Consider the following 226655-nt stretch of genomic DNA (forward strand, 5'->3'; position numbering starts at 1 on the left):
ACTGCTCTTCGTGGTGCGCCCGGACGGCCGGCTCACCCCGGTCACGGACGCGCTCACCCCGGCCCCGGAGCCCGGTGACACCGTGGTCCTGCTGAGCCCGCCCGCAGGCGCCCTCACGGTCTGAAGTCCGGGCGTCGGCCGGCCCCGGGCGGGCAGCGGTCCGCCCGTCGCCCTTCCCGGGCCGGGGACCGCTCCACCGCTGACCGCCGGGCCCGGCGTCCCCGCCCGGCCGCCTGCTGGTGCCGGAAGCCTGCCGCCGGGTGATGATCGAAGGGAGCCGGGCGCCCGTCCCCGGTGCCGCACGGCGGTGAGGAGGGTCCCCGATGCCGCAGGCCATCAGCCCGGTACGGTACGGCAGCGCGTTCCCGACACCCGACGAGCGGGCGGCACGCGGCAAGGCGGCCCGGCGTGCGGTGCCCCGGTCGAGCCATGCCGTGTTCGAGCCACCGGCCGGCCGGCCGGACCCGCTGGACATCCTTCGGGCGCAGTCGGCGGCCAGGGTGCCGGAGCTCGTCCCGATCCGCTACGCGCGCATGACGGAGTCCCCGTTCCGCTTCTACCGCGGGGCGGCCGCGATCATGGCCGCCGATCTGGCCGCCACTCCCGCGTCCGGGATCAGGGCCCAACTGTGCGGGGACGCGCACCTGCTGAACTTCCGGCTGCTGGCCTCACCGGAGCGGCAGCTGCTCTTCGACATCAACGACTTCGACGAGACGCTGCCGGGGCCCTGGGAGTGGGATGTCAAACGGCTGGCGGCCAGCCTCGTCATCGCGGGCCGGGCGAACGGCTTCAGCGACCGGGAGCGCGCCGCCGTCGTGCTGGCCGCGGTCAGGTCGTACCGCGAGTGGATGATCCGGTTCGCCGGCATGCGCCATCTCGACGTCTGGTACGCGCGGACGGACGCCGACCGGCTGCGCAGCGTGGCCACGGAGCAGTTGAGGAAGCGCGGCCGCAAGCAGGTGGACCGCGCCATGGCCAAGGCCCGTGGACGGGACAGTCTGCAGGCGTTCGACAAGCTCACCGAGGTGGTCGACGGGCGGCGCCGGATCGCCGCGGACCCGCCCCTGCTCGTCCCGGTCGCCGATCTGCTGCCGGACATCGAGCGCCATGCGTTCGAGGAGCAGTTCCGCCGGCTGATCGACGGATACGGCCAGAGTCTGGCGTCCGACCGGCGCAGGCTGCTGTCCGGCTTCCGGCTCGTCGACGTGGCCCGCAAGGTGGTCGGTGTCGGCAGCGTCGGTACCAGGTGCTGGATCATCCTGCTGCTCGGGCGGGACAGCGGGGACCCGCTCTTCCTGCAGGCCAAGGAGGCCGACACCTCGGTGCTCGCCCCGTACGCGGGCGCGAGCCGGTACCGCAACCAGGGCAGCCGGGTGGTCGCGGGACAGCGGCTGATGCAGGCGGCGAGCGACATCTTCCTGGGCTGGGAGCGGGTGGACGGGATCGACGGGCGGCCCCGGGACTTCTACATCCGCCAGCTGCGCGACTGGAAGGGCATCGTCCAGCCCGAGTTGATGGTCCCGCGCGGGCTCGGTGTCTTCGGAGAGGTCTGCGGGGCGACTCTGGCCCGTGCCCACGCCCGGTCCGGGGACCGGATCGCGATCGCGGCGTACCTGGGCCGGGGCGAGGTGTTCGACCGGGCACTCCAGCAGTTCGCGGAGTCGTACGCCGACCGCAACGAGCGCGACCACCAGGCGCTGGTCGACGCGGTAGGGTCCGGCCGGCTGCCCTCGGCCGAACCGGCCGGTGCGGGAGCCTGACCCCGCGGGCCTCCCTCCGGCTCCCTGCGCGCCGCACCCGCACAGTGCGGACATATCAGCCAAGTCACCATATCGTGGTATCACCTTGGGGACGCCTTGAGGACAGGGCTTCACCCAGGGATTCCCGATGCCGAGGAGACAACGAGCATGACGGCCAAGCCAGCCGGAGCGCCCGCCGCCCAACCGCCGGAGCCCCTCGCCCTGATCCGCACCCGCGGCTACACGGTCGTGCTCCTCATGGTGGCGATCCTCGGGGTCCCGATCTCGGCGACGGCCTTCGGCTTCCTCGCCCTGGTCTCCGAACTCCAGTCGCTGACGTACCACGATCTGCCCGACGCCCTGGGATTCGCCGCCACGCCCTCGTGGTGGCCGGTACCGCTCCTGGTCGTGGCGGGGCTGCTGACGGGGCTCGCCGTCCGGTACCTCCCGGGAGGCGGCGGGCACAAGCCGGCCGAGGGCCTGGTGAGCACCGGCTCGCCCTCGGCCGCGCAGTTGCCCGGCATCGCTCTCGCGGCGCTCGCCAGCCTCGGGCTCGGTGCGGTGCTCGGACCGGAGGCGCCACTCATCGCGCTCGGCGGGGGCCTGGCCGTGTGGGCGGTGCGGCTGATCAAGCCGGACATCGATCCGGGAGCGGTCGCCGTGATCGGGGCCGCGGGCAGCTTCGCCGCTATCAGCGCGCTGCTGGGCTCGCCGCTGATCGGCGCGTTCCTGCTGATGGAAGCCTCGGGGCTGGCCGGACTGATGCTCGGGGTGGCGCTGGTTCCCGGACTGCTGGCGGCCGGGATCGGCGCGCTGATCTTCACGGGCCTCGGCTCATGGACGGGCCTGGGGACGTACTCGCTGAAGCTCCACCACGTGCCGCACGCCGAGGGCCCCACCGTCGCCGAGTTCGGCTGGGCCGTCGCCCTCGGGCTGGCAGCCGCACTCGTCGGCGCGGGAATCCGACGACTGGCGCTGTTCCTCCAGGAGAGGGTGGAGCGGCGGACGGTGGTGGCCACCGCGGTGATGGGCCTCGTCGTGGGGGTGCTCGCCCTGGTGTACGCCGAGGGCACCGGGAAGTCCGCGTCCCAGATCCTGTACTCCGGCCAGCACGACCTCGACCCCCTGATCTCCGGCAGCGCGCAGTACTCTGCGGCCACCCTGGTGGTACTCGTCGTCTGCAAGTCGCTGGCCTACTGCGCCTCCCTCAGCGCGTTCCGGGGCGGTCCGATCTTCCCGTCGATGTTCGTCGGCGGGGCCGGCGGCCTCGCGCTCGCCCACCTCCCCGGGCTGAACCCGACGTCCGGATTCGCCATGGGCATCGGGGCGATGTGCGTGGCCATCCTGAGACTCCCGATGACGGCCGTACTGCTGGCGACCCTGCTCCTGGGCGCGGAGGGACTCACCGTGATGCCGCTCGTGATCGTCTCGGTGGTCGTCTCCTACGTCGTCACCCTGCGGATCACTCCCCCGCCGGCCGGGCTCACGAACGAGCCGCCCCCCGCGTGAACGGCCCCAGCAGATCCGGCTGCCCCGTCAGACCCCTTCCTGCTTCTGCGGTCCCGCGCAGAGCGCCCAGATGATGAAGACGTCGATGGCGATGAGCACGATGGACCACAGCGGATAGTGCGGCAGCCACAGGAAGTTGGCGAGCGCGCCCAGTCCGGCCAGGACGATACCCACGACACGCGCCCACGCGGCCCCGGTGAACACGGCACAGCCGGCGAGCACGATGACGATGCCGAGAATGAGGTGGATCCAGCCCCAGCCGGTCAGGTTGAACTGGAACACGTAGTTGCGTGTGGCGACGAAGACGTCGTCCTTGGCGATGGCGGACACCCCTTGCAGGATCGCCATGGCCCCGCCGAAGATCATCAGCACTCCGGCGAAAGCGCTCCACCCCGTCCGGAACGGGTGGTGGGAGCTCGGGGCGGTGTCGCGCGCGGCTCGTGGCTCGTTGCTGGTACTGGCCATGTCGGCCTCCTCGGGTAGCGGAACCACCCGGCAGGGCCGCTGTACCCGACCGGGCAACCCCCCCGTCCAAGCGTGACACGACGACACCTCACCGGCAGCACGAACGGGGCGCCTCCGCGCGCCCGGTGACCCCACACCGCCCGGCATCCCGGAATTGAGATATTCTCTCCGATGTGAGAGAAGCGAGTGAAGGCGAAGCCGCGTCCGTCGAGGCCGGACTCGCGGCGCGGCTCGGTGAACTGCGCGTCGAGCGCGGCTGGTCGCTGGACGAGCTGGCCCGGCGCAGCGGCTTGAGCCGCTCGACGCTCTCCCGGCTCGAACGAGGTGAGCTGAGTCCGACGGCTGCCCAGCTCGGCCGGCTGTGCACCGTGCACGAGCGGACCATGTCCCGGCTGCTGCTGGAGGTGGAGGCCCAGCCGCCGCAGCTGGTGCCCGCCTCCCGCCAGACGGTCTGGCGGGACGAGGAGTCGGGGTTCGTGCGCAGGTCCGTCTCACCTCCGCATGCCGGTCTGCGCGCGGAGGTCATCGAGGGCGTCCTCGACGCGGGCGCCGTGATCGCGTACGAGAATCCGCCCGTCCCCGGCCTGGAGCAGCACATCTGGGTCCTGGAGGGGACGGTCGAGATCACCGTCGACGCCACCGTGCACACCGTCGAGCCGGGCGACTGCCTGCGGTTCCGGCTGCGCGGCCCTTCGCGCTTCCACTGTCCGGGCCCGGAACGGGTCCGCTACGCACTGATGATCGTCGCACCGTGAAAGGACCTGCCGCATGACCGAGATCGTCCCGGTGACCGGACCCGAACTGGTCACGTACGCCGATGAGCTGGCCGCCCTCCTGGTGGAGACGGTCGGCGAAGGAGCATCCGTCGGGTTCCTGGCGCCGCTCGACCGGCATGCCGCCGCGTGCTGGTGGCGGGAGCGCGCCGCCTCCGTGGACGCGGGGCACCACCAGGTCTGGATCGCCCGGGACGGGGAGCGGATCGCGGGGACCATCGGTCTGGTCCGGGCCCCGCTGCCCAATGCCCGTCACCGCGCGGAGGTCGCCAAGCTGATCGTCCGTCCGTCGGCGCGCGGCCGGGGGCTCGGCAGGGCGTTGCTGGAGGCCGTCGAGCGCTCGGCTGCCCGGGCCGGCGTCACGCTGCTGATCCTGGACACCGAGAGCGCGAGCCCGGCGGAGCGGCTGTACCGCTCCGCCGGGTGGACGGAGTGCGGCTCCGTTCCGGACTACGCCACTGACCCGTCCGGCGTCCTGAAGCCGACCACCTTCTACTACAAGGCGGTCGGCCGGGACGTTTCGGCGGCCGCTCAGTCGGCGAGCCCCTCGACGTCCTTGTAGGCGACGCCGTCCTTCATCACCAGCAGGATGTTCGCAGGGTCGCCGAGCGTCCGGATGTCGTCGAGCGGATTGCCGCGCGCGATCACGACGTCGGCGCGCTTGCCGGGCTCCAGGGTGCCGATCTCGGCAGCGAGTCCCAGGAGTTCGGCCGCCTCGGCCGTACCGGCGAGCAGTGCTCCCATCGGGGTCATGCCGCACCCCACAAGGTGCCCGAGCTCGCGCAGGTTGGTGCCGTGCTCGGCGATGCCGCAGTCGGTGCCCATGGCGATCCGCACCCCTCGCTCCACGGCGCGCGGGATGTGCCGGCGGGCCACGTGCTGCCAGTGCTTCTTCTTCGCGTACGCCCAGGGTGCCGCCTTCCCCGGGTCCGGGTCGGTGTGGGCGGTGGTGAGCGTCGGTACGAGGAAGGTGCCCCGCTCCAGCATCAGGTCGATGGCCTCGTCGTCGATCTCGTAGCCGTGCTCGACGCTGGCGACGCCGCCCCGCACGGCGTTGAGGATCCCGCCCCGGCCCTGGGCGTGGGCGGCGACCTTCTTGCCCCGGTGCCCGGCGGCGATCTCCGTGATCGTACGGATCTCGTCCTCCAGGAATCCGTCGTCGTCGGGCTGGTCCGTCGGGCTCCACACCCCTCCGGTCGCGGCGATCTTGACGCAGTCGGCGCCCTGGCGCAGCACGCCGCGGACGGCCTTGCGGCATTCCGCGGTGCCGTCGGCCAGCCGTCCCATGGGGTTGTTGAGGGGGCGGTCGTCGTTGCCGGGCCGGAAGTCGCCGTGCCCGCCGGTCGGGCTGAGCATGGCGACCGCGACCTGGAGCCGCGGGCCGACGAGCAGGCCGGATTCGACGGCCCGCCGGTGTCCGGCGTCCGCACCGCCGAGGTCCCGCGCGGTGGTGACGCCCGCTTCGAGGGTCTGCTTCATGCGGGGCGCGGCCAGGAAGGTGAGCAGGCTGTGCGGCATGGACGCGATCTCGGCGTGGCTCAGTGCCGTTCCCGGAGCGGCCATATGGACGTGGCAGTCGATGAAGCCCGGGAGTATCGCGTCTCCGCGCACGTCGACGCGCCGGGTCGCTGCCGTGGTGGCGGGACGGTCCGCGGTGCGGCCCGCCCAGCGGATGAGACCGTCCTCGATGAGGACCGCCCCGTCGACGACCGGTTCACTCCCGGTGCCGTCGATGAGGAGGCCGTTGTGCAGGAGTACGGATGTGGTGGGGGCGGCGGGCATGGCGCGGTTCCTTCCCTGGAGAGGGGGTGCGAGGGGGCGGGACGGTGGTTCAGTTGGCGGAGGCGGCGGGACGGGCCACGACCGCCGCGGCGACGGCGACGAGTACCGAGACCCCGGCGCAGCACCACCACACGGTGGTGTAGGCGTCGATCGTCGGGATCCCGGTGCCCTTGAAGGTCACGGCGGTGAGGATGGCCGCGAAGACCGCTCCCGCGACGGAACCGCCCACGGTCTTGGCGGTGTTGTAGATGCCCGTGGCGATGGCGGTGCGTTCGTGCGGGCTGGAGTCGACGATCAGGACGGGCATCGCGCTGAGGGCGAGACCGACGCCCGTGCCGACGACGATGTTGACGACGACGAACTGCCAGGGTTCGTCGTGGGCGGCGATCAGGACCAGATAGCCGGCCGCCATGAGGGAGCCGCTGAACCCGAGGGTGCCCCGTCCGCCGATGAGCTTGAAGAGGCGGGAGGCGAACAGGGAGGCGACGAACGCCATGACACCCGACGGCAGCATCAGCCAGGCGATGCCGAGGGCGTCGTAGCCGAATCCGTAGCCGAGCTTGTCGCCGGGTGAGGACACGAAGAGGACCAGGGCGGTCTGGGCGCCGAAGAGGGCGGTGCCGAGCAGGAAGCTCGCCGCGTAGACGGGGAGCAGGGTGCGCTGGACGGTGAGGCGGATGTCGACGATCGGCTCGGCGACGCGGAGTTCGACCAGGACCCAGGCGGCGAGGGTGATCGCGGCGACGGCGAACAGGGCGAGGGTGGCCGCGTCGGTCCAGCCCCACTTGGGTCCCTGGGAGATGCCGAGCAGCAGCGTGGCGAGCCCGGCGCTGAGGAGTCCGGCGCCGGCCCAGTCGACCCGCCCCTCGGCCCGGGTCCTGGATTCGGGCACCAGGAAGAAGACGACTCCGGCGCACAGGACGGTGGCGGCGGCGGGGATCCAGAGGACACCGTGCACGGAGGAGATGACCTCACGGAGCAGTCCGGAGATCACCATGCCGGCGCTGGCGCCGAAGGTCAGCGCGCCGACGAGCACGGCGATGGCGCTGCGGGCCCCCGCGGCGTCCAGCCGGTCGCGGACGAGCCCGATCTCCAGGGGCAGGAGCGCGGCGAGGGGCCCCTGGAGCACCCTGCCGACGAGCAGTACCTCGAAGGAGGGTGCCCAGGCGACGAGGACGGACCCGACGGCGAGACAGAGGACGGCGACGCGCAGCAGCCGCCGGTGGCCGTACATGTCCCCGAGGCGGCCGAACAGCGGCACGGAGACCGCGGCGGCGAGGAGTTGTGCCGCGTTGACCCAGTTGAGGTCGCCCGCGCCGACGTCCAGTACGGTGCCGAGCTCGGGCAGCAGGGTCGGCATCATCCCCTGGATGATGCCGCTGGTCAGCTCGACGAAGACCAGGAATCCGACGACCGCGGCGACGCGGGTGGCGCCGAGGCCGGGCGCGCCGGGGCCCGCGGAGGGCTGGATACGCGACATGGGTTCTCCACTTGGGCACGGCCGCGCGTGAGAGCGCGGCGGATGGTGGCGGGGCAGAGGGGGAATGCGGGCCGGCGTCGGGAGGGGTACGTCCCCGCCCGGCCGGGTCAGGCGGCGGGCCGGCGGCCGGCGTCGAGGAGTGAGCGGGCCACGGCCCGTACGACGGCCAGATCGGCCGGTCCAGGGGTGATGCCGATGGCGGCCAGCACCGCCCCGGTGTCGACGGGACCGACGGCGGGGGCGGGTGCGGGCGGCGCAGGGGGCTGGTCGGTCGGCCCGGCGCCGTCCGGGTCCTGGAGCGGGGCGGGCCGGTGCCGGGGGTCGGGCGCGGCCCGGCGCAGATGCCAGGTGGTGACGGACTGGTAGGCCTCGCCCGCGGCGATCAGGGTGTGCTCGCTGCGGGCGCGGCCGGCCAGCTGGAGGGAGAGCGGCAGTCCGGCCGGGTCGGCGCCCATGGGCAGCGCGAGGGCCGGGAAGCCGGTGGGGTTCCAGACGGCGGTGAGGTTGAGCTCCTCGCCGGGTGAGGCTTCCTGCGCATACGGTCGCGCGGGAGCGGGCCAGGTCGGGGTGGCGATGAGGTCGACGCCGTCGGGGCCGTCCATCCGCGCCAGCAGCTGGGCTGTGAGCCGTTCGCGGGTGTGCTGTGCGCGGAGGTAGAGGTGGGCCGGAAGGAGTCCGCCCGCGGCGGCCAGCCGGCGAAAGCTCCGGCCGTGCCTGTCCCATTGGGCGGCGAGCCGCTCGCCGTGCGCGGCGAAGGCCTCGGCGAGCATGGTGACGGCGTTGACCGCGAGCAGGCCACCGAACTCCGGGAGCTCGAACTCGCGTATCTCAGCGCCGAGTTCATCGAATACGCGCAGCGCCTCCTGGAAGGCGGCACGGCACGCCCCGGTGACACCCGGCGCATCGATCAGTCCGTACGGGACACCGATGCGCAGCCCGCGCACGCCGTCGGCCGTCGGGGCGGGCCGCGGCCGGCCGGTCAGGGCGTCGAGGAGTAGTCCGCAGTCACGCGCGGTGACGGCCATCGGTCCGAGGACGTCCTGCGAGGGACTGAGCGGGACGCAGCCGTCGACGGGCAGCAGTCCGAAGGTGGTCTTGAGGCCGGTGGTACCGCAGAGCGCGGCAGGCAGCCGGACGCTGCCGGAGGTGTCACTGCCGAGGGCGCCGAGAAAGAGCCCGGAGGCGATGCCCGCGCCGTTCCCGGTACTCGATCCGCCGGTCCAGCGCTCGGGATCCCAGGGATTGCGGGGCACGGGGAAGGCATGGGCGGGGTCGGGACGGCCCATGGCGTACTCGGCCATCGTGGTCTTGCCGAGGACGACGGCCCCGGCACCGCGCAGCCTGGCGACGGCCGGCGCGTCGAGCCCGCGCCACCAGTGCGGGTCATGGGTGGGGCTCTGCGCGGTGGCCGGACCCTCGACGGTGGCGAGGTTGTCCTTCACCGCGAGGGGCAGCCCGTGCAGCGCGCCGCGTTCACCGGCCGGGAGAGCATCCGCGGCGCGGGCGGCGGCCAGGGCCTGTTCCGGGAACCGGGTCACGTAGACGCCGAGCAGCGGATCGAGCACCTCGGCGTCGGCGAGCGCGGCGGCGACGAGTTCCGCACTGCCGACGGCGCCCGACCGCAGGGCCGACGCGGCGTCCGCGAGGGTGGCGAAAGGCTGCTGCACGCTGCACCTCCGGAGTGGGATATGGCTGGTTCTGATGAAGTACGGCGATGCTAATCTCCGATCAAGAAGCCTCCAGAAATTGCTTATCTCTGTCATGAAACTTGATCGAATGCAGCTTTTTCCCACTCCACCTCTCGGTAGGGGCCCGCGATGACCGAAAATCTTCCCTCCCTGAGCGAGCTGGACCTGGCCCTGGTCAACGCCCTGCAGATCAACCCGCGCGCTGCCTGGACCGACCTGGCGAAGGCCCTGGACGTCGATGCGGCGACCGTGGCCCGGCGCTGGGAACGACTGCGGGCGGCGGGCCATGCCTGGGTGACGGCGTATCCGTACGGCGGTTCCGGTGCCGGTGCGCTGATCGAGATCGACTGCGCGCCGGGGCAGGCGGGGGCGGTCGCGGAGCTCCTGTCGGCGGATCCGCACGCGGTGACCGTGGAGCACGCCGCGGGCGGCCGCGACCTGCTGATCACGGCGATGGCCACCGGCTTCGGCGCGCTCTCCGGCTACATCGTGGACCGGCTCGGCACCATTCCCGGCATCGTGGCGACCCGGGCGCATCTGGTCACCCGCAGTTACACCGAGGGCAGTGTGTGGCGGCTGACGAGCCTGAGCCGCTCCCAGCAGGAGGTACTGGCCGCGTCACGCCGGTCGGCACTCGGCGACGCGCAGCATCTGCCCGAGTACGCCGAACTCGTCACGGCGATGGGCGAGAACGGGCGCATGTCCCTCAGCGAGCTCGCCGACGCGCTCGGGATCTCGGTGAACACGGCGAGCCGCCGGCTCAACCGGCTGCTGGAATCGGGCCGGCTGGTGCTCCGCTGCGACCTGGCCCGCTCGCTGTCCGGCTCGCCGGTCGCGGTGACCTTCTTCGGCACCGTGGCGGCCGAGCATCTGGACTCCACGGCACGGGAGTTGGCCAGGCTTCCGGAAATCAGACAGTGCCTGGGGCTGGCCGGTCCGCAGAATATCGTCGCCACCGTCTGGGTCTCGTCCCTGGTGGACGCCCAGGCCCTGGAGGTGCGCCTCGCCGCCGCTCTGCCCCACCTGCGGATCGCCGACCGGGCAGTCGCCCTGCGCGCGGTGAAGCTGATGGGCCGGCTGCTGGATCCGGACGGCCGGGCGATCGGCTTCGTACCGATGAACCTGTGGGCGTAAGAATGGGTGCAGAAGACACCGACGAGGAGACACCCATGACGCTGCACGACATCCCGCTCCACACCCTCACCGGCGAGCCGACCACGCTGGGTGCCTACAGCGGCCAGGCGGTCCTGCTGGTGAACGTCGCCTCCAAGTGCGGCCTGACCCCGCAGTACGCCGGCCTCGAACGCCTCCAGAAGGAGTACGGGGACCGCGGCTTCACCGTGCTCGGCGTGCCGTGCAACCAGTTCGGCGGCCAGGAGCCGGGCAGCTCGGAGGAGATCCGGACGTTCTGCTCGACGACGTACGGCGTGAGCTTCCCGCTGCTGGCGAAGACCGACGTCAACGGCGCCGGCCGGCACCCGCTCTACGCGGAACTCACCCAGCTCGCGGACGCGGACGGCGAGGCCGGGGACATCCAGTGGAACTTCGAGAAGTTCCTCATCTCCCCCGCGGGCGAGCCGGTCGCGCGGATCCGCCCCCGCACGGAGCCGGAGGCCCCGGAGGTCGTCGCGGCCATCGAGGCGCAGCTCCCCGCCTGAGCGTCGGCGGGGACCGTACCCGCCGGAACCGCCGCGGCCCCCGTCCCTGTCGGTGCGACAGGGGCGGGGGCCGGTGCGCCGGAGGCCGCGGGGCGTCAGCGGATGGGCATCCCGGACAGCGTGCGGGCGATCACCAGGCGCTGGATCTCGCTCGTCCCCTCGAAGATCGTGTAGATCGCGGCGTCCCGGTGCATCCGCTCCACCGGGTACTCGCGGGTGAAGCCGTTGCCGCCGAGGATCTGGATCGCCTGCGCGGTGACCTTCTTGGCGGTCTCGCTCGCGTACAGCTTGGACATCGATCCCTCGGCCGACTCGAACGGCTTGCCGGCGGTCGCCATCCACGAGGCACGCCAGACCAGCAGGCGCGCCGCGTCGATCTGGGTGCGCATGTCTGCGAGCTGGAAGGCGATGCCCTGGTTGTCGATGATCGGGCGGCCGAACTGGGTCCGGGTCTTCGCGTAGTCGAGGGCGACCTCGTACGCGGCACGGGCGGTGCCGACGGCCATCGCGCCGACGGCCGGACGGGACGCCTCGAACGTGGCCATCGCGGCGTTCTTCACCCGCTCGCCGCCACCGGAGGCGGCGCGCTCGCGGGCCCGGGCGAGGCGCTGGTCGAGCTTCTCCTTGCCACCGAGCAGACAGTGGCCCGGGACGCGCACGTCCTCCAGGACGACCTCGGCGGTGTGCGAGGCACGGATGCCGTGCTTCTTGAACTTCTGCCCCTGGGAGAGGCCCGCGGTGTCCGGCGGCACGATGAAGGAGGCGTGCCCCTTGGAGCCGAGCTCCGCGTCGACGACCGCGACCACGACGTGGACGTTGGCGATGCCGCCGTTGGTCGCCCAGGTCTTGGTGCCGTTGAGCACCCACTCGTCCTTGGCCTGGTCGTACACCGCGCGGGTGCGCATCGAGGCGACGTCGGAACCGGCGTCGGGCTCGGAGGAACAGAAGGCGGCGACCTTCACGTCGTTCGCGTCCCCGTACATCTGGGGGATCCAGGTGCCGATCTGCTCCTCGGTGCCGTTGGCGAGGACGCCGACGGCCGCGAGACCCGTGCCGACGATCGACAGGGCGATGCCCGCGTCACCCCAGAACAGTTCCTCCATCGCCATCGGGATACCGAGGCCCGTCGGGTCGAAGAACTGCTGCGCGTAGAAGTCCAGGGAGTAGATTCCGACCTTGGCGGCCTCCTGGATGACGGGCCAGGGCGTTTCCTCACGCTCGTCCCACTCCGAAGCAGCCGGACGGATCACGTCCGCGGCGAAGCCGTGAAGCCAGTCACGGACCTGCTTCTGGTCGTCGTTGAGCTCGAGCGTGAACTCGGCCATGTTCCCCTCCACGTACTGCCGTCAAAACCTGGTTACTTGCGGTAACAACAGTCTGTTACCGACAAGTAGCCTGTGTCAACCGCCCGGACGGCGATCCACACACCGCTGGGCAGGGTGTTACGTTGCGCAGGCAGGACGGACATGCTGGCCAGGGGTGGGAGAAGCGACATGGAGACCACACGACAGGCCGAGCGACAGCGGACCGCGGCCGAACGCCGCCGCCGCGAGCTGCTCGAGGCCGCCGACCGCGTGGTGCTCAGGGACGGCCCCGGTGCCTCGATGAACGCCATCGCGGCAGAGGCCGGCATCACCAAGCCCATCCTCTACCGGCACTTCGGCGACAAGGGCGGCCTCTACCGCGCCCTGGCCAAGCGGCACACCGACGCACTGCTGAGCGCCCTGCGGGCCGCGCTCGACGCCCCCGCCGACCGCCGTCAGCGCATCGAGGCGACGCTCGACACGTATCTCGCGGCGATCGAGGCGCGTCCCCAGGTCTACCGCTTCCTGATGCACCCGTCCGACGACGCGGCGCCCTCGTCCGAGCAGGGCTTCGACGTGGGGCGGCACTCGGCCCCGCTGCTGCGCCGCCTCGGCGAGGAGCTGGCCACGGTCATCGCGGAACGGGTGGATCTCGGCCCGGACAGTGCGCAGACGGCGCGGATCTGGGGCCACGGCATCATCGGCATGACGCAAGCGGCCGGCGACTGGTGGCTGAGCGAACGCCCCTGCTCGCGTGAGCAGTTGGTGCGGAGTCTGGCCGATCTGCTCTGGGGCAGGCTGGCCGAGGTCGGCGACCGGCCCGGCGGTACCGGGTTCTGACCCGGCCGGTCAGCCGGTGCGCCCCCAGGGCGCCCGGCGGGCCGCACGCAGCGCGCGCGACCGGCGCAGCCCGGTGAGCCGGTCCGTGTACACGGCACCGTCGAGGTGGTCGCACTCGTGCTGGAGGCAACGGGCGAAGAAGCCCGTCCCGCTGATCCGCACCGGCTCGCCCCCGGCCGTCAGCCCCTCGACCACGGCGTGGTCGTAGCGAGGCGTGCCGGCCTCGATCCCCGGCAGGGAGAGGCAGCCCTCAGGCCCGCGCACCGTGACGCCGTCCGCCTCGACGAGCGTGGGGTTGACCACATGTCCGAGATGGCGGACGTCCTCGTCGTCCGGGCAGTCGAAGACGAACACCCGAAGCGGCACACCGACCTGGTTGGCGGCCAGGCCGACACCCTGCGCCGCGTACATCGTGGCGAACATGTCCTCGACCAACCGGGCGAGCGTGGGCCCGAAGTCCGTGACCGGCTCGCACGGAGCGTGGAGCACCGGGTCACCGAGCAGGCTCATGGTCCGGACGAGGCCGGAGCTGCCGGGGATGGGGCGGTTTCGCATGACGGTCATCGTACGGTCCGCACAACCCCCCGGTACCGGCCGCCGGTCGGGTGCGCCGGTCCGTCTCCGTGCCGGTGGAGGCGACACCGCTGCCGGCGCATCAGGGAAGCGGCCTGCGTGCCGTGGCCGTCGTCGACGTCCTCGCCCTCGCCGGGTGGCCGGGGCGACGTCGTACGACGGACCCACGGGGCCGCTCGCCCGCCGGAACGGCCGTGGCGGGGTCCGTCGCAGCGGTCGTCGGACCCCCCGCCGCCCGGTGAGCGCCCTGGTCGGCGCGGTGGCGGCCGGCAGGAACCGCCTCCCGCGTCGTGGATCCCGGGCGGCTTCAACGGGCGCGCCCGCCCCGGCAGCCGTGTCCGGTGGCCCGCTTCCGACATGGCGGAAACCGGACTGGACAATGCTGCGCCCGGAGCAGCGAGCTCACGCCGGCAGCGTCCGCGCCACGGGCGACCGGGCGGCCCCCGGGCAGCGGCGCGGCCTATGCGGCACCCCTTCAACGGGATGCGGGACATCGAGGCCGACCGGATCTCCGCGTGAAGTCACGTGACGCTGCCGCATCAGCCTGATGCAGACCCCTCCTGACCTGTATGTTTGCCAGATCAATGAAGTGGTGTTATTTCGCGCGTTTTCCGTTCCACGGGAACTCCACACCCCGGACGGTGCCGCCGTGCCTCCACCGCACCGGACATCGATAGGCTGGGCGCGGACCGATGCAAGGAGGATCTAGGACGATGGCAGGCAACACGGAGCCGTTGTCGCCGCGGGCCAAGCTGGCCGTGACGGCGGGCAAGGCCGCTGCGGCGGTGTCACGGGCGGCCGGGCGGGGCAGCGGATCGGTGATCGGCGGCCGGGTGGCGCTCAAGCTCGACCCCGACCTGCTCGGGCGGCTGGCGCAGCACCTGGACGTGATCCTCGTGTCGGCGACGAACGGCAAGACGACCACGACCCGGCTGATCGCCGAGGCACTGCGGGCCGCCGGCCCGGTCGTGTCGAACGCGCTCGGCGCCAACATGCCCGCGGGCATCACCTCGGCCCTGGCCGGCGGCTCGGATGCGCAGTACGGCGTGATCGAGGTCGACGAGAAGTACCTCGCGGGAGTCGCCCGCGACACGACGCCCAAGGTGATCGCACTCCTCAACCTCTCCCGCGACCAGCTGGACCGCGCCGCGGAGACCCGGATGCTCGCCGAGAAGTGGCGGGAGGGCCTGTCGGGCTCGAAGGCCGTGATCGTCGCCAACGCCGACGACCCGCTGATCGTCTGGGCAGCCTCCTCCTCCCCCAACGTGGTGTGGGTCGCGGCCGGCCAGGCGTGGAAGGACGACGCCTGGTCCTGCCCGTCCTGCGGTGGTGTGATGCAGCGCCCCGGCGACGACTGGTTCTGCGGCGAGTGCGGCTTCCGCCGCCCGCCGCCCAGCTGGGTCCTGCACGGTGACTACGTGCTCGACCCGCACGGTTCGGCGTGGCCGATCCACCTCCAGCTGCCCGGACGCGCCAACAAGGCCAACGCGACCAGCTCGGCCGCCGTGGCCGCCGTCTTCGGGGTGCCGCCGCAGGTCGCCCTGGAGCGGATGTACCAGGTGCAAGCCGTCGCGGGCCGCTACGACGTGGTCACCTTCCTCGGCCGTGAGCTGCGGCTCCTGCTGGCGAAGAACCCGGCGGGCTGGCTGGAGACGTTCTCCCTGATCGATCCGCCGCCCACTCCGGTGATCCTGTCCGTCAACGCCCGCGGCGCGGACGGCACGGACACCTCGTGGCTGTGGGACGTGGACTACACCCAGCTCGCGGGCCACCCGATCTTCGTGCTCGGCGACCGGAAGCTGGACCTCGCGGTCCGCCTCGAAGTCGCCGGTCTCGACTTCCGGGTCTGCGAGAACCTCGACGAGGCCGTCCAGCAGGCACCGCCCGGACGCATCGAGGTCATCGCCAACTACACCGCCTTCCAGGATCTGCGCCGTCGTGTCGGCAACTGACCCCGGCCCCGGGCCCCTCCGGAGAGGACGAAGCATGAGCAACAACAGCCTGCGGCTGGTGTGGGTCTACCCGGACCTGCTGAGCACCTACGGCGACCAGGGCAACGCCCTCGTGGTGGAGCGCCGGGCCCGTCAGCGCGGCCTCGACGTGTCACGCGTCGACGTGCGCAGCGACCAGCCGGTCCCCACGTCCGGGGACATCTATCTGATCGGCGGCGGCGAGGACCGGCCGCAGCGGCTCGCGGCGGAGAGGCTGCGCCGCGACGGCGGCCTCAGCCGGGCCGCGTCGAACGGCGCGATCATCTTCTCGGTCTGCGCCGGGTACCAGATCCTCGGCCACGAGTTCGTCAACGACCTCGGTGAGCGCGAGCAGGGTCTCGGACTGCTCGACGTGGTCTCCACCCGCGGTGAGGGGGCCCGTTGCGTCGGCGACGTGCTCGGGGACATCGACCCGCACCTCGGACTGCCGCCGCTGACCGGTTTCGAGAACCACCAGGGCATCACCCATCTCGGGCCGACGGCACGCCCGTTCGCCCGGGTCCGGTTCGGCCGGGGCAACGGCACGGGGGACGGCACCGAGGGCGCGTACAACGACACCGTCTTCGGTACGTACATGCACGGGCCCGTGATGGCCCGCAACCCGCTGATCGCGGACCTGCTGCTGAAGCTGGCCCTCGATGTGAACGCGCTGCCGCCCACCGACGACCGCTGGTACGAGGCGCTGCGCGCCGAGCGGATCGCCGCGGCGACACAGCCCGCCTGATGAGGCGTAATTCGCTCAGCTGAGCGGAGTCCAGCAGGCGGACGCCCGGTTCGGTCCCGCCACCCTGCGCCGGTAGGGTGGCGGGGATCCAACCGGACGACGTGGTCCGGTCGTCGGCCCACGTTGCAAAGGTTCCCCGGGCAATGCGAATTGGTGTGCTCACCTCCGGCGGCGACTGCCCCGGCCTCAATGCGGTCATCCGTTCCGTCGTCCACCGCGCTGTGGTCGACCACGGCGACGAGGTCATCGGCTTCCACGACGGGTGGCGGGGCCTCCTCGAGTGCGACTACCGCAAGCTCGACCTCGACGCGGTCGGCGGCATCCTCGCCCGCGGCGGCACGATCCTCGGTTCCTCCCGGGTCCAGCCCGCGCATCTGCGCGGCGGTGTGGAGACGGCCAGGGGCCATGTCGCGGACCTCGGCCTCGACGCGATCATCCCGATCGGCGGCGAGGGCACGCTGAAGGCGGCCAACCTGCTGTCCGAGGCGGGTCTGCCGATCGTCGGCGTACCGAAGACGATCGACAACGACATCGCCTCCACCGACGTGACCTTCGGTTTCGACACCGCGGTGGGTGTGGCCACCGAGGCCCTCGACCGGCTGAAGACCACCGCCGAGTCCCACCAGCGCGTCATGATCGTCGAGGTCATGGGCCGTCACACGGGCTGGATCGCCCTGCACTCGGGGATGGCGGCCGGCGCACACGCCATCGTCGTTCCGGAGCGTCCCTTCGACATCGACGAGCTGACCGAGCTGGTCGGCCGGCGCTTCTCGGCCGGCAAGAAGTTCGCGATCGTCGTGGTCGCCGAGGGCGCGAAGCCGCGTGCGGGCTCCATGGAGTTCGAGTCGGGCGTCAAGGACGTCTACGGTCACGAGCGCTTCGCCGGTGTGGCGACGCAGCTCTCCATCGAGCTGGAGCAGCGCCTGGGCAAGGAGGCGCGCCCGGTGATCCTCGGCCACGTACAGCGCGGCGGCACGCCGACCGCGTACGACCGCGTCCTGGCGACCCGCTTCGGCTGGCACGCGGTGGAGGCGGCGCATCGCGGGGAGTTCGGCATGATGACGGCCCTGCGCGGCACGGACATCACGATGGTGCCCCTGGCCGACGCCGTGGAGACCCTGAAGACGGTCCCGGCGGAGCGGTACTCCGAGGCGGAGTGCGTGCTCTGAGCCACACCCCTTCCAGAACCGCCCCCGGCCGCATCCGCGGCCGGGGGCGGTTCTACTCTGGTCGGGACAACCGGCACGAAACGGGGACGTCCCGGCGTCCCCATCGGGAGTGAACAGATGGATCACAGCGGGCACGGCATGAACATGGATCTGCCGCCGTTCACGCTGGGACGCGGGCTCCAGTTCTCCGCGGACCCGTATTTCCTGACGGGCTGCGTGCTCGCAGTGGTCCTGTACGGGTACGCCGTGCTGCGGCTGCGCGGGCGCGGGGACGCGTGGCCGGTCAGCAGGATCGCCTTCTTCGTCGTCGGGGTCCTGACCATCGCCCTGGTGATGTGCACCAAGCTGAACGACTACGGCATGGTCATGTTCAGCGTGCACATGGTGCAGCACATGGTGATCAGCATGCTGTCGCCGATCCTGCTGCTGCTGGGTGCGCCCGTGACCCTCGCACTGCGTGCCCTGCCGGTCGCGGCGCGTGGCAGGAAGGGGCCCCGCGAGCTGCTCCTGATGGTGCTGCACAGCCGCTACATGAAGATCATCACGCACCCCGTGTTCACCATCCCGCTCTTCATCGCCAGCCTGTACGCCCTGTACTTCACCCCGCTCTTCGACTTCCTGATGGGTTCGACCCTCGGGCACCTCGCGATGATGGTGCACTTCCTCGCGGTCGGCCTGGTCTTCTTCTGGCCGATCATGGGCATCGACCCGGGGCCGCACCGCCCGGGCTATCTGATGCGGATGCTGGAACTGTTCGCCGGGATGCCGTTCCACGCCTTCTTCGGTATCGCGCTGATGATGGCGAGCCAGCCCATGGTGAAGGTCTACGAGAACCCCCCGGCCTCGCTCGGCATCGACGCCCTGTCCGACCAGAACGCGGCGGGCGGCATCGCCTGGGCGTTCAGCGAGATCCCGTCGGTCCTGGTCCTGGTGGCCCTGGTGTTCCAGTGGTACCGCTCGGAACAGCGGACGGCGAAGCGCACGGACCGTGCCGCGGACCGGGACGGCGACCAGGAGCTGCAGGCGTACAACGCCTATCTCGCCTCGCTGCAGGCGCGCGGACAGTAGCGGTGGAGGGGCCTTCGGGGTGACGATGGCAGTCACGGCCGCGCGGCCGATGAGGAGGGTGCGCGCATGTCCGGATCCACGAAGGCAATGGGAGTGCTCACCGTAGGTGCCCTGGTGGCAGTCACCGCGTACACGGTGGCGCTGGGGAGCAACGGCTGGCTCTGGTTCGGCTGGGTGGTGCTGGGGCTGATCACGATGGGAATGGTCGCCACCCGCGAGACCTGAGCCGAACGGACCAGGGACGGCCGGCTCCGTACACCCGGACGGTGCCGGCCCGCGGTTCACCCCGAGCGCCTGCCCGGGGCCGGACGGCCGCGCGCCTACTGTTCGGGCCACGATGCCGCCGGCACGGCGGCCGGGTCCGAGGAGTTCGTGATGGGGTACCGCGCAGGAGCGGCCGCGGCCGCGACGGTGAGCCTGCTGGCCGCCGTACTCGGCGGATGTTCGGACGACGGCGGGAGCGGCGGCCCGGCTTCGGCCACGCCGTCCGCGACCGGCGCGGCGTCCGGGACCGTGGCGACCGCGTCGGGCCCTCTGGGCACCATCCTGGTGGACGGCGACGGGCGGACGCTCTACCTCTGGGAGGCGGACACCGCCTCCCGGTCGACCTGCGACGGCGACTGCGCGAAGTCCTGGCCGCCCGTGACCGTCACCGGGAAGCCGGTCGCCGGCAAGGGCGTGAAGGCGTCCCTGCTCGGCACCACGACGCGCGACGACGGCCGCGAGGAGATCACCTACAACGGTCATCCGCTGTACCGCTACGCGGGCGACACGAACGCCGGCGACACCAACGGACAGGGATCGAACGGATTCGGTGCGGCCTGGTACGTGCTCGACGCCGCCGGGAACAAGATCACGAAGGCCGCACCCTCCCCCTCTGCCTCGAACAACGGGGGGTACTGAGCCGTGCCCGCACTGCTTCCGATGAGGGCGCTCCCAGGGCGTGTTTTGAAAGTAGCGTCGTCCGCCCGGAGGGCGGGGCTCGCGGCGTCCGGTGCGGTGCATCGCAAGGCGGAGGGTCGCCCGCGTACTGGACGTACTCGGGCGATCCCGACAACGCGGCGAGGTGCCGTGCCGGGCGTCGCGAGCCGGACGGGACTTTCACAACACGCCCTAGCCGTGGCGGTCTCGGTGGCCTGCGCCACCGCCCTGGCCGGCTGTTCCGGCGGCGGTGGCGGCTCCTCGCCCTCCGCCTCCCCCACGCCTCCGACCGCCTCCCGGCCGGCAGGCGGCGCCCTGATCACGATCAAGGACTTCGCGTTCCATCCGGCCGCCCTGACCGTCGCCCCGGGCGCGAAGGTCACCGTGTTCAACAAGGACGCGGCAACGCACACCGTGACGGCCACCGGCGCCGGGGCCTTCGACACGGGACAGGTGAAGTCGGGGCAAAAGGTCACCTTCGCCGCTCCGGCCCGGCCGGGCTCGTATCCGTACATCTGCACCATCCATCCGACGATGCACGGCTCGCTCACGGTGCGCTGAGACGGCTCTCCGCGGCGCCCGGGAGACCGGTTTCGGCGGCTGGGCGACCGCTCGCATACGCCTTCGCGTACGCCGCGCGGTCGACTCGTCCGCACCTCCTCGGCGCGGCCGGTTCGTCACTCTGAGCCAGAATCGGTACGGGATTGAACCACTCGCGCAATGCGAGGGCGACCGGCACAGCCGCCTCCCCGGGCCCGCCGGCCGCCGCACCTCCACGCGACTGTCCAGCGGATTCGCCGGACGGCGCGCCAGCGACGTGCGGCAGCGGCGCCGACCCGCCGGGCACCGTCGCCCCGATGCGGGACCGTCCCCGACCTCACCCAACGTGCACGGCCGCGGAACCCTCCTCGGCGCCTTCCTCGGCCGTGGGCACGCGATCGCGAACACACCTCGCCCGCCCCGCACGCACCTCCACCCCCACGCCCGGCAGCGCATTCACGGGGCAGCGGGAACCGTCCGGCCGGCGAGCACCACAGGCGGCTCCCGGAACCGTCAACCGCACTGCCCCCGGCGTCCGTTCGACGTATGGCCGAGTTAACGCGCCCGTAAGCCAGTTGTGATTTAAGTCTTGACAGGTGCCCATCACCACGCCACCTTGGGAGCGCTCCCACAATCAAGACTTGCACACTCCACTCCCCTCCCCTCTCCCCCAATTCCGGGTGGCGAAAAGGGCGTTACGGGGCGCAGCCGCGCTCCCCGCAACGCTCCACGCTGCCCGGCCGAGGAAGGCGTTTGTCATGAGCTTGGTGAAGCGCTGTCGACACAGCCGCACCGGAGGGCTCCCGACCCTCCTGGTCGGAGTCCTGGCCCTCGCCACCACCCTGACGGGCGGACCGGCGACCGCGGCCACGCAGGGCACGTTGCATGAACTCGCCTCCGCCCAGGGCAAGTACTTCGGTTCCGCCACCGACAACCCCGAACTGCCCGATGGGGCGTACGCGGCCGTCCTGGGCTCCGAGTTCGGGCAGATCACCCCCGGCAACTCCATGAAGTGGGACACCACCGAGCCGGTACAGGGCCAGTTCAACTTCGCCAAGGGCGATGTGATCACCGACTTCGCGGAGCAGCACGGCCAGACCGTGCGGGGCCACACCCTCGTCTGGCACAGCCAGCTGCCCGGCTGGGTCGGCTCGCTGCCGTCGGCGCAGGTGGAGGCGGCCATGACGAACCACGTCACCGCCGAAGCCACGCACTACCGTGGCGCGGTCTCCGCGTGGGACGTGGTGAACGAACCGTTCAACGAGGACGGGACCTTCCGCACGAGTCCCTTCTACACCGCCATGGGCAGCGACTACATCGCCACCGCCCTGCGCGCCGCACACGCCGCGGACCCCGACGCCAAGCTGTACATCAACGATTACAACATCGAGGGTCTCGGCGCGAAGAGCGACGCCATGTACGCCCTGGTGAGCGAACTGCTCGACGAGGGTGTGCCGCTCGACGGCGTCGGCATGCAGGCGCATCTGGCCGTCCAGTACGGCTTCCCGTACCAGATGCAGGCGAACATGCAGCGGTTCGCCGATCTCGGACTCGACGTGGCGGTCACCGAACTCGACGTGCGGATGCAGCTGCCGGCCGACGCGGCCAAGACCGCGACCCAGTCCTCGTACTACCGGCAGACGACCGAGGCCTGCCTGGCGGTCGCGCGCTGCGTCGGCATCACCGTCTGGGACTACACGGACAAGTACTCCTGGGTTCCGAGCACGTTCCCGGGGCAGGGTGCTGCCAATCTGTACGACGAGAACCTGCTGCCCAAGCCCGCGTACTCCGCCGTACGCACCGCGCTCGGCGGCGACGACGGGGGCGGCGAGGGCGGCGACCCCGGCGCACTCAAGGTGCAGTACCGCAGCAGCGACTCCTCGGCGGGCGACAACCAGATCAAGCCCGGCCTCCAACTCGTGAACACCGGCACCGCGGCGGCCAGCCTCTCGGACGTGACGGTCCGTTACTGGTTCAGCTCCGACAACGGGGCCTCTACATACGGCACTTGGTGCGACTGGTCCCCGATCGGCTGCTCCACCGTAACCCACCGGGTCGTCGCCGCCACCACCCCGAAGGCCGGCGCCGACCACTACCTCGAAGTCGGCTTCACCGGCGGCAGTCTGGCCCCGGGTGCCACCACCGGCGAGATCCAGCTGCGCCTCAGCAAGACGGACTGGTCGAACTTCGACGAGTCGGACGACTACAGCCACGGATCCGGCACCGTGTACGCGGACGCCACGAGGATCGCCGTCTACGCCGGCGGCGAGCTGGTCTGGGGCATCGAGCCCTGACCGTCGGCCGCACCGGCACCGCCTTCCACTCCCCGCCGCACTTCCCCGCCGGGGCTCCCCGCCGCACTTCCCCGCTCACGTTCCCCGCCGCACTTCCCGCTCAACCCCCGTCCCCCTCTTCCCCCCTCCCTCCCCCCCGACGACACCCGCCAATGGAGGATTTGTGTCGATATCTCGTAGAACATTCAGCAGCGCCCTGGGCGGCAGCCTGCTCGCCGCGGGCCTGGTACAGGGCACCGCCATCGCCCAGCCCGCATCCCCGGCGGCCGGCACCGGCGCCCGTGCGGCCGCGGCCGACGACCCGTACACGCAGGCCTTCCTCACCCAGTACGGCAAGATCAAGGCCTCCGCCAACGGCTACTTCAGCCCGGACGGCCTGCCGTACCACTCGGTCGAGACCCTGATGGTCGAGGCACCCGACCACGGCCACCAGACCACGTCGGAGGCCGTCAGCTTCTGGATGTGGCTGGAGGCTGCGTACGGCCGGGTGACCGGCGACTGGGCGCCCTTCAACGCGGCCTGGGCGGTGGCCGAGAAGACCATCATCCCCCAGCACGCCGACCAGTCGACCGCCGACTCCTACAACCCGTCGTCCCCCGCGACCTACGCCCCCGAACACCCGCTGCCCAGCGCCTATCCCTCCGCGCTGGACGGCACGGTCAAGTCCGGCGCGGACCCGCTCGCCACGGAACTCGCCGCGTCCTACGGGACGATGGACGTCTACGGCATGCACTGGCTGATGGACCTGGACAACGTCTACGGCTACGGCAACAAGCCGGGCACCGGTGGCGAGGCCGGGCCGGGCGCCGGCGCCTCCTTCATCAACACCTACCAGCGCGGCGCGCAGGAATCGGTGTGGGAGACGGTCCCCCAGCCCACCACGGACCTGTTCAAGTACGGCGGTCCCAACGGATATCTCGATCTGTTCGTGGGCGACTCCAGTTACGCCAAGCAGTGGAAGTACACCAACGCGCCGGACGCCGACGCCCGCGCGGTGCAGGCTGCCTACTGGGCGTACCGCTGGGCCACGGCCCAGGGCAAGGGGAGCGAGGTCGCCGGCTCGCTCGCGAAGGCCGCCAAGATGGGCGACTACCTCCGCTACGCCATGTTCGACAAGTACTTCAAGAGGGTCGGCGACTGCACCGATCCGGCCTCCTGCCCGGCCGGTTCCGGCCGCGACTCCCAGCACTACCTGCTGTCCTGGTACTACGCCTGGGGCGGCGCCGCGGCGGGCAGCGGCGGCGGATGGGCCTGGCGCATCGGTGACAGCGCCTCGCACCAGGGCTACCAGAACCCGTTGGCGGCCTACGCGCTGTCCAACGTACCGGCGCTGACCCCCAAGTCGGCCACGGCCAAGGGCGACTGGACCAAGAGCCTGACCCGGCAGCTGGAGTTCCTGACCTGGCTGCAGTCGAGCGAGGGCGCGTTCGCGGGCGGCTGCACCAACAGTTGGGAGGGGAGTTACAGCAAGCCGCCCGCCGGCACACCGACCTTCTACGGCATGGCGTACGACTGGCAGCCGGTCTACCACGACCCGGCGAGCAACAACTGGTTCGGCTTCCAGGCGTGGGGCATGGAGCGCCTCGCGGCCTACTACCACGAGACGGGCAACGCGTCCGCGAAGGCCGTGCTGTCCAAGTGGGTCGCCTGGGCCTCGTCCGAGACGACGGTGGGCGCCGACGGCAGCTTCCGCTTCCCCTCCACGCTCAACTGGTCGGGCCAGCCCGACACCTGGAACGCGGCGTCCCCCGGGACCAACGCGGGCCTGCACGTCACGGTGGTGGACTACGCCAACGACGTCGGTGTGGGCGCTGCGTACGTCAAGACCCTCACCTACTACGCAGCCAAGTCGGGTGACCAGAACGCGGCGGCGCTCGCCAAGGCGCTGCTGGACGCGATGGCGCTGAACGCGACCGCCAAGGGCATCTCGGTGCCGGAGACCAGGAAGGACTACAACCGCTTCAACGACGAGGTGTACATCCCGGCCGGATGGTCGGGCACGATGCCGAACGGCGACACCGTCGAGCCGGGGTCGACCTTCATCGACATCCGGAGCTGGTACCGCGACGACCCGGACTGGCCGAAGGTGCAGGCCTACCTGGACGGCGGCGCGGCCCCCACCTTCACCTACCACCGGTTCTGGGCGCAGGCGGCGCTCGCCCTGGCCTTCGCGATCTACGCGGAGCTGCTGGTGGAGGGCGGCAGCGAGCCGGGCGGGGACACCGAGGCACCGACGGTACCGGCCGGTCTCACCGTGACCGCGACGACCAGCAGCAGTGTCTCGCTCTCCTGGTCGGCCGCCACCGACAACGTGGCCGTGACCGGCTACGACGTGTACCGCAACGGGGTACTGGCGGGCAACGCCACCACCCGGACGTTCACCGACCCGGGCCTCGCCGCGGCGACCGAGTACAGCTACGCGGTCGCGGCACGGGACGCGGGCGGCAACACCTCGGCAATGTCGGCCGCGGTCACCGCCACCACGAAGAGCGGAGGCTCGACCGGCACCGGCGCGGTGAAGGTCCAGTACAAGAACACCGACTCGTCCGCCACCGACAACCAGATCAGGCTCGGCCTGCAGGTAGTGAACACGGGCAGCGCCCCGATCGACCTGTCAACGGTGAAGGTGCGCTACTGGTTCACCTCCGACGGCGGCCCGAGCACCTTCGGCACGTACTGCGACTACGCCGCGCTCGGCTCGTCCAACATCACCCACTCGGTGGTCGCCGTGTCCAGCCCGAAGACGGGTGCCGACCGCTATCTGGAGGTCGGCTTCACCGGTGGTGCCGGCACGCTGGCCGCAGGCGCGTCGACGGGTGAGGTCCAGCTGCGGCTCAACAAGAGCGACTGGTCCAACTTCAACGAGGGCAACGACTACAGCCGGGCCACCAACACCGCGTACGCGGACGCCTCCAAGGTGGGCGCCTACGTCGCCGGCACCCTTGCCTGGGGGGTCGAGCCGTGACCGGCCCGAGGCTGCCGGCGCTGGCGGGGGCGGGGGCGGCGCTCGTGCTCGCCGCCGCGTCGATGCTCACCGGCGCCCCGGCCGCCTCGGCCGCACCGGTCACCGACTGCACCCCGTGGGGCACCACCGAGCTGCGGGGCGGGGAGTACCTCTACCAGCAGAACGAGTGGAACTCCGAGACCGAGCAGTGCGTCAGCGTCGATCCGGCCACGGGCGCCTGGAGCGTCACCAAGTCCTCGTTCTCCCTGCCGACGAACGGCGCGCCGGCGACGTACCCGTCCAGCTACAAGGGCTGTCACTGGGGAGCGTGCACGACAAACAGCGGGCTGCCGCTGCGCGTCGACGAGCTGGGCAGCGTACGCACCGACTGGTCGACCACCCAGGTCGGCTCCGGCGCGTACAACGTGTCGATGGACATCTGGTTCAACTCGGCGCCGGTCACCGACGACCAGCCGGACGGCACCGAGGTCATGATCTGGATGAACCACCGCGGGGGCGTCCAGCCGATCGGGTCCCGCACCGCGACCGTGCAGCTCGACGGCCGGAACTGGGACGTGTGGACCGGTCCCGGCGCCTCGGGCTGGAAGGTGATCTCGTACGTCCTCCAGGGCGGCGCCACCGAGCTCGCCGACTTCGATGTGAAGGACCTGATCGACGACGGCGTGGGCCGCGGGTCGATCGACCCGGCGCACTACCTCATCGACGCCGAGGCCGGGTTCGAGATCTGGCAGGGCGGTCAGGGCCTCGGGATGAACCGGTTCTCCTTCGAGGCGAGCACGGAGTCCGGTGGCGGCGCGGAGGACACCCGGGCACCGACGGTGCCGACGGGCGTGGCCGTGACCGGCACGACCGGCAGTTCGGTCTCGCTGACCTGGACCCCGGCGACGGACGACACCGGGGTCAGCGGGTACGACGTCTACCGCGACGGGGTGAAGGCGGGCTCCACCGCGTCCGCCTCGTTCACCGACACCGGTCTCGCCGCCTCGTCCTCGCACAGCTACACCGTGCGGGCCAGGGACGCGGCAGGGAACACCTCGGCGGCCTCCGCGGCGGTCAGCGCGACCACCGCGGCAGGCGGCGGAGGAAGCACCGGCGCGCTCAAGGTCCAGTACAAGAACAACGACGCGTCGCCCGGCGACAACCAGATCAGGCCCGGCCTCCAGCTGGTCAACACCGGCACCACGGCGGTGGACCTGAGCAAGGTCGCCCTGCGCTACTGGTTCAGCGGCGAGTCCGGCTCCGCCTCGTACGGCACCTCGTGCGACTACGCGGTGCTCGGCTGCGGCAAGGTCACCCACCGCGTGACGCCGTCCGGTTCCGCCGGGCCGGGCGCGGACCACTACCTGGAGGTCGGCTTCACCGGCGGCAGCCTGGCCCCCGGCGCCTCCACCGGAGAGCTCCAGCTGCGGCTCAACAAGGCCGACTGGTCCTCCTTCGACGAGACCGACGACTACAGCAGGGCCGCCAACACGGCCTTCGCCGACGCCTCGAAGGTCGGGGTGTACGTCAACGGCGCCCTGTCCGCGGGCACCGCCCCATGACCGGCCCCGAACGGCCGGCCGGCCGACGAACTCCCGATGGCGGGCTATCCATTCACCCCGCTCTGCCCGCCATCGGGGAACCACCACCGTCCTCACCGACGGACCACGGGTCACCGTCCCCGCCGACGGCGACCCGGAGCAACACCCCCACAAGCCGTCCGCGGAGAACTTCCGCGGGCGTACGAGAGGAGCACGGAGCCGCAATGAGTACCAGAGGCACGATCAAGCACGGGCTGCGCCGGAGGCTGGCAGCAGTCTCCGCCCTGGCCATGGGCGCGGCGCTGATGGTGGCGATACCCACCACCGCCTCGGCGGCCGCGCGGGTCGACAACCCCTATGTGGGCGCCACGGCGTACGTGAACCCGGACTGGTCCGCCAAGGCGGCGGCCGAACCGGGTGGCGCCGCCATCGCCGACACTCCGGCCTTCGTCTGGATGGACCGCATCGCGGCCATCGAGGGCTCGGCCTCCGCGATGAGCCTGCGCGAGCACCTGGACACCGCGCTGGACCAGGGCGCGAACCTGTTCCAGGTCGTCATCTACGACCTGCCGGGACGCGACTGCGCGGCGCTGGCCTCGAACGGTGAGCTCGGCCCGACGGAGCTGGACCGGTACAAGAACGAGTACATCGACCCGATCTCCGACATCCTCGCCGACCCGGCTTACGCCAGCCTGCGGATCGTCACCATCATCGAGCCCGACTCGCTGCCCAACATCGTCACCAACGCGGGCGGCACCGCCGGTTCCACCGACGCCTGCGCGACGATGAAGGCGAACGGCAACTACGAGAAGGGTGTCGGCTACGCCCTGCACACCCTCGGCGCCATCCCGAACGTCTACAACTACATCGACGCCGCCCACCACGGCTGGCTGGGCTGGGACAGCAACATGGGCCCGGCCGCCACGGAGTTCAAGAAGGCCGCCACGTCCGAGGGCGCCACGGTCAACGACGTGACCGGCTTCATCGTGAACACGGCCAACTACTCGGCTCTCAAGGAGCCGAACTTCAAGATCACCGACTCGGTGAACGGCACCACGGTGCGCCAGTCCAAGTGGGTCGACTGGAACTACTACAACGATGAGCTGTCGTTTGCCCAGGCGCTGCGTACGCTGCTGGTGGGCCAGGGCTTCAACTCCAACATCGGCATGCTGATCGACACGGCCCGCAACGGCTGGGGCGGCTCCGCACGGCCCACCGGTCCCGGCCCGCTGACCAGCGTGGACGACTACGTCAACGGCGGCCGGGTCGACCGGCGTATCCACGCCGGCAACTGGTGCAACCAGAGCGGCGCCGGCATCGGCGAGCGTCCCACCGCTGCCCCCGAGGCGGGAATCGACGCGTACGTCTGGGCCAAGCCCCCGGGGGAGTCGGACGGCAACAGCGCCCCCATCGACAACGACGAGGGCAAGGGCTTCGACCGGATGTGCGACCCCACGTACACCGGTAACGGCCGCAACGGCAACAGCATGACCGGCGCCCTGGCGAACTCCCCGCTCGCGGGCCACTGGTTCTCCGCGCAGTTCCAGGAGCTCGTGCGCAACGCCTACCCGCCGATCAACGGTGGCGGCAACCCGGGCGGCGGCAGCGACACCCAGGCGCCGACCGCGCCGACCGGTGTGACCGTGACGGCGAAGACCAGTGGCAGCGTCTCGCTGTCCTGGACGGCGTCCACCGACAACACCGCGGTGACCGGCTACGACGTGTTCCGCGGCGGCGTGAAGGTGGGCTCCTCCACCACGACCTCGTACACGGACTCGGGTCTGTCGGCGTCGACCGCGTACAGCTACACGGTCAAGGCGAAGGACGCGGCCGGAAACGTCTCGGCGGCCTCCTCGGCACTGTCCGCCACCACGTCCGCGGGCGGCGGCACCGGAACGGGCACGCTCAAGGTCCAGTACAAGAACACCGACTCCTCCGCGACCGACAACCAGATCCGGATGGGCCTGCAGCTGGTCAACACCGGCAGCACCGCCGTGGACCTGTCCACGGTGAAGCTGCGCTACTGGTTCACGCCCGAGGCGGGTGCCTCCACCTTCGGTACCTCGTGCGACTACGCGGTCATCGGCTGCGGGAACCTGACACACGGTGTGAAGACCGCCGGCTCGGCGGCCGGTGCCAGCCACTACCTGGAGGTCGGCTTCGGCAGCGGCACCCTGGCGGCCGGCGCGTCCACGGGTGAGATGCAGCTGCGGCTGAACAAGAGCGACTGGTCCAACTTCAACGAGGCGGACGACTACAGCCGTTCCACGTCGACGACCTTCGCCGACGCGGCCAAGATCGGTGTGTACATCACCGGCGCGCTCTCCTGGGGCACCGCCCCCTGATCCCGCGATCCGGCCCCCGTCCCCGTCCTGACACGGTGGCGGGGGCCGGGCCCCGGGTCTCCCAACGGACCCGCCCCCTGCCGGAGGACCGGCAGGGGGCGGTGTCATGTGCGCGCGGCCCTCGGAGCACCGCGGGAACGGTGACGCCCGCCGCCGCGGCGGCGCCGAGGGATCCGGATCCGCGCCCGCACGCACGACATCAAGTCGCCGCGGTCGCGGACGGTTACAAGAATCGCGGGGCGGCCCTAGGCTGTTCCCACACAGACATTCGCTGACCTGGGAGAACGCAGCCCCGGAGCCCATCCGTCAGAGCTTGGAGCCGCCCGTGTTCTATTACGTGCTCAAGTACGTCGTCCTGGGGCCGCTGCTGCGGCTGTTCTTCCGTCCCGTCATCAAGGGGATGGAGAACATTCCGGCGGAGGGCGCGGCCATCATCGCAGGCAACCACCTGTCCTTCTCCGACCACTTCCTGATGCCGGCGATCATCAAGCGGCGGGTCACCTTCCTCGCGAAGGCGGAGTACTTCACCGGGCCCGGTGTGAAGGGCCGTCTGACCGCCGCGTTCTTCCGCAGTGCCGGGCAGATCCCGGTGGACCGGTCGGGCAAGGAGGCGGGGCAGGCGGCGATCCGCGAGGGGATCGGGGTGCTGGGCAGGGGCGAGCTGCTCGGGATCTACCCGGAGGGCACCCGTTCGCACGACGGCCGGCTCTACAAGGGCAAGGTCGGTGTGGCGGTGATGGCCATCCGGGCGCAGGTTCCGGTGGTGCCGTGCGCGATGGTCGGCACGTTCGAGATCCAGCCGCCGGGGAAGGCCGTCCCGCGCATCAAACAGGTCACCATCCGCTTCGGTGAACCGCTGGACTTCTCGCGCTACGCCGGTCTGGAGAACGAGAAGGCGGCGATCCGGGCGGTCACCGACGAGATCATGTACGCGATTCTCGGTCTCTCCGGTCAGGAGTACGTCGACGAGTACGCGGCCAAGGTGAAGGCGGCCGAACAGCGGGAAGGTGCGGGGAAGTTCCCGAAACGTCGACGCTGACGGCGGATTCGCGGTCGGTGAACCCCGCTGTTCCGGGCACCCGGCGCCGCCTAGCCTGCGTGCATGAGCAAGGGACATGCATGGGTGCTGGGAGCAAAGGGTCAGATCGGACGGGCCGCGGTGCGCTCGCTCGTCGAGGACGGCTGGGACGTCACCGCCGCCTCGCGCAGCGGCGGCCGTGACACGGGTGGGCACGAGGACGTCCGCACGGTCGCACTGGACCGCGACGAGGACGGCGCGCTCGCGGCGGCGCTAAGCGACGGCTGTGACGTGCTGGTCGACATGGTGGCGTACGGAGAGCAGCACGCCCGGCAGCTGACGGCGCTCTCGGACCGCATCGGTTCCGCGGTGGTCATCTCCAGCGGTGCGGTGTACGAGGACGATCGCGGCCGCAACTTCGACACCCAGGGCGAGCCGGACGGGGCGCCGCGCTACCCGGTTCCGGTCCCGGAGTCGCAGGCCACGGTCGCGCCGGGCGGGGCCACCTACGCGACGCGGAAGGTGCGGCTGGAGCAGGACCTGCTGGCGGCGGGTGACACACTGCCGGTCACCCTGCTGCGGGCGGGGGCGGTCCACGGTCCGTACTGCCGCTCACCGCGGGAGCTCTACTTCGTGAAGCGGGCCCTGGACGGCCGCACGCGGCGGGTCCTGGCGTACGGGGGAACCTCGCGCTTCCATCCCGTCCATGCCGCCAATGTGGCGGAGCTGATCCGCCTCGCCGCTCTGAAGCCGGGCTCGCGGGTGCTCAACGCCGCCGATCCGCAGGCACCGACGGTCGCGGAGATCGGCGAGGCGGTGGACGCGGTCCTGGGCCGGAGCGCGCAGACCGTACTGATGCCGGGGGCCGCCACACCGGAGGGCGTGGGTGACACGCCCTGGAGCACTCCGCATCCCGTCGTGTACGACATGAGCGCGGCGGAGCGGGAGCTCGGGTACCGGGCGGTGACGGGCTACGCCGAGTCGCTGCCGGAGACGGTCGAGTGGATCGTCGGGCAGCTGGCGGGCCGCGACTGGACGGACGCCTATCCGGCGATGGTGCGCGCCTACGGCACCGGGCTCTTCGACTACGCGGCGGAGGACGCCTGGCTGGAGCGGTACGACCGGGGGGTGTGAGCCGGGCGCACCGACAGGAACGGGCCGCCGGCAGTCTGCCGGCGGCCCGTCCGTCACCCGGGTCCTACGGCTTCGGCGTGGCGTGCGGGGTGCACGTCACATCGCGCCGGTCGGTCGCCCCGGTGAGCAGGTAGCTGTCCACCCGCTCGTTGATGCAGGGGTTGACCAGGCCGGTGACGCCGTGCGATCCGGCGCCCGCCTCCGTGATGAGGCGCGAGCCCCTGAAGCGCTTGTGCAGCTCGACGGCGCCCTCGTACGGAGTGGCGGCGTCACGCGTGGACTGCACGATCAGCACCGGCGGCAGTCCCTTGCCGGTGCGGACGTCCAGCGGGGTCTGCTGCTTGGCCTGCCAGGTCGCACAGGGAAGGTTCATCCAGGCGTTGGCCCACGTCATGAACGGGTAGTCCTTGTGCAGCCGGGTGTTGTCGCGGTCCCACTTCTGCCAGCTGGTGGGCCACTTGGCGTCGGCGCACTCGACCGCCGTGTACACGGCGTTGCTGTTCTCGGACCGGATGTTGCCCGCGGTGTCCGACAGGTCGGGGGCGGCGGCGTCGAGCAGTGCCTGGGTGTCCCCGGCCCGGTAGGCGCTCCAGGTCCGGGCGGTGGGTGCCCAGGCGGAGTCGTAGTACGGGGCGCTCTGGAAGAAGCCGATGAGTTCGGCGGGGCCGAGGACGCCGCCGATCGGGCTCTTCTTGGCTGCTGCGCGCAGCTTCAGCCACTCCTGTTCCACCTTCTGCGGCGTGTCGCCGATGTGGAAGGTGGCGTCGTTGGCCGCGACCCAGGCCTTCCAGTCGTCCCAGCGCTTCTGGAAGGCGATGTCCTGGTTGAGGTTCGCCTGGTACCAGATGTTGTCCTTCGCCGGGTTGACGACGCTGTCGACGACCATGCGGCGGACGTGGGACGGGAACAGCGTGCCGTAGACCGCGCCCAGGTAGGTGCCGTAGGAGACGCCCAGGTAGTTGAGCTTCTTCTCACCGAGCGCGGCGCGGATGACGTCCAGGTCGCGTGCGGTGTTCGGCGTCGTCATGTGCGGCAGCATGTCGCCGCTGCGTTCGGCGCAGCCGTCCGCGTACTCGGCGGCGAGCTTGCGCTGGGCACGCTTGTCGGCCTCGGTGTCGGGCACCGGGTCGGCCTTGGGCGCCTTGACGAACTCCTGCGGGTCGATGCAGGAGATCGGCGCCGAATGGCCGACGCCTCGGGGGTCGAAGCCCACGAAGTCGTAAGCCTTGGCCGTGTTGAGCCAGAGCGGGCTCTTCGTCGCGATCCGCTTGGGGAACGCCATGCCCGAGCCGCCGGGACCGCCCGGGTTGTAGATCAGGGCGCCCTGGCGCTCACTGCTGGTTCCGGTGCTGACATGCCGGTCGACGGCTATCTTGATCTGTTTGCCGTCGGGCCTGGCGTAGTCGAGCGGGACGGTGACCCATCCGCACTGGATCGGCGCTGCGATGGCCCAGTCGGCCGGACAGTCCGCCCAGTCGATGCCGGCCCTGGCCGCGCGTGCCGCGGCGAGCTGGACGCCGCGCGCCTCGGAGCCGTTGTGGTGGCGGCCGTCGGCGGTGGCAGCCGGTGCGGCTATCGCGCCCGCTATGAGCGTGCCCGCGATCAGAGCGCCGGCCGAGCCGAGCGCTGCTGTGCGTCTCAAGTGGAACCTCCCCCATGGTGAAGCGCCTTCGGGTGCGGCGCTGTTCAGTCGGTACCTTCCGCGGATCCTGTCTCCTGTGAGCTGCCTGAGGACAGATCACACACCTACTTCTTTACCGAATCGATAACCGGACAGTGATGTCCTGCCAGCGGAGTTCAGCCCTCGGTGGAGGGCGCCAGTTCGTCCGCTGCCCGGTCCAGCACGGAGCGCAGCTCCCTCGCGTCGGCGGCGAGCGCGGTCACCAGAACGGCGGGGCCGGCGAGCCTGGTGAGTACGGCGGTGGATCCCAGCAGCCGGGATTCCGGTCCCTTGCCGTCGAAGGCCGGGTCCACGCAGAGCAGTTGGCCGAGGGCGCGATGGCCGCCGAGCGCGGCCGGGCCGTCCCAGCCGCCCGGTGCGCCAGGCCCGTACGCCAGCTGCTGATCGAGGAGGGGACGTCCGCAGCGGCGGACGGTGAGCCTGCTCAGGAGCGTGCCGGTGCTTTCTCCGTGCCGGCCGAGAATCTGTTCCTCGCGCAGCATCAGCCGTGCGGTGCGGGCGAGTTGCACGACGGTGGTCATCACGAGTTCGCTGCCGTGCGCCGAAACAAGCTGCTCGGGGGACCAGTTGAGCTCGGCCCCCTCCTCGGCGTCCAGCGTGATGTCGTAGTGGGCCGGTTCCGCTCCGGGGCCGGGAAGGGCGACCGTGGCCGCCGCCGAGTCGACGGTGAGCCGGGCGCCCTGCCCGGCCCGCACCTCGACGGCGAGCCGGTCACCGCCGAGCGGGGCGCTCATCGCGCCGACGACGGTGACCCGCGCGGCCCCGGTCCGGGCGGCTCTCGTCCGGCGCAGGGCGAGCGGCCCGTCGCTCTCCAGAACGGGGAGCGTGGTGATGCCGCGCCCGTCGCGTACGGCGGTGACGCGGGCGTTGCCCCGGACGCTCACGCCGTCCAGGAGGCGAGACGCCCCCGCACCCAGTCGGCGACCGGACGGACTCCTTCGCCCGAGGTGAGCGAGGTGAAGGCGACGGGCAGGTCACCGCGCTGCTGTGCGGCATCGCGGGCCATCCGGCCGAGGTCCGAGCCGACGTACGGCGCCAGGTCGGTCTTGTTGATCACCAGCAGGTCGGACGTGGTGACGCCGGGGCCGCCCTTACGGGGGATGTCGTCGCCGCCCGCGACGTCGATGATGAAGATCTGGGCGTCCACGAGCCCCTTGGAGAAGGTGGCCGTGAGGTTGTCACCGCCGGATTCCACGAGGATGAGGTCGAGCGGTCCCACCGTGTCCTCCAGATCCTCGACGGCTTCGAGGTTGGCGGATATGTCGTCGCGGATGGCGGTGTGCGGGCAGGCTCCGGTTTCGACGGCCTGGATCCGCTCGGGCGGCAGCACCGCGTTGCGCAGCAGGAAGGCCGCGTCCTCACGGGTGTAGATGTCATTGGTGACGACGGCCAGCGACAGCCGGTCGCGCAGCTCGCGGCAGAGCGCGGCCACGGTCGCGGTCTTCCCGGACCCGACCGGCCCGCCGAGGCCGATGCGCAGGGCCCGCCGGGTGCCGTCGGGGCGTGCGGCGTCGGCGCCGACAGCGGCCGGGCCCGGGTGTGAGTGGTCGAGGTGCATGGTGCGGCTCCTGTGCGGTTCGGGCGGCGCGCCGTGCGGCGCACCGGAGGTCATGAGGCGAAGAGCCGGACCGGGCGGACGGCGTGGGCCTCTGCGGAGATGTCGAGCAACGGAGCCGATGCTGCGGGCAGTTGATCGATGGGTCCGTGCGCGGCGGCGGCGGCCTGCTCGGCCACCCGGTCGAGCTCCGGGGCGAGGCGTGCCAGGACGGCGGTGGCGTCGAACGGGTTGAGGGAGAGCAGCCTCACGACGGCCGTGGCCGGCCCGCCGACCGTCTCGTACGCGACGCAGTGGGCGGCGTCCTCGGGCCCGAGCCCTGCCGCGCGCGCGGTCAGGCCGAGCACGACCGGCTGATGGCCGCCACGCGGCCGGGCCAGGGCGAACGCGTCGAGCTCCTCGTCCGGCCAGGTCGCGCGGGCGGCCCTCATCAGCTGGCGGCCGAGCTTGCGGGCGACGGCCCGCAGCGCGGGCGAGGGCGTACGGGCATCGGCGGCCTCGTCCAGGGCCAGGGGGTCGTGCCCGTGGGCGGCCGCCGCGGCGAGCGCCGCGGCGGTGAGCCCGGTCGTGTGCAGACGGCCCCGGCAGAAGGCGGCGAGGTCGTCGGCGTTGCGGATGCGTCCCGCCACGACGGCGGCTTCGGCACCGCCGGAGTGGGCATGGCCACCGGCGGGGAACCGGCCGTCGGCCAGGACGAGCAGGGCGGCACGGCTCATCCGTCCTCCGTTCTCAGAAGAGGAAATAGCGCTGGGCCATGGGGAGTTCGGCGGCGGGGGCCGGTTCCACCGGCTCCCCGTCGATCGTCACGGCGAAGCTGTCGGGGTCGACGTCGACCCGGGGCAGCGCGTCGTTCTCCCGCATGTCTGCCTTGGTGACGCCCCGGGTACTGGTGATCGGCACGAACCGCTTTCCCAGCCCGAGCCGTTCGGGCAGCCCGTCCTCGATCGCCGCGCCCGACACGAAGTTGAACGAGTTGGCGGCCGGGGCTCTGCCGACCGCACCGAACATCGGGCGCGGCAGGACGGGTTGCGGGGTGGGGATGGAGGCGTTGGCGTCGCCCATCTGCGCGTACGCGATCTGGCCGCCCTTGATGACCGTCTGCGGCTTGACACCGAAGAAGGCCGGTTCCCACAGGACCAGGTCGGCGAGTTTGCCGGTCTCCACGGAGCCGATCTCCCGGTCGAGCCCCTGGGCCACCGCCGGGTTGATGGTGTATTTGGCGACGTAGCGACGGACTCGGTGGTTGTCGGCCCGCCCGTCGCCCGGCAGCGAACCGCGCCGCTTCTTCATCACGTGGGCGGTCTGCCAGGTACGCAGGACGACCTCGCCTATGCGCCCCATGGCCTGCGAGTCGGAGGAGATGATCGAGATGGCGCCGAGGTCGTGCAGGATGTCCTCGGCCGCGATGGTCGAGGGCCGGATCCGTGACTCCGCGAACGCCAGATCCTCGGGCACGGCGGGGTTCAGGTGGTGGCACACCATCAGCATGTCGAGGTGTTCCTCGATGGTGTTGACGGTGTGCGGCCGCGTCGGGTTGGTCGAGCTGGGCAGGACGTACGGCTCCGAGACGACGCTGATGATGTCGGGGGCATGCCCGCCGCCCGCGCCCTCGGTGTGGTACGCGTGAAGGGTGCGCCCGGCGATGGCGGCCAGGGTGTCGGCGACGAACCCGGCCTCGTTGAGCGTGTCGGTGTGGATGGCGAGCTGGGCCCCGGTCTCCTCGCAGACCCGCAGGCAGGCGTCGATGACGGCGGGTGTCGCACCCCAGTCCTCATGGATCTTGAACCCCAGCGCACCCGCCCGGAGCTGGGAGTGCATGGCGTCGTGGGACATCGTGTTGCCCTTGCCGAGCAGCCCGATGTTGACGGGGTACGCCTCCAGCGCCTCGAACATCCGGGCCAGGTGCCAGGGACCCGGGGTGATGGTGGTGGCCTTCGTACCCTCGGCGGGTCCGGTGCCGCCGCCCACCAGGGTGGTGATGCCGCTGGAGAGCGCCTGGTCCACAAGGGTCGGCGAGATGAAGTGAACGTGTGCGTCGATGGCGCCCGCGGTCAGGAACTTCCCGTTCGCCGAGATGATTTCGGTCTCGGGACCGATCACCAGGTCGGGATGGACGCCGTCCATGGTGTCCGGGTTGCCGGCCTTTCCGATCCCGGTGATCCGGCCGTCGCGGATGCCGATGTCCGCCTTGACGATGCCCCAGTGGTCGATGACGACGGCACCGGTGATCACCGTGTCCGGAGCGCCTTCGGCGCGGGTGGTCCGCGCCTGCCCCATGGACTCGCGGATCACCTTTCCCCCGCCGAACACCGCTTCGTCGCCGGCTCGTCCGGGTCCGCCGCAGCGGTCCTCCTCGATCTCGACGAGCAGCTCGGTGTCGGCGAGACGGATCCGGTCGCCGGTGGTGGGGCCGAACAGGTCGGCGTACACGGCACGGTGGAGCTCAGTCATCGAGGGGCCCTCCGGTCTCGCCGCGCAGGCCCGGGACGATCCGCCGCCCTGCCAGCGGGACGAGTTCGATGTCGACGGGGATACCGGGCTCGAACCGGACGGCGGTTCCCGCGGCGATGTTCAGCCGCAGTCCGCGGGCGGCCGCGCGGTCGAACGCGAGGCCGGGGTTGGCTTCGGCGAAGTGGTAGTGCGAACCGACCTGGACCGGCCGGTCGGCCGCGTTGAGGACGGTGAGGCGGGTGACGGGCCGGCCCGCGTTGATCGGCACCGGCCCGTCCGCGTACAGAATCTCTCCCGGGATCATCGGCGGCGCCCCGTCAGACGATCGGGTCGTGGACGGTGACGAGCTTGGTGCCGTCGGGGAAGGTCGCCTCGACCTGCACGTCATGGATCATCTCGGCTATGCCGTCCATGACGTCGTCGCGGGTGAGCACCTTGCGTCCGGACGCCATGAGTTCGGAGACCGTGCGACCGTCGCGCGCCCCCTCCAGGAGGTGGGAGGTGATGAGGGCGACGGCCTCGGGGTGGTTGAGCCGGAGTCCGCGCGCGCGGCGCTTCCCGGCCACATCCGCGGCCACATGTATGAGCAGGCGTTCCTGCTCGTGCGGGGTCAGTTGCACGTGTACACCTCACAGTCGTCCGCCCAGTACCGGCCCTGGACGCAGCGAGACACTAGCCGCCCTCAACAGTCTGTTGAACATCGAACCGGTGCCGCACGGCGAGGTATTGCACGTTAGGGCCGAAGTTTTTCCGGCGCGTTAACTGGCCCTTTGCAGATCCATGGACATCAACCCGCGCAGACCGCCCTCGAGCACCTCGGGCCCCACGTCGCCGAACAGGGCGAGTTGGGTGATGAAGCCCTGGGCGGTGGCGATCAGCGTGCGGGCGATGTGCTCGTCCGGCACTTCGGCGGCGAGCATCCCGCTCATGCGGTACACGCCGACCAGCTCCGCCCATGACACCCGCAGACCCGCGTAGGCCTCGGCGAGCGTGGCGGCCAGCCGCTCACTGCGCAGCGCCTCGGACCACACCTGGACGATCAGCCCGGCATACGCCCGCGGGTCCAGACCACCCCTCCCCTCCGACGCGTCGCCGCACAGAGTGCGCACCACGCGTCCGATGAGCACATCAGGAGTGGGCGGCGGACTGACGCGGGCGGCGCGCTCGAACGCCTGCCGGACCCCGCCGACCGCCTCCCCGGCGATGGCCGCGATCAGATCCTCCTTACCGCTGAAGTAGCGGTAGACCGCACCGGCCGACAGCCCCACCTCCTTCAACACGTCCTGCATCGAGGTGGCATGAAAACCGTCGCGGGCGAAACACCGCGCCGCGCCGTCGAGGATCTGCCGGCGGCGGGCGTCGAGGTGTTCCTGGGATACACGGGCCATGGCCCAAACCTAAAACGAACGTTCCTTCTTGACAAGCGTGGCACGCAGCCGGAAAGTGGCCCCCGCAAGTAAAACGAACGATCCTTCTCTTAGAATCGAGGCTCTCGCCATGTCCGCTACCCCGAACCGCCGTTTGGTGGCGGTCGTTCTGCTGGTCCCCGTGGTGGTGGCGCTCGCCCTCTGGGCCTTCGCCTGGCCCGCCGCCCGTATGGCACCCCGGGACCTCCCCGTCGGCGTCGCAGGCTCCGCACCGGCCGCCGATCAGCTCCAGCGACAGCTCGAACAGCGCGGCGGCTCCTTCGAGGTCCACCGGTACGAATCCGAGGCCGCCGCCCGCACCGCGATCGAGGACCGGGCCGTATACGGCGCGGTCGTCGTGACCGCCGAGGGCCCCGAACTGCTGACCGCGTCCGCGGCCGGCCCCATGGTCGCCCAGCTGCTGCACGAGGCGGCGACCGCGTCCGCCCCGGCGGGCACCGCGGTCCCGGTCACGGATGTGGTGGCGGCACCGGCGGCGGATCCGCGCGGCAGCGTGCTCGGCGCGAGCATCCTGCCGCTGGCGATCGCCGGCATGGCCGCCGGGTCGGCGGTGACCCTGCTGCGGCTCCGGGGCGGACGCGCGGCCGCGGCGCTGGCCGGCGTGGCCACCCTGGTGGGAATCGCCGCCACCGCCCTCACCGACAACTGGCTCGGGGTCATCACCGGTGACTGGTGGAGCGAGGCGGGCGCGCTCGGCCTCACCGTCCTGGCCATCGGAGCGGCGGTGGCGGGGTTCGCGGCGCTGGTCGGACCGGCGGGCCTCAGCCTCGGAGCGCTGCTCATGGTGCTCGTGGGCAACCCGTTCTCGGGCGTCACCAGCGCGCCCGAACTGCTCCCGCAGCCGGTCGGAGCGATCGGCCAGTGGCTGCCGCCGGGCGCGGGCGGTTCACTGCTGCGCTCGGTCGCGTTCTTCGACGGACACGCGGCGGGCGGTCCGGTCCTGACCCTCGCCCTGTGGGCCGCGCTCGGCATGACGGCCGTGATCATCGGCGGCCGCCGCCGGGCCCCGGCAACAGCCCCGCACGAGACCGCACCCGCGCACCGGCCGGCCCTAGCGGGGTGACACCCGCAGCGAGGCCGTGCACCTCCGCCACGGAGGGCACGGCCTTCTTCACGTCCGGTCAGTTACCGGCCCCCGGCTGCCCTCGATGCTCCGCGGCAATCCCGAAGCGGTGCCGTTCGCCCGCAGCGGACGCCGCGGAGCCGATCGAGGAGACCGAGCTGATCACCTGCTCCCGCTCCGCCGCTTCCTCGTTCTCAAGTCGCTCCAGGTCAGCGGCCGATACGAGTGCCACGAGCGGCTTGCCGTGCCGCGTCACGACCACGCGCTCGCCGCCGTAGACGACTCGGTTGATCAGTTCGGCGAGGTCAGCTCGGGCTTGCGTCACTGGAATCTCATAGGCCATGCTCCCATCATAACCTTCTGTACGTCCTGTACATTTTTCACAGAAGCGTGCGCGGGCGCCTTCCCCGGCTCCGCGCCCCGGAGGAGAGGCCAGCCATGCACCGCATCGCCGCCCGTCACGTCCTGCCCGAGTTCACCGAGCGCACGTCCCAGGGGACCCGCACGCTCGACCCCTACTCCAAACTGCTGGCCGAACGGGTCGTCTTCCTCGGCACTCCCATCGACGACACCGCGGCCAACGACCTGGTAGCGCAGTTCATGTATCTGGAACACAACGCGCCCGACCGGCCCATCTCGCTCTACATCAACTCCCCCGGCGGCACGTTCGGCGCGACGACCGCCGTCTACGACACGATGACGTACCTCACCTGCGAGGTGGAGACCTTCTGCCTCGGCCAGGCGGGGGCCGGTGCGGCCGTACTGCTGGCAGCGGGCGCCCCGGGCCGGCGGCACGCGCTGCCGGGCGCCCGCGTGGTGGTACAGCAGCCCGAACTCGCCGAGCCGGTACAGGGTCAGCCGTCCGACCTGGAGATCGAGGCGCGGGAAGTGGCTCGCATGCGCGAGACCCTGACCGGCATGCTGGCCCGTCACACCGGCCGCTCCGCCGCGCAGATCACCGCCGACACCGAACGCGACCTCATCCTGGACGCCGAGGGAGCCAGGGACTACGGGCTGGTCGACCACATCATCCAGAACCGCTCGCTGCCTCCGCAGTCGGCGCGGTGAATCCCCGATGCAGCCACCGGAGTTCGTCCCGCTGCCCGCCCTGACCCGTGCGGAGGGCGAGTTCATCGACCGCTACCTGCAAGTCCTCGACCAGGTGGGCCGGATCAACCCGGCCCACGGCGGCGACACCTACGACGCGCTGCGGGCCGCGCAGGCGCTGGCCTCGTACGCGGTCGCTCTGCGGGAAGCGGTCACGTTGATGCACGAGCGGGGCGAATCGCGGATCCACGCAGTCACGTTGACCCGGGCACTGCGCGTGCTGGACGGCGAACGTCGGGCGGGGCGGGTCACCATCCCGCCCGCCCCACCGAGTTGATCAGCACCCCGACCCGACACGCCCGACGCGTCGGCCGAATTTTCTCGCTCGTTCGGCGTAGGCGTTACTTCGCACGAGGGACAACTCGATTTGCGCTTTCGAGGTGGACGCTGGGTGAAATCTCCCGTTCCGCCGCTGGTACGGCACCGGGAGGCGAGCGCCGGACGTTTCCCTTGAGGCCATCTGCCCACCCGAACGGGTCAGTCGTGATGAGCCTCACATATCGCCGTTTCACCTCGGAAATCCGGCACTCGGTGAGTCAAGATCCCTGGGACGACAAGCCCCCGCCACCGCGGCGGGGCGGTCCGGGCGGACGCCGAGTCCTGCCGCCGCCCGGATGCCTGGTCGACAGGAGTGGATCGGCAGGAGTGGAGGACCCGAGCACAACGGGCCGACCGGGCTTTCGGTCGACCCTCGGGGTGAAGCCGCATCCGCGGCCGGGCAACTTCGCCAGCCCGAACCCGACAGGTCATCCTTCACAGGCGGCTGACGAAGGGTTGCGCATGACTGCGCAGGTTCATGTCCCGTCTCTGCTTGCCCGGGCCACGACGGCCTCGGTCATGACTCTCGCCGCCGTCGGCGGCACGCTGTTCGTCCCCGGCGCCGTGACCGACGCCCAGGCCGCGACACACTCGACGAAGGCCCTCAACATCGCCGCGTCGAAGAAGGGGGCGCCCTACCGGTGGGGCGCCACCGGGCCCAGCCGCTTCGACTGTTCCGGGCTGACGCTCTACTCGTTCAAGAAGGCGGGCAAGAAGCTCCCGCGCACGGCCCAGCAGCAGTACAACAAGACCCGCCACATCTCGTCGTCCCAACGGCAGCGCGGCGATCTGGTCTTCTTCCATTCCGGCCGCAGCATCTACCACGTCGGCATCTACGCGGGCAGCGGCAGGATCTGGCACTCCCCCAAGACCGGGGCCGTGGTCCGCCTGGAGAAGATCTGGACGAAGAGCGTCTACTACGGCCGGGTCCGCTGAAGCCCCTCCCCGGCTCCCGCTCCCGCGTCAGTGCAGCAGCGGACCGGTCACCAGGACCAGCCCCAGTGCGGTGAGTGCCGCGCCGCTGCCGCCCTCGATCGCCCGGGCGGTACGCGGCCGGCGCAGCCACCGGCCCAGGCGGTCCACCAGGAGCGCCACGGCCGGGAACCAGATCAGCGCCAGCACCACGACGATCGCGGCCAGCAGCAGCGTTCTGGGCAGGGGCGCCGCCCCGGCCGGCACGAACTGCGGCAGCAGGCTGAGGAAGAGCACGGGCGCCTTGGGGTTCAGCGCGTTGGTGAGGAAGCCCTGGCGCAGTGCGCGCCCGGTTCCTTTCGCGGCCCTCGCGCCGCCCTGCTCGCCCTCCTCACCCTGCCCGTTCTCCGGGCCCGGCCCGGAGCGGCGGCGGGCCGCGTGGAGGGCGCTGATGCCCAGGTAGAGCACGTAAGCGCCGCCCAGAAGCTGGATCGTCCGGAACAGCACGGGCACCGCCACCAGTACGGCCGCCAGGCCGGCGACGGCGAGCGCGGTGTGGACGAGGAGGCCTCCGGCGACCCCGAGCGCCGTCGCCACCCCCGCGGCACGCGAGGCGAGGGCGTTGCGTACGACGACGGTGAAGTCCGCGCCGGGCAGCGCGACCATCGCTGCGGCGACCCCGACGAAGGCAGTCAGTTGTGCGTCCATGCCTCCACCCTGGACCCCTGAGCCCTTTAGCATGTACTTGCAATCTTGTGGGTCTGCCAAAAGGAATGCTTAATGTACGACCCGACGCGGCTCGCGGCGCTGGTGGCGGTCGCCGAGGCCGGCTCGATCACCCGGGCCGCAGCCCGGCTCGGTTACACCGCTCCCGCGCTGTCACAACAGCTCGCCAAGCTGGAGCGCGAGGCGGGGGCCGCTCTGCTGGTGCGCCACCACCGTGGCGCCCGCCTGACGGCGGCGGGCGAACTGCTCGCCGGGCGCGCCCGGCGGGTCCTCGACGAGATGGACCGGGCCCGCCACGAGCTGGCGCAACTCGCGGGACTGTCCGGCGGGCGCCTGCGGGTCGGCACGTTCACCACGGCGGGCATCCATCTGCTGCCGCCGGTGCTGAGTGCGTTCCGCCGTGCGCACCCGGACGTGGAACTGGTCGTCACCGAGTACGAGCCGCCGGACGGGGTGGCCGCGGTGGCGGCGGGCGAGGTGGATCTGGCTCTGACCCATGCCTACGAGCCTGCCGCCGCGACGGCGCTGCCCTCGGGCGTCCTGGCCGAGCCGCTCCTGATCGAGGAACTGGTACTGATCACCGCCGTCGGGCAGGTCCTGGCGGACGGCAGCGGGCGGCTCCCGGTGACGGAGCTGGCAGGCCGGCCCCTGATCAGCAGCGCGCCCACCCATCCGCCGCGCCGCGGAGTGGAGAGCGCCCTCGCCGAGGCGGGGGCGTCGCCGGCGGTGGTCTGCGAGTCGCCCGGCTATGCGCTGGTGTGTGCGCTGGTCAGCGCGGGCATCGGCATGGCTGTCGTACCCGAGATGGTCGCCGCGATGTCGCCCACACCGCTGTCCGTGCGGCGGCTGGAGCCGGCCGCATTCCGCCGGACGATCTCGGTGGTGCACCGCGGCGACCGTGCGAGCGCCGCGGCGGCGACACTGCGCGCGCTGCTGCGCAGCGGATTCGGGCGGGCCTCGGGACCTCAGTGACCGGCGTGGCGGTCAGTGCTGGACCGGTACGTCCCACGGCAGGGCGATCCAGACGGTCTTCCCGCCGTCCGGAGTGGGCGTGACGGTCAGCCGGCCGCCGTACTCCTTGGCCAGCGCGCGGATGATCACCATCCCGCGCCCGTTGTCCTGCTGCACGGCCGCCGGAAGCCTTTGGGGCCAGCGGGGGTGACTGTCCGTCACCCCGATACGGAGCTGTTCCTCCCGCTCCAGCCGGAGGTCCACGGTGAAGGTGGGTGACTGCCCGAAGGTGTGCTGGACGGCGTTGGTCGCGAGCTCCGAGACGATGAGCCGGACGGTCTCCCCCGTGTCCGCGCCGTCGGGCAGCCCCCATCCGGCCAGTACCCGGGCCACATACCTCCGAGCGGCGGAGACCGAAACCGGCTCGCTCGGCAGAGTGACGCTTGCTTCTTGATGGTCTGCCATGGCGAGCCGTCCCTTTCCCACCCGGAAGCGACCCCGCGATCGATGGTCCGGGTTGTGCTTCGCGCCAGATTGCCACTGATGCTGCCCTCTGTAACGGCGATCCACCAAGATATGCATATATCTGTCGCTCGAAGCGGTGAACTCTGCCCCGGATGCCCCGTAAGGGCGCCACACTGTCCGCTCGGCAGAGAGCGTTCGTCAGGAGTGGGAGGGAGGCACCGCATGCGGCACGGCCCTGCGGTACGACGCCGCAAGCTCGGGGAGGAACTGCGGAGTCTGCGCCATGCGACGGGGCTCACGAGCCGGGACGCGGCCCGTCTGCTCGGCTGGCACCAGTCGAAGGTCAGCCGGATCGAGACCGGCGTGAGCGGAGTGCAGCCCGGTGATGTGACCCGGCTGCTCGACACGTACGGCACGGACGACCCGAAGCTGCGCGAGGTCCTGGAGGCGCTGGCAGGGTCGGCGGGCGGGGGCGGCGCGGGGTGGTGGCACGCGTACCGCGGTCTGATCCCGCCGCAGTACCGCGACTTCATCAGCCTGGAGTCGCAGGCGCGCACCGCGCGCACGCTGGAGACCTCGGTGGTACCGGGCCTGTTGCAGACCGCCGACTACGCGCGCGCGGTGACCCGGGCCTCGCTCGACGGGCTGCCCACCGGACAGCTGGACTCGCTGGTGGAAGTGCGGTTGGCGCGGCAAGGGGTCCTGCGGAGCGATCCACCGCTGAGGCTGAGCGCGGTGCTGGACGAGGCGGTGCTACGGCGGGAGGTCGGCGGCCGCCGGGTGATGCGTGAACAGCTGCGCCACCTCAGCAGGGTGGCCCGACTCCCGCATGTACAGCTCCAGTTGCTTCCCTTCTCCGTCGGCGGCTACGTGGGCCTCACCGGGCCTTTCGTTATCTTCTCTTTTCCGAACACTTCTGATCTAGATGTGGTCGTTCTTGACCACTTGACGAGTAGCCTCTATCTGGAGCGGAAAGAAGACCTTGCGGCGTACAGCTCGGCCTTCCGCACTCTGCAGGCACACGCGCTGTCGCCGGAGCATTCGTTGGACCTGATCGCCGCAATCGACCGCGACGGTCAGTGACCCCGGACTGCCCGAGGGGGGCGTCATGTCGGATTGCCTCGCACAGCACGCGTTACGGTGGCGGCGCAGCAGCCGCAGCACGGGAATGAACAACTGCGTGGAGGCCGCGCTGTTCGGCGGCCGACGGCTGGCCGTGCGTGACTCCAAGGACGTGTCCAGGCCGCCGCTGCAGTTCTCCGCCGCGGCCTGGACCTCCTTCGTCACCGCTCTGAACAGCGGTCCGGTCAGCTGACCGGCGGGGCGGGCCGGTACTCCGGGCGGCTGCCCCTGCGGGGTCAGCCCCTCGGAGCCGTCCGCCGTACGATCGCCACCGCCTGCGCCACCTGCTCGTCCGTCAGATCGGCACGTGCGGTCAGCCGGAGCCGCGAGATGCCGTCCGGTACGGACGGCGGCCGGAAGCACCCCACCGCGATGCCGGCCGTGCGGCAGTCCGCCGCCCAGCGGACTGCCGACTCGGCCGAGGGAGCGCGCACGGAGACCACGGCCGCGTCGGGACGGACCGCGGTCAGACCGGCCGCGGTCAGCCGCTCGTACAGCGCGGTGGCGACCGCACGCGCCCGGCCCGCCCGTTCCGGCTCGCGGCGCAACAGCCGCAGGCTGCCCAGTGCGGCGCCGGCGGCGGCCGGGGCGAGCCCGGTGTCGAAGATGAACGTACGGGCGGTGTTGACCAGGTGGTCGATCACCCGCGCGGAACCGAGGACCGCGCCGCCCTGGCTGCCCAGGGACTTGGAGAGGGTGAGCGTGGCGACGACGCCGTCATCGCCCGCCAGACCGGCCGCGGCGAGCGCGCCGCGGCCGCCCTCGCCGAGCACACCCAGGCCGTGCGCGTCGTCGACGAGCAGCGCCGCGCCCTCCGCGCGGCAGGCGTCCGCCAGTTCGGCCAGGGGCGCGGCGTCGCCGTCGACCGAGAAGACCGAGTCCGTGACCGCCAGGGACCGGCCCCGGTGCGTGTGCAGGGTCTTGCGCACCGCTTCGGGGTCGGCGTGCGGCACCACGGCCGTCTCGGCGCGCGAGAGCCGGCAGCCGTCGACGATCGAGGCGTGGTTCCCCGCGTCCGACACGATCAGCGAGCCCCGGCCGGTCAGCGCGGTGAGCGCCGCGAGGTTGGCGGCATAGCCCGAGGAGAGCACCAGAGCGGCCTCGAAACCGCAGAAATCGGCCAGTTCGTGTTCGAGCTCGGCGTGCAGCGCGGTGGAACCCGTGACGAGCCTGGACCCGGTGGCACCGGCTCCCCAGCGGCGTGCCGCGTCGGCCGCCGCGGCGGTCACCTCCGGATGCCTGGTCAGGCCCAGGTAGTCGTTGCTCGCGAGGTCCAGCAGGTCCGGATCGGCGAGCCGCGGCCGGAGCGTGCGGACAAGTCCGGCGTCCGCGCGGCGGCGCGCCTCGTCGTCGATCCAGTCGAACGGAGCGAAGGACATGAGCGGGTCCCTTTTGTAGGCAGCTCACAGACCCTAACCGGGGGCGCAGCCGGGCATGGTGTGGCAATGCACACACCCTCAGCGGGCTCTCTTGTCCGGTTCCTCCTTGGCTCGGGACGGTGCTGTGCGTCAGGATCATCGCCATGGACCTCCTGAACACGCTGGTGGACAAGGGGCTGCGGCGCGAGCTGCCGACCCGTGAAGAAGCGCTCGCCGTACTGGCGACCCCGGACGACGAACTGCTCGATGTGGTGGCCGCGGCCGGAAAGGTGCGCCGTCAGTGGTTCGGGCGGCGGGTGAAGCTGAACTATCTGGTCAATCTCAAGTCCGGGCTCTGCCCCGAGGACTGCTCGTACTGCTCCCAGCGGCTGGGATCCAAGGCCGAGATCCTGAAGTACACCTGGCTGAAGCCGGACGAGGCGTCGAAGGCCGCGGCTGCGGGCGTGGCCGGTGGCGCCAAGCGCGTCTGCCTGGTCGCCAGCGGCCGGGGCCCGACCGACCGCGATGTCGACCGGGTGTCGCAGACCATCGAGGCGATCAAGGAGCAGAACGAGGGCGTCGAGGTGTGCGCCTGCCTCGGCCTGCTCTCCGACGGCCAGGCCGACCGGCTGCGGTCGGCGGGCGCCGACGCGTACAACCACAACCTCAACACGTCCGAGGGGACGTACGGGGACATCACCACCACCCACACCTACGCCGACCGGGTGGAGACGGTCCACCAGGCGCAGGCCGCCGGGCTCTCCGCCTGTTCGGGGCTGATCGCCGGCATGGGGGAGAGCGACGCCGACCTGGTCGACGTGGTCTTCGCCCTGCGCGAGCTCGACCCGGACTCGGTGCCCGTCAACTTCCTGATCCCGTTCGAGGGGACTCCGCTCGCCAAGGAGTGGAACCTGACGCCGCAGCGCTGTCTGCGCATCCTGGCCATGGTGCGGTTCGTCTGCCCGGATGTGGAGGTACGGCTGGCGGGCGGGCGTGAGGTGCATCTGCGTTCGATGCAGCCGCTGGCCCTGCACCTCGTCAACTCGATCTTCCTGGGCGACTATCTGACCAGTGAGGGCCAGGCGGGGCAGACGGACCTCGACATGATCGCGGACGCCGGCTTCGAGGTGGAGGGCGCCGGTACGACGACACTGCCCGGGCACCGTACCGACGCCGGCGGCGGCTGCGGTTCGCACACCGGCGGGTGTGCGCCCTGCGGCGACCCGGAGACGGAGACTGCTCCCGCCGAGGCCGCCGAACCCCGGGCGGCGCGCACGGATCTGGTGGCGGTCCGCCGTCGCGGCGCGGGTACGGATCTCGCACCCAATGCCTGAGCCGCTCTCCCCCGCCGGGCTGCGGGCCCTGGACCGGGCGCACGTCTGGCACCCGTACGGCCCCATGCCCGGCCGGCAGGAGCCGCTGGTCGTGGAATCCGCGTCCGGCGTACGACTTCGGCTCGCCGAACCCGCCCATGGGCAGAGCGAGTTGATCGACGGCATGTCGTCGTGGTGGTCGGCCGTGCACGGGTACAACCACCCCGTGCTGAACGAGGCGGCACGCGGGCAGCTGGACCGGATGAGCCATGTGATGTTCGGCGGGCTCACGCACGAGCCCGCCGTGCGGCTGGCCACGAAGCTGGTCGAGATCACCCCGGAGCCGCTGCGGCACGTCTTCCTCGCCGACTCGGGCTCGGTGTCCGTCGAGGTCGCCGTGAAGATGTGCCTCCAGTACTGGCGTTCGGCCGGACGGCCGGCCAAGCAGCGTCTGCTGACGTGGCGCGGCGGGTACCACGGGGACACCTGGCAGCCGATGTCGGTGTGCGACCCCGAGGGCGGCATGCACGAGCTGTGGTCGGGGGCGCTGCCCCGGCAGGTCTTCGCCGACGAGCCTCCGGCGGGCTTCGACGCGGAGCCGGACGCCGCCTACGCCACGCATCTGCGCGAGCTGATCGCGCACCACGCGGACGAGCTGGCCGCGGTCATCGTGGAACCCGTGGTGCAGGGGGCGGGCGGCATGCGCTTCCACGCACCCGCGTACCTGCGCGTCCTGCGCGAGGCCTGCGACGCGAACGGCGTGCTGCTGGTCTTCGACGAGATCGCGACGGGCTTCGGACGTACGGGCAAGTTGTTCGCGGCCGGGCACGCCGGGGTCTCGCCCGATGTGATGTGCGTGGGCAAGGCTCTGACCGGCGGCTATCTCACGATGGCCGCGACCTTGTGCACCACCGCTGTGGCCGAGGGAATCTCGCGCGGCGAGGTTCCGGTACTGGCCCACGGACCGACGTTCATGGGCAATCCGCTCGCCTCCGCGGTGGCCTGTGCCTCGATCGATCTGCTGCTCGGCCAGGACTGGGAGCAGGAGGTCAAGCGGATCGGGGCCGGTCTGCGGGACGGTCTGGCCCCGGCCGGGGAGCTGCCCTCGGTCCGCGACGTGCGCGTTCTGGGCGCCATCGGCGTGGTCCAGCTCGATCACGAGGTGGACATGGAGTCCGCGACGCGGGCGGCGGTACGTGAGGGCGTGTGGCTGCGGCCGTTCCGCGATCTCGTGTACACCATGCCGCCGTACATCACCGGTGACGATGACGTGGCGCGGATCTGCCGCGCCGTGTGCGCTGCGGCGCGGGAGGGATGAGATGAGCATTCTCGTGGTGACGGGAACGGGAACCGAGATCGGCAAGACGATCGTGACCGCGGCCGTCGCGGCGGCCGCCGCGGGCCGCCGGGTCGCGGTGCTCAAACCGGCCCAGACGGGCCTGGAACCGGGTGAGCCGGGTGATGCCGCCGAGGTCGCACGGCTGGCCGGACCTCACGTGACGGCAGTCGAACTGGCCCGCTTCCCGGAGCCGTTGGCGCCCGCGACCGCCGCGCGGCGGGCCGGGATGGCTCCGGTCCGCCCGTACGAGGTCGCCGAGGCCGCCGACAAACTGGCGACCGAGCACGATCTGGTCCTGGTCGAGGGCGCGGGCGGGCTGCTCGTACGGTTCGACGACGACGGCGCGACCCTGGCGGACGCCGCCCGGCTGCTGGCGGCGCCGGTCCTGGTGGTGGCGCCCGCCGGGCTCGGCACGCTCAACTCCACGGCGCTCACCTCGGAGGCGCTCCGCGCCCGCGGGCTGGACTGCCTCGGAGTGGTGGTCGGCAGCATGCCCGCCGAGCCGGATCTGGCGGAGCGCTGCAATCTGGTGGACCTCCCGGTGGCTGCGGGCGCACCGCTCCTGGGCGTGGTCCCGGCGGGCGCGGGAGCTCTCGACCCGGCGGACTTCCGTGCCCGGGCCGGGAGTTGGCTGGCGGAGCGGTTGGGCGGTGCCCGGCCGCCCGAATGAACGGCGGTCGGCGCAGGACGGAGGCGCGCCCGAGGGGCAGAATCGAGGTAGCCGAACCTTTCCGGCCGAGCGGGGGCGGGGCATGCGCCCCGGCCCGCGCCGACCGGTCCGTCGAGGAGGTCCGTCATGCGGTTGCGGAGCACGAAGGTTCCGAAGGACGCGGTGCACCACCCCGTCTTCGCCCGTTTCTACGCCCGGATGAGCGTGGCCGCGGAATCCGCGGCGGGCATGGCCGGAGTGCGGGCGGAGTTGCTGTCGGGGCTGTCGGGGCGGGTCATAGAGATCGGGGCGGGCAACGGCCTGAACTTCGCCCACTACCCCCCGGCGGTGTCCGAGGTGGTGGCGATCGAACCCGAGCGTTCGCTGCGGCAGTTGGCGGTGCGGTCCGCGCTGCGCGCGGGCATCCCGGTGGATGTGGTGCCGGGCACGGCGGAGGCGCTGCCGGTGAAGAGCGAGGCCTTCGACGGAGCCGTCGCCTCGCTCGTGCTGTGCACCGTACGCGATGTGCAGCAGTCACTCGCGGAGATCCAAAGGGTCCTGCGTCCGGGCGGTGAGCTGCGCTTCTTCGAGCACGTGCGGGCCGACGGCCGGGTCATGGCCGCCGCCCAGCACGCACTGGACCGGACCGTCTGGCCGCTGATGGCCGGTGGATGCCACACCTCGCGCGACGCGCTCGCGGCGATCGAAGCGGCCGGCTTCGAGGTGGAGACGTATCGGAAGGTGAACATGCCGGAGTGCGGCATCAGGCTTCCCACGTCCGCGTGTGTGCTGGGTGTGGCGCGACGTTCGGCCGTGGTGGACCGGGGGCGGAAGGGACTCCGCTGAGGCCTCGGAGGCGTACGTACGCCGCGCAGTTCCCGCCCCGGCCGAGACGACGGGGTACTGCCCTCGCCGAGACGACGGGGTACTGCCCTCGCCGTAAGGCACACGGCCGGTTGCCCCCGGAACGCGCGTGATGCCGCCCTCGCCCAGCACGACGCACGGCCGGTCGCTGCCCGCCGCACGACGGCACGGTCACGCCGCCCCGGTCACAGGCTCCACTGGCGCAGTTCGTCGGCGATGGCCCGGACGTCCGCCTTGCCCTCCTTGACCAGGAGCGCCAGATCGCGCACCTGTTCCGGCGAGGTGATGACCTTGAGGCCCGACGCGACGAGATAGGCGTAGGCGACGGCGGAGGCGAACATCGCGTTGGAGCGCTCCAGCGCGGGGACGTGCAGCAGTAGTTGCAGCAACGCGGCGGCCCTGGAGTGCGGGTCGCTGTAGACCGGACTGCCGAAGATCTCCGCCTCGTGCCGTGCGACCGCGGCGACCAGTGCGCCCCAGTCGGTGACCTGGGGGTCACCGGGTGTCTTGTGCTCGGCGACCATGAGCAGCCAGGAAAGATGGATCCGGAGGTTCAACGGGTGCCTTTGCGCTCCGGGCCGAACTCCTCGGCGAACACCGATTCGTACTGCTTCATGAAGTCGGCGGCGGCCTCGACGAAGGTGTGGCCGACCTCGCCCGCATCCTGTTTGACGAGTTCCTCTATGTAGCGGTTCACGCTCATCCCCCTCTGGAGCGCGCGCTGTCGCGCGGCCTCGGCGGTGGCCTCGTCCACTCGAACGTTCAGCTGCGTCTTGGGCACCCCCTCACGCTAGCGCGGGATTGCTAGCACCGGCAAGGGGAACGGCACCCGGCAAGGCCGCGGGCCGCCCTCCGCGAGCGGGCTCCGGGCCGTCGGCAGGTCCGGCGCAACCCCGCCACCTGGCATATCACCGCGGTCGGGCGCCCCGGGCGTACGGGCCCCGGCACCCGTACCGTCGAAGGATGAGCGACGGATACCGCACCCGGCCGCCCCCTCTTCCGAACAAGTGGTCATAATTCCTGGTCAGGCAGCCGAAGTCAGCGCAGTCGGCCACGTCCTGGCGGCGAATGCCTGCCAACCGACCAGATCTCGCGACGACTCATGGAGTGCACATTGAGTACGACGTTCCGTTCCCGTATCACCGCCCGGCTCGGGCGCACCTACCTGGCCAGGATCCAACGGCACGGAATCGGCTCCTCCACGATCAAACTGCTGCCGGAGGAACTGCTCATGCTCCTGCGCCGCGACGGTCTCGATCCCGTGCGCCGAGTGGCCACGACCCGCGCGAGCGCCCCGGTATCCAGGGTTTCACTGCCGTTCGGCATGGACGCCTGGGTGGTCACCGGATACGAGGAGTCCAAGGCCGTACTCGGATCCGCCGAGGGGTTCAGCACGGACTTCGCCCACCTCGCGGGCAATGCCGGGATCGCTGCCGAGCAGAGTCCCGGCGGGCTCGGGTTCAGCGATCCGCCGGTGCATACGCGGCTGCGCCGCATCCTGACCCCGGAGTTCACCATGCGCCGCCTGCGACGCCTGACTCCCCGGATCGAAGCGATCGTCGAGGAACGGCTGGACGCGATGGAGGCCGCCCGCGGCCCCGTCGACCTGGTGCACGAGTTCGCACTGCCCGTCCCTTCCCTCACCATCTGCGAACTGCTGGGTGTCCCGTACGAGGACCGCAACGACTTCCAGCAGCTCGCGATGGACCGCTTCGACCTGTTCGGCGGGACGACCGCGCCCTTCGGGGCCATGTCCGCGTCGCTGGACTACTTCAGGGAGGTCGTCAGGGCACAGCGCCGCAAGCCCGGGGACGGGCTGCTCGGCATGATCGTGAGGGAGCACGGGGACAGCGTCGACGACGAGGAGCTCGCGGGACTCGCCGACGGCGTGCTCACCGGCGGCTTCGAGACGACCGCCAGCACGATCGCGCTCGGCTCACTGGTCCTGCTGCGGGACGAGGGCATCCTCGACCGGCTGCGTACGGACGACGCGATGACCGCCCCGTTCGTCGAAGAGGTGCTGCGGTATCTCTCCGCGGTCCAGATGGCGTTCCCCCGGTTCGCCCGCGAGGACATCGAGATAGCCGGAGTGGTCATTCCGCGCGGCGACATGGTCCTCTGCTCCCTGAGCGGCGCCAACCGTGATCCGTCGTACGTCAAGGACGACGGCGGTTTCGACCCGCACCGCACCACCGCGGCCGGCCACCTGGCCTTCGGCCACGGCATCCACCGCTGCATCGGCGCCGAGCTGGCGCGCATGGAACTGCGCGTGGCGTACCCCGCACTGGCCAGGCGGTTCCCCGGCATGCGGCTCGCCGTCCCGCACCAGGAACTCGGTTTCCGCAAGCTGTCGATCGTCTACGGGATCGAGTCGCTCCCCGTGCACCTGCGCTGAGGCACCGGGACCAGGGCGCAAGACCGACTTCGGAATTCGTTCGCCCATCCGAATGACGCTCTGCTTGGCTCATCCCATGAGCGATCTCCACATCCGCTGCGCCGCCCTCGCCGATGTCGACGACGTATTGACGTTCTGGCGCGAGGCGGCAGAGGGAACAAGCATCAGTGACGACCGTGCCGGGGTGTCCCGGCTGATCGACAGGGACCCGGAGGCCCTGCTCCTCGCCGAACGGGACGGCCTGCTCGTGGGCACTGCCATCGCAGGCTTCGACGGATGGCGCTGCCACGTCTACCGACTGGCGGTGCATCCCGACTCGCGCCGGCAGGGCATCGCCACGGCGCTGCTCGAAGCGACGGACGCCCGTTTCGCCGCGCTCGGCGGCCGCCGGTCCGACGCCATGGTCCTGGAGGCCAACGAGCGCGCGCAGCACGCGTGGGCCGCGGCCGGTTACCACCGGGAGGACCACTGGCGGCGCTGGGTGAAGCCGCTCTGAACAGGGGCGGGGGCCGAGGCAGGGGCGGCCCGGATTCCGTGGGTCCGGTGCGGTCGTCCGGGAGCCCGGTCGACCGCCCGGCCTCACCTCTTTGCCGATCCTTTACTATGGGTGCTCCCCATTCGATCCATAGGAAAGGTGTGAGCGTCCGTCCCATGGGCGAGCCTCCCAGTAGTCGATATCGCCGACATCGCGCGATCCTCGTGTCCCTGCCCGATCATGGGACGGAGGTGAACCGATGACCGAAGTGCTTCTGCTGCTCGTGGCGGTACTGCTCTCCCTCGCGTGCGGCGCTTTCGTCGCGGCGGAGTTCTCGCTGACCACCGTCGAACGCGGCCAGCTCGAACGCGCTGTCGAACAGGGGGAACGCGGCGCCGCGAGCGCGATGAAGGCGGTACGCAGCCTCACCTTCCAGCTCTCCGGGGCCCAGCTGGGCATCACCGTCACGAACCTGGTGGTCGGCATGCTCTCCGAGTCGTCCATCGCGAAACTGATCCGCGGCCCGGTCGAGGCCATGGGACTGTCACCCAGCGTGTCGTCGTCCGTGGCCCTGGTCATCGGCACCGCGCTGTCCACCGTGTTCCTCATGGTGGTCGGCGAGCTCGTCCCGAAGAACTGGGCCATCTCCTCACCCCTCGCCGTGGCGAAGACGGTAGCCACCCCGCAGCGGGCCTTCACCGCCCTCTTCCGTCCCTTCATCAGCCACCTCAACAACTCGGCCAACCACATCGTGCGCCGCTTCGGCCTCGAACCGGCCGAGGAGCTGGCATCCGCCCGCAGCCCGCAGGAGCTGGTGGCATTGGCCCGCCACTCCGCCAAGGCGGGCGCCCTGGAGGCCGACACCGCGGAGCTCTTCGTCCGCACGCTCAATCTGGCGGAGCTGACCGCGGAGAACGTGATGACTCCCCGGGTACAGGTCACGGCTCTGGACGTGCAGGCGACAGCGGAGGACGTGGCCAACGCCACCCGGGCCACCGGACTGTCCCGGTTCCCCGTGTACCGGGGCAGCCTCGACACGGTCGTCGGCGTCGCCCACATCAAGGACGTACTGGCCGTCCCCGCCGAGCAGCGGCCTCGCAAGCGGGTCTCGGACATGCTCCGCGAACCCCTGCTCGTACCGGAGACCCTGACCGTGGACCGGCTGCTGGACCGGCTCTCCGGCAAACTCGCGATGGCGGTCGTCATCGACGAGTACGGCGGCACGGCGGGCGTCGTGACGCTGGAGGACATCGTCGAAGAGGTCGTCGGCGAGGTGCGGGACGAGCACGACCCGCACGAGACACCCGATCTCGCACCGGCCGGCGAGGACGCCGACGGACGCACACTGTGGTCGGCCGACGGCGCGGCCCGCACCGACCAGTTGGAGACGATCGGACTGAGAGTGCCGGACGGACCGTACGAGACCCTTGCCGGGCTGATCGCCACGGAGGTGGGCCGCATCCCCGCCGTCGGTGACACGATCGAGCTGGCCGGCTGGCGGATCGACGTGGTGGACGCCTCCGGGCGCCGCGCCGCCCGGGCGCTGCTGCACGCGCCGCTGCCCGGTTCCGACGAGCCGTCGGAGGACGAACGATGACCGCCGTACAGCTCTTCATCGGGCTGATGACCCTGGTCGTGAACGCGTTCTTCGTCGGTGCGGAGTTCGCGCTCATCTCCGTTCGGCGCAGCCAGATCGAGCCGCAGGCCGAGGAGGGGAACCGGCGGGCGCGCAGCGTCATCTGGGGCCTCGAGCACGTCTCGGCGCTCCTCGCCGCTGCGCAGTTGGGCATCACGCTGTGCACCCTGGTCCTCGGCATCGTCGCCGAACCCGCCATCGCGCATCTGCTGGAGCCCGTCTTCGACGCCGTGGGCGTGCCACACGGGCTGGTCCACCCCATCTCGTTCGTGATCGCGCTGTCGGTGGCGACCTATCTCCACATGCTGCTCGGCGAGATGGTGCCGAAGAACATCGCGCTGGCCGAGCCCGTGAAGACCGCGCTGCTGCTCGGGCCGCCGCTGGTGACGCTGGCCCGCGCGCTGCGTCCGGTGATCTTCGCCATCAACGCCTTCGCCAACGCGCTGCTGAAACTGTTGCGGGTGGAGACGAAGGACGAGGTGTCGGCCACGTTCTCGGACGACGAACTGGCCCGGCTCGTCAAGGACGCGGGCGATGCCGGACTGGTCGACGACCGCGCCGCCGAGCGACTGCACCATGCGCTGGAACTGGGGCGCAGGCCTGTGCGGGATGTGGTGCTGCCGGTGGACCGGGTGATGTACACGAGGGTCGGGACGACGCCCGAGGAACTGGAGCGGCTCTCGTCCGAGACGGGGTTCTCGCGATTCCCGGTGATGGACAGCGAGCAGCGGATCCTGGGCTACCTCCACGTGAAGGACGCCCTCGACGTCACGCCGCGCGACATGCCGTTCCCGGTGACCGCGATGCGTCCGATCGCCCGGGTCCGGGCGGCGACGCCGCTCGACGACGTACTGACCGCGCTCCGGCGCAGCCGTACCCACCTGGCGGCCGTCCTCGACGAGGACGAGCGGCTGGCCGGCATGGTGACGATGGAGGACGTGCTCCGCGAACTGGTAGGCCGGCCGCAGCCGCGCTGATCCCGGCACGAGCCCGGTCCCGCGCTCCGGGAGGGGTACGGGACCGGGGCGCGGGAGGGGTACGGGGCCGGGGCGCGGAGGGGTACAGGGCCGGGGCGGGGGGGTACAGGGCCGGGGCGCAGGAGGGGTACAGGGCCGGGCCATGTCGGGTTCGGGACCGGGACCGGGCTCCGGCGGGGCGCGTGGGTACGGGGGCAAGCCCGTGGGTGCGGGGCTGGGCCCGTGGGTGCGGGACGAGAACGGGACCGGGCTCCGGCGGGGCGCGGGCCCCGGGCTGTTCTGCTGCGGCCTGCCATAAGGGGCAGGCCCGGCGCCCCGCGATACGATCGCAGAGCCATGGAAATAAATGCCAAATACACCAGTCTCGTCGCGGTAGGCGATTCGTTCACCGAGGGCATGTCGGACCTTCTGCCCGATGGTTCGTACCGAGGCTGGGCGGACGTTCTCGCCACCCGGATGGCCACCCGCGCCCCCGGATTCCGGTATGCCAATCTCGCCGTACGCGGAAAGCTCATCGGCCAGATCGTGGACGAGCAGGTGGACGTGGCGGCGGCCATGCAGGCGGACGTGGTGACGCTGGTGGGCGGACTCAACGACACCCTGCGGCCCAAGTGCGACATGGGCATGGTCCGTGGTCGCCTGGAGGAGGCCGTGGAACGGCTCGCCCCCTCCTGCAAGAAGCTGGTCCTGATGCGCAGCCCCGGCCGCAACGGACCGGTGATGGAACGGTTCCGGCCACGGATGGAAGAACTGTTCTCCCTGATCGACGACCTTGCCGCCCGGCACGGCGCGGAGGTCGTCGACCTGTACGCGGCGCCGGTACTGGGCGACCCCAGGATGTGGGACGTGGACCGGCTGCACCTGACCGCCGAGGGCCATCGCAGGGTGGCGGAGGCCGTCTGGCAGGCACTGGGTCTGCCACCGGAGGACGACTGGCAGACCCTGCTTCCCACGGCCGCCCCGCCACGCTGGTCGAGCCGGCGCGTCGACGACGTGCGCTTCGCCCGCCAGCATCTGTTTCCCTGGATAGGGCGGCGTCTGGCCGGGCGCTCGTCGGGCGACGGTCGCACCGGAGCACAGTTCAGCGCCGAGCTCGGGCGAGCCTTCTGGGTCACGCCCGTGGACGACAAAGCCCCGGGCCCCGTCACCACGTGGCGCCGGATGGACGCCGACGCGTAGCCGGCCCGTCGAGGTGGGATGCGGCCGACCGGCCGACTGTGCACGGCCGACCGCAGCCGTCCGCTCACGCGCGCTCGCGCCCGGCCCGGGTCCGCATGGCGCCCGGGCCTGCTCCCCTCCGGGCTCGCTCCGCTCGGGCCCGCTCTGCCCGGTCCCGCACGGTGCTCGCGCTCTGCTCGCGCTCGTAGCAACGCACAAACCGGGGGCGGCGCCGACCTGCATAAACCGCCAGTAGAATCTGGACACGTGACTGCTGTGTCTGCGAAGCCTCGCATCCCCAATGTCCTGGCCGGCCGCTATGCCTCTACGGAGCTGGCTGTCCTCTGGTCCCCCGAGCAGAAGGTAAAGCTGGAACGTCAGCTGTGGCTGGCGGTGCTGCGCGCCCAGAAGGACCTCGGGATCGAGGTACCGGACGCGGCCCTCGCTGACTACGAACGCGTCATCGACCAGGTCGATCTGGCTTCGATCGCCGAGCGCGAGAAGGTGACCCGGCACGACGTCAAGGCCCGCATCGAGGAGTTCAACGCCCTCGCAGGTCACGAACAGGTCCACAAGGGGATGACCTCCCGCGACCTCACGGAGAACGTCGAGCAACTTCAGATCCGGCTCTCGCTGGAACTGATGCGCGACCGCACCGTGGCGGTCCTGGCCCGGCTCGGCAGGCTCGCCGGCGAGTACCGCGAACTGGTCATCGCGGGCCGGTCCCACAATGTCGCCGCGCAGGCCACGACCCTCGGCAAGCGCTTCGCCACCGCGGCGGACGAACTGCTGGTGGCCTACGGACGCCTTGAGGACCTCCTGGGGCGCTACCCGCTCCGCGGGATCAAGGGCCCGGTCGGCACGGCTCAGGACATGCTCGACCTGCTGGGCGGAGACGCCGGAAAGCTCGCCGAGCTGGAGCAGCGCATCGCAGGGCACCTCGGCTTCGGACAGGCCTTCACTTCGGTCGGCCAGGTCTACCCGCGCTCGCTCGACTACGACGTGGTGACCGCCCTGGTCCAGCTGGCCGCGGCCCCCTCCTCGGTCGCGAAGACCATCCGGCTGATGGCCGGCCACGAACTGGTGACCGAGGGCTTCAAGCCGGGCCAGGTCGGCTCGTCCGCCATGCCTCACAAGATGAACACCCGCTCCTGCGAGCGTGTCAACGGCCTCATGGTCATTCTTCGCGGCTACGCGTCGATGACCGGGGAGCTGGCGGGCGATCAGTGGAACGAGGGCGATGTGTCCTGCTCCGTGGTCCGCAGGGTGGCACTGCCGGACGCGTTCTTCGCGTTCGACGGTCTGGTGGAGACCTTCCTGACGGTGCTCGACGAATTCGGTGCGTTCCCCGCTGTCGTCGCTCGCGAGCTGGACCGGTACCTGCCCTTCCTCGCCACGACCAAGGTGTTGATGGGCGCGGTTCGCGCCGGTGTCGGCCGCGAGGTCGCCCACGAGGCCATCAAGGAGAACGCGGTCGCGTCCGCGCTCGCCATGCGTGAGCAGGGCACGGAGCGCAACGAACTGCTGGACAAGCTGGCGGCGGACAAGCGCATCCCGCTCGACCGCGCGCAGCTGGACGAGCTCATGGCCGACAAGCTCTCTTTCACAGGCGCTGCGGGCGACCAGGTCACCGCGCTCGTCGGCCGGATCGAGGAAATCACCAAGCAGCACCCGGAGGCCGCCGGTTACACCCCGGGCTCGATCCTCTGATGCACCGGAACACGGACCGGTGACACCCGAACAGCTTCTGGCCGCCCGAGACCGCATTGTTCCCGATGTGGTCACGGGCGGCCTGCGCGTGCTGTTCTGCGGAATCAATCCGAGCCTGATGACAGGCGCCACGGGCCATCACTTCGCCTTCCCCGGTAACCGATTCTGGCCGGTGCTCCATCAATCGGGGTTCACCCCGCGACGGCTGAAACCCTGCGAACAGTCCGAACTGCTCCTCTACGGGCTGGGCATCACCAATGTGGTCGCCAGAGCCACCGCCCGGGCCGACGAACTCTCTGCTGAGGAGTTCCGTGCCGGGGGCCGACTCCTCACGTCGAAGGTCGAGCAGTTGCAGCCTCAATGGCTGGCCGTCGTCGGGATCACCGCCTACCGGACGGCATTCGGCGAACGACAGGCCCGCATCGGGCCACAGGACCGGCGGATCGGCGGAGCCCGCGTCTGGGCGCTGCCCAACCCCAGCGGCCTGAACGCCCACTGGACCGTCAGCTCCATGGCCGATGAGTACGGACGTCTCCGGTCTGCCGTCGAGTCGGGCACCACGGTCCCCACCACCGAGGCCTGACGGCCGCCCGCCGCACCACCAACCAGACCTGACGGCCGGACCTGCCTTCTCAGACGCCCCGTCGCCCCACCACCGAAGCCTGACGACCGGACCTGCCCTCTCAAACCGCACCATCGTCCCGCGGCTCCACTGTCGAGGTCTGACGACAGAGCCCGCCCCCCTCAGACGCCCCGTCGCCCCTCGCCCCCTCGCCCAGCCAAGGCCCCTACGGGGGATCGATCTCGGTCACCACCACGCTGAGCTCGCACCCCAAGCCCTCCTCCTCCAGGTACAGCGCGAGGGCTATCCACCGAGCCTCTATGTGCCACAGGCGGAGGTACTCACAGCCCGCGACGGTTTCGGCCCACGGGTCAGGTATCTCCTCCCCGGCCATCATTCGCTCCTGGGCACTCCACGAGCTGATCAGCTGCGGCGCACCCCAGCGAGCGCCCAGCACGGTGATCAGGGCCTCGTGCTCCGCGAGACACTGTGCACGGTGCTCCAGCCGCCCGGCCTCGTCGTCGTCCCAGTGAGCGTCGTCGGCGTGCAAGGACGCCGTGTGGTAGCCGGGCCCGCTGACTCCCGAACCCGATCGGATGCGATCCGCGGGAAACTCTCGGGTGCGCATCCCGTCGATGAGGCGGAGGTGATGTGCGGTGGTCATGCCGTCAGTAAACCGTCCGGCACTGACAACGGAACCCTCGCCCTGCACTTTGAGACGTTTTCAGCCACCCTGCGACCCACCTTCGGCCACCGCACCAGGGCCCCCGGATTCGACCAGACTCCACCGCCCCCGACATACCCGACGCACCTGTGCGCAGTGAGCAGCCGTCCCAGCCCACGAGTTGCGGGAATGCAGCAGGTCGGCCGCATGACTCCCCTCACGAGCGAGAGACAGGAGCTGGGCCGCTGGGCTCCCCTCACGGATGAGAAACGGAGTCCGGGAGTCTGGGCTGTTGGACTCCCCAGCAACACATCCGTCCTGGGAGCACCTGAACCACGCCATTCTGCGCGCCGAGGCCGCACTCGTGACTCGTCCCGTGGAGCGCGGCGGAGCGCGACACGGTGGGCCCGAGCGGGTGGACGGGCTGCTTACTGATCATTTCAGAATGAGATCGGTTTGGTGGCTTGGCAGTTGGGTGTTGGATCGGCAGGATCTGGTGGGTGTCTGCTGATCTTGTGCCTGATGACCTGTGGGAACGCATAGCCCCGCTGCTGCCGGTTCGCCCGCCTCGACGGCACCGGTATCCCGGGCGGCTGCCGGCTGATGACCGTGCCGCTTTGCGGGGCATCGTCTACGTGCTGCGCAAGAGTGTGAGCTGGCGGGACGTTCCCGCAGAACTGGTGGGTTGCAGCGGGGTGACCGCCTGGCGGCGTCTACGGGACTGGACCGAGGCCGGAGTGTGGCCCCGCCTGCATGAGGTTCTCCTGGCGGAACTACGCAAAGAGGGCCTGCTGGAGATGGACGACGCATCGATCGACGGCTCGCACATCAGGGCCCTCAAAGGGGGGCTCACACCGGACCTTCGCCGGTCGACCGGGCCCGGCCCGGCAGCAAGCACCACCTGATCGTCGACCGGCACGGAACTCCGCTCGCCGTCTCTCTGACCAGCGGAAACCGTCACGATGTCACTCAGCTCATGCCTTTACTGGACGCCATACCCTGCATCCGTGGGCTGCGGGGCCGGCCACGCCACAGGCCCCGGCGACTGTTCGCCGACCGCGGGTACGACTACGACAAGTACCGGCGTCTCGTCCGCGCACGTGGGATCACGCCCAAGATTGCCCGCCGCGGCACCCCGCACGGCTCGGGGCTGGGCAAAACACGCTGGGTCGTCGAGCGGACCTTTGCTTGGCTCCACCAGTTCAAACGACTGCGCATCCGCTACGAGATACGAGCCGACCTCCACCTCGGACTACTCCAACTCGCCTGCAGCATCATCTGCTTGAGACGACTCCGAACCTCATTCTGAAACCATCAGTTAGGCTGGAAGTACTCAGACATCAGGCGATGCACCCATTCCGGCTGTTGAACGCTCGCCGCACGGAACTCCGCCATGGTCGATCTCAGGTCGATGACGGGGTTCCGGAGACCGCATCGAGGCCCACCACCGTCAGTTCGGCCTTGATCGGATTCGACGCCGCAGCTTGTCACCCCGATACGGTTCGGCCTGCCGGGGGCCTCGGGGGCGGCGAAGACACCACCGGGCGGGAGGTCGGAGCAACCGCGATAGGAGCGGAGCTCACGGCAGTCGCCGCTTTCAGGGAACTGGCCTTTCAGGGAACTGGTCGAAGGTGCAAGGGACTTCCACGTGTGAGAAGCCCTCCCATCCCTGGAGACACGCATCGCCGAAGCGCTCATCGATGGTGATCGACCTGCGCACGGCACCCCAGTTGTCCGCGTGCTGGACGTCCGTCCGGTCCCTCCGGAGCGTACCTACCGGTGTGACCTCGAAACTCGACTCAGAACACTTCCGTCACCTCTCAATTCAATCCTTTTGGTCGGCAGCTCCGCGGCCAGCAGCTCCTCGGTCAGCAGATCCCCGGTCGGCGTCCTGCCCGTTGAAGACACAAGCCCGGTCACCTGACCACGCATCGGAACAGCACCCCTCAGGCATCCCGGCGACGCAGTGACCACCATCCGGCCATCAGGGCCACCCCGGCCCACGCCGCTGTAATGGAGAGCCCGGTCCACGGCCCAAGGCTGCTCTCGGGATGCTGGTGCAGCACCAGCTGCCCGGCCCGGTCGGGCAGATAGTCGGCCACACCGCCCGCGATGTCGCCGACGACGAACGAGACGATCAGGATGAAGGGGATGAGCAGGCTGAGCACAGCGACCGCGCTGCGGAGAAGGACAGTCAGCCCGGCAGCGAAGAGAGCCATCAGAGCGAGATATATGCCGCTGCCGACAGCGGCCCTCAGAGCACCGGGTTCTCCCAGCCCGATGGCGTACTCCCCCATGAACAGCTGCCCGACCAGAAACGAACTGAAGCTCGTGACAAGCCCTACCGCAAGGGCTGCTCCTCCGATGAGTGACATCTTCGCCGTGTAGAAGAGGGTGCGGCGCGGAACCGCAGCCAACGACATACGCAGCGCGCCGTTGACGTACTCGGACGAGATCGCTGTCGCTCCGAAACTTATGGCCGCGATCTGACCGAAGTTCAGCGCGTAGAAGGCGCCGAACACGAGGTCCGCATCCGCGTTGTCAGCCTCGGCCTGTCCGACGGTGGCAAAGGCGAGCACCGTGACGGCCATGGTGGCGAGGAATACAGCCGTCAAGGATCCGGCGACGGAGCGCACCGATCTGATCTTGATCCATTCGGAGCGCAGGACTGCGGTGGTCGACATGGTCAGGCCTCCTGTTGTGTGGTGGATGCGGATGCGGCGGACTCGAACTCCGCTGCTCCGGCTGTGAGATGGAGGTAGGCCTGTTCCAGCGTGGCCTGCTCGTCCACGAGCTGAAGCACCGGAATGCCTTCCGTGGCGGCGAGTGCTCCGATCTCGTCCGCCCTCGCTCCTTCGACGCTCAAGCAGCCGGCCTCCCCCTCCTGCTCGGCCCGGTATCCCGTGCGGGTCACGGCCGCAGCGAGCCGGGGCGAGTCAGTCGTGTGCACGCGCACTCGTACGCGGGGGCGGCTCCGGGAGGCCAGGAACTCCTGCATCGGGAGGTCGACGAGCAGGCGGCCCCGCCCGAGGACTATCAAATGGTCGGCGAACGACGACGTCTCGTTCATCAGATGGCTGGAGACCCACACGGTGCGACCCTCCCGTGCCAGCCGCTTCATCAGCTCCCGGATCCAGATGATGCCTTCCGGATCGAGCCCGTTCGACGGCTCGTCGAGCATGACCACTTCGGGATCGCCGAGCAGCGCCGCCGCTATGCCCAGGCGCTGGCGCATGCCGAGGGAGAACGTCTTGATCCGACGGCCCCCCACGTGACCGAGGCCGGCCTCCTCCAGCACTTCCTCGACTCTTGACCCGCTCAGACCGTTGCTCGTCGCCAGCGCCAGGAGGTGGTTACGCGCCGTCCGGGAGCCATGGGCGGCCTGCGCGTCGAGCAATACCCCAACGTGGCGAAGTGGATCGTCCAGAGTCGCGTAGGCCCGCCCTCCGATCGTGGCGGCGCCGCGGGTGGGGCGGTCGAGGCCGAGGACCAACCGCATGGTGGTGGACTTACCCGCCCCGTTCGGCCCGAGGAAGCCGGTGACCCGGCCGGGCCGCACACTGAACGTGAGACGGTCCACAGCGCGGGTAGTGCCGTAGTCCTTGGTGAGCTCGTTGACTTCGATCGTGGTCATGTCCTCAGCCTGGCGCCGCGCCGGCCCGTGCTCCTCCCCCACCGGTGTGGATCGTCTCCCTCGCTCGGGGGAGCCGTCCCGCCGAGCACGCTGGCACGATGACGGCATGTACAGCTTCCTCCGCCCGTTGACCGCGCCGGTCACCTACACCCGGTGGCTGCATCTGCTCATGCCCGCAGCCGCGGTAAGTGTGTGGCTGTTCATCTCGATGGACACGCCCTGGGTGCCGGTCGTACTCGCGGCCTTGGTGGGACTGATTCCCGGGATGCGTCTCGCCGAGGGGATCCAGGCACAGCTGCTGCTCACGCCCGAGGAGCGGGGCGACCCCGAGGCAACCATCTCGGCGGCTCCCTCCAGGTCGTGGTCCGAGCGGTGGCGGACCGCGCTCTGGCTGGAGGTCCGGCTGGTGTGCGCCGGGCTGGCCGGCACGGCGACGGTGTGGCTGTCGGCCACCACAGTCGATCTCGTCAGGTCCGCGGTCGGATCGACGCCGAGCGACGAATGGTTCGCGGCCGGGCTGGGGACCCATTGGTGGGCGGCCGTGCTCGCCCCGGTGCCTCTGGTGATGCTGATCGCCGTGGTCGTGGGCTGCGGAGAGCTGATCACCGCTGCCGCCCGGTGGCTGCTCGGACCTACCCCGAAACAGCGGATGACCGCGTTGGAGGAGCGGACGGAGCAGTTGCTGGAGCGCAACCGGATCGCGCGCGAGCTGCACGATTCGATCGGGCACGCTCTGACGGTCGCGGTGGTTCAGGCGGGGGCGGCTCGGGCGGCGCGGGACCCGGCGTTCACCGAGCGGGCTCTGGCGGCGATCGAGGAGACGGGCCGTGACGCGCTCGACGACCTGGAGCGGGTGCTGAGAGTTCTGCGCGAATCGGGCACGCCGTCGGGGCAGCGTCCGTCGCTGAGCGAGGCGAACCGTCTGCTGGACTCCGCACGCGGTTCCGGGGCAAAGGTCGATGCGGATGTGTCCGGCCCTCTGGAGCAGGTACCGGCGCCGGTGTCCCGCGAGGGGTACCGCATCCTCCAGGAGGCCCTCACCAATGTCCTGCGTCATTCCGGATCGGTTGACGTCCGCGTCCGCATCACCGTCGCCGACGGCCGCCTTGACCTGGAGGTGACAAATCCGCTCGTGGGTTCGACCGCTGCCCCTGGGGGTGGAAGCGGGCTGAGGGGCATCAGGGAGAGAGCCGCACTGCTGGGCGGCAGCGCCAGGACGGGACCGTACAAGGGGGAATGGATGGTGCACGCGAGCCTTCCTCTGCACCGCATACGCTGACTGGCGCACCGCATACGCTGGCCGAATGCCGGTTACCGTTCTTCTGGTCGACGACGAACCCCTGGTCCGCGCGGGACTGCGCGCTGTGCTGGAGGCCCAGCCCGACATCGAGGTGGTGGGAGAGGCGGGTGACGGCGCCGCGGTGATCCCGTTGGTGCGTCAACTGCGTCCCGACGTGGTTGCCATGGACGTCCGCATGCCGCTGATGGACGGCATCGAGGCGACTCGGGTGGTGCTGCGCACGGTGCCCGATCCACCGAAGATCCTCGTGGTGACGACGTTCGAGAACGATGAGTACGTCTACGAGGCACTGCGTGCGGGCGCCGACGGCTTCCTCCTCAAGCGGGCCCGGCCGGCCGAGATCGTGCACGCGGTGCGTCTGGTGGCAGAGGGCGAGTCCCTGCTGTTCCCGGCGGCGGTCCGTCAGCTCGCCGCCGAGTACGGCACGAACAAGGCTCGGGAGGCCATGGAAAAGGCGTCGCTCACCGAGCGTGAAGCGGCCGTGCTGCGGCTGATGGCCCGGGGCCTGTCCAATGCCGAGATCGCCGCCCGACTCGTGGTGGGCGTCGAAACGGTCAAGACGCATGTCAGCGCCGTTCTCGCGAAGTTGGGGGCGCGGGACCGCACCCAGGCGGTCATCGCCGCCTACGAGTCCGGATTCGTCGCTCCGAGCTGATCGGGCGCCCCTGCCACCCAGGGGTTCGGCGGTCTCGCCGCCCAGGGGCGCGGCGGCGCTGCCACCCAAGTCCGGCGACTTGCCGCCCACGCTCGCCCCGTCTCTGAGCAGCGAGTACCATCCGCCTGACATGCGCACGAGCTGGGAGGACACACCGTGGGCCGGCTGACCGGTGGGGACCCGTCGTTGCTGCGTCGGATCAATTCCGCGGTGGTTCTGCACGCCCTGCGAGGGGCGGTGTCACCGACGCTCACCGACCTGACGCGGATCACGGGCCTGTCCCGGCCCACGGTCGAGGGCGTCATGGAGGGACTTTTCGAGGCCGGGCTGGTCGTCGAGTCGGCCCCCGACGGTGCCGAGGCGCGACGCCAGGGACGCCCCGCGCGCCGGTTCCGGTTCCGGGCCGAGGCGGGGCATCTGCTGGGCATCGAGATCGGCCCGCACCGGGTCTCGGCGTTGTTGTCCGGGCTGGACGGGCGGATCATCGGCGCCGGTTCTCGTGAGGTTTCGGAGACGGCCTGCGCGGACGACCGCCTCGACAGGGTGCGGACCGTCGTCGCCGACGTCCTTCGGCGCACGGGCGTGGCTCGCAGCAGCCTGCGCGCGGTCGGCGTGGGCAGCCCCGGCATCGTGGAGGCCGACGGCACCGTCCGGCTGGGCACCGCTCTCCCGGACTGGACCGGCCTTGCGCTCGGCGAGCGCCTGAGGCGCTCGTTCCGCTGTCCCGTCCTCGTGGAGAACGATGCGAACGCGGCGGCCGTCGCGGAGCACTGGAAGGGCGCGGCCACGGAGTCCGACGACATCGTGTTCGTCCTGGCGGGTCTGAGCCCGGGGGCGGGCTCCCTGATCGGCGGACGGCTGCACCGGGGTTTCGGCGGGGCGGCGGGCGAGATCGGTGCGCTTCACCTCCTTGGCCGTGACGTCACGCCGGAGCGACTGCTGTCGACGACGGACACCCCACTGGACCCGCTGGACGAGCACGCTGTCGCCGCGGTGTTCGCCAAGGCTCGGCACGGCGACGAGCAGGCGCAGGCCGCCGTCGAGCGATTCATCCAGCGCCTGGTCCATGACGTGGCGGCGCTGGTCCTGGCGCTCGATCCGGAGCTGGTCGTCATCGGCGGCTGGGCCGCCGGGCTGGACGGGGTGCTGGATCCTCTCCGCGGTGAGCTGGCGCGGTACTGCCTGCGGCCCCCTCGGGTGACGCTGTCCCTGCTCGGCGAGGCCGCCGTGGCCACGGGCGCGCTGCGGCTGGCGCTGGACCACGTCGAGGAGCAGCTCTTCGCCGTAGAGGGAACGGTGACGGCCCGCCGCTGAGTGCGACGGGCCGTACGGTGCGCGCCCTGGGCGGGCGGTGATCCTTCAGGATGCCTGGCGGGTCTGGTCGTGGTGGCTGATCTCCAGGTCGCCCGAGTCGCCGAAGGTCAGCCGGCAGGTGTCGGCCCGGTACGTGGCGACGGAGACGGCTGCCGTGCCGCCGGCCGCGAGGTAGCGGGTCGTCACGACGAGGACGGGGGCGCCGGGGAGCCGGTCGAGCTCCTTGGCGTCGTCCGCGCGGGCCGAGCCGAGCTCCACGGACCGGTCCTGTCCGTCGAGGCCGAGCCGGTGAAGTTCACGTACGACGCTGCGGGCCCTGGCCGGGCCGGACGGGGCTTCTATGGCCGAGAGATCGGGGACGGAGGCCGCCGGTACGTACAGCAGTTCCGCCGCGACCGCCTGTCCGTGGGTGAGGCGGATCCTGCGCACGATGTGGACGGGCTCGTCGCCTGCCACGTCGAGCATGCCGGACACGGCGGCGGGCGCGGCTGCCGTCCGGCAGTCGACCGGCTGCCACGCCTCGCCCGCACCGCCTCCGGTCCAGTCGTGCTGAGCCGTGGAGACGGCGACGCCCACACGCGGCGGGGCGACGGTGGTACCCACTCCGCGGCGGCGCTGCAGTCTGCCTTCGAGTTCGAGCTGCTCCAGAGCCTGCCGGAGCGTGGCCCGGGCGACGCCGAACCGGGCGGCGAGCTCGCGCTCGTTGGGGAGGATCTCCCCCACCGCAAAGTCCGAGTCGAGTGCCTCACTGAGCACGGTCTTGAGGTGCCAGTACTTCGGCTCCTGCACCGTTTCCAGCTGCGTGGTCCCCACCCTGTCCTCCGCAATCGCCCAGCGGCTTTTCCGCGACGTTATTTATTAAAGGTTCCTGTCTTAACGTTGAGACCATAGGACGGCGCACCCCCTTGGTCAAGACCAATCCTCGCGCCGAGGGGCCGCGAAGCGGCGATCTGCCGTGCAGCGTTCACAGGACGTTCGCGGAAGGACGGCCGCGCGCAGCGCAAAGCCCCACGTCCGAGCGGGTCCGTGGGGCTTCGGCAGTCGGTCGGGCAACTTCCCGGCCCGAACAGCCCGGAGCCGACTCCGGGAAGTGAACAATCGGCTCCGGTGATCTACTCTCAGGCGAATGCGGCCAGCTTGTCAGGGTTGCGGACGATATAGACGCATTGAATTACTCCACCCCGTATGTCCACCTGGACGGTGGAGTCGGGCCGACCGCCGGAGAGCACCAGCACCCCCGGACCGCCGTTCAGCTCCAGGAAGCGGGTCGTCAGGTCGGGGATCTGGCCGGCGACGGCGAAGAGGAACCTGCCGACCTTGTCCGCGCTCCGCAGGATCCGCAGGGGCCCCTTCGACTTTCCGCCGCTGTCGCCGACGAGTCGCACGTCCGGTGCGAGCAGCGCGAGCAGCGCGGCGATGTCACCGCCGGCGGCCGCGGCCAGGAAGCGTTCCGTGAGGTCGCGGCGCTGAGCGGGATCGACGTCGTAGCGCGGCTTGCGTTCCTCCACGTGCCGGCGGGCACGCCCTGCGAGCTGGCGTACGGCCGCCTCGGTCCTGTCGAGCGTCGCCGCGATCTCCGCGTAGGGAAACCCGAAGGCCTCGCGCAGGACGAAGACGGCGCGCTCCAGCGGGGACAACGACTCGAGCACGACGAGGACGGCGACGGACACGGAATCGGCGAGCACGGCGCGCTCCGCCGTATCGGGCACGGTCGGCCCGAAGTCGGTGACCAGAGGTTCCGGCAGCCACGGTCCGACGTACGCCTCGCGGCGCGTACCGAGCTGACGCAGCCGGTCGATGGCGAGGCGGGTGACGATCGCGACGAGGAAGGCGCGCGGTTCCCGTACGTCCTCCCGTGAAGCGGCCGACCAGCGGAGCCATGCCTCCTGGACCACATCCTCGGCGTCGGCGATCCGGGCGAGCATGCGATAGGCGACCCCGACGAGTACGGGACGGTGCTCTTCGAAGACGTCGGTCACGGTTTCGGTTGCCACCCGCCCATACCAGCCGACCCGAGGGACGGTGTCCAGTTACCCGACACCGCGCTCTTGAACTACAAGCTACCTGGCGGTAATTGTTGTTGACGCAATGTCTAAGCCGCTTGCAGGCACGGTTCCTACGTGTCGCCTCACCCGGGAGCACCCTCCATGGCCACCACGGTCTCGTTCACCGTCCAGTCACCCCGAGGACGACCGCGGAGCGTGTCCATCGCCTACGAACGTTCGGGTTCCGGAGAGCCGCTGCTGCTGCTCCACGGGATCGGCCACCATCGTCAGGCCTGGGACCCGGTGATCCCGGTCCTGGCCGTGGAACGCGAGGTCATCGCGCTGGACCTGCCGGGTTTCGGCGCCTCCCCCGGGCTGCCCGACGACCTCTCCTACGACCTGGCCACCATGGCACCGCTGCTCGGAGCCTTCTGCGAGGCGATCGGCGTGGACCGCCCCCACGTGGCGGGGAACTCGCTCGGCGGCCTGCTGGCGCTGGAGCTGGGGCGCGAGAAACGCGCCCGCTCGGTGACCGCGCTTTCGCCCGCCGGATTCTGGACGCAGCGCGAGCGCCGGTACGCGTTCGGAACGCTCCGCGCCATGCGGCTGGCAGCGGTGTCGATGCCGTTGCCCCTCATCGAGCGGCTGTCCCGGTCCGCAGCCGGCCGCACCGCTCTGACCAGCACCATCTACGCCCGGCCCGGCCGGCGTTCACCGGAGGCCGCCGTGTCCGAGACCCTGGCCCTGCGCCGGGCGAGCGGTTTCCACCGGACGCTGGACGCCGGGCGGGACGTCCTGTTCACCGACGACGTGCCGGGGCTGCCGGTGACCATAGCCTGGGGCGGGAACGACCGGCTGCTCCTTCGGCGCCAGGGCATCCGGGCCAAGCACACCGTCCCCGGCGCCCGGCTGGTCCGGCTGCCCGGCTGCGGCCACGTCCCGATGAACGACGACCCCGCTCTGGTGGCGCGGGTGATCCTCGACACCAGCCGCTGAGTCCACCGCCCGCTCACCGCCCCGTCGGCGCAGGACGCCCGAGCCGATCGCCACGCCGAGCCCGACCAGACAGCTGCCCGCGGCCTGGCCGGGACCGAATGACCCCGCACCCACCAGCGGAGCGGTGAGCGCGGCCGAGACAGGGATCAGCCCCGAGAAGAGAGTGGCACGCTCGGCCCCGATGCGCTGCATGCCCCGGTACCAGCAGACGAAGCCGACGACGGTCACCACAGCGGCCTGCCAGAGCAGCGCAGCCGCCTCGCCCGGCGTGGGAAGCCGCACGAATCCCGCACCGTCGACCGCCAAGCCGAGCAGCGCCGACTCCACGGCCGCGATCGCGCACACCGTGGCGGACAGCAGCCTCGGCCCGAGCCGGCGCAGCACCGGTACGGCGAGCACGGCGAAACCCACCTCACCCGCCAGCGCACCCACGGAGCACACGATGCCGGCCGTGTCCGTACGCCCCCAGCCCTGGACGGTGAAGGCCCCCGCGGCGACCAGCACCGCGGCGTAGAGCACGGCCCGGGCCGGCCGGCGCCCCTCCAGCAGGGGTGCGAACACAGCCACGAGGATCGGCGCGCACCCGACGAACACCCCCGGAACCGCCGGCTCCGCGGACCGTTCCGCGGCGAGCACGGCCAGGTTGAAGCCGACCATGCCCACTGCGGCGAGCAGAGCGAGCCGCCCCCACTGCCCGCGGGTGAGCCCCTTCAGCGCGACGACCGGCCGGGGCTCCGCGGACCGCGTCAGCAGGGGTACGAGCAACAGGCCCGCCAGGCCGTACCGCAGGGCCTGACCGCCCGCGTAGGGATACTCGCCGAGCACGCTGTTGGCGGTGAAGGAGGCACCCACGAGGATGCAGGCGAATGCGGCGAGGAGCGCGCCGCGCAAGTAGGTCACGTTCATGGCACCGACGCTAGGCAGCTGGGCGGCCCGGTTTAAGGTCCACTTTCATGACGTCTTCGGGGACCGGTTCAACGTCCGCCGGCGGTGGCAGTGCGCAGGAATCCGTTTCGGCTGCCTGGGAGTTGTTGCTCCCCGCCGCTTCGGCTCCCGCCCGCGGGCGGGGACGCGCCCTGCAGTCGGCCCTGCGTGAGGCGGTCCGCTCCGGGCGGCTGGTGCCGGGAACCCGGCTGCCGTCCAGTCGCGCGCTCGCCGCCGACCTGGGCGTCTCACGCGGCCTGGTCACGGAGGCCTACGAGCAGCTGACGGCGGAGAGTTACCTGCGCAGTGGGCGCGGGGCCGGGACATGGGTGAGCGGATCGGCACGTGCGGCGGCCGGCGGTGCCCGCGATCGCGCTCCGCGCGCCCGGGACACCGGTATCGACTTCCGGCCCGGTACTCCGGACCTCTCGCTCTTCCCCCGCAGCGCCTGGGCCGCCACGTACCGTTCGGTTCTCGCCCGGCTGCCGCACGGCGCCCTGGGATACCCGGATCCGCGCGGGCTTCCCGAACTGCGCGACGCCCTGGCCGCACTGCTGACGAGGCGCCGCGGCGTGGTCGCCGATCCGGAGCGACTGCTGGTCTGTTCGGGTGTCGCCCAGGCCACGACCCTGCTCGGATTCGTCCTGCGCGGCCGCGGACTGCGCACCGTCGGCGTCGAGGATCCCGGAAGCCCCGAGCACGCCTCGCTGTTCGCGTCGGCGGGCCTCGCCACGGCACGGCTGCCGCTCGATGACGAAGGGCTGGAGGCCGGCCCTCTCATCAGCTCCGGCGTACGCGCCGTAGTCACGACTCCGGCCCACCAGTTCCCCACCGGCATCGCGTACTCCGCCGCTCGCCGCAGCCGGCTGCTCGACTGGGCGAGGGAGTGCGACGGGCTGATCGTGGAGGACGACTACGACGGCGATTTCCGCTACGACCGCGCGCCCGTGGGCGCCCTGCAGGGACTCGACCCCGAGCACGTCGCGTACACCGGCTCGGTGAGCAAGTCGCTTGCACCCGGGCTCCGGCTCGGCTGGCTGCTGGCACCGGCGTCGATGACGGACGAGCTGACCGACCGCAAGCGGACGATGGACCTGGGCAACCCCGCCGTCGACCAGGCGGTGCTCGCGGACTTCATCACCCGGGGCGGCTACGACCGCCAGCTGCGCCGTTGCCAGCGGGCATACCGGGAACGCCGTGACGTACTGATGGCGGCGCTGGCCGAGCACTTCCCGGGCACCGAGGTCAGTGGAATCGCCGCAGGGCTTCACATCATCGCCCGGCTGCCCGAACAGTACGGTCCGGAGGCGGAGTTCATGGCCCGCGCCGAGGAGTACCGGATCGCTCTGCGCCCGCTGAGCGACTGCGGTACGCCGCGGACCGACGACGGATCCGTCGGCCTGGTGCTCGGTTACGCGCACCTGTCACCGGCGGACATCGCGCACGGCGTGCGGCGGCTGGCCGCGGCCTGTCGGGGAGCCCGCTGAGCGAACGGCACAACCGGCGGGGGACGGGTATTCACCTCGCGTTGGTGTGCACGACTCCGGCGGACGCGAGGGTGGGCCCCCTCGTTCACCAGTCCGTGCGTCCGATCCGCTGCCCCGGAGGCCCTTCGATGCCGTCCCGTCCGCGATTCCCGTCCCCCGACCGACGTACCGTGCTGCGCGGTTCTTTGGCCGCATCGGCCGCTCTCGCACTCCCCGTGGCGGGCGCGGCGGCCCCGGCCTTCGCACGGTCCGGCCGCCCGGACGCGGCCTGGGGTGTGCAGGTGGGTGATGTCACGTCCTCCTCCGCGCTGGTCTGGGTGCGCTCCGACCGGCCGGCCCGGATGGTCGTGGAGACGTCGGCGACGGAGTCGTTCCGGCGCGCCCGCACCTGGCACGGCCCCCTGCTGGGTCCCGGCACGGACTTCACCGGGACGACGCCGCTGTACGGGCTGCCGGCCGGCGAGCAGGTGCACTACCGGGTGACGCTCGCCGCTCCGGACGATCCCCGTCGCGCCGGCGAACCGGTGTACGGCACCTTCCGGACCGCGCCCGCACGTCGGCGGGACGGTGTGCGTTTCCTCTGGTCCGGCGACATCGCGGGCCAGGGGTGGGGCATCAACCCGGACATCGGGGGCTACCAGGTGTACGACGAGATGCGCCGACTCGACCCCGACTTCTTCCTCTGCAGTGGGGACAACATCTACGCGGACGGGGTGATCGAGCCGAGTGTGACGCTGCCCGACGGGCGCGTCTGGCACAACGTCACCACCGAGGAGAAGGCGAAGGTCGCGGAGACTCTCGCCGAGTACCGGGGGAACTTCCGGTACAACCTGCTGGACGACAACCTCCGCAGCTTTAACGCGCAGGTTCCCTCGGTGATTCAGTGGGACGACCACGAGGTGCGCAACAACTGGTATCCCGGCCAGATCCTCGACGACGTCCGGTACACCGAGAAGAACGTGGACGTCCTGGCCGAGCGTTCGATGCAGGCTTTCCGTGAGTACTTCCCGGTGTCGACGCTGCACGGCACGGGCGGGCGGAGGGTTCACCGGGTCGTGCCGCACGGGCCGCTTCTCGACCTGTTCGTGCTGGACATGCGGACCTTCCGCAACGCCAACTCACCGGGCAGGCAGGCCGACGACACCGACGGAATCCTCGGCGCCGAGCAGTTGTCCTGGCTCGAGCGGGAACTGTCGAAGTCCCGGGCGGTCTGGAAGGTGATCGCCGCGGACATGCCGCTCGGACTGGTCGTCGCCGACGGTGCCACGGACTTCGAGGCCGTGGCGCAGGGCGATCCCGGAGCTCCGCTCGGCCGCGAACTGCAGATCGCCGAACTGCTGCGGTTCATCAAGCACCGCCGGATCACCGGCACCGTGTGGCTGACGGCGGACGTGCACTACACCTCGGCCCAGCACTACGCGCCCGAGCGCGCGGCCTTCAAGGACTTCGCCCCCTTCTGGGAGTTCGTCACGGGGCCGCTGGCGGCCGGCCAGTTCCCGTCCAACGCGCTCGACGGCACGTTCGGCCCCGACCAGGTGTTCGTGCAGGCTCCCGACCGGGCGAACGTCTCGCCGATGGAGACGCCTTCGCTCTTCGGTGAGGTGGAGATCGACGGTGAAAGCGGCGAGTTGACCGTGCGCCTTCGCGCACAGGGCGGTTCCGTCCTGTTCAGCAAGGTGCTCCAGCCGGGGCGCGTGGGGCAGTGAGCCGGGCGGCTCGGCCCGAGGGCAGCGGGCCGGGGGAAGCTCGGGCCTCGGCGTTGAGTCCCTCCGTACCGCACCTCACTCGGAATCGATGGGCCAACCGGCCAAAAACAGACGATAGCTGACTAGATCCATACTTAACCCATCGGTCACAAGGTGTTCGCGATCAGGCAACACCACTCGGTCACAGTGGTGTCATGACTGATGTGACCTCCGCGAAGAGTGCCCGCCGCCCCCACCACTGGCGGCGGGACCTCATCGAACTCGCCGCCCTGTTCACCGCCGTCGCCGTCGCCGACGCGATCGCGAACCTGATCGGACACCAGCCGGACGGACCGTATCTGCTCATCGCCTCGGCCGTGGCGCTGACCGCCACCGCCGGGTTCCACACCTGGTGGGCACGGCGTCACAGCCACGCCCCACCCCCGGACGCCGACGCGACGGCCGGCACGGATGCCGCGGGCATGCGGACGGCCGGCGCGTCCGGCGCCCCGTCGCCGGACGCCGCAGCCCCCGAGTCGGTGCTGTGGCGGATGCGTACGACGGTCCGGGACGCCCCCGGCAGCCTGGCAGCGCTCTGCATCGTGCTGGCCGGCCACCGGATCGACATCCTGACCCTTCAGACCCATCCGCTGGCCGACGGCACGGTCGACGAGTTCCTGCTGCGCGCCCCCGCCACCCTGCCGGCCCCGCAGCTGACCCGCGCGATCTCCGAAGCCGGCGGCAGCTCCACCTGGATCGAGCGCGCCGACGCCCACGATCTGGTGGACGCGCCGACCCGGGTGCTCGGCCTCGCGACCCGCACCGCCCTGGACGCCGCGGAACTCCCCCTCGCACTGCGCCAACTGCTCGGCCGGTGCACCATCCACTCGCTGCCCGCCGTCTCGATCACCGGACGCGCCACCGGGGACAGCGCACCCGTGGAGGGCGTGCTGGAGGAGACGGTGATGCGGCTGCGCGATCCGTCGGGCGGTGTCATCACCGTCGAGCGCCCTTATCTCCCCTTCACGCCCACGGAGTTCGCCCGCGCGCGGGCCCTCGTCGAGCTCGATGCCCGGCTCGGCCCCCGCGTCCCCCGCAGCGAGCACGTACTCACCCTGCCCGAGGGCAACGCGATCACGGTGCGCCGGGCGGACCGCGACGACCTCGAAGCGGCCAGGGCCATGCACGACCGCTGCTCGGAACAGACCCTGCGACTGCGCTACCACGGACCGGTCCGGGACGCCGACCGCTATCTCGACCACCTGCTGAGCCCGCGCTTCGGGCGCACCCTCGCCGTACAGACGGCATCCGGCCGCACGGTGGCCCTCGGCCATCTCCTGTGGGACGGGGACGAGACGGAGGTCGCCCTGCTCGTCGAGGACGACTGGCAGCGCCGCGGCATCGGCTCCGAGCTGCTGGGCCGCCTGGTGGCGCTCGCCGTCGAGGCGGGCTGCGAGAGCGTCTACGCCGTCACCCAGGCGTCGAACACCGGCATGGTCGCCGCCATGCGCGCGCTCTCGCTGCCCCTCGACTACCAGATCGAGGAGGGAACGCTCGTGATCACCGCCCGGCTGGGCGCGACACCGGTCCTGCCCCTGCCGCCGTACGAGCAGGCGGAGCGCTGACCGCCTGACGCGCGGGCTGCTCGCCGCTCAGCGCCTGGCACAGGTCGGCCCACAGGTCCTCCACGTCCTCCAGCCCGACCGACATGCGCAGCAGCCGATCGCCGACCCCCGAGGACTGACGGTCTCCTTCATCCACAATGCGGTGGCTGATGGAGGCCGGGTGCTGGATCAGGGTGTCGACACTGCCGAGACTCACCGCGGGGGTGATCAGCCGGACCGCGGCGATCACCCCGTGCGGGTCCCCGTACACCTCGAAGGAGACCATCGCGCCACCCAGCTCCGGGTAGTGCACACGGGCGATCCGCGGGTCGGCGGACAGCCGGCGGGCAAGCTCGGCGGCGTTCGCCGACGCCGCCCGCACGCGCACCGGCAGCGTGGCCAGACCGCGCAACAGCAGGTATCCCGCCATCGGGTGAAGCACCCCGCCGGTCGCGAAGCGCACTTGGCGCAGCCGGGCGGCGAACTCCTCGTCGCAGGCGACGACTCCGCCCATCACGTCCCCGTGGCCCCCCAGGTACTTCGTCGCGCTGTGCAGCACGATCCGCGCCCCGTGTTCGACGGGCCGCTGGAGTACGGGAGTGGCGAAGGTGTTGTCGACCAGCAGCGGCACCGAGCCGCAGGAGTGCGCGACCGCCCGGATGTCCACTTCCGCGAGGGTCGGGTTGGCGGGCGTCTCGACGATCACCAGTCCCGTGTCGGGGCGGATCGCCTCGGCGATGCCCGCCGGGTCCGTCCAGGTCACCTCCGTGCCGAGGAGCCCGGCACCCAGAAGGTGGTCGCTGCAGCCGTAGAGCGGGCGGACCGCGACCACATGGCGCAGCCCCATGCTCGCGCGGGCCAGCAGGACAGCGGTGAGTGCGGCCATGCCGCTCGCGAACGCCACAGCGCTCGCGGTCCCTTCGAGGCGGGCCAGAGCCGTCTCGAAACGGGCGGTGGTCGGATTGTCGAGCCGTGCGTAGACCGGGGGACCGTCGAGCCGGGCGCCGGTGGCGGCGAAGGCGTCGATCCGTTCCGCCTCGCCCCTGGAGTCGTGACTGGGATAGGTGGTGGACAGGTCGATCGGCGGGGCGTGCAGGCCGAGGGCTGCGAGGTCTTCGCGTCCGGCATGCACGGCTTCGGTGGCCGGCGCCCGGTACCGGGGTGTCGTCGAGGGCGCCGTCGAGGAGTGGATGTCCATGCCCCCACTCTGAACAGTCACCGGGTCCGTCACGTGATACCCCGTGCTACGTTCGGCGAATGACCGATTCCGTCGCTCTCGACACGGTGGATCTGCACATTCTGCGGCTGCTCCAGAACGATGCCCGGACCACGTACCGCGAGCTCGCGGCCGAGGTCGGGATCGCGCCGTCGACCTGCCTCGACCGGGTCACCAGGCTGCGCCGCACGGGTGTCATCCTCGGTCATCAGCTGCGCCTGGACCCGGCCAGGATGGGGCGCGGTCTTGAGGCGTTCCTCTCCGTGCAGGTCCGGCCGCACCGCCGGGAGCTCATCGGCCCGTTCGTCGACCGGATCAGGACGCTGCCCGAGTCCCGTGCGCTGTTCCATCTGACCGGTCCGGACGACTATCTGGTCCATGTGGCGGTGACCGACACCGCCGATCTCCAGCGCCTGGTCCTGGACGAGTTCACCTCGCGGCGCGAAGTGGCCCGTGTGGAGACACGGTTGATATTCCAGCAGTGGGAATGCGGTCCGCTGCTGCCGCCGGCGGCACGGACGGCCGAGCACGGTCCGGGTCAGGCCCGTACTGCCGATCGATAGTGACGCGGAGGGCCTCCCCGTACGAGGATGTCCACATGTCAGACACTCCGAGCAGCGCGCTGCCCCGCCAGGTCGCCGACAACTACGTCGACGCATTTATCGAACTCGACCCGATCTCCGGCACCTATCTGGGTGTCGCGGAGAGCTCGCGCCGCCTTCCCGACTTCTCCCCCGCCGGCCAGGAAGCGCTGGCCGAGCTCGCGCGCACCACGCTCGCGCTGCTCGACCGGGCCGAGCAGCTCCCCGGCGCCGCCGATGACTCCGAGCGCCGCTGCGGCCGCCTTCTCCGCGAACGTCTGACGGCCGAACTCGCCGTCCACGAAGCCGATGAGGCGCTGCGGGCCGTTTCCAATCTGCATTCTCCGGCCCACTCGATCCGTGAGGTGTTCACGGTGACGCCCACCGAGACGGACGAGGACTGGGCTGCCGTCGTGGAGCGGCTCAAGGCGGTTCCGGCCGCCCTGTCCGGCTACCGCGAGTCCCTCGCGCTCGGCCTGGAGCGGAAGCTGTACGGCGGTCCGCGCGCCACCGCCACCTTCATCGGCCAGCTCGACGAGTGGACCGGCGACGGCACGACGGGGTTCTTCCAGGACTTCGCCGCCCCCGGACCGGATGCCCTGCGCACCGAACTGGTCGCTGCCGCGGCGCAGGCCACCCGGGCGCTGGAGGAGCTGCGGGACTGGATGCGCGAGGTCTACGCCCCCGCGGTCGAGGGCGCGCCGGACACGGTGGGCCGTGAGCGGTACGCCCGGTGGTCGCGCTACTTCAACGGCACCGATCTGGACCTCGACGAGGCGTACGCGTACGGCTGGTCGGAGTACCACCGGCTGCTGGCCGAGATGCGGTCCGAGGCCGAGAAAGTGCTGCCGGGCGCGGGTCCCTGGGAGGCGCTGGCCCATCTCGACGTGCACGGCAAGCACATCGAGGGGGTCGACGAGGTCCAGGCGTGGCTGCAGGGCCTGATGGACGAGGCGATCGAGGCCCTGGACGGGACGCACTTCGAACTCGCCGAGCGGGTACGCAGGGTGGAGTCCCGGATCGCTCCGCCCGGCGGCGCCGCGGCGCCGTACTACACGGGTCCTTCCGAGGACTTCTCGCGCCCCGGCCGCACCTGGCTGCCGACGATGGGCGAGACCCGGTTCCCGGTGTACGACCTGGTCTCCACCTGGTACCACGAGGGCGTGCCCGGCCATCACCTCCAGCTGGCCCAGTGGGCCCATGTCGCCGAGAGCCTGTCGCGCTACCAGGCCTCCATCGGCATCGTCAGCGCCAACGCCGAGGGCTGGGCGCTGTACGCGGAGCGCCTGATGGACGAGCTGGGCTTCCTGCCCGACGCCGAGCGCCGGCTGGGGTATCTGGACGCCCAGATGATGCGGGCCTGCCGGGTGATCGTGGACATCGGCATGCACGCGGAGCTGGAGATCCCGGCCGACTCGCCGTTCCATCCCGGTGAGCGGTGGACGCCCGAGCTGGCCCAGGAGTTCTTCGGCAACCACAGCGGCCGGCCTGCCGATTTCGTGGAGAGCGAGCTGACCCGCTACCTCTCGATGCCCGGCCAGGCCATCGGCTACAAGCTGGGCGAGCGTGCGTGGCTGCTCGGCCGGGAGAACGCCCGCGCGGCGCACGGTGACGCCTTCGACCTCAAGTCCTGGCACATGGCCGCCCTGTCCCAGGGACCGCTGGGTCTCGACGATCTGGTCGACGAGCTGTCGAAGCTCTGACCGGACGGGCCGGCCGGTCCCGGGCATGGTGTCCGGGACCGGCCGGCCGGTGTCAGCACCCGCAGTCGCCGGACGTGTCGGGCGCGGTGAGCGGATCGGCGGTGCGCCGCTCGCGCCCCTGCCAGGTCTCGAACTCGAAGCCCTCACGGGCCCAGTACTCGAATCCGCCGAGCATCTCCTTGACCTGGTAGCCGAGTTCGGCGAGGGCGAGCGCGGCACGGGTGGCGCCGTTGCAGCCGGGGCCCCAGCAGTAGGTGACCACGGGCACCGCGGGATCGAGGAGCTGCCGTGCCTGCTCGGCGATGAGCGCCGTCGGCAGGTGTACGGCCCCGGGGACGTGTCCCTGGTCCCAGGACGCGGTGGAGCGGGAGTCGAGGAGGACGAAGCCGGGGTCTCCGCCGGCCGCCAGTGCGGCGGCGACGTCCGAGACATCGGCGTGGAAGGCGAGCGAGGCGCCGAAGTACGCGGCGGCCGCGGCCGGAGCCGCCGGCGGAACGCGCAGTACGGGGTTCGGGGCAGTGGGGACGGCGGTTTCGGTGGCGGTGGGCTGCGAAGTCATGGTGGAAATCTACGACCGGTGACGGTGCGCCGGAAGATGAGATCCCCGGCACACCTCTTGTTCCGCCGGGGAAATCCCTGTTTCCTCTTCACATGACCGACTATTCCCCGGACGCCACCGACTGGCGCATTCTCGATGTGCTGCAGCGTGAGGGGCGCGCGACGTTCGCCGAGCTCGCGCGGGCCGTAGCGATGTCGTCGAGCGCTGTGACAGAGCGGGTGCGGCGTCTGGAGGAGGCCGGCATCATCAGCGGTTACGCGGCGGTGGTGGACCAGGAACGCCTCGGTCTGCCGATTCTCGCCTTCGTACGGCTGCGGTATCCGAACGGCAACTACAAGCCGTTCCACGACCTGCTCGACACGACGCCGGAGATCGTGGAGGCGCACCACGTCACCGGCGACGACTGCTTCGTACTGAAGGTGACCGCTCGCTCCATGCGGCATCTGGAGGCCGTCACCGGGAAGATCGGCGCCCTCGGTTCCGTCACCACCAGCGTCGTCTACTCCTCGCCGCTGCCGAGGCGGGCGGTCAGTCGCTGATCGCGTCCGCCGTCCGGTGCCGCACGGCCGATCCGTGCCGTTCCTTCACCACTTCGAGCTGGGCGGGGATACGGCGGCGCAGATCGCCGACATGGCTGACGATGCCGACGCTGCGGTCCCGTTCGCGCAGGGAGTCCAGCACGTCGAGCACCTCGTCCAGGGTCTGCTCGTCGAGACTGCCGAAACCCTCGTCGATGAAGAGGGTGTCCAGCCGTACGCCGCCCGCCTCGTCGGTGACCACGTCGGCGAGGCCCAGTGCCAGGGCCAGCGAGGCGAAGAACGTCTCGCCTCCGGAAAGCGTGGCCGTGTCGCGTTCGCGCCCCGTCCAGGCGTCGATGACGTGCAGGCCGAGTCCGGCCCGCCGGCCTCCCGTCCGGGCGTCGGAGTGGACCAGCTGGTAGCGGCCCGACGACATCCGCCTGAGCCGGGCCGTGGCGGCCGCCGCCACCTGTTCGAGGCGGGCCGCGAGCACGTACGACTCCAGGCGCATCTTGCGCTCGTTGTCCGCCGAGGTGCCCGCGGTGAGCCCGGCGAGCCGTGCGACCCGCTCGAACTCCTCGCGCACCGGCCCCAGGCCGTGCACCTCTTCGGCCGTGCGGCGGGAGAGCCGGCCGAGCTCGGCGCAGCGTTCCCGTGCCGCCGCGAGGGCTGCCGACGCGTCCCTCAGCAGCCGCTCGGCGGCGTCGTACGCCCGCTGCGCCGTGTCCGGACCGGCCGGGGCGCGGTTGGCGGCCGCACGGGCGTCGGTCTCGGCCAGCCGGTCGGCCACCGCGGCCGCCTCGGCCTGCCAGGCGTCGATTCGGTGCTGAAGCGCACGCTGTCCGGAGTCGGCGAGCAGGGTGTCCGCCGCGGCCCGCGGGGTGTCGAAGCCCGCTCGGAAAGCGGCGTCCGCGAGCCGGTCGTCGGCCTCCTTGAGCCGCGCTGCCGCCGCCTCCTCCTCGCGCACCGTGGTGGCCGCCTCGACGAGCAGAGCGACCCGGTTCTGCAGCAGTGCGGCGTGTTCGGTGACGCTGCCCGACTCGCCGCGTGCCTGCGCCAGTACCTCTTCCAGCGCGGCCTGTTCACCGTCGAGGCCCTCGCGCCGGGAGGTGCGGGCGGCTGCCCGGCGTTCGGCGTGCTGCCGGTCCTCGGCCCGCTGCGCGTGCTCGCGTTCGGCGGCTGCGAGCGCCTCGCGTGCGGCGTGCATCCCGGCGGCGGTCCGGTACGCCTGCGCGTGGTCACGGGTCAGGGTGTCCACGAGCGCGGCCAGCGCGTCGGCCGTCGGGTCTGCCGCCGCACGGTCGGTACCGGCCGCCTCCGCGCCCTCCACGGCCTCCGCCCGGGCTGCCGCATACCGTTCGCGTACGGCTCCGAGCGCGTGCTCCGCCTCGGTGCGCGCCTGCTCGGCACGCCGGTGGGCGGCCTCCGCGGCGTCCTCCGTCGCCTGGTCGACGTGCCCGTCCCCGGCGCGGGCCGGCCGCGGGTGGTCGGTGGAGCCGCAGACCGTGCAGGCCTCGCCCTCGACGAGTTCCCGCGCGAGTTCGGCCGCGATGTCGCGCAGCCGCCGCTCGCGCAGGTCGAGCCAGTGCTCACGGGTGCCCAGGGCGCGCTCACGGGCCCCGGCGAGCCGCTCCTCGGCCGAGGACGACTCGGCTGCCAGGGCGTCGCGGCGGCGGGCCGCGTCCCGTCGCCGCCGGGCCGGATCCAGCCGCCCCGCCAGCAGTTCGGCGCGGGTCGCGGCCTCCTGCGCCGCTTCGATACGGGCGTGCAGTCCGCCGCGGGTGGTCTCCCAGCCGGCCAGCCAGCCCTCGGCGTCGCGGATCAGTTCGTCATCGGCCCGCGCCTGCCGCTCCAGCGCGGTGCGTTCGCTGTCGATCTCCGCGCTGCGCCGCTCGGCACGGCGCGCGGCGTCGAGGCCGCCGAGCTCTTCACGCAGTCTGCGCTCCAGGGCGGCCAGTTGCTCGGCGCCCGCGTCGGCCAGACTGCCCGGCAGCCGGGACCGCGAGCGGTCGCGGGCCGCGCTCGCGCCCCGGTACGCCCGCTCCGCCTCGTCGCGCAGTTCCAGTGCCGGGGCGACGCGGTCCGCCTTGCGGGCTCGGGACAGCTGTTCCACGGCGTCGTCGTGTCCGGACCGGCCCGCTTCCGATGCCGCTGCGCGGCGCCGGGTCTCGGCGTACCGCTGCTGGAGTGCGGCCAGTTCCCGTTCGGCGTCCAGAGCGGACCTGGCGTCCGCGTGGCGGCTCTCGGCCGCCGACAGCACCTCGGCGGCGATGTCGAGCCGCTCCCGGGCGCCGCTGCGGGCCGTCGCGGCCCATGCCAGTACGGCGTCCGCGAGCCCCGGCTCGCCCGGCTGGACGGCCGGCATCGGGCATTCGCGCCCTGCCGGTCCTGCGGCCTGGGCGATCCGCTGGGCAAGGGCGAGAATCTGTTCGTCCCCGGCTCTGACCTGGTTCTCGGCGGCCCGGCGGAGATCGGCGAGGCGCTCCTCGACGGCCGCGAAGCGGCGGGTGTCGAAGAGCCGGCCGAGCAGCTTGCCGCGGGCTTCCGCGTCGGCCCGCAGGAAGCGGGCGAAGTCGCCCTGCGGCAGGAGCACCACCTGGCAGAACTGCTCCCGGCTCATCCCGATGAGCTGCGTGACCTCCTCACCGATCTCTTGGTGCGAGCGGCTCAGCGCCCGCCAGCCCTGCTCGGCGTCGTACGCGCGCAGCCAGCTCTGCGCCTTCTCCGTGGTGTGGCCGCCGCCCCGTTTCTTGGGCCGGGGCTGGGCGGGGCGCCGGGTGATCTCCAGGCGGTGCCCGCCGACGGTGAGTTCGAGCCGGACCTCGGTGGGCAGGTCGGCGGGGGCGTGGTCGCTGCGCAGCGAGGTGCCGGGGCTCTGCCGGGCGCCGGGCACGGCCCCGTACAGGGCGTAGCAGACGGCGTCGAGGACCGAGGTCTTGCCTGCGCCGGTCGGTCCGTGCAGCAGGAAGAGCCCGGCCGCGGAGAGCGCGTCGAAGTCGATCTCCTGGGTGGTTCCGAACGGGCCGAAGGCGGTGATGCCGAGCCGGTGGAGCCTCATCGGTTCACCTCGCGCACGGTGTCGTCGACCCGTACGTGGTCGAAGGCGCTGCGCAGCACCGTCCGCTCGTGTTCGTCGATGCCGTATCCGCCGCGGACGTGGGCCACGAAGTCCTCCGCGATGCTCTGGTCGTCGCGTCCCCGCAGCCGCTGGGCGTAGGAGGTGTGCGGGTCGTCGGGCGCCCGGTCCGGTTCGAGGACGAGGCTGAGCGTGTGCGGGAAGCGCTCGACGAGCCGGGCCATGGGCTCGGCCGGGCGGACCGGGTCGGTGAGGGTGGCCTCGACCCAGGAGTGTTCGTGCCGGTCGAGGGCCGGGTCGTCGAGGAGGGCGTCGAGCCGGCCCCGGAGGCGGGCGAGCGGGCGGGGCACCGGGCAGTCGATGCGCTGTGCCGCGATCGCGCCCGTGGCGTCGAGGTCGATCAGCCACATCGTCTTGCGGTGGTCGGCCTCCGAGAAGGAGTACGCGAGCGGGGAACCGGAGTACCGGACGCGTTCGGCGACGGTCTGGCAGCCGTGGAGGTGCCCCAGCGCCACGTAGTCGACGCCGTCGAAGACGCCGGCGGGGACGGCCGCCACTCCGCCGACCGTGATGTCGCGTTCGCTGTCGCTCGGCTCGCCGCCCGCGACGAAGGCGTGGGCGAGGACCACGGACCGGGTGGCGTCCGGCCGCTCGGCGAGATCGGCGCGGACCCGGTCCATGGCGGCTGTGAGCACGGCCTCGTGCCCGGCACGCTCCGCCTTGAACACGTCCTTGACGAGAGCGGGTTCGAGGTAGGGGAGGCCGTAGAACGCCACGTCGCCGTGCGTGTCCGGGATCACGACGGGGGTGGCGCAGTGGGCGGGGTCGGTCCGCAGATGGATACCGGCCCGTCCGATGAGGCCGGCGCCGACACCGAGCCGCCGGGCGGAGTCGTGGTTCCCGGAGATCATCACGGTGGGCACCCCGGCGGCGGCGAGCCGGTGCAGCGCGTCGTCGAAGAGCTCCACCGCGGAGAGCGGCGGCACCGCTCTGTCGTACACGTCACCCGCCACGAGCACGACGTCGACCTCGTGCTCACGCACGGTGGCCACCAGGTGGTCGAGGTAGGCGGCCTGTGCCGCGTGCAGCGAGACACGGTGGAACGACCGGCCCAGATGCCAGTCCGATGTGTGCAAAATCCTCAAGAGCCGGCTCCGACCTGCATGTTTCGCTTCCTCGTCCCCCGGGTCCTGTCCGGCCGTGCACCGTGCCGGTTCAGGTGCCCGCTCCCGGCGCCCACCACTCGTGCGCCCCCTGCCCCTGTTCCCTCACGCACCACAGTCTCCCATCACCGGATGCGCGGCCGGGGCAACAGCCGGGAACGCGGGTGCCGACAGTTCGCCGGGCCGGGCCGCTCAGGCGTCCCCGTACGCCTCGGCACCCAGTTCCAGTCCCGCCTCGCCCGCCGTGGCGTCGGCCAGCCAGCGCCGGAACTCCTCGACCTCGGCGTCCGGCAGCCCGATCTCGATGGTCACGGCCTCCGCGTACCGGACCTCGCGCACCGTGCGTCCGGTGGCCCGCAGTTCGTTCTCCAGCCTGCCTGCGCGCTGGTGTCCCACGGTGACGGTCGCGATCCGGAACCGCTGCCGGGTGAGCGTGCCGAGGACGTCGAGGGCCTCGCCGACCACGCCCCCGTAGGCCCGGATCAGTCCGCCGGCACCGAGTTTCACCCCGCCGTAGTAGCGGGTCACGACGGCGACGACGTACCGCATCTCGCGACGGGTGAGCATCTGCAGCATGGGGACACCGGCGGTGCCCCCCGGCTCGCCGTCGTCGCCGGCCTTCTGTACGGAGGCGTCGGCGCCGATCACGTACGCGAAGCAGTTGTGGCTGGCCGTCGGGTGTTCCCGGCGGACGCGTGCGACGAAGTCCTGGGCGTCCTGTTCGGTTGCTGCGGGGGCGAGCGCGCAGATGAAGCGCGATCGGTTGATCTCGGTCTCGTGCACGCCCGCGCGGGCGACTGTCCGGTACTGCTCCTGCATCCGGCCAGCCTATGCGCACCTGCGGGAATGGTCCGGAGCGGCCGTCCGTTGTGCGGACCATGTACGCAGACACGGAGACGATCCGCAGGGTTCTCGAGGACGGCGGCGACACCTGGGCGGTGGTGGGGCTGTCCAACAACCGCTCGCGCGCGGCCTACGGAGTGGCCGAGGTGCTCCAGCGCTTCGGCAAGCGGGTGGTGCCCGTCCATCCCAAGGCCGAGCGGGTGCACGGCGAGGAGGGCTACGCATCCCTGGCGGACATCCCCTTCCCGGTCGATGTGGTGGACGTCTTCGTCAACAGTGAGCTGGCCGGTGCGGTGGCGGACCAGGCGGTGGCGATCGGCGCCTCGTCGGTCTGGTTCCAGCTCGGTGTGATCGACGAGCAGGCGTACGAGCGCACCAGGGCGGCCGGGCTCGACATGGTCATGGACCGTTGCCCCGCCATCGAGATCCCCGCGCTGGGAGCGTCGTAGCCGACCGCTCACATGTGCGGGGTGTCACACGCCGCTCCGGGCCGGGACAATGGTCTGCTGTGAGTGCTGCCCGCACCCCTGGGGTGCCGACCGTTCCGCACAGCAGGGCCACTCTGGCCGGACAGCTGGCCTCGCTCGGTGTCGGGCGCGGCAGCGTGCTGATGGTGCACGCGTCACTGCGCGCGGTGGGAGCCGTGGACGGCGGCGCGGACGCCGTCGCGGCCGCCCTGCGGGACGTGGTGGGCCCCGAGGGCACGCTGGTGGTTCCGGCCTTCACTCCGGAGAACTCCGACACCTCCGCGCAGTACCACGCCCGGGTCCGCGGCCTCGGCGAGCGGGAGCGGGAAGCCGTGCGGGCGGCGATGCCCGCATTCGATCCGGCCACCACGGCGGCCCCCTCGATGGGCCGGCTCGCCGAAGCGGTACGCCGGACCCCCGGCTCGGTCCGCAGCGCGCACCCGCAGACCTCCTTCGCCGCACTCGGCCCCCGGGCCGGCCATGTGGTGGCGGACCATCACCCCGACTGCCACCTGGGCGAGGACTCACCACTGGCCCGCCTGCACGAACTGCGGGCCCGGGTTCTGCTGCTCGGTACCGGCTTCGGCTCCTGCACGGCGTTCCACCTCGCCGAGTACCGCGTCCCGTCGCCGCCCCGGCGCACCTACCGGTGTGTGGTGCGGGACGGGGGCCGCCGCCGCCGGTGGTGGGAGTACGAGGACGTGGCCCTGGACGACAGCGACTTCGCGGCCCTGGGCGCGGACTTCGAACGATCGGACCGAGGCAGGGCCGTCCGCACCGCTCAGGTGGGCTCCGCCACGGGCCGCCTGTTCCGGTTCCCGGCAGCGGTCGCGTTCGCCCTGGACTGGCTGCCGGCGCACCGCGGCGGTGCTCTCGCACGCGGAGGCGAACCGTGCCCACGTCCGCCTGACGCTCCACCGCCGTGACCCGGCGGTCAGTACACCCTCTCGTCTGGATCGGGCCGGATCCGAACGAAAGGTCCTAGCCGGCGATCCCGAGCCCTTCGACCACCACAGCACCCGGCAGCGCCGCCAGCGCCTTGCCCGGCAGGATCAGCTTGCCCCGGCGGGTGCCGCTGCCGACGAGGACCCAGTCCTCGTCCACCACGGCGGGGTCGACCAGCAGGGGCCAGGCACCGGGGAGTCCGACGGGTGTGATGCCGCCGTACTCCATTCCCGTCCCGCCGGTCGCGGTGTCCATCGGGGCGAACCTGACCTTGCGGGAACCGAGTTGCCGGCGAACGGCGCCGTTCACATCGATGCGGCAGCTGGAGAGGACGAGGCAGGCGGCCAGGGTGACCTCATCGCCGCGCTTGCCCACCAGGACGACACAGTTGGCCGAGCGGTCCAGCAGCTCGGCCCCGTGGTGCTCGACGAAGGCGGCCGTGTCGGCGATCTCCGGGTCCGTGTCGACGTGGATGACCTGCTCGGCGGGGATACCGCCCCACCCTTCGCGTACCGCCCGCGCCACCGGGGCGGTGAGGAGTCCGAGGCGTTCGACAGCGGGGCAGGCGTCCTCGAAGGAGCCGATGGGTGCGCGCATGCGCGCCACGCTAACAGCCCCTGTCCCCCGCCCGATCGGGTGTCTCATCCGGCGGGCGGGATGGATACGACCATGGTGACGGCGACGGGTTCGGAGCCTTCGTTGCGGTAGGCGTGCGCGTGGTGCGCCTCGAAGGTGGCGGAGGTGCCCGCGGGCACGGCGTACGCGGTGTCGTCGACGACCAGCGTGAGGGTGCCCGCGGTGACGTGGAGGAGTTCCACGGCTCCTTCGGGGTGCGGGTCGGAGGCACTGCCGTCGCCGGGCATCAGCTGCCAGGACCAGAGCTCCAGCGGGCCCCGGGCCTCCGCACCGACCAGCAGGGTGCTGGAGCTGCCCGCCTCCGTGGACCACATGCGGACGACCTGGTGGCCGGGGACGAGGCGGACCGGTGTGCCCTGTTCGTGGTCGAGCAGCGTGGTGATGCTGATTCCCAGGGCGTCGGCGAGCTTGACCGTGGTGCCGACGCTGGGGTTGGTGCGGGCCTGCTCGATCTGGATGATCATTCCGCGGCTGACCCCGGCCCGGGCGGCGAGGGCGTCCAGGGTGAAGCCCCGCTCGCCGCGCCAGCGCTTGAGGTTCCGCGCGAGGCACTGGGTCAGGTGGTCGAGATCAGTCACATTTCGTCCAATATTCTGGATGCCGTGGTGGAACGCGCTGCACTACGGCGTGGTGTACCCACCGTTCACCGCACTGTACTGCGAGGCCCGCCCGCGGCCCGCGCGTCCGCCCCGGCCGCCAGCCGCACGACAGCCACCGGCACTCGCCGCGGGCCGGCGCGACGGTGCGGCCTCAGCTCTCGTCGAGCTCCGCCACGGCCAGGAGCTGTTCCGGGGTCACTCCAGCCGGGATCGGCACCGGGGCCGGCGTCCGCAGGGGCGGCTGCCACCCCTTCTCGGCGTCCCAGCTCCGTACGACACGGGCCGGGGCCCCGGCGACCACCGCATGGTCGGGCACCTCGCCGCGCACCACCGCGCCGGCGGCCACCACCACGTTGCGGCCGAGCCTGGCGCCCGGCAGGATCACCGCTCCGGTGCCGATCCAGCAGCCGGGGCCGATGGCCACCGGCTCCATCCGCGGCCACTGCTTGCCGACCGGCTCCTGCGGATCGTCATAGCTGTGATTGGTCGAGGTGATGTAGACGTACGGTCCGCAGTACGTGTCCGAGCCGATGGTCACCGTGGTGTCCGCGACGACGTGGCTGCCGCGGCCCAGCACCACACCGTCGCCGAGCGTCAGGATCGGATCGGATCCGAGATCCAGATCGGGCATGAGCCCCGCCGTCAGGGTGACCTGCTCGCCGATGACGCAGTGGGCGCCCAGCTCGATCCACGGCTCCCCGAACACCGTTCCCTGCGGGAAGGCCAGTCGGGTGCCCTCCCCGATCCGGCCGAACCGCAGCCCGCCGGGGTGGGATGCCGTGACCGCGCCCGTCTTCTGCACCCAGCGCCAGCAGCGGTGGACGGCCCCGGACAGGGCGCGCCGCCGCCAGGCGGTCAGGGAGGAGAACGTGTTTCTGTTCTTCGGCACTCGCACACGGTAGTCGGCGGGCCTGCGGGCGGCCGCCGCCCCGGCCTGTGATCTTCACCCCACCGCACCGCGGAGCGGCGCACCCGTCGCATACCGTTTCCCGGGCGGCACCGGTTCGGCGAGCACGGGCCGGCCGCACCCACATCACCGGAGCAGGGAAGGACGCGCGATGGCGGAGCAGGCGTTGATCACGGCCATGGGCGGCAAGGAGCCGGTCATCCACGCGGATGCCTTCACCGCCCCGACGTCGGTCGCGATCGGTGAGATCACCATGGCCGCGGGTTCCAGCCTCTGGTACCACGCGGTACTCCGGGCGGACTGCGGCCCGATCGTCATCGGCGCCGCATCGAACATCCAGGACAACTGCAGCGTCCACGTCGACCCCGGATTCCCGGTCACGGTCGGCGAGCGCGTGTCGGTCGGACACAACGCCGTGCTGCACGGCTGCACCATCGAGGACGACGTCCTGGTCGGCATGGGTGCCACCGTGCTCAACGGTGCGCACATCGGTGCCGGTTCGCTGATCGCGGCCCAGGCCCTCGTCCCGCAGGGGATGCGCGTCCCCCCGGGATCGCTCGTCGCGGGAGTGCCCGCCAAGGTCAAGCGGCAGCTGACCGAGGAGGAGCTGGAGGGCATCAAGTTCAACGCGGTCGGTTACGTGGAGCTGGCCAAGGCCCACCGACAGGCGTACGAGGACTGAGCCGCAGGTCCCGGCCGGGGGCCGGCCCCCGTCAGTCGGCGACGGGTACGGCCCCCGGCTCCGGTGCGGACTCGGCGGTGGAGTGCGCGGCCGCCTTCTTGGCCCGGTTCTTGATGACCAGCATCGAGGCGAGCCCGATCAGGACCGCGATCGCGAGTCCCAGGTACGAGAACCGCTTGAGCCACTCCTCGGCGACGACGCCCACGGAGTAGATGACCGCCGTGGTGCCCCCCGCCCAGGCGATCCCGCCGAGCACGTTGGCGATCAGGAACTTCCAGTACGGCATGTGCAGGACACCCGCGAGCGGACCGGCGAAGATGCGCAGCAGCGCGACGAAGCGCCCGAAGAAGACCGCCCACATGCCCCATTTCTGGAACGACCGCTCCGCCATGGCGATCTGGCCCTCGCCGAAGTGCCGGGGGAACTTCCCGCCGAGCCAGGCGAGCAGCGGCCTGCCCCCCTTGCGGCCGATGGCGTAGCCGATCGAGTCACCGATCACCGCCCCGGCGGTGGCGCAGGCGCCCAGGACCCACGGGTTGATCCCGTCGTGTCCGGCGGCCAGCAGCGCCGCGCTGATCAGGACGATCTCGCCGGGCAGCGGAATGCCCAGGCTCTCCAGTCCGATCACGACGCCCACCAGGACGTACACGCTGATCGCGGGGACGGTCTCCAGCCACTCCTGGATGTGCAACGCCGGTTCCTCCGTAGTGATGTCCTCATCGCCCGCCGGACAACTCCTCGGCGCACGGCGGGAAGCCTACCCGTCGACCCGTCGGCCCGGACAGCGCGAAGGGCCGCCCCGCTCCCTCCCGGGTGCGGGGCGGCCCAGGGGCGGCGGCCGGAATCAGGAGTTCGGGCGCAGCGTCCAGATCACGGTCATCTCGCCGGTCACGCCGCCGTCGGCCCGCTCGATGCGGATGTCCACCGGGAACTCGGGGCGCTCGCCCGCGTCGAGCTCGGCGACGACGTCGGCCACCGGTCGGCCGAGTGCGGCGGTCGCGGTGACCTCACCCATCGCCAGCTTCTTGTAGTCGATCCGGGCGTTCACGGCGAGCGGCACGGCCCGCGTCAGCTGGTCACCGAACGCGGCCATGACGATGGCGCCGCTCGCCGACTCCGCCAGCGTGAACATCGCTCCGGCGTGCGGTCCGCCGAGGTGGTTGTGGAAGTCGGCCTGGTCCGGCATGCGGACCACCGCACGTTCGGCGGTGGACTCCAGGAATTCGAGGTTGAGGGTCCGGACCATCGGAACCGACGCGGCGACCATCTCGCCGGCGGTCATCTGTTCAGCGCTCATGAGCAAGATGTTACTCATGGGTAGAAGGCTTTGGCCATGGCTCCTCGGCCACGCGTCCGCGCCCCGGCCGGATCCTTCACCGTCCGCTCACGGGGGCGGCCGTAGCCGCCCGGGCGCCGCACCTCTATCGTTACTCGCCATGTGGCCAGGACAGCAGCCGCCCGGGGGCGAGCAAAACCCGCAGGACCAGAACCAGAACCCGTACCAGCAGCCGGGGTACCAGCAGCCGAACCCCTATCAACAGCCGGGGTACCAGCAGCCGGGTCCCGAGCAGCAGCCCGGGTACGGCTACCCGCAGCAGGGGCAGCCGGGTTACCAGCAGCCCAACCCGTACCAGCAGCCGACCGTCCCGCAGTACGCGGTGCCCGGTCCGCCCGGCGGGCCCCAGCCCGGCAACGACAAGAAGAAGACGACCGTCATCGCCATCGTGGCGGCGACCGCGGTCGTGGTGGCCGCGGCGGTCACCGGCGTCGTCGTGCTGAACAAGAAGGACGACGAGAACGGCAAGAACGTCGCCGACGACAAGAAGTCGTCCGCGCCCGCCAAGCCCTCCGACGCCGCGTCCTCGCCCGTGGCGAACCCGCGCGGCGAGGGCGGCGACGCCAAGCCGCTCATCGCGGGCTGGAAGGTCGTGACCAACCCCAAGTGGGGCACCCAGTTCGACGTGCCCGGCGACTGGGAGGTCGCGGCCCCCGGCGTGTTCTCGTACTTCGAGGACGAGTCGAAGGAGGACAAGCCGCCGCTCATCGGCTTCTCCGCGCCGGCGGACTACAAGAAGAAGTGGTGCGTCGACGACGAGGACAAGGACGGCACCAAGGAGAACTACAGCCTGGCAGGCACCGGCACCCGCGGTGCCGAGGGCGCCACGGACGCCGCTCTGAACGCCCGCAACGAGGCGGGCACCTGGGCGTGGGGCGCGTACGCGCAGCACATGCCGAAGAAGACCATCAAGATCAGCAAGGCCAAGCAGTACACCACCAAGTCGGGACTGACGGGCAGCCTGGTCACCGCGACCGCGCCGAACGTCACCAAGAAGACGAAGTGCGACAGCGACGGCAAGACCTTCGCCTTCACCTTCAAGAACAGCAGCGGTGCGTTCTCCTCCTGGGTGCTGTACGCCGCGGCGGGCGTCGAGGGCGAACTGCCCGACGCGACGATCCAGAAGATCCTGAGCACGGTGCGGCTGGTGAAGATCACCGAGTCCGAGTCCTGATCTCGGCCGGAATGCATTTGGCACAACGGGGTCACTGCCGCGATAGTCCCTGAGTGACTGACGCAGCCGACCCCGCACCCCGCTCGGACCGCCCCACCCCGGCGGGCCGCAACTACCGGCTGCTGACCGCCGCCGCGATCATCACGGGCCTGGGCACCCATGGCGCGCTGATCGCGGCGGCGTTCGCGGTTCTGCAGGCGGGCGGCGACGCCGGGGACGTCGGTCTGGTGGCCGCCGCCAGGACCGCGCCACTGGTGCTCTTCCTGCTGATCGGCGGGGCGATAGCCGACCGCCTGCCGCGCCACCGCGTCATGGTCGCGGCCAACGCCCTCAACTTCGTGTCCCAGGGTGTCTTCGCCTGGCTGGTCCTGGCCGGTGACCCCCAGCTGTGGCAGATGATGCTGCTGACCGCCCTGTGCGGCACCGGACAGGCCTTCTTCAACCCGGCGGCCGAGGGCATGCTGATGTCCAGCGTCACCGGCGAACAGGCGAGCCGCGCCTTCGCCCTGTTCAGGATGTCGATGCAGGGCGCGGCCATCGGCGGCGCGGCTCTCGGCGGCGCCATGATCGCGGCGATGGACCCGGGCTGGGTCCTGGCCGTCGACGCCGCCGCCTTCGCCGTGGCGGGGTCGCTGCGCGCCTTCCTCGACGTGAGTCACATCCCCGAGCGGGAACCTGGCGGCGGCCTCCTGGCCGATCTGCGGGACGGCTGGCAGGAGTTCATCGGCCGTGCCTGGCTCTGGGCCATCGTGGCCCAGTTCTCCGTGGTCGTCGCCGCGGTAGGGGCGGCCGAGGCGGTGTACGGGCCGCTCGTCGCCCGGGACGAACTCGGCGGCGCCCGCCCCTGGGGCTTCGCGCTCGCCGCGTTCGGCGTCGGCACCGTGGCGGGAGGGCTGCTGATGATGCGGTGGAAGCCGCGGCGCCTCCTGCTGGCCGGGACCCTCTGCGTCTTCCCGCTGGCCCTGCCCTCCGCGGGGCTCGCCGTGCCGCTTCCGGTGGCGGGCCTGTGCGCGGTGATGTTCGTCAGCGGGGCCGCCATCGAGGTGTTCGGCGTCTCCTGGATGACGGCCATGCACCAGGAGATCCCGGAGGAGAAGCTCTCTCGGGTCTCGGCGTACGACTGGTTCGGCTCGGTGGCCATGGTGCCCCTGGCCACCGCGCTCGCCGGCCCGGTGGAGTCGCTGGTCGGACGCAGTCAGGCGCTGTGGGGCTGTGCGGGATTGGTCGTCCTGGTCACCGCAGCGGTGCTGTTCGTGCCGGACGTGCGGAACCTGACCCGCAGGACCGGGTCCACCGAGGTGCTGTCCAAGATCCCGCCCGCGTCAGCCGATGCTGAAAGCGCCGTCGGGCGGCTCGGGTGAGGCGACCGCCTCGTCGTCGCCCACCGGCCGGGCGCCCTTGAGGAGCGAGGCCACCGCGTCGCCGTGCTCGACCCGGGCCGGAAACGCGTCCGCCGCGCAGCGACGGATCAGGGCGGCCGTGTCGAGCGGCGAGTGCGAGGCGACGAGGACCACGTTGCCGAAGCGCCTCCCGCGCAGCACGGCGGGCTCGGCGATCAGTGCCAGCTCCGGGAACACTGTCGCGAAGGTGGCCAGCTGCGAGCGCAGGAAGCCGAAGGGCGCCCCGTCCGCCAGGTTCGCCGCGTAGACGCCGTCCGCGCGCAGAGCCCGTCCGGCAGCCTGCGCGTAGGGCACGGACGTGAGGTGGGCGGGCACCCGCGAGCCGCCGAAGACGTCGGCGAGCAGCACGTCCACGGAGCCGGGAGCGGTGTCCTCCAGCTTCCTGCGGGCGTCCGCCGCGTGGACGGTGATCCCGCTGTCCACGGGCAGCGGCAGGTGCTCCGTGACGAGGTCCAGGAGACCCCGGTCCGCCTCCGCGACCTCCTGCCGTGAACCCGGCCGGGTCGCGGCGACGTAGCGGGGCAGCATGAGCGCGCCGCCGCCCAGGTGCAGGACGTCCAGCGGTGCTCCCGGTCCGGCGGCGCAGTCCACCACATGGGCCAGCCGTCGCGCGTACTCGAATTCGAGGTGCTCCGGCGCGTCCAGATCGACGTAGGACTGGGGTGCGCCGTCGACCGTGAGCAGCCAGGCCCGCTCCCGGTCCACGTCGGGGAGGAGCCTCGCGGTGCCGTGGTCCACGTCGCGGATGACGGGTATCGACTCGTTCACGCCCCCCATTGTGAGGCGTGGGGTCAGCTGTTCCTGACCGCGGCGACGGCTTCGGTGTGCGCCGCCGACTGGGCGAGCCCGGCACGGGCGGCCGCGGCCCGGCTGCTCGGGTCGAGCGGATTGCGGCCGAAGGCCTTCTTCGCTGCGGCGTCCGGGGTGATGACGACGGTCCGTGCACCCTGCGCGGCCAGTGCGTCGGCCTGGGAGCGGGGCGACGCGATGACCTTGTTGCCGGAGGCCGTCGGCGCGATCACGATGACACGCTCGTATTCCGCGGCCAGGTGGGCGTTGGCCGGGGAGTGCACCCCGCCGTCGATCCAGGACCGTCCGCCGAAGGAGGCGACGGGCCAGACGGCAGGGACGGCGCAGCTCGCGGTGACCGCGTCGGCCAGTGACACCGCGCTGTCCTTGTCGAACGTGTGCAGCTCACCGGTGAGGGCGTCGACCGCGGTGACGCGCAGCGGACGATCCGGCCAGTCCGGCGACGGCAGCCTGCTCGCGATGACCGCGCGCCGCTCCTCCGGGGAGAGGCCGACCCGCGCTTCACTGGCCATGCGGGCCAGCTTCCGCCCGTACGCCTGCGGGGTGCGCGAGGTCAGCACGGCCCGCGCGTAGCGCAGGAGGGTGACCGCGCCGAGTCTGCCGCCGCGCTCGCCGCCGGCTTCGGCCAGCTGGAGTTCGTAGAGCTGCGGCAGGCCGATCAGTCCGGAGGCGAGCTGTGCTCCGACGACCGCGCCGGCCGAGCTGCCGATGATCACGTCGGCGGTGGACAGGTCCAGTCCCGCTTTCGCGAGGCCGTGCAGGATTCCGGTCTCCCAGGCGCTGCCGGTGATACCGCCGGCACCGAGCACCAGTGCTGTTTCTGCCATGCCGTCAGTCTGGCAGACGGTGGCGGGTCCGCCTCCCCGGGATACGGGAGGCGGACCCTGAACTGCCGTCCGGCTCAGAGCAGTCCGGTGACGGTGCCCGCGCCGACGGTGCGGCCGCCCTCACGGATGGCGAAGCCGAGGCCGGACTCCAGTGGTACGTCCCGGCCCAGCTCGACGGTCATGGTGACCGTCTCGCCCGGCCGCGCGACCGCGGCCGCGCCGAGGTCCACGTCACCGGCGACGTCGGCGGTGCGGATGTAGAACTGCGGCCGGTAGCCGGTGGTGACCGGAGTCGTGCGGCCGCCCTCGCGCCCCGACAGGACGTACACCTGCGCGGTGAAGCGCCGGCTCGGGGTGACACTGCCCGGCGCCGCGACGACGTGCCCGCGGCGCACCCGGTCGCGCTCGACGCCGCGCAGGAGCAGCGCGACGTTGTCGCCGGCCTCTGCGGACTCCATCGGCTTGCCGAAGGTCTCCAGACCGGTGACGACGGTCTCGATGTCCGCGCCGAGCACCGCCACCCGGTCGCCGACGCGCACGGTGCCGCGCTCCACGGCACCCGTGACGACCGTGCCCCGGCCGGTGATGGTCAGGACGTTCTCCACCGACAGGAGGAACGGCGCGTCGGTGTAGCGCACCGGCATCGGTACGTACGTGTCGACGGCGTCGAGCAACGCCTCGACGGCCGCGGTCCAGCGCGGGTCGCCCTCCAGCGCCCGCAGTCCCGAAACCCGCACGACCGGTACGGTGTCGCCGCCGTAGCCGTGGGCGGACAGCAGCTCACGTACCTCCAGCTCGACCAGGTCGGTCAGCTCGGGGTCACCCGCGTCCGCCTTGTTGAGCGCGACCACGATGTGGTCGACACCCACCTGCCGGGCGAGCAGCACGTGCTCCGCGGTCTGCGGCATGATCCCGTCGAGCGCGGAGACGACGAGGATCGCCCCGTCGAGCTGGGCGGCGCCGGTCACCATGTTCTTGATGTAGTCGGCGTGTCCGGGCATGTCGACGTGCGCGTAGTGGCGGGTGCCGGTCTCGTACTCGACGTGCGCGATGTTGATGGTGATGCCGCGCTCGGCCTCCTCGGGGGCGCGGTCGATGCGGTCGAAGGGGACGAAGGTGCCGGTGCCGCGGTCGCTGAGGACCTTGGTGATGGCGGCGGTCAGGGTGGTCTTGCCGTGGTCGACGTGGCCCATGGTGCCGATGTTGAGGTGCGGCTTGGTGCGCACGTATGCCGTCTTGGGCATGGTTCATTCCTTGGGATGCGAAGCTGAGGAGGGGACCCCGGGGCCCGGCCGACCCTCCCCTTGCGGGGTCCGCCGGACAGTCGGAGGAGGGTCAGCTTCGGGCGCCGCCGAGGGGCGCTGCGGCAGCGGTGCACGCTGCCGCGACAACTGCTGCGAGGGGGCTCACGGCAGCCTTCGGCGTGTCCGCGACTGCGGACTGCGCTGCGGGGAAGGCGTACCGGAACATGGCTTGATCATGTCCGACGGCCGCCGGACCGTCGAGCGAATTTCTCCGGGCGGTACGGGGGTTGGACGGCCCGTGCCTCAGCTGAGGTGCTTGGTGGCCTCGCGTACGGACAGGGGTGACAACCGGTCCCGGTTGGCCCCGACGAACTCGCGAACGGCCTGCGGGTCGGTCTTGGAGTACTCGCGCAGGCACCAGCCGATGGCCTTGCGGATGAAGAAGTCGGGGTGCTCCGCACGCCGCAGGCAGTAGGCGAGGAGCCGGCGCGTGTCGGTGGCCTCCTTGAAGCGCAGCTGGTGCAGCAGCGCGGTGCGGACGATCCAGAGGTCGTCGTCCTCGATCCACTCGTCCATCGTCCCCCGGAGCCCCGGGTCGGCCGCCACCAGCGGTCCCGCGACATGGGCGGCCAGCACGTCGACCGTGTCCCACCAGGAGACGGTGGTGACCAGGTGACGCAGTACCGGCACGAAACCGGACGAGCAGCGTGCCGCATGGCGGCGCAGGTAGTCGGCGGCGAAGTAGTGGTACTCGCGCTCGGGCAGCGCCCAGCAGCGCAGCGCGATCGCCGCGCAGTCCCGCTCGTCGGGGCGTGCGGCGCCTTCGAGGACCGTACGGGACAGGGCCCGGCGCCGTGGGGTGGGAATGCCGAGGAACGGCGCGACGTGCTTCATGTACGCCGCGGCCGAGCGGGCACGCACGGGGTCGGCGGCCGTGGGATACAGCAGGGTCAGCCGCTCCAGCACCGTGTCGGCGAGCACGCTGCGGGGCAGGCCGGGCCCGGGTTCCGCGTCCTTCCCGGCCGGTTCGGCTCCATGGCTCATAACGGTCACATTACGGCGATCACACACGGGTGTCGGTTACTCTCCCCGAATGCTCGACCCCGTCCCCGTCACCCGGCCCGCAGACGGCCTCGCCCTGCGCTGCACGCGGGTGCTGCTCTCGCCCTGGTCCCGGCTCTCCCTGCTCGTAGCGGTGCTGCTGGCCGCCGCGACGACGATGCTGCTCCTGGAACCCCAGCGGCTGCTGACCTCCGGCTGGCCGGCGCAGCTGAGCGGCGGGGCCGCCGCGGTCGTGCTCTTCGGCCTCGCGTACGGCGTCTGCACGGTCGCCTTCGTGCCGAGACCGCTGCTCAATCTCGCCGCCGGTGCGCTGTTCGGCTCGCAGGCCGGGCTGGCGGCGGCCCTGGCGGGCACGGTGCTGGGCGCGGGCATCTCGTTCATGCTCGGGCGGGTCCTGGGCCAGGAGGCGCTGCGTACGCTGCTGCGCGGGCGCTGGATGCGGGCGGCGGACGGTCAGCTGAGCCGGCACGGCTTCCGCTCGATGCTGGCGCTGCGGCTGTTCCCCGGGGTGCCGTTCGCCGCCGCCAACTACTGCGCCGCCGTCTCGCGCATGGGGTATCCGCCGTTCCTCGTCGCGACCGGCCTCGGGTCGATCCCGAACACGGCCGCGTACGTCGTGGCGGGGAGTTCGGCCTCCTCGCCGACCTCGCCCGCGTTCCTCGCGGCGATGGGGTTCATCGTGCTGACGGGCGCCGGTGGGGCCGTGGTCGCCTGGCGTCGCCGCCACCGGCTGGGCGCGGAGTGAAGCGGCGGGCTGCGCGGGGGCAGTCGTCACCGTGTTCATCCGGGGGCGATACGCTGCCCGCGACCGACTGACGATCTCCGGGCCCGGTGCGGCCCTGTCATCACACGACCGCAATCCGCACGCCGCCGACGGCTCCACGCCGTCGGCCGATGCATGATCACTCCGGGATGGCCCAAGCCCCATGAGCTGGTTCGAATCGTTCGTCCTCGGCCTCGTTCAAGGACTGACCGAGTTCCTGCCGATCTCCTCCAGCGCGCATCTGCGGCTCACCGCGGCGTTCGCCGGCTGGCACGATCCTGGCGCGGCGTTCACCGCGATCACCCAGATCGGCACGGAGGCCGCGGTCCTCATCTACTTCCGCAAGGACATCGTCCGCATCGTCTCGGCGTGGTTCAGGTCGCTGACGGACCGTTCGATGCGCAGCGACCACGACGCGCAGATGGGCTGGCTGGTCATCGTCGGCTCGATTCCCATCGGTGTGCTCGGCGTGACGTTCAAGGACCAGATCGAGGGCCCGTTCCGCGATCTGCGCCTGATCGCCACCACGCTGATCGTGATGGGCATCGTGCTCGGCATCGCCGACCGGCTCGCCGCGCGCGACGAGGCGGGCGGCAAGCACCGGGCCGTCAAGGAGCGCAAGTCGCTCAAGGAGCTCGGCGTCAAGGACGGCCTGATCTTCGGCTTCTGCCAGGCCATGGCCCTGGTCCCGGGCGTCTCCCGGTCGGGAGCGACGATCAGCGGTGGTCTGCTGATGGGTTACACCCGTGAGGCGGCGGCACGTTACTCGTTCCTGCTCGCCGTTCCGGCGGTGCTCGCCTCCGGTGTCTTCGAGCTGAAGGACGCGGGCGAGGGCCATGTGTCCTGGGGCCCGACGATCTTCGCGACCTTCATCGCGTTCGGTGTGGGGTACGTGGTCATCGCCTGGTTCATGAAGTTCATCACGACGAAGAGCTTCATGCCGTTCGTGATCTACCGGATTCTGTTGGGTGTCGTGCTGTTTGCCCTGGTGGGGGCCGGTGCGTTGAGTCCGCACGCGGGCGAGTCGGCGGGCTGACGCCCCTCTGCCCGACGGATGCCTCCAGCTGGAATCCGGAGGCATCCGGATGAACCAAGCACGCGTTCGAGCCCTCTCCTCCTGATCCTCTTCCAGCCGTCTCCTTGTCGATCTCCCGCTCCGGCCCCCCACCGTCAGAACGGGCTGGAGGCCGTGGGGTCGTCAGCATCTGATCCGCGCACGAAGAACCGACGCGAGGGCGCCGCCTGGAGGGGTGTGACGCGGCCTCGCCTCGGCCACTCGGTCAACGGGTGCCGGCCCACGTCGGACGCAGCCGGCACTCGTTCGATCGAGTGGCGAGCCGTTCGGCCCGGCCCGCCGGATCCGCACCGGCGGCACCTGGTACGACTTCGATGCCGCTGCCAGGGCCACGCGTACCGAGCGCGCTCCCGCGATCCGGGAACTGATCGACTGGTACATTCGCGGACCTGGCGCCAAGCTGCCGGAGCGGCCCGCCAGCACAGTCGTCGAATCTGCCCGCACGGCCAGGACCGAGAAGGAACCCTCATGACCGCCGCCCTCGCCGATTTCCTCAGGGCCCGGTTCGCCGAGGAGCTGGAGAAGGCCCGCTACGCCGGCGGCGTCGTCGCCAAGGACCCCGACCGTTTCGGTGTCCGGCCCGAGGACGCTGCCGCCCATGCCCGGTTCACCATCGCCGCCGCCGAGGTCCACCTCGCCCTGCTGGAGGACACCGTCGTCCCGAACCTGGGGGCCGAAGGGGCGGCCGGCCTGACCGCCGAGTACCAGCTGCGGCTCCTCGCCGCCCCGTACATGGAGCACCGCGCATACCCGCACGACGAACCCGGGGACGTCACCTGAACGACGGCCTCGTGCCGTTCGTCCGCGCCCGCCTCGCCGCGGACTGCCCACGTTCACGTGTAAGCCGGCAAAAGCTGCCCGGTGAGCCGCACCCCGACCACCGCCCCAAGCAAGTCACCGCACTGATCGCCTGCACCAACCCGCTTGAAACCAGGAGCCGTTCGGCCCCTGCGGGCCCATCTCTTCACGGTGGACACGACGTGATCTGCGTGTTAGCTTCCCCCGATTGATCACCGGCCAAAGGAGTTTCACAGGCCGGGAAGTTCGGTGCGCAGAAATGGGGATGGGATGCACAAGTCGACTTCGTTCAAGGCACTGCTCGTCGGGGGAGCCGTGATCTCCGCCACCATGATTCCGCTCGCTGGTACGTCATATGCGGCGGCGAGCTGTTACAGCCTCTCCTGCGACAACTTGGGACCTGTCACGTATGCGTGTGACGACGACGGCATCGAGGCGCGGCGAGTCGAGAGCGCGGACCGGGTGGCGCGACTCATCTGGTCGGCGAAGTGCCAGGCCGCTTGGGTCAACGTGAAGGGCACGCAGGGGTCGACCTACAACTCGTTCGGCTACATCGAGAGGTACAACTCCAGCGGCACCGTTCTCCAGAAGTCGCTGTCGGTGAAAATCCCCCAAGGGACCACGACCGACTGGTCGAACATGCTCGGTAACTACAGCACGGGCAATCTGTTCCGAGTCTGCATCCGCTTCCAGGGGGACGAGTACCCGCTCAAGTGCTCTACGAAGTACTGACCTGCAGTTGAAGCGGGCGGGGCGCCAGGGAGCATGCGGTTGTCGGCAGCCCGGACGCCGACCCGGCGGTGATCACCGGCTATAAGGCGGCCCGGAACCGGACCCTGACCAGGCGGCAGGAACTGTCCGACAAGGCGTCGGCCGCGGTCCGGGTACCGGTCCAAGGACTGTCCCGCAATTACTGGTGGATCAGCCCGCGGCGTCAGAGGCGGCGCATCGCAGGGCGGAGGGACGCCTGCATACTGGATTGCATTCGGGCGCTCCGACAACGGAGGGGGTCCCCCGTGCCGTTGAGGCTACAAGGGAGAGGTGCCGTAGCCGTCGTCGCGCGCCCGCCAGGAATGGCAGGACAGCCCCGAGGCTGCGCCACTCGGGGGCCCGACGGTCGGACAGTCCCTCTGCCCGTCATGAGCCGATGCCCCTCGGGAGCTGCCGCAATGATCCCCACTCCGACCCCAGCCCCCACCCCGGCGCCGTCAGCGGGACAGGTCTGCGGCCACGACGCGAACCTCGACGCCGGATTCCTGGGCTGCTCCGGCACGCTGGTTCCGGGTCACACCAGATGCCTGGCGCACATCGCCGGCAGCGGCCGCGACGCCTACCTCGCGGACCTCACTCCCGGCGCCGACGTCGACCACCGGGACACTCCGTTCACCGAGCGCCTCCTCGCCGGCCTTCGCGACGCTCTCCACGACCCCGCAGCCCGGGGACCTCGATTCGGCAGCGCGGACTTCCGGGGGGCGCAGTTCGCCGACGTCGCCCAGTTCGGCGATGCGCACTTCTCCGCGCGGGCAGATTTCGCCGGGGCGAGATTCCGCTGCGGCGCCATTTTCCGGCAGGCAGATTTTTCGGCAGGAGCCGACTTCGACGAGGCGGAGATCATCGGCGGCGCAAATTTCGATGGCGCCCATATCGCCGCCGGCGCCCATTTCTACGGGGTTCTGTTATCCGGTGGCATCTCGTTCCACGAGACACAGTTCACCGGCAGCACCGGTTTCAGTGACGCCCGACTCGCCGATGGCGCCTCCTTCACCGGGGCGCAGTTCTCCGGTGAAACCATGTTCGAGAGGTCGGAATTCCCGGACCAGGCTTCGTTCCATGGAGCGAAATTCCTCTCCGACTGCTCGTTCGCCGAGGCACAGTTCTCCGGTGAAGCGATGTTCGACGAAGTCCGGTTCACCGGAGGAACGTCATTCTCCAGGGCCGGATTCGCAAGCGACGCCTGGTTCCACGAGACAGAATTCCTCGGGGATGCCGATTTCTCGAAGGCACACTTCTCCCACGGCTCCCGGTTCCACGAGGTCGAATTCGGCGGCACCGCGAATTTCCAGAACATGGCCGTATCCGGGGACGCCGGTTTCATCAATGCACACTTCACCAGTGCCGCCCGGTTCGACGCAGCGCGGTTCTCCGACGCCGCTTCATTCGACCACACACAGTTCGCCGGCACTTCCCATTTCACGGCCTCGCAATTCTGCGGCGTCACCCGTTTCAGTGGGACGCGATTCTCCGGGCCCACGTACTTCGACGACACACAGTTCACCGGCCACTCCTCGTTCGACGACGCGCAGTTCACCGGCGACGCCCACTTCGACGCGGCGCGGTTCGCCGGCGGCGCCTCGTTCACGAACAACCAGTTCTCCGGTGACGCGCTCTTCCCCGCTGCCCGATTCTCCGAACTGCCTCGCTTCGGCCCCGTGGTGTGCGCGGGCACGCTCGACCTGTCCGGAGCGGTTTTCGAGGTTCCCGTGACGCTGGAGACAGCTGCCCGGAAGCTGGACTGCGAGAGGACCCGCTGGGAGTCCACGGCGACCCTGCGCCTGCGGTACGCGAGCGTGGACCTCAGCCACGCGGTGCTGCACTTCCCCGTCTCGCTCACCGCCCATCCGGCCCCGTTCGTCACCGAATCCGGTACGGCGGTGGGGGAACGTCTCCTGACGGGCCCGGCCGGAGTGCGGATGGCTTCGGTGCGCGGGGTGGATGCAGCACACCTGGTTCTGACCGACACCGACCTGGCCGGCTGCCTGTTCGCCGGGGCCTTCCATCTGGACCAGCTCCGGCTGGAAGGCCGCTGCTCCTTCGCCTCCACCCCCACCGGCCTCCACCGCCGCTTCCTCCTGTGGCCACACCGGTGGAGCCGCCGGCGGACCCTGGCCGAGGAGCACCACTGGCGCGCGCAGACGGCCGGACAGCCCGCGACGCGGGGACCGCTCTCACCTCGGGGCTGGCGCCCCGGTCCGCACCATCCGGACGCGGCCCTCACTCCCGGCCCGGAGGACGTGGCCGCCCTCTACCGGCAGCTGCGCAAGGCGTTCGAGGACGGCAAGAACGAACCGGGCGCGGCCGACTTCTACTACGGCGAGATGGAGATGCGCCGGCACGACCACGCCGGCACTCCGGCCGGCGAACGATTCCTGCTGTGGGGGTACTGGCTGCTCTCCGGATACGGCTTGCGCGCCTCACGGGCGCTCGGCTGGCTGCTCGCCGCCGTGGCGGCGACCGTCGTGCTCATGATGGGTCTCGGCGTGCCCGACTCCTCACCCCACCAGGTCGCCACCGGCACGGTCCCCGCCGGTGGCGGGCGGGTGACGCTGACCGTCGACAGGGAAGATCCCCGACTGACGCTGCCGGCCGGTGACCGGTTCACCGGGGAACGCGCCGACAAGGCCGTGCAGGTGGTCCTGAACTCTGTCGTGTTCCGCACAAGTGGCCAGGACCTCACCACCTGGGGCACCTACACGGAGATGGTCAGCCGCTTCACCGAGCCCGTGCTGCTGGCCCTTGCCGTCCTCGCCATGCGCAGCCGCATCAAACGCTGACCCACCGCACTCCCGGCTCGCGCCCGGGGCTGCCGGGCCGAGCCGTACGCCGTCGCGTCCCGGCCGTCTCCCCGCCGTCTCCCGGCCCTCGCACCACTGCCGCCTCCGAACCGGATGCGGGCACGTGCGCATGGGGCCACGCTGGAGGTATGGCTACTCCCCCGATTGTGATCCACCGACCCACACCATCCGGAGCGCGGCTCGTCACCGTCCACCTGGCCGGCCGCGAGGAGAGGCTCGGGCTCGCCCACAGCGATCACGATGTCATCGTGTTCCTCGCCGACGCCGGAATGGCGGACCCGGCACGGGCCCTCGACACGCCGTCCCTCGTCGAGTGGCAGGGCGCAGCCGCCCACGACTTCGCGGCGGCCTGAACGGCGACCGCTCCGGCGGTCGGTTCGTTCGCGCCTTCACCGCGGCCTGAACGGCAATCGCTCCGGCAGTCGGTTCGTCCACGCCTTCACCGCTGTCCGGCCCCGGCCCCGGACGCCGCGCCGCCCCCGCCCCGCCGGAGCGGGTACGGGGGCGGCGCGGGCCTCGACGCGGGTGGTGTCACTCGGTCTCGACGAAGGGCGGAAGATCGGGTTCGACGAACAGCCCCTGGTAGCGCGGTGTCGGCAAGGCCTCGACACGGCCCGGGGCCTCGGACGCCGAGCCCGCCGCGCTCTCGTCCGAGCGCCGCTGAACCTGGCGGGGCGGGGTATCAGCCATCGGGTCTCCTGTTTGTTTTCGCAGTTGCTTCTGAGGGCCCCGAGGCGCCGTCCGGTCCTCGGACCGCGGCGGCGACGGGGTGTGGCACCGTCCCGGTCCCACACCCACCAGGGCACCGGTATCCGACGAGGCATGCTGAGAGTATCCGTTGTCCCAGCTCCGGCGGTCAGCACCGTCGCCGGTCCGCTCGTCATTCGCCTGCACAGCCGCGTCAGCGCGCCTCGCGGTCCTCCTGCCACCGGGTGTACGGGACCCGGGAGATCTCCCGTACGCCTCCGAACGTGCCCCATTCGTCCTTGCCGAGCCGGGTCAGCGGGCGCAGTTCGGTGATCTCCGGATGGCCGTCCGTCATCACGTCCTCGTCGACCGCGGCGTGCACCACGCGCCCGAACACGACGGTGGAGTCGCCGAGCAGGACCGTGCTGTGCAGCTCGCATTCCAGCGCGACGGGTGATCCCGCCACGCGCGGCGGCTTCACCCGCAGACTGGGCTCCTGCTCGACGCCCACGGCCTCGAACTCGCTGATGCCGCGCGGGAAGTCGGTGGCGGTGGCGTTGATCTGCTCGAAGAGGTGCTCCGGGGCGAAGTTCACCACGAAGGAGCCCGTCGCCTCGATGTTGAGCAGCGTGTCCTTGCGTCCCACCGAGGTGAACTGCACGACGGGCGGGCTGACGCAGGCGATCGTGAAGAAGGAGTGGGGAGCCAGATTGGCCGTCTCGCCGTCAGGGGTGACGGTGGAGACCCACGCGATGGGCCGGGGGACGACCACGGCGGTGAGCAGTCGGTAGAACGTGCCGGTGTCGGTGGCCCCGGGATCGATGTCGATGCGCATGACGCCGAGTATGGCGTCCGGCCCTGCCACCCTCCTACGCCTCCGCGCCCCCCGGGGCCTCCCGGCCTCCCGGCGCCCTACGCCTCCGCGTCCCCGGAGCCTCCCGGCCCCTCGGAGCCGAACTGCTCGGCCCGCAGGGCGAGGTCCTGGAGCACGTCGGCGGACGACACGTCCGTCTGCCCGGAGTCGTGCACCTGCGCCAGCATCGCGAACGCCAGGGTGAACGCACCGACGAGTTGCTCCACCGCGCCGCCCACCTCCCGGCCCACCAGGGCCACCACGTCCTCGATCGTGGCGTCCTCGGGAATCGCGATCCGCGGCATCGTCTCGTTGAGAAGCGCGGTCACCACGGTCGAATCGGTGCTGGGGTCGTCACGGTCCGGGTTCTCCTCCAAGAGGCGGCGCATCTCGCCCGCTTCGGTGAGGATGCCGATCACACGTTTCACGACTTCGCTCTGCTCCATCCCGCGAGCATAGGTGCAGGCGCACCGGCCGACGAGGACAACAGCACTGGCCGGTCCACCGTGCCGGTCCCGGGGAGGCGTCTCCCGGCCGCCCGGTCCTGCGGCGACAGCCGACGGGCCGTAGCGTACGGGACAGGGCCCGGCCGGCCGGGAAGCCGCCGTGCGCCCCGCGGGCGTACCGGGCCCGGGGCACGCACCACCGCACTACCGGAGGTACGCATGACCAGTACCGATCTCCCCGTGATCGCCGCGGTCGACGGGTCGACGCACAGCCGCGACGCGCTGGACTGGGCGGCCCGTGAGGCGGCCGGGCGGGGGCTCCCCCTGATGATCGTGCATGTCCGCCTCCTGACCCGGCGCACCGGCCAGGAGACGCAGGAGCGCGAGGCGCAGGAGCTCTTCGACCGCTCCGTGCGCCGGGTGGAGCGGATCGCGCCCGGGCTGCGTCCCACGACCCTCGCACCACTCGACTTCCCCTCGGCGGCCCTGGTCTCCCTGAGTCGTGATGCGTCTCTGGTGGTGGTCGGCTCACGCGGACTGGGCGGGTTCCGCTCCCTGATGCTGGGTTCCAACAGCCTGGCGACCGCCTCGATGGCCAAGTGCCCCGTGGTCGTCGTCCACAGCGGGCAGCCGGACGAGGAGCCGGACGACAGCGCCCAGGAGGTCTTCCGGGACGTCGTCGCGGGGGTGGCCGCCGACGAGAGCAGCGAGGCGGTCCTGGAGTTCGCGTTCGAGACCGCGGCGGCCCGCCCCGGGGCGCGGCTGCGGATCGTGCACGGCTGGACGATGTTCTCGTCGATGCTCGGCGGCGGCCCCGTCTTCGACCGGGACGCGGCGGCCGATTCCGCCGAGCGGTCCCTCGCCGAGCTGACAGCGGGCTGGCGCGAGAAGTATCCGCAGGTCGAGGTCATGAAGGAGCCCGTCAACGGCTCCGCGTCGCGCACCTTGGTGACCGCGTCCGCGACCGCGGCCCTGACGGTGATCGGCCGGCGCAAGGGCGGCGAGTCGCTCGGGCTCGGCCTCTCCCCGGTGGCGCAGACGACGCTCACGCATGCGCTCGGGCCGGTGGCCGTGGTGCCCTGCTGAGGGTGCCTGACGGTCCTGGCGGCCGCCGGCCGTCGTGCCCGGCCGAGCCGACCCGTAGTCCCCCGCCGGTGGCCGTGGTGCCCTGCTGAGGGCGCCTGACAGTCCCGGCCGCCGCTGCCGTCGCAACCGGCCGAGCCGACCCGGAGTCCCCCGCCACAGGCCCTTCCGCGGCCGGTTCCCGCCCTCCGCGGCCTGTCAGCGGGTGCACGGCCCTTGGCCCCTGACGCCGGTGGGCCCACACTGACCCGATGACGCAGCGCGTGGATCTCTCGACCGTGATGGACCGGCTCTCCATCGATGCAGTGATCACCGGCTACGCGGTGGCGGTGGACGACGGTGCGTGGGCGGACTACCGGGCCCTGTTCACCGCGGAGGGGCGCGCCGACTACCGCGCCGCCGGCGGCATCGAGGGTCCCGCCGCCGAAGTGGCGGAGTGGCTAGCAGAGACCATGCTGCTCTTCCCCGTACGGCAGCACCTGATCGTCAACCGCCGCCTGGACCTTCAGGACCTCGGCGGCTACCCGGGCGACCGTGCGCGGGTGCAGGCCGACTACATGAACCCGATGCGGCTCGTGAGCGGACCGGACGAGGGCCCGGGTGCCGCGGACCGTCCGACCGCACCCAACTTCGTCTCCGGCGGGCGGTACGCCTTCGAACTGCTCCGTACCGGCGACGGATGGCGGATTCAGGGCGTGACGGTCCACGAGAAGTGGCGGAGCCTGTCGGAAGCCCTCATCGCCCAGTGATCCGCCCCGACTCGCTTCCGCTGCCCCACACTGGGGGAACAAGCAGGGGAACGGATCGGATTCACGGATGATGCCTGCCACCCGGCAGGACGAGGAGGCGCGGCATGCCGAGCGGGGCCGTGTGGCGTGAGCGGGGCGACCGGATACTCGGCTCTGTCCCGGGGCGCGGAGCCGTCGCGCTCCTGGCCGGTGCACTGCCCGCTCTCGCGTTCCCCGCGCCGGGACTGTGGTGGCTGGCATACGTCGCCCTGGTCCCGTTGCTGCTGCTGATCCGGTCCGCCGGCACGGCGCGCAGGGCGGCGCTCGACGGCTGGCTCGGCGGGACGGGCTACATGCTGGCGGTGCACCACTGGCTGATGCCGAGCCTGCATGTCTTCATCGTGGTGCTGGCGGCCCTGCTCGGTCTGCTGTGGGCCCCGTGGGGGATGCTGGTCGGCCGGCTTCTGCGCGGACAGGTCTCCGGACGCGGGGTGGTGGCGGCCGTGGTCCTGGTTCCGTGCGGCTGGCTGATGATCGAGACGGTGCGCTCCTGGGAGGGGCTCGGCGGCCCCTGGGGACTCCTCGGCGCGAGCCAGTGGCAGGTCCCGCCGGCGCTCCGTCTGGCCTCGGTGGGCGGGGTCTGGCTGGTGAGCCTGCTCGTGGTCGCGGTGAACACGGCGTTCGTCCTGCTGCTCACGAGCCGTGCGGCCCGCGCGTCGGCCGTCGTCTCGCTCCTGGCGGCCGCCGTGGCCGTGGGGTCGGTGTGGGTGTGGGCGCCGCAGCCCGAGCAGACCGGGACGGTCCGGATCGCCGTCGTCCAGCCCGGCGTCGTCGAGGGGCCCGGCAGCGTGCAGCGCCGCTTCGCGCGCAGCGAGGAGCTGACGCGCTCACTGGCGGGACGGGACCTCGACCTGGTCGTGTGGGGTGAGAGCAGTGTGGGCGTCGATCCGGTGAGGCGGCCCGATGTCGCCGCCCGGATCGCCGCGCTGTCGCGCCTGGTGGGCGCGGACGTGCTGGTGAACGTGGATGCCAGACAGACCGATGCCTCGGGCCGGACCGGAATCTTCAAGAGCGCTGTGCTGGTGGGTCCGCGGGGGCTGACCGGGGACCGCTACGACAAGATGCGTCTGGTCCCCTTCGGCGAGTACATCCCGGCCCGCTCGGCGCTCGGGTGGGCCACCTCGATGGGCAGGGCGGCGGGCGAGGACCGGCTGCGCGGCGCGGGTCCGGTGACCATGACGCTGCCCGGCGCGCAGGGCCTGCGCATCGGTCCGCTCGTCTGCTTCGAGTCCGCGTTCCCCGACATGAGCAGGCGGCTGACCCGTGACGGCGCCCGGGTCCTGATCGCCCAGTCGTCCACGTCGTCCTTCCAGCACGGCTGGGCGCCCGGCCAGCACGCCTCGCTGGGTGCGCTTCGGGCGGCCGAGAACGGCCGCCCTATGGTGCACGCCACGCTCACGGGCGTCAGTGCGGTGTACGGCCCGCAGGGGCAGCGTGTCGGGGCTCCGCTCGGTACGGACACGAGCGGGACGGCGGTGTACGGCGTGCCGCTGGCCCGGGGCACGACGTTGTACGTGCGGCTGGGCGACTGGCCGCTGTACGGCGCGGCGGGTGTGCTGGTGGCCTTCTGCGCCTTCGAAGCCGTCCGGTCCGTGCGCAGGCGGGACCGGGCGCAGCCGGTGGGGGGCGCCCCGGTGGTCCCGGCCGGTGGTGCGGGGCCGGGACTCTCCGCCCGTACGGCCGCGGAGGCTCCCACGGAATCCGCGCCGCAGTGAAGCCCGGTGACGGTGACCGGGCCGTGGAAGCGCGGTGAGTCCGGGACTCAGGCGGCGCGGCCCGGTCCGTGGACGGTGACGATGTCGCCCATGGCGTCGACGGTGAGCGCCACCCGTTCGACCTTGTTGGTCACGCCGAGGACCAGCCACACGGCGCCCCAGAGGAAGCAGGTGAAGGCGGTCAGGACGGCGTGCAGGACATGGTTCAGCGGCCGGCCCCGGACCATGACGACCTGGGTCTCCGAGCGGGACTCCACGCGCCAGCCGCTCGCGATCCGCTGATTGACCGCCCAGTCGAGGATCAGGGCGCGCTGGATGGCGTCGGGAGGACGTCCGTCGGCCGAGTAGTAGCCGGGAGGGGGCTGGAGCGCACCCCATCCCGGTGGCTCGCGGTGGGGCTTCACCAGGTCACCTCCACGGCCGGCGGTCCATCCACCCAGCCTGCATCGGCGCCGGTCCGCACGCATCCGGAGCCGTCGACGGCACCGGCTGCACGTGCTACGCGCAGTCGAGGTCCCGCAGGACGCGCTCGCACAGTTCGTGCGTCTGCAGGGCGTCCCGGGCGCTCAGCAGCTTTCCTGCCCGCACCGCGTCCAGGAACGACAGGACGCTCTGCTCGATGCCTCGCTGCCGGGCCACCGGAACCCAGTCGCCGCGCCGTCGCACGCTCGGCTGGCCCTTGTGGTCGATGACCTCGGCGAGGTTGAGCACTTCGCGCTTGGAGTCCTGGCCCGAGACCTCCAGCCGTTCCTCGGTCGAGCCGCTGAGCCGGTTCATCGCGCCGATGGCGGTGAATCCGTCCCCGGACAGCTGGAGCACCACGTGGTGCATCAGGCCGTCACGGATCCTGGCCCGGACGACGGTGTGCTCGACGGGTCCGGGCACCAGGAAGCGCAGCGTGTCGACCACGTGGATGAAGTCGTCGAGGACCATGGCCCTCGGCTCCTCCGGCAGCCCGACCCGGTTCTTCTGCATGAGGATCAGCTCACGCGGGTGCTCGACGCACTGTGCGTAGCCGGGCGCCACCCGCCGGTTGAAGCCAACCGCCAGGGTGACACCGCGTGCCTCGGCGAGCTCCACCAGCCTTTCGGACTCGGCGAGTTCGTAGGCCAGCGGCTTGTCGACGTAGGTGGGGACGCCCGCTTCGAGCAGCCGTCCGGTGATCTCCGGGTGCACGGCGGTCGGGGCGTGCACGAACGCCGCGTCCAGGCCCTGGGCGAGCAGCGAGTCGAGGTCGGTGTGGCACTGCCCGTCCGGGATGCGGTGGGTGGCGGCGACCGAGGCCAACGTGGCGGGGGTGCGGGTCTGCAGATGCAGTTCGACTCCCGGCAGGGCGGTGAGTACCGGCAGGTACGCCTTCTGCGCGATGTCGCCGAGCCCGATGCAGCCGACCTTCACAGGGTCTCCTTCTCGCTGTTCAGCGCCGTACGTCGCGGTCCTTTGCCATGGGCGTCGACCGCGGCCGGGCCGGCGCGTCCTTCGTCCCGGCAGCATACGTGTGCTGCGGCGGCCGCCAGTCGGCGATGCCGTCGAACGTGCGCAGGACGAGCCCCGGCCCGAGCCGGGAGACGGTGGACATGACGAGGTCCCTTACGGCTACGGAGGGGCGGAGGCCGGCCGCATCGTCCCGGTGACCCGTGCGTGCCTTGCGGACGACGACGGTGGTCCGCGACAGGGACCGATGACGACCACCCCCGCCGGTCATGCGGTCCTCGACGGGCCCCCGCCGGGCATGCCGAGCGCACGTGCACGGCCCGGCGTGGCGGCCGGCAAACCGGCGACACGCGGCGCGCCACGCTGACGGGGTCACTCGTGCGAGCCAATCCGGGCTTCCCCGCTCCCCGGACAGCCGGTCCGCACCCCAGAGTTGATCAGGTGCATCGAACCAGAATCACCGTGAAAGTCCTGGTCGGCGTGGCGGTCGCAGCCCTGTCCGGCTGTGTGTCCGTACAGCCGCAGCCGAGCTCACCGGCACGCCCGGAGAGCAGCCGGCCGGCGCAAGAGCTCGACCCGCAGATCGGCCGGCCTCCGGTACGCGACACACTGGAAGCACTGCCCGGGCCGAAGCCCTCGCCCTCGGCCTCCCGCCGGGCAGCCCCGGCGCCCCCGGCAGTCCGGCGCGACGGGCCGCGACCCCCGCAGCAGCACCGCCCCGGCCAGGCCCGCACACAGCCAAGGCGGGCGGCTCCGCCCGTCCCCACCCCGGCCCTGCCGGCGCCGGTGGCCGGAGCGGACGTGTGTGCGCTCGGAAGGGGGTACGGGCACTGGCCCGCGGGCAGCCCGCAATCGCGGATCTGCGACGACACCTACGGCCGCTGACCCGGCCGGCCCGCACAGGGAAGCCGGTGGCCCACCGGGGCGGGCCACCGGCTTCCGCACTCCCCCGCACCGCGCATGCGACCGCCGGGCGGTCAGAGGTCCCGCAACCGCCGCTCCAGCCGGCCGATGGCGGCCCGGACGCCCCCTCCGTATCCGTCGTCCGCACCGTCCTGCGCGAGCGCGCCCGACGCCCGCCGGGCCCGGTCCAGATGGATCCGGGCGGCGGCGGGGCGCTGGAGCTTCACGTAGTCCGCCGCGAGGTTGAGGTGCAGCGACGGATAGAAGGCGCGCACCGCGAGCACGTCCCGGTGCTGGGCCGCCCGCCCGGCCGTCAGGGCCTCCGCGGCGCTGAGCGCGCGCAGGTCCCAGGCCAGCTCGTCACCGGGGTCGTCCTGCGTGTCGGCCATGTAGTGCGCGAGGGTGACCCGGTGCATCGCGTCATCGCCCTCACCGATCTCCGCCCAGAGCGCGCCGAAGCGGTTGCGGGCCTCCTCCCGGTCACCACCGTGGAGCAACATGATCGCCTGGCCGATTCTGGTCATGACGACGTCCGGCGACGCCTCCTGCTGCTCCGTCACTACGGTCTCCCTCGCACCTGTCCGCCCGCGCCCGGCCGATCACTTTCGGCCTGCTCCTGCTGATTTCCGGAAGATCCTGACAGCTCGTGTCGGTTCCGACCGGTTGCAGCCGGTTCGACGCTAGTCGCCGCAGCAGGCATTCGCACTCAGGCTCGGGCGCGCCCTCAGCCCAGGTCGGGGATGCGCCAGTCGATGGGCCGGTGTCCCTGCGCCGCGACCGCCTCGTTGATCTGGGTGAACGGACGCGAGCCGAAGAACTTCTTCGCGGAGAGCGGCGAGGGGTGCGCGCCCTTGACCACCACATGGCGCTCTTCGTCGATCAGCGGGAGCTTCTTCTGCGCGTAGTTGCCCCAGAGCACGAAGACCGCGGGGTCGGGGCGGGCGGCGACGGCCCGGATCACGGCGTCGGTGACCTTCTCCCAGCCCTTGCCCTTGTGGGAGTTGGCCTCGCCTGCGCGCACCGTCAGCACCGCGTTGAGGAGGAGCACCCCCTGCTCGGCCCACGGCATCAGATACCCGTTGTCCGGGACCGGCAGGCCGAGCTCCTCCTTCATCTCCTTGTAGATGTTGCGCAGGGAGGGCGGCGTCTTCACGCCCGGCCGCACGGAGAAGCACAGGCCGTGCCCCTGCCCCTCGCCGTGGTAGGGGTCCTGGCCGAGGACCAGGACCTTCACCTTGTCGTACGGAGTCGCTTCCAGAGCCGCGAACACCTGCTCCCGGGGCGGATAGACCGGCCCGTCGGCCCGCTCCTTCTCGACGAATTCGGTGAGCTCCCTGAAGTAGGGGCTCTCAAGCTCCTCGCCGAGGACGCCGCGCCAGGATTCAGGCAGCGGGTAGGTGTCGGTCACGTCAACAACCTCCGGTAAGCAATCGGTTCCAGACCTCAGAACCTACCGGGGACCACTGACAACGGACGCCGGGAGCCCCGCGGGGGCCGGGCGGCCCGGCCGCCGGGCCCCCGCGGTCCCACTACCAGCTGGCCTTGCGGTACAGCTCCCACATCTGCATGACCGTCTGCGGGTCCAGCGCACGCTCGCCGCCGCCGATGTCCTCGCCCGCGGCGACGTAGAGCTTGCCCTGCCACAGCGGCAGCAGCCGGACGTCGTCGACCAGGATCTTCTGGGCGCGCTCGAACTGCTTGCTGACGGCGCCGCGGTCGCTCTCCTTGCGGGACTGGGGCAGCAGATCCTTCGTGATCTCGTCCTTCAGGTACGGCATGCCGGTGACGCTGTCCTTGCCCACGAACGGGGCGATGAAGTTGTCGGGGTCCGGGAAGTCCGGGAACCAGCCTCGTCCGAAGACGGGGTACTCACCCTTGGTGAAGCCCTCCTGAAAGGTCTTCCAGGGCTTGCTCTTCAGGGTGATCCTGAACAGCCCGGAAGCCTCCAGCTGACGCTTGAGCTCGGCGAACTCGGGCGCCGTCGAGGACCCGTAGCGGTCGGTCGTGAACCAGAACGTCATCGCGACCGGCTTGGTGATGCCCGCGTCGGTGAGGATCTTCTTGGCCTTCTTCTCGTCCGGGTCGCCGAACGTGTCGAAGAAGCTGGTCGTGTGCGCCGCGATCCCCTTGGGGACCATCGAGTAGAGCGGCTCCGCGGTGCCCTGGTAGACCTTGGCCACCAGGGCGTCACGGTCCACGAGCTGCGCTATCGCACGGCGGACGGCCGGATTCCCGGCGGCCGGGTCCTCCGGGTTGAAGACCAGGAAGCGGATGTCGGCGCCGACGCCCTCGACGATCTGGAGATCGCTGTCCTCGTCCTTGTTGTCCTCCAGGGCGACGACCTCCTCGGCGGACAGACCGCGGTAGGTGGCGTCTATCTCGCCCTTCTTGAGCGCCGGGACCAGGTCGGCGGACTCCTTGAAGTACCGGATGGTCACCGCGTCGTTCTTGCGGTCGGCGAAGCCCTTGTAGTCGGGGTTCCTCACCAGTTCGGAGCGGTCGCCCGGCTTGTACGCGTTCAGCAGGTAGGGACCGGACCCGGTCACCTTGCCGTCGTCGCGGATCTTGTTCTTCGAGTACGCGCCGGGTGCGACCAGAGACATGGCGGGGGTGGCCAGCACGAAGGGGAAGGTGGCGTCCGGCTTGGTCAGATGGAAGATGACGACGTCGTCGCCCTTGGTCTCCACCCGGTCGAGCGAGCCGAGCATCCCGACGGGGCCGCCCTTGACCGCGATCGACCTGATCCGGTCGATGGAGTACTTCACCGCCTCGGCGTCGAGCGTGTCGCCGTTGGAGAACTTCAGCCCCTCGCGGAGTTCGCAGCGGTAGGCGGTGCTGGTCAGGTCGGTGAATCTGCAGTTGTCCGCGGCGTCGGGCTCGGGGCTCGTACTGCCGGTGGGGAAACTCACCAGGGTCTGGAACACGTTGCGCATCAGCTCCCAGGAGCCGTCCCACGCCGCGGCAGGGTCGAGCGTGGACGGTGAGCTGGTGGTCCCGACCGCCAGCTTCTGTTCCACGTCCGAACCGCCGCCGGGAAGCAGACCGCAGCCGGCCAGCAAAGACAGGGAAGCAAGGGCTGCAGCAGCCTGCAGACTGGCCCGGTAGAACACGCGCACGCTCCTCGATCAGCCATGGGTCGGCAGACCATACCGCAGTGCCCCGCCGGGTCAATCCGCTGGCCCGACGGGGCACTTGAGTCAATCAGGGCCAAACCGGCCCAGGCCGATCTCAGCCCACGCCGGCATTCAGGAAAATCCCGCCGTCGACCACGAGGGTCTGCCCGGTGATCCAGTCGGACTGGCTCGACGTGAGGAAGGCCGCGGCCCCGCCGATGTCCGCCGGGACGCCGAGCCGGCCGAGCGGGTAGGCGGCCGCCGCCTCCGCCTCACGGCCCTCGTACAGCGCCTGCGCGAACTTCGTCTTCACGACCGCGGGGGCGATCGAGTTGACCCGGACGACCGGCGCGAACTCGTGCGCGAGCTGCAGGGTCAGATTGACCATGGCCGCCTTGCTCATGCCGTACGCGCCGATGAACGGCGAGGCGGAGACACCCGCGACGGAGGCGATGTTCACGATCGCCCCGCCGTTCTCCTTCTGCCATGCCTTCCAGGTCTGCTGGGCGAAGCCCAGCGCCGAGATCACGTTCGTCTCGAAGACCTTGCGGGCCACGTTGAGGTCGAGCTCGGCGATCGGGCCGAAGACCGGGTTCGTACCGGCGTTGTTGACCAGGAAGTCGACCCGGCCGAACGCCTCCATGGTCCGCTCGACGGCCACCCCCTGGTGTGCCTCGTCGTGCGCCTTGCCGGCCACGCCGATGACCCGGTCGGAGCCGAGCGCCTCGACGGCCTCCTTCAGCGCGTCCTCGTTGCGCCCGGTGATGCACACCCGGTCGCCGCGGGCGACGAGCGCCTCCGCGATGCCGTAGCCGATGCCCCGGCTCGCACCGGTGATCAGCGCGACCTTGCCACTGTCCTGCACAGTCATGATGTCCGTAGCCCTTCGGGTCAGTTGAGCGGTCCGCCGGCGACGTACATGACCTGGCCGGACACGAAGCCGGCGTCGTCGCCCGAGAAGAAGGCGATGGCGTTGGCGATGTCCTCGGGGAAGCCGACGCGCTGCACCGGGATCTGGGTCGCGGCGGCGGCCTGGAACTCCTCGAAGCCCATGCCGACGCGCTCCGCGGTCTGCGCGGTCATCTCGGTGACGATGAAGCCGGGCGCGACGGCGTTGGCGGTGATGCCGAACTTGCCGAGCTCCTTGGCCAGGGTCTTGGTGAAGCCCTGCAGACCCGCCTTGACCGCGGCGTAGTTGGCCTGGCCGCGGTTGCCGAGGGCCGAGGAGGAGGACAGCGAGACGATCCGGCCGAACTTGGCGTCCACCATGTGCTTCTGGACGGCCTTGGCCATCAGGAACGCGCCCTTGAGGTGCACGTTCATCACGATGTCCCAGTCGGACTCGCTCATCTTGAAGAGCAGGTTGTCACGGAGCACGCCCGCGTTGTTGACGAGGATCGTCGGGGCGCCGAGCTCCGCGGCGACCCGCGCGACGGCGGCTTCCACCTGAGCGCTGTCCGACACGTCGCAGCCGACGGCGAGGGCCCTGCCCCCGGCAGCGGTGATCTTCTCGACGGTGTCCTTGCAGGCCGCCTCGTCGAGGTCGAGTACGGCGACGGCGCGGCCCTCGGCCGCCAGGCGTACCGCGGTGGCGGCACCGATGCCCCGTGCGGCTCCGGTCACGATGGCTACGCGCTGCTCGGTGGTGGACATGCTTGGCTCTCCTCGCCCTTGGGTCGCGGCTCAGCGGACGTCGGGCACATTCCCGCGAGAACGTCCCCGATAACTGAGCAACCGCTTAGTACCTTCAGCAGACGAGACGCTAGAAGCCCTGGCACCCGGTGTCAACGGCCCACGGACGCAGCGGCGCATGTCACACCGGACGGCGCCGCCCGCGCGGGGTGCGGGGGCGGCGCCGAAGGGGTGCTTATCAGCGCACCAGCAGGTCCAGCAGGCGTTCGACCTCGGCGGCGGGGTCGTCGGTGAGGCCGCTGTGGACCGGGCTCGGCTGGATGACGGTCGAGCGCGGCGCGATCAGCCAGCGGAACCGCCGCCCCGCATCGTCACCGGCCGCCTGGCCCGCGTCCGTACCGCCACGGCAGACGCCCTCGACGGCGTGCAGGGCGGCCCGCACCCCGGTCACGTCGGCGCGCGGGTCCAGGGCCCGGAGCTTGGCCTCGTCGAGCTCGGTACGGGCGGCGACGAACCCCTCGGCGCGGCAGTAGACCACCACGCCGGCGTTGAAGAACTCGCCGCGCTGGACCCGTGGCACCACGCGCAGGAGGGCGTACTCGAAGACATCGCGCTTGCTCACGGCCGGCCGCCCTTGTCGCTGTTCTCGTTGTCATGCCGCGGGGCGAGGCGCTCGACGAGCCAGCCCGGCGCCTGGGAGGGCTTGGACGCGGTCGGCGCGTCCAGGGTGATCCGCTCGTGAATGGTGGCGGCGCGCGGCAGCAGCGCCTCCACATAGGCGCGTCGCAACTCGTCCGTCGACCCGAAGCCCGGCTCGTCGACCAGCCACTCGTCGGGGACGTCGGCGGCGACTTCGGTCAGCAGTTCCTCGGTGACCAGCGGTGCGAGCTCGGCGGCGGCTGCCGCGATGTCGGGCCCGAACGGCGCCAGCGCGTGGTCGGAGGCGTTGTACGGCTTGGCGGCGGACGCCTGGGCGCCGGGCCAGTTGTGGTGCCAGATCATGGTGGCGCCGTGGTCGATGAGCCACAGGTCGCCGTGCCAGACCAGCATGTTCGGATTGCGCCAGGACCGGTCGACGTTGTTGATCAGCGCGTCGAACCAGACGACGCGTCCGGCCTCGCGCGGGTCCACCTGATAGGCCAGCGAGTCGAACCCGAGGGAGCCGGGAAGGAAGTCCATCCCGAGGTTCAGCCCGCCGCTGGCCTTGAGCAGCTCCTGCACCTCCTGGTCGGGCTCGGCGAGACCGATCACCGGGTCCAGCTGGATCTGCACGAGGTCGGGGACGCGCAGCCCGAGCCGCCGCCCGAGCTGTCCGCAGATCACCTCCGCGACCAGCGTCTTGCGGCCCTGTCCGGCGCCGGTGAACTTCATGACGTACGTACCGAGGTCGTCGGCCTCGACGATCCCGGGGAGCGAACCACCCTCACGCAAGGGCGTGACGTAGCGGGTCGCCACCACTTCTTTCAACACGTTCCCAGGCCACCCATCTCTTCAGCCTTACCATCCACGGACGACTTCTCCGGGGCGGAGAGGCGGGAGTCAGCCACCGACGGCACTGGGGAGAATCGGGGGAGCCTCGGCCGGCGAGCCGGTCTCCCGTCTCCCGTCTCCCCGCGCGGACCGTCGACAGCGCCGCGCCCCTCTCTGCCGGCTTCCGGCACGAAGTGAGCATAGTAACCGAGGGTGATCACCGACGCGGAATGCAGGGGCTGCCGGATCAGGGCCACGACGGGCTCCCGGCTTTCCCCGTGAGCCATGAGGACGTGTCACTCGCCGCGAGACAGGGCCGTCGGCCGCGGCGTCCCCCAAGGGGCCTCCCGCTCCAGCTGGGCCGCGAGCGCGAGCAGCGTGCCCTCGCCGCCGAGGGGCGCGGCGAACTGGACGCCCAGCGGCAGGCCTTCGCCGTCGTGGCCGAAGGGGACGGACATCGCCGGCATCCCGGTGACGTTGTAGACACTGGTGAACGCGGAGTACACGGACGCGTGCCGGTAGACCGACTCCGGAACCGTGGTGTCGAGGGTGCCGAGCAGCGGGGTGGGCCGGGCCAGGACCGGACTGAGCAGGACGTCGAACGCGTCGAACGCCGTGCCGACCTCCCAGCCGATCTCCTGCGCGCGGCGCAGCGCCCGGCTGACGTCGGCGGCGGGCAGGGCGCGGTAGGTGTCGTAGACGAGCCGGGTGAAGGGCTCGATGTCGTCGTCGGCCAGGGTCCTGGAGAGCTGGGCGAGCCGGGCCTCGATCTGGGCGACCAGGTCGGCCCCCATCAGGACGCCGGAGGTGCTGCCGACGTCGGCGGGGCGGTAGCGGGCGGTGGTCTCGGTGACGTCGTGGCCGAGCCGTTCGCACAGCAGGGCCGCGGCGCGGGTGGCCCGTTCGCAGTCCGGGTGGACGTCGGGGCCGTCCGGGAGCGCGGTGATCAGGCCGATCCGCAGTCGCCCGGGATCGCGGCGGGCCAGTTCGGCGAAGGGGGCGGCCGGGGCCGGGGCGGCGTAGGCGTCCCCGGGCAGGGGGCCGGCGACGACGTCGAGGAGCAGGGCGCTGTCCCGGACGGTCGTGGTCACGGCGTGGTGGCCCGAGACCAGGCCCGACAGGGTGGTGGGGCGGGGGGCGGGCGAGACGCGTCCGCGGCTCGGCTTGAGGCCGAACAGGCCGCAGGCGGCGGCCGGGATGCGGATGGAGCCGCCGCCGTCGCTGGCGTGGGCGACCGGGACCATTCCGGCCGCCACCGCGGCCGCCGAGCCGCCGCTGGAGCCACCCGGCGAGCGTTCGGTGTTCCACGGGTTGCGGGTGGGGCCGAAGAGAACCGGTTCGGTGGAGGCGTTGAGGCCCAGTTCGGGGGTGTTGGTGGTGCCGAGGACGACGGCTCCGGCGCGCCGGTAGCGGGCCACCAGTTCGCTGTCGCGGTGAGCGGTCGCGTCGGCGAAGAGCCGGCTTCCGCCCGTCGCCGGCAGGCCCTCCACCTCGGTGCCGAGGTCCTTGACCAGCACGGGGACACCGTGCAGCGGGCCGTCCGGCAGACCGGCCGCCACCTCGGCGAGCGCGGCCTCGAACCGGGTGCGGATCACCGCGTTGAGGCGGGGGTTGTGCTGCTCGATGCGGGCGATGGCCTGCTCGGTGACGGTACGGGCGTCGGTTTCGCCGTTCCTCACCGCCGCTGCCGTGGCGACGGCGTCCGGGCCCCTCACGCCACGTACCCGGCGGGCTTGCCCCAGGTCTCGCGGCGGGTGGTGCCCCGGTCGACGAGTACGCAGCGGGTACCGGTGAAGTTCGTCGGCATGCACTTGTTGCAGTGGATGCACAGGGACGGGGTGGTGGCGTCCTGGCTGATCCGGTTCACGAGGTCGGGCTCGCGCAGCAGCGACCTGGCCATGGCCACGTACTCGAATCCCTCACGCATGGCGAGGTCCATGGCCGGCCTGTCCGTGATCCCGCCGAGCAGGATCATCGGGAGCTTCACCGCGGCGCGGATCTGGCGGGCGTCCTCCAGCAGGTAGGCGTCCCGGTACGGATAGCTGTGCAGGAGGCGCTTGCCGACCAGCTTCACCCCGAGCTTGATCGGCTGCGGCATGATCGCGGCGAAGTCCTTGAGCGGGGCGTCGCCCTTGAAGAGGTACATCGGGTTGAGCAGCGAACTGCCCGCGGTCATCTCCAGGGCGTCGACGGTGCCGTCCTGTTCGAGCCACTGCGCGACAGGGATGGCCTCGTCGAGCCAGAAGCCGCCCGGGACGCCGTCGTCCATGTTCATCTTGGCGATGACGGCGATCCTGCCGCCGACCGCGTCGTGGACGGCCCGCATGATCTCCCGGGAGAACCTGGCCCGGTTCTCCAGGCTGCCTCCGTACGCGTCGGTACGGTGGTTGATCCTGGGGCTGAGGAAGGAACTGGCCAGGTAGTTGTGGCCCAGGTGGACCTCGACGGCGTCGAAGCCGGCCCGGACGGCGCGGCGGGCGGCCTCGGCATGCGCCTCGGTGATGCGCCGGAGGTCGTCGAGGGACGCCTCCTGGGCCCAGCTGATGGTGGTGGCGTGGAAGTGCCTGGACGGGGAGAGGGCCGGTGCGCCGTTGGCCTTCGGGTTGGCGACGGGGCCGCCGTGGCCGATCTGTGCGGAGATCGCGGCGCCTTCGGCGTGCACGGCGTCGGTGAGGACGCGCAGTCCCGGCATCGCCTCGTCGGTCCAGTGGATCTGGTGCCGGTCGGTCCGCCCCTCCTTCGAGACGGCGCAGTAGGCGACGGTGGTCATGCCCACGCCGCCCCGGGCGTAGCCGACGTGGAAGTCGACGAGGTCATGCGTCACCAGGGACCTGTGGCTGAGCCCTTCGTAGGTCGCGGCCTTGATGACGCGGTTGCGGAGCTTGAGGGGGCCGAGCTGGGCGGGGGCGAGGACATCGGGCGTCTCGGTGGTGGTCACGCGTGGTTCCTTTTCGGTTCGACGTGGTGGCAGGCGACCCGGTGGCCGGGCCGGATGTTCCTGAGCGGCGGCTCCGCCTCGGAGCAGAGGCCGGTGGCCAGCGGGCAGCGGGTACGGAAGCGGCAGCCCGACGGCGGGTCGAGGGGTGACGGAAGCTCGGCGGCCGGTCCGCCGGGCGCGGCCGGGTCCTGGACGGCGCCGGGGTCGCGCTGCACCTCGGGGAGCGAGGCGAGCAGCAGTCGTGTGTAGGGGTGGACGGCCTCGTGCTGCATGCCGTCGGAGGGCAGGACCTCGCAGACCTTGCCGAGGTACATCACCATCACGCGGTCGCTGATGTTCTTCACCACGGACACGTCGTGGGCGATGAAGACCATGCTCAGTCCGCGCCGCCGTGTCGCCGTCTCCAGGAGGTTGAGGATCTGGGCCTGCACGGACACGTCGAGGCTGGAGACGGGCTCGTCGCAGATCAGCACCTCGGGGTCCAGGAGCAGGGCGCGGGCGATGCAGACCCGCTGGCACTGGCCGCCGGAGAGTTCGTGCGGCCTGCGGTCGCGCACGGTCGCCGGGTCGAGGCCGACATCACGCAGGGCCGCGTCGATCCGGGTGTCCTTGTCGCGGGCGTCGTCGCCGCTCCCCCAGATCGACAGCCCCTCCCACACCAGGTCCTTGACCCTGCGGCGCGGGTTCAGCGCGGAGACCGGGTCCTGCATGATGATCTGCATCCGGGCGCGGGCCCGGCGCAGTTCCGCGGGGGCGAGACCGGTGAGGGTCACCTCGCCGAGTCGTACGGTCCCGGAGTCCGGCGGCGGCAGCTGGATCAGGGAGCGGCCGACGGTGGACTTGCCGCAGCCGGACTCGCCCAGGATGCCCAGGGTTTCGCCCGCCGCGACCTCCAGGCCGACACCGGAGACGGCGTGCACGGTGCGGCCGCCACCGGCCGGGAACTCCACGACGATGTTCTCCGCGCTCAGTGCGGGCCGCGGCGGATCCTGTGGGGTGGTGCGGGTGGTCGTCATACGGCGGCCTCCTCGACGGCGCCCAGGGGGTGGTGGCAGGCGACGAGGCCGCCCGCGTCTCGGTCACCGGCGTATCCGGTGAGCGGGGGCGGCTCGGTGGTGCAGTGGTCGGTGGCCATGGCGCAGCGCGGGGCGAACCGGCAGCCGGGGGGCGGATGGAGCAGATTGGGCGGGCGGCCCTCGATGGTGGGGAGCAGGGTGTGCGGGGGCAGGTCGAGGCGCGGGATCGAGGCGATCAGGGCGCTGCTGTACGGGTGCCGGGGGCGTTCGAAGACGGCCTGGGTGGGCGCGTACTCGACGAGGCGGCCGGCGTACATGACCGCGACCCGGTCCGTCCGGCCGGCGACGGTGGCGAGGTCGTGGCTGATCAGGATGGTCGCCATCCTGAGGTCGCGGGCGAGCGACTGGAGGAGGTCGAGGATCTGCTTCTGCACGGTGACGTCGAGCGCGGTGGTCGGTTCGTCGGCGATGAGCAGACGAGGGCCGCAGGCCAGGGCCATGGCGATGACGACGCGCTGGCGCATGCCGCCGGAGAGCTCGTGCGGGTACTGCCCGGCGCGCCGGGCGGGTTCGGGGATGCCGACCTGCCGGAGCAGTTCGACGGCTCGTTCCCGGCCCTCGGCGCGGCTCAGGCCGAGGTGCGCCCGGACGCTCTCCGACAGGTGCGTGCCCACCTTCTTCACCGGGTTCAGTGAGGTCATCGGGTCCTGGAAGACCATGGCGACCTGGGTGCCCCACAGGGCTCTGCGGCCTGCCGGGCTCAGGGCGTGGACGTCCGTGCCGCCGAGCAGGACGGTTCCGGAGACGGTGGTACCGGGGCCGTCGGTGATCAGGCCCATGAGGGTGCGGCCGAGTACCGACTTTCCCGAGCCCGACTCGCCGACGATGCCGAGGGTCTCGCCCTCGGACAGCGACAGGCCGACCCCGTCGACGGCCTGTACCGGGCCGCGTGGTGTGTGGAAGGCGGTGCGTACGCCGGTGGCGGACAGCAACGCGGTCGCGCCGGGTCCGGCCGGGGCCGGGGAGTCGCTCAGCGGTGTGGTGGTCACAGTTTCACGCTCCGGGAGTCCCAGCGCCCGCGAGCCTTCTCGCCGACGATGTTGAAGGCGAAGACGGTGAGGAAGAGGAAGGCACCGGGTACGAGCACGATGTGCGGGTGGTCCTCGAAGACCCGTCCCTCCCCCTCCGCGATCATGTTTCCCCAGGTGGGTTCGGGCGGCTGGATGCCGAGCCCGAGGAAGCTGAGCGAGGCCTCGGCGACGATGAGGACCGAGATCATCACCACCGCCAGGGACAGCAGCGGCAGCAGGACGTTGGGCAGCAGTTCGCGCAGCATGATCCGGGAGCGGGTGGCGCCCATGGCGCGGGCCGCGACGACGAACTCCCGGTTGGCGTAGGCCATCGTGGTGGCGCGGGCGAGCCGCACCATGCCGGGGATGGTGAGCAGGGCCAGCGAGAGGGCGACATTGCGCAGATGCGGCTCCAGCACGGTGGCGAGTGCGATGAGCAGGATCAGCGGGGGGACGGCGAGCAGCGAGTTGGTGGCGATGCCCACCGCCCGGTCGACGCTCTTTCGGAAGTAGCCGGCCACCATGCCGATCGCGCCGCCGAGGACGGTGCCGATGGTGACCGCGGACAGCGAGATGATCAGCGAGGACCGCGCCCCGTACAGGGACCGGGCGAGCAGGTCGAGACCGAAGCCGTTCGTGCCGAGGGGGTTGGCCCCGGTGAACGTCGGGGTGGCGAAGGCCGGTTCGAGGACCGTGCTCGCGACATCGCGGTCCTCTCCGAGGGGCAGCCACGGGGCGAACAGGATCGCGAGGCCGAGCACGATGAGCCAGCCCGCGCCGAACCAGAACACCAGGTCGAAGCCGGGGCCTGCCCAGATCCTGCCGAGCCTGGACGCCCCGGCGAACGTCATGCCGAGGCCCAGGAGGGCGAGGGCCGCCCTGACGGGCGTCACGAGCTGGGCCGTGGTCGCGCCGAACCCCAGCAGGACGAGGCCGACGACGGTGAGGGCCAGGGCGGTGAGCAGGGGCAGGGGGAAGGCGGCCCGCGTGCGCGGGGCGATGTCAGATATGGACACGTCGCGTCCTCGGGTCGAGGTAGCCGTAGGAGAGGTCGATGCCGGCGTTGATCACCACGTAGATGACGGCGATGGTGAGCACGGCGCCCTGGACCATCGGATAGTCGCCCTGCCCCGCGGCGTTGACGACGAGGGTCCCCATGCCGGGCAGCCCGAAGAGGTACTCGACGACGACGGTGCTGCCGATGAGCCGGCCGAGGCTGAGGCCGAGCAGGGTGACCAGGGAGAAGGAGGAGGGGCGCAGGGCGTCGGTGAACAGGATGCGCAGCGGGTTCATGCCCTTGGCACGGGCGGCGAGGATGTAGTCCTCCCGCAGGGTCACGATCAGGTCCCCGCGCAACACCCTGGTGAACATGGCTAGTTCGGCCAGCGCCACGGTCAGCGCCGGCAGGAAGGCGTGGTGGAGGTTGCCCGCCAGGTCGCCGCCGCCGAGCCGGATCCATTCGGAACGCGGGAACCAGCCGGCGGAGTTGACCAGGAGCATGATCAGCAGCAGCCCGGCGAGGAAGCTCGGCACGGAGAGCACCCCGAAGGTGCCCGCGCCGATGATCCGGTCGGCGGCGGAGTTCTCCCGGTACGCCGACCACATGGCGAGCGGCACGGCGATCAGCAGGGCGATGAGCAGCCCGAGTGCGGCGATCTCGAAGCTGACGGGCAGCGCGGACATGACGCGGTCGGTGACGTCGCTCTGCGGCGGTACGACGGACCGGCCGAGGTCCCCGGTGAGGACACCGCCCAGCCAGTCGAGGTAGCGGGTGACCAGCGACTGGTCGAGGCCGAGTTCCGTGCGGAGCTCGGCGTACTCGGCGGGCGACCGGCCGCCCCCCAGGATGTCGACGGCGGGGTCGCCGGGCAGCAGGACCACCAGGGAGAAGACCCCCATGCTCGCGATGAGGAGCACGCCCACCAGTTCCAGGACTTTGAGGGCCGGTCGGCGCAGCGCAGCGAAACTCATGGGTTCCTCCAGATCTGCCCGGTGGCGGTACACGGGTCTACGGGATGCGCACCACGGTGCGGTGAGGCTAGGGGCGGGCGGGCCGGGCGGCCCAGCGCGGTGTCCCGGTGAGCGGGAGCGGCCCGGCCGGCGCGGCGCCTGCGCGCAGGAGTGCCCCGCCGGCGGGCCGGGCCGCCGGCGGTCACTTGCTGATCCACGCCTCGCCGAAGAGAGTCATGTACTCGTCGGTGGGCACGACACCGTGCACCTTCTTGCCCCAGGCGGTGAAGGCCGCGCTCGCCCCCAGGTTCACCAGGGGGACGTCCTCGTTGAACAGGGTCTGGACCTGGTCGAGGACCGTCCGGGTCTCCGTGTCGCTGTCCGCCGCCTGGAGCCGGACCAGCAGGGCGTCCATCCTGGGGTTGGCGTACCCGCCGGGGTTTCCGTAACTCGTCGAGTTCAGGACGCTCTGGAGGCGGTGGTACGGGTCGCTCTCGGACACGCTCGCCGCACCGCGGCTGATGTCGAAGTCGTGCTCCACGTAGGTCTTCGACGTCCGGTCGGCGATCGAGGAGACCAGGTCGAGCTTCACGGTGAAGCCGACGCGTTCCAGCATCGCCTTGGTGACGACTCCCTTGGCCCTGGCGACGGGGTCGGTGCCGTCCATGTAGGTGACCGTGCCGTCGTAGCCGTCCTTCTTGGCCGCGTCGAGCAGCTTCTTCGCCTGGCCGAGGTCCACGCCGAGAGGCTTCACCGCGGAGTGCAGACGCGACTCCGGCGGGAAGATCTCCTTGCCGGGCAGGCCCTTGCCGTTGTAGGCGCGTGCGGTGTCGAGCTCCGGGTCGAGGGCCAGGGCCATCGCCTTGCGGACACGCAGATCGGCGCCGGGCCGGCCCTCGCGGGTGTTGATGACGACCATGTTGCCGAGGCCGGTGAGGGTCAGCTCCCCGGGGTGGCCCGCCTTCACGGCTTCGTCGACGACGTCGGGGCTGCGCATGTACGTCAGGTCGGCGCTGCCGTCCTCAAGAGCCTCCAGTTTGGTGCGGTCGGACTGCGGCCACGTGAAGCGGAGCGCGTCGAGGTGGGGCCTGCCCTTGAAGTAGTTCTTGTTGGCCTTGAGGATCATCTCCTCCTGGGGTGCGTACCTGTCCAGGACGAAGGGGCCGGCGCCGATGGGCTTGAACGTCTTCCCGGCGTACGCGGCGGGGGCCACGATCATGCCGGGCGCCTGGGCGAGCATCGCGGGGAACGTCGCCCAGGGGCTGCGGAGGGTGAAGACGACGGTGGAGCGGTCGGTCGCCTCGGTCTTGGCCAGGTTGGGTGCGAGCAGCGCGGTGTCGGCACCCTTGCTCTTCTGGTACCAGGCGATGGAGGCGGTCACGGCGTCTGCGTCGAGCGGGGTGCCGTCGGAGAACTTCACCCCGTCGCGGAGCTTCAGCGTCCAGGTCTTGAGGTCGTCGCTGCTGCGCAGTGACTCGGCGAGCTGGGGTTCGTACTTCTTGGCGGCGGTGTCGTACCGCATCAGTACGTCGTACACGGCGGCGAGTGCCGACCCTCCGGACGCTCCGGTGGCGTAGGTGACGGCGGGGCTGAGGCTGCGTGCCTCGGCGTAGTCGGCGATGCGCAGGGTTCCGCCGTCGACGGGGGCGCCGCCGTCCGGCCGGCTGCCGATGAGGCCAAAGGTGTACCGGCCGCGTTCGGTCTTCTGCGTCTTCGCGCCGTCGGACTTCCCGGCGTCGGACGCCACGCACGCGGAGGTGAGCATCGCCGCGACGGCCAGGGTGGCGGCGAGACGGACTCGCGGCCGTGGTGCTCGCTTCATTTCTTCCTCCATGAGCCCGGGCCGGTCGGACCGGTGCCGGAAGGTGGGAAAAACGGGTGCCTGAAGGCAGGTGGCGCCGGGGCACGGAGGCCCGGGGGCCGGAGCAGGTGGGGGGACGCTACGGCCGTCGAAATCCGGCCGACGTGACCCATCCCACTCACCGGGAGCCCTTGCGGCGCCCCGTCTGCCCGCTTGTCGCCGTCGTTGTCGCCCGGTCGCCGCCGTGGCACGGTGTCCCAGTGACCGGAATCAGCCATGAGGCGAGGGCCCGGTCCTGCTGACACTGACCTCGACCGCGATCCCAGTGGAGTTCGAGACGTACCAGGAGTCACCTGATGTCCAGCGATACGGATCACCGCTCGGCCGCTCCCGCCGGAGCGGCCGAGATCATCGGCCGGCTCACCGGCCCGGGCGGCCGTTTCGAGCTGTCCGAAGCCGATGTCCTGGGTGCCCGCGTACCGGTGTTCACCCACCGGCAGCGGGCCCTGCACGAGGTCCTGCACGATTCCGTCGCCCACGCCGACCGTGACTACATCGTCACGGCGGACCGGCGGATCACCTTCGCCCGGCACGCCGCCGAGGTCGCCTCGCTGGCCCGGGTGCTGCGGGAGGAGTACGGCATCGCCAGGGGCGACCGGGTGGCCATCGCCGCCGCCAACTCCCCCGAGTGGATCCAGGCGTTCTGGGCCACCGTGTCGATCGGTGCGGTGGCGGTCGGGTTCAACGCCTGGTGGTCGGCGCGGGAGATGGCGCACGGTATCGACAACGCGCAACCGGCGCTGGTGGTGGCCGACGCCCGCCAGCAGGCGAAGCTGGCCGGCTGCGTGGTGCCGGTGCTGTCCGTGGAGAACGACATCAGGCGCTTCGTCACGGCGCACCCCGACGCCCCGCTGCCGTCCGCCGAGGTCGCCGAGGACGATCCGGCGGTCATCCTCTACACCTCGGGCACCTCGGGCCGCCCGAAGGGGGCCGTGCACACGCATCGCAACCTGCTGGCCGTGGTCGAGTACCACCGGATGAACGACGCTCTGCTCCAGGAGTTCGGCGACCCGCTGCCGCCGCAGGACCGCGTCTATCTGCTGACGCTGCCCCTGTTCCACATCGCGAGCCTGCACAATCTGGCCGTGCCGCGGCTCGCCACGGGCAGCCGGGTCGCCCTGCACGAGGGCTCGTTCAAGGTGGATGCCGTCCTGGGCATGGTCGAGCGTGAGCGGGTCACGAACTGGGGCGCGGTGCCGACCATGGCCCATCGGATGCTCGAACACGGCGGGGCCGACCGGTACGACACGTCCTCGCTGACGTCGTTCTCGCTGGCGTCCGCGCCGTCGTCGACCGCGTTCAAGGAGCGGCTGCGGCAGGGCCTGCCGTTCGCGAAGGACTCGCTGGTCGACAGCTACGGGCTCACGGAGACCTGTACGGGGGTCGCCGCGGCGAGCGCGCAGGAGCTGGCGGCCGCTCCCGGGACTCTCGGCCGGCCGGTCACCGGCGTGCAGCTGGAGATCCGCGACCCCGCCGGCGAGGTGCTCGGCGAGGGTGAGGAAGGGGTGGTCTGGGTCCGCAGCCAGTTCAACATGCTGGGCTACTGGCGCGATCCGGAGGCGACCGCCGGCGCCATCGGCGCGGACCGCTGGCTGTGCACCGGGGACCTGGGCGAGGTGCGCGAGGGCCGGCTGTACCTCAGCAGCCGCCGTTCGGACCTGATCATCCGCGGCGGCGAGAACGTCTACCCGGCGGAGATCGAGACGGTACTCGTCGAGCACCCGGACGTCCGTGAGTGCCTGGTGATGGGTGTGCCGCACCCCGACCTGGGCCAGGAGGTCGCCGCTGTCGTGGTCCTCGCGGCGGGCTCGACCGTCACCGAGGAGGAGCTGCGGGAGCATGCGGCGGACGCCCTGGCCTATTTCAAGGTGCCCAAGCAGTGGCGGCTGACGCGCGACGAACTGCCGCGCAACGCCACCGGCAAGGTGATCCGCAACCAGGTGCGCGTCTGACGCCCTCGCCGGCAACCGACGGTGCCCCGGCCGTGTGACGCGGCCGGGGCACCGTGCGTGCGGGTCAGAACGCGGCGGGCCCGCGCAGGGTCGCCTCGGCGCCCCCGTCGACGTACACCACCTGCCCGGTGATGTGGCTGTTCTCCTCGGAGGCCAGGAACAGCACGGCCCGTGCGACGTCCTCGGGCTGCAGATAGCCGTTGAGCGGCATGGGGACCGCCGCGTCCATGACCTTCTTCATCTCCGGGTCGTCGAAGAGCCCGGCGCTCATCGGGGTCAGGACGATGCCGGGTGCGACGACGTTCACGGGAATCCCCGCGTCGGCCCACCCCTCGGCGACGGCGGTGCGCCGCGCCCACTGCGCGAGCGCCGCTTTGGACGAGGGGTAGAGCTGCCGTGCGCGGTCGTCGGCCACGGCCCGCTCGGCGTGCTCCAGGGCCGTGGCCTCGTCGCCCGCCAGACAGGCGGCGACGACCTGCGGGTCGTGGGGCTGGGTGCCCGAGATCGAGCCGATGGCCACGACCCGCGGCCGCTCGGCCGCGGCGAGCGCCGGTCGCAGCGCCGTCAGGAACCCGGTGGTGCCGAAGTAGTTGACGGTGACCATCGCGGTTCCCGGCACGGAAGTGCCGGCGCAGGTCACGACCGCGTCCACCACCCCGCCGGCCGCCTCGGTGGCCGAAGCCGCGGCGGCCGCCCGGCCGCCGGGCGTGGACAGGTCGGCGTCGATCTCACCGCCCCGGAGGTCCACACCGATCACGCGGTCCCCCCGGGCTCGGAGCAGAGTGGTGAGAGCGGCGCCGATCCCGGAACCGGATCCGGTGACGACGACATTGCGTGGCATGAGTACTCCTCGGGTGGGTCGGTGCTGCCGGCACGTGAGGGCCGGTCCCCTCGGCACACGCGGAACCGCCCTCCCGCGCACCGTAGGAGCTCCGGCAGGGAACGGGCGCCCGCCGTCCCGCTGACCGGACGCGGGGCATGGACTCAGGGGCGTCGCCCGGCGAGGACCGGGCCGAGGAGAAGGCGGCAGGCCAGCCTGATGCCGTCCTGCGCCGCCTCGGCCGAGGAACGCTCGTACAGAACGGTGGTGAGCAGGCCGTACCAGGCCTGCTCCAGGATGCGGACCACGCGCCGGTCCTGCTCGCCGGGATCGGCCACCCCCGCCGTGCGCAGGACCAGGTCCACGAGGATCTCGTCCGTGCGGCGGTCCGGGCTGCCCCCGCCGACGTGGGAGACGGTGTTGGACTGGAGCATCGCCAGGGCCAGCAGCGGCTGTTCGAAGAGCTGCCGGCTCGCACCGGTGAGCAGCCCGCTCACCGCTTCCACCGGGCCGGTGCCCGGCGGTGGCGGCGGAGTGCCGGCGTCGAGGCGGCTCACCTGGTCGTGGAGGACGGCGGCGAACAGGTGTGTCTTGGACGGGAAGTAGCGGTACAGGGTGGCGATCGCGACGTCCGACCGCCGGGCCACGTCGTGCATCTGCACGCCTTCGAGGCCGTGTACGGCTCCGAGGTGCGCCGCGGCCCGCAGGATGCGGGCGTAGCGTTGGCGCTGCTTGGCCGAGGTGGGATGCGCGGGGGTTCTCTCGCCGTTCGTTCGGGGCACGGTACTGAAGTCCTTCCGCCGGCCGCCGATGTTCTCGTGTGCCGCACGGGCCCGGTGGAGGCCGTTCCGTTGAGTGGGATCCCGCCGGAACCCGGTGGGCCCGGCGGTCTTCCCGCCCACCGGGACGGGGCCTGCGCGGGCCGGGGCGGGGGACTTGGATGGACGCTCCCGTTCCCTCCCGTTCCGCCCGAGAGAGGTTCCCCCATGCGGCTCGGCATCAACAGTCCCGTCGTCACGGCCGTCCCCGGCGTCCACTCCCCCTGGGAGCGCACCGCCGGCATCGAGGATCTGGGGGCGGTCGCCGAGGCCGCGGACCGGCTCGGCTTCGACCATCTGACCTGTTCGGAACATGTGGCGGTGCCCGCGGACATCGCCGGGCAGCGCGGCGGCACCTACTGGGACCCGCTGTCCACCTTCGGCTATCTGGCCGCCCGGACCCGTCGGATCCGGTTCGCCACCCAGGTCCTGGTGCTCGGCTACCACCATCCGCTGGAGATCGCGAAGCGCTACGGCACGCTGGACCGCGTCTCGGACGGGCGGCTCGTCCTGGGCCTCGGTGTGGGCAGTCTGGAGGAGGAGTTCCACCTGCTCGGCGCCACTTTCGAGGGCCGGGGCGCTCTCGCCGACGACGCCCTCGCGGCGCTGCGGGCGTCCCTTTCCCGGCGCGAACCGGCCTACCACGGAGAGCACTTCGCCTATGAGGGGCTCGTGGTCGAGCCGCACGCCGTGCAGGACAGGGTGCCGCTGTGGATCGGTGGCCGCACCCCGCGCTCTCTGCGCCGCGCGGTGGCGTACGGGGACGGCTGGGTGCCGTTCGGGCTGCCGCTCGACCGGCTGGCCGAGATGGTCGGGGCGGCCCCGCTGCCCGACGGCTTCGAGGTGGTGCTGAGCGCCGGCCGCCCGCTCGATCCGTCGGGCGATCCGGACGGTACGTCCGAGGCGTTGCGGAGGGTGTCCGAGGCCGGTGCCACGCTGGTCAGCACGTCCCTGACCGCCGGGTCGGCGCGTCACTACGCCGAGCAGTTGGAGGCCCTCGCCGCGATCGCGGGCCTCACGACGGGCGCGGAGGCACGGTCATGAGCGAGGACCGGCTCGCCGCGCTCGAGGCACGGCTCGGGGCGCTGGAGGACGAGCGCGACATCGCCCGCACGATGGCCTCGTACGGGCCGCTGGTGGACGGTGGCGACGCGGACGGCGTGGCGGCGCTGTGGGCGCCGGACGGGGTGTACGACATCGACGAGATCTTCCTCGCGGGCCGGGAGCGGATCCGGGAGATGGTCCGCTCCCCCGCACACCGGGGCTGGATCCGGCAGGGCTGCGCCCACGTCGTGGGCCCGCCGCACATCACGGTGGACGGGGACGAGGCGGTGGCGGTGTGCCACTCGCTGATGGTGGTGCACGAGTCGGGCACGTACGTGGTGCGACGGGCGACGGCCAATCACTGGCGGCTGCGCCGCACGCCGTCGGGATGGGAGGTCGTCCTGCGGACCAATCGCATCCTGGACGGCCGCGCGGAGTCCCCCGCGCTGCTGGTGGCCGGGGTACGGGGCGAGCCGGCCGGGTCCTGAACAGGACCGCACGCACGGGGTGGTGACACATCGTCACCACCCCGTGCCGAGGTGTGTCAGGAGGCGCCGTACACCGGCTGCGGGGGCTCGGACGCGGCCAGCAGGCCGGTCACCGCCGCTCCGGCCTCGGCCGGGGTCCAGCGGGCGCCCTTGTCGGCGGTGGGGCCGGGCCGCCAACCCTCCATCACGGTGATCCGGCCGCCCTCGGTCTCGAAGACCCGCCCGCTCACCCCGTCGGACGCGGTGGCGCCCAGCCAGACGACGAGCGGCGAGACGTTCTCCGGGGCCATCGCGTCGAAGGCGCCTTCCCCGGGGGCGGCCATCGTCTCGGCGAACGTCGCCTCGGTCATCCGGGTCCGGGCGGCCGGGGCGATCGCGTTGACCTGCACTCCGTAGCGGCCCATCTCGGCGGCGGCCACCAGGGTCAGCCCCACGATTCCGGCCTTGGCGGCCGCGTAGTTGCCCTGGCCAACGCTGCCCAGCAGCCCGGCGCCGGAACTGGTGTTGACGACGCGGGCGGCCGGCGTCCGGCCTGCCTTCGCCTCGGCGCGCCAGTGCGCCGCCGCGTGCTTGAGCGGCAGGAAGTGCCCCTTGAGGTGGACGCGCATCACCGCGTCCCAGTCGTCCTCGTCCAGGTTGACCAGCATCCGGTCACGGAGGAATCCGGCGTTGTTGACGAGCGTGTCGAGCCGGCCGAAGGAGTCGAGCGCGGCGGCGACGAGGGAGGCCGCGCCCTCGGAGGTGGCGATGTCGCCGTTGTGGGCGACCGCCTCACCCCCGGCCGCGCGGATCTCCTGCACGACCTGCTGGGCGGGGCCGGTGCCCGACCCGGAGCCGTCGAGCCCCACTCCCAGGTCGTTCACGACGACTTTCGCACCCTCGGCGGCGAGGGCCAGGGCATGGGCACGGCCGAGTCCACGGCCGGCGCCGGTGACGACGGCGACGCGTCCGGCACACAGGGCGGTCGGTGAGGTCATGACGAGTGTCCTTTCGATGGGCACCGGGCAGCGAGCGACGCCCGGTGCGCGGAGAGGGGTGCCGGTACCGCTGAGTGGCATGACACCCTCCCGCGGCGTCCGCATCGCTGCTACCTTTTGGGCCTAACAAACGTTTGGTGGAAAGGTAGCTGATCTGCTCATGGGTGTCTCCACCTCCGTCCCACGCGAGGGCGTCGCCCTCGTCACCGTGGACTACCCCCCGGTCAACGCCCTGCCCGTACAGGGCTGGTACGACCTGGCCGCGGCGGTGCGCGCCGCCGGGGCCGATCCCGCCATCCGCTGTGTGGTGCTCAGCTCCGAGGGGCGCGGCTTCAACGCGGGCGTGGACATCAAGGAAATCCAGCGCACGACCGGGCCCGAGGCGCTGATCGGCGCCAACCGGGGATGCTTCGAGGCGTTCGCAGCCGTCTACGAGTGCGAGGTCCCGGTGGTCGCCGCCGTGCACGGCTTCTGCCTGGGCGGCGGTATCGGCCTGGTGGGCAACGCGGACGTGATCGTGGCGGCGGACGACGCGTCCTTCGGACTGCCGGAGCTCGACCGCGGCGCACTCGGCGCGGCCACACATCTGGCCCGGCTGGTCCCGCAGCACCTGATGCGGACCCTGTACTACACCTCGCGCACCGTGTCGGCCGAGGAACTGCACCGGCACGGCTCGGTGTTCCGCGTCGTACCGCGCGAACAGCTCGCCGGGGCCGCCCTGGAGCTCGCCGGGGAGATCACCGCCAAGGACGGCAGTCTGATCCGGCTGGCCAAGGCGGCCATCAACGGCATCGACCCCGTCGACGTACGGCGCAGCTACCGCTTCGAGCAGGGCTTCACCTTCGAGGCCAACCTCAGTGGCGTCGCCGACCGTGTGCGCGACACCTTCGGCACGGACAAGGAGCAGCAGACGTGACCCAGGACAAGACGATGACGGCCGACGATGTCGTCGGCCGGCTGGAGAGCGGCATGACGGTGGGCATCGGCGGCTGGGGTTCGCGCCGCAAGCCGATGGCCCTGGTGAGGGCGCTGCTCCGCTCGGACGTGACCGATCTGACGGTGGTGTCCTACGGCGGCCCCGACGTGGGCCTGCTCGCGGCGGCGGGGAAGATCCGCAAGCTGGTGGCGGCCTTCGGGACGCTCGACTCGATACCGCTGGAGCCGCACTTCACGGCGGCCCGGCAGCGCGGCGCCTTCGAGATGGTCGAGATGGACGAGGCGATGATGATGTGGGGCCTGACGGCGGGGGCGCAGCGGCTGCCGTTCATGCCGGTCCGCGCCGGTCTGGGATCGGACCTGATGGAGGTCAACCCCAGCCTGCGCACCGTCACTTCACCGTACGAGGACGGCGAGAAGCTGGTCGCGGCTCCGGCACTGCGACTGGACGCGGCGCTGGTCCACCTCAACCGCTCCGACGGGCAGGGAAACGCCCAGTACCTGGGCCCCGACCCGTACTTCGACGACCTGTTCTGCGAGGCCGCAGACCAGGGATTCGTCTCCTGCGAGCGGATCGTGGAGACGGCGGACCTCCTGAAGGAGCACGGGCCGCAGACGCTGCTGATCAAGCGGATGTTCGTGGACGGGGTCGTCGAGACGCCGAACGGCGCGCACTTCACCTCCTGCGTGCCCGACCACGACCGCGACGAGGCCTTCCAGCGTGCCTACGTCAAGGCCGCCCGCGACCCCGAGGCCTGGCCCGCCTTCGTCGAAAGGTTCCTGTCCGGCGACGAGGCCGCCTACCAGGCCGCCGTCACCGCGTTCCACCAGGAGGAAGCATGAGCGGCACCGAGACCACCGGCATCCAGTCGCCGAGCCGCGCCGAGTACTGCGTGGTGGCCTGCGCGGAGGCATGGCGGGGCGCGGGCGAGATCCTCGCCAGCCCCATGGGCACCGTCCCGGCGATCGGGGCCCGCCTGGCACGGCTGACCTTCTCCCCCGAACTGCTGCTGACCGACGGGGAGGCCCTGCTGATCGCCGACACGCCCGCGGTGGGGGCGAGGCCGGGGAGCGTCGAGGGCTGGCTGCCGTTCCGTCAGCACCTGACCCTGACCGCCACGGGCCGCCGGCACGTGATGATGGGCGCCAGCCAGATCGACCGCCACGGCAACCAGAACATCTCCTGCATCGGCGACTGGGCCAGGCCCACGCGCCAGCTCCTCGGGGTGCGCGGCGCCCCCGTCAACACCCTGAACAACCCCACGAGTTACTGGGTTCCCAAGCACTCGGCGCGAGTGTTCGTGGCGCACGTCGACATGGTCAGCGGCGTCGGGTACGACCGGGCGGCCGCGGCCGGTCCCTCCGCGACGCGCTATCACCGCATCCCCGAAGTCGTCAGCAACCTGGGCGTGTTCGACTTCGAGACCCCCGACCGGACGATGCGGCTGCGCTCGCTGCACCCCGGCGTGAGCCTCGAACAGGTCACCGAGGCGACCGGGTTCGCCCTCACCGTCCCCGACGAGGTGCCGTTCACCCGGGAACCCACCGAGGCGGAACTCCGGCTGATCCGTGAGGTCATCGACCCCAGGGGGCTGCGCGAGCGCGAGGTCCCGGCGTGACCGGGCCCGTGCCGTTTCCGACCGCGCTCACCGAACTGACCGGGGTGCGGTACCCGATCGTGCAGACGGGGATGGGCTGGGTGGCCGGCCCCCGGCTGGTGTCGGCCTCGGCGAATGCGGGCGCGCTCGGCATCCTGGCCTCGGCGACGATGACCGTCGACCAGCTCCGCGCGGCGGTCCGCGAGGTCAAGTCCCGTACGGACGCGCCGTTCGGCGTCAATCTGCGGGCGGACGCGGGCGACGCGGGCGAGCGCGTCCGGATCATCATCGACGAGGGCGTCCGGGTCGCTTCCTTCGCGCTCGCCCCCTCCCGGGACCTGATCGCCCGGCTCAAGGACGCCGGCGTGATCGTCATCCCCTCCATCGGCGCCCGCCGGCACGCGGAGAAGGTCGCCGCGTGGGGAGCCGACGCGGTGATGGTGCAGGGCGGTGAGGGCGGCGGTCACACAGGCGAGGTGGCCACCACCGTGCTGCTCCCCCAGGTGGTGGACGCCGTCGGCATTCCGGTGATCGCGGCAGGCGGCTTCCACGACGGCCGCGGTCTGGTCGCCGCACTCGCCTACGGCGCGGCCGGCATCGGCATGGGCACCCGTTTCCTGCTCACCTCCGACAGCACCGTCCCCGAGGCGGTGAAGGCGAAGTACCTGGCCGCCACCGTGAAGGACGTCACCGTCACCACACAGGTGGACGGCCTCCCGCACCGCATGCTGCGTACGGCCATGGTCGACTCGCTGGAGCGCTCGGGCCGCGCCGCCTCGCTGCTACGGGCCCTGCGGCACGCTTCGGCCTTCCGGAAGGAGTCCGGTGCGAGCTGGCCCCAGCTGGTCCGCGACGGGCTGGCGATGAAACACGGCAAGGAACTGAGCTGGAGCCAGGTGCTGCTGGCCGCCAACACGCCGATGCTGCTGAAGGCCTCGCTGGTCGAAGGCCGCACGGACATCGGGGTGATGGCCTCGGGGCAGGTGGCGGGCCTGATCGAGGATCTGCCGTCCTGTTCCGAGCTGGTCGAACGGATCATGGACGAGGCCCGGGCGACGCTGAAGGCACTGCCGGGGGCGGGCTGAGACCGCGAGGACCTGGGCTCCTTCGTTCGGATCGGGCCGGGGCCCGCGTCCCCAGCCTCAAGGGTCAGAACACCTAAGGGCTGTCCGCGTGCGCCGCCGCGAAGCGCAGGAGAAGATCGCTGGTCGCCTCCGGCGCTTCGAGCAGGGGTATGTGCCCGACGCCGGGCAGCAGTTCCACCCGGCCGTTGGGCACCGCCTCGTACCGGTGTGCCGAGGACGGCTCCCAGCGGGGGTCCGCGGCACCGAAGACCACCAGCACCGGAGCCTCGACGGCCGCGAGGCGTTCGGGCACGCTCCGCTCGTCGATGTAGGCGATGTGGCGACGGGACACCGCCCGGAAGGCGCGGTACGTGGTCCCCCTGACCCCGGCGACAAGTTCGTCCGGGATGTCCGCCGGCCGGGCGGTCGTCGCTCTGACCCCGCTGCGGATCGCCGCGTCCGAACGGAGCGCCCAGAGCAGCGGACCGAAGGGCGGGCCCAGCAGGAGCCGGAGGATGGCCGGCTGCGGAAGGAGCGCGTCGAGGCCCGGCCCGGTGCTCACCAGCGCGAGCGACCCCACCAGGTCCGGGCGCCCTTCCGCGAGTGCGGTGGCGACGTAGCCGCCGCTGGAGTGCCCGGCCACGGCGACCCGGCGAAGGCCGAGATCGTCGAGCAGCGCCGCCACCCGGCCCGCCTGCACGGGCACGTCGTACGACGCCGCCGGCGGCGACTGGCCGCAGCCGGGAAGATCGATCCGGATGACATGGTGGTGGGCCGAGAGTGCCGGGAGCATCGGGCTCCAGGTGCCGCCCGAGGCCCCCGATCCGTGGATGAGCAGCATCGGCGGGCCCTGTCTCGGACCGTCGTGGACCACATGCATGCCGTGCGCGAGCTGAACGTCGATTTCACTCATGCCGGGATGATGCCGGGGCTGCCTCCCGGCGGTCTTGTACGAATGTCGTCGTGGGGGTGACGGCGGCCGCCCCGGCGACGGCCGCGCCCTCAGGCCCAGCGGCCGAACGGCGGTCGGGCGGGGGCGGGGCCGAGTGTGGTGGTGCCCGGTTCGGCACGGTGTCCGAGGCCGGTCCGGTAGGCGTTCAGCGCCTCCTCCGTCCGGCCCTCGCCGCGCAGCAGGTCCCCGAGCAGCCGGCAGATGTCGGCGAGGTCCCCGGCGGCTCCGGTCTGTTCGAGCAGGGAGAGCGCGGTGGCGTAGTGCAGTTCGGCCGCCTCGGCGTCACCGGCCTCCTCGGCGATCAGTCCGAGCAGCCGGTGGGCGCCGCCTGCGTGCAGCGCGCCCCGGCCGTGTTTGAGTCCGGCCAGCAGGCTTTCCAGCAGTTCCGCGGCCTCCGCCGATTTCCCGCTCCTGCGCAGGACATCGGCGAGCTCGACCTCCACCTGCGAGACGTACAGGGCCGCCCGCTTGGACACCAGCATCGCGTGCGCGGTGCGCAGTTCCGTCTCGGCCTGCGCCAGGTCGTCGTGCTGGGCGCAGACATATCCCCGCATCCAGTGGCAGTGGGCGAGTTCGGTGCGGATCTGCAGCTGCTGGTAGAGCTCGGTGGCCCGCGTCAGCGAAGCCTGTGCGGCGTCGATCCTGCCCTCGGCCAGCAGGGTGCGCGCCACCGTTCGGTGCATGGTGGCGACCAGGGCGGGGTCGGACACCTGCGGTACCAGGGCGAGGGCGAGTTCGGCCGCCTGTGCGGCACGGGCATGCGCGCCCATGTCCATGTACGGGGCGATCGAGGCCGTGTAGAGCTGGAGCAGCGCGCCGGGATCGTGCAGTCCGGACGTGTTCAGTCCGTCGATCGCGCTCTCCAGCAGGTAGCACGCGTAGCGGAGCTCACCGGCCAGGTAGTGGGCGACCGCCCTGCCCCGGACCGCCCGCGCCCTGGCGGGGAGCGGTTCGTCGGCCAGTGCGTCCTCGGCCGTCTCGAACCGGGCCAGGGCCTCGGTCAGTTCACCCGTCTCCAAGGCGCATTCCCCGAGGCCCACGAGCGCCGCCGCCCGTTCCTGGGCGAGCCCGTACTCCTCGGCGCGGCCGAGCAGCTGCTCGTAGGCGGCCCGTGCGTCGGCGGCGTCCTCGACGGCCAGTGTCCGCTGGGCGTCGGCCAGCCCCATGCGCAGAGCTGCCGCGATGTGGGTGGGCCTGCCCGTGGCGAGTTCCTCGGGGGCGACGCCGAGCCGCTCGGCGAGGTGCCGGAGGGCCGCTTCGGAGGGCCTTACCTTGCCGGCTTCCAGCGTGGAGACGTACGCGGCGGTGTACTCGGGCTCGGCGATCTGGCGCTGGGTCAGTCCGCTCTCCTTGCGCAGCCGTTTCACCCGAAGACCGATCGCGGCCGGTGCGTCCGGCGCCTCTTCCTGTGCCGGGTCGAACCGCCCCGGCGCCTCGCCGCCGTCCGCCGTCGCCCTGCTGGTGTGCGCCATGTCCGTCCTTCTTTCTGTGCCCGTGCCCGGATTCTCCCGTGGGCGAAGAGCCCAGTTATCCAAAAGCAACATCAATCCCGCCCCCGGACCCGTTGTGCGCCTCCCGGCCGAAGCCTAAGTTAAACGGCAACTCAAACCGACTGAACCAACGACTTAATTCAACCCGGGTGTTGGAGGACGTCGGCCACCGACGCACCGGACACCGGAGTGAGGATCGGCATGCGCACGAACAGATCGGCCGCCATATCCGTGGGCGTCGCCTTCACGGCGATCATCGGTGCGGCCCTCGCCACCCCAGCGGCCGCCGTGGACCCGGAGCCCGCCCGGAAGCCGCTGGTCTCCGTCGAGTACTTCCCCGACCCCGGCGGCGAGGGCCGGCGGACCGAGGTCCCGGTCAACACGGAGACGGTGAGCGGCCGTCCGGCTGCCCGGAGCCTGGCCCCCGCCGCCGGGACGACCGACGGAGAGGTCGGGCAGCTGTCGGTGACCGGTCCCTCGGCCGACCGGCTCGACGTGGTGATCGTGGGTGACGGCTACACCGCCGACCAGCAGGACGCCTTCCACACCGCTGCGGCCACGAAGTGGGCGGCCATCACGGACATCGAGCCCTACTCCAGCTACCAGGGCCTGATGAACGTGTGGACCGTCGACGCGGTGTCCGTCGAATCCGGCATCACGGGTGACCCCACCGCCGACGTCGCCAAGGACACCGCGCTCGGCAGCTACTTCTGGTGCTCGCAGACCGAGCGGCTCATCTGCGCCGACATCGACAAGGTCGCCTCCTACGCCGCGAAGGCCCCCGAGGCCGACCTGGTCATCGTCGTCTCCAACTCCACCAAGTACGGCGGCGCCGGCTACTCCGGCCTGGAGGCGGAGGGTTACCCGTTCGACGGCGTCTCCACGCTCTCCTCCGACAACGCGCAGTCGAGCATGATCGCCGCCCACGAGATCGCCCATTCGGTGGGCCTCCTGGCGGACGAGTACACCTACGACAGCTACGGCACCTGGACGGGCGGCGAGCTCCCCGACATCAACTCCAGCGTCTTCACCGCGGAGCAGATGGCCGCCAACCGGACCAAGTGGTACCGCTGGCTGGGCGAGACCGACCCCACGGGCGGCACCGTCGGCACGTACGAGGGAAGCAGTTACTACCCCTTCGGGATCTACCGCCCGACCGCCAACTCCCTGATGCGAGCCCTGAACATCAGCGACTTCAACCTTCCCGGACGCGAGGCGATGATCGCCGGCTTCTACCGTGAGGCCAACGCGCTGAGCAGCGAGGTCGGTACGGACTCCGCGATCCTGCGGACCAGCCGCATCAAGGTCTCCCGGGCGGAGCTCACCGGCCTCGCCGCGCCGGAGCTGCGCTGGTACGTGGACGGCTTCCCGGTGAAGCGGGCACAGGGGCTGTCCTCCGTCGCCCCCGCCGCACTGGGCGTTCCCGCGGACGGCAGGACGCACACCGTCACGGTCACGTCCGTGGACCGGACCGCCTCGGTCCGCGACCCCGAGGTCCGTGCCGAGGCCACCGAGAAGCTGACCTGGACGGTCAAGGCGTCCGGGCGCAAGGGCCACAAGCGGCACTGACGAACGGCCGGACAGCGGCACCGGACACGACGACCGCGCCGGGCCGGACTCATCGAGTCCCGGCCCGGCGCGGTGCCCGCGCCGCACGCTCAGGGCCGGCCGGCCTGCCCGCGCGCGGGCAGGAGCCGCATGACGCGGCCCAGCATCGCGAGCCTCTCGTCGACCGTGGCATCGCCGGGAACCTGGATCTTCGCCCCGGCGTAGGAGAGCGCGTTCTCCGCCGCGCGGAGGCAACGGCGCACCTCGTCCGCGTCCATGAGGGACGTGGGCTCGTCCTGGGTGAGCGGCAGATGCGCGTCCGCCCACGGCCCTCCGTACCCGTTCGTGGCCGGGCCCGCGCCGGAGAACATGACGCCCGCCAGCAGCCCTTCGGAGACGAGGCGGGTGACGTGGTCGAGCGGCCGGCTGGGGTCCTGTGCCTCGATCGCCGAACGGCCCCAGTTGACGGTGATCCCGATCCCGCCTTCGCGCGCGAGGGGGATCTCGTCCTCCAGGGACAGGAACCGCTTCTCCCCCGGGACGGCCGGCGCGTACGCGTCGCAGTGTTCCAGGACGAGCCGGGTGGACCAGGCGCCCGCGGCGGGTTCACCCGCCGCGATCTCGTCGAGGGAACGGGCGAACATCTCCGCGACCGCGGTCGTCGAGGGCGCGGTGTGGATGTGGAGGACGGAGACCGACTGCTCGCCGGTGAGCTGGTTCAACTCCTCGGCGGCGGCGCGCGCCTCGTGGAGGAACCCGAGCGCCGCCCGTCGGCCTTCGGGGTCGGCGGAAGCGAGCCCGAAGGTGCCCGAAGCGCCCACCCGCGCCATCGTGCCGGGTATCAGGGTGAGCACACAGCGGGTGAAGCGGCCCCGCAGTTGTGCGGCGAACCAGGGGGCGTCCTCGCCCAGTCCGTCGCGGTACGGGATCTCCAGCCCGTCGGCGATGCCCCGGCCGGCCAGTCCCTCGTAGAAGCGTTCCCGGTCGGTGCGCGACGGGGGCAGGGCCGCGTAGGCGCCCACGAGGCGGGCAGGCAGGGCTGTGTTCATGATGTCGGGTCTCCCGTTCCGTGCGGTTGGGCCCGGTGGGGCAGGCGGGACACCCGCCCCTCGGCTCACGGTCCAGGGAGATCCTATCTAAGATCAGACGTCTGATGTCTAGGCTCCGGGTTCCGGCCCGTCCCCCGGTGCCCCGCGCCGTGACGGGACGCCGGGGGGGGGACGTCTGCCGACCCGGCGCCTCAGAGGCGTTCGATGATGGTCACGTTCGCCTGGCCGCCGCCCTCGCACATGGTCTGTAGGCCGTACCGGCCGCCGGTGCGCTCCAGTTCGTGCAGCAGGGTCGTCATCAGTTTGGCGCCGGTGGCACCGAGCGGATGGCCGAGCGCGATGGCGCCGCCGTTGACGTTGACCCTGTCCGGGTCGGCGCCGGTCTCCTTCAGCCAGGCGAGGACGACCGGGGCGAACGCCTCGTTGATCTCGACCAGATCCATGTCTCCGATGGACATGCCAGCCTTCTTCAACGCGTACGCCGTCGCCGGAATGGGCGCGGACAGCATCCGGATCGGGTCCTCTCCGCGGACCGACAGGTGGTGAATGCGGGCCCGGGGCGTGAGGCCGTGTTCGGCGACGGCCCGCTCGGAGGCGATGAGCAGCGCCGAGGCGCCGTCGGACACCTGCGAGGAGACCCCGGCCGTGAGCCGGCCGCCCTCGACGACGGGCTTGAGGCCGGCCATCTTCTCCAGCGAGGTGTCGCGGCGCGGCCCCTCGTCCACGGTCACCTCTCCGTACGCGACGGTCTCCCGGGCGAAGCGGCCCTCGTCGATGGCGCGCAGGGCCCGCTGGTGCGAGCGGAGCGCGAAGTGCTCCATGTCCTCGCGGGAGATGCCCCACTTCTCCGCGATGAGTTCGGCGCCGTGGAACTGGTTGACCGGTGCGTCGCCGTAGCGGGCGCGCCAGCCCTCGGAGCCGGCGTACGGGCCGTCGGTCAGTCCCAGGGGTTCGGCGGCCTGGCGGCTGGCGTAGGCGATGGGGATCATCGACATGTTCTGGGTGCCGCCCGCGACGACCAGGTCCTGGGTGCCGGACATCACGCCCTGGGCGGCGAAATGGACGGCCTGCTGGGAGGAGCCGCACTGCCGGTCGACGGTGGTGCCGGGCACCTCCTCGGGGAGGCCCGCGGCGAGCCAGGCGGTGCGGGCGATGTCCCCGGCCTGCGGGCCGACCGTGTCCAGGCAGCCGAAGACGACGTCCTCCACCGCGGCCGGGTCGATGCCGCTGCGTTCGACCAGCGCCTTGATGACGTGGGCCCCGAGGTCGGCGGGGTGGACGGCGGAGAGTCCGCCCTTGCGCCGGCCGACCGGGGTGCGTACCGCTTCGACGATGTAGGCCTCGGCCATGACTGCTCCTTCGTGGGTGGGATGAGCGGGGGTGTCAGGTGTTCGTGGTGATGCCCGCGAGGACCATGGACAGGTACTGCCGGGCGATCTCCTCCGGGCTGTGGGTGCCGCCGGGGCGGTACCAGGAGGCGGCCACCCACACGGTGTCGCGGACGAACCGGTAGACCAGCCGGACGTCCAGATCGCCGCGGAAGGCCCGTTCGGCGACGCCGCGTTCCAGCGTGCGCAGCCAGGCGTTCTCGAACTTCGGCTGGGAGTCGGCGAGATAGGCGAAGCGCGGCTGGGCGGAGAGGTGTCTGGACTCCCGCTGGTAGATGGCGACCGCCGGTCCGTGCCGGTCTATCTGCCGGAAGGACTGGGTGACGAGTGCCCCGATGGCCTCACGAGGGGCGAGCCCGGCGGCCATGACGGTGTCGTAGCCCGTCCACAACTCGTCCAGAAAGGCCGAGAGGATCTCGTCGAGCATCGATTCCTTGGAATCGAAGTGGTAGTAGAGGCTGCCCGCGAGCATCCCGGCGGCGTCCGCGATGCGACGGACGGTGGTGGCGTTGTAGCCCTGGGCCGCGAACACCTCGGCGGCGGTCGCCAGCAGTTCGGCGCGGCGCTCGGCGTTCGCGTGTCCGGTGATCGGGCTCACGCCCTCTGGCTGCTGACGGCGACGGTCTCCCCCGTCATGTACGAGGAGTAGTCGCTGGCCAGGAAGACGATGACGTTGGCGATCTCCCAGGGTTCGGCGTACCGGCCGAAGGCCTCGCGCTCGGTGAGTTCGGCCAGGAGTTCAGGGGTCGTGACCTTCACCAGGTGCGGATGCATGGCCAGGCTCGGGGCGACGGCGTTGACGCGTACGCCGAAGTCGGCCGCCTCCAGTGCGGCGCACCGGGTGAGGGCCATGACACCGGCCTTCGCGGCGGCGTAGTGGGCCTGGCCGCGCTGGGCGCGCCAGCCGATGACGGAGGCGTTGTTGACGACGATGCCGCCGGTGTCGCGGCGCTTGAAGTGGCGCAGGGCGGTGCGGGTGCACCGGAAGGTGCCGTTGAGGGTCACGTCGAGGACCTTCGACCACTGGTCGTCGGTCATGTCGACGAGGTCGGCGGTGCCGCCGAGACCGGCGTTGTTGACGACGATGTCGAGGCCGTCGTGGCGTTCGGCGGCGAGCGCGAAGAGGGCGTCGACCTGCCGCTGGTCGGTGACGTCGCAGGGCAGCGCGGCGACGTTGTCCGCACCGTACTCCTCGGCGAGGGCGGCCGCGCTCTCCTTGAGGCGGCGTGCGTGGGCGTCGCCGATGACGATCCGGGCACCCTCCTCCAGAAACCTGCGGGCGGTCGCTCCGCCGATTCCGGCGCCGGCCGCCGCGGTGATCACGGCGGTGCGTCCGGCCAGGAGGGAGTGGCCCGGTACATAGGGCGGCTGCGGGGTCACGGGCGGATCTCCTTGGGCAGGCCGAGGACACGCTCGGCGATGATGTTGCGCTGGATCTCGTTGGATCCGGCGTAGATGGTGTCGGAGCGCGAGAAGAGGAACAGCCGCTGCCAGTCGTCGAGTTCGTAGGGCGCCTCGGGAGCGGTCATGCCGCCTGCGCCCAGGACGCTCATGGCGAGTTCGCCGAGTTCCCGGTGCCAGGTGGCCCAGAAGATCTTCCCGATGGACGCCTCGGGACCGGGTGCGCCCGCCGCCACGCCGTCGAGCATGCGCAGGGCGTTGCACCGGATGGTCTCCAGTCCCGTCCAGGCGCGGGCCAGCCGGTCGCGGATCAGTGGGTCGTCGGCGGCGCCGCTGCGCCGGGCCAGGTCGATGAGGGCTTCGAGTTCGCGCCGGAAGCCGACCTGCTGGCCGAGGGTGGAGACACCGCGTTCGAAGCCGAGCGTGGCCATGGCGACCCGCCAGCCGTCGCCGGGTTCACCGACGAGGTGCGCGGCGCGGGTGCGGGCGCCGTCGAAGAAGACCTCGTTGAATTCGGAGGTGCCGGTCAGCTGCTGGATCGGCCGTATCTCCACGCCCGGCTGATCGAGCGGAACCAGGAGATAGGAGAGGCCCGCGTGGCGGGTGGAGCCCGCCTCGGTGCGGGCGACGACGAAGCACCACTGGGCGTCGTGGGCGAGTGACGTCCAGATCTTCTGCCCCGTGACCACCCAGTCCTCGCCGTCCCGCTCGGCCCTGGTCCGTACGTTCGCCAGGTCGGACCCGGCGTCCGGTTCGCTGTAGCCCTGGCACCAGAGCTCCTCGACGGCGACGATCGGCGGCAGGAAGCGGGCCCGCTGCTCGGGGGTGCCGAAGGCCACCAAGGTCGGGCCGAGCAGTTGCTCCCCGATGTGGTTGACCCGCGCGGGGGCGTCGGCCAGGGCGTACTCCTCGTGGAAGGCGACCTGTTGCTCGATGGTCGCGCCCCGGCCTCCGTGCTCCTCGGGCCATCCCACACACGTCCAGCCCTCGGCCGCCATGTGCCGCTCCCAGGCGAGCCGTTCGGCGAAGGCCTCGTGCTCACGGCCGGGTCCGCCTCGGCCGCGAAGGCCCGCGAAGGCACCGGTGAGGTTGGCGGCCAGCCAGCCGCGGATCTCGGTGCGGAACTCCTCGACGCTGCTCATGGGGGTACGTTAATCTACCAAACACTTGTTAGGGAAGGAGGGGCCGATGTCCGCTGCCCACGACGAACCGGTGCGCTACGAGAAGCGGGGCCCGGTCGCGACGGTCACCATGAACCGGCCCGATTACCGCAACGCGCAGAACTCCGCGATGACGTACGCCCTGGACCGGGCGTTCTACCGCGCGGCCGACGACAGCGAGGTGAGGACGGTCGTCCTGGCCGGGGCGGGCGAGCACTTCTCCGCCGGCCACGACATCGGAACCCCGCAGCGGGACGCGCATCTGCCGTTCGAACGCCGGGCGGGACTGTGGTGGGACCACTCGGACAAGGAGGGCGCGGAGAGCCGGTTCGCCCGTGAGTCCGAGGTGTATCTGGGGATGTGCCGCCGCTGGCGGGAGCTGCCCAAGCCCGTCATCGCCTCCGTGCAGGGGGCATGCGTGGCGGGCGGTCTGATGCTCGCCTGGGTGTGCGACCTGATCGTGGCCTCGGACGACGCGTTCTTCGCCGATCCCGTGGTCCGGATGGGCATCCCCGGCGTCGAGTACTTCGCCCATCCGTGGGTGATGCCGCCACGGATCGCCAAGGAGTTCCTCTTCACCGGTGACCGGATGAGCGCGCAGCGCGCCTACGAGGTCGGCATGGTCAACCGGGTCGTCTCCCGCGATGAACTGAGCGCGCGTACGCAGGAGTTGGCGCTTCGCATCGCGGAGATGCCGCGCATGGGCCTGGCGCTGACCAAGCGCGCGGTCAACCAGGCCGAGGATCTCCAGGGCATGCACACGGGGATGGACTCGGTGTTCGGCCTGCACCATCTCGCGCACGCGCACAACGCCGAGACCGCGCCGGACGCCCTCGGCGGCATGGACATCCGGGCGATGAAGAGGGCGGGCGCCTGATGGACCTCGATTTCGACGCGGCCGACGAGGCGTTCCGTACCGAGGCACGCGAGTGGCTGGCCACCCACGTTCCGGCCGCTCCCCTGCCGTCCCTGGAGACCGCCGAGGGCTTCGCCGCGCACCGGGAGTGGGAGGCGGCCCTGGCGGCCGACCGCTGGTCGGCCGTCTCCTGGCCCGAGGAGTTCGGCGGACGCGGGAGTTCCCTGCTGCACTGGATGATCTTCGAGGAGGAGTACTACGCCGCCGGCGCTCCCGGCCGGGTCAGCCAGAACGGCATCAGCCTGCTGGCGCCGACCCTCTTCGAGAACGGCACCGCCGGGCAGCGGGGCAGGATCCTGCCCGCCATGGCGCGCGGTGAGGTCATCTGGGCGCAGGCCTGGTCCGAGCCGGAATCCGGTTCGGACCTGGCCTCGCTGAGGTCGACGGCCGTACGGACCGAGGGCGGCTGGCTCCTCAACGGCCAGAAGACGTGGTCCTCCAGGGCCGCCTTCGCCGACCGGGCCTTCGGCCTGTTCCGCAGCGACCCGGACGCGGACCGGCCGCACCGGGGGCTCACCTATCTGATGTTCCCGCTGGACGCCGAGGGCGTGACCGTACGGCCCATCGGGCGGCTCGACGGGAAGCCCGCCTTCGCCGAACTCTTCCTGGACGGGGTGTTCGTACCCGACGAGGACGTCATCGGTGAGCCCGGCCAGGGCTGGCGGGTCGCGATGAGCACCACGGGCAACGAGCGTGGGCTCACCCTGCGCAGCCCGGGCCGCTTCACGGCCGCCGCGGACCGCCTCACCGCTCTGTGGCGGGAGTACGGCGACCCGGCGGACACGGCGCTGCGCGACCGGGTCGCCGACGCGGTGATCGGGGCCCGCGCCTACCGGATGTTCTCCTACGCGGGCGCCTCCCAGGTCCTGCACGGCGACGGCGCGCCCGCCGGGCCCACCTCCAGCCTCAACAAGATCTTCTGGTCCGAGCTGGACATCGCGCTGCACGAGACGGCACTCGACCTGCTCGGCCCCTACGGCGAACTCGCCGACCACGCCACCCAGGCGCCGGACCAGGGCAGTTGGTCCGAGGGCTACACCTTCTCGCTGGCGGGCCCCGTCTACGCGGGCACCAACGAGATCCAGCGCGACATCATCGCCGAGCGGCTGCTCGGCCTGCCGAAGGGACGCCGCTGATGCGTTTCCTCCTGGACGCCGAGCAGCGGGACTTCGCCCGCTCCCTCGACGGCCTGCTCACCTCCTGCGACACCCCGGCCGCGGTACGGTCCTGGGCCGCCGGGGACCACGGCCCGGGGCGCGCCGTCTGGGCCCGGCTGGCCGAGGCCGGGGTGTTCGCACTCGCGGTACCGGAGAAGCACGAGGGCCTCGGCCCGCTTCCACTCGAACTGGCGCTGTCCTTCGAGGTCCTGGGGCGGCACGCCGTTCCCGGGCCGCTGGTCGAGACGGTTGCCGCGGCGGCCCTGCTGGACCGGCTCGGTGACGACCGCGTCGCCGCCGACAGGCTGCCCGGCGTCGCCTCCGGGAAGTCGGTCGTGTCCCTCTGCCTGACCTCCCTCGGCCCGTACGCCCTGGACGCCGACGCGGCCGACACGGTGTTCGTGGTCGACGGCGACACCTTGCGCCTCGCCGCCGGGCCGGGGACCGTGCAGCCCTCGGCCGACCCCGCGCGGCGGCTGTCACCGCCGACGGCGGGAACGGTCCTCGCCCAGGGCCCCGCGGTGGCCGCCGCCGCCGGATACGCCGCCGATGTGGCCGCCCTCGTCACCGCGGCCCAGGCACTCGGAGTCGGCCGGACCCTGCTGGCCCGCACGGTCGAATACGTCACCCGGCGCACCCAGTTCGGGGTGGCCATCGGCTCCTTCCAGGCGGTCAAGCACCGGCTGGCCGACACCCTGCTGGCCCTGGAGTTCGCCGAGCCGCTGGTCCACGGCGCCGCGCTCGCGCTCGCCGCCGGCGACGACACGGCGGGGCGTGACATCGCCGCGGCCAAGGTCACAGCGGGCGAGGCCGCCTACGCGGCGGCGCGCACGGCCATCCAACTGCACGGCGCCGTGGGCTACACCGACGAACTCGACCTGTCCCTGTGGATCCGCAAGGCGCGGCCGCTGCGCGACGCCTGGGGCACCCCGGCCGCGTGCCGGGCCCGCGTCATGGCCACCTGACCGCACGCCGAAAGGAGCAGCCCGATGAGACTGACGCAGGAGCAGGAGGAGCTGCGGTCGGCCGTGCGCTCGCTGCTGACAAGCCATCACACCGAGTCTGCCTGGGCGCCTTTGAGCGAACAGATCGGCGCGGCCGGTCTCGCCGTGCCCGAGGGGTACGGCGGGGCGGGCGGCGGCGCCCGTGACGTGCATGTCCTGATGGAGGAGCTGGGCCGGAGCCTGAGCCCGCTGCCCTGTCTGGGATCGGCCGTCATCACGGCGGGGGCGCTGCTGGCCTCCGGCGACAAGGAGGCGTGCGGGCGGCTGCTGCCGGGTCTCGCCGAGGGCGCCGCCGTGGGCACCCTGGCATGGGCCGAGCAGGGCTCCTGGGAACAGGCCGCGATACGCGCCGAAGCGGTGGCGGGCCCCGGTGGCGGCCATCTGGTCACCGGTACCAAGGAGTTCGTACTGGACTGGCCCGGCGTGGACGTCCTGCTCGTCGCTGCCCGGACGGCCCGCGGGGTGTCGCTCTTCGAGGTGGCGCCCGACAGCGCCGGGGTGCGCCGGGAACCCCTCGTGACCATGGACGGGACCCGGGCCCAGGCCCGGTGGGTGCTGGACGGCGCCGGGGGACGGCTGCTGGGCGTGGACGGCGACGGCGGGCGGTGCCTGGAGCACGTGCGGGATCTGGCGTGTGCGGCGCTCGCCGCGGAGCAGGTGGGCGCAGCCGAGCGCTGTCTGGAGCTCACCGTCGAATACGCCAGGAACCGGGTCCAGTTCGGACGGCCCATCGGCTCCTTCCAGGCGGTCAAGCACCGGCTGGCGGATGCCTACGTCCTGGTGGAGTCGGCACGGTCGGCGGCGCTCGGAGCCGCCTTCGCCGCCGACGAGGACCCGGGCGCGCTGCCGCGGGCCGCCGCCGTCGCGAAGTCCGTCTGTTCCGAGGCGTTCTCGGCGGTGGCCGGCGAGATGATCCAGCTGCACGGCGGGATCGGGATCACCTGGGAGCACGACGCGCACCGCTACTTCAAGCGGGCGCACGGAACGGGCGAACTGTTCGGACCGCCCGCCCACCACCGGGCGCGGCTTGCCGCGGAGCTCGGCATGGCCGCCCGATGAGCGGATCCCAGCAGACGGAGAAGGGCGTGCACCGCATGGACATCGAGGACGCGTTGGACTTCACGGGGCGCGTGGTACTGGTCACCGGCGGCACCAAGGGCATCGGTGCCGCCATCGCCGGGGCGTTTCTCGGCGCCGGGGCGGACGTGGTGGTCTGCGGGCGCACCGCCCCGGACACGCTGCCGACGGCAGGGGGCCGGGAGGCGGTCTTCGTCCCCGCCGACGTGCGCGATCCGGCGGCGGCGTCCTCCTTGGTGGACGCCGCGGTGGAACGCTTCGGCCGCCTCGACGTGCTCGTCAACAACGCGGGCGGCTCCCCCGACGCCGACGCGGCCACCGTCTCGCCCCGCTTCGTGGAGAAGATCGTCGCGCTCAACCTGCTCGCGCCCTTCTACGTGGCGCAGGCGGCCCACCGCGTCATGAGCGCCCAGGACGGCGGCGGCTCGGTCATCAACATCGGCAGCGTCTCGGGCCAGGACCCGCAGCCCGGCACCGCCGCCTACACGGCCGCCAAGGCCGGGCTGCTGGCCCTCACCAGGGCGCTGGCCCTGGAGTGGGCGCCAGCGGTCCGGGTCAACCACATCACCACCGGGCTGATCCGCACCGAGAGCGCGGCGTCGGTCTACGGCGCGGACGGCGGGGCGGCGGTGGCGGGCGTCATCCCGATGGGACGGATGGCCGTGCCCGCGGACGTCGCCCACGCCTGTCTGTTCCTTGCGGGCGGCCTGTCCGGGTACATCAACGGCGCGGACCTCGCGGTGCACGGCGGCGGGGAGTTCCCCGCCCGCTACCTGGCGGCGAGGGCGGCCGGCGAGCAGAACTGAGGACGCGAAACGGTCCCGGCCCCGCACGGGGTCCGGGACCGTTTCGCGTACCGAGCGAGCCGGCCGGTCGCGCGTGATCAGACCAGGTTGTCCTCGACCGTCAGGCCGAACGCTCCGCGCCCGTACATCGCGAGGGCGCGTTCCACGTCGTTGGCGACGTGGACGCTGCCCGCGTGGGCGTCGCGCCAGGCGCGTTCGACGGGGTTGCCGCGCCGCAGCGCGTTGCCGCCGGCGGTCTTGAAGAGCAGGTCGATGGCGGCCACGGCCCGTTCGGTGCCCCGGACCTGGTCGCGCCGGGTACGCAGCCTCAGTTCCATGGGGATCTCCTGTCCCGCGGAAGCGAGTCCGAGCAGCTCGCCCATGTTCCGGTCCATCTGGAGCACGGTCGCGTCGATGTCGGACGCGGCGCGCGCGATGGCGACCTGGGCGAACGGGTCCTCGGCGAAGTTCCCGCCGCCCAGGCTGAGCCGGACCCGCTCCTTCATCCGTGCCACGTACGAGGCGTATCCGCCGGAGACGGCTCCGAGCACCGGCGCGGTGACGGCGCTGGTGAAGATCGCACCGAACGGCAGCCGGTACAGGGGTCCCGGGTTGACCTGCTGCCCCGGCACCTTCAACTGCGCCTGTTCGTAGTTGCGGAGCACCCGGTGGGCCGGCACGAAGGCGCTCTCGACGACGACGTCGTTGCTGGCGGTGCCACGGAGCCCGACCACGTCCCACATGTCTTCGATACGGTAGTCGGCCCGGGGCACCAGCACGGTGAGGAAGTCCACCGGCCGCCCCTGCGCCCCGACCACGAGGGCGCCGAGCAGCGCCCAGGAGGCGTGTTCGCAGCCCGAGGAGAAGCTCCATCGGCCGGCCAGCTCGTAGCCCCCGTCGACGGGGGTGAGCCGGCCCACGGGGGCGTACGACGAGGAGATGCGGGTGTCCGGGTCCTCGCCCCACACGTCCTGCTGCGCCTGCTCGGGGAACAGGCCGAGCTGCCACGGATGGACGCCCAGGACGGATGCCACCCAGCCCGTGGAGCAGCACACCGCGGAGATCTCCCGCACCACCCGGTAGAAGTCGACAGGATCGCTCTCCAGACCGCCGAACCGGGTCGGCTGGAGCATTCGGAACACCCCGGCCCCGGACAGCTCGCGGATCGTGGCAGCGGGGATGCGCCGTGCCTCGTCCGTCGTGACGGCCCGCTTCTCGACGGCCGGCAGCAGGGCGCGCACCGATTCCAGAACCTCGTTGCCCACAGTCCGTCCTCCATACCCTTGTCGCCCGGTGAGGCGTGTCGGTCAGACCGCCCGCAGGACGGTCTTGTCCACCTTTCCGGTGGCATTGCGGGGAAGGGCCCCGAGGATGACGACCTCGCGGGGGACCTTGAAGTTGGCGAGCCGCTCGCGGCAGTGGCCGACGAGGTCGTCCGGCTCCGTCCCGGTGCCGGGCCGGACCGTCACGTACGCGCGGCCGACCTCACCGAGCCGCGCGTCCGGAACACCGACCACGGCGGCCTCGGCGACGGCGTCGTGGCCGGTGAGCACCTGCTCGACCTCGGCCGGATAGACGTTGAACCCGCCGACCGTGAACATCTCCTTGGACCGTCCGGTGATCACCAGATTGCCGCGGGCGTCGAGGTGGCCGATGTCGCCGGTGTCCAGCCACCCTTCGGTGTCGACGGCCGCCGCGGTGGCCCCGGGATCGTCGAGGTAGCCCTGCATGACGTGGTATCCGCGTACCAGGATCCGGCCGTCCCTTCCGGCCGGCAGCGGGCACCGGTCGCCGTCGGCCACGAGCACTTCGGTGCCGTCGATCGGACGGCCGGCGGTCAGGGCCACGGTCTCGGCGTCGTCGTCCGCCGAGCACACGGTGACCGTGCCGCAGGTCTCGGTGAGTCCGTACGCGGTGAGCACCTCGGGGAAGAGCTCGGCGCGCATCCGCCGCACGAGGGCGACGGGGACGACGGCCGCACCGGTCACCGCCAGCCGCAGCGAGGACAGGTCGAACCGGTCCCGGCCGGGCGCGTCCAGCAGTTCCGTGTAGATCGTGGGCGGGCCGGGCAGTACGGTGATCCGCTCGGCCTCGACGGTCCGCAGCACCCGGTCCACGTCGAACACCGGCTGCAGCACCATCGTGGCACCGCGCAGCAGGCACGCGAGTACGCCGGCCTTGTAGCCGAAGCAGTGGAACATCGGGTTGATGACGAGGTAGCGGTCGTCGCCGGTGACGCCGGTCCGGCCGCTCCAGGCCCAGTAGGTGGCGAGGTTCTGCCGGTGCGTGGTCAGCGCGCCCTTGGGACGCCCCGTCGTGCCCGAGGTGAAGAGCAGGTCGCAGGGATCGTCGGGGCGCACGGCGGCCGTACGGTCCGTGGCCTCGGCATCCGCCACCCGTGCGCCGTGCCGCAGGAACTCCTCCCAGGGCAGGGTGCCGGGCGGGGCGGCGGCATCGAGGGCCACCACCTGTTCCAGCGCGCCCGGCCGGGGCTCCGCGGCCCCCTCGTCCCCGGTGGTCAGCATGGACAGGTAGTCCTTGCCGAGGAATCCGTTCTCGACGAACAGCATCCGCGCACCGCTGCGTTGCAGGAGCAGGCGCGCCTCGGCGCCCCTGTAGCGGGTGTTGACGGGAACCAGGACCGCGCCGGCCGATGTGACGGCGAGTGCGGCGACGACCCAGCGGTGGCTGTTCGGTGCCCAGACCGCGATCCTGTCCCCGCGCCGGATGCCGTGCGCGAGGAGCGACTTCACGGCCGCCCGTACCAGTGCGTGCAGCTGACCCCAGGTCAGCGTCACGTCACCGTCCACGACCGCTTCCCGGCCGGGGTGCCGGCCCGCGGCGAGATCGAGTGCGCCGGGAAGGGTCAGGGGGTGCTCGGTTTCGCTCATGTGCTCTCCGGAAGGGGACGGGGACGGCCGACGCGGACGGAATCTGATATACCGTCAGGATGATGGGGGCAGCATCTTCCTGGATGCCTCGTGGGCTGCGAGAGCGAGCTCGGCGCGGGGGAAACCGCTGCGCTTCTCCGCGGCCGCCGCATTGCCGCCGGCGACCAGAACGGGTCCGTCGGCGAGGTGTTCCAGCCCCTCCCGGGCGACGTCGTCCGGTTCCGCGACCCGCAGACCGGGCAGGTCCATGCGCAGCCCCGCGCGCTCCATGGCCGGCGTCCTGGTCACTCCGAGGACGAGTTCCAGGACGTGCACACCGTGCGGCCGCAGTTCCAGCCACAGCCCCTCGGCGAACACCCGGCTGAAGGCCTTGGCCGCCGAGTAGATGCTGATCTGCGCCTGGCCGAGGTATCCGGAGAGCGAGCCGACCAGCATGATGCCGCCCCGGCCGCGCTCCTTCATCAGGGCGCCGAAGTGATGAGTGAGGGCCAGTTGCGCGGTGATGTTGAGGTCGAGGACACCCTGGACACGGGTCAGGTCGCCGGTGACGAACTCGTGGCCGTAGCTGTTGGCTCCCGCGTTGAAGATCAGCAGACCGACCTCGAGTCCGTCGGTGACCGCACGGACCGCGGCCGGTGCGCCGGGGTCGAGCAGGTCCAGTGCGAGTGTGCGGACCTCGACGCCCTTGGCGCGCACCTTCTCCGCGGTCTCGTTCAGGGGGCCCGGCCTGCGGGCGATGAGCACCAGGTTGATCCCGGCGTCGGCGAGCAGGCCGGCGAACGAGGCGCCGACTCCCTCGGATCCGCCGGCGACGACCGCCCAGGGCCCGTACACGTTCTTGTCGGTCATCGAGTGCCTCTCTTGGTCCTGGCCGCCGCGGTGCCGCGACCGTAAAGCGCTCCTGCGGGGGCGCGCGCCGGGCATCCCACTGGCCGGGATGCCCGGGTCCGGGCCGCTCGGTCAGACGGCGTCGGCGGGCAGGCCGGCCATGTGCCGCACGGCCAGGGAGGCGAACACCATGGCGGTGCCGATGGGGATGCCGGGGCCGGGGTAGACGCCGCCGGTGAAGGAGGCGCTGGTGTTCCCGGCGGCGTACAGGCCGGTCAGCGGGCGCCCGTCGGTGCCCAGGACGCGGGCGTCCGCGTCCGTACGCAGACCGCCCTTGGTGCCGAGGTCGGCGAGGACCACCCGGGCCGCGAAGTACGGCGGCCGGTCGAGCGGGACCAGGCACGGATTGGGCCCGGGAGCGTTCTTCCTGTCGGCGAAGAACAGGTCGTACGGGTCCTCGCCGCGGTGGTGGTCCTCGTCGGTCCCGGCGGCCGCGAAGCCGTTGAACCGGCCGACGGTGTCCGTCAGGGGGCCGGCCGGCACGCCGATGAGGGCGGCGAGCTCCGGCAGCGATTCGGCACTCACCCAGGTGCCGGCCGCCAGGTGATCCGCCGGGTCGACGGGAGGCACCGTGATGGCCGGCAGGGCGCCGCCCTCGCGGGAGTCGAAGATCAGGTGGACGGGCGCGTCCGAACCCCCGCCCGCGGCGATGGCACGGCCCATGCGGTCGTACGGCAGCGACTCGTTGGCGAACCGCCGCCCCGAGCCGTCCACCATCAGACCGCCCCGCAGACCGAGGGTGAACGCGGCCGAACCGTCGGGGAGTTCGGTCCCCGGGCACCACCAGGCCTCGTCCATGAGGCCGGTGGCGGCGCCCGCCGCGAGGGCGGCGCCGAGCAGCTCGCCGGTGTTGGTGCCGTGGGGAGCCATGCTCCGGGCGGCCCCGCCGGGCACCCCGTGCTCGGTGCGCAGGGCCTCGTCGCGCTCGAAACCGCCGGCGGCCAGCAGCACGCCGCGGCGGGCCCGTATCCGGACCGTGCCGTGCGGTGTCCGGGCCTCGACGCCGGCGATCCGGCCGCCCTCGGTGACGAGGGCGGTGACGTGGTGCTCGGTGCGGACGAGTGCGTTGCCGGTGCGGGTGGCCGCGAGCAGGAGGCGGCCGATCAGGGCGCGGCCCGCGGTCAGCGGTGCGCCGGCGGGGTGCCCCTGGCCCGCACGGTCGCGGTCGATTGCCGGACGTACCAGGGGCAGGAGCGCGCCGAGCAGCTCCGGGTCCAGGTCCAGGGGGACGAAGGAGCGGCCGGCGTCCATCCGGCCGGGTGCGGCCACGTAGTCGGGGAAGGCACGCCACTCGAACGCGATCACCGGATCGCGTTCGAGCCGGCTCACGAGTGCGGGGGCGTGCCGAAGGAAGGCGGTCCTGCGGGGGGCTTCGGCGTCGCCGGTGAGGGTGCGCAGATAGAGGTCGGCCGCCTCCGTGGAGTCGCCGAGCCCGGCGCGCTCCTGCACCTGGGTGCCGGGCAGCCAGCAGGCGGCCCCGGAGTAGGCGGAGGTGCCGCCGAGCAGCGCCGTCCGTTCCAGTACGACGGTGTCGAGGCCGTCGCCCGCGGCCACCAGGGCCCCGGTCATCGCTCCCGCCCCGGATCCGACGACGATCACGTCGTGGGTGGCGTCCCAGCCCTGCCGGCCGTCCCGCATGGATGACCCCTCCTGCCGCTCGGTGGTGTGCGGCCCCAGCAGACCCGTTCGGCGCCGGGGCCGGTGGGGCCGGTCCCGCTGAGCGGTACGGCGGGGCGCGTGCGCGGGACGCGTGGAGGGGCCCGGCGTATTGTCTGTGCAGCTGTAGACACCACCGAGCTCCGGGAGAGAGCGCGTGCCCAGAATCGCCGAGGCCAGGGCCGGGGCCGAGCCCAGTTCGCCCCGGCAGCGCGCACGCCGTCAGAGCATCCTGAAGGTGGCGGCGGACATCGCCGCCACGACGGGTCTCGAACGGGTGCAGATGCAGGAGGTCGCCAAGTCCGCAGGCGTCGCGATCGCGACCCTGTACCGGTACTTCCCGTCGAAGACCCATCTGTTCACCGCGTTGATGGCCGACCAGATCGAGGGGTTCGCGGCGCGGGTGCCCGAGCGCCCGGCAGACACCTCGCCCGAGGACGCCGTCTTCGAGACCCTGGGCAGCGCGACGCGCAATCTGCTGCGCAGGCCGGCCCTCGCCACGGCGATGATCCAGTCGGCGAACGCGGCCCGTGCCTCGACGGTCCCCGACCTGGCGCGGATCGACTCGGGCTTCGTCGACCTGCTGGTGCGGGCCTGGGGCGTGGAGGAGCCCACGGACCACCACATCACCCGTCTGCGGCTGCTGATCCTGCTCTGGTACGGAGTGCTGCAGTCGCGGCTCAACGAGCGGCTGACCCCGCAGGAGGCGGATGCCGATCTGCGGATGGCCTGCCACCTCCTGCTCGCCCCGGAGACCGACGCCGGCTGAACCCGGCCCCGGCGGGGCCGAGTGGGTCGCCCGGGCACGTCCGTCGGTGCAGCGGGGCCGGCGCGCCCCCGGCCGGGCGGTTTCTGCCGCATCCCCGTCGCCCCAGCCGGGTGTACTCGTCCCGCCGGCTCAGCGGCTCTGCTGCGTCCCCGTCGTGTCGAGTCCGGCGACGCTGTAGGCGGCGTAGGTCCGGTGCGGGTCACGGCCGCGGAAGTACGTGGTCAGCTGCTCGTCGAGTTCGGCCGGGGTGAAGGTGCCGTCCGCGGCGGTGAACTTCCGTTCCACGGTGGGCGGGGCGAGCAGCGCGACCATGTCGCCGTAGACGACGAAGACCTGCCCGTTGATCTCGTCGGCGGCCGGGGAGGCCAGGTGCCCGACGAGGGTGGCGACGCGCTCGGGGGCCATGATGTCGAGGCCTCCCGGTGCGGTCGCGCCCTCTCCGAAGGACTCGGCCGTCATGGCGGTGCGGGCGCGGGGACAGATGGCGTTGGCGCGTACGCCGTAGCGGGCCAGGCCCTGCGAGGTGGACAGGGTCAGCGCGGTGATCCCGGCCTTGGCGGCGGAGTAGTTCGGCTGGCCGGGGGACCCGAACAGGAAGGCCTCGGACGAGGTGTTGATCACGCGGCCGTAGACCGGGGCGCCGGACGCCTTGCTCGCCGCGCGCCAGTGGACGGCCGCGGCGCGGGAGACCGCGGCGTGTCCCTTGAGGTGGATCCGCAGGACGTCGTCCCAGTCGGACTCGGTGAGGTTGAAGAGCATCTTGTCGCGGAGGACTCCCGCGTTGTTGACGACGATGTCCAGACTGCCGAAGCTCTCCACGGCCGCCCGCACCAGCCGGTCGCCCATGGCCCAGTCGCCGACGTCACCGGTCACCGCCACGGCCCCCGCGCCGAGGGCCCTGATCTCGGCGGCCACGTCGTCGGCCGCCGGGCCGATGTCGTTCACCACCACGTTGGCGCCGAGCGCCGCGAGTGCCAGTGCCTCGGCGCGGCCGAGTCCCGCTCCCGCGCCGGTGACGACGGCGGTGCGCCCCTCCAGGGTCGTCGCCGAGGGGGTGTGCGTCGCGCTCATGCTGCCTCATTCCGTGTTGCGTCGATCCGCTGGATACGCGGGCGCACCCCGGCGGGCTGCCGCCGGGGTGCGCCACACGGACGAAACTAGTATTGATTTCAGTTCTCGGCCGGGCGGTGTCCCGTTGAGTGGACGAAGCCGACGGAGACGGACCCGAGCCCCTCGAAGTCGGCCCGGTAGGACTCCCCCGGCCGCACGTCGACGGCCTTGGTGCACGACCCCGGCAGGATCACGTGACCGGCCTCCAGGCGCACCCCGAAGGACGCGACCTTGCGGGCCAGCCAGGCGACGGCCTCGGTGGGGTCGCCGAGCACCGCACTGGTGTTTCCCCGGGCGATCTGCTCGCCGTCCCGGTAGAGGACGGCCCCGATGTCGGCGGGGTTCAGGCGGTCCGGCCGCACCCGGGCCGAGCCGAGCACCACCCCTGCGGACGACGCGTTGTCGGCGATGGTGTCGGCGAGCCCGATCCGCCAGTCCCTGATCCGGCTGTCGATGAGTTCGAGGCTCGGGACGATGTACTCGGTGGCCGCGAGGACGTCCTCGGTGGTGCACCCCTCCCCCGGCAGACTCCGGCCGAGCACGTAGCCGATCTCGACCTCGATCCGCGGGTAGCAGTAGCGGTCCGCCTCGACGGGCGTCCCCTCGGCCAGCACCATGTCGGAGAGCAGATGGCCGTAGTCCGGCTCGTCGACGCCCATCATCTCCTGCATGACCTTCGAGGACAGGCCGACCTTGTGCCCGTGGACGGTGCGGCCTTCGGCCCGTTGCCGGCGGATGTTGATCAGCTGGATCTCGTAGGCGTCGGCCGCGCCGATGTCCGGCCACACGGTGGTGAGCGGCTCCATGGGGCTGCGGCCCTGCTGGGCGGCCCACAGTGCGTCGGCGGCCGCGGCGCGCTGGGCGGGTTCAAGCATCGTGGTTCTCCGTCCGGTCCGGTGGGGTGGTGCGGAATCGGGCCAGGCCGCCGGTGAGCACCGCACGGCCGTCCTCGGCCGTCGCCTCGAAGCGCACGGCCCGGTCACCGGGTCCGGCCGCGCCCGGGGTATCGGTCCAGCCGGCCAGGCCGAGCCGGTCGCCCGGGAAGGCCGGTGCGGCGAATCTGCCTTCCAGCTCCACCAGGTCGGCCGGGTGCACACCGAGGGCATCGGCCAGGGGCAACAGGCTCGCGGCGAGCGTGCACAGTCCGTGCAGGAACGGCCGGTCCATTCCGGCCGCCTTCGCCGCCTCGGGGTCGATGTGCATGGCGTGCCGGTCGCCGAGCAGGCGGTACAGGGCCGCCTGCCGTGCGTGCGTGGAGACGGTGAGGGCGTGTTGGGCCGGGTGGTCCGGGCGGCGCGGGGCGGACGGGCCGCGTTCGCCGCCGAAGCCTCCGCAGCCCGGCGCGAAGAGGGACCAGGTGGCCGTGAAGCGATCGCAGGACACCTCGACGTCGAACACGGCGGCTGCGCCCTTGTCCCGCACGGCGGCGACCCGCGCCCTGGTGGTCAGCTGACCGGACGCCTCCAACGGAGCGTGCACGAGCAGGTGCTGACTGCCGTGCACGGCCGTGGCGACATCGAAGGCACCCAGCGCACCGAGCGCGTCGGGCGCCCACTGGGCGAGGGTCAGCGCGAAGGTGGGCAGCACCCGCAGCCGCTCCTCGTACACGAGGTCGAGCCGGTCGGCGGGGGCGCCGACCGCGAGCGCGTACAGGATCGCGTCCCGATCGGTCCAGGAGACGCGACGCGTGCCGAGTTCGCGGCCCTCCCACGGGGACCGGGTCATCGGTCGGCTCCCAGGATCAGACCGCTGGTGGGCACCCCGGTGCCGGCGGTGACCATGACGTGGTCGGCCTTGTCCGGCTGGTTGACCGAGGTGCCGCGGACCAGCCTGACCCCCTCGGCGATGCCGTTCATCCCGTGCAGATACGCCTCGCCGAGCTGCCCGCCGTGCGTGTTGAAGGGCAGCCGGCCACCGAGCTCCAAGTGGCCGTCGGCAATGAAGTCCTTCGCCTCGCCGGGCTTGCAGAAGCCCAGTTCCTCCAGTTGCGGCAGGACCAGAGGGGTGAAGTGGTCGTAGAGCACGGCCGCGTCGATATCGTCCGGACCGAGGCCGCTCTGCGCGTACAACTGCCTTCCCACAAGGCCCATTTCGGGGATTCCGGTGATCGCCGGCCGGTAGTAGCTGGTCATCATGTGCTGGTCGGCCCCGAGCCCCTGGGCCGCGGAGCGGATCACCGCGGGCGGGTGCGGAAGGTCGCGGGCGCGCTCTGCGGAGACGATCACCAGGGCCTGGCCGCCGTCGGTCTCCTGGCAGCAGTCCAGCAGCCGCAGCGGTTCGGCGATCCAGCGGGAGTCACGGTGGTCCTGGAGGGTGATGGGGCGGCCGTGGAACCAGGCGGCCGGGTTGTTCGCGGCGTGCTTGCGGCCGACGACGGCGACCCGGCCGAAGTCGTCGGTGGTGGCGCCGTACTCGTGCAGATAGCGGCGGGCGAACATCGCCACCCACTGGGCCGGGGTGCTCAGGCCGAAGGGGGTCATCCAGGCGTACGCCGCCCGGTCCGCGGTGGTGTCCATGGGCCGGGCGGCCTGCCCGAGCCCGTAGCGCTCACCGGATCGCTCGTTGAACGCGCGGTAGCAGACGACCACGTCGGCGATCCCGGTGGCCACGGCCATGGCCGCCTGCTGCACGGTGGCGCAGCCGGCTCCGCCGCCGTACCCGATGCGGGAGAAGAACGTCAGGTCGCCCATTCCGGTGTTGCGGGCCACGTGGTTCTCGGCGTTGGTCTCCGCGGTGAAGGTGACAAGCCCGTCCACGTCGGACGGTTTCAGGCCCGCGTCCGCGACAGCGGCGAGCACCGCCTCACAGGCGAGCCGGAGTTCGCTGCGCCCGGAGTTCTTGGAGAACTCGGTGGCGCCGATTCCGGCCACTGCCGCGGTACCCGACAGCGGTACGGCGCTCATCGGTCCTCCCCCGGCAACTGGACCGAGACGCTCCCGGTCACGTGGGCGCCGAGGCTGTTCGCGCCCGTGACCGCGATCTCGACACGATGGCCGGCGTCCGACTTCGCGGTCACCGTGCCGGTGAGCACCATCGTGTCGCCGGGGTGGTTGGGTGCGCCGAGCCTGATCCGGATGGCCTTGACGGCGCAGGCGGGGCCGGCCCAGCCGGTGACGTACCGGTCGACGAGCCCGTTGCTGGTCAGGATGTTCATGAAGATGTCCTGGGAGCCGCGCTCCCGCGCCAGGTCCGGATCGTGGTGCACGTCCTGGAAGTCCCGGCTCGCGAGGGCGGTGGCGACGATCAGAGTGCGGGTGACCGGGATCGACAGCGCGGGAAGCACGTCGCCGACGGCCACCGACGCGTAGCTGCGGGAGGACGGGACGGCGCCGGGGGCCGGGGTCATGAGGTCACCGCCGCTTGGGCGAGAAGGGCTCCGAGACGTTCGAGGGCGGCGCCCGCGCCCCCCAGGGTCGTGGAGATCTGCTTGCCCCACAGGAAGTGCCGGTGCACCGGATAGTCGGTGTCGACGCCGATGCCGCCGTGTACGTGCTGGACGCGGTGCACGGTGTTCAGGCCCCCTTCGGCCGCCCACCACTTGGCGACCAGCGCCGCCCGGTCGGCGGCGGCCGCGTCGAAGGGTTCCGCCACGGCGTCGACGGCCTGCCAGAGGGTGGCCCGCATCGCCTCGATGTCGATGTAACAGTCGGCGAGCTGGTGCTGAACGGCCTGGAAGGTGGCGAGCGGACGGCCGAACTGCTCCCGTTCGCGCAGATGCCCCGCCGCGTGGCCCAGCGCCCCTTCGGCCACGCCGGTCTGGACTGCGGCCAGGGCGACGGCGGCGATCCGCACGAGGTGTGCGGCGGCCCCGTCACCCGGCGTGCCGACGAGCTCCGCCGGGGCGTCGTCCAGCGTGATATGGGCGCTCATGTCGTACGTGGTGGTCTCGGCGTACTCCCAGCTCACGCCCAGGGCGTCCGAGGCGACGAGGAAGAGACCCGGACCGGCCCCCGCCGCAGCGGTCACCAGGACGTGGCGCGCACCCGCCGGCGCGGGCACCACGGCCTTGACCCCGCTGAGGCGCCACCCCGGCCCGTCGGCGACGGCGACCGTGCGCGGGGTCAGGGGCTCGGCGGGTCCGAACTCCTCCAGAGCGACGGTCAGCCGGTTCGTACCGTCCCCGAGTCCGGGCAGCAGAAGCGACCGCTGGTCCGCTTCGCCGTACGCCGCGACGGTGAGCGCGCCGGTCAGCGCGGGCCACAGCGGCAACGGGGCCACGCACCGGCCCTGTTCCTCCAGGAGGACGCAGAGCCCGGCCGTGCCGAGGCCGGCTCCGCCGTCCCGTTCGGGCAGGACCGCCGAGAGCAGCCCGGCGGTGACGAGGTCCGCCCACAGCGGTTCGTCGACGCGGCTCGGCGAGGTCTCCACCTCGCGCAGCCGCGCGGGCGTGACGCGGTCGGCGAAGATCTCGCGGGCCAGGTCACGGACCGCTTCGAGCTCTTCTCCCAGGGAGAAATCCATCAGGGCGCCTCCGTCGGGGCGGGCCGGAAGACCGGCAGGGTCAGATCGGGGTCGGCGTCGAGCCAGTCGAGGACCACCGGCATGCCGACGGTGACCTCGTCGGCGGCGATGCCGGTCAGGTTGGTGATCAGTCGGGTGCCTTCGGCGAGTTCGACGACGGCGACGAGGTACGGCGAGTCGAACGCGGGGTGCCGCGGATGGTGGTTCACGACGAAGCTGTAGACGTGCCCGTGCCCGGTGGCCTCGACGGTGTCCCACTCCAGGGAGCCGCACCCGGGGCAGCACGGGCCGGGCGGGTGACGCAGCGCGGCGCAGCCGGTGCAGCGCTGGATGAGCAGCCGGTGCCGGCGCGCGCCTTCGAAGAAGAAGGCGTTGTCACGGTTGACCGCGGGCCGCGGACGCAGCGCGGGGGCGGGTGCCCCGTCGGGTGCGGGCCGGAACCTCAGCGTCCGCCACCGCTGGGTGGCGACCGTCGCGCCGTCCCGGTCGGTGTAGGTCTTGAGGGTGGTGACGAACCGTCCCGGTCCGAGGCCGGTCCTCTTCTCCGCCGAGACCGACTCGACGGTCTCGCGGACGGCGATGTGGTCCCCCGGTGCCAGCTCCCGCAGGAACGTGAACTCGGAGTCGGTGGCGACCACGGAGGTGTATCCGCCTTCGGCGAGGAGGGCGACCAGGTCGCCGAAGCCGTCCGGGCCACCGGGACGCGGGGCGACGGTGGCCGCGTATCCGCGCATCGTCCACGCCTGGACCATCGACGCGGGCGCCACCACCCCCGCGCGGCCGGTGGCACGGGCCGCCTCGGCGTCGGTGTAGACCGGGTTGGTGTCGCCCATCGCCTCGGCCCAGTGCCGGATCATCGGCTGGTTCACCGGGTCCTGCGCCGGTGCGGTGGACCGCAGTTCGCGCCCGGTGAAGGCCCGCAGCCGCTCCTCGTACCCCGGCTGCGGCTGCTCGCCGTACCCGCTCACGCGCCACGCCCCTTGCGGGGGAGCCCGAGGCCCTGGGTGGCGACCATGTCGCGCAGGATCTCGTTGACGCCGCCGCCGAAGGTGTTCACGATGCCCTGCCGGGAGAGCTGTTCGACCTGCCCGGCGAGGGCCGCGCCCGGCGACTCGGGCCGGATGCGGCCGGCGGCGCCGAGGATCTGGGTGAGCCCGCGCTGGACGGCGATGTGGGTCTCGGTTCCGTAGGTCTTGGCGGCGCCCGCGTCGGCGCCGGTCAGGGTGTTCCGGGCGACGGCGGACGTCATCTTCCAGTTCATCAGCCGCATCGCCTCCAGACGGGCGTACGTACGCGCGAACTCCTGCCGTACCCACGGGATGTCGGCCGTGCCGTTCTCCCGGGCCCAGTCGTGGACGCGTTCCCACAGCTGGATCATCCGGCCGCCCAGTGCGGCGAGCCCGATGCGTTCGTGGTTGAGCTGGGCGGTGATCAGGCGCCAGCCGCCGTCCACCTCCCCGACCACGTCGGCGGCGGGGACGCGCACCCCGCTGTAGTACGTCGCGGTGACGACCATGCCGCCGACGGTGTGGATGGGGCTCCAGGAGAAGCCGTCGCCGGCGGTGGGCACGATCAGGATGGAGATGCCCTTGTGCTTGGGTGCTTCCGGATCGGTGCGGGCGGCGAGCCACACGTAGTCGGCGGTGTTGGCACCGCTGGTGAAGATCTTGCTGCCGTCGACGACGTACGTGTCGCCGTCCCGGACCGCGCGGGTGGTCAGCGCGGCGAGGTCGGTGCCCGCCGCGGGCTCCGTGTAGCCGATCGCGAAGACGATGTCGCCGGAGAGGATGCCGGGCAGGAACCGCTTGCGGTGCTCCTCGGAGCCGTACGCCATCAGGGTCGGGCCGACGGTGTTGACCGTGACGAACGGGAAGGGCAGACCGGCCCGCTGGACCTCGTCGAAGAACACGTACTGGTCCTCGACCGAACGGCCCTGGCCGCCGTACTCGGTGGGCCAGCCGATGCCGAGCCAGCCGTCGGAGCCGAGCCGTTTGACGACCTCCCGGAAGCGGCCGCCGCCCACACCCTCCTCGCCGACGCGACGGCGTTCGTCCTCGGGCATCAGGCCCGCGAAGTAGGCCCGCAGTTCCCGCCGCAGCTCCTGGTGCGCGGCGCTCTCGCGCAGTTGCATGTGTGGTTCTCCTTGGTTGCCGCCGCGGGCGGCCGTCGTCATGCGGTTGCTGATGGACCCTCAGGGCAGGAAACGTGAACGCCCGTTGGCCAGGAACTCCGCGCGCAGCGCACCCTTCTCCTCGTCGGTCATCGGCGCGTACACGGGCAGGCCCCGGCCGGTCCAGCGGTACACCGGGTCGTCGGTGCGCCAGCCGTCGAGCTGCATCTCCTTCTTGCGCAGCTTGTTGGAGGCGGTGGTCGGCAGCGCGTGGGAGACGCGGACGAAGCGGGGGGCTCCCTTGGTGCCCAGGTCCTCCTGGCGTTCCAGGAAGCGGGGCAGGTCCAGGTCCTCGAAGCGGGCGTCCTCCGCGATCTCGACGGCGGCCATGACCTGGTCGCCGGAGCGCGGGTCGGGTACGCCGAAGACACCGGCGGCGATGACACCGGGGTGCCTGCGCAGGATGCGCTCGGTGAGCAGGGCCGAGATGTTCTCGCCGTCGACACGGATCCAGTCGCCGGAGCGGCCCGCGAAGTAGAAGTAGCCTGCCTCGTCCACGTATCCGAGGTCGCCGGTCCAGTACCAGCCGTGGCGGACGCGTTCGGCGTTCGCGGCCTCGTTGTTGTAGTAGCCCTCGAACCGGGCGGCGCCCTCGGTGTCGACGATCTCCCCGATGGCCTCCTCCGGGTTGCGCACCCGGCCGTAGGAGTCGAGGACGGCGGGCGGGCAGGTGGTCCGGTCCGTGGGGTGCACGATGCGGACGCCGTCCCGGGCGGGCATGCCGAGCGCGCCCGTCGGCGCGTCGGGGACCCGCTTGAGCATGCCGGCGCCCTCGCTGGAGCCGTAGCCCTCGACGAGACGGCAGCCGAAGCGGTCCAGGAAACGGGCCGCGTCCTCCGGGGAGGCCTCGGTCCCGAAGGCGTGGGTGAGCTGGTTGCGGGCGTCCTGCGGGGTCTCGGGGCGGGCCAGGATGTAGCCGATCGCCTTGCCGACGTAGGTGAAGTACGTGGCGCCGAAGTAGGTCACGTCGGGGAGGAACCCGGAGGCGGAGAACTTGCGGGTGAGAGCGATCGTGGCACCCGCGGACAGGGCGGGGGCCCACAGCGCCATGAGCGCGTTGCCGTGGAAGAGCGGCATCGGGCAGTAGCAGATGTCCTCGCGGGTGATGTCGTACTTGGCGCTGTTGGAGGCGCCGAGCGCGGCGAGCCGGCCCTGGGAACAGAGCGCCGCCTTGGACGTGCCGGTCGTGCCGGAGGTCAGGAGCAGCAGCATCCGCGTGGTGGCGGTGATGTCGGGGGCCGGGGCCGGCAGGCGGTCGTGCGCGGCCAGGCGTTCCCCGTACTCCGGTGCGTCGACGACGAGGAAGCGGTCCCGGCCGACGCCGATGTCCAGACCGTCGAGCAGGGCGGCGCCCGCCCGGTCGGTGATGATCACCTGGCAGTCGGTGTGCCGCACCTCCCGCTCCAGTTCGGCGCCGCGGCGGGTGGGGTTGATGCCGACGACGGCCGCGCCGGCGAGGGCCGCGGCGCCCAGCCAGAAGACGTACTCGGGTTCGTTGTCGAGGAGTACGCCGATGTGGAAGGGTCCGTCGGTCCGCAGTTTCCCGGCCCAGGCGGCGCGGGCCGCGCTCTCCTCGACGACCTCTCCCCAGGTCCAGGTCCGTTCACGGGTCAGCAGGCCCGGGTGGTCGTCCCCGGCCCTGGCGAGCAGCAGGTCGGCAATCGTCTCGTGTGGCAACGTCGGTCCCTCTCACCCGGTGGCCGGGTCTGCCGGTGTCGGTACGGGGCGGGCCGCGCGGCGCGTTCCCGTGGTGGTGGCGGTGCTTCCCGCAGTGGCCTCGGCGCGTGTCACGGTGAAGGGACCGTGGCGCCCGGCGTGGCGACGCTAGCCGCGCGCGGGACGGCCCGGTCCGGGCCGTCCCGCTGACCGGGAGGGGCGTCGCCCGGCCGGTCAGCCGAAGTTGGCCTGGCCGCCGTCGAGGGGCACCGTGGCACCCGTCAGGTAGCGGGCGTCCGGGCCGCACAGCATCGCCACGGCCCGCCCGATGTCCTGCTCGCAGTCGCCGACGTACCCGAGCGGGATGGACGCGCAGAACGCGGCGGCCTCCTCCGGGTGCGCGGCCTGCCAGCCGGCGTAGGCGGGCGAGACGGCATGCGGGGCGATCGCGTTGACCCGGATGCCGTCGCGGCCCCATTCGTTGGCGGCGGTCCTGGTCAGGGAGCGCAGGGCGGATTTGGCCGCCGCGTAGGCCCCGTACGTGCTCAGGTCCCAGCGGACCATCGCGGACGTGACGAGGTTGATGACGCAGCCGCCGTCGCGCTTCAGGTGCGGATGCGCGGCCTTCATGAACGCGAACGCCGCGAAAGGGGCACTGTCGAAACCCCGTCGGAACTCCTCGTCGCTCAGCGAGAGGAGCGGCCCGTAGCAGCCGGTGTAGGCGTTGTTCACCAGGATGCCGAGGGAGCCGAAGCGCTCCGCGATCGCCTCCACCACGGAGGGGATGCGGTCCGTGTCGAGCACGTCGAGGACGAACGGTTCGGCCGTCACCCCCCGTTCGCGCAGCAGTTCACACGTCGTCTCCAGCTTCACCGCGGTCCGCCCGACCACGGCCACCGAGGCCCCTTCGGAGGCGAGGGCGAGCGCGATACCCCGACCGACCCCCTGTCCCGCGCCGGTGATGACCGCGACCTTGCCGTAGAGGTTTCCCATCTCCGCACTCTCCTTCAACTGGGCCTGGGCAGCTGCTTGTTGATGAACAGACCTTCCGCGGAGACGCAGGCTCGGCCACCGGCCCTGATCTCGCCCACCGTGTGGATCCGCGAACCGTCCACCGAGACCTGGCGTGCTACGACCGTCAGCGGCTCGAACAGCGGGGTGGGCCGCAGATAGCGCAGGGTCAGTTCCGCGGTCATGCCGGACGGGCCGCCCCAGTGGTTGGCCACCCCCAGCGTGTGGTCGAGGAGCAACGCCGAGATCCCGCCGTGCACATGGCCGGGCGGGCCCTGGTAGGGAAGGTCCAGCGTGACGACGCCCTCGACGGAGCCGTCCTCCTTGCCGTGCAGGTGCAGCGGTGGTGCGAGGGCGTTCTCGGGGCCGGTGACGGGGTCGTGCCGGGTGACGCCCTCGCCGCGCCACATCTCGGCGAGGCGGTCCTTCGTGGAGGGCGCCTTCGCGGTGAGCCCGTCGGCGACGGTGTCGAGGCGGGCCGCGATCTCGTCCATGTCGGCGCCGCTGCCACCGCCCGCGCGCAGCAGGGCGGTGACGACCCTGCGGGCCGCGGCGACCGCCGCGTCGACGCCGTCCCGGTGCGGTTCGGCGGCCAGGCGGGGACCGGTGACCGTCGCGGTGTTCTCGTCCCGGGGGCCGCTCATGCCGTCACCGTCGCCGTCGCGTGGGTGAGCACGGGCGCGCCGTCGCGCTCGGGGCAGTCCGCGTGGAGCAGGAGCCGCTCCGTACCGTCGGCGGCCGGTCCTTCGCGCCAGACCGAGGTGGCGAGGGACTCGCCGGGGACGAGGGGTCCGGCGAAGCGCACGGTGAGACCGGTGAGACGGGTGACGTCGCCGTCGAGGAGGCCGTCGACGAGGGCCTTGCAGACGATGCCGTACGAGGCGAGTCCATGCAGGATCGGCCGGTCGAAGCCGGCCGACCGTGCGAAGGCGGGGTCGGCGTGGAGCGGGTTGAGGTCGCCGTTGAGCCGGTACCACAGGGCCTGTTGGGGCGTGGTGGCCGATGTGAGGACGGTGTCGGCGGGACGGTCCGGCGCCGCCCACTCCTCCGCCGGGCCCGGCTCTCCGCCGAAGCCGCCCTCGCCGCGCACCCAGATGCGGGTGGTGGACGTCCACAGCGGCTCGCCGTCGTGACCCGTGGCGGCGGACTCCAGCACGATCAGTGCGGCCTTCCCCTTGTCCCACAGCTCGGCGACGCGTGAGCGGAGGGTGGCGGTGCCCGAGGGCGGCAGGGGCCGGTGGACCTGGAGCCCCTGGCCGGCGTGGAGCACGGCCCGCAGGTCGATGTCGATGCCGGGCAGGTGGAAGCCGGGCGGGCCCGCCTCTCCGGAGGAGATGCCCGAGCCGGCCACCATGGCGAAGGCCGGCAGCACGCCGAGGCCCTTCTCGTAGGTCAGGTGCAGCTCCGGACCGGTGGCCGCACCGGCTCCCGCGCCGAGGCTCAGGTGGTAGAGGAGCACGTCGCGGGTGGTCCAGTGGATCTCACGGACCGAGGGATCGGCGGTCAGCGCCTTGTCGGGGTCGATGGGCATGATCAGCCTTTCGTGGGCTCGGGATCGCGGGGCAGGCCGAGCATGCGCTCGCCGATGATGTTCAGCTGGACCTCCGTCGTCCCGCCCGCGATGGACAGGCAGCGGGCGTTGAGGAACTGCCAGGTGGCGTCGAGGCGTTCGCCCTCGCCGGTGAGTGCGGCGGAGCCCTGCCAGTCCACGCAGGTCTCCCAGACCCTCTGCTGGTGTTCGACGCCGAGCAGCTTGGCGACGGACGCCTCGGGGCCGGGCTGCTGCCCCGACACGGTGCGCAGGGTGGTGCGCAGGGCGAGGACGGCGCCGGTCTGGGCATCGCAGAGGTGAGCGCCGAGCGTGGTGAGCTGTTCGTCGTCGAGGCCGTCCGATGCGGCGGCGATCTCCAGCAGGGCCTCGGCACCGGAGCCGACCGAGTCGTGGGAGAGGGCGACGCGTTCGTTGGCGAGCGTGGTCCGGGCGAGCTTCCAGCCGGCGCCCGGCGCGCCGACGAGCAGTTCGTCGGGGATGAACACCCCGTCGAGGAAGACCTCGTTGAACTCGGCGTCGCCGGTGATCTGCCGCAGCGGCCGGATGTCGATGCCGGGACTCGTCATGTCGAGGAGGAAGTAGGAGATGCCCTTGTGCTTGGGCACGTCGGCGTCGGTACGGGCGAGCAGGACACCCCAGTCGGCGAGGTGGGCCATGGACGACCACACCTTCTGCCCGGTGATCCGCCAGCCGCCGTCCACCTTGTCGGCGCGGGTGGTGAGCCCGGCGAGGTCGGATCCCGCTCCCGGTTCGCTGAACAGCTGGCACCACACGATGTCGCCGCGCAGGCTCGGCGCGAGAAAGCGGTCCTGCTGGGCCGGATCGCCGTGCGCGATGATCGTGGGCACCACCCAGCCACCGATGATCATGTCGACGGGAGTGAGCTCCGCCGCCCGGAGCTCCTCGGCGATGACGAGCTGGTCCACCGGTCCCGCGCCCTTGCCCCAGGGGGCGGGCAGATGGGGTGCGGTGTACCCGTGGTCGGCGAGGTGGGTGAGACGGTCCCTGCCGTCCAGGGCCGCGGCGGCCCGCAGTTCGCCGCGGATCTCCTTGCGTACGGCCTCGGCCCCGGCCGGCAGCTCCACGCTCAGGGTGCGGCGGGTGCCGTCCAGGGTGAGACGGGCGACGCGGCGACGCCAGGCGGCAGCCGGACCCAGCGCGATCCGGAGGGTCTGGGCGCGGCGCAGCGCGAGGTGGGCGTCGTGCTCCCAGGTGAAGCCGATGCCGCCGAGTACCTGGATGCAGTCCTTGGCGACGGAGAACGCGGCGTCGACGCCGACCGCTCCGGCGACCGCCGCGGCCAGGGAGGCTTCCGTCCGGTCCGCGGCGTCGTGCGCGCGGGCGGCGTCCCATGCGCAGGCGCGGGCTTGTTCGGCCTGGGCCAGCATCCGGGCGCAGCGGTGCTTGACGCCCTGGAACTGGCCGATGCGGCGGCCGAACTGCTCCCGCACCCCGGCGTACCGGGCGGCGGTGGTCACGCAGCGGTCGGCGAGACCCGCGGCTTCGGCGGCGAACAGCGTCGCGGCGAGGTCCCGGGGCGTCCGCGGGTCGAGGTCCAGCAGATCGACGGCCGGTACCGGCACCGCGCGTACGGTCACCCGGGACGAGCGGCGGGTGAGGTCGTGGCTGCGGACGTCGGTGGTTTCCACGGCGGCGCGGGGCAGCACCAGCCAGGTGGTCCGGCCCTCGTCGGAGGCGGGGAGCACGAACACGTCGGCGAGGTGTCCGCCGATCACGAGCTCCGAGGTACCGGTGACGGAGACCGTGCCGTCGGCGGCGCGGGTCAGGGCGAGCGTGCCCGGCATGAGCCCCACCGCGCCGAGGGTGGTGCCTGTGGCGAGCGCGGCGAGGTACGTGCGGTGTCCCGAGGCGTGCAGGACGGCCGAGGCGAGTGCCGTCGGCAGGAAGGGGCCGGGGGCTGCCGCCCGGCCCAGTTCCTCGATGGCGACGGCGAGTTCGACGAGTCCGTACCCGGCCCCGCCGTCCTCCTCCGGCAGGTGGAGTCCGAGCAGTCCCTGTCCGGCGAGGCCGCTCCAGTGGGCGGGGAGAACCTCCTTGTCGGCGTCGGCCGCCGCGTGGAGGACGTCCTCGGTGATGTGCCGTGTCGCGAAGGCGCGTACGGCGTCGCGCAGGTCGAGGTGCTCCTGGGTGAGTCCGATGGTCATGGCGCGCCCCTCAGATGCGTTCGATGACGGTGGCGGTCGCGTGCGCTCCACCGGCGCACATGGTGATCAGCGCGGTGGACTTCCCGGTCCGCTCCAGTTCGTACAGGGCCTGGGTGATGAGCCGGGCCCCGGTGGAGCCGACGGCGTGACCGAGCGCGATGGCACCGCCGTTGACGTTGACCTTGTCCATGTCCGCCTTGTGGACCTGGGCCCAGGACAGGACGACGGAGGCGAAGGCCTCGTTGATCTCGACGAGGTCGATGTCGGCGAGGCTCATCCCGGCGGTGCGCAGGACCCGTTCGGTCGCGGCGACGGGTCCGTCGAGGTGGTAGTACGGGTCGGAGCCGACCATGGCGGAGGCGACGATCCGGGCGCGGGGGCGCAGCCCCTCGCGGGCGGCGCGCTCCCGGCTCATCATCAGGACGGCGGCGGCCCCGTCGCTGATCTGGGAGGAGTTCCCGGCGGTGTGGATGCCGTCGGGGAGTACGGGCCGCAGGGCGGCCAGCGCCTCGGGGGTGGTGTCGCGCAGCCCCTGGTCCCGGCTGACGAGTGCGGTCTCGCCGGTGGGGCCCCCGGGGCCGGTGACGGGGGCCTGGATGTCGATGATCTGTCCGTCGAACCGGCCCTCGGCCCAGGCCCGGGCGGCCTTCTGCTGGGAGGCGAGGCCGAGCGCGTCCGCGTCGGCCCGGGTGATGCCCCGGTTGCGGGCGATGCGCTCGGCGGCGGTGAACTGGTCGGGCATGTCCAGCGTCCAGCCCTCCGGCGCCGGGGAGCCGTTGTCGGGGGTGAGCGCGGCGCCGAGGAAGACGCGGCTCATGGACTCGACGCCGCAGCCGATGCCGGTCTCGATGGCGCCGGAGGCGATGAGGCCCGCGACCAGGTGGACGGCCTGCTGGGACGACCCGCAGGCGCAGTCGATCGAGGTGCAGGCGGTGGTGTACGGCAGCCCGGCGTGCAGCCAGGCGTTGCGGGTGACGTTGTTGGACTGCTCGCCGGCCTGGGTGACGCAGCCGCCGATGACCTGCTCCACCCCGCCGGGGGCGACGCCGGCCCGCTCCAGCAGACCCTTCTGGGCGAGCCCGAGGAGTTCCGCCGGGTGGAGCCCGGACAGGACACCCCGGCGCCGGCCGACCGGTGTCCGCGCGGCTTCGACGATGACGGCCTCGGTCATGGCTCTCCATGGGGGTGTGAGGGGCCCGTTGGGCCGGGACACTGATGACCCGAAAACTAGAATTCATTCTCGAAACAAGCAAGAGCCAGTCCCGCTCAGTGGCCCGGAGATTCCCTCGGCAGGCCTCCGCGTCAGATGTGGGATCCGCCGTCGGCCCGCAGTTCCGCCCCGGTGAGGTAGGCCGCGTCCCGCGAGGCGGCGAAGGCGATCACTCCGGCGATCTGCTCGGGCCGCGCGGCGCCGAACGGTGCGCGGATCCGCGCGTAGTACGAGGTGTCGAGGTCCGGCGGCAGCACGTGCGGCCCGGCCAGCGGCGTGGCGACGGTACCGGGCGACACGGGCACGACCCGGATCCCGCGGTGCGCGACCTCGGCCGCCAGGGACAGCGAGAAGCCGAGGACGGCGCCCTTGGAGGCGGCGTACGCGCTCATGTACGGATTCCCGTGCGCCGCCGCCGACGACGCCACGTTCACGATGACACCGGAGCCGTCCGGCAGATGGCGCAGCGCCTCCCGGCAGAACAGGGCCGTACCCACCGTGTTGACCGCGAAGAGCCGCTCCATGTCGGACACCGTCAGCCGGTCGATCGGTGTCGTCCGGTGGATCCCCGCGACGTTGACCAGGACGTCGATGCCGCCGAGGCCTTCGGCCGCGGCCCGTACGCTCCCGACCACCGCGTCCTCGTCGGCGACGTCGGCGACCCGGGTGACGATCCGGCCCGGCCCGTCCGCCGCGGCGGCGGTGTCCGCCAGGCCCGCACGCGACAGGTCGACGGCGAACACGACCGCGCCCTCGGACACCAGGCGCAGCGCGGTCGCCCGTCCGATCCCCGATCCTGCCCCGGTGAGCAGGACCTTCACGCCGCCGAATCGGTTCATCACGGGCTCCCTGGCTGTCTCGAGCGGTGAACAGGTCGGCGGACCGTACGGGCGGCGTGCCGTACCCGAGGCCCCGGTCCCACAGACCGGGACCGGCCCCCCGGACCGCCCCGGAACACCGGTTCCGGTCAGTGGGACTCCCCCGGCCGGGTCCCGGCGAGCGGGCCTACCGTCCGGGAACCTGGAAACCATGCGTCCTTAAGGGGATGAGAGAACGTGAGCGCAGTCGAGTCAGCACCCGACGACGTCAGGGCCATCGAAGCCGCAGCGGCACCCACGCGTTTCGCGCGCGGCTGGCACTGCCTGGGCCTCTCGCAGAAGTACAGGGACGGAAAGCCTCACTCGGTCCGGGCGTTCGGCCAGAAGCTCGTGGTGTTCCAGGCCGGCGACGGCACACTCAGCGTCCTGGACGCGTACTGCCGCCACATGGGCGGCGACCTCTCGCAGGGCACCGTCAAGGGCGACGAGGTCGCCTGCCCGTTCCACGACTGGCGCTGGGGCGGTGACGGCCGCTGCAAGCAGATCCCGTACTCCAAGCGGGTTCCTCTGCGGGCCCGCACGGCGTCCTGGCCCACCCTGGACCAGGACGGCATGCTCTTCGTCTGGAACGACCCCGAGGGCAATCCCCCGCCCGCCGACGTGGTCATCCCCCGGATCGAGGGCGCGACGAGCGACGAGTGGACCGACTGGCTCTGGTACGAGACCACCATCGACGCCAACTGCCGCGAAGTCGTGGACAACGTGGTGGACATGGCCCACTTCTTCTACGTCCACTACTCCTTCCCGACGTTCTTCAAGAACGTCTTCGAGGGGCACACCGCCACCCAGCACATGCGCGCGACCGGCCGCCCCGACGCCCGCCCCCAGGAGCAGGGCGACAAGCCGAAGACCACCGGCAGCAACTCGCTGGCCGCGTACCACGGCCCGTCCTTCATGATCGACGACCTGACGTACCACTACGAGACCGGCGACCAGCAGTCGGTGCTGATCAACTGTCACTACCCGGTCGACTCAAATCGTTTCGTGCTCCAGTACGGCATCATCGTCAGGCGTTCGCCGTCGATGACGGGCAGCGCGGCGGACGAACTCGCGGCGGGCATGGCGCAGTTCATCAAGCTCGGCTTCGAGCAGGACATCCAGATCTGGCAGAACAAGGCCCGGATCGACAATCCGCTGCTCTGCGAGGAGGACGGGCCCGTCTACCAACTTCGGCGCTGGTACGAGCAGTTCTACGTCGACGTGGCCGATGTCAAGCCGGAGATGACCGACCGGTTCGAGTTCGAGCTGGACACCACGCGGCCCGTCGAGGCGTGGCAGAAGGAGGTCGAGGCGAACCTCGCCCGCAAGGCCGCCGCTGCCGCCGCCGAGGGCCGGCCGGTCTGATGCGGGTCGACAACCGCCTCGCCGACGGCGCGCCGATGCAGCCCCTGGCCTGCGACCGGTGCGCGGCACAGGTGCTCGTACGCAAGAGCAGCTGGCAGCAGACGAGTGTGCAGTGGAACAGCGGCGCGTCGGCCCTCTGCGCGGAGCGCGAGGGGGCCGGACCGGCCTTCGAGGGCTGCGGGTCGCTGCGTGACACGATCCGCGAGGCCGCGTCGCGGGGCACGATCGAACTCGCCGACGGCAGCGGCGCCGCACCGGACGGTGCCGGCCGGCGGCTCATGTGACCACCGCCGGCCGGCACCGCCTTCCCCGTACCGGGGCGCGGCCCCGGTACGGGCTCAGCGGGCCACAGCGGTCTCCCGGTCGATGCGGGACAGCTTCTCGGGGTTGCGTACGGCGTAGAGCCCGGCGATGAGGCCGCCCTCCATGCGCACCGCCAGGACGGTGTCGACCGCACCGCCCGTCCGCACGATCAACGCCGGGTGGCCGTTGACCTGAGCCGGCTCCATGGTTGCCGTGCCGATCCTGAGGAGGACGCCGGCCACCGGGTGTGCGCCCACGACGGGCTCCAGGGCGGCCCGGACGACACCGCCGCCGTCGGTCAGCAGCACGACGTCCGGGGCGATCATGTCCAGGAGACGCTGCAGATCCCCCGTGGCGACCGCTTGCCGGAAGGCCGCGAGCACACCGTCGGCCTGGGCGGGCGAGACGATCTCGCGCGGCCGGCGCGCCGCGACGTGCGCCCGTGAGCGGTGGGCGATCTGACGGACCGCGGCAGCGGACTTGCCGACGGCCTGCGCGATCTCGTCGTAGCCGAGAGCGAAGACCTCGCGCAGGACGAACACCGCCCGTTCGGTCGGCGCGAGGGTCTCCAGCACCAGCAGCATCGCCATGGACACGCTGTCCGCCAGCTCGATGTCCTCGGCGACGTCGGGCGCGGTGAGCAGGGGTTCGGGCAGCCAGGGGCCGACGTAGGACTCCTTGCGCCGGCTCAGCGTACGCAGCCGGGTCAGCGCCTGGCGTGTGGTGATGCGGACCAGGAAGGCGCGCGGTTCCCGCACCGTTGCCTGGTCGACGTCCGCCCAGCGCAGCCAGGTCTCCTGGAGGACGTCCTCGGCGTCGGCGGCCGAGCCCAGCATCTCGTAGGCGACGGTGAAGAGCAGGTTGCGGTGGGCGACGAACGCCTCGGTGGCCGCGTCCGTACGCTCCGCCCGTAGGCCGGTCCCGCTCGCGCCGGGCGCTCGCTCGGTGTGCTCCTCCATCGTCGGCTCCTGTCTGTGTCTCCGAGTCCGTGTCACGCACAAGTCGCCGCTCCCCGCGCTCCTGTGACAGGAGATCCCGGTGGCCTACGTCACATCGCCGACCTGTCACAGGGCCGGTGCGGCCGACGACTCATGGGCATCAGGACGCCGCACGGACGATCCGCGTGGCACACGATCCCACGAGCGAGGACATCGACATGGAACCCCGTATGAACCTGTTCGACAACGAGACCGGCGCCAGGATCGGCAAGCGGATCTTCGCCGTCAGCCAGGTGATCCAGGCATCGGCACTGCCGGGACCGACCCAGGAACTGGTGCAGTTGCGCGCCAGCCAGATCAACGGCTGCGGCTTCTGCGTCGACATCCACGGCAAGGACGCGGCGGCCGCCGGCGAGAGTGCGGCCCGGCTCAACCTGGTCGCCACCTGGCGGCACTCCACGGTGTTCAGCGAGGCCGAGCGGGCCGCGCTGGCGCTCACCGAGGAGGGGACCCGCATCATCGACGGCTACGAGGGGGTCTCGGACGAGACCTGGGCCCGGGTCCGCAAGCACTACGACGACGATCAGGCGATCGCACTGGTCTCGCTGATCGCCATGATCAACGCGACCAACCGGCTCGGCGTGATCCTCAACAACCAGGGCGGTGCCTACACACCGGGCGCGCTGGCCACGGTCGCCGGCTGATCGCCGGCGCCTGCCCCGTACGACCCTTCGGCCGGCACGGGGCAGGCCCGGGCAGCCGCGCGGGACCCCGCCTCCGCGCTCAGGCGCCGCCGGCGGCGGCCGCACCGGCCCGCCGCCCGAAGAACGTCCCGTCGCCGAGCGAGGTGCCGCTGACGTATCCCTCGCCGTGGATCCCGGAGGCGGCCCGCCCCGCGGCGTACAGCCCGGGGACCGGATCGCCCGACACGTCGAGCACCGCCCCGTCCACGGTGGTGTGCAGCCCGCCGAGCGTGAACCCCGCGGCGCCCGTCCCGGCACCCGCGCCGGGCCGCCCGCCCCGATGGAAGCCCGCCCTCGGGTCGACCGCCGCGAACGGACCCTCCAACGGCCTGAGCCAGCACGGGTCCTTGTGGAAGTACGGGTCCCGGCCCTCGGCCGCATGCGTGTTGTACGTGGCGACCGTGGACTCCAGGGCGCCCTGGGGCATGCCGAGTTCGGCCTCCAGCTCCGTCAGGGTCTCCGTGACGAACCGGGGCACCACACCCCAGCGCTCCGCCTCCGGAATCGACTCGTACCCCTCCTCGTCGATGATCACCCAGTAGGGGGCGGGCTGCGTCAGCACGGCGGCCACGCTGAACAGGCCGGGGTACACGTCCTCGTTGATGAAGCGCTGCCCGTGGGCGTTGACCAGCATGCCCCGGGTGACCATCGCCGGCAGCGCGGTCAGCGCCAGTTCGACCACACCCATCCGCCGGGTGGCGGCGCCGAGCGCGGCGGCCATCCGGATGCCACTGCCGTCGTCAAGACCGTCGCTGACCTTGTCGTGGCCGATGAGGTGCGGGGCGTGGTCGGCGAGCATCTCCTCGTTGTCGGCGAACCCGCCGGTGGTCAGCACGACCCCCTTGCGGGCCCGGAAGGCGAGGTCCCGGCCGTGCCGGCGTGCGGTGACCCCTACGACCCGGCCGCTGTCGTCCACGATCAGTGCCGTGGCCAGGGTGTCGGCCTCCACGGCCGCCCCCGCGTCCTCGGCGGCGGCCACCAGCTTCTCCATCACCAGCCAGCCGCCGAAGGCGTCGGTCGCGCAGCGGTGGCCGCGCGGCGCCGGCCGGGCGATCTCGTTGTACGGCCAGGCGTTCTCGCCCAGCCACATCAGCCCGTCCTTGGTGGTCGGCATCCAGGTCGGCGCGTCCCACAGGGTCGGCTCGAAGGTCAGCCCGCGGTCCACGAACCACTGGAAGTGCGCGGCGCTGCCCTCGCAGTACAGGCGCAGCTTCTCCTGGTCGGCGTGCGGGCCGAGCGCGGCGTCTAGATAGGCGAACATGTCGTCCGCGCTGTCCTCGAAACCGCACGCGTGCTGCACCGGGGTGCCGCCGCCGAGATACAGCTCGCCGCCGGACAGCGCGGAGGACCCGCCGGGGCCCCCGGCCCGTTCCAGTACGAGGACCTCGGCGCCCGCCGCCGCGGCCTCGTACGCCGCGGAGGCCCCGGCGCATCCGAAGCCGACGACCAGCACATCGGTCTCCGCGTCGTAGCGGTCCACGGTCCCGGCGGGCACCGGTGTCACCGGCCGGGACGCTCTCATGTGGAGGTCCCGGGCGGGGTGAACGCCGCCAGGGGTTCGGAGCCCGACCAGTCGTGGCCCCAGTAGCTGTCGGCGGTGATCTCCTCGGCGGTGTAGTGCGCCTCGTCGACGCGCATCCCGTCGTATCCGTACTCGAGGTCCCAGCCGCCGGGCGCGCGCACGTAGAACGACACCATCTTGTCGTTGGTGTGCCGGCCCAGCGTCGAGGAGAGCGAGAAGCCCTGTCTGCCCACGTTGTCGAGGGCGCGGCCGACCGCGTCCAGGCTGTCGACCTCGACCATCAGGTGCACGAGGCCGGGCGCCTCGCCGTGCGGGGCGGGGCAGACGGCGAGGCTGTGGTGGCGTTCGTTGACCCCCATGAAACGCACCCGGCGCGGCGAGCCGCCGCCGAGCCGCATCGACCCGCGGGGCAGGAAGCCGAGCACTTCGGTGTAGAAGGCGATCGTCTCGTCGGGGCTGGTGGTGGGCAGGACGATGTGTCCCATCCCCTGGCCGCCGGTCACGAACCGCTGGCCGAGCGCGGTCACCACGGGACTGTGGTCCAGGACCGGGGCGAAGAACACCTCGACGGGTACGCCCGCCGGGTCTTCGAATGTGATGCCCTGCTCGACACCCCGGTCGTCCGCCTCCTCGCGGCTGAGCGGTTTCACTCCCGTACCGGACGCCTCCACGGCGCGGCCGACGGCGGCGAGCGCGAACTGGTCCCGCACCTCCCAGCCGATCGACAGCACCCGGTCGGTGTCGCCGGGCAGGACGACGAGCCGGGAGCGGCGCTCGTCCATGCGCAGGTACAGGCCGTCGGGGTCCGGCCCGGAGCCCTCGGCGAAGCCGAGGGCGTCCACGGCGAGTTCGCGCCAGCGCCCGATGTCACTGGACTGGACCCGGAGATAGCCGAGTCCGCGGATCTGTGTCTGCGTCATAGGGGTGTCCTCTCTGAAACCGGTCTGCGGTCGGTCGAAGGAGTCAGATCATCGAGCGCATCGGGCCCTGCGGCGGCTCGATGCCGATCTCGGTGAGGGCGGAGGCGTGGAAGACGGATCCCGGCACATGGATGGCGTGCGTGAGGCCCACGTGCGCGTCGCGCCAGAAGCGCTGGATCGGGTTGTCCAGCCGCATCGCGTTGCCCCCGGAGCGGGCGACGATCTCGTCGACGGCGCGGACGGCCCGCCAGGCGGCGGCCGCCTGGGTGCGCCGGCCGACGGCGCGGCGCTCGAAGCTGATCTCCTGCCCGGCCGCGACCGCGTCGTGGAGCCGGCAGATGTTGTCCAGCAGCGCCGAGCGGGCCGCCGCGATCTCGGCCGCCGCCTCGCTGATGGCGTACAGGACGTACGGGTCGTCCTTCACGGCCTGGCCGGTGATCTGAACCCGGCCGCGCTGGTAGTCGAGGTGGTGCGCGAGAGCGCCCTCGCAGATCCCGATCACGGCGGCGGTGATGCCGAGCGGGAAAGCGGCGGAGAACGGCAGCCGGTAGGCGGGGTTGGCCAGCCCGGACTCGGCGGCCAGGGACCCGTCCACGACCTTGCTGTACTCGATCACGCGGTAGCCGGGTACGAAGGCGTCCTTGACGATGACGTCCTTGCTGCCGGTGCCGCGCAGCCCGACGACGTCCCAGGAGTCCTCGACGATCTCGTAGTCGGCGCGGGGCAGGATGACGTGCACGGAGTGCGGGGGGTTGATGCGGTTGCCGTCGGCATCGGCGAGGAAGCCGCCGAGGAAGATCCAGCGGCAGTGGTCGGTGCCGGAGGAGAACTGCCAGCGGCCGTTGAAGACGTAGCCCCCCTCGACGGGCCGCAGCAGGCCCATCGGTGCGTACGGGGAGGCGATCCAGGTATCGGGGTCCTCGCCCCAGATCTCCTCCTGGACCCGGGGGTCGGCCATCGCCATCTCCCACGGGTGGACACCGACGACACCGGTGACCCAGCCGGCCGCCCCGTCCAGGGCGGCGATCCTCATGACGGTCTCGGCGAACTCGCGCGGATGCAGTTCGAGGCCGCCGTACGTCTTCGGCTGGAGCATGCGCATCGCCCCGACGTCCCGGAGGATCTTCGCCGCCTGGTCGTCGAGCCGGCCGAGCGCCTCGTTGGCGGGTCCGAGCGCGCGGATCTCGTCGGCGCGGGTCTCGACTGCTTCGAGTACGGGATTGGACATGGCTGTTCTCACTTCCCCGAGGAGTGCTGGGCGGTCCCGGAGCGGTTCTTCGCCGCGAGGGCGACCGCGATCTCGATGAGCTGGTCCTCCTGGCCCCCGACGAGCTTGCGGCGGCCCGCCTCCATGAGGATCTCGGCGCCGGAGACCCGGTAGGCCGCGGCCTGGCGGGCGGCGTGCTTCAGGAAGCTGGAGTAGACCCCCGCGTACCCCATCGTCAGCGACAGCCGGTCGAGCAGGCACTCACCGTCCATGACGGGCCGGACCACGTCCTCGGCCGCGTCGATGATCTTCAGTACGTCGATGCCGGTACGGATCCCGAGCTTCTCCGCGACGGCGGCGAATCCCTCGACGGGGGTGTTGCCCGCGCCCGCGCCGAAGCGGCGGGTGGACCCGTCGATCTGTGTGGCCCCGGCCCGGACGGCGAGGACCGAGTTGGCGACACCGAGGCCGAGGTTCTCGTGGCCGTGGAAGCCGACCTGCGCGTCGTCGCCGAGCTCCGCGACCAGGGCGGCGATCCGGTCACTGGTCTGTTCCATGATGAGGGCGCCGGCGGAGTCGACGACGTACACGCACTGGCAGCCCGCGTCGGCCATGATGCGGGCCTGCCGGGCCAGCACCTCCGGCGGCCGGCTGTGCGACATCATGAGGAACCCGACGGTCTCCAGGCCGAGTTCGCGGGCGAGGCCGAAGTGCTGGACGGAGATGTCCGCCTCGGTGCAGTGGGTGGCGATCCGGCAGACCGAGGCGCCGTTGTCCGCGGCCTCGCGGATGTCGTCCTGGAGGCCGAGACCCGGCAGCATCAGGAAGGCGATCTTCGCCCGGCGGGCGGTCTTCACCGCGGCCTTGATGAGCTCCTGCTCCGGGGTGTGGCTGAAGCCGTAGTTGAAGGAGGACCCGCCGAGGCCGTCGCCGTGCGTGACCTCGATGACGGGCACGCCCGCGTCGTCGAGTGCGCCGACGATGGAGGTGACGTGGTCGACGGTGAACTGGTGCTGCTTGGCGTGGGATCCGTCCCTGAGGGACGAGTCGGTGACCCGGATGTCCAGGTCGGAGCTGTAGGGCATGGCTCGTGTTCTCCTCGGTGAGCGGCGGTCGGGCTCAGGGGATGTTTCGGAAGTGGCGCCGTCCGCCCGGAGGGCGGGCAGGCGGGACTTTCGCATCGCCCCCTAAGGGCTGTCCCGCAATTCCTGGTGGATCAGCGCGCGGCGTCAGATGCGGTGCATCGCAAGGCGGAGGGGCGCCCGCATACTGGATGTATTCGGGCGTTCCGACAACGGAGGGGGTCCCCCCGTGCCGTTGAGGCTACGGGGGAGAGGTGCCGTAGCTGTCGTCGTGCGCCCGCCAGGAATTGCGGGACAGCCCTTAGGCGCGACGGGCGGTGATCCGCCGGGCGAAGCCCTCGCCGACCCTGGTGGCGGCGGCGGTCATGATGTCGAGGTTTCCGGAGTACGGCGGCAGGAAGTCGCCCGCGCCCTCCACCTCGATGAAGACCGCGACACGGGCGAGCCCGCCGCTGACCGCGGTCTCCCCGTCGAACTGCGGCTCGGCCCGCAGCCGGTAGCCGGGTACGTACCCGGCCACCTCGGCGACCGTCTCGTGGATCGACGCGGTGACGGCGTCCCGGTCCACGTCGGCGGGGACGGCGCAGAAGACGGTGTCCTGCATCAGCATCGGGGGTTCGGCCGGGTTGAGGATGATGATGGCCTTGCCCTTGGCGGCGCCGCCGATGGTCTCGATGCCCCGGCCGGTGGTGAGGGTGAACTCGTCGATGTTGGCGCGGGTTCCGGGCCCGGCGGACGGTGAGGCGACGCTCGCGACGATCTCCGCGTAGGCGACCTCGGTGACCCGGGAGACGGCGTGCACGATCGGGATGGTGGCCTGGCCGCCGCAGGTGATGAGGGAGACGTTCGGCGCGTCGAGGTGGTCGCCGAGGTTGACGGCCGGCACGACCGCGGGGCCGATCGCGGCGGGGGTCAGGTCGATGGCCTGGATGCCGAGCCGGGCGTACTTGGGGGCGTTGGCCCGGTGGACGTACGCCGACGTGGCCTCGAAGACGAGGTCCGGCCGCTCCTGTCCGGCCAGCAGCGCGTCGACGCCGTCGGCGCTCGCGTGCAGGCCGTGATCGGCGGCGCGCTTGAGGCCGGGGCTCTGCTCGTCGATGCCGATCATCCAGCGCGGCTCGATGTCGGGCGAGCGCAGGAGTTTGTACATCAGGTCGGTGCCGATATTGCCGGATCCGACGATCGCGGCGGTCGCCTTGGTCACGGTTCGAACCTCATCCGGGTCGAGTGGGAACGGAGAACAGGTGCGGGAGGGAGGGGCTCGGCCCTCGAAGACGGCCTTCAGCCGGATATCGGCTCAGCCGTCGAAGGCGGCCGTCAGCCGGATATCGGCTCAGCCGTCGAAGGCGGCCGTCAGCCGGTGGTCGGCTCAGCCGTCGTAGGTGGCCTTCAGCCGGTCGCTGAGCGGGCGCGCCTGGCAGGCGAGGATGAGACCGTCGGCGAGGTCGGCGGCGTCCAGGACCTCGTTGCGTTCCATGGCCACCTCCCCCTCGGTCAGGACACAGGCGCAGGCGCTGCAACTGCCCTCCCGGCAGGAGTACGGCGCGTCCAGTCCGGCGGCGAGCAGCACGTCGAGCAGGGGCGTGTTCCGGGGCCAGTCGACGGTGTGGCTCACCCCGTCCAGCTCCACCTCGGCCGTGCTCGCGGGCCCGGCGGTGTCCGGCTCCGGTACGGGGTCGCGTTCCGCGAACGGGTCGCCGGTCAGTGAGGTGAAGCGCTCCACGGTGATCCGGTCGGGCGGCAGGCCCAGGTCGGTGAGCGCTCCGGCCGCCAGGTCCATGAAGGGGCCCGGCCCGCACACGAAGGCCGGGCGTCCGGCGTACGGGCGGGCCAGCGCGCGCAGACCGGACGCGGTGGGCCGGCCCTGGACGGACTCCAGCCAGTGCAGGACGGTCAGCCGGTCCCTGTACTCCCGCGCCAGCGCGGCCAGTTCGTCGCGGAAGATGACGGACTGCTCGTCGCGGTTGGCGTAGAGGAGGGTGACCGCGCCGGTCCCCGCGTGCAGGGCGGAGACGAGGATCGACATGACCGGCGTGATGCCGCTGCCTGCGGCGCACAACAGGAAGTCGCCGTCGAGCGAGTCCGGGGTGAAGGTGCCTGCGGGCCGCAGCACCTCCAGGGTGTCGCCCTCGGTGACGTGGTCGCAGATCCAGTGGGAGGCGTACCCCCCGGCCGTACGCTTCACGGTCACCTTCAGGTGCTCGTCGCGGGCCGGGGAACTGCACAGCGAGTAGCAGCGGGCCGCTCCGCCGGGGCGCTCGGAGGGCACCCGGACGGTGAGGAACTGGCCGGGCCGGTAGGTGAACCGGGCGCGGTCCCCGTCCGCCGGCTCCAGGACGAGCGAGTGGGCGTCGGCCGTCTCCCGGATCACCTCGACGACGCGAACGGTCAGCGGCCCCGGGCTCATGGTGCGCCTCCGGCGGCCCCGGCCCCCGTGCGGGCGGCGGCTGCCGCGTGCCGGGCCGCGAGGTAGCCGAACACGATGGCGGGGCCGATGGTGGCGCCGGGTCCGGCGTACTCGTTGCCCATGACGGCCGCGGAGGTGTTGCCGGTGGCGTACAGCCCGGCGACGGCCGAGCCGTCCTCGCGCAGCACCCGGCTGTTCTCGTCGCAGACGAGGCCGCCCTTGGTGCCGAGGTCGCCGACCTCGATGCGGATCGCGTAGTAGGGGGCCTTGACGAGCTCGTCGAGGTTGGGGTTCTTCATCGTCGGGTCGCCGTAGTAGCGGTCGTAGGCACTGTCCCCGCGGCCGAAGTCGGTGTCCTTGCCGGTACGGGCGAAACCGTTGAACCGTTCGACGGTCTCGGTGAGCGTGTCCGCCGGGACGCCGATGCTCCGGGCGAGAGCGGGGATGGTGTCCGCGCGGTGCACGGTGCCGTTCTCGTAGAACGCCTTGGGGAAGGGCATTCCGGGGAGGATCTGCGCGAACGGATAGCGGGCGCGCGCCTTGGCGTCCATGACGAACCAGGCGGTGGTGTGCCCGCCTTCGAGCTGGTCGTGGACGAAGTTGACGTAGGGGGACGACTCGTTGGTGAAGCGCCTCCCGTCGGCGGAGACGATCACCGACGGCGGGATGCACCGCTCGGAGACCAGCGGGATCGTCACTCCGGCGGGGTGGTGCACGGACGGCATCCACCAGGCGTCGTCCATGAAGTCGAGCGCTGCGCCGAGGGCCTGGCCCGCGAGGATGCCGTCGCCGACGTTCTCGACGGCTCCGGCGCTGTGGTTGTCGCGGCCTCCCTCGGGCAGGTACTTCTCGCGCATCTCCCGGTTGTGGTCGAACCCGCCGGTGGCGAGGAGCACGCCGTGCCGGGCTCCGACCCGGACGGACCTGCCGTCGCGGGTGACGACGACGCCGGTGACCGTGCCCCGTGCGTCGGTGACGAGCTCGGTCATCGGGCTGCGCAGCCACACAGGTACGCCGGCCTCCTTGAGCGCCATCCGCATCCGCGCCACGAGGGCCCGGCCTCCGGTCGCCATATGGCGCCGGCGGACCATGTTCGACGAGACGCGCCAGGCGGCGATCACGGAGGCCCAGCGCCCTCGCCAGGTCCGCTTGACCATGGCGAGGTCGCGGTAGTCCTTGGCGGTGATCCAGAGTCCGAGGGGGCCCTTGAGGCTGTTGGGCCGCTGGTGCTTCTCGTCCTCGCCGAGGTTGCGGGTGTCGAAGGGCAGTGCCTCGACGGAGCGGCCGCGCGGGCGGCCCCCCTCGTACTCGGGGTGGTAGTCGGCGTAGCCCTTGACCCAGAAGAACCGCATCCAGCGGCTCTTCTCCAGCAGTTCCATCGCGGCGGGCCCCTGGTCGACGAAGGCGTCGAGGCGGGCGGCGGGGACCCGGTCCTCGGTGAGCAGGTCGAGGTATCGGCGTACGGAGGCGCGGCTGTCGTCGTGGCCCCTGGCCTTCAGCGTGGGGTTGTTGGGGATCCAGATGCCGCCCCCGGAGATGCCGGTCGTCCCGCCGTACATCGCCCCCTTCTCGACGACGACTGTGCTCAGTCCGCTGTCGGCCGCGGTCAGGGCGGCGGCCATGCCGCCGCCACCGCTGCCGACGACGACGAAGTCGAACTCCTCGTCCCAGGCTTCCCGGGCCGCGGCGCTCACGCCGCGTCCTTACGGGTGAGGAAGGCGAGAACCGCACTCTCCCAGGCGGCCTTCTGCTCGATCATCACCCAGTGCCCGCAGTCCGGGAACACATGCAGTTCCGCGTCGGGGATGGTGCGCATCGGCACGATCGACATGTCGACAGGACTCACCCGGTCGTCGCGGCCCCAGGTGAGCAGGGTCTTCGCGCGGAGCCGGTGGAGCAGGGCCCAGTAGGGTGCCTCGTCGGACGCGGCGGCCGCGGCGGACCGTGCCGCGAACGCCTTGCTGCCGTACATCAGACGGGCACTGGCGAGTGTGTCCGGGTCGGTTGCCTGGGCCCAGCGCTCCTCGATGAGCTCCTCGGTCACCAGGGACCGGTCGTACACCATCGAGTTCAGCCAGCGGACCAGGCCCTCGCGGGAGGGTGCGTCGGTGAACTCGGAGAGCAGTCCGATCCCTTCGCCGGGGCCCGGGCTGAACAGGTTCCGGCCGATGCCGCCGATCGTCACGAGGCGGCGCACCCGGCCGGGGTGGGCGAGGGCGAACTGCGTGCCGACGATGCCGCCCATCGAGTTGCCGATGATGTCGACCTGCTGGAGCCCGAGCCCGTCCAGGAACCGGGTGACGGACGAGGCGGCCGTCGCCATGGGGTGGCCGGCGGCCGGGTCGCTGACCCCGAAGCCGGGGAACTCCAGGACCAGGCAGCGGAAGTGCTCGGCGAACGCCCCCAGGTTGTGCCGGTAGTTGCGCCAGCCGGTGACCCCGGGGCCGGATCCGTGCAACAACAGCAGGGGCGGGCCGTCCCCGGCCTCGTGGTAGCGCAACACGCCTTCATCGGTGGCGAGTTCGCGCAGTGTGGAGTCATGGCTCAGCGCCGTCATCATCCCTGCCTCGGTTGACCTCGGTGTCCGGTGGACCTGGGACCCGGTGGGCCGGCCGGGGTGGTGGTGTCCTCCCGGGCTGGCCATGGGTGCCGTGTGATCGGTTCCTGGACGGTAGCCACGGCCCGCCGGGCGATGCGGCGGGCGTCTCGGTCAGCGGGATGCGTGCGGCCGCCGGGGTGCGGGCGGCCTGCGGCGGCCCACGGCCCGCGGGCGTTCCACTCATCGGGAACAGCCCCCCGGCGCTTCGGCCGCTGTCCTACTTTCGGCCCCCTGCCCGGTCCCGGGCAGACCACCGCACCGCCCCCGTCGAGGTGAACCCGATGACCGCAGAGCCCCTGTCCGCCACCGAGGCACGCGAGGAGACCGAGCCGACTCCTGCGCGGATGCGGCGCACCATGGGCACGTTCGCGTCCGGCGTCACGGTGGTGACGGGGATCGGCCGGGACGGTGTCCCCGCCGGCTTCGCGTGCCAGTCCTTCGCGTCGGTGTCACTGGAGCCGGCCCTGGTCCTGTTCTGCGCCGACCACCGGGGGCGGGCCTGGCCGAGGATCAGGGAGTCGGGGCGGTTCGCCGTGAACATCCTGGCCGAGGAACAGACGGATCTGTGCGCCCGGTTCGGTTCGAGCAGGGGTCACAAGTACGAGGGGCTGGACTGGGAGGTCTCCCGTTGGGGTACGCCGTCGCTGCCCGGCGTCCTGACCCGGGTGCATGCCGCTGTCCACGACGTGCACGCCTCGGGCGACCACGATGTCGTGGTGGGCCGGGTCCTCGCCCTGGAGACCGTGGCCGACCGGCAGCCGATGCTCTTCTTCCGCGGCGGCTTCGGCCTCGGAAGCCCGGCGGGATCCCCCGGCCCGTGGGGCTGGGGCGACCACTGGGGGTGAGTGCCGTGACCACCGCCGCCGGCCGGACGCTCCCTCTCCGAGCGGGCGGAGGCCGCGGTGGGGACGGGCGTCGGCATCGGACGCGAAGCGGCCTCCGAGGGACCGCTGCGCAACGCCGGGCCCGGCTCGTCGTCCTACCGGCTCCGCCAGGTGCAGGGGGCGACTACGGAGGTGTCGGTGTCGGGCCGGCGGCGGCGCAGCAGGGCCGCCGTGGACCGGCACCAGGCAGCGAGGTGGGGAAGTACCCGATACGTCTCGGCGGTATGTGCTCCGGATCCCAGCAGGACCACCATCTGGGTGCGGGAGTCGCCCGCCGGGCAGCTAACCGCCGGGGCCACGCGTCCAGGCCCGCAGCGACACGGGCCGAAGCGACCGGCCGTATACGTACTCCTCATCCGCGGTCTACTGCCAGTCGCCGTACTGCCCCGCGGCGAGCAGGCGGTCCATGGCCTGCGGGGACCACGTCTCCTCCGGCACGGCGGCCGCCCGGCGCGCCGCCCTGACCGGCGTCTCCGGCTCGGGGAACAGCTCGTGCGACACCTGCCGGGCCGCGTCCACGACCAGCGGAGCCACCTTCTCCAGCGGCGACCAGGCGTCCCCCACCAGGGAGATCGCGGCGACCGGCCCCTCGGGCCCGCGCACGGCGGCGGCGACGCAGGCGATGTCCGGGAAGCACTCGCCGCGCTCGAAGGCGAGACCGTGGCGGCGCCGGATGCGGTTGAGTTCCTGGTGCAGGGTGCCGAGGTCGGCGATGGTCCGCTGGGTCAGGCGGCCGATGGATTCGGCGGCCCTGGCTTCGACGTCCTCCGGTTCGAGCCAGGCCAGCATGGCCTTGCCGAGCGCCGTCGAGTGGGCGGGCGCCCTGCCGCCGACTCGGGAGGGGACAGCCGCGGCGAAGCGGCCGCCGACCTTGTCGAGGTAGTGCACCTCCGCCCCGTCCAGCACGGCCAGATGGACGACCAGGCCGGTCTGGATCTGCAGGTGGTGCAGCCTGGCGGCGGCGGCCTCGCGGATCCTGCTGTGCGCGCCGTCCCCGCCGCCGAGGCCGAGAGCGCGGCGCCCGAGTCCGTAGCCGAGGCCGGTGTGTTCGAGCCAGCGCAGCCGTACGAGCTGGTCGAGGATCCGGTGAGCCGTCGACCTGGGCAGCTGTGTGGACCGGGCCACTTCCTCCAGCGAGAGCCGGGCCGTCCGGCCCTCGAAGACGTCCATGATCAGCGTCATCCGCTCGACCATCGACGGTGGCAGTTCGCGACGGACCGGCGCAGGCGCGTGGGGAGCATCTTGGACAGCCGTCATGGGTGCCTCCAGTCACAGACTGAAATGAATTCTTGTTTTCCGGAATGTAACAGCGCTCCCCGAGCTCAGTGAAGAGATGCGCAGCGTCTCTTTCGGCCGCGCTCGCCACCGGCGGCCGGCGCATCACCCCCGACCCTCGCCGTGAAGAATTTTGCCCGGGGTGCAAAATTGCATAGCATGCACCTTCATGAGTGCCGACGACACCTCCCTCGGGCTGCGCGAACGCAAGAAGCGTGCGACGCGCGACGCCCTTGCCGACATGGCTCTGCGCATGGCCGCGGACCGGGGGATCGAGAACGTGACCGTGGAAGCGGTCACCGACGCGGTCGGCGTCTCCGTACGTACCTTCTTCAACTACTTCCCGTGCCTTGAGGACGCCATCACCCGCCCGGGCGTCGAGAGCGCGGAACGGACCCGCCGGGCCGTGCTGAACGCCCCGGAACACCTCACGGCGCTCGAAGCGCTCAGCGAGGCGCTCGCCCAGGAACTCGCCCAGATCGAGGAGGACCACGAACGCTGGGAGCTCCAGATGACGGTGCTCAGGACGAGCCCTTCGCTGCTTCCCGGATTCCTGGCCGCCCAGGGCGCCGACGAACGCGCCCTGGTCGCCGTCCTGGCCGAGCGTCTGGGACAGGACCCCGAGACCGGTCTCCAGCCACGGCTGCTTGCTCACGTGGCGATCGCCGCCGTGCGCGCCACCGTCGAGGTCTGGGTGGCCTCCGGCCGCACCCGTACGTTCCAGAGCCTCTACCGCGAGGCGTTCGCCTCGCTGGCCACCGGCCTGAAGACCTGAAGACGTGGAGACCTGCATGACCGGGGCTTCACCCGTCATGCAGACCTGCTCGCCACGGCCCCGCTCTCCTCGGAACCAGTCACCACAGAACCAGCGACCCCAGGTCCAGTCACCACAGAACCAGTGACCACGGACCCCGTCACCGCCGAACCATTCACCGCCGAACCAGTCACCGCCGAACCAGTCACCAGAGAATGAGGAACGTCAGCCGATGACCGCTGCCGTCACACCCGAAACCGGTACCGCCGGTGCACCCGAGGGGGCCGCGTCCGGTATGACGCGCCGCCAGATACTCCAGGCCATGTCGGGCCTGATGGCCGGGATGTTCGTGGCCATCCTGGCCTCCACCGTGGTCTCCAACGCCCTGCCCAGGATCATCGCCGACCTGAACGGCAGCCAGTCCTCGTACACCTGGGTCGTCACGGCCGAACTCCTCGCCATGACGGCGACCGTGCCGATCTGGGGCAAGCTGTCCGACCTCTACGACAAGAAGCTGCTCATCCAGCTCTCGCTGTCGATGTTCGTCGTGGGCTCGCTCGTCGCCGGCTTCTCGCACAGCGTCGGGCTGCTCATCGTGAGCCGCGTCGTGCAGGGCATCGGCGCGGGCGGTCTCACCGCACTCGCCCAGGTCGTGATGGCGGCGATCATCCCGCCGCGTGAACTCGGCCGCTACTCCGGCATCTTCGGCGCCGTGTTCGCCGTCGGTACCGTCGCGGGCCCGCTCATCGGCGGCGTACTCGTCGACACCTCCTGGCTCGGCTGGCGCTGGTGCTTCTTCATCGGTGTGCCGTTCGCGCTGCTCGCCATCGTGCTGCTCCAGCTGACCCTGAAACTTCCCACGGTCCGCCGGGAAGTGAAGATCGACTACCTCGGCGCCGTCCTCATCATGAGCGGCGTCAGCTCCCTGCTGCTCTGGGTGACCCTGGCGGGCAACCAGTTCGACTGGGCGTCGTGGCAGACCGCCGCTCTGGTCGCCGCGGGCGTGGTCCTGCTGGGCACCGCGGTGCTGGTCGAGTCCAGGGTCAAGGAACCGATCATCCCGCTGGACATCTTCCGCAACCGCACCGTGGCCCTGACGACGGTCGCCAGCATGCTGGTCGGCGTGGCCATGTTCGGCGGCACGGTGTTCCTCTCGCAGTACTTCCAGATCTCCCTCGGCAAGACGCCGACCGTCGCGGGCCTGATGAGCCTGCCGATGATCCTCGGTCTGATGGTCTCCACGACCGTCGCGGGGCAGATCATCTCCTCCCGGGGCAAGTGGAAGGGCTTCCTGATCGCGGGCGGCGTCATCATGACCGCGGGCATGGGTCTGCTGTCCACGATCGGCGCCGACTCCTCGTTCGTCGTGCTCAGCCTGTACATGGTCGTGCTCGGCGTCGGCGTCGGCATGCTGATGCAGAACCTGGTGCTGGCCGCCCAGAACGACGTTCCCGCGTCGGAGCTGGGCGCGGCGACCTCGGTGCTCTCGTTCTTCCGCAGCCTCGGCGGGGCGATCGGCACGAGCGCCCTGGGCGCCGTCCTCGGCCACCGGGTGGCCTCCGAGATGGAGAAGGGCTTCGGCGGGGCGGCCGACAACGGCGGCGCCGGGCACGGCGTTCCCAACCTCAGCACCCTTCCCGAACCGGCCCGTCAGGTGGTCGAGAACGCGTACGGCGTCGCGACCGCGGACGTCTTCCTGATCGGCGCCCCCTTCGCGTTCCTCGCCCTGATCGCGGTGCTGTTCATCAAGGAGAAGCCGCTCAGGACGCAGAGCGGAATGGAGCGTCTCGCTGAGGAGAACGCCGCCGCGGAGAAGGCGGCCGCCGCCCCGACGCACTGATCCCCGCCTCACCGGCATCCAGTCACCGGAGCCCCGGGTCACACGCGCCTGTCGCGTGTGACCCGGGGCTCCGTCGTGACAGGGCCGGTGTCGCCGGCGTCCGCGGGGCTGCCGTCCCGCCGGAGCGGAGCCCTGCATCGTAAAGGGGCGAACCGGAATGGATCGAACGTATTTCGACCTGTCATGGTGTCGGCGTGACTCCCCCCTTCGACGCATCCGCCGACGCGCGCGCGACCGCCGCGGAACGCTTCCCCCTCCAGTTCGCCCGCACCCGGCGCTTCTCGCTCGGCGTGCCCCGGCAGTTCACCGTCTCCCCCGACGGCGAACGGGTGCTGTTCGTCCGGAGCACCTCGGGCACCGACCCGGTGAGCAGGCTCTGGCTGCACGAGAACGGAGCGGAGCGGCTGCTGGCCGATCCGCTCGGGCCCGCGTACGCCGACGACGCACCGGGCGAGGTTCCCCCCGAGGAACTGGCCCGACGGGAGAGGGCCCGCGTGACCTCCTCGGGGTTGGTGTCCTACGCCACCGACGCCTCCGCACGACTGGTCGCCTTCGCACTCCAGGGCGTCCTCTGGGTGCTCCGCACCGACGGCGGCGCACCGCGACGGGTTGCCACGGCCGGACCGGCCGTCGATCCCCGCCCCTCTCCCGACGGCTCCCTGATCGCGTACGTGTCCGGAGGCGCGCTGCGGACCGTAAGGGCGGACGGGACCGGCGACCGGCCGCTGGCCGAACCGGACGGCGAGCACGTGACGTACGGCTTGTCCGACTACGTCTCGCAGGAGTCGATCGGGCGCTCGCGGGGTTACTGGTGGTCGCCTCGCAGCGATGCGCTCCTGGTCGCCCGGGTCGACACGGCGGCGGTCCGGCGCCGGTACATCGCCGATCCCTCGGACCCGGAACGGCCGCCCCGCGTGGTGGCGTACCCGGCCGCCGGCACCCCGAACGCGACGGTGTCGATGCATCTGGTGCCGGTGCACGGGGAGCGGATCGATGTCCGCCTGCCCGGGGAGGCCGGGGACGGGCACCCCGAGGACGTATGGACGGACCGGGCGTTCGAGTACGTCGTGGCGGCGGGCTGGGACGATCACGGGCCGCTCGTCTCCGTACAGACACGGGACCAGCGGTCGGTCCACGTCCTGGAGGTGGACGAGGCGTCGGGCGCGACGCGTACCGCGCACCGGACCCACGACCCCGCCTGGGTCGCCCTGCGTCCGGGCACACCGCTGCGCCTCGCCTCCGGAGGGCTCGTCGTCCCCGCGCGGCCGGACGGCGACACCCAGGGGCTGGACATCGGCGGCGCCACGACGCCGCCGGGCCTGGAGGTCCGCGAGGTGATCGGCACGGCGGACGGGCGGGTGTTCTTCACCGCGGGCGAGGAGCCGACCGAGATCCATGTCTGGTCGTACGCTCCCGGTGATGCCGGTGGGGGTTTCGTACGGGTCAGCGGCGCACCCGGCGTGCACACGGCCGCTGTCGGCGGTACGACGGTGGTCCTGGACAGCAGGACGCCGGACGGCCACACGGTGACGGTGCTCCACGCCGGTGTGCCCGCGGGCGGCATCGAGGTGCTCGCCGAGGAACCGCTCGTCACCCCGCGGCCTTCGGCCCTGAGCCTGGGCAAGCGGGAACTGCGCAGCAGGCTCTATCTGCCGTCGTGGCACCGGCCGGGCGACGGGCCGCTGCCGGTGCTGCTCAGCCCCTACGCGGGCCACGGCATGCAGGTCGTCCTGGAGGTACGGGCCTGGTGGGTCGCGGTCGCCCAGTGGTTCGCCGAGCAGGGCTTCGCGGTGCTGGTCACCGACGGACGGGGCACCCCGGGGCGTGGTGAGGCATGGGAGAAGTCGGTGCACGGCGACCGCCTGACGGCCGTCCTGGAGGACCAGATCGACGCACTGCGCGCGGCGGCCGCCCGGTACCCGGACCTCGACCTGACCCGAGTGGCCATGCGCGGCTGGTCGTTCAGCGGTTATCTGGCGGCGGCGGCCGTCCTGCGGCACCCGGAGGTCTTCCATGCGGCGGTGGCGGGGGCGACGCCAGCCGACCGGCGGCTCTACGACACCCATTGGGAGGAACGCTTCCTGGGACACCCGGACGTGCAGCCCGAGACGTACGCCCGCAATTCGCTCCTGGACGAGGCGGCGGCACTGACCCGGCCGCTCATGCTCGTACACGGTCTTGCCGATGACAATGTGGCCGTGGCGCACACACTGCGGCTCTCCGCAGCACTGCTCGCCGCGGGCAGGCCGCACACGGTTCTGCCGCTGTCGGGCGCCGGTCACCTGGTCGGCCAGGAGCAGACCGCGAGCAATCTGTTGCTGCTGGAGCGGGATTTCCTGCGGAAGTCCCTGGAGCGTTGAACACAGATCACCGGCTGCGCGTACCTCTGGACGAAGCGTCGGAGCCGGGAACACCGCGGAAGGAAACACCAGCATGAGCGCATCGCAGGACCACGAGGTCCACATGGGACGCCGGACCGTCGTCACAGCGGCCGGCGCCGTCTCCGTGGCCGCCGTACTGACCGCGTGCGGCAGCTCGAAGGAGGCGGCCGGTTCCGGCGCCGTCAAGCAGGCCGATGACGGCGGGGACGGCGGCGGGGGCCCGGTCCTCGCGAAGACCGCCGACATCCCGGAGGGCGGCGGCAAGATCTTCGCGGAACAGGGGGTCGTGGTCACGCAGCCCGCGGCCGGTGAGTTCAAGGCGTTCTCGTCCAAGTGCACCCACATGGGGTGCGCGGTGTCGAGCGTGTCCGACGGCACCATCAACTGCCCGTGCCACGGCAGCAAGTTCGACGTGGCGACGGGTGCCGTCAAGACGGGTCCGGCCACCACACCGCTGCCCGCCACCGCGATCACCGTCGAGGGCGACTCGATCAGCCTGGCGTCATAGCCGGCCTGCCCGCCGACCCGGCCCGCCCTTCACTCCCTCACCCTGGTCCGCCCGCTCAGCCAGCAGCCGAGCAGGGCATCGGTGGTGGTCACGGTGGCGACCAGGGCCAGGGTGTTGCGGATCATCGCGGGGGTGTAGTCGGCAGGCACCCCCGCGATGGCGTCGGACGGCACCACCGCGGTGTACCCGAGGTTCACCGCGTCGAAGACCGCGTTGGGAATCGCCACGTTCGCCGAGACGCCGGTGACGACCAGGGTGCGACAGCCCAGGTTACGGAGCAGGGCGTCCACATCCGTACCGGCTATCGGCGACAGCCCGTGCAGCCTGCGGACGACGAGGTCCTCGTCCGCCACCTCGATGGGCTCGGCGATCCGGACCGCCGTGGTGCCGGAATGCTGCTGTACGGGAAGCCGTCCCGCAGCACGGAAGAGACGGGCGTTGCTGTTGGCGCCCCGGCCGTCCGGGCGCCGTTCGGCCACCGCGTGCAGCACCTGGACGCCCGACTCGTGGGCGGCGGCGACCAGTCGTGCGACGTTGTGCAGGGTTCCGGAGGACCTGGCTTCCTTGGCCAGTTCGGGCAGCGCGCTGTCGGGCCCGACGACACCCTGCTGGCATTCCACCGTCAGCAGGACGGTAGTCGCCGGATCGGTCTGCTCGGCTAGCTGTTCCCTGGACGGCACGGCTGCCCCTCTCGGTGACGGATCGGCCGCGCGAGGCTAACCTCCATTGCGCGATGAAGGAAGAGGCCTCATGATTTCCTGACGAATAGTCAGCTACGAGGAGGGGGCTTCCATGGCCGTCAGTCAGCGGCGGGGTCGCCGGATCATGATGACCGACGAGGAGCGGGACGCCTACCTCGCAGGACAGCGCACCTGCCGGGTCGCCACCGTCGGAGCGGACGGCCGCCCGCACGTCGGTGCGCTCTGGTTCTGCTGGGACGGAACGTCGCTGTGGCTCTACTCCATCACCCGGAGCCTGCGCTGGTCACAGCTGAGCCATGACCCGCGGATCTCGGTGGTGGTCGACGACGGGGTGGAGTACGGAGAACTACGCGGCATCGAGCTCTCGGGCGAGGCCGTCTTCGTCGGCGAGGCACCGCGCACGGGCGAGCTCTGCCCGGAACTCAGCGTCCCCGAGAGGCTGTTCGCGGCGAAGTACTTCGACATGGACACGATGCCGCACGACGGCCGGCACGCCTGGATGCGGCTCACGCCCGAGGCCGTCACCTCCTGGGACTTCGGCAAGATGACCGGCCCGGCCGGGGCGTGAGCGGCCTGAACCTGAGCGGCCGGGCCGTGAGCCGCCCGAACGTACGGTCCGGGACGTGCGTACAAACCCGATCGGGCGTGCGGTCCGGAACGGGCCGGGACACGAACGGGGGCCGGGACACGAACGGCTAGGACGGGACGTAAGCGCCGGAACGGGACGTGAGCGAAAGGGACGCGAGCACCGGGCCGCGGCGTGAGTGCCGGAACGGGTCCGGCCGGGACCGGCCGGAACGGGACGTGAGGGTCGGAACGGCGAGGGCCGGGCCGCGAGGGGGTCGGGCCTCGCGGGGGCCGGGCCTCGCGGGGCAGACCTCGCGGGGCAGACCTCGCGGGCCGGGCCTCGAACGGCTAGCACGCCCCGGCCGCTACGCCTCCCCCATCGGATCGTCCAGCTCCCGCCCCACCTCCCGGAGCGCCGCGACGGCCGCCCTGATCGACGGACGCCGGTCCGCGTCCGCCCGCCACACCGCGTGGACGTGCCGCCGCATCTTCTGCCGGACCGGCACCAGCCGCACCCCGTCGGGCACAGGCCCGCGGCCCAGCCGGGGTGCCACGCAGACACCCATCCCCGCAGCGATCAGAGCAAGTTGGGTGTGGTGCTCGCCGGCCAGATGGGCGATGCGCGGCTCGATCCCCTTGGAGCGGAGGGTGAACATCAGCCAGTCGTAGCAGAATTCACCCTCGGGCCAGGACACCCAGTCGTCATCCGCGAAGTCCTCCAGATCGACCTTGTCCCGATCCGCGAGCGGATGACCGGCCGGCATCGCGATGTCCGGCGCGTCGTCGAGCAGTTGCGCGCGGGCGAGGCCGCCGGGGACCGGCAGCCGCTTGTTGCTCCAGTCCAGCACCACGGCGAGGTCGATGTCGCCTCTGAGTACCGCCCGGAGCCCGTCCTCGGGCTCCAGTTCCCGCGTATGCACGCGGAGTTCGGGATGGTCGGAGCGCAGGGCGCGGAGCGTCGCCGGAAAGAGTCCGCGCGCCGCGGTGGGAAACGCGCTCAGCCGGATCTCGCCCACCACCTCGCCCCGTTGGGCCTCGATGTCGGACTGGGCGAGCTCGACCTGCGAGAGGATTCGGGCCGCGTGGTCGGCGAGCAGCTGCCCCGCGTCGGTAAGCCGGATCCCTCGCCCGTTCTTGGCCAGTAGCTGCTGACCCACTTCCCGCTCCAGCTTCGCCATCTGCTGGGAGACGGCGGACGTGGTGACGTGCAGCCCCTCGGCGGCACCGCTGACCGAACCGAGCCGGGCCAGGGCATCCAGCGTGCGGAGACGCTCCAGGTTCAACATGTAAGCAATGCTACGCAGACATCCACAGAAAGTCTCACTTGTGCTACGAGAACACAGTCGTCATCGTTGCCCTCATGAGCGCACCACCCGCGCCGGGAAGCCCGGCCGCCGAGACCACCCTCGTACGGCGGACCGAGCAGACGTCCACGGCCACCGCGACCCCGGGAACCGGGCAGACCACCCCGGCCTCCCCTCTCGCCACCCAGGCCGGAAGGGCAACTCAGGCCACCCGTGCGACCCTGACCGCTCGCGCCGTTCCGGCCACCCCGGCCACCCCGGCCGCCACGGCCACCACGGCCGATCCGGCCGATCCAGCCGCCACAGCCGGTCCCGCCGATCCGACCGATCCCATCTCTCCCGTCACTGCCGTTACTCCCGCCGATCCCGCCGGGGACTCCGGCCGCCCGGCACTGGACTGGCGGCTGCGCTTCGGGGCGCTCTCGCTCATCTGGGGCTTCAGCTTCCTCCTCATCAAGGTCGGGACCGACGGCTACGCACCGTTCCAGGTCACCCTCGGCCGACTGCTGTCGGGGACCGCGGTCCTGGCCATCGCCATGGTGGTCAAGCGGGAGCGGCTGCCGCGAACCGCCCGCACCTGGGGCCATCTGGCCGTCGCCGCGTTCTTCCTCAACGCCCTGCCGTTCTCCCTGTTCGCCTACGCGGAACTGACCATCCCGTCGACCCTGGCCGGCATCTGCAACGCGACCTCACCCCTGTGGGGCATGGCACTCTCCCTCGTCGCACTCTCCGAGGACCGCCCGACCCGCCGCCGCGTCGCCGGTCTCGGGCTCGGGTTCCTCGGCGTACTCACGGTGCTCGGCGCCTGGCAGGGCTTCTCCGGCCTGGACTTCAGCGGTACGGCGATGGCGCTCCTGGCCTCCCTCAGCTATCCGATCGGCTGGATCTACGTCCGCCGCACTCTCGCGGGCAGCGGTTCCTCGGCGCTCTCCCTCACCGGCAGCCAGCTCTTCCTCGGCACGGCGCAGCTCGCGCTGGTGACCCCGCTGTTCACCTCGGCACCCGAGAGATTCCCACTGTGGCCCACTCTGGCCGTCGTCGCCCTGGGCGCCCTGGGTACGGGTCTCGCCGTGCTGCTGCAGTACGGCCTGGTCACCGAGGTCGGTCCGACGACCGCCCAGATGGTCACCTACTTCATCCCCGTCATCGCCACCGCAGCCGGAGTGGCGCTGCTCGGTGAGCAGTTGAGCTGGAACACCCCCGTCGGCGCCCTCGTCGTCCTGGCGGGGGCGGCACTGACCCAGAGCAGACCCCGCGCCACCCGAGCCACCGCCCCGCCGGAACAGCCGCCCGGACCCTACCGCCGCGAGCGGCCGTAGCCGGGTGGCCGTGAGCGGTCGCAGCCGCGCCGCCGGGAGCGGTCGCACCTCAGCCGTAGCTCAACGGGTTCGCGGGCCCCGCCGCCGCTGCCACCGCATCCGCGAGGGGCCCGATGTCGGCGTCCGCGAGCGGTGACACCGTGAGCCGGATCCCCTGTGGAGCGGATATCCGGAAGCGGGCTCCGGGGGCCACCGCCCAGCCCGCGTGCAGCAGGCGTGCCACGGCCCCCGTCTCGTCGCTCACCGGGACCCACACGTTCATCCCGCTGCGTCCGTGCGCCTCGACCCCCCGCTCCTCCAAGGCCCGCACCAGTGCGTCCCGGCGGCGGGCGTACGACCTGGCCACCGCGTGGGGGTCGACCGCGCCGGTCGTCCACAGATGAACCACCGCCCGTTGCAGCAGCCGGCTGACCCAGCCCGGCCCCAGCCGCTGCCGGCCCGAGACCCGGTCGGCGGTGACCGCATCCCCGGTCAGCACGGCGACCCGCAGGTCCGGCCCGTACGCCTTGGCGACGGACCGCACGAACGCCCACCGGTCCGTGGCGCCGGCCAGGGGGTACAGCGGCAGGTCGACGATGGCGTGCCCGTGGTCGTCCTCGATGAGCAGCACGCCCCGGTGCCCGGCGAGGACCGCCCGCAGTTCAGCCGCACGCCCGGCCCCGATCGCGGCTCCGGTCGGATTCTGAGCCCGGTCGGTGATGACGGCCGCGCGCGCACCCGCCCGGAGCGCGGCGTCGAGCGCGTCCGGCAGGGGCCCGTCGTCGTCGACGGGAACCGGGACCGGGCGCATGCCCAGTGCCGGGACCAGATCCAGCAGACCGCCCCAGCCCGGATCCTCGACCGCGACCGCGTCACCCGGTCTGAGATGGGCGACCAGCACTCTTTCGATAGCGTCCAGCGACCCCGAGGTGGCGATCACCGGCCCGGCCGGAACACCGTCCGCGTCGAACCCGGCGCGCGCCAGCGCGGCGAACTCCGGGTCGACGGGCGCCTGCGCGTACATCCCCGGCGCGCGTGCGTACGCCTCGGCGACCACGGCGAAGGCGTCCCCCAACGCGGGCAGCAGCGCGGGGTCGGGGTTACCCTCCCCCAGGTCCCGCACACCCGGCGGGGCCTCCACCCGCACCGACCCGCGGGCGGTGCTCGCCGGCCGCGGCCTGACCCTGCTGCCTCGGCGCCCGGCCGTCTCGATCACGCCCCGCTCTCGCAGCGTGCGGTAGGCGGCCGCCACCGTATTGGGATTCACCTCCAGCCGACTCGCCAACTCCCGCATGGGAGGCAGCACTTGTCCGGGCGCCAGCTCACCCGAACCGACCGCCCGCTCCACACTGGCGGCAATCTCCGATGCACGCCGCCCACTGATCCGATACTCTCCTAGCACAAAGAACAGTATGCACTAGTGCAATGGAGTTCACAATGCCGGAGACCGATCCCCAGCAGCCCACGGCCCCGGGCCCCGCGACCACGACCGGCCCCGGAACCACAGCCACAGCCACAGCCACAGCCACAGCCACGATCGCCACCACCTACGAAGCGACCGGCCGCACGGTCCCGACCCGCTCCCGCGAACGGGCCTCGTACGACCGGGAACAGGTCCACTCGATACTCGACGAGGCGTACATCTGCCACCTCGGCTTCGTACGCGACGGCGCGCCCGTCGTCCTTCCCACGCTCTTCGGCCGGGTCGGCGAGCGGCTCTACGTACACGGCTCCACCGGCTCCCGCCCGCTGCGGGCGGCGGGCGGAAGCGACGAGGGACTGCCCGTGTGTCTGACGGTGACACATGTCGACGGGCTGGTGCTCGCGCGTTCCGCCTTCCACCACTCGCTCAACTACCGCTCCGTGGTCGTGCACGGCGTGGCGCAGGCGGTGACCGACCCCGAGGAACGGCGCGTCGCCCTCGATGCCATCGTCGAGCAGGTCGTGCCCGGGCGGTCGATGGACTCACGGCCCGCCGACGAGAAGGAGCTGGCGGCAACCGCCGTGATCCGGCTGGACCTGCGAGAGGTCTCCGCCAAGATCCGCACCGGTGGTCCCAACGACGACGAACGCGACCTGACACTGCCCCACTGGGCGGGCGTCGTCCCTCTCGCGCCCGGCTACACCACGCCGGTTCCGGCGGACAACCTCAATCCCGCGATCAGCGTCCCGGACTACCTGAAGGCGCTCTGAACCGACCCGGGCCGGCGGGGCCGCGCGAAAGCCGCCGACCCGGGCCGGCGGAGCCGCGCGAAGGCCACCGACCCGGAACGGCAAGGCCGCGCAACGGCCACCCGACCCGGGCCGGCGAGGCCGCGCGAAGACCAACACCGAACCGGTAAGGCCGCCGTCCCGGGACGGCGGGGCCGCGCAAACGGCCATCACCCCGCCGCCCCGCCGGTCACACCGGGACGGCCGCCTCCCGGCGGGCGTTCGCGGCGCCGCGTGTCTCGGCAACGGCCAGCCCCACCACCGCCGTGAGCAGCAGCAGCGTTCCGGCGACGGTGGCAGGCGTGAGCTGCTCCCGGAGCACGACGACGGCGATGGCCGCCGCGCTGACCGGTTCGAGCAGCATGATCACGGACACGGTGGCTGCACGCACCACCGCGGCGCCCGCGAAGTAGAGCGCGTAGGCGAGCGCGGTCGGAATCGCCGCGACGTACACGAGCAGCGTCACCACCTGCGCAGGGTGGTCCGTCTGCGGGACGAGTCCCTCGCCCGCCGCCATCGGCAGCAGGATCACCGCGGCGACGGCGAACGCCCAGGCGCTGGTGCCGAGCGGATCCGCACCGCGGCCGTCACGGCCGAGCCACCGGGTGAGCAGGGTGATCGCCGCGTAGCCGGCCGCGGACAGCAGTGCCAGCGCGATCCCGGCCGGCCGCACCGTACCCGCATCGTCTCCGAGCACCAGTACGGCGAGACCGGTCAGCGCTCCGGCGACCGCGGCGAGTCCGCCGAGTCCGAGCCGCTCCCCCATCGTCAGCCGGGCGCCGACGGCGATGAGGACGGGCCCCGCACCGAGGGTGACCACGGTGCCGACCGCGAGCCCGGTGGCCTGGACGGCAGCGAAGTAGGCGGTCTGGAACACGGCGAGACCGATTCCGGTACCGAGAACGCGCAGCAGCCGCCGACGCCCGGACTCGGCGACGGTGGCCGCACGGCCGGGCCGCAGCAGGAGCGCGGCAAGCAGGAGTACGAGGCCGCCCGCGCAGCGCCAGAACGACAGCGCGAGGGGGCCGAGGTCGCTGGCCTCGAAGACCAGCGAGGCGGCGGCACCGGCCGTGCCCCAGGCCACTCCGGCGATGATCAGATAGCACAGGCTCCGCCCGACGGGCAGGCCGGAAGCAGGGTTCGACACGTGACTTCTCCAGAGGAAGACAGGAAAGTGGTCGCTCGGCTCGGCACGCGGGCAGCGACGAACCGCTCGGGGACTGCCCGAGCCCGGTCTTCGTCAGGTGTGGCTGCCCGCGCTAGACGGCAGGCGGCGGAAGTACGGTCAAACGCATGATCGTCACCTTAGAAGGCGGTGCGGCCGGCAGGCAACTCCCCCTCGGCAGCCGTCCGCTCCCCGCCCGGCCCCGAGGCGACCGGGCCTGAGGGCGCCTTGGGCGTCGACGACTGCGCGATGAAGGCGCCGGTCAGCACGAGCGCACCGCCGATGAGCTGCGGGGCGGCCAGATGTTCCCCGAGCAGCACCCACGCCAGCACGGTGGCGATGACGGCTTCCAGGCAGGCGACGACGCCCGCCACCGCGGGCGACAGCAGCCGCACCGAGATGACGCCGGTCACGTACGCGATCACGGTGGCCAGGAGCACGATCCAGACGAGGAGCAGCCAGGCGGGCACGTCCGTGCCGTTCATGGCCGTGTCGCCGCGGAGGACGGACCAGTCCATGCCCCAGGGCCGCGCCACGACGGTGAGCACGGCGGCCCCGATCAGGAGACCGTAGGCGATGACACCGACCGGATGCGGGGGCTCGGCGCCCTCGGCCGAGTCGGCGCTGCCCTGATCGGAGAGGACGAAGTAGCCGACCTGGCAACAGGCAGCGCCGAGGGCGAGCAGCAGCCCGACGGCGTCGAAGCTCAGCCCGGACCACACCTCGACGACACAGGCCAGTCCCCCCACCGCGAGGACGACACCCACCGCGGCCGCCCTCGTCACGGGCCGGCGCTGGACGAATCGCACCCAGCCGAGGACGAGCGCCGGCGCCAGGTATTCGACGAGCAGCGCAACGCCCACCGGGATACGGGAGATGGCAGCGAAATAGCAGGCCTGGACGCCGGCCACCGCGAGCAGCCCGAATCCCAGCAGCAGCACGGGGCGCTTGCGGACCAGGTCCCGGTGGCGCCAGGCCACGGGCAGCATGACGAGCGCGGCACCCGCCACCCGGAGCCACACCACGTGGAGCGGGTCGAGCCCCGCCTCGATGAGCGGCTTGGCCGCCACTCCGGAACCGCCGAATGCGAAGGCCGAAGCGAGGGCGAGTCCCAGGCCGGCGCTTCTCCCCTGAGACGCGTGCATCGGCACATCATGGCAGCTGGCGTCAGGAGCGTCACCCTGGTGACGCCTGACGCGGGTAACACTCCGATGTCATTCGTGCCCCTGACGCACACGACTGGGCGCCGTCCTGCGCCGCCGGCCCCGGGACAGGGCGGCGCCGGGGCTCACCCCTGCGCGGGATCGAGCGACGCCGGACGTCGCACCGCACGCCCCCCGGGGGCCGTGCGCCCCCTACGCGCCGGACACCCCGGCGACGCGGGCGACAGCCAGGGCGTCCATGTAGTCGCGTACCCGTGTGATCAGACCGTCGTGGACGTCGATGATCAGCAGTCCGGGGACGGCGGCGCGGTCACCCGCCGCCGTCTGGACCACGACCACGTGCCCGGCTATGACCGTGCGCGGATCGTCGGACACGTGGACGACCACATCCTTGATCTCCTTCACCCGCAACGGACTGGCGCCCCAGGCCGCCCGATACCCCGCACGCACCGCCTCGCGCCCCGCGAAGCGGGCGGGGAAGCCCGGAGCGGAGAACGGGAACTCGTGCTCGGCGTCCACGGCGTACAGATCGGCCAAGTCGTCGGCCGACTTGTCCAGCATGGCCCGGTGGTAGCGGTCCAGCACCATGCGCGGCGTACGGGAAGCACCTGCCTGCGAATTCGTCATGCAGCCCACCTCATTCACTCAACGATCGTTGAGTGAATGAGCGTACGAGTCTGTCCGGTCTCGGTCAACAGCTGTAGAGTCAACGCGTGACCAGTCACCCCACCTCCCGCGCGGACCGCCGACGGGCCACCGAGGCACGCATCCTCGACAGCGCCCGCGAGCTGTTCGCGGCCAAGGGGTTCGACCGCACCACCATCCGCGCGGTGGCCGCCGCGGCAGGTGTCGATCCGGCCCTGGTGATGCAGTACTTCGGTTCCAAGCGCGGACTGTTCTCCCAGTCGGTGCAGGCGCCACCACCGGCACCCCGGACGTCGGAGGAGGGCGTGGCCGGGGGCCGCGAGGAACTCCTCGACCACCTGCTGGCCACCCTGGGCGTCAAGCTCGGTGGACTGCCGGACGGCACACTGGCGATGCTGCGGTCGATGCTCACCGATCCGACCGCGGCCGATCACGCCCGCGAGGCGCTCGACCGGCAGATCACCGGCATCGGCGACGCACTGTCAGCCGACGGGACCGACGAAAACCGCAGAGACGGCAAGCACAGCAACGACAGCGGGAACAGCAACGGCAGCAGGAACAGCAAGGACAGCGGGGAAGCGGAACTGCGCGCCGCGCTGATCGTCACCACGATGGTGGGCGTCACCATCGGCCACCAGCTGCTCGGGCTCAACGCCCTCACGGACGCTCCCGCCGACCGTGTGACCGCCCTGCTCCGCCCGGCCCTCGACGCGCTCGCGCAGCCGCCGGGCTGATCCCGGCGCTCACTCCCGGGAGGACTCCTCCACGATCCGGTCCTCGAGCAGTGCCGCGTCGACGCCCGCCCGCTCCAGTACCTCGACGGCCCGGCACTCCCGGTCCGCGGTCAACGCCACGAGCAGGTCGCGGCCACCGGCCCGTTCACGTCCGAGCAACCGCGCACGACGGTACGCACCGGCCATCGCGGACGCCGCGGAGGGCGACCAGCCCTCGGCACCCCTGTCCGTCACCACCGGGAGGGCTCCCGAGTCCTCGACCGCCCCCTGCCAGCGGAGCCCGTATCCGATGCTGCGCTGGACGAGGTAGCCGAGCACTCTGGCCAGCTGCGGACCACCGTCGAAAGCGGCGCGGACCTCGGGGTCCGACTCGATGAGGGAGTGCAGCAGATGAGCCGTGTCGATCTGCCGGTCGCCGTCCCGCAGGGCGCGCCTGCGCGCGCCCGTGACCACGGCGGCCAGCTCCGCAGTGAGTCTGGCGTCGAACTCAGCACGATGGTTCGGTGCGGGCTGTTGAGGGATCCGCGGCGTCCGGTTCTGCACCCTTCCACCCCATCAGCCGAATTGATCCCGAGCGTCCCCGGAGAGTCTCATTGCCGCATCCCACCCGAGTTGGGCACAGAGGAGCGAGACCTCCTCCTTACGGATGAGATCGCGCCATACAGAGAACGAATTCCCCCTGACGGCGCGCGCCGCCTTGCCTCACGCTCCCGCAGCAACCGGAAGCGTCCCCGTACACGTCTCACAGGCCGGAGCACTGTGACGGCGGCGGGAAGGGGGCCGGAGGTGAGCTGGCTCGTCTCGCTGCCGGCGCTCGACGGGCGCGAGTACGTCTACCGGGTCCACGCGCCGTCCGACGCCCTGCTCGCGGACCTCTTCTGGGCCGCGTTCCACTGCCACGACGACGGACCGCACCCCCGCGCCTGCGACCGTTTCGACGCGGCCCTGATCTGGCGGACCGGACCGGCCCCACAGATCTGACGCTTCATCAGTATTGAATGTTCCCGCCGCTGCGGCTACGTTCCGCGACACCGGAACCCGTCGAGAAGGGGTGGTCGCATGGCCGAAGTCAGTGCAGAGGCGCGCATCGAAGCACCGGCCGGGAAGGTCTGGACCCAGCTGACCGACTTCAGCACGTACGGGGAGTGGAACGCCACCCACACCAGCTTCCCCAAGGGGGGTCCCGCCACGCTCGAACTGGCGGGCACCTACGAGGAGAACCTGAAGCTCATGGGGTTCCCCGCCGAAGTGACCTGGACGGTGGCGGAGCTGGAGGACGGCCGCCTACTGACGACCACGGGCAAGGGTCCGATGGGGGTCAATCTGAAGATGAGCTACGTACTGACGCCGGACGGGGACGCCACCACGGTCCGCATCGACGGCGAGTTCACCGGCGCGGCGGTGTCCCTGATGGCCGGCAAACTGAAGGACTCCGCCACCGCGGCGCTCATCGAGTCCCTGCGCAAACTGGACGGGCTGGTCGTCGCCTGACCACTCCCGGGCGGCCACCACGTACCGACGACACCGAAGGGCCCCGCGACAACGCCGCGGGGCCCTTCGGCACACCTTCTCCCTGCTGTCCCACCGCCGGTTCAGCCCTCGTCGGCGAGGATGAGGTAGAGCTTCTTCCGGGCCTCGTTGATCACCGACAGCGCCTTCTCGCGCTGGTCGGGCGAGCCGGTCTTCCAGACCTGGCCGAACGCCTCCATCATGCCGAAACCGGCCTGCCGGACCTCGTTGAGGCTCTCCCAGTCGACGCCGCGCCCGGCTTCCTCCCAGGGCGCGTCGGCCCCCGACTCCGCCTCGGTACGGCCGGCGTCGGTCAGGGTGAACAACTTCTTGCCACCCTCGCTCGCACTGACGATCAGGCCCTCGTCCTCCAGCAGCTGAAGGGTCGGGTACACCGAGCCCGGACTGGGCCGCCAGGCCCCGCCACTGCGCTCGCCGATCTCCTGAATCATCTCGTAACCGTGCATCGGCCGGTCCTTCAGCAGCGCGAGGATCGACGCACGCACGTCACCGCGCCGCGCCCTTCCCCGGCCGCCGCCGCGGCCGCGCCCTCCACCGAAGGGACCACCACCGCCGAACGGCGGGCCGAACTGCCCGAAGGCCGCCCGACGCCCCTCGAAGTCCCCCCGCTCGTGCTGGCCGGGCCCGCAGGGGCCGTGCCCATGACCGTGTCCATGTCCGTGCTCGTGTCCATGTGAACGCATGACCGTACTCCTTCTCGTATAGATCTTTGACACATCGCATACTGTCGCGATGCGTCAACGATATATCGGAACCGGTCGCCTGGCAAACCCCTTGCTCCGGATTTTCGAGCCACCCAAACGGAATTGGCCTTGGCCTGCGGCTTTGCCGCGCCCCTAGCGTCGGATCATGAGGATTCGCATCGTCGACGCGTTCACCGACCGCCCCTTCTCCGGCAATCCGGCGGGCGTCCTGCTCCTGGGCCCGGAGGGCTTTCCCGAGGACAGCCTGCTCCAGCAGATCGCCGCGGAGCTGAACCACTCCGAGACCGCGTTCGCCCACCCACTGCCTCCGGGCGGAGCCGCCGACTGGGCGCTGCGCTGGTTCACCCCGACCACCGAGGTCGACATGTGCGGCCACGCCACCCTTGCCACGGCCCATGTCCTGCACACCACGTCGGCCGCGAGCGGCACGGTGCGCTTCGCCGCCCGGTGCGGGATCCTCACCTCGATCACGGCGCCGGACGGTTCGATCGCACTCGATTTCCCCACCGCGCCACTGACGCCCGAAGCGCCGCCCCGGGGGCTGGCCGCCGCCCTGGGCGCGGAGCCCGTGTCCGTGCACGACACCGGTCCGCACGTGGGTGACCTGCTCGTGGAGCTGGCCGACGAGGCGACCGTGCGGGCACTCGCCCCGGACTTCGCGGCGCTGGCCGCCCTCTCCCGCCGCGGTGTGATCGCGACGGCCGCCGCCGACGCCCCCGACGGCGGCTACGACTTCGTCTCCCGAGGCTTCTTTCCCGCCGTGGGCATCGACGAGGACCCGGTGACAGGCAGCTCCCACACCGCGCTCGCGCCGTTCTGGTCGGACCGGCTCGGCCGCGACGAGCTGACAGGCCTGCAGGTGTCCGCCCGGTCCGGGCTGGTCCGTACGTCGCTGCGCGCCGACCGCACGCTGCTGACCGGCCGCGCGGTGACGGTCGTGGACGGCGAACTGCTCGTCACCCTGTGACGACGCGGGGAGGGGGTGTGCGGCTCGTCCCGCACACCCCCTCCCCGGACACGCACCCCCTTGCTCACGGCGTCGGCAGCCAGCCCACCTTCCCGGCGAGCAGCGCGTAGCCGACGAACGCGCCGATGTCGAGCAGGGCGTGCGCGGCGACCAGCGGCCCCACCCGCTGCCAGCGGCGGTACAGCAGCACGAAGACGACGCCCATCACCATGTTGCCGATGAATCCTCCGACGCCCTGGTACAGGTGGTAGGAGCCGCGCAGAACCGAACTGGCCACCAGCGCGGCCATCGGGGTCCAGCCCAACTGCCCCAGCCGGCGCAGCAGATATCCCACGACGATCACTTCCTCCACCACGGAGTTCTGGATCGCCGACAGGATCAGCACCGGGAACTTCCACCACACGTCGGGCAGCGACTCGGGAACGACCGTGAGGTTGAAACCGGCGGCCCGGGCGACCAGGTAGAAGGCCAGACCCGCGCTTCCGATACCCGCCGCCACCAACGCCCCGCGCCCGAGGTCGGACCCCGGCCGGGTCCGGTCGAAGCCGATGGCCCGCAGCCCGGCCCCCTCCCTGATCAGCAGATGCGCCACCAGAGCGACGGGCACCAGTGCCGTCGTGATCCCGAAGAGCTGCCAGGCGAGATCCAGCCATGGACGTCCCGGCGCGTAGGAGCTGTTGAGCGTGGCCGCCTGATCCTTCAAACCCCCTGGTTTCGTCAGGGATCCGACAAAACTGATCAGGGCAGACACCCCGCTGGCTCCCAGCGAGAGGGCCAGCACCAACACGGTCTCGGACCGCAAGATCCTTCGTGAGACGGCCTCTTGAGGAAAAGAATCAGCCACTCGCCCCACCTCCACCTGTACACCTGCCCTCAGTTGTGCATTCACGTCCCATGCCGCTCCCCGTCCCGCTAGGGTCTCGAATGCAGGTACGAAGATCATGCGCGACAGGCCGGGGGACGAGCACCATTGCCGATGGTGTGGTCCCCCTTTTCCTTGTTCATCCTCAAGGAGGGGCACCACCGACATGGGACGTCACAGCTTGCCCGACGACTACGCCACGGACGGAAGCGGGGACCGTCCACCGCGTCGCCGTCGCACCGTGGCCATCGCCACCATGCTCGTTCTCGCCGTGGCCGCGGGAACGGCGGTCGCGGCACAGGGCGGCTTGCTTTCGTTCTCGAAGTCCTGCGAGGACACCGCTGTGCACCTGTCCATGATGACCTCACCGGACATCGCCCCCGCCGTGCGTGCCGTCGCCGACAAGGCGCGCAAGGACGATCTGAGATCCGACGGCCGCTGCGTGGACGTGGATGTGGTGGCCCGTGACTCGTACAAGGTGGCGGACGCGCTCGCGCGCGGCACCCGCGCGCCGGACTACCAGATGTGGCTCCCCGACTCCGATCTCTGGCTGAACCGGGCGAAGGGCACGGGAGACGCCGTCCCGATCACTCCGGGCGACTCCATCGCCTCCTCACCGGTGACGCTCGCCATGGTGCCCTCCGCCGCCAAGAGTCTCGGCTGGCCGGAGAAGAAGTACTCCTGGGCGGAACTGACCGCCGCGGCCATGGAGTCCGACAAGGTGCGTCTGGGCTCGGCCGACCCGGCACGCAGTGCCACGGGGCTGCTCGCGCTGACGAGCATCGGAATCTCGTCCGACAAGCTGGGCGGGGACAGCGACACCAGAGCCGCGGCCACCGCCAAGCTGCTCGCCCAGCGGATGTCGGACGGCGACACCCAGGTCGTCGAGACACTGCCCCAGGACGGTTCCGGTGCGGAGGAGGGCAATCCGGCACGCAACCAGGCGGTGCTTCTCTCCGAACAGGCGGCGTTCGCCCACAACGCCGAGTCGACGGACGGCGGCAAGCTCGACCTCTTCTATCCCAAGGACGGCGCTCCGCTCCTCAACTACCCGTTCACCCTGGTCAACGAGGAGGAGCAGTCGACGGACGAGAGCCGGGCAGCGCTGCGGTTCATGACCCTGCTGTCCGAGGACGCCGCGCAGCGCACCTTGAACGCGCACGGCTTCCGCACCGTCGACGGCACGGCGGACGAGGGGCTCGTCGCCTCGGCCGGCGGTAAGTCGCCCCAGCCGTACGCCACGTCTCCCGGGGTGGCTCCCTCGGACGAGACACTGCAGGAGACGCTCGGCATGTGGACGATCACCGTGCAGAGCGCGCGGCTCACCACCGTCGTCGACGCCTCGGGGTCGATGGCCACCATCGTGCCCGGCCGCAACCAGTCCCGGATGGACGTCACCAAGGCGTCCCTGATCCAGGCGCTCAACCAGTTCACCCCGAACGACGAGATCGGCCTCTGGGAGTTCGCCACCACGCTCGACGGCGAGAAGGACTACCGCAGTCTGGTCCCGACCGCGCGGCTCGGCGACCCGGCCAAGGGCGGCGGCACGCACCGCGAGAAGCTCGCCGCGGCGTTCGCCGCGCTGAAGCCCGTGCCCGACGGCGCGACGGGTCTGTACGACACCGCGCTGGCCGCCTTCAAGGAGGCGCAGCGCACCTACGTGAAGGGCAAGTTCAACGCTGTCGTGATCCTCACCGACGGCTCGAACCAGGATGAGAAGTCCATCTCCCGCTCCGCCCTGATCGCCGAACTGAAGAAGATCACCGACCCGGAGCGCCCCGTTCCGCTGCTCGCCATCGCGGTAGGCCCCGACGCCGACCGCGACGAGGTGAACGAGATAGCGAAGGTGACCGGCGGTGGCGGCTATCAGGTCAACGACCCGGCGGAGATCCAGGCGGTGATCCTCCAGGCCGTCATGACCGCAGGACAGAGCGGCGGCGCAGCCGGGGAGTAAGGGCTGTCGCGTGATCCCTGGTGGGCGCACGGCCGGAGCGGGGTACTCCCGCGGCCACCGTGGGAGTACCCCGCGCGGGAGCAGGGCGCGTCCGGGACGGAGCTTTCCGGTGCACGGTACGTCCATGCGGCAGGTCACCGGCGTCGCGTGCCCGGAGCGGCTGCGGGACGGCCGGCCGCCCCTGGCGCTCATCGGGCGGGGCGGTCCACCGGCCAGGTGTGTACGGGCTCACCGTCCTGCATCAGTTCGGCGTACCGCCGGGTCATGCCGGCGAGCGCCTCGGCCCGCCCCTGCCCGGCCTCCCGTGCCCGGTGGTAGGTGTCCGCCTGCCAGGACGCCCCGTTCACCCGCCGCCTGCAGCGCTCCTCGATGATTCCCAGGTAGAGGTCCCGGTCCGCGGGCTCGACGTTCCAGGCTTCGAGTCCCGCGGCGGCCAGGGGCAGCAGCTCGTCCCGCACGAGCTTGACGGCCGGCACCCGGGTCAGCCCGCCGGAGCGTCCGGGCCGGGGCCAGAGCAGTTCCGCGTCGATGCCCCGGCGGCAGGCGGTCTCGAAGTTCTCGGCCGCGGCGGTGAAGGGCATCCTCGTCCACACCGGACGGGATTCCTCCGCGAGAGCCCGCACAAGTCCGTAGTAGAGCGCGGTGTTGGCGATCACATCGGCGACGGTCGGGCCCGCGGGCAGCACCCGGTTCTCCACCCGCAGGTGCGGGACGCCGTCCGCGAGCCCGTACACCGGACGGTTCCACCGGTAGACCGTGCCGTTGTGCAGGACGAGCTCCTGGAGCCGCGGCACCCCGCCGCCGTCGAGGACCCGCAGCGGGTCCTCCTCGTCGCAGATGGGCAGCAGAGGGGGAAAGTAGCGGACGTTCTCCTCGAAGAGCTCGTACACCGAATCGACCCACCGCTCGCCGAACCACGTCCGCGGCCGCACCCCCTGGTTCTGGAGTTCGGGCGGCCTGGTGTCCGTGGCCTGCTGGAAGAGGGGCGGCCGCGACTCGCGCCACAGCTCCCGGCCGAACAGGAAGGGGGAATTGGCGCCCATGGCCACCTGAACCGCCGCGACGGCCTGGGCCGCGTTCCACACGTCCGCGAAGCGTTCCGGAGTCACCTGCAGATGCAGCTGCACCGAGGTGCAGGCCGCCTCCGGCGTGATCGAACCGGAGGTGCACACCAGTCTCTCCACGCCTTCGATATCCAGGGAGAAATCTTCGCCGCGCGCCGCCACCATTTGATCGTTCAGCAGCGCGTAGCGGTCCACGTCCGAGAGGTTGGACCGGACCATGTCCTCACGCCCAAGAGTGGGAAGTATTCCGATCATCATGATCCCGGCGTCGACCTCGGCGGCCTTGCGGTCGGCATATCCGAGACCGGTCCTCAGCTCTTCGGCCAGCTGGTCCAGAACGCGGCCTGAAAGATTGTGGGGAACTATGTTCACTTCAAGATTGAACATCCCCAGTTCCGTCTGGAAATCTCCGCTCGCGATGCGATCCAGAACCTGCCCATTCAACATCTTCGGCATACCGTCGGCACCGGCCAGGTTCAGCTCGATCTCCATGCCCATGAGGTTGCGGGGCCGGTCGAACCTCCGCTCCTCCAGGAGCCTCCCCAGCCCCTCCAGGCACTGCTGCAGCTTCCTCCGGTACTTCTGCCGGTCGGACAGGTCGAACGCGCCCGCTACGACCTTCTCCCCCATCGAAGTATCCCTCCTCGAGTGGGCAGCCCGCGGCCCAGGCCGCTCGCGTCACGATCGATAATGCCCAGACAGCGAGATCCATAACGCCCCGCCGACGTCGCGTACCCGCTAATCTGATGACCGAGGCCCGGGGCACATTCACTCGGCATGACACAGTGCGCAGATTCCCCGTTCGGCATACAGGGAATGCGTCGGCACGTTTCGGCCTACCGCGTCGCGGGAAAAACCCGAGGCGGTGGCTGTGCCGCTCGCACCGAATCAGCATAATCTCCGCATAATTGAGTCCGGATACCGCCTTGCCGGCAATAGCCGTGGCGGCTAGTGGAAACACCGCGTGAACACGTGTCGTATAAACTCCGCGGACGAGGCAGAGAGTTGACGCACCGGCCCAGTCACCGGCCTCCTCTGGCCCCGCACGCCGACAGCGCCGTCTGCACCCACCCACGCTCCACCGTGTCTCCGAAGTGAGAGGCGACCCACTATGCCGCTGCATGTACCCCCGGCTCCCGCGCCCGCTCTGCGCAGCGTTCTCGCGGCGCTCGGTTCACCCACCGCGGTCCGCGAGGCCCGCACTCCCGCTCTGCGGTCCGCCCAGGGGCCACTGAGCCCCGAACACCCGCTTCCCGTCCACGTACTGGACCGAAGAGGCACGGACGGGCTCGCACCGACCACTCGGCTCGCCGGATGGCGCTTCCTGATCCGCAGCACGGAGCGGCCCGTCGCCGCGGCGGACACGATGCTCACCCCCGACGGCTGGGCCTTCTCGCACTTCTTCGAAGGCCCGTACATCGCCTCGACCGAACTCGCCCTGCGTCAGGCGGAAGCGGCGGCGACGCCCTACCAGCCGCGGCTGCTGTCCATTCCCGAGCTCTACATGCTGGCGCTGTGGCTGCACGGGGACATCGCGGCCGACGCCTCCGTCGGGTCCCCGGACCCGGCCGATCTGCTGGTACCGCTGGCTCCCGCCCCACCGGGCATCGCGGCGCACCGTCCGCACCGGGTCGCTGATCTGCTCCCCGTGATCACCACCCGTATCGCACCCGGCCCCGGCCCCCTGCTCGGCTCCCCCGCCTGATTCCCGGCTCCCCCACTTGATGGCGCTGTGCCCCGCCACCGGATCGGTGGCGGGGCACAGCGCCATCAAGTGGGGGGCACTCGTGCCCATCCGGACTAGCCCCATTCGGCCACCCCGAACCACCCGAAGGGACAGTGCAGTTGCGTTGAACCGTCCGGGCGGGTGATGCGTCATGAGAGGAGACGAAGTGCTGCTGCGAAATCCCTGCGGATCGACGCCCGTGGGGCAACACTGGGACCGGACCGATCGATACGGGGGGGCGGCCGTGAACACCTCTTCAAGCCGCAGGACACTCAACTCAACGCAGCGAAAGAACCCATCCATGTGCCAGCACCAGCCACCCTGCCCGACAGCCGACTCAGCCGACCGGGAAGCCGCCCGTCTGGTGGCGCACCATCCGGAACAGGGCTGGAGCCTGCTGTGCAACGGCGTCCTGCTCTTCGAGGACACCGGTGAGCTGCTGCCGGACGGGCAGATCATCGCCCCGCACCGGCCGCTGGAAACGGGCCGGGTGGTGAAGGCGGCCTGAGCGGCCGGTACGGAAAGGGGCCGGCCCGGAGAATTCTCCGCACCGGCCCCCACGCATGTCCGCGTCACGCCTTGTGTTCCGACGTCACGGCTCAGTTGTCGTACTCGTCCATCGGCGGGCAGGAGCAGACGAGATTGCGGTCACCGAACGCACCGTCGATCCGGCGCACCGGCGGCCAGTACTTGTCGGCGGCCGAGACCCCGGCCGGGAAGACGGCCACCTCCCGGCTGTAGGCGTGCTCCCACTCCCCGCCCAGCGCGGCCGCGGTGTGCGGCGCGTTGCCCAGCGGGTTGTCCTCCGCGCTCCACTCGCCCGAGGCCACCTTCTCGATCTCGCCGCGAATGGCGATCATCGTGTCGCAGAAGCGGTCCAGCTCCGCGAGGTTCTCGCTCTCGGTCGGCTCGATCATGAGCGTCCCCGCGACCGGGAACGACATGGTCGGCGAGTGGAAGCCGTAGTCGATGAGGCGCTTGGCCACGTCGTCGATGCTGACGCCGGTCGCCTTGGAGATGGGGCGCAGGTCGACGATGCACTCGTGCGCGACCAGGCCCGCCGGGCCGTTGTACAGGATCGGGTAGTGCGGCTCCAGGCGCTTGGCGATGTAGTTGGCCGCGAGTACGGCGACCTGCGTCGCACGCTTCAGGCCCTCGCCACCCATCAGGCGTACGTAGGCCCAGGAGATCGGAAGGATTCCCGCCGAGCCCCACGGAGCGGCAGAGATGGGCCCGACGCCGGTCTCAGGACCGGCGGCGGGCTGCAGCGGGTGGTTCGGGAGGTACGGCGCCAGGTGTGCGCGCACACCGACGGGACCGACGCCGGGACCGCCGCCGCCGTGCGGGATGCAGAAGGTCTTGTGCAGGTTCAGGTGGGAGACGTCGCCGCCGAAGTGACCCGGCTTGGCCAGGCCGACGAGAGCGTTGAGGTTGGCCCCGTCGACGTACACCTGACCGCCGGCGTCATGCACCTCGGCACAGATGTCGGCGACATGCTCCTCGAAGACGCCGTGGGTGGACGGGTAGGTGATCATGAGCACAGCGAGCTCGTCGCGGTGCTGCGCGATCTTGGCTCGGAGGTCCTCGATGTCGACCTCGCCGTCGTCGGCGGTCTTCACCACGACGACCTTCATCCCGGCCATCACGGCGCTCGCGGCGTTGGTGCCGTGGGCGGAGGACGGGATCAGGCAGACGGTCCGGCCCTCGTCGCCGTTGGCGCGGTGGTACGCGCGGACGGCGAGCAGCCCCGCGAACTCACCCTGCGATCCGGCGTTCGGCTGGAGGGAGACGGCGTCGTAGCCGGTGACCTCCGCGAGGCGCTCCTCCAGCTCACGGATGAGCGTCAGGAAACCCTCGGCCTGCTCGGCCGGTGCGAAGGGGTGCAGCGCGCCGAACTCGGGCCAGGTGATCGACTCCATCTCGGCGGTCGCGTTCAGCTTCATCGTGCAGGAGCCGAGCGGGATCATGCCGCGGTCCAGCGCGTAGTCACGGTCGGCGAGCTTGCGCAGGTAGCGCAGCATCGCGGTCTCGGAACGGTGCTGGTGGAAGACCGGGTGGGTCAGGAACGCGTCGCCGCGCAGCAGACCCTCCGGCATCGCGTCGGCGGTCGTGGCGTCCAGCGCCTCGATGTCGCCCTCGGCGCCGAAAGCGGCCCAGACTGCGGCGACCTGCGCGCGGGTCGTGGTCTCGTCGCACGCGAGCGAGACCAGGTCGCCGTCGACGAGCCGGAGGTTGACCCCGCGGTCACGGGCGTCGGCGACCACCGCGGCAGCCTTGCCCGGGACCCGGACGGTGAGCGTGTCGAAGTAGGCGCCGGTCACCACGTCGACACCGGCCGCACGCAGCCCCTCGGCCAAAATGGCCGCGTAGCGGTGGGTGCGCCGCGCGATCGTCCGCAGTCCGTCGGGGCCGTGGTACACGGCGTACATACCGGCCATCACGGCGAGCAGCACCTGGGCGGTGCAGATGTTGCTGGTGGCCTTCTCGCGGCGGATGTGCTGCTCGCGGGTCTGCAGGGCCAGCCGGTAGGCCTTGTTCCCGTCCGCGTCCACGGAGACGCCCACCAGGCGGCCGGGGAGGCTGCGTGCGAACTTCTCACGTACGGCCATGAAGCCGGCGTGCGGTCCGCCGAAGCCCATCGGGACGCCGAAACGCTGCGTGGTGCCGACCGCGATGTCCGCGCCCAGGTCGCCGGGCGAGGTGAGCAGGGTGAGGGCGAGCAGATCGGCGGCCACGGTGACGATCGCGCCGAGCTCGTGGGCCTGCTCGATGACGGGCTTGATGTCGCGCACGGCGCCGGAGGCGCCCGGGTACTGCAGCAGCACGCCGAAGACGCCCCGCTCCGCGATCTCGGCCGGGATGCCGTCGCTGAGGTCGGCGACGACGACCTCGACCCCGGTCGGCTCGGCGCGGGTCTCGATGACCGCGACGGTCTGCGGCAGGGAGTCCGCGTCGACCAGGAAGACGCCGTTCTTGACCTTGCCGACGCGCCGCGCCAGCGCCATGGCCTCGGCGGCGGCGGTTCCCTCGTCGAGCAGGGAGGCGCCGGAGGTGGGCAGCCCGGTGAGCTCGGCCACCATCGTCTGGAAGTTCAGGAGGGCTTCGAGGCGGCCCTGGGAGATCTCGGGCTGGTACGGCGTGTAGGCCGTGTACCAGGCGGGGTTCTCCATCACGTTGCGGAGGATCACCGGCGGGGTGAACGTGCCGTAGTAGCCGAGCCCGATCATCGGGGCCAGGACCTGGTTGCGGTCGGCCAGGAGGCGCAGCTCGGCAAGGACCTCGGCCTCGGTCCGGGCGTCCGGCAGCTTCAGGGCTTCGGCACTCTTGATCACATCGGGAACCGCGGCGGCGGTCAGCTCGTCGAGTGAGCCGTAACCGACCTGGGCGAGCATCTTCGCCTGGGCCTCGGCATCGGGCCCGATGTGGCGCTGCTCGAACGGGATGCCCTGTTCGAGCTGGGAGAGCGAAGTGCGACGGGGGGTCATGATGGAGGCCTCCTGGTCTGTCACGACCTGCGAGGGGCACCACGGCGCGGGGTGCCCGAACGGCCTCCCCCTCTGTCATCTCAACCTGAGAGCTTCACCGGTGCCCGCGGGGCGCACCGGCTTTCACCGTCGGTGAGGGTGGGGTCCGGTCCGGCCGAGGCCATGCGAAACCCGCCCTGCTTTCCAGAGTGACCTCGTCCGTGCGGTACGGGGGCCTGAGAGATTCCGGGGAGGATTTGCTCCTTCGGCGCCTCCGGAACTTCTCCGGAGGACTCTCCCGCACGGGGTCAGCAGCCATGGCCAGCCTACCAGCGGGGTACCCGGCAGAGATCTCGAGTGGCCAACCCCACGAATCTGCTCTTCTGTAGTGCCTGTGGAGTAGCCGCGACCAAAGGGAGGGACCGTGCAGACCGACATCGATCCGCGCAGCCTGATCGGCCGCAAGGCGTTCGACCGCAAGGGCACCAAGATCGGAACCGTGGACGAGGTGTATCTCGACGACGCGACCGGTGTGCCCGAGTGGGCGGCCGTGCGCACCGGGCTGTTCAGCCGGGACGCCTTCGTCCCGCTGGAGCCCAGCGAATTCGTCGAGGACACGCTGCGCATCCCCTTCGACCGGGCCCTGATCAAGGACGCACCCGACTTCGGGGTCGGTCGCCATCTCTCGCCGGAACAGGAGCTTCAGCTCTACCGGCACTACGGTCTGGACTCGGCGCCCGGCGAGAGCGCCCCCGACCGCGACTTCGGCAGACTGGCGGGCCAGGACGAGTAGTCCACCGGGTCCCGCACGAGCGGCAGCGGATCGGCCGGCTGCAGTTCCGGATCGTCGATACGGAACGTGCGGACCCGGCCGGGCGCCGATTCCGGTTCCTCGAACCGCACCGTCACCCGCCCGACCCCGCTCCCCTGCACCCAGCCGTGCCCGTAGATGCCGTGGCGGACGTCGTGCCCCGCGGGCCAGCGCCGCGCGGCAAGCTGCTCGGCACTCTCCTGGACGGTCTCCGGGCCCGCCTGCTCGCCGCCCTCCGTCCGCTCGGCGTCTTCCGCACCCGGGTCCGCACCCGCCTCGGCGTGTCCGGGGAGCTCGGCGGCCGTCCGCTCACCAGCCGCCTGGGCGAACAGGTCCTCCTGGGTGAAGTCGGCGAGGCCGGTGACGCCGACGCCCAGCAACCGCACGCCTCCGGTCGTGTCCACGGACTCCAGAAGCCGCGCAGCGGCCTCTCTCACGACTGTGGGGTCGTCGGTGGGCCCGCGGAGTGTCTCGGAGCGCGTGAGGGTCGAGAAGTCGTAGCGCCGCACTTTCAGCACGACCGTGCGCCCCGACCGGCCGGCGGCCCTCAGCCGCTGCACGCAGCGGTCGGCAAGCCGCTCCACCTCGGCCCTGACACGGACCCGGTCGTGCAGGTCCGTGTCGAAGGTGTCCTCGACCGAGACCGATTTCGCGTCGCGCTCGGCGACCACGGGCCGGTCGTCGTAACCGAAGGCCATCCGATGCAGAGAGCTGCCGTGCGCCTTGCCCAGGAGCCGTACGAGTTCCGCCTCGCCCGCTTCGGCCAGGTCGTTGATCGTGGTCATGCCGGCGCGGCGCAGATGGTCCGCGGTGGCGGGCCCGACGCCGGGCAGGGTGCGCACCGTCATGGGTGCGAGCAGTTCCCGCTCCGTGCCCGGCTCTATCAGCAGGATTCCGTCGGGCTTCGCCTCCTCGGAGGCGATCTTCGCCAGCATCTTGGAGCCTGCGAGCCCGACCGAGCCGCTGAGCCCCGTGACCGCCTCGATCGCCCCGCGCAGCTGCTCGCCGATCTCCAGGGCCGAGGCCGTGTCGTCCGCGGTCCCGCCCGCCTCCAGGTCGACGAAGGCCTCGTCGAGGCTGAGCGGCTCCACGAGGGGCGAGAGGCGGCCCAGCAGCTCCATGACCTGGTCGCTCACCGTGCGGTAGAGCGTGAAGCGCGGCACGAGGTAGGCCGCGTTCGGCGCCAGCCGTCTGGCCTGCGCCATCGGCATCGCCGAGTGCACCCCGAAACGCCGCGCCTCGTACGAGGCGGTGGCGACCACTCCTCTGGGCCCGAGCCCGCCCACCACGACCGGTTTGCCGCGCAGACTCGGCTTCGCCGCCTGCTCGGCAGAGGCGTAGAAGGCATCCATGTCCAGATGCAGGATGGTGGGCGCGGCTCTCACATCAATCGATGGTGCCCTACGGCACTGACAGCCGCCCTGGCGCAACGGCGGCCGCACCCCGGAATTCCGGGGCGTGGCCGTTCGTCCGTCCGGTCAGCCCGCCCGGTTGCGCCGACGGGCGAGCTCGTCGGCGGGGTTGTTGCCGATCAGTGTCTCGCCGGTGTCCACGCGCTCCCCGTGCAGCTGCGACAGCGCGGCGTCCACGTCCCGCCACACCACCCCGACGGCGATACCGAAGACGCCCTGGCCCCCTTGGAGCAGCTCGACGACCTCGGCGGGCGAGGAGCACTCGTAGACGGTCGCTCCGTCACTCATCAGCGTCATGCGCTCGAGATCCTGGAAACCGCGGGCCCGCAGGTGCTGCACCGTGGTGCGGATGTTCTGCAGTGCCACCCCGGTGTCGAGGAATCGCTTCACGATCTTCAGGAGCACCACGTCCCGGAAGCTGTAGAGCCGCTGCGTGCCCGACCCGTAGGCCGGGCGGACGCTCGGTTCCACCAGGCCGGTGCGGGCCCAGTAGTCGAGCTGCCGGTAGGTGATCCCCGCAGCCGCGCACGCCGTCGGGCCCCGGTAGCCGATCTCGTTGGCCGATGTCACGCCGTCCCCCGCCACCGCATCCGGCGCAGCCGGTTGCCTGATGGTGTGGCCGGCTGTACTCCCCTGCTGCGGATACGGCCCACCCACTGCCGTACCGTCGCCGCTGCTTCTCACGCCGACCTCCGTCCTTGACCTGCCCACTCGAAGGTAGGCAGTCACCCGGGGTGCGTCAACGATCGCCACACTCGGCACGCCGAGTGATAATCACCCTGAGGGTGGTTTCCCGTGACTCACGAACGGGAAAGGCTTGCCGGATGCGCTGACGCAGCCCCTTGGGACGTCACTGACTGTTCGTACCGAAATCCTCCGGTGAGATCTGGTCGAGGAACTCGCGGAACTTCTCCACCTCGTCCTCCTGCTCGTCCGGAATCGCGATTCCCGCATCGTCGAGCACCCCGTCACTGCCGTAGATCGGCGTGCCGGTGCGCAGGGCGAGCGCTATGGCGTCGGAAGGCCGCGCGCTCACCTCGACCCCGCTGGCGAAGACCAGCTCCGCGTAGAAGACCCCTTCTCGCAGATCCGTGATCCGGACCTCGGTGAGCTCCTGGCCGACGGCCTCGAGCACATCCTTGAAGAGATCATGGGTCAGCGGCCTGGCAGGAGCCATGCCCTGCTGGGCGAAGGCGATCGCGGTCGCCTCACCAGGACCGATCCAAATGGGGAGGTACCGGTCGCCTCCCACTTCACGCAGGAGCACGATCGGTTGGTTGGAGGGCATTTCCACCCGGACACCCACAACGTCGAGCTCGTTCACACAGCAACCCTAGGACGTGCTCGGCAGGTTTGGGTAGTCGGGCCCCACCGGGATCAGTGGAGACGGATCTGCAGAGCGGCCTGGACGAGGGCCGAATGCAGCCGTACGGAGAGCTCGGCAAGCTCCCTCGCGGTGGCCTCGGCATGTGCTCTGGTCTGCGGATTCCGGTGCCGGCGCAGGGGCGCGACCACCTGCTCGATCAGGCCGGCCTCACGGTCCGCGGCCGCTCGCATCGCCCGGAGATGACGCGGTTCCAGACCGAATCGCCCCAGATCCGCCACAAGCCTGGCGATGGTGACCGTCTCGGCGTCGTAGCCGCCCTCGGCCGCCGGTGCGACCAGACCGTAGGACTCCCACGCGTCGAGGTCGCTCTCCGTGACCTCGGCGGCTGCGAGAAGCTCGGCGCGGCCGATACGGGCCGCGGTGGCCCGTCCCGGACCACAGGTCCAGCTGCCGTCCACCAGGTCCCGCTCGCCGCCAGGGGAGGGCAGGGCGACCTGTTCACCGCGGGCGAGGGCGTCCAGGTGCTCCCGGATGACCTTCAGCGGAAGATAGTGGTCCCGCTGCATCCGGAGCACCTGACCGAGCCGCTCGACGTCGTCGGGACGGAACTTCCGGTAGCCGGAAGGTGTCCGCTGCGGCTCGACGAGCCCCTCCGCCTCCAGGAAGCGGATCTTGGAGATGGTGACTTCGGGGAACTCGTCCCGCAGCTGCAGGAGAACCGTGCCGATGCTCATCGGGCGGTCGTCGGCGGTGGCGGTGCCGTGTCCGGCACCGCCCGTCGGTGTTCTCAGCATGGACCTTCCTGGGGGTCCCCCCGACGGGGTCGGGGGCCGGGTCAGATGCCGCGCTGGCTTGCGTAGAAGACCAGCCGGTACTTACCGATCTGCACTTCGTCGCCGTTGGACAGCGGGACGGAGTCGATGCGCTCACGATTGACATAGGTGCCGTTGAGGCTGCCCACATCCCCCACGGTGAAGCTGCCGTCGGTGCCCCGGCGGAACTCCACGTGCCGACGCGAAACCGTCACGTCGTCGAGGAAGATGTCGCTCTGCGGGTGGCGGCCCGCCGTGGTCAGCTCGCTGTCCAGAAGGAAGCGGCTCCCCGAGTTGGGCCCCCGTCGCACCACCAGGAGCGCCGAGCCGAGCGGCAGGGCGTCCACGGCAGCCTGGGCCTCGGGAGAGAGCGACGGCACGGACGTCTGTCCGGTCGCCTCCGCCTCGTAGGCCTCCAGACCGGAGATGGAGATGGTCGACGTCGTCTCCGAGGCGCGCTCGGGGATCCCGCCCCGCAGCGGCGCGCCGCAGTTGGAACAGAAACGGCTGGCCTCGGCATTGCGATGCCCGCACCTCGTACAGACCGGCATGGACGGAGCCTCCTGCCTCGGGGCGAACCCTCCACCCGTACTTGAGGTTGACGGTTCTCCGAAACCTATGCGGCCGGCACCGGCAGGGTCAACAGACGACGCGCCGGAACCACCCGGATTGTCACCCCCCGAACCCGCCACCTGATCGCGGAAGAGAGGACGCTCGCCGCCCTGCTCCTCGGCCTGGCCATGGCGCGGCGCGCGATGGCGTGCGGCTTCATCGCGAGCGCTCTTGCCGAACAACTTCCCAAACAACTTCACGGGCGATTCCCCTTGACCGAAACAGACCCGCCCGTGGGGCAGGACGAACCCTGAATGAACACACCTGCCGACCCGGACATCTTCACAACGTCCGTAGCCACTCGACAGTTTCCACCACGCACCACCATTACGATGCGGCGACCCCCCGCAACGACCAGCCCATGTCCCCCCATACCCCCGCGGCCAGGGTTCACTGGGCGGACGACCGAGAGTAGTCAGGCCGCTCCGCCGGTCGCAAGGCGTCGATGACGATGTCGTCCGACTGCGCCACATGCACGGTGGCCTGCTCCTTCTCCAGCGTCTGCACCACACCGCCGGGGATGTTCAGAGCCGGTTCCAGATCCTGCGGCTTGCCGATGACCTTGAAGACGTACGGGGCCGAGATCTTGTGGTCGTCTACCTTGACGGCTCCGCCGTCCCCGGAGAAGTACGTATTGGCCACTACGCGCACGCCGTTGACCTCGATCGCCTCGGCGCCGGCCGCCCGGAGCTCCTGCAGGGCGTCGAGCAGCATGTCGGCCTGCACCGCGTCCCCCGGGTCGTTGATGGTGAGAGTGATGCCGGGACCGTGCACCGCCACGGTACCCGCGAGGATGCCGAGTTGACGCTCCTTCTCCACCGTCTGCTTCCGCGCCTCTTCCGCCTGGTCGGAACTGTTCTCCAGTTCCGTGCGCTGGTCGACGAGACGTTGCTTCTCGTCCTCCAGCCGCTGCGTACGGTCGTCCACCTCGTCGAGGATGCGGACCAGGTCCTCCTGGCGGGCACCACGCAGGGCACTGTTGTCGCTGTTCGACCGCACCTGGATGGCCAGCCCCAGGCCGAGTACGAACAGCAGCACCGCGACGATGAGTTGGGCACGGGTGACCCGGGGCGGCCAGATGCCGTCCATCAGCCGCTGACGCCCGGTCAGTTCCTCGGGAGTTCCGTCGGTCCGCTCGCCGGGCTCTTCGCGGTCCTCGTTGAATGCGTCGTTGCTCATCGGCGTCAGGCCCGGAAGACGTGCCGGCGGATCGCGGCGGCGTTGGAGAAGATCCGGATACCGAGGACGACGACCACACCGGTGGAGAGCTGCGCTCCGACGCCCAGCTTGTCCCCCAGGAAGACGATCAGCGCGGCCACGACCACGTTCGAGAGGAACGAGACCACGAAGACCTTGTCGACGAAGATGCCGTCGAGCATCGCCCGCAGACCGCCGAAGACGGCGTCCAGAGCGGCCACGACCGCGATCGGGAGGTAGGGCTCGACCACCGCCGGCACTTCGGGCCGGACCAACAGTCCGACCACGACTCCGACGACGAGGCCCAGTACGGCGATCACGATGTGCCCTTCCCTGTGTCTGCCGCACCACTGCCGGTGTCTGCGGCCTTATAAGGCTCTGCTGTCCGTACGATCAGGCTGGGGGCAGCCGGGAGGCTCACCTTGTCCTGGACGGAGATGCTCGTCCGGATGTCGAAGGTGTCCTTGAGCGCCTGCAGGTACTGGCCGTCGGCACTGTCCTGGAAGGCGGCGCCGAGCTTCTTCCCGTTCCCCACCGCGAGCACCGTGTACGGCGGCACGAGCGGCTTGTTGTCGACCAGTATGGCGTCGCCCGCGGCGCGGATCGCCGACAGGGCGGTCAGACGCTGTCCGTTGATGGCGATGGCTTCGGCACCGGACTGCCACAGGCCGTTGACGACCCGCTGCATGTCCCGGTCGCGGACCCGCCCCGTGTCGGAGAACCCGCTGCTCTCCCGCGGTCCGCCGCCGCCCTGGTCGGTGTCCTTGGCGTCATCGACGACGAGCTTCACGCCCGGGCCCTGTACCGGTGTCGCCCCGGAGAGCAGGGCCACCAGTTCGGTCTGGTCACCGCCATGCTCTTCCAGGGCCTTGCGCTGACGCCTGCCGACGTCGTCGCGGATCTCCTCCACCTGCGCTTCGAGGGTGTCGGCCGCGGCCGTCTCCGCGTCGATCCGGTCGATGAGCTCCTCGCGCTCCTTGGCCAGGACCGGCGCGGCGACCCGCGCCTGCGCGGCCCCGAGCGTCACGACAAGCGCTGCGAGCACCAGACACGCCGCGAAGCCGAGCTTCGCCTTGAGGGTCCGGGGCATCCCCGTACGCCCGTCGGCCTTGCGACGCGCCGCCGCTTCGGCGTATCCGTCGTCCAGACTGTGGTCCATCACGTTGGTCAGCAGCGACATGGACGCGTCGGGACGCGGGGGCGGCGAGGCGCTACTCCGATCGGGGGGCTGCTGCGACATGCCGCACATCGTCGCATGTCGCAGCGCCTACCGCCGAATGGCCCCACCGATGTCCGGGATACGGTCGCGCGAGTCCGCCGGCCCCATCGCCGAAAACGGGCCGCGTCCGGGTGCCGGGGCGGCGCCGCTCACCCGCCCCGGCCTCCGCTCACCTCATTGACCTGCGCTGTCGACGATCGTGGACCATTCGTCCAGCAGCGCCTGGGCCGAGGCGTCGTCGGGCCCTTCGGCCCACAGATGGGTGACCGCTTCGGCCCGGTCCGGCAGCACCATCACCCAGCGCCCGTCGGCCTCGACGACCCGGACACCGTCCGTCGTGTCCACGTTGCGGTCTCCCGCCGCTTCGACCACGCGTCGCATCACCAGCCCCTTGACGGCCCACGGGGTCGCCAGGTCACGCCGCAGCACATGCGCACGCGGGATGCGCGCGTCGATCTGGCTGAGCGTGAGCTGTGTTCGCGCGACCAGCCCGATGAGCCGCACGAACGCTGCGGAACCGTCGAAGACACTGCTGAACTCGGGAACGATGAACCCGCCGCGTCCGTCACCACCGAAAATGGTGCCTTCCTCGCGTCCCACCCGCGTCAGGTCGTCGGGCGACGTCATCGTCCACTCGACCTGAGTGCCGTGGTACGCCGCGACCTGCTCGGCCACGCGGGTCGTGGTCACGGGCAGTGCCACCCGGCCGCTACGACGCTCCGCGGCAACGAGGTCGAGCATGACCAGCAGGGCCCGGTCGTCCTCCACGATCCGGCCCCGCTCGTCGACGAGCGAGAGCCGTTCACCGACCGGGTCGAACCGGACACCGAACGCCGCCCTCGCCGACGAGACGATCTCTCCGAGCCGAACCAGCCCGGACCTGCGGGTCTCGGCCGACTCGGTCGGCCGGGATTCGTCGAGGCCGGGGTTGATGGTCAGCGCATCGACACCGAGCCGTCCCAGCAGGCTCGGCAGCACCAGTCCGGCGCTCCCGTTGGATGCGTCGACCACTACCTTGAGCCCGGCGTCCGAGATCCCCGCCGTGTCCACGTTCCGCAGCAGGGAGCCCGTGTACGAGTCGAAGACGCTCGACGGGAAGTGGAGGTCACCGATCTCTCCGGGGAAGGCCCGGCGGTACTCCTGCCGGGCATAGACCCGGTCCAGCTTGCGTTGCCGCGCCTGGGAGAGGTCCGCTCCCCGTTCGTCGAAGAACATGATGTCGACGGAGTCGGGCACACCCGGCGAGGTACGGATCATGATGCCGCCGGCGCTCCCGCGTGCGGTCTGCTGGCGGGCCACGGGCAGCGGAACGTTCTCGAGGTCGCGAACGTCGATGGCGCTGGCCTGAAGGGCCGAGATGACCGCGCGCTTCAGTGCCCGGGCGCCACGGGAGTGGTCACGTGCCGTGGTGACCGTGGAGCCCTTCTTCAGCGTCGTCGCATACGCTCCGGCCAGCCTGACGGCCAGTTCCGGCGTGATCTCGACGTTCAGGATCCCCGACACTCCTCGCGCGCCGAAGAGGTGCGCCTGTCCGCGCGACTCCCAGATCACCGAGGTGTTGACGAACGCACCGGCCTCGATGGTCTTGAAGGGATAGACACGGACATTGCCCTGGATGATCGATTCCTCGCCGACGAGGCATTCGTCGCCGATGACGGCCCCGTCCTCGATCCGGGCGGCGCGCATGATGTCGGTGTTCTTGCCGATCACACAGCCACGCAGGTTGCTGTGATCACCGATGTACACGTTGTCGTGCACCACGGCCTTGTGGAGGAAGGCGCCGCTCTTCACGACGACGTTCGATCCGATGACCGTGTGCTCCCGGATCTCCACGCCGGCCTCGACCTTGGCGTAGTCACCGATGTACACAGGCCCCCGCAGCACGGCGTCGGGGTGCACGTCGGCACCTTCGGCCACCCATACCCCGGGGGAGATCTCGAAGCCGTCGATCTCCACGTCGACCTTGCGCTCCAGCACGTCGGCCTGCGCCTTCACGTAGCTCTCGTGCGTGCCGACGTCCTCCCAGTAGCCCTCGGCGATATAGCCGTAGATGGGCTTGCCTTCCTTCATGAGCTGCGGGAAGACGTCACCGGACCAGTCCACGGAGACATCGGCCTCCACGTAGTTGAACACCTCGGGCTCCATGACGTAGATGCCCGTGTTGACGGTGTCCGAGAAGACCTGCCCCCAGGTCGGCTTCTCCAGGAAGCGTTCGACCTGGCCCGCTTCGTCCACGATGGTGATCCCGAATTCCAGGGGATTCGGGACGCGGGTGAGACAGACGGTGACCAGTCCGCCCTTTTCCTTGTGGAAGGCGATGAGGTCGGTCAGGTCGAAGTCGGTGAGCGCATCACCGGAAATGACCAGGAACGTGTCGTCCTTCAGTGCCTCTTCGGCATTCTTCACGCTGCCCGCGGTACCGAGGGGTTTCTCCTCGTTGGCATAACTGAGCTCCATACCGAGCTCTTCGCCGTCACCGAAGTAGTTCTTCACGAGCGAGGCAAGGAACTGGACGGTCACGACCGTCTCATTCAGCCCGTGCCGCTTGAGCAGCCGTAGCACATGCTCCATGATCGGCCGATTGGCCACGGGCAGGAGCGGCTTGGGCATGCTCGAGGTCATGGGGCGAAGGCGAGTGCCTTCACCACCTGCCATCACGACGGCCTTCATGTCGGAACGTCCTCCTTGAAGAGACGACGGTCTAGCCGACTTCGCCCGTCAGGGCAGCATCTGTGTCATCAGCCGCGGGCCGGCCACGTTGCGCGGCACCGCATCAACGAGCTCAATCGGCTACTGCATCCGCCTTGACCAGCCGGCGGACCTGAACCACGTAGAGGATCCCTGCCCACCAGTAGAGTGTTGTACCCCATCCTGCGAACGCCCATCCGAAAATGGTGGCCAACGTTGCCAGCCAACCACCTCCGTCACTGAGCAGCAACAAGGGAAATGCGTACATCAGGTTGAACGTGGCCGCCTTGCCCAGGAAGTTCACCTGCGGCGGCGGATAACCGTGACGGCGGAGGATTCCCACCATCACGAGAAGCATCAGTTCACGGGCGAGGAGCGCAGCGGTGAGCCAGAGCGGGAGGATCTCCCGCCAGGTCAGACCGACAAGCGTGGAAAGGATGTAGAGACGGTCGGCAGCAGGGTCAAGCAGCCGTCCGAGGCTGCTGATCTGGTTCCAGCGGCGCGCGAGCTTACCGTCGAGGTAGTCGCTCACACCGCTGAACATCAGGACCAGCAGTGCCCAGTCATCGCTCTGGGGCCCGCCGAACTCGGGACGGAGAATCAGCCACAGGAAGACAGGTACGCCGACGAGGCGAGCCATGCTGAGGATGTTGGGGATGGTGAGGACCCGGTCCGTCTGAACGCGAGTCTCCTGGACCTCCACCCGGGGGCCTCCTGTGAAAGAACGTGCCAATGATGCCCCCTGACCCTACCTTCAGCCGAGGCCGGCAGGTACACAGGGGTGCCGGGAACGTCCCGGGAACGCAGAAAAGCCCCGTGCCACAAGGGCACGGGGCTTTTCATAAAAGGAGTTCGGCGGCGTCCTACTCTCCCACAGGGTCCCCCCTGCAGTA

At 71.4% G+C, this 226655-nt stretch carries 216 protein-coding genes, 1 pseudogene and 2 riboswitches (1 of these 219 cut by a window edge); of the genes and pseudogenes, 97 read left to right on the top strand and 120 right to left on the bottom strand.

Going from position 1 to position 226655, the window contains the following annotated elements:
• The 3 genes from ACGFZA_RS29465 to ACGFZA_RS29475 form a co-directional block, all read left to right on the top strand.
• A protein-coding gene (locus ACGFZA_RS29465) for a cation:proton antiporter (RefSeq protein WP_385276429.1) crosses the window boundary here: on the top strand, positions 1-124 show its end. The gene continues 1646 nt to the left of window position 1, outside the view; only the last 124 of its 1770 coding nucleotides appear in the window; its start codon lies beyond the left edge, outside the window; its stop codon occupies positions 122-124.
• Positions 125-323: 199 nt separating this feature from the next.
• Positions 324-1760: a DUF2252 domain-containing protein gene (locus ACGFZA_RS29470; RefSeq protein ID WP_393683063.1), complete on the top strand. Its 1437-nt coding sequence runs from the start codon at positions 324-326 to the stop codon at positions 1758-1760.
• A gap of 147 nt (positions 1761-1907) precedes the next feature.
• Complete coding sequence (locus ACGFZA_RS29475) at positions 1908-3248, top strand: chloride channel protein (protein ID WP_393683065.1); 1341 nt, start codon at positions 1908-1910, stop codon at positions 3246-3248.
• A 27-nt stretch (positions 3249-3275) separates the two neighbouring features.
• Here ACGFZA_RS29475 and ACGFZA_RS29480 read toward each other — a convergent pair whose 3' ends face one another.
• Entirely contained in the window at positions 3276-3713 is a 438-nt protein-coding gene (locus tag ACGFZA_RS29480; protein ID WP_385276420.1) for a hypothetical protein, read from the bottom strand.
• Between the two features lie 173 nt (positions 3714-3886).
• Here ACGFZA_RS29480 and ACGFZA_RS29485 point away from each other — a divergent pair, with 173 nt between their 5' ends.
• The gene (locus ACGFZA_RS29485) at positions 3887-4468 is read left to right on the top strand and encodes a helix-turn-helix domain-containing protein (RefSeq protein ID WP_393683067.1); all 582 of its coding nucleotides are present in this window, start codon (positions 3887-3889) and stop codon (positions 4466-4468) included.
• Positions 4469-4481: 13 nt separating this feature from the next.
• Positions 4482-5048, top strand: coding sequence for a GNAT family N-acetyltransferase (locus tag ACGFZA_RS29490; protein WP_393683068.1), 567 nt, complete (start codon positions 4482-4484; stop codon positions 5046-5048).
• On the opposite strand, the gene ACGFZA_RS29495 is transcribed toward ACGFZA_RS29490, so the two are convergent.
• The 3 genes from ACGFZA_RS29495 to ACGFZA_RS29505 all read right to left on the bottom strand — a co-directional run bounded on the left by ACGFZA_RS29495 (position 5018) and on the right by ACGFZA_RS29505 (position 9415).
• Positions 5018-6268, bottom strand: a complete 1251-nt coding sequence (locus ACGFZA_RS29495; RefSeq protein ID WP_393683070.1) for an amidohydrolase family protein — start codon at positions 6266-6268, stop codon at positions 5018-5020. The genes ACGFZA_RS29490 and ACGFZA_RS29495 overlap by 31 nt on opposite strands.
• Positions 6269-6317: 49 nt before the next feature.
• Positions 6318-7748 carry an MFS transporter gene (locus ACGFZA_RS29500; protein WP_393683072.1) on the bottom strand — a complete coding sequence of 477 codons (1431 nt, stop codon included), beginning with the start codon at positions 7746-7748 and terminating at the stop codon, positions 6318-6320.
• Between the two features lie 107 nt (positions 7749-7855).
• On the bottom strand, positions 7856-9415 hold the full coding sequence (locus ACGFZA_RS29505; RefSeq protein ID WP_393683074.1) for an amidase: 1560 nt from the start codon (positions 9413-9415) through the stop codon (positions 7856-7858).
• Positions 9416-9565: 150 nt separating this feature from the next.
• Here ACGFZA_RS29505 and ACGFZA_RS29510 point away from each other — a divergent pair, with 150 nt between their 5' ends.
• Entirely contained in the window at positions 9566-10570 is a 1005-nt protein-coding gene (locus tag ACGFZA_RS29510; protein ID WP_393683076.1) for an Lrp/AsnC family transcriptional regulator, read from the top strand.
• A gap of 35 nt (positions 10571-10605) precedes the next feature.
• A complete protein-coding gene (locus tag ACGFZA_RS29515) occupies positions 10606-11094 on the top strand; it encodes a glutathione peroxidase (protein WP_326664856.1) in 489 nt (162 codons plus the stop codon).
• Positions 11095-11189: 95 nt separating this feature from the next.
• On the opposite strand, the gene ACGFZA_RS29520 is transcribed toward ACGFZA_RS29515, so the two are convergent.
• Complete coding sequence (locus ACGFZA_RS29520; RefSeq protein WP_393683078.1) at positions 11190-12419, bottom strand: acyl-CoA dehydrogenase family protein; 1230 nt, start codon at positions 12417-12419, stop codon at positions 11190-11192.
• A 168-nt stretch (positions 12420-12587) separates the two neighbouring features.
• Here ACGFZA_RS29520 and ACGFZA_RS29525 point away from each other — a divergent pair, with 168 nt between their 5' ends.
• Complete coding sequence (locus tag ACGFZA_RS29525; RefSeq protein ID WP_393683080.1) at positions 12588-13238, top strand: TetR family transcriptional regulator; 651 nt, start codon at positions 12588-12590, stop codon at positions 13236-13238.
• 9 nt (positions 13239-13247) lie between these two features.
• Here ACGFZA_RS29525 and def read toward each other — a convergent pair whose 3' ends face one another.
• The gene (gene def, locus ACGFZA_RS29530; RefSeq protein ID WP_385277148.1) at positions 13248-13793 is read right to left on the bottom strand and encodes a peptide deformylase; all 546 of its coding nucleotides are present in this window, start codon (positions 13791-13793) and stop codon (positions 13248-13250) included.
• A gap of 731 nt (positions 13794-14524) precedes the next feature.
• On the opposite strand from def, the gene ACGFZA_RS29535 reads away from it, so the two are divergent.
• The 13 genes from ACGFZA_RS29535 to ACGFZA_RS29595 all read left to right on the top strand — a co-directional run bounded on the left by ACGFZA_RS29535 (position 14525) and on the right by ACGFZA_RS29595 (position 31500).
• A complete protein-coding gene (locus tag ACGFZA_RS29535) occupies positions 14525-15763 on the top strand; it encodes a MurT ligase domain-containing protein (RefSeq protein ID WP_148015277.1) in 1239 nt (412 codons plus the stop codon).
• 34 nt (positions 15764-15797) lie between these two features.
• Positions 15798-16526, top strand: a complete 729-nt coding sequence (locus tag ACGFZA_RS29540) for a glutamine amidotransferase (RefSeq protein WP_326734772.1) — start codon at positions 15798-15800, stop codon at positions 16524-16526.
• Between the two features lie 143 nt (positions 16527-16669).
• Positions 16670-17695 carry a 6-phosphofructokinase gene (locus ACGFZA_RS29545; RefSeq protein ID WP_385277146.1) on the top strand — a complete coding sequence of 342 codons (1026 nt, stop codon included), beginning with the start codon at positions 16670-16672 and terminating at the stop codon, positions 17693-17695.
• A gap of 117 nt (positions 17696-17812) precedes the next feature.
• Positions 17813-18763 (top strand): cytochrome c oxidase assembly protein, encoded by a 951-nt coding sequence (locus ACGFZA_RS29550; RefSeq protein ID WP_385277144.1) that lies wholly within the window; start codon positions 17813-17815, stop codon positions 18761-18763.
• A 66-nt stretch (positions 18764-18829) separates the two neighbouring features.
• The gene (locus ACGFZA_RS29555) at positions 18830-18988 is read left to right on the top strand and encodes a hypothetical protein (RefSeq protein WP_148015273.1); all 159 of its coding nucleotides are present in this window, start codon (positions 18830-18832) and stop codon (positions 18986-18988) included.
• A 150-nt stretch (positions 18989-19138) separates the two neighbouring features.
• Positions 19139-19666, top strand: coding sequence for a hypothetical protein (locus ACGFZA_RS29560; RefSeq protein WP_393683085.1), 528 nt, complete (start codon positions 19139-19141; stop codon positions 19664-19666).
• Between the two features lie 216 nt (positions 19667-19882).
• Positions 19883-20245: a cupredoxin domain-containing protein gene (locus tag ACGFZA_RS29565; protein WP_393683087.1), complete on the top strand. Its 363-nt coding sequence runs from the start codon at positions 19883-19885 to the stop codon at positions 20243-20245.
• Between the two features lie 737 nt (positions 20246-20982).
• On the top strand, positions 20983-22518 hold the full coding sequence (locus ACGFZA_RS29570; protein WP_393683089.1) for an endo-1,4-beta-xylanase: 1536 nt from the start codon (positions 20983-20985) through the stop codon (positions 22516-22518).
• A 208-nt stretch (positions 22519-22726) separates the two neighbouring features.
• Entirely contained in the window at positions 22727-25483 is a 2757-nt protein-coding gene (locus ACGFZA_RS29575) for a glycoside hydrolase family 48 protein (RefSeq protein ID WP_393683327.1), read from the top strand.
• Positions 25480-27024: a cellulose binding domain-containing protein gene (locus ACGFZA_RS29580; protein WP_393683091.1), complete on the top strand. Its 1545-nt coding sequence runs from the start codon at positions 25480-25482 to the stop codon at positions 27022-27024. Before ACGFZA_RS29575 ends, ACGFZA_RS29580 begins: the two co-directional genes overlap by 4 nt.
• A 203-nt stretch (positions 27025-27227) precedes the next feature.
• Entirely contained in the window at positions 27228-29348 is a 2121-nt protein-coding gene (locus tag ACGFZA_RS29585; protein WP_393683093.1) for a glycoside hydrolase family 6 protein, read from the top strand.
• A gap of 325 nt (positions 29349-29673) precedes the next feature.
• Positions 29674-30387, top strand: coding sequence for a lysophospholipid acyltransferase family protein (locus ACGFZA_RS29590; RefSeq protein ID WP_393683095.1), 714 nt, complete (start codon positions 29674-29676; stop codon positions 30385-30387).
• A gap of 63 nt (positions 30388-30450) precedes the next feature.
• Entirely contained in the window at positions 30451-31500 is a 1050-nt protein-coding gene (locus tag ACGFZA_RS29595) for an NAD-dependent epimerase/dehydratase family protein (RefSeq protein WP_393683097.1), read from the top strand.
• Between the two features lie 64 nt (positions 31501-31564).
• On the opposite strand, the gene ACGFZA_RS29600 is transcribed toward ACGFZA_RS29595, so the two are convergent.
• From ACGFZA_RS29600 to ACGFZA_RS29635, 8 genes are all read right to left on the bottom strand, one after another.
• The gene (locus ACGFZA_RS29600) at positions 31565-33142 is read right to left on the bottom strand and encodes an alpha/beta hydrolase (RefSeq protein WP_393683099.1); all 1578 of its coding nucleotides are present in this window, start codon (positions 33140-33142) and stop codon (positions 31565-31567) included.
• A 155-nt stretch (positions 33143-33297) separates the two neighbouring features.
• Positions 33298-34065 carry an urease accessory protein UreD gene (locus ACGFZA_RS29605; protein ID WP_393683101.1) on the bottom strand — a complete coding sequence of 256 codons (768 nt, stop codon included), beginning with the start codon at positions 34063-34065 and terminating at the stop codon, positions 33298-33300.
• Entirely contained in the window at positions 34062-34739 is a 678-nt protein-coding gene (ureG, locus tag ACGFZA_RS29610) for an urease accessory protein UreG (RefSeq protein ID WP_385277124.1), read from the bottom strand. Before ureG ends, ACGFZA_RS29605 begins: the two co-directional genes overlap by 4 nt.
• Before the next feature lie 50 nt (positions 34740-34789).
• Positions 34790-35452: an urease accessory protein UreF gene (locus tag ACGFZA_RS29615; protein ID WP_385277122.1), complete on the bottom strand. Its 663-nt coding sequence runs from the start codon at positions 35450-35452 to the stop codon at positions 34790-34792.
• Between the two features lie 13 nt (positions 35453-35465).
• Positions 35466-37187: an urease subunit alpha gene (locus ACGFZA_RS29620; RefSeq protein WP_393683104.1), complete on the bottom strand. Its 1722-nt coding sequence runs from the start codon at positions 37185-37187 to the stop codon at positions 35466-35468.
• Positions 37180-37491: an urease subunit beta gene (locus ACGFZA_RS29625; RefSeq protein ID WP_393683106.1), complete on the bottom strand. Its 312-nt coding sequence runs from the start codon at positions 37489-37491 to the stop codon at positions 37180-37182. Before ACGFZA_RS29625 ends, ACGFZA_RS29620 begins: the two co-directional genes overlap by 8 nt.
• A 13-nt stretch (positions 37492-37504) precedes the next feature.
• Positions 37505-37807 carry an urease subunit gamma gene (locus ACGFZA_RS29630; protein ID WP_330827850.1) on the bottom strand — a complete coding sequence of 101 codons (303 nt, stop codon included), beginning with the start codon at positions 37805-37807 and terminating at the stop codon, positions 37505-37507.
• Positions 37808-37945: 138 nt separating this feature from the next.
• Entirely contained in the window at positions 37946-38575 is a 630-nt protein-coding gene (locus ACGFZA_RS29635) for a TetR/AcrR family transcriptional regulator (protein WP_385277116.1), read from the bottom strand.
• A gap of 109 nt (positions 38576-38684) precedes the next feature.
• Between ACGFZA_RS29635 and ACGFZA_RS29640 the strand changes: the two genes are divergently transcribed.
• Positions 38685-39677, top strand: coding sequence for an ABC transporter permease (locus tag ACGFZA_RS29640; RefSeq protein WP_385277114.1), 993 nt, complete (start codon positions 38685-38687; stop codon positions 39675-39677).
• 58 nt (positions 39678-39735) lie between these two features.
• Here the strand turns inward: ACGFZA_RS29640 and ACGFZA_RS29645 are convergent, their stop codons facing one another.
• Complete coding sequence (locus tag ACGFZA_RS29645) at positions 39736-40020, bottom strand: type II toxin-antitoxin system Phd/YefM family antitoxin (RefSeq protein WP_385277112.1); 285 nt, start codon at positions 40018-40020, stop codon at positions 39736-39738.
• A 95-nt stretch (positions 40021-40115) separates the two neighbouring features.
• On the opposite strand from ACGFZA_RS29645, the gene ACGFZA_RS29650 reads away from it, so the two are divergent.
• The 3 genes from ACGFZA_RS29650 (at position 40116) to ACGFZA_RS29660 (ending at position 42038) form a co-directional block, all read left to right on the top strand.
• Positions 40116-40745 carry an ATP-dependent Clp protease proteolytic subunit gene (locus tag ACGFZA_RS29650; RefSeq protein WP_393683110.1) on the top strand — a complete coding sequence of 210 codons (630 nt, stop codon included), beginning with the start codon at positions 40116-40118 and terminating at the stop codon, positions 40743-40745.
• A 7-nt stretch (positions 40746-40752) separates the two neighbouring features.
• Positions 40753-41061 carry a hypothetical protein gene (locus ACGFZA_RS29655; RefSeq protein WP_385277108.1) on the top strand — a complete coding sequence of 103 codons (309 nt, stop codon included), beginning with the start codon at positions 40753-40755 and terminating at the stop codon, positions 41059-41061.
• Positions 41062-41365: 304 nt separating this feature from the next.
• Positions 41366-41561, top strand: a riboswitch (cyclic di-AMP (ydaO/yuaA leader).
• Positions 41562-41564: 3 nt separating this feature from the next.
• Positions 41565-42038, top strand: coding sequence for a C40 family peptidase (locus ACGFZA_RS29660; protein WP_393683112.1), 474 nt, complete (start codon positions 41565-41567; stop codon positions 42036-42038).
• 27 nt (positions 42039-42065) lie between these two features.
• On the opposite strand, the gene ACGFZA_RS29665 is transcribed toward ACGFZA_RS29660, so the two are convergent.
• Positions 42066-42722: a LysE family translocator gene (locus ACGFZA_RS29665; protein ID WP_393683114.1), complete on the bottom strand. Its 657-nt coding sequence runs from the start codon at positions 42720-42722 to the stop codon at positions 42066-42068.
• A 72-nt stretch (positions 42723-42794) separates the two neighbouring features.
• Here ACGFZA_RS29665 and ACGFZA_RS29670 point away from each other — a divergent pair, with 72 nt between their 5' ends.
• Positions 42795-43712, top strand: a complete 918-nt coding sequence (locus tag ACGFZA_RS29670; RefSeq protein ID WP_393683117.1) for a LysR family transcriptional regulator — start codon at positions 42795-42797, stop codon at positions 43710-43712.
• Between the two features lie 12 nt (positions 43713-43724).
• On the opposite strand, the gene ACGFZA_RS29675 is transcribed toward ACGFZA_RS29670, so the two are convergent.
• Positions 43725-44156, bottom strand: a complete 432-nt coding sequence (locus tag ACGFZA_RS29675) for an ATP-binding protein (RefSeq protein WP_393683119.1) — start codon at positions 44154-44156, stop codon at positions 43725-43727.
• Between the two features lie 222 nt (positions 44157-44378).
• On the opposite strand from ACGFZA_RS29675, the gene ACGFZA_RS29680 reads away from it, so the two are divergent.
• Entirely contained in the window at positions 44379-45239 is an 861-nt protein-coding gene (locus ACGFZA_RS29680; RefSeq protein WP_385277098.1) for a helix-turn-helix domain-containing protein, read from the top strand.
• Positions 45240-45264: 25 nt separating this feature from the next.
• Positions 45265-45471, top strand: a complete 207-nt coding sequence (locus tag ACGFZA_RS29685; protein ID WP_385277096.1) for a DUF397 domain-containing protein — start codon at positions 45265-45267, stop codon at positions 45469-45471.
• Positions 45472-45514: 43 nt separating this feature from the next.
• Here the strand turns inward: ACGFZA_RS29685 and ACGFZA_RS29690 are convergent, their stop codons facing one another.
• On the bottom strand, positions 45515-46657 hold the full coding sequence (locus ACGFZA_RS29690; RefSeq protein ID WP_393683122.1) for an 8-amino-7-oxononanoate synthase: 1143 nt from the start codon (positions 46655-46657) through the stop codon (positions 45515-45517).
• 143 nt (positions 46658-46800) lie between these two features.
• Between ACGFZA_RS29690 and bioB the strand changes: the two genes are divergently transcribed.
• The 4 genes from bioB (at position 46801) to ACGFZA_RS29710 (ending at position 50783) form a co-directional block, all read left to right on the top strand.
• On the top strand, positions 46801-47970 hold the full coding sequence (bioB, locus tag ACGFZA_RS29695) for a biotin synthase BioB (RefSeq protein WP_385277093.1): 1170 nt from the start codon (positions 46801-46803) through the stop codon (positions 47968-47970).
• The gene (locus ACGFZA_RS29700) at positions 47963-49267 is read left to right on the top strand and encodes an adenosylmethionine--8-amino-7-oxononanoate transaminase (protein ID WP_393683125.1); all 1305 of its coding nucleotides are present in this window, start codon (positions 47963-47965) and stop codon (positions 49265-49267) included. Before bioB ends, ACGFZA_RS29700 begins: the two co-directional genes overlap by 8 nt.
• A gap of 1 nt (position 49268) precedes the next feature.
• On the top strand, positions 49269-49958 hold the full coding sequence (gene bioD, locus ACGFZA_RS29705; RefSeq protein WP_385277090.1) for a dethiobiotin synthase: 690 nt from the start codon (positions 49269-49271) through the stop codon (positions 49956-49958).
• A gap of 126 nt (positions 49959-50084) precedes the next feature.
• A complete protein-coding gene (locus ACGFZA_RS29710; protein ID WP_385277088.1) occupies positions 50085-50783 on the top strand; it encodes a class I SAM-dependent methyltransferase in 699 nt (232 codons plus the stop codon).
• 203 nt (positions 50784-50986) lie between these two features.
• Here ACGFZA_RS29710 and ACGFZA_RS29715 read toward each other — a convergent pair whose 3' ends face one another.
• Together ACGFZA_RS29715 and ACGFZA_RS29720 are read right to left on the bottom strand one after the other, a co-directional pair.
• Entirely contained in the window at positions 50987-51358 is a 372-nt protein-coding gene (locus ACGFZA_RS29715; RefSeq protein WP_385277086.1) for a fic family toxin-antitoxin system, toxin component, read from the bottom strand.
• Positions 51355-51582, bottom strand: coding sequence for a hypothetical protein (locus ACGFZA_RS29720; protein WP_030921856.1), 228 nt, complete (start codon positions 51580-51582; stop codon positions 51355-51357). The genes ACGFZA_RS29715 and ACGFZA_RS29720 overlap by 4 nt, the downstream gene beginning before the upstream one ends.
• Before the next feature lie 333 nt (positions 51583-51915).
• Here ACGFZA_RS29720 and ACGFZA_RS29725 point away from each other — a divergent pair, with 333 nt between their 5' ends.
• From ACGFZA_RS29725 to mug, 7 genes are all read left to right on the top strand, one after another.
• Entirely contained in the window at positions 51916-53196 is a 1281-nt protein-coding gene (locus ACGFZA_RS29725; RefSeq protein ID WP_393683129.1) for a cytochrome P450, read from the top strand.
• A 76-nt stretch (positions 53197-53272) separates the two neighbouring features.
• Entirely contained in the window at positions 53273-53692 is a 420-nt protein-coding gene (locus ACGFZA_RS29730; protein ID WP_385277082.1) for a GNAT family N-acetyltransferase, read from the top strand.
• A gap of 238 nt (positions 53693-53930) precedes the next feature.
• Positions 53931-55268, top strand: coding sequence for a hemolysin family protein (locus ACGFZA_RS29735; RefSeq protein WP_385277080.1), 1338 nt, complete (start codon positions 53931-53933; stop codon positions 55266-55268).
• A complete protein-coding gene (locus ACGFZA_RS29740; RefSeq protein ID WP_385277078.1) occupies positions 55265-56284 on the top strand; it encodes a hemolysin family protein in 1020 nt (339 codons plus the stop codon). Before ACGFZA_RS29735 ends, ACGFZA_RS29740 begins: the two co-directional genes overlap by 4 nt.
• 336 nt (positions 56285-56620) lie before the next feature.
• On the top strand, positions 56621-57463 hold the full coding sequence (locus ACGFZA_RS29745; protein WP_393683132.1) for an SGNH/GDSL hydrolase family protein: 843 nt from the start codon (positions 56621-56623) through the stop codon (positions 57461-57463).
• A gap of 246 nt (positions 57464-57709) precedes the next feature.
• Entirely contained in the window at positions 57710-59152 is a 1443-nt protein-coding gene (gene purB / locus ACGFZA_RS29750; protein WP_385277074.1) for an adenylosuccinate lyase, read from the top strand.
• A 19-nt stretch (positions 59153-59171) separates the two neighbouring features.
• Positions 59172-59735, top strand: coding sequence for a G/U mismatch-specific DNA glycosylase (gene mug, locus ACGFZA_RS29755; protein WP_385277072.1), 564 nt, complete (start codon positions 59172-59174; stop codon positions 59733-59735).
• A 205-nt stretch (positions 59736-59940) separates the two neighbouring features.
• On the opposite strand, the gene ACGFZA_RS29760 is transcribed toward mug, so the two are convergent.
• Positions 59941-60378, bottom strand: coding sequence for a hypothetical protein (locus ACGFZA_RS29760; RefSeq protein WP_385277070.1), 438 nt, complete (start codon positions 60376-60378; stop codon positions 59941-59943).
• A 500-nt stretch (positions 60379-60878) separates the two neighbouring features.
• Between ACGFZA_RS29760 and ACGFZA_RS29765 the strand changes: the two genes are divergently transcribed.
• A protein-coding gene (locus ACGFZA_RS29765; protein ID WP_393683135.1) for an IS5 family transposase occupies positions 60879-61687 on the top strand; the annotation gives its coding sequence in 2 pieces (ribosomal slippage) (positions 60879-61218 and positions 61218-61687; 810 coding nt in all).
• 637 nt (positions 61688-62324) lie between these two features.
• Here the strand turns inward: ACGFZA_RS29765 and ACGFZA_RS29770 are convergent.
• Positions 62325-63068: an ABC transporter permease gene (locus ACGFZA_RS29770; RefSeq protein WP_385277158.1), complete on the bottom strand. Its 744-nt coding sequence runs from the start codon at positions 63066-63068 to the stop codon at positions 62325-62327.
• On the bottom strand, positions 63065-64012 hold the full coding sequence (locus ACGFZA_RS29775; protein WP_393683137.1) for an ATP-binding cassette domain-containing protein: 948 nt from the start codon (positions 64010-64012) through the stop codon (positions 63065-63067). The genes ACGFZA_RS29770 and ACGFZA_RS29775 overlap by 4 nt, the downstream gene beginning before the upstream one ends.
• 106 nt (positions 64013-64118) lie before the next feature.
• Between ACGFZA_RS29775 and ACGFZA_RS29780 the strand changes: the two genes are divergently transcribed.
• The 3 genes from ACGFZA_RS29780 to ACGFZA_RS29790 all read left to right on the top strand — a co-directional run bounded on the left by ACGFZA_RS29780 (position 64119) and on the right by ACGFZA_RS29790 (position 67281).
• Positions 64119-65291 carry a sensor histidine kinase gene (locus ACGFZA_RS29780; RefSeq protein ID WP_393683139.1) on the top strand — a complete coding sequence of 391 codons (1173 nt, stop codon included), beginning with the start codon at positions 64119-64121 and terminating at the stop codon, positions 65289-65291.
• 25 nt (positions 65292-65316) lie between these two features.
• Positions 65317-65967: a response regulator gene (locus ACGFZA_RS29785; RefSeq protein ID WP_385277064.1), complete on the top strand. Its 651-nt coding sequence runs from the start codon at positions 65317-65319 to the stop codon at positions 65965-65967.
• A 156-nt stretch (positions 65968-66123) separates the two neighbouring features.
• Positions 66124-67281 carry an ROK family protein gene (locus ACGFZA_RS29790; RefSeq protein ID WP_385277062.1) on the top strand — a complete coding sequence of 386 codons (1158 nt, stop codon included), beginning with the start codon at positions 66124-66126 and terminating at the stop codon, positions 67279-67281.
• Between the two features lie 45 nt (positions 67282-67326).
• On the opposite strand, the gene ACGFZA_RS29795 is transcribed toward ACGFZA_RS29790, so the two are convergent.
• Together ACGFZA_RS29795 and sigJ are read right to left on the bottom strand one after the other, a co-directional pair.
• Positions 67327-68094, bottom strand: coding sequence for a GntR family transcriptional regulator (locus ACGFZA_RS29795; RefSeq protein ID WP_385277060.1), 768 nt, complete (start codon positions 68092-68094; stop codon positions 67327-67329).
• Positions 68095-68399: 305 nt separating this feature from the next.
• Entirely contained in the window at positions 68400-69275 is an 876-nt protein-coding gene (gene sigJ, locus ACGFZA_RS29800) for an RNA polymerase sigma factor SigJ (RefSeq protein WP_393683143.1), read from the bottom strand.
• A gap of 153 nt (positions 69276-69428) precedes the next feature.
• Here sigJ and ACGFZA_RS29805 point away from each other — a divergent pair, with 153 nt between their 5' ends.
• Positions 69429-70262, top strand: coding sequence for an alpha/beta fold hydrolase (locus tag ACGFZA_RS29805; RefSeq protein ID WP_385277056.1), 834 nt, complete (start codon positions 69429-69431; stop codon positions 70260-70262).
• 57 nt (positions 70263-70319) lie between these two features.
• Here ACGFZA_RS29805 and ACGFZA_RS29810 read toward each other — a convergent pair.
• Positions 70320-71168 (bottom strand): annotated as a pseudogene (locus ACGFZA_RS29810) (DMT family transporter); the annotation flags it as partial.
• 47 nt (positions 71169-71215) lie between these two features.
• Between ACGFZA_RS29810 and ACGFZA_RS29815 the strand changes: the two are divergent.
• The 3 genes from ACGFZA_RS29815 (at position 71216) to ACGFZA_RS29825 (ending at position 75983) form a co-directional block, all read left to right on the top strand.
• A complete protein-coding gene (locus tag ACGFZA_RS29815; protein ID WP_393683145.1) occupies positions 71216-72673 on the top strand; it encodes a PLP-dependent aminotransferase family protein in 1458 nt (485 codons plus the stop codon).
• Positions 72674-72801: 128 nt separating this feature from the next.
• Positions 72802-74379 (top strand): alkaline phosphatase D family protein, encoded by a 1578-nt coding sequence (locus tag ACGFZA_RS29820; RefSeq protein WP_393683147.1) that lies wholly within the window; start codon positions 72802-72804, stop codon positions 74377-74379.
• 194 nt (positions 74380-74573) lie between these two features.
• A complete protein-coding gene (locus ACGFZA_RS29825; RefSeq protein ID WP_393683149.1) occupies positions 74574-75983 on the top strand; it encodes a GNAT family N-acetyltransferase in 1410 nt (469 codons plus the stop codon).
• Here ACGFZA_RS29825 and ACGFZA_RS29830 read toward each other — a convergent pair.
• Positions 75919-77160: a trans-sulfuration enzyme family protein gene (locus tag ACGFZA_RS29830; RefSeq protein WP_385277048.1), complete on the bottom strand. Its 1242-nt coding sequence runs from the start codon at positions 77158-77160 to the stop codon at positions 75919-75921. The two genes, ACGFZA_RS29825 and ACGFZA_RS29830, sit on opposite strands and share 65 nt — an antisense overlap.
• Positions 77161-77219: 59 nt before the next feature.
• Here ACGFZA_RS29830 and ACGFZA_RS29835 point away from each other — a divergent pair, with 59 nt between their 5' ends.
• Positions 77220-77741 carry an Lrp/AsnC family transcriptional regulator gene (locus tag ACGFZA_RS29835; protein WP_385277046.1) on the top strand — a complete coding sequence of 174 codons (522 nt, stop codon included), beginning with the start codon at positions 77220-77222 and terminating at the stop codon, positions 77739-77741.
• Between the two features lie 35 nt (positions 77742-77776).
• A complete protein-coding gene (locus ACGFZA_RS29840) occupies positions 77777-79462 on the top strand; it encodes a DUF885 domain-containing protein (RefSeq protein WP_385277044.1) in 1686 nt (561 codons plus the stop codon).
• Between the two features lie 52 nt (positions 79463-79514).
• Here the strand turns inward: ACGFZA_RS29840 and ACGFZA_RS29845 are convergent, their stop codons facing one another.
• Positions 79515-80021: a rhodanese-like domain-containing protein gene (locus ACGFZA_RS29845; protein WP_385277042.1), complete on the bottom strand. Its 507-nt coding sequence runs from the start codon at positions 80019-80021 to the stop codon at positions 79515-79517.
• A gap of 92 nt (positions 80022-80113) precedes the next feature.
• Here ACGFZA_RS29845 and ACGFZA_RS29850 point away from each other — a divergent pair, with 92 nt between their 5' ends.
• Positions 80114-80560 carry an Lrp/AsnC family transcriptional regulator gene (locus tag ACGFZA_RS29850; protein ID WP_385277040.1) on the top strand — a complete coding sequence of 149 codons (447 nt, stop codon included), beginning with the start codon at positions 80114-80116 and terminating at the stop codon, positions 80558-80560.
• Here the strand turns inward: ACGFZA_RS29850 and ACGFZA_RS29855 are convergent.
• From ACGFZA_RS29855 to ACGFZA_RS29865, 3 genes are all read right to left on the bottom strand, one after another.
• Complete coding sequence (locus ACGFZA_RS29855; RefSeq protein WP_393683154.1) at positions 80550-83597, bottom strand: AAA family ATPase; 3048 nt, start codon at positions 83595-83597, stop codon at positions 80550-80552. The two genes, ACGFZA_RS29850 and ACGFZA_RS29855, sit on opposite strands and share 11 nt — an antisense overlap.
• Positions 83594-84760 carry an exonuclease SbcCD subunit D gene (locus tag ACGFZA_RS29860; protein ID WP_393683156.1) on the bottom strand — a complete coding sequence of 389 codons (1167 nt, stop codon included), beginning with the start codon at positions 84758-84760 and terminating at the stop codon, positions 83594-83596. The genes ACGFZA_RS29855 and ACGFZA_RS29860 overlap by 4 nt, the downstream gene beginning before the upstream one ends.
• 210 nt (positions 84761-84970) lie before the next feature.
• Complete coding sequence (locus tag ACGFZA_RS29865; protein ID WP_393683158.1) at positions 84971-85597, bottom strand: YigZ family protein; 627 nt, start codon at positions 85595-85597, stop codon at positions 84971-84973.
• 59 nt (positions 85598-85656) lie between these two features.
• Between ACGFZA_RS29865 and ACGFZA_RS29870 the strand changes: the two genes are divergently transcribed.
• A complete protein-coding gene (locus tag ACGFZA_RS29870) occupies positions 85657-86070 on the top strand; it encodes a CoA-binding protein (protein WP_393683160.1) in 414 nt (137 codons plus the stop codon).
• A 59-nt stretch (positions 86071-86129) separates the two neighbouring features.
• The gene (locus tag ACGFZA_RS29875; protein WP_393683162.1) at positions 86130-87014 is read left to right on the top strand and encodes an aminoglycoside N(3)-acetyltransferase; all 885 of its coding nucleotides are present in this window, start codon (positions 86130-86132) and stop codon (positions 87012-87014) included.
• A gap of 55 nt (positions 87015-87069) precedes the next feature.
• On the opposite strand, the gene ACGFZA_RS29880 is transcribed toward ACGFZA_RS29875, so the two are convergent.
• The 3 genes from ACGFZA_RS29880 to ACGFZA_RS29890 all read right to left on the bottom strand — a co-directional run bounded on the left by ACGFZA_RS29880 (position 87070) and on the right by ACGFZA_RS29890 (position 89157).
• On the bottom strand, positions 87070-87630 hold the full coding sequence (locus ACGFZA_RS29880) for a YbaK/EbsC family protein (protein ID WP_385277028.1): 561 nt from the start codon (positions 87628-87630) through the stop codon (positions 87070-87072).
• 44 nt (positions 87631-87674) lie between these two features.
• Positions 87675-88247, bottom strand: coding sequence for a helix-turn-helix domain-containing protein (locus ACGFZA_RS29885; RefSeq protein WP_393683165.1), 573 nt, complete (start codon positions 88245-88247; stop codon positions 87675-87677).
• A gap of 172 nt (positions 88248-88419) precedes the next feature.
• Positions 88420-89157: an acyltransferase gene (locus tag ACGFZA_RS29890; protein ID WP_385277024.1), complete on the bottom strand. Its 738-nt coding sequence runs from the start codon at positions 89155-89157 to the stop codon at positions 88420-88422.
• Between the two features lie 169 nt (positions 89158-89326).
• Here ACGFZA_RS29890 and ACGFZA_RS29895 point away from each other — a divergent pair, with 169 nt between their 5' ends.
• Positions 89327-89857: a gamma carbonic anhydrase family protein gene (locus ACGFZA_RS29895; RefSeq protein WP_385277022.1), complete on the top strand. Its 531-nt coding sequence runs from the start codon at positions 89327-89329 to the stop codon at positions 89855-89857.
• Positions 89858-89888: 31 nt separating this feature from the next.
• On the opposite strand, the gene ACGFZA_RS29900 is transcribed toward ACGFZA_RS29895, so the two are convergent.
• Both ACGFZA_RS29900 and ACGFZA_RS29905 read right to left on the bottom strand, forming a co-directional pair.
• The gene (locus tag ACGFZA_RS29900; protein ID WP_385277020.1) at positions 89889-90548 is read right to left on the bottom strand and encodes a DedA family protein; all 660 of its coding nucleotides are present in this window, start codon (positions 90546-90548) and stop codon (positions 89889-89891) included.
• 153 nt (positions 90549-90701) lie between these two features.
• Positions 90702-91139, bottom strand: coding sequence for a DUF4442 domain-containing protein (locus ACGFZA_RS29905; RefSeq protein WP_385277156.1), 438 nt, complete (start codon positions 91137-91139; stop codon positions 90702-90704).
• Between the two features lie 154 nt (positions 91140-91293).
• On the opposite strand from ACGFZA_RS29905, the gene ACGFZA_RS29910 reads away from it, so the two are divergent.
• Both ACGFZA_RS29910 and ACGFZA_RS29915 read left to right on the top strand, forming a co-directional pair.
• On the top strand, positions 91294-92367 hold the full coding sequence (locus tag ACGFZA_RS29910) for a hypothetical protein (RefSeq protein ID WP_385277018.1): 1074 nt from the start codon (positions 91294-91296) through the stop codon (positions 92365-92367).
• Between the two features lie 53 nt (positions 92368-92420).
• On the top strand, positions 92421-93728 hold the full coding sequence (locus tag ACGFZA_RS29915; RefSeq protein WP_385277015.1) for an MFS transporter: 1308 nt from the start codon (positions 92421-92423) through the stop codon (positions 93726-93728).
• Here ACGFZA_RS29915 and ACGFZA_RS29920 read toward each other — a convergent pair.
• From ACGFZA_RS29920 to ACGFZA_RS29935, 4 genes are all read right to left on the bottom strand, one after another.
• Positions 93690-94535, bottom strand: coding sequence for a spermidine synthase (locus tag ACGFZA_RS29920; protein ID WP_393683169.1), 846 nt, complete (start codon positions 94533-94535; stop codon positions 93690-93692). The genes ACGFZA_RS29915 and ACGFZA_RS29920 overlap by 39 nt on opposite strands.
• Positions 94536-94558: 23 nt before the next feature.
• The gene (locus tag ACGFZA_RS29925; RefSeq protein WP_393683171.1) at positions 94559-95404 is read right to left on the bottom strand and encodes a patatin-like phospholipase family protein; all 846 of its coding nucleotides are present in this window, start codon (positions 95402-95404) and stop codon (positions 94559-94561) included.
• 74 nt (positions 95405-95478) lie between these two features.
• The gene (tuf, locus tag ACGFZA_RS29930; RefSeq protein ID WP_393683173.1) at positions 95479-96648 is read right to left on the bottom strand and encodes an elongation factor Tu; all 1170 of its coding nucleotides are present in this window, start codon (positions 96646-96648) and stop codon (positions 95479-95481) included.
• Positions 96649-96951: 303 nt separating this feature from the next.
• The gene (locus ACGFZA_RS29935; RefSeq protein WP_385277003.1) at positions 96952-97692 is read right to left on the bottom strand and encodes a DNA alkylation repair protein; all 741 of its coding nucleotides are present in this window, start codon (positions 97690-97692) and stop codon (positions 96952-96954) included.
• Positions 97693-97741: 49 nt separating this feature from the next.
• On the opposite strand from ACGFZA_RS29935, the gene ACGFZA_RS29940 reads away from it, so the two are divergent.
• The 6 genes from ACGFZA_RS29940 to ACGFZA_RS29965 all read left to right on the top strand — a co-directional run bounded on the left by ACGFZA_RS29940 (position 97742) and on the right by ACGFZA_RS29965 (position 104271).
• The gene (locus ACGFZA_RS29940; protein ID WP_385277000.1) at positions 97742-98455 is read left to right on the top strand and encodes a TVP38/TMEM64 family protein; all 714 of its coding nucleotides are present in this window, start codon (positions 97742-97744) and stop codon (positions 98453-98455) included.
• Positions 98456-98636: 181 nt separating this feature from the next.
• Positions 98637-99509, top strand: a complete 873-nt coding sequence (locus ACGFZA_RS29945; RefSeq protein WP_393683176.1) for an undecaprenyl-diphosphate phosphatase — start codon at positions 98637-98639, stop codon at positions 99507-99509.
• A 507-nt stretch (positions 99510-100016) separates the two neighbouring features.
• Positions 100017-100328, top strand: a complete 312-nt coding sequence (locus tag ACGFZA_RS29950) for a hypothetical protein (RefSeq protein WP_393683178.1) — start codon at positions 100017-100019, stop codon at positions 100326-100328.
• Between the two features lie 288 nt (positions 100329-100616).
• Positions 100617-101078 (top strand): DUF2690 domain-containing protein, encoded by a 462-nt coding sequence (locus ACGFZA_RS29955; RefSeq protein ID WP_385276991.1) that lies wholly within the window; start codon positions 100617-100619, stop codon positions 101076-101078.
• Between the two features lie 437 nt (positions 101079-101515).
• Positions 101516-103897 (top strand): pentapeptide repeat-containing protein, encoded by a 2382-nt coding sequence (locus tag ACGFZA_RS29960; RefSeq protein ID WP_393683181.1) that lies wholly within the window; start codon positions 101516-101518, stop codon positions 103895-103897.
• Positions 103898-104046: 149 nt separating this feature from the next.
• Positions 104047-104271: a hypothetical protein gene (locus tag ACGFZA_RS29965; RefSeq protein ID WP_326734886.1), complete on the top strand. Its 225-nt coding sequence runs from the start codon at positions 104047-104049 to the stop codon at positions 104269-104271.
• 178 nt (positions 104272-104449) lie between these two features.
• Here the strand turns inward: ACGFZA_RS29965 and ACGFZA_RS29970 are convergent, their stop codons facing one another.
• From ACGFZA_RS29970 to ACGFZA_RS29980, 3 genes are all read right to left on the bottom strand, one after another.
• Positions 104450-104608, bottom strand: coding sequence for a hypothetical protein (locus tag ACGFZA_RS29970; RefSeq protein ID WP_393683183.1), 159 nt, complete (start codon positions 104606-104608; stop codon positions 104450-104452).
• A 211-nt stretch (positions 104609-104819) separates the two neighbouring features.
• The gene (locus ACGFZA_RS29975) at positions 104820-105440 is read right to left on the bottom strand and encodes a flavin reductase family protein (protein ID WP_385276984.1); all 621 of its coding nucleotides are present in this window, start codon (positions 105438-105440) and stop codon (positions 104820-104822) included.
• A 77-nt stretch (positions 105441-105517) separates the two neighbouring features.
• Complete coding sequence (locus tag ACGFZA_RS29980) at positions 105518-105904, bottom strand: hypothetical protein (RefSeq protein ID WP_385276981.1); 387 nt, start codon at positions 105902-105904, stop codon at positions 105518-105520.
• A gap of 219 nt (positions 105905-106123) precedes the next feature.
• On the opposite strand from ACGFZA_RS29980, the gene ACGFZA_RS29985 reads away from it, so the two are divergent.
• The 3 genes from ACGFZA_RS29985 (at position 106124) to lnt (ending at position 109490) form a co-directional block, all read left to right on the top strand.
• On the top strand, positions 106124-106990 hold the full coding sequence (locus ACGFZA_RS29985) for a universal stress protein (protein ID WP_393683186.1): 867 nt from the start codon (positions 106124-106126) through the stop codon (positions 106988-106990).
• A 248-nt stretch (positions 106991-107238) separates the two neighbouring features.
• On the top strand, positions 107239-107736 hold the full coding sequence (locus tag ACGFZA_RS29990) for a nuclear transport factor 2 family protein (RefSeq protein ID WP_385276975.1): 498 nt from the start codon (positions 107239-107241) through the stop codon (positions 107734-107736).
• 104 nt (positions 107737-107840) lie between these two features.
• The gene (gene lnt, locus ACGFZA_RS29995; protein ID WP_385276972.1) at positions 107841-109490 is read left to right on the top strand and encodes an apolipoprotein N-acyltransferase; all 1650 of its coding nucleotides are present in this window, start codon (positions 107841-107843) and stop codon (positions 109488-109490) included.
• Between the two features lie 47 nt (positions 109491-109537).
• Here lnt and ACGFZA_RS30000 read toward each other — a convergent pair whose 3' ends face one another.
• The 17 genes from ACGFZA_RS30000 to ACGFZA_RS30080 form a co-directional block, all read right to left on the bottom strand.
• Positions 109538-109894 (bottom strand): hypothetical protein, encoded by a 357-nt coding sequence (locus ACGFZA_RS30000; RefSeq protein WP_393683189.1) that lies wholly within the window; start codon positions 109892-109894, stop codon positions 109538-109540.
• Between the two features lie 94 nt (positions 109895-109988).
• Positions 109989-110888, bottom strand: coding sequence for a Gfo/Idh/MocA family protein (locus ACGFZA_RS30005; protein WP_385276966.1), 900 nt, complete (start codon positions 110886-110888; stop codon positions 109989-109991).
• A 19-nt stretch (positions 110889-110907) separates the two neighbouring features.
• Positions 110908-111069: a hypothetical protein gene (locus ACGFZA_RS30010; protein WP_385276963.1), complete on the bottom strand. Its 162-nt coding sequence runs from the start codon at positions 111067-111069 to the stop codon at positions 110908-110910.
• A gap of 832 nt (positions 111070-111901) precedes the next feature.
• Positions 111902-112387, bottom strand: coding sequence for a hypothetical protein (locus ACGFZA_RS30015; RefSeq protein WP_385276957.1), 486 nt, complete (start codon positions 112385-112387; stop codon positions 111902-111904).
• Between the two features lie 164 nt (positions 112388-112551).
• Entirely contained in the window at positions 112552-113235 is a 684-nt protein-coding gene (locus ACGFZA_RS30020) for a uracil-DNA glycosylase (RefSeq protein WP_385276954.1), read from the bottom strand.
• A 121-nt stretch (positions 113236-113356) separates the two neighbouring features.
• On the bottom strand, positions 113357-114937 hold the full coding sequence (locus ACGFZA_RS30025) for an ABC transporter substrate-binding protein (RefSeq protein ID WP_385276951.1): 1581 nt from the start codon (positions 114935-114937) through the stop codon (positions 113357-113359).
• A 118-nt stretch (positions 114938-115055) separates the two neighbouring features.
• A complete protein-coding gene (locus ACGFZA_RS30030; RefSeq protein WP_385276948.1) occupies positions 115056-115811 on the bottom strand; it encodes an SDR family oxidoreductase in 756 nt (251 codons plus the stop codon).
• A gap of 20 nt (positions 115812-115831) precedes the next feature.
• Positions 115832-116593: a 3-oxoacyl-ACP reductase FabG gene (gene fabG, locus ACGFZA_RS30035; protein ID WP_219567929.1), complete on the bottom strand. Its 762-nt coding sequence runs from the start codon at positions 116591-116593 to the stop codon at positions 115832-115834.
• Positions 116594-116810: 217 nt separating this feature from the next.
• Positions 116811-117194: a DUF3037 domain-containing protein gene (locus ACGFZA_RS30040; RefSeq protein ID WP_393683194.1), complete on the bottom strand. Its 384-nt coding sequence runs from the start codon at positions 117192-117194 to the stop codon at positions 116811-116813.
• Complete coding sequence (locus tag ACGFZA_RS30045) at positions 117191-118042, bottom strand: HipA family kinase (RefSeq protein WP_385276940.1); 852 nt, start codon at positions 118040-118042, stop codon at positions 117191-117193. Before ACGFZA_RS30045 ends, ACGFZA_RS30040 begins: the two co-directional genes overlap by 4 nt.
• Before the next feature lie 296 nt (positions 118043-118338).
• Positions 118339-119757 carry an amidase gene (locus ACGFZA_RS30050; RefSeq protein WP_393683196.1) on the bottom strand — a complete coding sequence of 473 codons (1419 nt, stop codon included), beginning with the start codon at positions 119755-119757 and terminating at the stop codon, positions 118339-118341.
• Positions 119754-120980: an NADH:flavin oxidoreductase gene (locus ACGFZA_RS30055; RefSeq protein ID WP_393683198.1), complete on the bottom strand. Its 1227-nt coding sequence runs from the start codon at positions 120978-120980 to the stop codon at positions 119754-119756. Before ACGFZA_RS30055 ends, ACGFZA_RS30050 begins: the two co-directional genes overlap by 4 nt.
• Positions 120977-121996 carry an oligopeptide/dipeptide ABC transporter ATP-binding protein gene (locus ACGFZA_RS30060; RefSeq protein ID WP_393683200.1) on the bottom strand — a complete coding sequence of 340 codons (1020 nt, stop codon included), beginning with the start codon at positions 121994-121996 and terminating at the stop codon, positions 120977-120979. The genes ACGFZA_RS30055 and ACGFZA_RS30060 overlap by 4 nt, the downstream gene beginning before the upstream one ends.
• On the bottom strand, positions 121993-123045 hold the full coding sequence (locus ACGFZA_RS30065) for an ABC transporter ATP-binding protein (RefSeq protein ID WP_385276915.1): 1053 nt from the start codon (positions 123043-123045) through the stop codon (positions 121993-121995). Before ACGFZA_RS30065 ends, ACGFZA_RS30060 begins: the two co-directional genes overlap by 4 nt.
• Entirely contained in the window at positions 123042-124082 is a 1041-nt protein-coding gene (locus ACGFZA_RS30070; RefSeq protein WP_393683203.1) for an ABC transporter permease, read from the bottom strand. Before ACGFZA_RS30070 ends, ACGFZA_RS30065 begins: the two co-directional genes overlap by 4 nt.
• Complete coding sequence (locus tag ACGFZA_RS30075; RefSeq protein WP_393683205.1) at positions 124069-125037, bottom strand: ABC transporter permease; 969 nt, start codon at positions 125035-125037, stop codon at positions 124069-124071. The genes ACGFZA_RS30070 and ACGFZA_RS30075 overlap by 14 nt, the downstream gene beginning before the upstream one ends.
• Before the next feature lie 181 nt (positions 125038-125218).
• Complete coding sequence (locus ACGFZA_RS30080) at positions 125219-126838, bottom strand: ABC transporter substrate-binding protein (RefSeq protein ID WP_385276907.1); 1620 nt, start codon at positions 126836-126838, stop codon at positions 125219-125221.
• A gap of 335 nt (positions 126839-127173) precedes the next feature.
• Between ACGFZA_RS30080 and ACGFZA_RS30085 the strand changes: the two genes are divergently transcribed.
• The gene (locus ACGFZA_RS30085; RefSeq protein ID WP_393683207.1) at positions 127174-128829 is read left to right on the top strand and encodes an AMP-binding protein; all 1656 of its coding nucleotides are present in this window, start codon (positions 127174-127176) and stop codon (positions 128827-128829) included.
• A 64-nt stretch (positions 128830-128893) separates the two neighbouring features.
• On the opposite strand, the gene ACGFZA_RS30090 is transcribed toward ACGFZA_RS30085, so the two are convergent.
• Positions 128894-129670: an SDR family oxidoreductase gene (locus tag ACGFZA_RS30090; RefSeq protein ID WP_393683209.1), complete on the bottom strand. Its 777-nt coding sequence runs from the start codon at positions 129668-129670 to the stop codon at positions 128894-128896.
• Positions 129671-129813: 143 nt separating this feature from the next.
• A complete protein-coding gene (locus ACGFZA_RS30095) occupies positions 129814-130431 on the bottom strand; it encodes a TetR family transcriptional regulator (RefSeq protein ID WP_393683211.1) in 618 nt (205 codons plus the stop codon).
• Positions 130432-130635: 204 nt separating this feature from the next.
• Here ACGFZA_RS30095 and ACGFZA_RS30100 point away from each other — a divergent pair, with 204 nt between their 5' ends.
• Both ACGFZA_RS30100 and ACGFZA_RS30105 read left to right on the top strand, forming a co-directional pair.
• Entirely contained in the window at positions 130636-131511 is an 876-nt protein-coding gene (locus ACGFZA_RS30100) for a TIGR03619 family F420-dependent LLM class oxidoreductase (protein ID WP_385276895.1), read from the top strand.
• A complete protein-coding gene (locus tag ACGFZA_RS30105; RefSeq protein WP_393683213.1) occupies positions 131508-131999 on the top strand; it encodes a nuclear transport factor 2 family protein in 492 nt (163 codons plus the stop codon). The genes ACGFZA_RS30100 and ACGFZA_RS30105 overlap by 4 nt, the downstream gene beginning before the upstream one ends.
• 56 nt (positions 132000-132055) lie before the next feature.
• On the opposite strand, the gene ACGFZA_RS30110 is transcribed toward ACGFZA_RS30105, so the two are convergent.
• Positions 132056-132976 carry an SDR family oxidoreductase gene (locus tag ACGFZA_RS30110; RefSeq protein ID WP_385276889.1) on the bottom strand — a complete coding sequence of 307 codons (921 nt, stop codon included), beginning with the start codon at positions 132974-132976 and terminating at the stop codon, positions 132056-132058.
• A gap of 160 nt (positions 132977-133136) precedes the next feature.
• On the opposite strand from ACGFZA_RS30110, the gene ACGFZA_RS30115 reads away from it, so the two are divergent.
• From ACGFZA_RS30115 to ACGFZA_RS30130, 4 genes are read left to right on the top strand one after another with little or no spacing between them, the layout of a single operon-like run.
• Positions 133137-133892 (top strand): enoyl-CoA hydratase family protein, encoded by a 756-nt coding sequence (locus ACGFZA_RS30115; RefSeq protein WP_393683215.1) that lies wholly within the window; start codon positions 133137-133139, stop codon positions 133890-133892.
• Between the two features lie 14 nt (positions 133893-133906).
• A complete protein-coding gene (locus tag ACGFZA_RS30120) occupies positions 133907-134755 on the top strand; it encodes a CoA transferase subunit A (RefSeq protein WP_393683330.1) in 849 nt (282 codons plus the stop codon).
• Positions 134752-135531 (top strand): CoA-transferase subunit beta, encoded by a 780-nt coding sequence (locus tag ACGFZA_RS30125; RefSeq protein ID WP_385276884.1) that lies wholly within the window; start codon positions 134752-134754, stop codon positions 135529-135531. The genes ACGFZA_RS30120 and ACGFZA_RS30125 overlap by 4 nt, the downstream gene beginning before the upstream one ends.
• Complete coding sequence (locus ACGFZA_RS30130) at positions 135528-136595, top strand: NAD(P)H-dependent flavin oxidoreductase (RefSeq protein WP_393683218.1); 1068 nt, start codon at positions 135528-135530, stop codon at positions 136593-136595. The genes ACGFZA_RS30125 and ACGFZA_RS30130 overlap by 4 nt, the downstream gene beginning before the upstream one ends.
• Positions 136596-136668: 73 nt before the next feature.
• Here the strand turns inward: ACGFZA_RS30130 and ACGFZA_RS30135 are convergent, their stop codons facing one another.
• Together ACGFZA_RS30135 and ACGFZA_RS30140 are read right to left on the bottom strand one after the other, a co-directional pair.
• Positions 136669-137487: an alpha/beta fold hydrolase gene (locus ACGFZA_RS30135; protein WP_393683220.1), complete on the bottom strand. Its 819-nt coding sequence runs from the start codon at positions 137485-137487 to the stop codon at positions 136669-136671.
• Between the two features lie 89 nt (positions 137488-137576).
• Positions 137577-138998, bottom strand: a complete 1422-nt coding sequence (locus tag ACGFZA_RS30140) for a tetratricopeptide repeat protein (protein WP_393683222.1) — start codon at positions 138996-138998, stop codon at positions 137577-137579.
• 219 nt (positions 138999-139217) lie between these two features.
• On the opposite strand from ACGFZA_RS30140, the gene ACGFZA_RS30145 reads away from it, so the two are divergent.
• Complete coding sequence (locus ACGFZA_RS30145) at positions 139218-140585, top strand: M64 family metallopeptidase (RefSeq protein WP_393683224.1); 1368 nt, start codon at positions 139218-139220, stop codon at positions 140583-140585.
• Positions 140586-140674: 89 nt separating this feature from the next.
• Here the strand turns inward: ACGFZA_RS30145 and ACGFZA_RS30150 are convergent, their stop codons facing one another.
• From ACGFZA_RS30150 to ACGFZA_RS30170, 5 genes are all read right to left on the bottom strand, one after another.
• Entirely contained in the window at positions 140675-141613 is a 939-nt protein-coding gene (locus tag ACGFZA_RS30150; protein ID WP_393683226.1) for a DUF4862 family protein, read from the bottom strand.
• A gap of 191 nt (positions 141614-141804) precedes the next feature.
• Positions 141805-142962, bottom strand: a complete 1158-nt coding sequence (locus ACGFZA_RS30155) for an acetyl-CoA C-acetyltransferase (RefSeq protein WP_385276867.1) — start codon at positions 142960-142962, stop codon at positions 141805-141807.
• Positions 142963-142996: 34 nt separating this feature from the next.
• Positions 142997-143599: a TetR/AcrR family transcriptional regulator gene (locus ACGFZA_RS30160; RefSeq protein ID WP_385276864.1), complete on the bottom strand. Its 603-nt coding sequence runs from the start codon at positions 143597-143599 to the stop codon at positions 142997-142999.
• Positions 143596-144381, bottom strand: a complete 786-nt coding sequence (locus tag ACGFZA_RS30165; RefSeq protein ID WP_393683229.1) for an SDR family oxidoreductase — start codon at positions 144379-144381, stop codon at positions 143596-143598. Before ACGFZA_RS30165 ends, ACGFZA_RS30160 begins: the two co-directional genes overlap by 4 nt.
• Entirely contained in the window at positions 144378-145544 is a 1167-nt protein-coding gene (locus tag ACGFZA_RS30170) for an acyl-CoA dehydrogenase family protein (RefSeq protein WP_385276858.1), read from the bottom strand. Before ACGFZA_RS30170 ends, ACGFZA_RS30165 begins: the two co-directional genes overlap by 4 nt.
• A 46-nt stretch (positions 145545-145590) precedes the next feature.
• Here ACGFZA_RS30170 and ACGFZA_RS30175 point away from each other — a divergent pair, with 46 nt between their 5' ends.
• Genes ACGFZA_RS30175 through ACGFZA_RS30195 form a run of 5 tightly spaced genes read left to right on the top strand, consistent with a single transcriptional unit; the run spans position 145591 to position 150522 of the window.
• Positions 145591-146439 (top strand): enoyl-CoA hydratase, encoded by an 849-nt coding sequence (locus ACGFZA_RS30175; protein ID WP_385276854.1) that lies wholly within the window; start codon positions 145591-145593, stop codon positions 146437-146439.
• Complete coding sequence (locus ACGFZA_RS30180) at positions 146439-147614, top strand: acyl-CoA dehydrogenase family protein (RefSeq protein ID WP_385276851.1); 1176 nt, start codon at positions 146439-146441, stop codon at positions 147612-147614. Before ACGFZA_RS30175 ends, ACGFZA_RS30180 begins: the two co-directional genes overlap by 1 nt.
• Entirely contained in the window at positions 147614-148600 is a 987-nt protein-coding gene (locus ACGFZA_RS30185; RefSeq protein WP_393683234.1) for an acyl-CoA dehydrogenase family protein, read from the top strand. Before ACGFZA_RS30180 ends, ACGFZA_RS30185 begins: the two co-directional genes overlap by 1 nt.
• 24 nt (positions 148601-148624) lie before the next feature.
• Positions 148625-149698 carry an acyl-CoA dehydrogenase family protein gene (locus ACGFZA_RS30190; protein ID WP_393683236.1) on the top strand — a complete coding sequence of 358 codons (1074 nt, stop codon included), beginning with the start codon at positions 148625-148627 and terminating at the stop codon, positions 149696-149698.
• Positions 149695-150522 carry an SDR family oxidoreductase gene (locus ACGFZA_RS30195; RefSeq protein WP_393683238.1) on the top strand — a complete coding sequence of 276 codons (828 nt, stop codon included), beginning with the start codon at positions 149695-149697 and terminating at the stop codon, positions 150520-150522. The genes ACGFZA_RS30190 and ACGFZA_RS30195 overlap by 4 nt, the downstream gene beginning before the upstream one ends.
• A 77-nt stretch (positions 150523-150599) precedes the next feature.
• Here the strand turns inward: ACGFZA_RS30195 and hsaA are convergent, their stop codons facing one another.
• The 4 genes from hsaA to ACGFZA_RS30215 all read right to left on the bottom strand — a co-directional run bounded on the left by hsaA (position 150600) and on the right by ACGFZA_RS30215 (position 155918).
• Positions 150600-151766, bottom strand: coding sequence for a 3-hydroxy-9,10-secoandrosta-1,3,5(10)-triene-9,17-dione monooxygenase oxygenase subunit (hsaA, locus tag ACGFZA_RS30200; protein ID WP_393683240.1), 1167 nt, complete (start codon positions 151764-151766; stop codon positions 150600-150602).
• A 42-nt stretch (positions 151767-151808) separates the two neighbouring features.
• Entirely contained in the window at positions 151809-153392 is a 1584-nt protein-coding gene (locus ACGFZA_RS30205) for a FadD3 family acyl-CoA ligase (protein ID WP_393683242.1), read from the bottom strand.
• A gap of 54 nt (positions 153393-153446) precedes the next feature.
• A complete protein-coding gene (locus ACGFZA_RS30210; RefSeq protein WP_385276833.1) occupies positions 153447-154241 on the bottom strand; it encodes an SDR family NAD(P)-dependent oxidoreductase in 795 nt (264 codons plus the stop codon).
• 111 nt (positions 154242-154352) lie between these two features.
• The gene (locus ACGFZA_RS30215; RefSeq protein ID WP_393683245.1) at positions 154353-155918 is read right to left on the bottom strand and encodes an FAD-dependent oxidoreductase; all 1566 of its coding nucleotides are present in this window, start codon (positions 155916-155918) and stop codon (positions 154353-154355) included.
• Between the two features lie 175 nt (positions 155919-156093).
• On the opposite strand from ACGFZA_RS30215, the gene ACGFZA_RS30220 reads away from it, so the two are divergent.
• Positions 156094-156705, top strand: coding sequence for a TetR family transcriptional regulator (locus ACGFZA_RS30220; RefSeq protein ID WP_385276827.1), 612 nt, complete (start codon positions 156094-156096; stop codon positions 156703-156705).
• A 129-nt stretch (positions 156706-156834) separates the two neighbouring features.
• Here ACGFZA_RS30220 and ACGFZA_RS30225 read toward each other — a convergent pair whose 3' ends face one another.
• The 15 genes from ACGFZA_RS30225 to ACGFZA_RS30295 form a co-directional block, all read right to left on the bottom strand.
• Complete coding sequence (locus ACGFZA_RS30225) at positions 156835-157776, bottom strand: 3-oxoacyl-ACP reductase (RefSeq protein WP_385276824.1); 942 nt, start codon at positions 157774-157776, stop codon at positions 156835-156837.
• Between the two features lie 98 nt (positions 157777-157874).
• Complete coding sequence (locus tag ACGFZA_RS30230; protein WP_393683248.1) at positions 157875-158690, bottom strand: 2-keto-4-pentenoate hydratase; 816 nt, start codon at positions 158688-158690, stop codon at positions 157875-157877.
• Complete coding sequence (locus ACGFZA_RS30235; RefSeq protein ID WP_393683250.1) at positions 158683-159540, bottom strand: MaoC/PaaZ C-terminal domain-containing protein; 858 nt, start codon at positions 159538-159540, stop codon at positions 158683-158685. The genes ACGFZA_RS30230 and ACGFZA_RS30235 overlap by 8 nt, the downstream gene beginning before the upstream one ends.
• The gene (locus tag ACGFZA_RS30240; protein WP_393683252.1) at positions 159537-160718 is read right to left on the bottom strand and encodes a lipid-transfer protein; all 1182 of its coding nucleotides are present in this window, start codon (positions 160716-160718) and stop codon (positions 159537-159539) included. Before ACGFZA_RS30240 ends, ACGFZA_RS30235 begins: the two co-directional genes overlap by 4 nt.
• Positions 160715-161161, bottom strand: a complete 447-nt coding sequence (locus ACGFZA_RS30245) for a MaoC family dehydratase (protein WP_385276812.1) — start codon at positions 161159-161161, stop codon at positions 160715-160717. The genes ACGFZA_RS30240 and ACGFZA_RS30245 overlap by 4 nt, the downstream gene beginning before the upstream one ends.
• Positions 161158-162276: an acyl-CoA dehydrogenase family protein gene (locus ACGFZA_RS30250; protein WP_393683255.1), complete on the bottom strand. Its 1119-nt coding sequence runs from the start codon at positions 162274-162276 to the stop codon at positions 161158-161160. The genes ACGFZA_RS30245 and ACGFZA_RS30250 overlap by 4 nt, the downstream gene beginning before the upstream one ends.
• On the bottom strand, positions 162276-163244 hold the full coding sequence (locus ACGFZA_RS30255; protein WP_393683257.1) for a bifunctional MaoC family dehydratase N-terminal/OB-fold nucleic acid binding domain-containing protein: 969 nt from the start codon (positions 163242-163244) through the stop codon (positions 162276-162278). Before ACGFZA_RS30255 ends, ACGFZA_RS30250 begins: the two co-directional genes overlap by 1 nt.
• Positions 163241-164407: an acyl-CoA dehydrogenase family protein gene (locus tag ACGFZA_RS30260; RefSeq protein ID WP_393683259.1), complete on the bottom strand. Its 1167-nt coding sequence runs from the start codon at positions 164405-164407 to the stop codon at positions 163241-163243. Before ACGFZA_RS30260 ends, ACGFZA_RS30255 begins: the two co-directional genes overlap by 4 nt.
• A 60-nt stretch (positions 164408-164467) precedes the next feature.
• Positions 164468-166123 carry an AMP-binding protein gene (locus tag ACGFZA_RS30265; protein ID WP_393683261.1) on the bottom strand — a complete coding sequence of 552 codons (1656 nt, stop codon included), beginning with the start codon at positions 166121-166123 and terminating at the stop codon, positions 164468-164470.
• Between the two features lie 213 nt (positions 166124-166336).
• Positions 166337-167095, bottom strand: coding sequence for an SDR family NAD(P)-dependent oxidoreductase (locus ACGFZA_RS30270; RefSeq protein WP_393683263.1), 759 nt, complete (start codon positions 167093-167095; stop codon positions 166337-166339).
• Between the two features lie 14 nt (positions 167096-167109).
• Positions 167110-167757, bottom strand: coding sequence for a PaaI family thioesterase (locus ACGFZA_RS30275; RefSeq protein WP_385276795.1), 648 nt, complete (start codon positions 167755-167757; stop codon positions 167110-167112).
• Complete coding sequence (locus ACGFZA_RS30280) at positions 167754-168644, bottom strand: MaoC/PaaZ C-terminal domain-containing protein (protein WP_393683266.1); 891 nt, start codon at positions 168642-168644, stop codon at positions 167754-167756. The genes ACGFZA_RS30275 and ACGFZA_RS30280 overlap by 4 nt, the downstream gene beginning before the upstream one ends.
• A gap of 2 nt (positions 168645-168646) precedes the next feature.
• Complete coding sequence (locus tag ACGFZA_RS30285; protein ID WP_393683268.1) at positions 168647-170830, bottom strand: acyl-CoA dehydrogenase; 2184 nt, start codon at positions 170828-170830, stop codon at positions 168647-168649.
• A gap of 10 nt (positions 170831-170840) precedes the next feature.
• Complete coding sequence (locus ACGFZA_RS30290; protein WP_385276786.1) at positions 170841-172001, bottom strand: steroid 3-ketoacyl-CoA thiolase; 1161 nt, start codon at positions 171999-172001, stop codon at positions 170841-170843.
• Positions 172002-172132: 131 nt separating this feature from the next.
• Positions 172133-172879: an SDR family NAD(P)-dependent oxidoreductase gene (locus ACGFZA_RS30295; protein WP_393683271.1), complete on the bottom strand. Its 747-nt coding sequence runs from the start codon at positions 172877-172879 to the stop codon at positions 172133-172135.
• Positions 172880-173095: 216 nt separating this feature from the next.
• Here ACGFZA_RS30295 and ACGFZA_RS30300 point away from each other — a divergent pair, with 216 nt between their 5' ends.
• Together ACGFZA_RS30300 and ACGFZA_RS30305 are read left to right on the top strand one after the other, a co-directional pair.
• Complete coding sequence (locus ACGFZA_RS30300) at positions 173096-174262, top strand: Rieske 2Fe-2S domain-containing protein (protein ID WP_393683273.1); 1167 nt, start codon at positions 173096-173098, stop codon at positions 174260-174262.
• The gene (locus ACGFZA_RS30305) at positions 174262-174546 is read left to right on the top strand and encodes a ferredoxin (RefSeq protein WP_385276777.1); all 285 of its coding nucleotides are present in this window, start codon (positions 174262-174264) and stop codon (positions 174544-174546) included. The genes ACGFZA_RS30300 and ACGFZA_RS30305 overlap by 1 nt, the downstream gene beginning before the upstream one ends.
• Positions 174547-174600: 54 nt before the next feature.
• Here the strand turns inward: ACGFZA_RS30305 and ACGFZA_RS30310 are convergent, their stop codons facing one another.
• Complete coding sequence (locus ACGFZA_RS30310; protein WP_393683276.1) at positions 174601-175524, bottom strand: RNA polymerase sigma-70 factor; 924 nt, start codon at positions 175522-175524, stop codon at positions 174601-174603.
• 197 nt (positions 175525-175721) lie between these two features.
• Here ACGFZA_RS30310 and ACGFZA_RS30315 point away from each other — a divergent pair, with 197 nt between their 5' ends.
• Entirely contained in the window at positions 175722-176207 is a 486-nt protein-coding gene (locus tag ACGFZA_RS30315; RefSeq protein ID WP_385277152.1) for a carboxymuconolactone decarboxylase family protein, read from the top strand.
• Positions 176208-176286: 79 nt separating this feature from the next.
• On the opposite strand, the gene ACGFZA_RS30320 is transcribed toward ACGFZA_RS30315, so the two are convergent.
• From ACGFZA_RS30320 to ACGFZA_RS30355, 8 genes are all read right to left on the bottom strand, one after another.
• Positions 176287-177768, bottom strand: coding sequence for an FAD-dependent oxidoreductase (locus ACGFZA_RS30320; protein WP_385276771.1), 1482 nt, complete (start codon positions 177766-177768; stop codon positions 176287-176289).
• Positions 177765-178688 (bottom strand): VOC family protein, encoded by a 924-nt coding sequence (locus ACGFZA_RS30325; RefSeq protein WP_393683278.1) that lies wholly within the window; start codon positions 178686-178688, stop codon positions 177765-177767. Before ACGFZA_RS30325 ends, ACGFZA_RS30320 begins: the two co-directional genes overlap by 4 nt.
• A 43-nt stretch (positions 178689-178731) precedes the next feature.
• Complete coding sequence (locus tag ACGFZA_RS30330) at positions 178732-179916, bottom strand: acyl-CoA dehydrogenase family protein (protein ID WP_393683280.1); 1185 nt, start codon at positions 179914-179916, stop codon at positions 178732-178734.
• Between the two features lie 8 nt (positions 179917-179924).
• Entirely contained in the window at positions 179925-180980 is a 1056-nt protein-coding gene (gene dmpG / locus ACGFZA_RS30335; protein ID WP_385276763.1) for a 4-hydroxy-2-oxovalerate aldolase, read from the bottom strand.
• Between the two features lie 298 nt (positions 180981-181278).
• A complete protein-coding gene (locus ACGFZA_RS30340) occupies positions 181279-182181 on the bottom strand; it encodes an acetaldehyde dehydrogenase (acetylating) (RefSeq protein ID WP_385286676.1) in 903 nt (300 codons plus the stop codon).
• A gap of 165 nt (positions 182182-182346) precedes the next feature.
• A complete protein-coding gene (locus ACGFZA_RS30345) occupies positions 182347-183384 on the bottom strand; it encodes a 2Fe-2S iron-sulfur cluster-binding protein (protein WP_393683283.1) in 1038 nt (345 codons plus the stop codon).
• Positions 183381-185078, bottom strand: a complete 1698-nt coding sequence (locus tag ACGFZA_RS30350; RefSeq protein ID WP_393683285.1) for an FAD-binding protein — start codon at positions 185076-185078, stop codon at positions 183381-183383. Before ACGFZA_RS30350 ends, ACGFZA_RS30345 begins: the two co-directional genes overlap by 4 nt.
• Complete coding sequence (locus tag ACGFZA_RS30355; protein WP_393683287.1) at positions 185075-186028, bottom strand: alpha/beta fold hydrolase; 954 nt, start codon at positions 186026-186028, stop codon at positions 185075-185077. Before ACGFZA_RS30355 ends, ACGFZA_RS30350 begins: the two co-directional genes overlap by 4 nt.
• A 236-nt stretch (positions 186029-186264) precedes the next feature.
• On the opposite strand from ACGFZA_RS30355, the gene ACGFZA_RS30360 reads away from it, so the two are divergent.
• Entirely contained in the window at positions 186265-186828 is a 564-nt protein-coding gene (locus ACGFZA_RS30360) for a flavin reductase family protein (protein ID WP_385286683.1), read from the top strand.
• A gap of 402 nt (positions 186829-187230) precedes the next feature.
• On the opposite strand, the gene ACGFZA_RS30365 is transcribed toward ACGFZA_RS30360, so the two are convergent.
• Positions 187231-188061: an IclR family transcriptional regulator gene (locus ACGFZA_RS30365; protein WP_393683333.1), complete on the bottom strand. Its 831-nt coding sequence runs from the start codon at positions 188059-188061 to the stop codon at positions 187231-187233.
• Between the two features lie 250 nt (positions 188062-188311).
• On the opposite strand from ACGFZA_RS30365, the gene ACGFZA_RS30370 reads away from it, so the two are divergent.
• The 4 genes from ACGFZA_RS30370 (at position 188312) to ACGFZA_RS30385 (ending at position 193625) form a co-directional block, all read left to right on the top strand.
• Positions 188312-188917 carry a TetR family transcriptional regulator gene (locus tag ACGFZA_RS30370; RefSeq protein ID WP_385286684.1) on the top strand — a complete coding sequence of 202 codons (606 nt, stop codon included), beginning with the start codon at positions 188312-188314 and terminating at the stop codon, positions 188915-188917.
• A gap of 211 nt (positions 188918-189128) precedes the next feature.
• Positions 189129-190736, top strand: a complete 1608-nt coding sequence (locus ACGFZA_RS30375) for an MDR family MFS transporter (protein WP_385286686.1) — start codon at positions 189129-189131, stop codon at positions 190734-190736.
• Positions 190737-190930: 194 nt separating this feature from the next.
• Positions 190931-193096: a prolyl oligopeptidase family serine peptidase gene (locus ACGFZA_RS30380; protein WP_385286687.1), complete on the top strand. Its 2166-nt coding sequence runs from the start codon at positions 190931-190933 to the stop codon at positions 193094-193096.
• A 73-nt stretch (positions 193097-193169) separates the two neighbouring features.
• Positions 193170-193625, top strand: coding sequence for a Rieske (2Fe-2S) protein (locus ACGFZA_RS30385; protein WP_385286689.1), 456 nt, complete (start codon positions 193170-193172; stop codon positions 193623-193625).
• A 29-nt stretch (positions 193626-193654) separates the two neighbouring features.
• Here ACGFZA_RS30385 and ACGFZA_RS30390 read toward each other — a convergent pair whose 3' ends face one another.
• Entirely contained in the window at positions 193655-194305 is a 651-nt protein-coding gene (locus tag ACGFZA_RS30390) for a cysteine hydrolase (protein ID WP_385286691.1), read from the bottom strand.
• A gap of 112 nt (positions 194306-194417) precedes the next feature.
• On the opposite strand from ACGFZA_RS30390, the gene ACGFZA_RS30395 reads away from it, so the two are divergent.
• Positions 194418-194894: a pyridoxamine 5'-phosphate oxidase family protein gene (locus tag ACGFZA_RS30395; RefSeq protein WP_385286693.1), complete on the top strand. Its 477-nt coding sequence runs from the start codon at positions 194418-194420 to the stop codon at positions 194892-194894.
• A 364-nt stretch (positions 194895-195258) separates the two neighbouring features.
• Here ACGFZA_RS30395 and ACGFZA_RS30400 read toward each other — a convergent pair whose 3' ends face one another.
• On the bottom strand, positions 195259-196179 hold the full coding sequence (locus ACGFZA_RS30400) for a LysR family transcriptional regulator (RefSeq protein ID WP_385286695.1): 921 nt from the start codon (positions 196177-196179) through the stop codon (positions 195259-195261).
• 74 nt (positions 196180-196253) lie between these two features.
• Here ACGFZA_RS30400 and ACGFZA_RS30405 point away from each other — a divergent pair, with 74 nt between their 5' ends.
• On the top strand, positions 196254-197516 hold the full coding sequence (locus tag ACGFZA_RS30405) for a DMT family transporter (protein WP_393683292.1): 1263 nt from the start codon (positions 196254-196256) through the stop codon (positions 197514-197516).
• Between the two features lie 49 nt (positions 197517-197565).
• Here ACGFZA_RS30405 and ACGFZA_RS30410 read toward each other — a convergent pair whose 3' ends face one another.
• A complete protein-coding gene (locus ACGFZA_RS30410; RefSeq protein WP_393683294.1) occupies positions 197566-198897 on the bottom strand; it encodes an aminotransferase class I/II-fold pyridoxal phosphate-dependent enzyme in 1332 nt (443 codons plus the stop codon).
• A gap of 35 nt (positions 198898-198932) precedes the next feature.
• Between ACGFZA_RS30410 and ACGFZA_RS30415 the strand changes: the two genes are divergently transcribed.
• On the top strand, positions 198933-199688 hold the full coding sequence (locus ACGFZA_RS30415; RefSeq protein WP_393683335.1) for a pyridoxamine 5'-phosphate oxidase family protein: 756 nt from the start codon (positions 198933-198935) through the stop codon (positions 199686-199688).
• 208 nt (positions 199689-199896) lie between these two features.
• On the opposite strand, the gene ACGFZA_RS30420 is transcribed toward ACGFZA_RS30415, so the two are convergent.
• The 3 genes from ACGFZA_RS30420 to ACGFZA_RS30430 form a co-directional block, all read right to left on the bottom strand.
• The gene (locus ACGFZA_RS30420; protein WP_385286703.1) at positions 199897-200853 is read right to left on the bottom strand and encodes a DMT family transporter; all 957 of its coding nucleotides are present in this window, start codon (positions 200851-200853) and stop codon (positions 199897-199899) included.
• A gap of 158 nt (positions 200854-201011) precedes the next feature.
• The gene (locus ACGFZA_RS30425) at positions 201012-202016 is read right to left on the bottom strand and encodes a DMT family transporter (RefSeq protein ID WP_385286705.1); all 1005 of its coding nucleotides are present in this window, start codon (positions 202014-202016) and stop codon (positions 201012-201014) included.
• Between the two features lie 210 nt (positions 202017-202226).
• Positions 202227-202661: a nuclear transport factor 2 family protein gene (locus ACGFZA_RS30430; protein ID WP_393683296.1), complete on the bottom strand. Its 435-nt coding sequence runs from the start codon at positions 202659-202661 to the stop codon at positions 202227-202229.
• A gap of 86 nt (positions 202662-202747) precedes the next feature.
• Between ACGFZA_RS30430 and ACGFZA_RS30435 the strand changes: the two genes are divergently transcribed.
• The gene (locus tag ACGFZA_RS30435) at positions 202748-203413 is read left to right on the top strand and encodes a TetR family transcriptional regulator (protein ID WP_393683298.1); all 666 of its coding nucleotides are present in this window, start codon (positions 202748-202750) and stop codon (positions 203411-203413) included.
• A gap of 9 nt (positions 203414-203422) precedes the next feature.
• Here the strand turns inward: ACGFZA_RS30435 and ACGFZA_RS30440 are convergent, their stop codons facing one another.
• Positions 203423-203956 carry a Clp protease N-terminal domain-containing protein gene (locus tag ACGFZA_RS30440; RefSeq protein WP_385286710.1) on the bottom strand — a complete coding sequence of 178 codons (534 nt, stop codon included), beginning with the start codon at positions 203954-203956 and terminating at the stop codon, positions 203423-203425.
• 243 nt (positions 203957-204199) lie between these two features.
• On the opposite strand from ACGFZA_RS30440, the gene ACGFZA_RS30445 reads away from it, so the two are divergent.
• Together ACGFZA_RS30445 and ACGFZA_RS30450 are read left to right on the top strand one after the other, a co-directional pair.
• Complete coding sequence (locus ACGFZA_RS30445) at positions 204200-204394, top strand: hypothetical protein (RefSeq protein WP_385286712.1); 195 nt, start codon at positions 204200-204202, stop codon at positions 204392-204394.
• Between the two features lie 78 nt (positions 204395-204472).
• Complete coding sequence (locus ACGFZA_RS30450) at positions 204473-204904, top strand: SRPBCC family protein (RefSeq protein WP_385286714.1); 432 nt, start codon at positions 204473-204475, stop codon at positions 204902-204904.
• A gap of 101 nt (positions 204905-205005) precedes the next feature.
• Here the strand turns inward: ACGFZA_RS30450 and ACGFZA_RS30455 are convergent, their stop codons facing one another.
• Positions 205006-205626 (bottom strand): PadR family transcriptional regulator, encoded by a 621-nt coding sequence (locus ACGFZA_RS30455; RefSeq protein ID WP_385286716.1) that lies wholly within the window; start codon positions 205624-205626, stop codon positions 205006-205008.
• Between the two features lie 166 nt (positions 205627-205792).
• Here ACGFZA_RS30455 and ACGFZA_RS30460 point away from each other — a divergent pair, with 166 nt between their 5' ends.
• Positions 205793-206614 carry a PhzF family phenazine biosynthesis protein gene (locus ACGFZA_RS30460; RefSeq protein ID WP_393683302.1) on the top strand — a complete coding sequence of 274 codons (822 nt, stop codon included), beginning with the start codon at positions 205793-205795 and terminating at the stop codon, positions 206612-206614.
• Positions 206615-206678: 64 nt separating this feature from the next.
• On the opposite strand, the gene ACGFZA_RS30465 is transcribed toward ACGFZA_RS30460, so the two are convergent.
• Positions 206679-207458 carry a CPBP family intramembrane glutamic endopeptidase gene (locus tag ACGFZA_RS30465; protein ID WP_385286721.1) on the bottom strand — a complete coding sequence of 260 codons (780 nt, stop codon included), beginning with the start codon at positions 207456-207458 and terminating at the stop codon, positions 206679-206681.
• Positions 207459-207642: 184 nt separating this feature from the next.
• On the opposite strand from ACGFZA_RS30465, the gene ACGFZA_RS30470 reads away from it, so the two are divergent.
• On the top strand, positions 207643-209430 hold the full coding sequence (locus ACGFZA_RS30470; RefSeq protein WP_393683304.1) for a substrate-binding and VWA domain-containing protein: 1788 nt from the start codon (positions 207643-207645) through the stop codon (positions 209428-209430).
• Positions 209431-209618: 188 nt separating this feature from the next.
• Here ACGFZA_RS30470 and ACGFZA_RS30475 read toward each other — a convergent pair whose 3' ends face one another.
• Complete coding sequence (locus ACGFZA_RS30475; protein WP_393683306.1) at positions 209619-211124, bottom strand: glutamate-cysteine ligase family protein; 1506 nt, start codon at positions 211122-211124, stop codon at positions 209619-209621.
• A 481-nt stretch (positions 211125-211605) separates the two neighbouring features.
• Between ACGFZA_RS30475 and ACGFZA_RS30480 the strand changes: the two genes are divergently transcribed.
• Both ACGFZA_RS30480 and ACGFZA_RS30485 read left to right on the top strand, forming a co-directional pair.
• The gene (locus ACGFZA_RS30480) at positions 211606-212199 is read left to right on the top strand and encodes a hypothetical protein (RefSeq protein ID WP_385286727.1); all 594 of its coding nucleotides are present in this window, start codon (positions 211606-211608) and stop codon (positions 212197-212199) included.
• A gap of 322 nt (positions 212200-212521) precedes the next feature.
• The gene (locus ACGFZA_RS30485; RefSeq protein WP_326735000.1) at positions 212522-212728 is read left to right on the top strand and encodes a DUF5999 family protein; all 207 of its coding nucleotides are present in this window, start codon (positions 212522-212524) and stop codon (positions 212726-212728) included.
• A 91-nt stretch (positions 212729-212819) separates the two neighbouring features.
• Here ACGFZA_RS30485 and gcvP read toward each other — a convergent pair whose 3' ends face one another.
• Positions 212820-215705, bottom strand: a complete 2886-nt coding sequence (gene gcvP, locus ACGFZA_RS30490) for an aminomethyl-transferring glycine dehydrogenase (RefSeq protein WP_393683309.1) — start codon at positions 215703-215705, stop codon at positions 212820-212822.
• 193 nt (positions 215706-215898) lie between these two features.
• Positions 215899-215995, bottom strand: a riboswitch (glycine riboswitch).
• Positions 215996-216108: 113 nt separating this feature from the next.
• On the opposite strand from gcvP, the gene ACGFZA_RS30495 reads away from it, so the two are divergent.
• Positions 216109-216477 (top strand): PRC-barrel domain-containing protein, encoded by a 369-nt coding sequence (locus ACGFZA_RS30495; protein WP_385286731.1) that lies wholly within the window; start codon positions 216109-216111, stop codon positions 216475-216477.
• Here the strand turns inward: ACGFZA_RS30495 and ACGFZA_RS30500 are convergent.
• The 10 genes from ACGFZA_RS30500 to ACGFZA_RS30545 all read right to left on the bottom strand — a co-directional run bounded on the left by ACGFZA_RS30500 (position 216402) and on the right by ACGFZA_RS30545 (position 226465).
• Positions 216402-217880 carry a DNA polymerase IV gene (locus ACGFZA_RS30500; RefSeq protein WP_393683311.1) on the bottom strand — a complete coding sequence of 493 codons (1479 nt, stop codon included), beginning with the start codon at positions 217878-217880 and terminating at the stop codon, positions 216402-216404. The two genes, ACGFZA_RS30495 and ACGFZA_RS30500, sit on opposite strands and share 76 nt — an antisense overlap.
• Positions 217881-217973: 93 nt before the next feature.
• The gene (locus ACGFZA_RS30505; protein ID WP_385286734.1) at positions 217974-218591 is read right to left on the bottom strand and encodes a MerR family transcriptional regulator; all 618 of its coding nucleotides are present in this window, start codon (positions 218589-218591) and stop codon (positions 217974-217976) included.
• 166 nt (positions 218592-218757) lie between these two features.
• Positions 218758-219231 (bottom strand): bifunctional nuclease family protein, encoded by a 474-nt coding sequence (locus ACGFZA_RS30510; protein WP_006123076.1) that lies wholly within the window; start codon positions 219229-219231, stop codon positions 218758-218760.
• Positions 219232-219284: 53 nt separating this feature from the next.
• Positions 219285-220028 carry a MerR family transcriptional regulator gene (locus ACGFZA_RS30515; protein ID WP_393683314.1) on the bottom strand — a complete coding sequence of 248 codons (744 nt, stop codon included), beginning with the start codon at positions 220026-220028 and terminating at the stop codon, positions 219285-219287.
• 41 nt (positions 220029-220069) lie between these two features.
• Positions 220070-220858, bottom strand: coding sequence for an FHA domain-containing protein (locus tag ACGFZA_RS30520; RefSeq protein WP_385286738.1), 789 nt, complete (start codon positions 220856-220858; stop codon positions 220070-220072).
• Between the two features lie 190 nt (positions 220859-221048).
• On the bottom strand, positions 221049-221837 hold the full coding sequence (locus tag ACGFZA_RS30525) for a DUF881 domain-containing protein (RefSeq protein WP_393683316.1): 789 nt from the start codon (positions 221835-221837) through the stop codon (positions 221049-221051).
• Between the two features lie 5 nt (positions 221838-221842).
• The gene (locus tag ACGFZA_RS30530) at positions 221843-222175 is read right to left on the bottom strand and encodes a small basic family protein (RefSeq protein ID WP_003970459.1); all 333 of its coding nucleotides are present in this window, start codon (positions 222173-222175) and stop codon (positions 221843-221845) included.
• The gene (locus ACGFZA_RS30535) at positions 222172-223095 is read right to left on the bottom strand and encodes a DUF881 domain-containing protein (protein WP_385286742.1); all 924 of its coding nucleotides are present in this window, start codon (positions 223093-223095) and stop codon (positions 222172-222174) included. The genes ACGFZA_RS30530 and ACGFZA_RS30535 overlap by 4 nt, the downstream gene beginning before the upstream one ends.
• 153 nt (positions 223096-223248) lie before the next feature.
• Positions 223249-225744, bottom strand: a complete 2496-nt coding sequence (locus ACGFZA_RS30540; protein ID WP_385286744.1) for a sugar phosphate nucleotidyltransferase — start codon at positions 225742-225744, stop codon at positions 223249-223251.
• Between the two features lie 112 nt (positions 225745-225856).
• Positions 225857-226465, bottom strand: coding sequence for a CDP-alcohol phosphatidyltransferase family protein (locus ACGFZA_RS30545; RefSeq protein ID WP_393683319.1), 609 nt, complete (start codon positions 226463-226465; stop codon positions 225857-225859).
• Positions 226466-226655 lie beyond the last annotated feature (190 nt).

Origin of the sequence: Streptomyces sp. NPDC048211 (assembly GCF_043202315.1) — a bacterium.
In the GTDB taxonomy this organism is placed as follows: domain Bacteria; phylum Actinomycetota; class Actinomycetes; order Streptomycetales; family Streptomycetaceae; genus Streptomyces.

Bases quoted from the DNA above. Each gene is read 5' to 3' on its own strand.
- ACGFZA_RS29470 (WP_393683063.1), top strand. From the start codon at position 324: ATGCCGCAGGCCATCAGCCCGGTACGGTACGGCAGCGCGTTCCCGACA.
- ACGFZA_RS29475 (WP_393683065.1), top strand. From the start codon at position 1,908: ATGACGGCCAAGCCAGCCGGAGCGCCCGCCGCCCAACCGCCGGAGCCC.
- ACGFZA_RS29480 (WP_385276420.1), bottom strand. From the start codon at position 3,713: ATGGCCAGTACCAGCAACGAGCCACGAGCCGCGCGCGACACCGCCCCG.
- ACGFZA_RS29490 (WP_393683068.1), top strand. From the start codon at position 4,482: ATGACCGAGATCGTCCCGGTGACCGGACCCGAACTGGTCACGTACGCC.
- ACGFZA_RS29495 (WP_393683070.1), bottom strand. From the start codon at position 6,268: ATGCCCGCCGCCCCCACCACATCCGTACTCCTGCACAACGGCCTCCTC.
- ACGFZA_RS29500 (WP_393683072.1), bottom strand. From the start codon at position 7,748: ATGTCGCGTATCCAGCCCTCCGCGGGCCCCGGCGCGCCCGGCCTCGGC.
- ACGFZA_RS29510 (WP_393683076.1), top strand. From the start codon at position 9,566: ATGACCGAAAATCTTCCCTCCCTGAGCGAGCTGGACCTGGCCCTGGTC.
- ACGFZA_RS29515 (WP_326664856.1), top strand. From the start codon at position 10,606: ATGACGCTGCACGACATCCCGCTCCACACCCTCACCGGCGAGCCGACC.
- ACGFZA_RS29520 (WP_393683078.1), bottom strand. From the start codon at position 12,419: ATGGCCGAGTTCACGCTCGAGCTCAACGACGACCAGAAGCAGGTCCGT.
- ACGFZA_RS29525 (WP_393683080.1), top strand. From the start codon at position 12,588: ATGGAGACCACACGACAGGCCGAGCGACAGCGGACCGCGGCCGAACGC.
- def (WP_385277148.1), bottom strand. From the start codon at position 13,793: ATGCGAAACCGCCCCATCCCCGGCAGCTCCGGCCTCGTCCGGACCATG.
- ACGFZA_RS29535 (WP_148015277.1), top strand. From the start codon at position 14,525: ATGGCAGGCAACACGGAGCCGTTGTCGCCGCGGGCCAAGCTGGCCGTG.
- ACGFZA_RS29540 (WP_326734772.1), top strand. From the start codon at position 15,798: ATGAGCAACAACAGCCTGCGGCTGGTGTGGGTCTACCCGGACCTGCTG.
- ACGFZA_RS29545 (WP_385277146.1), top strand. From the start codon at position 16,670: ATGCGAATTGGTGTGCTCACCTCCGGCGGCGACTGCCCCGGCCTCAAT.
- ACGFZA_RS29550 (WP_385277144.1), top strand. From the start codon at position 17,813: ATGGATCACAGCGGGCACGGCATGAACATGGATCTGCCGCCGTTCACG.
- ACGFZA_RS29555 (WP_148015273.1), top strand. From the start codon at position 18,830: ATGTCCGGATCCACGAAGGCAATGGGAGTGCTCACCGTAGGTGCCCTG.
- ACGFZA_RS29560 (WP_393683085.1), top strand. From the start codon at position 19,139: ATGGGGTACCGCGCAGGAGCGGCCGCGGCCGCGACGGTGAGCCTGCTG.
- ACGFZA_RS29570 (WP_393683089.1), top strand. From the start codon at position 20,983: ATGAGCTTGGTGAAGCGCTGTCGACACAGCCGCACCGGAGGGCTCCCG.
- ACGFZA_RS29585 (WP_393683093.1), top strand. From the start codon at position 27,228: ATGAGTACCAGAGGCACGATCAAGCACGGGCTGCGCCGGAGGCTGGCA.
- ACGFZA_RS29595 (WP_393683097.1), top strand. From the start codon at position 30,451: ATGAGCAAGGGACATGCATGGGTGCTGGGAGCAAAGGGTCAGATCGGA.
- ureG (WP_385277124.1), bottom strand. From the start codon at position 34,739: ATGCACCTCGACCACTCACACCCGGGCCCGGCCGCTGTCGGCGCCGAC.
- ACGFZA_RS29615 (WP_385277122.1), bottom strand. From the start codon at position 35,452: ATGAGCCGTGCCGCCCTGCTCGTCCTGGCCGACGGCCGGTTCCCCGCC.
- ACGFZA_RS29620 (WP_393683104.1), bottom strand. From the start codon at position 37,187: ATGACTGAGCTCCACCGTGCCGTGTACGCCGACCTGTTCGGCCCCACC.
- ACGFZA_RS29625 (WP_393683106.1), bottom strand. From the start codon at position 37,491: ATGATCCCGGGAGAGATTCTGTACGCGGACGGGCCGGTGCCGATCAAC.
- ACGFZA_RS29635 (WP_385277116.1), bottom strand. From the start codon at position 38,575: ATGGCCCGTGTATCCCAGGAACACCTCGACGCCCGCCGCCGGCAGATC.
- ACGFZA_RS29640 (WP_385277114.1), top strand. From the start codon at position 38,685: ATGTCCGCTACCCCGAACCGCCGTTTGGTGGCGGTCGTTCTGCTGGTC.
- ACGFZA_RS29645 (WP_385277112.1), bottom strand. From the start codon at position 40,020: ATGGCCTATGAGATTCCAGTGACGCAAGCCCGAGCTGACCTCGCCGAA.
- ACGFZA_RS29650 (WP_393683110.1), top strand. From the start codon at position 40,116: ATGCACCGCATCGCCGCCCGTCACGTCCTGCCCGAGTTCACCGAGCGC.
- ACGFZA_RS29655 (WP_385277108.1), top strand. From the start codon at position 40,753: ATGCAGCCACCGGAGTTCGTCCCGCTGCCCGCCCTGACCCGTGCGGAG.
- ACGFZA_RS29660 (WP_393683112.1), top strand. From the start codon at position 41,565: ATGACTGCGCAGGTTCATGTCCCGTCTCTGCTTGCCCGGGCCACGACG.
- ACGFZA_RS29665 (WP_393683114.1), bottom strand. From the start codon at position 42,722: ATGGACGCACAACTGACTGCCTTCGTCGGGGTCGCCGCAGCGATGGTC.
- ACGFZA_RS29670 (WP_393683117.1), top strand. From the start codon at position 42,795: ATGTACGACCCGACGCGGCTCGCGGCGCTGGTGGCGGTCGCCGAGGCC.
- ACGFZA_RS29675 (WP_393683119.1), bottom strand. From the start codon at position 44,156: ATGGCAGACCATCAAGAAGCAAGCGTCACTCTGCCGAGCGAGCCGGTT.
- ACGFZA_RS29680 (WP_385277098.1), top strand. From the start codon at position 44,379: ATGCGGCACGGCCCTGCGGTACGACGCCGCAAGCTCGGGGAGGAACTG.
- ACGFZA_RS29685 (WP_385277096.1), top strand. From the start codon at position 45,265: ATGTCGGATTGCCTCGCACAGCACGCGTTACGGTGGCGGCGCAGCAGC.
- ACGFZA_RS29690 (WP_393683122.1), bottom strand. From the start codon at position 46,657: ATGTCCTTCGCTCCGTTCGACTGGATCGACGACGAGGCGCGCCGCCGC.
- bioB (WP_385277093.1), top strand. From the start codon at position 46,801: ATGGACCTCCTGAACACGCTGGTGGACAAGGGGCTGCGGCGCGAGCTG.
- ACGFZA_RS29700 (WP_393683125.1), top strand. From the start codon at position 47,963: ATGCCTGAGCCGCTCTCCCCCGCCGGGCTGCGGGCCCTGGACCGGGCG.
- bioD (WP_385277090.1), top strand. From the start codon at position 49,269: ATGAGCATTCTCGTGGTGACGGGAACGGGAACCGAGATCGGCAAGACG.
- ACGFZA_RS29710 (WP_385277088.1), top strand. From the start codon at position 50,085: ATGCGGTTGCGGAGCACGAAGGTTCCGAAGGACGCGGTGCACCACCCC.
- ACGFZA_RS29730 (WP_385277082.1), top strand. From the start codon at position 53,273: ATGAGCGATCTCCACATCCGCTGCGCCGCCCTCGCCGATGTCGACGAC.
- ACGFZA_RS29735 (WP_385277080.1), top strand. From the start codon at position 53,931: ATGACCGAAGTGCTTCTGCTGCTCGTGGCGGTACTGCTCTCCCTCGCG.
- ACGFZA_RS29740 (WP_385277078.1), top strand. From the start codon at position 55,265: ATGACCGCCGTACAGCTCTTCATCGGGCTGATGACCCTGGTCGTGAAC.
- ACGFZA_RS29745 (WP_393683132.1), top strand. From the start codon at position 56,621: ATGGAAATAAATGCCAAATACACCAGTCTCGTCGCGGTAGGCGATTCG.
- ACGFZA_RS29760 (WP_385277070.1), bottom strand. From the start codon at position 60,378: ATGACCACCGCACATCACCTCCGCCTCATCGACGGGATGCGCACCCGA.
- ACGFZA_RS29775 (WP_393683137.1), bottom strand. From the start codon at position 64,012: ATGACCACGATCGAAGTCAACGAGCTCACCAAGGACTACGGCACTACC.
- ACGFZA_RS29780 (WP_393683139.1), top strand. From the start codon at position 64,119: ATGTACAGCTTCCTCCGCCCGTTGACCGCGCCGGTCACCTACACCCGG.
- ACGFZA_RS29785 (WP_385277064.1), top strand. From the start codon at position 65,317: ATGCCGGTTACCGTTCTTCTGGTCGACGACGAACCCCTGGTCCGCGCG.
- ACGFZA_RS29805 (WP_385277056.1), top strand. From the start codon at position 69,429: ATGGCCACCACGGTCTCGTTCACCGTCCAGTCACCCCGAGGACGACCG.
- ACGFZA_RS29815 (WP_393683145.1), top strand. From the start codon at position 71,216: ATGACGTCTTCGGGGACCGGTTCAACGTCCGCCGGCGGTGGCAGTGCG.
- ACGFZA_RS29820 (WP_393683147.1), top strand. From the start codon at position 72,802: ATGCCGTCCCGTCCGCGATTCCCGTCCCCCGACCGACGTACCGTGCTG.
- ACGFZA_RS29825 (WP_393683149.1), top strand. From the start codon at position 74,574: ATGACTGATGTGACCTCCGCGAAGAGTGCCCGCCGCCCCCACCACTGG.
- ACGFZA_RS29830 (WP_385277048.1), bottom strand. From the start codon at position 77,160: ATGGACATCCACTCCTCGACGGCGCCCTCGACGACACCCCGGTACCGG.
- ACGFZA_RS29835 (WP_385277046.1), top strand. From the start codon at position 77,220: ATGACCGATTCCGTCGCTCTCGACACGGTGGATCTGCACATTCTGCGG.
- ACGFZA_RS29840 (WP_385277044.1), top strand. From the start codon at position 77,777: ATGTCAGACACTCCGAGCAGCGCGCTGCCCCGCCAGGTCGCCGACAAC.
- ACGFZA_RS29845 (WP_385277042.1), bottom strand. From the start codon at position 80,021: ATGACTTCGCAGCCCACCGCCACCGAAACCGCCGTCCCCACTGCCCCG.
- ACGFZA_RS29850 (WP_385277040.1), top strand. From the start codon at position 80,114: ATGACCGACTATTCCCCGGACGCCACCGACTGGCGCATTCTCGATGTG.
- ACGFZA_RS29855 (WP_393683154.1), bottom strand. From the start codon at position 83,597: ATGAGGCTCCACCGGCTCGGCATCACCGCCTTCGGCCCGTTCGGAACC.
- ACGFZA_RS29865 (WP_393683158.1), bottom strand. From the start codon at position 85,597: ATGCAGGAGCAGTACCGGACAGTCGCCCGCGCGGGCGTGCACGAGACC.
- ACGFZA_RS29870 (WP_393683160.1), top strand. From the start codon at position 85,657: ATGTACGCAGACACGGAGACGATCCGCAGGGTTCTCGAGGACGGCGGC.
- ACGFZA_RS29880 (WP_385277028.1), bottom strand. From the start codon at position 87,630: ATGCGCGCACCCATCGGCTCCTTCGAGGACGCCTGCCCCGCTGTCGAA.
- ACGFZA_RS29895 (WP_385277022.1), top strand. From the start codon at position 89,327: ATGGCGGAGCAGGCGTTGATCACGGCCATGGGCGGCAAGGAGCCGGTC.
- ACGFZA_RS29905 (WP_385277156.1), bottom strand. From the start codon at position 91,139: ATGACCGCCGGCGAGATGGTCGCCGCGTCGGTTCCGATGGTCCGGACC.
- ACGFZA_RS29910 (WP_385277018.1), top strand. From the start codon at position 91,294: ATGTGGCCAGGACAGCAGCCGCCCGGGGGCGAGCAAAACCCGCAGGAC.
- ACGFZA_RS29925 (WP_393683171.1), bottom strand. From the start codon at position 95,404: ATGGCAGAAACAGCACTGGTGCTCGGTGCCGGCGGTATCACCGGCAGC.
- tuf (WP_393683173.1), bottom strand. From the start codon at position 96,648: ATGCCCAAGACGGCATACGTGCGCACCAAGCCGCACCTCAACATCGGC.
- ACGFZA_RS29935 (WP_385277003.1), bottom strand. From the start codon at position 97,692: ATGAGCCATGGAGCCGAACCGGCCGGGAAGGACGCGGAACCCGGGCCC.
- ACGFZA_RS29940 (WP_385277000.1), top strand. From the start codon at position 97,742: ATGCTCGACCCCGTCCCCGTCACCCGGCCCGCAGACGGCCTCGCCCTG.
- ACGFZA_RS29945 (WP_393683176.1), top strand. From the start codon at position 98,637: ATGAGCTGGTTCGAATCGTTCGTCCTCGGCCTCGTTCAAGGACTGACC.
- ACGFZA_RS29950 (WP_393683178.1), top strand. From the start codon at position 100,017: ATGACCGCCGCCCTCGCCGATTTCCTCAGGGCCCGGTTCGCCGAGGAG.
- ACGFZA_RS29955 (WP_385276991.1), top strand. From the start codon at position 100,617: ATGCACAAGTCGACTTCGTTCAAGGCACTGCTCGTCGGGGGAGCCGTG.
- ACGFZA_RS29960 (WP_393683181.1), top strand. From the start codon at position 101,516: ATGATCCCCACTCCGACCCCAGCCCCCACCCCGGCGCCGTCAGCGGGA.
- ACGFZA_RS29965 (WP_326734886.1), top strand. From the start codon at position 104,047: ATGGCTACTCCCCCGATTGTGATCCACCGACCCACACCATCCGGAGCG.
- ACGFZA_RS29970 (WP_393683183.1), bottom strand. From the start codon at position 104,608: ATGGCTGATACCCCGCCCCGCCAGGTTCAGCGGCGCTCGGACGAGAGC.
- ACGFZA_RS29975 (WP_385276984.1), bottom strand. From the start codon at position 105,440: ATGCGCATCGACATCGATCCCGGGGCCACCGACACCGGCACGTTCTAC.
- ACGFZA_RS29980 (WP_385276981.1), bottom strand. From the start codon at position 105,904: ATGGAGCAGAGCGAAGTCGTGAAACGTGTGATCGGCATCCTCACCGAA.
- ACGFZA_RS29985 (WP_393683186.1), top strand. From the start codon at position 106,124: ATGACCAGTACCGATCTCCCCGTGATCGCCGCGGTCGACGGGTCGACG.
- ACGFZA_RS29990 (WP_385276975.1), top strand. From the start codon at position 107,239: ATGACGCAGCGCGTGGATCTCTCGACCGTGATGGACCGGCTCTCCATC.
- lnt (WP_385276972.1), top strand. From the start codon at position 107,841: ATGCCGAGCGGGGCCGTGTGGCGTGAGCGGGGCGACCGGATACTCGGC.
- ACGFZA_RS30010 (WP_385276963.1), bottom strand. From the start codon at position 111,069: ATGTCCACCGTCTCCCGGCTCGGGCCGGGGCTCGTCCTGCGCACGTTC.
- ACGFZA_RS30030 (WP_385276948.1), bottom strand. From the start codon at position 115,811: ATGACTGTGCAGGACAGTGGCAAGGTCGCGCTGATCACCGGTGCGAGC.
- fabG (WP_219567929.1), bottom strand. From the start codon at position 116,593: ATGTCCACCACCGAGCAGCGCGTAGCCATCGTGACCGGAGCCGCACGG.
- ACGFZA_RS30060 (WP_393683200.1), bottom strand. From the start codon at position 121,996: ATGACGACCACCCGCACCACCCCACAGGATCCGCCGCGGCCCGCACTG.
- ACGFZA_RS30075 (WP_393683205.1), bottom strand. From the start codon at position 125,037: ATGAGTTTCGCTGCGCTGCGCCGACCGGCCCTCAAAGTCCTGGAACTG.
- ACGFZA_RS30080 (WP_385276907.1), bottom strand. From the start codon at position 126,838: ATGAAGCGAGCACCACGGCCGCGAGTCCGTCTCGCCGCCACCCTGGCC.
- ACGFZA_RS30085 (WP_393683207.1), top strand. From the start codon at position 127,174: ATGTCCAGCGATACGGATCACCGCTCGGCCGCTCCCGCCGGAGCGGCC.
- ACGFZA_RS30090 (WP_393683209.1), bottom strand. From the start codon at position 129,670: ATGCCACGCAATGTCGTCGTCACCGGATCCGGTTCCGGGATCGGCGCC.
- ACGFZA_RS30100 (WP_385276895.1), top strand. From the start codon at position 130,636: ATGCGGCTCGGCATCAACAGTCCCGTCGTCACGGCCGTCCCCGGCGTC.
- ACGFZA_RS30105 (WP_393683213.1), top strand. From the start codon at position 131,508: ATGAGCGAGGACCGGCTCGCCGCGCTCGAGGCACGGCTCGGGGCGCTG.
- ACGFZA_RS30110 (WP_385276889.1), bottom strand. From the start codon at position 132,976: ATGACCTCACCGACCGCCCTGTGTGCCGGACGCGTCGCCGTCGTCACC.
- ACGFZA_RS30115 (WP_393683215.1), top strand. From the start codon at position 133,137: ATGGGTGTCTCCACCTCCGTCCCACGCGAGGGCGTCGCCCTCGTCACC.
- ACGFZA_RS30120 (WP_393683330.1), top strand. From the start codon at position 133,907: ATGACGGCCGACGATGTCGTCGGCCGGCTGGAGAGCGGCATGACGGTG.
- ACGFZA_RS30125 (WP_385276884.1), top strand. From the start codon at position 134,752: ATGAGCGGCACCGAGACCACCGGCATCCAGTCGCCGAGCCGCGCCGAG.
- ACGFZA_RS30135 (WP_393683220.1), bottom strand. From the start codon at position 137,487: ATGAGTGAAATCGACGTTCAGCTCGCGCACGGCATGCATGTGGTCCAC.
- ACGFZA_RS30140 (WP_393683222.1), bottom strand. From the start codon at position 138,998: ATGGCGCACACCAGCAGGGCGACGGCGGACGGCGGCGAGGCGCCGGGG.
- ACGFZA_RS30145 (WP_393683224.1), top strand. From the start codon at position 139,218: ATGCGCACGAACAGATCGGCCGCCATATCCGTGGGCGTCGCCTTCACG.
- ACGFZA_RS30150 (WP_393683226.1), bottom strand. From the start codon at position 141,613: ATGAACACAGCCCTGCCTGCCCGCCTCGTGGGCGCCTACGCGGCCCTG.
- ACGFZA_RS30155 (WP_385276867.1), bottom strand. From the start codon at position 142,962: ATGGCCGAGGCCTACATCGTCGAAGCGGTACGCACCCCGGTCGGCCGG.
- ACGFZA_RS30170 (WP_385276858.1), bottom strand. From the start codon at position 145,544: ATGAGCAGCGTCGAGGAGTTCCGCACCGAGATCCGCGGCTGGCTGGCC.
- ACGFZA_RS30175 (WP_385276854.1), top strand. From the start codon at position 145,591: ATGTCCGCTGCCCACGACGAACCGGTGCGCTACGAGAAGCGGGGCCCG.
- ACGFZA_RS30180 (WP_385276851.1), top strand. From the start codon at position 146,439: ATGGACCTCGATTTCGACGCGGCCGACGAGGCGTTCCGTACCGAGGCA.
- ACGFZA_RS30185 (WP_393683234.1), top strand. From the start codon at position 147,614: ATGCGTTTCCTCCTGGACGCCGAGCAGCGGGACTTCGCCCGCTCCCTC.
- ACGFZA_RS30190 (WP_393683236.1), top strand. From the start codon at position 148,625: ATGAGACTGACGCAGGAGCAGGAGGAGCTGCGGTCGGCCGTGCGCTCG.
- ACGFZA_RS30195 (WP_393683238.1), top strand. From the start codon at position 149,695: ATGAGCGGATCCCAGCAGACGGAGAAGGGCGTGCACCGCATGGACATC.
- ACGFZA_RS30205 (WP_393683242.1), bottom strand. From the start codon at position 153,392: ATGAGCGAAACCGAGCACCCCCTGACCCTTCCCGGCGCACTCGATCTC.
- ACGFZA_RS30210 (WP_385276833.1), bottom strand. From the start codon at position 154,241: ATGACCGACAAGAACGTGTACGGGCCCTGGGCGGTCGTCGCCGGCGGA.
- ACGFZA_RS30215 (WP_393683245.1), bottom strand. From the start codon at position 155,918: ATGCGGGACGGCCGGCAGGGCTGGGACGCCACCCACGACGTGATCGTC.
- ACGFZA_RS30225 (WP_385276824.1), bottom strand. From the start codon at position 157,776: ATGAGCGCGACGCACACCCCCTCGGCGACGACCCTGGAGGGGCGCACC.
- ACGFZA_RS30230 (WP_393683248.1), bottom strand. From the start codon at position 158,690: ATGCTTGAACCCGCCCAGCGCGCCGCGGCCGCCGACGCACTGTGGGCC.
- ACGFZA_RS30235 (WP_393683250.1), bottom strand. From the start codon at position 159,540: ATGACCCGGTCCCCGTGGGAGGGCCGCGAACTCGGCACGCGTCGCGTC.
- ACGFZA_RS30240 (WP_393683252.1), bottom strand. From the start codon at position 160,718: ATGAGCGCCGTACCGCTGTCGGGTACCGCGGCAGTGGCCGGAATCGGC.
- ACGFZA_RS30245 (WP_385276812.1), bottom strand. From the start codon at position 161,161: ATGACCCCGGCCCCCGGCGCCGTCCCGTCCTCCCGCAGCTACGCGTCG.
- ACGFZA_RS30250 (WP_393683255.1), bottom strand. From the start codon at position 162,276: ATGGATTTCTCCCTGGGAGAAGAGCTCGAAGCGGTCCGTGACCTGGCC.
- ACGFZA_RS30260 (WP_393683259.1), bottom strand. From the start codon at position 164,407: ATGCAACTGCGCGAGAGCGCCGCGCACCAGGAGCTGCGGCGGGAACTG.
- ACGFZA_RS30270 (WP_393683263.1), bottom strand. From the start codon at position 167,095: ATGGGAAACCTCTACGGCAAGGTCGCGGTCATCACCGGCGCGGGACAG.
- ACGFZA_RS30275 (WP_385276795.1), bottom strand. From the start codon at position 167,757: ATGAGCGGCCCCCGGGACGAGAACACCGCGACGGTCACCGGTCCCCGC.
- ACGFZA_RS30280 (WP_393683266.1), bottom strand. From the start codon at position 168,644: ATGCCCATCGACCCCGACAAGGCGCTGACCGCCGATCCCTCGGTCCGT.
- ACGFZA_RS30285 (WP_393683268.1), bottom strand. From the start codon at position 170,830: ATGACCATCGGACTCACCCAGGAGCACCTCGACCTGCGCGACGCCGTA.
- ACGFZA_RS30290 (WP_385276786.1), bottom strand. From the start codon at position 172,001: ATGACCGAGGCCGTCATCGTCGAAGCCGCGCGGACACCGGTCGGCCGG.
- ACGFZA_RS30295 (WP_393683271.1), bottom strand. From the start codon at position 172,879: ATGAACCGATTCGGCGGCGTGAAGGTCCTGCTCACCGGGGCAGGATCG.
- ACGFZA_RS30305 (WP_385276777.1), top strand. From the start codon at position 174,262: ATGCGGGTCGACAACCGCCTCGCCGACGGCGCGCCGATGCAGCCCCTG.
- ACGFZA_RS30310 (WP_393683276.1), bottom strand. From the start codon at position 175,524: ATGGAGGAGCACACCGAGCGAGCGCCCGGCGCGAGCGGGACCGGCCTA.
- ACGFZA_RS30315 (WP_385277152.1), top strand. From the start codon at position 175,722: ATGGAACCCCGTATGAACCTGTTCGACAACGAGACCGGCGCCAGGATC.
- ACGFZA_RS30320 (WP_385276771.1), bottom strand. From the start codon at position 177,768: ATGAGAGCGTCCCGGCCGGTGACACCGGTGCCCGCCGGGACCGTGGAC.
- ACGFZA_RS30325 (WP_393683278.1), bottom strand. From the start codon at position 178,688: ATGACGCAGACACAGATCCGCGGACTCGGCTATCTCCGGGTCCAGTCC.
- ACGFZA_RS30330 (WP_393683280.1), bottom strand. From the start codon at position 179,916: ATGTCCAATCCCGTACTCGAAGCAGTCGAGACCCGCGCCGACGAGATC.
- dmpG (WP_385276763.1), bottom strand. From the start codon at position 180,980: ATGCCCTACAGCTCCGACCTGGACATCCGGGTCACCGACTCGTCCCTC.
- ACGFZA_RS30345 (WP_393683283.1), bottom strand. From the start codon at position 183,384: ATGAGCCCGGGGCCGCTGACCGTTCGCGTCGTCGAGGTGATCCGGGAG.
- ACGFZA_RS30355 (WP_393683287.1), bottom strand. From the start codon at position 186,028: ATGGCCAGCCCGGGAGGACACCACCACCCCGGCCGGCCCACCGGGTCC.
- ACGFZA_RS30360 (WP_385286683.1), top strand. From the start codon at position 186,265: ATGACCGCAGAGCCCCTGTCCGCCACCGAGGCACGCGAGGAGACCGAG.
- ACGFZA_RS30365 (WP_393683333.1), bottom strand. From the start codon at position 188,061: ATGGTCGAGCGGATGACGCTGATCATGGACGTCTTCGAGGGCCGGACG.
- ACGFZA_RS30370 (WP_385286684.1), top strand. From the start codon at position 188,312: ATGAGTGCCGACGACACCTCCCTCGGGCTGCGCGAACGCAAGAAGCGT.
- ACGFZA_RS30375 (WP_385286686.1), top strand. From the start codon at position 189,129: ATGACCGCTGCCGTCACACCCGAAACCGGTACCGCCGGTGCACCCGAG.
- ACGFZA_RS30385 (WP_385286689.1), top strand. From the start codon at position 193,170: ATGAGCGCATCGCAGGACCACGAGGTCCACATGGGACGCCGGACCGTC.
- ACGFZA_RS30395 (WP_385286693.1), top strand. From the start codon at position 194,418: ATGGCCGTCAGTCAGCGGCGGGGTCGCCGGATCATGATGACCGACGAG.
- ACGFZA_RS30400 (WP_385286695.1), bottom strand. From the start codon at position 196,179: ATGTTGAACCTGGAGCGTCTCCGCACGCTGGATGCCCTGGCCCGGCTC.
- ACGFZA_RS30405 (WP_393683292.1), top strand. From the start codon at position 196,254: ATGAGCGCACCACCCGCGCCGGGAAGCCCGGCCGCCGAGACCACCCTC.
- ACGFZA_RS30415 (WP_393683335.1), top strand. From the start codon at position 198,933: ATGCCGGAGACCGATCCCCAGCAGCCCACGGCCCCGGGCCCCGCGACC.
- ACGFZA_RS30425 (WP_385286705.1), bottom strand. From the start codon at position 202,016: ATGCACGCGTCTCAGGGGAGAAGCGCCGGCCTGGGACTCGCCCTCGCT.
- ACGFZA_RS30430 (WP_393683296.1), bottom strand. From the start codon at position 202,661: ATGACGAATTCGCAGGCAGGTGCTTCCCGTACGCCGCGCATGGTGCTG.
- ACGFZA_RS30450 (WP_385286714.1), top strand. From the start codon at position 204,473: ATGGCCGAAGTCAGTGCAGAGGCGCGCATCGAAGCACCGGCCGGGAAG.
- ACGFZA_RS30455 (WP_385286716.1), bottom strand. From the start codon at position 205,626: ATGCGTTCACATGGACACGAGCACGGACATGGACACGGTCATGGGCAC.
- ACGFZA_RS30460 (WP_393683302.1), top strand. From the start codon at position 205,793: ATGAGGATTCGCATCGTCGACGCGTTCACCGACCGCCCCTTCTCCGGC.
- ACGFZA_RS30470 (WP_393683304.1), top strand. From the start codon at position 207,643: ATGGGACGTCACAGCTTGCCCGACGACTACGCCACGGACGGAAGCGGG.
- ACGFZA_RS30475 (WP_393683306.1), bottom strand. From the start codon at position 211,124: ATGGGGGAGAAGGTCGTAGCGGGCGCGTTCGACCTGTCCGACCGGCAG.
- ACGFZA_RS30480 (WP_385286727.1), top strand. From the start codon at position 211,606: ATGCCGCTGCATGTACCCCCGGCTCCCGCGCCCGCTCTGCGCAGCGTT.
- ACGFZA_RS30485 (WP_326735000.1), top strand. From the start codon at position 212,522: ATGTGCCAGCACCAGCCACCCTGCCCGACAGCCGACTCAGCCGACCGG.
- gcvP (WP_393683309.1), bottom strand. From the start codon at position 215,705: ATGACCCCCCGTCGCACTTCGCTCTCCCAGCTCGAACAGGGCATCCCG.
- ACGFZA_RS30515 (WP_393683314.1), bottom strand. From the start codon at position 220,028: ATGCTGAGAACACCGACGGGCGGTGCCGGACACGGCACCGCCACCGCC.
- ACGFZA_RS30525 (WP_393683316.1), bottom strand. From the start codon at position 221,837: ATGAGCAACGACGCATTCAACGAGGACCGCGAAGAGCCCGGCGAGCGG.
- ACGFZA_RS30535 (WP_385286742.1), bottom strand. From the start codon at position 223,095: ATGTCGCAGCAGCCCCCCGATCGGAGTAGCGCCTCGCCGCCCCCGCGT.
- ACGFZA_RS30540 (WP_385286744.1), bottom strand. From the start codon at position 225,744: ATGAAGGCCGTCGTGATGGCAGGTGGTGAAGGCACTCGCCTTCGCCCC.